Source organism: Methylomonas montana, from assembly GCF_030490285.1.
GTDB lineage: Bacteria > Pseudomonadota > Gammaproteobacteria > Methylococcales > Methylomonadaceae > Methylomonas > Methylomonas montana.
In genome coordinates this window covers 573,854-799,089 of sequence record NZ_CP129884.1, presented here as the reverse complement: position 1 = coordinate 799,089, position 225,236 = coordinate 573,854, and the positions used below count along the sequence as shown (strand labels likewise).

Sequence of the window (225,236 nt, the reverse complement as noted above, 5' to 3'; positions counted from 1 at the left end):
ACAATCGGGGTAACCGGAATAATCGACGGCATTGACGCCGATAAACACATCGTGCGCATTCAACACTTCCGCCCAACCCAACGCAAAAGCCAGAAAGATAGTATTTCGGGCCGGCACATACGTCACCGGAATCCCGGCTTGCGGCGAAGTTGGCACATCGATCTTGGCGTCGGTCAAGGCCGAACCACCAATCGCGCTTAAGCCCAGATTGATAATCTTATGATCCGTCACCTGATAGCGTTGGGCTATTCTTTTGGAGGCTTCCAATTCGGCATTGTGGCGTTGACCGTAATCGAAACTCAAGGCGTAGCAAGTGAAACCTTGTTGCTTGGCCAGCGCCAATACCGTGACGGAATCCAAGCCGCCGGACAATAATATGATGGCTGGCCTGGATTTGGCCTTATTTTCCGCGCGCGTCATTCCAGAGAAATTTATGTAATTGAATTTGAAAACGAACCAGCAACTGATCCGCCAATATCCACTCGGCCAACTCGGTGGGTGACATCACATCCATCACCGGCGAAAATAGAATTTCGCAGAATTCAGGTAAATGATATTGTTCAAGCTGTTGCTTGGCCCATTGGTAATCGGCGTTATTGGCGATGACGAATTTAACCTGATCGCGAACCGTTAAATATTGAATGTTCTCGTAGCGATTGCGAGCCATCTCGCCGGAACTCGGCGTTTTTAGGTCCATCACCTTGCTGACCCGGCTATCGACAGTCGAAACATCCAACGCTCCGCTGGTTTCCAACGAAACATGGTAACCGGCGTCGAGCAACCGGACCATCAAAGGATTGCAAGCCGGTTGAGCCAGCGGTTCGCCGCCGGTCACCGTCACGTAGCGAGTGTTGTAGAGGCCGACTTGCCGCAAAATTTCGTCGATGCCGAGTTTTTCGCCACCGCTAAACGCATAAGCGGTATCGCAGTAGGAGCAGCGTAACGGACAGCCGGTCAAGCGAATAAATACGGTAGGTAGTCCCACCGTATTCGCCTCACCCTGCAAGGAATAGAAAATTTCGGTAATGCGCAGCGATTGATCCATCCGAACGCCGGCTTATTGAGGCATTTGCGCCAGTTTTTTCGCCGCCAGATGCGCCGCAGTGGTATCCGGATAACTGGTCGTCACCCTGGTCAGATAATCGCGAGCTTTTGCGATATTTTGGGTATCGAATTCGATATAACCCAGTTTCAACAGGGCATCGGGCACTTTGGAACTGTTGGGATATTGACTAACCACCTTGTTAAAAGCCGCGCGCGCCGCATCGAATTCGCGGTTGATCTTATAGGCTTCCGCCAGCCAATATTGCGAATTATCGGAAAACTCGCCGGCCGGAAAATCTTTCAGCAAATCTTGAAACATTTTAATGGCTTGAGCATTGTGGCCGTTACGCAAGGTATCGTAGGCCGCCTGATACCGCTCCTTCTCGTTGCCTGACGTCACCGTCGCGGCAGCAGCCTTGTTTTCAGCCACGGCCGCAGGGGCTTGCTGAGCAGGTGTCGGGCTGGCGACAGGCGCCGCCGGCGCAGGGCTGGGCGATACTGGTGCTGCTGTAGCCGGTTGAGCCGGGGTTGCCGCCCCAGGCGCTACCGCAGTCGCCTCTCCAGCCGCCGCTTGCGCTGCCGGAGTTTGACCTGGCTGCGCTTGCGCGCCTTGAGTACCCGCCGTCAAAGCCTGCATCCTATCGTCAAGATCGGAATACATATTGCTCTGTTTCCTTTGCAAATCGGCAATGGTCTGCGATTGCTCTTCGACCATGCCGCGCAATTGCTGCACTTCCGATTGTAACTGCTCCAATCTACCCAACACTTCAAAAATAGCATTGTCGGTTGGCGCGGCGGCCTGCTGCGCATAGCCGTTGGCCGCCGGGTACCCGGCGCTGTTGACTGGCGCGGCATCGGCTTCGGCGCAAAAGCCCAAGCCAAGACCCAACATCAGAAGCGCACGCTTACTCATTGATAGCCAACTTCCACGCGGCGATTCATTTGCCATGCCGATTCGTCGTGTCCGCCGGTAGCCGGTTTTTCTTCGCCATAGCTAACCACTTCCAATTGGCCGGCGGTGACGCCTTGCGAACGCATCATTCTTTCCACCGATTTAGCGCGTTGTTCGCCCAAGGCGATGTTGTATTCGCTGGAACCGCGCTCGTCGGCGTGGCCGGACAAAATCACGTGTTGATTGGGATGCGAAGCCAAATAACGCGCATGCGCCGCGACGACAGGCACGTAGTCTTGTTTGACTTGGCTGCTGTCCAATTCAAAGTAAATCACTTGTTTCGATAATGGGTTGTTAGGGTCGCTGAATTCGGGGCCCAAGTTAGCGCCGGAACCGGAACCAAGGCCAGAGCCTGAACCGAATTGGCTACCGGACATAGAGCCATCGGCATAGCCGCTGGTCGAAGCGTCGGTACCTTGGGTTGACTCGGCCAAACCTTCTTCTTCGGTTGAGCTGCAGCCGGTTGTTATCAAAATCGCAGTCATGGCTAAAGCCAAATAGGTTTTGTTAAATCTCATCAATTTTCTCCAGATATTAAGTAAAACTCAGGTATCGATAGTTTGAGGGCTATCGCGATCGCAATCAAGGTGCCCAGGCCGGTTCGCGGACCTCGCCACTCTCGAATGCCAATTTCTGTTGCATGGCGCCGTCGGTGGACACCACCGATAAAGCCGATCGACCGCCGCGATTCGCGGCAAACAAGACCATGCTGCCATTCGGCGCAAAGCTGGGCGACTCGTCCAGATTGCCTTCAGTCAATACGTTGACGGTACGCGAGGCCATATCCATGACGGCTATCTTGTAACCACCGCCACTGCCGGTGACCATCGCCAGGCTTCTGCCGTCGGCGGAAAAACGGCCCCTGGCGTTGTAATCGCCCTGGAAAGTTACGCGACTGGCTTTGCCGCCGGAAGCAGGCATCAGGTAAAGCTGCGGTTTGCCGCCCTGATCGGAGGTAAATAATATAGAGCTGCCGTCCGGCGACCAAGTCGGTTCGGTATCGATCGATAAACCGCTGGTCAAGCGAGTCAACGACCGGCTACCCAAATTCAACACATAAACATCCGGGCTGCCGTCCTTGGACAAGGTCATTGCCAGACGACTGCCATCCGGTGAAAAAGCCGGTGCGCCGTTGATGCCCGGATACGAGGAAACACTCTCGCGCTGTCCGGTTGCCAAAGTTTGCATCCAAATTTCCGAACGCTTGGTATGGAAAGACACATAAGCGATTTTGCTGCCGTCCGGCGACCAGGCAGGCGCCATGATCGGTTCCGGCGACTCGGCGATGGTGCGCGGGTTATAGCCGTCGGCGTCCGCCACTTGCAGCATATATTGTTTACCGTTGCCGCGACCGACGCTGGTCACATAGGCGATACGGGTATTAAACGCACCCTTGCGACCGGTGAGTTTTTCGTAAATCAAATCGCTGATGTGATGCGCGGCACGGCGCAATTCGTTGGCACCCGCCGTCAAACGATAGCCCATCAGCAACTGGCCGTTATGAACGTTAAACAGATGAAACTGAATGTTGTAGCTGCCGCCGTTGCCGACCACCTGGCCTATCGCCATGTAATCTTGACCCAGCACCTGCCAGTCCTTGAAATTGATACGTTCCGGCTCGCTGGGCTTGGTCAGCATATCGTCTTCGGGCAAGGCTTTGAAAAAACCGCTGCCGCCCAAATCCGAACTAATCACATCGGCTAATTTGACGTTGCCGATAGAGCCTTGTTGGGCAAACGGCACAATCGCGATGGGTACCGCGGTTTGCGAGCCTTTGGTAATTTCGATGGTTAAACCGGCCGCCTGCGCCACTGTGAGCATACCAGCCAACATACCGCCGACTAAAATTCTTGTGATTAACATCATTCTCTCGTTTCCGTTTACTGATTATTCCGGTTTAAACACGAAGGTGAAAACTCTAAATTCCTGATTAAACAAATTCCTATCTTGAGGCACTGGCAACGGCGAGGCTTTTCTCACCGCGTTTTCGGCCGACCGGTCAAAAATCGGATCGCCGCTGCTGCTGATTACTACAGCATCCATCACATCGCCGCTAGCTAACAATTTTACCTGAATTGTGCATTTCAAGCCTTGTGTCGCGTTGATTGGCCGCGTCCAGGCACCCTCCACTTTTCGGGCGATCATCTGTTTGGCTGAATCGACAGCCTGCTTATCCGATGCAGCTTTTGCCGCAGCCGCCGCAGCGGCTTCTGCAGCTTGCCTATCTTTTTCGGCTTTCTCTGCAGCCGCTATCGCGGCTTGGCGTTCTTGCTCGGCTTTAGCTTTTGCCGCCGCTTCGGCCGCCAGTCGTTCTTTCTCGGCCTTCTCGGCTTTTTCCGCCGCCAACTTGGCTTGGCGCTCCTTTTCGGCCTTGGCTTTAGCCTCCGCTTCGGCAGCTATCTTGGCTTGCCGATCTTTTTCCGCTTTCTCGGCGGCTAATTGTTTTTCCTTCTCGGCTTTGGCCCTGGCCTCGGCTTCGGCGGCTTGCTTGGCTTTTTCCGCCTTTTCGGCGTTAAGCGCGGCTTGTTTTTCCTTATCGGCCTTGGCTTTTTCCTCGGCCAACTGCTGATCCTTTTCCGCTTTAGCCTTGGCTTCGGCTTGTTTTAGTTGTTCTTGCCGCTTGGCTTCCTCGGCTTTTTGTTCCTGTAATTTTTTTTGCTGCTCCAGAGTTTTTTGTTCCTGCAACTTCTTTTCTTGCTCCAGCTTTTTGACTTCGGCTTCCTGCTGCTGTTTGGCCCGAGTTTGTTCCGCTAGCTTTTGTTCCTTGAGCTTGGCTTCGCGCTCCACTTCCTGCTGTTTTTGTTTTTCCAGCTGTTTTTGTTTCTCGACTTCCTTTTGCTTTTCCAGCTCCGCTTGCTTCTGTTTTTCCGCTGTCTCCTTTTGCTTCTCCAACTCGGCCTGTTTCTGCTTTTCGGCGACTTCCTTGGCTTTTTTCTCTTCCAGAGCTCGCCGTTCCTTGGCTTCCTCTAACTTTTTTTCCTCTTCCTTGCGCTTGGTTTCCAGTTGCTCTTGTTTCTTCTGCTCTTCCAAAGCCTCTTGCTTGCGTCGCTCGGCGGCTTCCTGGATTTTTTGCTCTTCGAGCACGCGCTGCTTTTTAGCTTGCTGCAAGGCCTGTTCTTCGGCCTTTCGGGCATTTTCCAGCTGTTGCTGATGCTCGACGTCGGCTTGGTGCTTATTGGCTTCGTTTTGTTTCAAGCGCTCGGCTTCGGCGTCTATTTCCGCGCCATCCATCACGGTTGCTTCGATAATGTCGGCCGGTGGCGAGGTTTGCGCCGTATCGCTGTCGGTCAAGAAGCTAATACTGAACAACAACACGATCAGGATATGTAAAGCAACCGCCAATACAAACGAGGGTTTGAAGTTTCTCATGCGCTATGGTTATTTACTGTCTGGCGGAGGCGCGGTCATCAAGCCGACTTTAGGCGCGCCGGTTTTTTTGAGTTCGACCATCACTTTGACGATGCTGCCATAATCCACTTCATGGTCACCGCGTACATAAAGCTGGGCTTTGGGATTGTTTCTGAATACCGCCGCCACTCGGGTTTTGACGGTATCGACATCAACCGGGGTATCGGCTTCTTCGTCGCCATTGCCGATATCGACATACAAACTGCCGTCTTTCTTGATCGAGACGATCACCGGCACCTGATCCTGCAAATCCACCGACTCGGCTTCGGCTTGCGGTAACTCGACATCGACACCGGTTTGTACCAGCGGCGCGGTGATCATGAATATCATCAACAGCACGAATGTGACGTCGATATAGGGCACGACGTTGATTTCAGCCATTACCCCGCGTTTTTTACGCGATCTGCGATTGCTGCCGCCTACATTCATTTGCTGTGCGCCTGTCTTTGCAGTAATACCACGAACTCGTCGACGAATAACTCATAACGGCCGGCCAAACGATCCAAGCGGGTGGAGAAACGGTTATAGGCAATAACCGCCGGAATCGCCGCAAACAAGCCGATCGCGGTGGCGATCAAGGCTTCGGAAATACCCGGCGCGACATTGGCCAAGGTGGCATTTTTAATCTCCCCCAAGGCGCGGAACGAGTTCATGATGCCCCAGACGGTACCAAACAGGCCGATATACGGACTGGTGGAACCGACTGTCGCTAAAAACGGCAAAGTCTCGTCGAGCCTATCCAGCTCGCGGGATAACTCGATCCGCATCGCCCGCTGCGCGCTTTCCACCTGTACCGAGGGTTCGACATCGCCTTTCTGGCGCATCCGCGCGAATTCGCGGTAACCGGCCAGGAAGATTTTTTCGATACCTTCCGGCTCGAACCGGTCGCTGGACATTTTTTTATACAACTCGGCCAGACCGACACCCGACCAAAATTCGTCTTCAAAATCGTCGGTAATCTCGATGGCCTTGCTGAGTTCCTTACGCTTGGAAAAGATGAAGGTCCATGACGCAACCGATGCCGACAGCAAAATGAACATGACAAACTGAACGACGATACTGGCTTCTTTGACCAGCGTCAGGATGGATAAATCGGTATTCATTGGTTTAATTGTTCCAAAATAGCAGAGGGAATAAGTTTGGGCTTCATGCTGTGCGCATCAAGACAGGCAATTCGAATTTCAGCATTGCATAACAAGTCCTGTTGCCGGGTAATCGATTGCTCAAAGGTGAAATTGGTTTTTTTATGTTCAATGACTTTTGCGCTCACATCCAACAATTCGTTGAAACGGGCGGGTTTTAAATAGTCGACTTTCACCGAGCGGACCACGAAAATCAGGTTTTGTTCAGCCATCAGGCTATCCTGTTCAAAGCCCAAGCTACGCAGCATTTCGGTTCTGGCGCGTTCAAAAAATTTCAAATAATTGGCGTAAAACACTACGCCGCCGGCATCGGTATCTTCGTAATACACTCGTACCGGCCAGTTAAATTCTTTCATTCGTCTCTTAACGAATTATTAACGATCAAAAAGGTCATCGGTACCGGGTTGTTGCCTAGGCGCTGGCAAGCCAAAATGGCTGTAAGCCTTGTGCGTCACCACCCGACCTCTCGGGGTACGCATGATAAAACCCTGCTGCAACAGATAAGGCTCCAACACATCTTCCACCGTGCCGCGCTCTTCGCTGATCACCGCCGCCAAGGTATCCAAACCGACCGGACCGCCTTGAAAATGTTCGATCATGGCCGTCAACAGTTTACGGTCCAGCATATCGAAACCTTGCAGATCGATTTTCAACATCTCCAATGCCTGCTGGGCAATCTCGCGAGTCACGGTGCCGTTGCCTTTGACTTCGGCGAAGTCGCGAACTCTGCGCAACAACCGGTTAGCAATCCTCGGCGTACCGCGCGAGCGGCAAGCGATTTCGTCCGCGCCACCACTGTCCATGCCTATATTCAACAGTTTCGCCGACCGACTGACAATGCTGGCCAGCTCGTCGACGGTGTAAAACTCAAGGCGTTGGACGATACCGAAACGGTCGCGCAAAGGCGATGTCAACAAACCGGCTCGGGTGGTGGCGCCTATCAGCGTAAACGGCGGCAAATCCAGCTTGATCGAGCGGGCGGCCGGGCCTTCGCCTATTATAATATCAATTTGGTAGTCTTCCATAGCCGGATACAGCACCTCTTCGACCGCCGGGCTGAGCCTATGGATTTCATCGATGAATAACACGTCGTGCGCTTGCAGATTGGTCAGCAAAGCCGCCAAATCGCCGGCTTTATCCAGCACAGGACCGGAAGTTTGGCGAATGTTGACGTTCATTTCCATGGCAACGATATTGGCCAAGGTGGTCTTACCCAACCCCGGTGGCCCGAAGATCAATACATGATCCAGCGCTTCCGAGCGCGTCACCGCCGCCTGAATAAAAATTTCCATTTGCTGGCGCAGCTCTTTTTGACCGACATAATCTTTCAGGCGCTTGGGGCGAATCGCCCGATCGACGCGTTCTTCGTCGTTATTGCCTTGCGCGGTCACCAAACGGTCGCTTTCGATCATTTAACCGCACCGCGTAGCGCCAGCCGAATGATGTCCTCACAGCTTTTATCCTCGACGGCAATCGCTTGCACCATCCGCGCCGCATCCTGCGGCTTATAACCCAAGGCGCACAACGCGCTAATCGCTTCCTGCTTGGGACTGGCCGATGAGTTGGTCGCCGGACCGGATCGATCAAGCGACACCGACAGTTTGCTCAATTCCGGCAAGCGGCCGCGCATTTCGATAATCAAGCGCTCGGCGGTTTTTTGGCCGACGCCCGGCAAGCGTACCAAACCTTTGACATCGTTATCGTCGACGCAGCGATAAAATTCTTCGGTGCTTTGCCCGGACAATATCGTCAACGCCAGCTTCGGACCGACCCCGTTGACCTTGATCAAGGTCCTGAACAGCATGCGTTCGTTTTCGGTGGCAAAGCCGAACAAGATATGGGCGTCTTCCCTCACCACCAGATGGGTATGCAGCTTGACTTCCTCTCCCAGCGCCGGCAGGTCGTAAAAGGTGTTCATCGGCGCTTCCACTTCATAGCCGACACCCTGCACATCCAGCAATAGCTGCGGCGGCGCCTTGTGGATCAAGCGGCCGCGTAAAAAGCCGATCATGAACTTACCTTCTGCAAGCGCATTGCGGTTTCCTGATAATGGCTGTGGCACAAACCGATCGCCAGCGCGTCGCTGGCGTCGATTTGCATATCACCTTGAATACTCAACAAAATTTTCACCATGTGCTGGACTTGCAGCTTATCGGCATTACCTTTACCCACCAAGGCCTGCTTCACCTGCCGCGCGGCGTATTCGAACACCGGCAAATCTCGATTCAGCGTGGCGCAAATAGCCGCACCGCGCGCCTGGCCCAGCTTTAAGGCCGAATCGGCGTTCTTGTGCATGAATACTTGCTCAATGGCCATTTGCTCAGGCCGGTACAATTCGATGACTTGACTGACACCGTCGAAAATCTGCTTCAAGCGCTCGGGGAACTGGTCGGACTTGACCCGAATACAGCCGCTGGCCACATAACGAATGCCGCGCGGCGTGGACTCCACCACCCCGTATCCGGTGATGCGCGAACCTGGATCGATACCTAAAATTCTGGTCAACAGTGTATTGGTGCGGGTAATTTAATCGAGTGATTAGGCATCGAGTGCAGTCATGATGTCGTCGCTGATGTCGGCATTGGAATACACATCCTGCACATCGTCCAGATCTTCCAGCCTGTCGATCAACTTCAGCATTTTTTCCGCTGCCTCGGCGTCCAGTTCGGTTTTGACGTCCGCGTGCATCGTCACTTCGGCGTTTTCCGGCTCAAACCCGGCGGCGACCATGGCTTCCTTGACGGTCAGATAATCTTCCGGGGTGGTGAACACATCGATGGAGCCGTCGTCATTGGTGACGACATCCTCGGCGCCGGCTTCCATCGCCGCTTCCATCAACGCATCTTCATCGACTTCGTTGGAATAGCTGATAATCCCGGCCTTGCGGAACATATAAGCCACCGAACCGTCGGTACCCAAATTGCCGCCAGCCTTGGAGAACGCATGCCGGACATCGGCCACGGTGCGATTGCGGTTATCGGTCAAGCAATTGACCATCACCGCCGTGCCGCCAGGACCATAACCTTCATAACGCACTTCTTCATAGACTACACCGTCGACCGCGCCGATAGCTTTTTTGATGGTGTTATCGATGGTATCGCGTTTCATGTTGGCGCCGAGCGCCTTATCGATAGCGGTGCGCAGACTCGGGTTGTTGGAGGGATCGCCGCCGCCGGAACCCTTCGCGGCCACGGTAATCTCGCGAATCATTTTGGTAAAAATCTTGCCGCGTTTTGCGTCCTGAGCGCCTTTGCGATGCTTGATGTTAGCCCACTTACTATGCCCTGCCATTGTATCTCTCTGAATCTTTTAAAAATTTAAGGATTTTATCATCGTCGCGCCCGCTTATCGACCCTTAGCTTACAATACCAGCGGTAATATCGCCGCCAGCGAAGCGTCCGCGACATAGTGGTCGGCCTGCTCCTCAACCAAGGGCCGGCGCACGACGCCGCCGAAACCGATCATATACGCGCCGGCCAATTTGGCTTCCAGATCGGTCTTGCCGTCGCCTATCATCACCAAGGACGAATGATGCATTCTCAGCCGTCGGCAAATCCGCGCCTTGCCGCCGCTGACGGCCAAAGGCGAATGCCTGGCGAAATCCTGATAATTGCCATCCTCATCGAATAGCACATCGACCGCATGCACATGATCTTCCGGAATCCCCAGCTGCTCGGCCAAAGGCAAAATTGCCTGACGCAAGCCGCCGCTGATGATATGAATCAGCTTCTGATTGGCCTGCAAGGTCTGAATGGTTTCGCTGACGCCTTCGACCATTTCGGCGATATACAACTCCGCCAGCCACTCTATCGCCGCCTTATCCGGCTTGATCAACTCCAGCCGGTTGGCATAAACGGCTTCCAGCGCCAGCTCGCCGTTCATCGCCGCCTCGGTCAATGCCGCCACTTGTTCGAACAAACCGTGGCGACGGGCCAGTTCGTCTATACCCTCGACCCGGCTCAATGTGCTGTCGCAATCAAAACAAATAACATCAAAACTCATAAAGCAATTTGCCTCGCCGTATGTACCGCCGGCACTTCGCAAACCGACTTCAACACCTGTTCGTTTAAAGGATTGGACACACTGATCACCATCATTGCCAACTGGTGCTCGTCGGCAATACTGACCTGCATCCGGGTAATATTGATATTGGCGGCGCCCAGGATCGAACTGATCGCGGCGATCACGCCCGGCTTGTCGTCATGACGCGTAATCAATAACGCGCCTTCCGGTACCACTTCGATTTCGAATTGATTGATACTGACCAGACGCGGGTGCTGGTCGCCCAACAAGGTGCCGGCCAGGGACACCGATTTGTCGCCGCAATGTCCGGTGATCTTGATCAAGGACTGATAGCCTTCGGATTCATCGGTCTGCGACTCGATCAAGGTAATACCCTGGCGCTTGGCAATATTCTCGACATTCACCCGATTGACCGGCGTGGAAAACTGCCCACCCAGTAAACCCACCATCGCTTCGGCCGAGATCGGCCGGATTTTGACCCGCGCAGCCTTACCAAACACCGCCACTTCCAGCTTTTCGATCGGCTTATCGATCAAGCCGACCAGCACCTTGCCGAGAATATTGGCAAGATTCATAAACGGCTGGGCGTTTTTCAACTCTTCGGCCGACAATCTGGGCAGATTCAAGGCATTGACCGCTTCGCCGGTCTGCAAATATTTAACCGCCTGCCGGGCAATCTCCACGCTGACCGCCACTTGCGCCTCCTTGGTCGAAGCACCTAAATGCGGCGTAAACACCACATTATCCAGCGTCAACAACGGCGAATCCTTGGGCGGCTCGTTTTCGTATACATCCAGCGCCGCGCCGGCGATACGGCCTTCTTTCAAGGCGTCGAACAAAGCCGTTTCATCGACCAAGCCGCCGCGTGCGCAGTTAATCAAGCGCGCCGATTTTTTCATCACCGCCAACTGCGCGCGGCCGATGATGTTTTTAGTTTTTTCCAGTAAAGGGCAATGCAGGGTCAGATAGTCGGCTTGTTTGACCAAAGTATCCAGATCAACCATTTCCGCGCCGTGCTTGGTAAAAATGTCGGGCGCCACGAACGGATCGTAAGCGATGACCCGCATGCCCAAGCCGTTGCCGCGTTGCGCGACGATCCGGCCTATGGTGCCGAAGCCCAGCACCGCCAAGGTCTTATGGGCAATTTCGGCACCCATCAACTTGGAGCGCTCCCATTTGCCTTCTCTCACCGACTGGTTGGCGATCGGCAGATTGCGGCTCAAGGAAAACATATGGGCAATCGCCAATTCCGCCGTCGTCGTCGCATTGGCGTCCGGGGTGTTCATCACGATGATGCCTTGCTCGGTGGCAGCATTTAAATCGACGTTATCCACCCCGATGCCGGCGCGGCCGACCACTTTCAGACGCGTCGCCGCTTTTAATACCCGCGCAGTCACCTGAGTATCGCTGCGAATCAGCAAGGCATCGTATTCCGGGATAATCTCACACAGCGCATCTTCATTCAGACCGGTTTGAATATGTATCTGTATGCCTTCCTGTGCATTTAAGAAATTAATGCCATCTTCCGCGAGCTTGTCTGAAATCAGTATCTTTTTCATCGCCTTGACTGGATTATTGGATAAAGTCTGCATTCTAGCAGCTTTGCTATAATCGCCGTAATGCGCGTTCCAGACCCACTACCGGATATCCCTTGCTTATGAGAATAAAATCGGCGCTTGGCGTCCTTTCGGCCATTTGCTTGCTAGGCGTCATCGCCTGGTGGCTGACCTACACGAAAAGCCTAGCCCCCAATGCCGTCTTCACCACCTTAAAAGGCGAACAGCTCGCCATTGCCGACTTGAAAGGCAAACCGGTACTAATCACTTTTTGGGCGACGGATTGTCCCAGCTGCATCGAGGAAATACCGGATTTAATCGCTCTGCATGAGCAATTCAAGGATCGCGGCTTGCAAATCGTCGCGGTGGCGATGCCCTACGACCCGCCCAGCCGCGTGCAAACGCTAAGCAAGGAAAGACAGTTGCCGTACGCGGTCGCGCTGGATATCGACGGCCGCCATGTCCGAGCCTTCGGCAATGTGCAACTGACGCCGACCACTTTTTTGATCGACCGCCAGGGCGCCATCGCGATGCACAAAGTCGGCAAATTCGATGTTAAAGACTTAAGCGCGCATCTGGCACAGTTATAAGTGCTTTTATCGGTTTTTTAGCGCATCAGCGCGGCATATACGAAATTTCCGGCAACACCACCTCCCAATGCTCGCAACGCAGTTTTTCGTCATCGCCGGACTTTCTGTGCCAAACCGCAATCGCCGCCACCCTTACCGCCACGATATTGCCCGGCGGCGGCGTAAAAGCCAAAGCCATTCGGGTAACCGCCACACCGTTTTTGTCCGCCAGTTCCCAACCGGTTTGCCCGTCGCTCCTGGTACGCAAGATCAATTCGCAGCCGACCTCCAGCTGCGCAATCGCCCGGTGAATAGCCTTATCCGGCGCGAAATATCCCGGCCATGACAATACGACTTGCCCCAAATCGGCCAGCCAAGTGCGTTGGCCCAGCGCTTGAAACTCGCGAGTGGCTTGCGGCTGCGTTTTAACGCAAAGCGCTTCGCAATCGCGAACGAAAGCATGCCGCCCACCTGATCTGGTAGACAAAGTCAGGGTCTTGCGGGCCCGGGTCATCGCCACGTAGAATAACCGCCGCTCTTCGTCGCGGGTTTGCTGCCAGCCGCCGCCATCCAGAATCAGCACATGATCGAATTCCAAGCCCTTGGCACGATGCGCCGTCAATAACAACAACGGCGCATGCCGGCTATCGTTTTCGCCGATCTGACTACCGGAATCGAATTCGTAAAGCGCTTCGACCAGATTGCTGACCACCTGCTGGCATCCTGGCGCGATCGATTCGGAGGCACTGATGAATTGCGCCAGCATGGCTCGATAGGGATGTTCGATCGGGTCGTCCACCTTCTGACGATAGCGGCGTTTGAACCAGCGCGACAACGTCCCCCAGCGCAACAACAGCCGGGGTTTGCGAGACTTTCGCCCTTGCTTGTTCAATAATGCCAGCAAGCCATAGCCTTCCCGCGTGCTATACAAATTCAATAGATACTTGTCGCGCATCAAGCGCACCGGAATGCCTTGCAACCGGCACAATTCCGCCATTGGTTCCAACGTTTCCCAATGTCTGGCGATCACCGCAAAACGGCCCCAATGGCTGGTTTGACCTGCGTTTGCCAGCCTGTTCAACCGAATCAATTCGGCCAGCGCCAGCTCGACTTCACCATAGAGCGGCGCCGGGGTTTCCAGGATATGCACCCGGCCTTGAGTCAAACTATCCAGTTTGGCAAATTCGCCGCCATCCGCCGCATCTCGGCGGGCGTAATTGATTTGGATGGTCTGCTGGGTTTTCATCCGCTCCCGCGCCGGCGCAATCACCCGATTCGCGCAATGAATGATATGCGCCGTGGAGCGGTAGTTTTCGATCAGGTAAAAAGTCCTGGCCTGATAGTCCTCGGTAAACTGTTTGATGAAGCGAACGTTCGCGCCGCCAAACGCGTAAATATTCTGATCGTCGTCGCCCACCGCCAACAGCGACAATTTATCGTCCTCGCTATTGATAGCCCTGCCGGCCAACGCGCTAATCAACTCGTAATGCTCGGCGTTGATGTCCTGATATTCGTCGACCAGCAGATAGCGCAAGCCCGACAGCAAGCGGTCGCGTTGTATGCCCGGACCGATGTCGTCGCCCTGCTCCGCTTGTTTCAAGAGCGTGGTGGCGTTTTTGATAACGGCGGAAAAATCGACTGTCTCGCCATGCTCGGCGGCGACAGCATAACTGGTGCCGGTCAAGCGCATCGCCAGGCTGTGCAGGGTTTGCACGGTTACACCAACGGCATCCGCGCCGATCAAGGCCCACAAGCGTTTACGAATTTCGACGGCCGCCGAACGGTTATAGCTCAAAACCATGATGTCTTCCGGCAACACCATGCATTCGCGCAGTAACCAGGCCACCCGATGCACGATGACCCTGGTCTTGCCGGAACCGGGGCCGGCCAGCACCAGTTGACTGCCTTCCGGCGGCGCGGCGACGATGGCTTGTTGTTCCGGATTTTGCAGATCGCTGAGAATGCGTCGATGCGCGGCCTCAGTGGTGGCCATTTCCAGAATATCCTGGCGGCCGGCAAAATAGCGGCGTACAAATTCGTGTCTATCCATGGCAAAGTAATCGACGATAAACGCCATCGCCGCCTGAATCTTGCCTAGCGCCAGCCGCGCGTATTCCGCCATCACATGCACCTGGATGATCTTGTCCTTGTAATGCAAGGCCAGCTCGGCGTAATCTGATTTTTTAAACTGCCGGCGCCGGGCTTCGGCATTCAGCTGAATGCTCATCGCCGCCCGGAACACGGCCTTGCCACGGGCCAGATGCAATACTTCGTTGCTGTCCAGATAAATCAACGCCGCCGCCAAAGCCACATTCCAATCGCGTACATCCAGATCCTGTAACGTCAGATCGACTCGCAAAGCTGCTTCCAAATCGCCTTGCTTGCAGGTGACCAGCAGATTATTGCCCTGGCGTTGCACCAGAAAGTAATTCAGCAAGGCCTGAGCCAGCCGCATGCGCTTGCAGCGGATGTCATCTATCTTCTGCCAGCTGCGCAGCAATTTCAGATAGCGATTGTCCTGGCCGGCCGGGCGTAACGCAAAAAAACCGCGCAGGCTGGTATTATCGCCAAAGGCTTCGGCAAACGATTTCATCAAACGCGTCAATTTGTCCGGCGTCAACTCCACGCCGGCCTCGCGGCGCAAGGTATCGCACAGCCGCCGCACATTCAGAATCTGCCATTGCTCCCGATCCGCGTCCGGCGCTTCCTCGCGCAAGCTGGCGATCAACGCGTCTTCCAGCTTGCGCAAGTCCTCCAGCCTATCGACCGTGTCGGGATCGCGGTACAGCGTGACGCCGATTTCGGTATCGTTGGACACCAGTTTAAAGCGGTCCAGCTCGCGCAACATGCTCTGCACTTCATGAGAATTGCGGCCGGTAGCAAGCATCAGGTCGTCGGTGCTGATGCCTTCGTCGTCTTCGCTATAAAACAACTGCGACAGCAGCACGATATAAGGCTCGATGTCGGCATTCGGCTCCAGCTTTTTCTGCAGCAAGACTCTGGCCTCATCGATACTAGCCACCTGCAAACTGCCCGGAAAGACGCGGGTATGATTTTCCTGGCGCTCCAGCAGACGGGCTTCTTCCAGCCAGGCCACCGCGATGCGGACCTTGGTGTCGGCATCGGCGGCATCGGGATCGATACCGTGTTTGTCCGGTATTTCCAGCAAGATTTCGCCGCTGGTGACCACCACCGAACCTTCGCTGCGGTCTTTGCGCTCGATGCTGCGCAAGGCTTTTAAAATCGCGGAAATATCGTGTTGCGTCAGCCTGGAATTACGCAGTAAACGAAACTGCACATCCAGATCGGTATCGTCATACAGCAACACGCAACGCGCCGGGTCTTGATCGCGACCGGCCCGCCCGGCTTCCTGTAGATAATTTTCCAATGAGCCTGGCGTGTCCAAATGAATCACCAAACGCACATCGGCCTTATCCACGCCCATGCCGAAGGCATTGGTGGCGGCGATCACCCGCAGCTCGCCGGCGATAAAGGCTTCCTGCACCTGCCGTTTTTGCTCGGGCTGCATGCCGCCGTGGAAATAACCGCAATCCAGGCCGGCCTGTTTCAAAAATTCCGCCATTTCCTCCACTGTCTTCTGTCGCGCGCAGAACACGATGGCACCGCCCTCGTCGCGCAAGCTTTGCTCCAGCAAGCGTAGCACTTCCGGGTATTTGGCTTGGGCAGGCACCGCATGCACTTCGTATAGCAGGTTTTCCCGGCTGACGCCGCCAGTCAAACACGCCAGCCTAATACCCAAGCGCTTGCGAAAATGCTCGACAATGTCTTGCACCACGTCCGGTTTGGCGGTGGCGGTAAAACAAAATACCGGCGACGGCTTGTCCTTTTGCCGGGTTTTTATAAAACGCGACACGTACAAATAATCCGGGCGAAAATCGTGTCCCCATTTGGATAAACAGTGCGCCTCGTCGAACACCCAGGCGCCGACTTCCCTGTGCATCAAGGCCTTGCCGAAGGCGCTGCTTCTAAATTGTTCCGGCGCGACAAAGATCAAACCCAAATCGCCCAGCCGCAACTTATCCAGCATCAGTTGTCGTTCCATAGGATTCAGCAAACTATTGATGTAACCGGCGCAGGTAATGCCGCGCGCTTCCAGATTGTCGACCTGATCCTTCATCAAGGATTGCAGCGGCGAGATGATCACCGTCAGGCTGCCGTTGCGGTAAAAGCGCGCCAAGGCCGGCAATTGATAACACAAGGATTTGCCGCCGCCGGTCGGCAGAATCGCCAGCGTCGGCGTGCCGGCAAAGCCATGTTCGACGATGGCTTGTTGCAAGGACCCACCATCCTCGCTAGTTGGCGTCGGCCGGAACTGCGTGATGCCCGGAAAATAGCGCGGCAACAATTGCGACAGATCATGCTGCTCCCGGCACCACTCACACTCGGCATCGCCGCAAGGCACATCGCGCAAGGTCGCGATCAACTCGCGGGTTTTCGGGAAGGACAAACTCACCCAGGGCGGCAGCACCGAATTGCCGCCCGCCACCCGCAGCCAAGCCAACACATAAGCCAGAGACTTATGCCAAGCCGGCTCGGGCAAAAAGTCGTTGACGACCAGCTGCTGTCCGGCGCGGCACACCTTGCCGCCGGTGGCTCGCTGCCAGGCCGCTTGTGCATCGCTCAAGGAAGGCCGCAACGCGGCGCGCAAGGTGGCAAAGAAATTCGCCACACCCTTACCGTTCTCCGGCGCCAATAAAAAATGCAGGCACAGCGCTTCGTCAGGATGTTCCGCCACCCGCTGCCGCAACGCATCGGCCTGATCCAGAAACAATTCGTAAGCCAGTTCCGCGTCGCGGACCGGATCGTTGCGGGTGGTGGTGCAGAGTTTGTAGTCTTTCACCAAGCGGTGATAAGGATTTTGCGGAAAGGCCACCGGCGACAGTTCCAGCGTATCGACCAAAGGCAAGCGATGCAGCGCCAAATCGGGATGCAGTGCCGATAGAGCCGGCTGGTCGAAGGCAATCACGTTATGCCCCAACACAAACGCCGCGCCTTCGCTGATTTGATCCAGCTTTTTAACCAAGTCAGGCGCCTTGCCGGATACGCGCAGGCGCACATCGGTGTCCGGGCGATAGGCGCCTATTTCCCGCAACTTCAAGCTATCCTGACGGGCGGTTTCGATATCAATGCAAAGGCATTTGGCTCGGGTTCTGTCGGTTTGATGAGCCATTAGCTTGGAAAGGAATGCACTTAAATGTTCAGGTTAGCGACGATTGAAATTGCTTAGCGCTATTAGGCCTAATCCCGTCAAACGGCCGATCAATGTCGGATTGCAGTGCCGTGACTTTGTATTTAATGCTCAGATCGCCGTTCAAACAAGCGCTATAGTTGAACGTTCTGAACTATGTTCAAAGGTTCCAAGCAAAAAATACGCATCAGGTGAGTTCATTCAACCGCGACAACACTCAAACAAAATTAGTCGAACTTGTATTTGTCTTTAGCAACAAACTCGCTGTTTTGCATTGAAAATGGCTGATGGATTAAGGCTTACAAAGCCTTCCCGCTAAACTGAAAGTGTTCCGATTAAGGTCGGGACAGTTGCTAATTTCTCCGGTAGCAACGACTCCGTTATAAACAGTTTCATCAAAGTAAGGCTGAAGATTGTCAAATAGCTTTGTTCCTCTTGCAATATGGCTTATGAATTCGATTGCGGCGAAAGAACACTGAGTAGGATCACCCATTGGCGTTGCAACATCGCCTTGGGTGGTATAGCTGAAGCCCTCGCTGAATTTAGCAGTATGAGTCAAAATTGGCCGACCATCCGGTAAGGTACCGGTGATGACGCCGACAAGCGTACCGGTTTTATTAAAAACGACATCGGATGTACCGGCCCTCACTAATTTGAGTTTGATTTGTCCCGTCTGTAAAGTAGACGTGATATTGGTTGTGGAAGTAGAACTTTCTACTACGTCATAACATATGCTTTCTGCCCAAGACGCACCTGAAGTCAGAGTGGATGTGATAAAAAAAGTAGCCGCAACTATCTGGAATTTCATTTCAATACCTTTAGAGTTTGATCGGAGAAACTATACTTTCTCTCAGCCTACCGCTTGGTTGCAAGTTTTTCCAACAAGTCCACAAACCTTCCGGCAATAAAAACCCCAATCGGAACCGGCTGGGGTTTGGTATTTGGGGTGGGGAAGCTTAACTAATACGTTATCTATTTGATACAAATCTAAATTTAAGTCATTAATATATTTAGATGTTACTAAATCATAAAGCCAAGGCACATTCGGTGTCTCATTAGCCCGCACTCCAAGCCTCACTCAGCACCTCAGCTTGTTTTAAACACAGTTCTACAGCTTCATCAGCTTTATCGGGTGGATACTTCCATTTACGCAGTGCGCGCCTGACTAGATTACCCAACCTCGCCCGCACACTATCCCGCTTTGCCCAATCAACAGTGGTGCTTTTACGCAATTGCTCGGTAATCTCTTTAGCAAGCTCACGCAGATTGTTATCCCCCAATTCACGCACCGCAGACTCATTCTGAATTAACGCTCGATAAAAGGCGATTTCGTCCGGATTTAAACCCAGTTTTTCCGCTTGCGCCAAATCCGCCTGCATGTCTTTGGCAATGGCAATTAGCTCTTCAATCACCTGAGCGGTTTCGATGGCGCGGTTGTGGTATTTGCGCAAAGATTCCAGAATACGCTCAGAATATTTTTTCTCCGACACCACATCGGTTTTCATGCGCGCTTTCACTTCATCGCGCAGCAAACGCTCTAATAAATCCACCGCCAGATTTTTCTCTTTCAGCCGCGCCACATCATCCATAAACTCAGGCGAGAGCAAGCCAATATTGGGTTTATCCAAGCCCACCAAACTAAAAATATCGTCTACGCCATTGGCAACAATGGCGTTATCAATAATCTGTTTCAGGGCAGAGTTTTTCTCCTCATCGGTGCGGCGCTTATCCACCGAGGTAAATTTGCTAATCGCACTTTTCACTGCCCCTAAAAACGCAATTTCTTTTTTCAGCGGTTCGGCTTCATCCAAGGTAGAACATAAGGTGTAAGCACTGTTCAGCGCCGTCATCACGTCTAAAAAGCGCTTTTTGCCGTCCAACTCACCACTGCGGCCTTGCAAACTTAAAATATGATTCATTGCGCCCGGCAATAACTGCAAAGCCTTGGTTTCAAACGCGCTGTAATCAAAGCCCTGCATCATGCCATGCACAATATCCATTTTTTCCAACAGCACCGCATACGCCTCGTGCGTATCCAGCGTGGGCGCGCCTTTGCCTTTGGAATCGGTATAGGTTTTCAGCGCCTGCTTCAGCTCGCTGGCAATGCCGATATAATCCACCACCAAGCCGCCGGGCTTATCTTTAAATACCCGATTCACTCGCGCAATGGCCTGCATCAGGTTATGGCCTTTCATTGGCTTGTCGATATACATGGTATGGCAACAAGGCGCATCAAAACCCGTCAGCCACATATCGCGCACAATCACCAATTGCAGCGGATCGTTAATGTCTTTAAAGCGTTTTTCAAACAGCTTTTTAGTGGTCTTGCTATAAATATGCGGCTGAAGCTTGGCATGGTCAGAGGCCGAGCCGGTCATCACAATTTTAATCGCGCCTTTGTTGGGGTCGGCATCGTGCCATTCAGGCTTAAGCGCCACAATGGCGTTGTACAGCTCCACACAAATATCGCGGCTCATGCACACGATCATGGCTTTGCCCGGCATGCTGGCAATGCGGGTTTCAAAATGGCTGACCAAATCGTTAGCGACTTGCGCCACACGCGGCGCACTGCCCACCAGCTTTTCCAAGGCCGCCCATTGTGATTTGGTGCTTTCGCGGCTGGCGATGTCTTCTTCGTCTTCAATGACCTCGTCCACTTCCGCATTCAAGGCTTCGATGTCTGCCGTGTTTATATCCAGCTTAGCCAAGCGCGATTCATAATAAATCGGCACCGTCGCGCCGTCATCCACCGCATCCTGAATATCGTAGATAGAGACATAATCGCCAAACACCGCCCGCGTATCTTTATCCTGCGCGGCAATCGGCGTGCCGGTAAAGCCAATAAAACTGGCGCTGGGCAAGGCATCGCGCAAATGCTTGGAATAACCAAAGCTATATTGCCCGGTTTTGGCATTTAACTTGGCTTTATCGCCATACTGGCTGCGGTGCGCTTCATCGCTAATCACCACGATATTATGGCGATTGCTTAATACCGGATGACTGGTTTCATCGGCCAGCAACGCAAATTTTTGGATGGTGGTAAAAATAATCCCGCCCGCTTGCCGCGCCGCCAGCATCTCGCGCAAATCGTCGCGATCACCGGCCTGCACCGGGGTTTGTTTCAGGGTTTCCACCGCCATGCTAAAGGTATTAAACAGCTGACCGTCCAGATCGTTTCTATCGGTCACCACCACGATGGTGGGATTATTCATTTCCGGCTGCGCCAATAACTTGCTGGCGTAACACACCATCGAAATCGACTTGCCCGAACCCTGGGTATGCCACACCACCCCCGCCTTACCCGATCCCGGCACCACCCGCTGCGCGTAATCGGCGCGGGGTTCGGCAGAACGGTCGTCTATCTGTTGCGCAGCGATCACCGTGGCTTTCACCGCTTCCCGCACTGCATGAAACTGATGGTACCCGGCAATCTTTTTAATCAGCTGGCCGTCGTCCTGCTCAAACAAAATAAAGTAATGCAGATAATCTAAAAACAATGCCGGCTGAAAAAAGCCCTTCACCAAGGTTTCCAGACGGTATTCAAACAGCGGCTTATCGTCTTCATTGGCCACCGTGCGCCACGGCAAAAAGCGTTCTTTATTAGCGGTGAGCGAACCCACCCGCGCATGCAAACCATCACTGACTACCAATGCCGCGTTAAAGATGAATAAATCGCTGATTTCATCCTTATAAGTTTGCAACTGCTGATAAGCCGCCCAAATATCGGCATTTTGATCAACCGGATTTTTCAGCTCCAACACAGCCAACGGCAAGCCATTCACAAACACCAACACATCCGGGCGACGATGGCCTTTGCTGCCAGCAATCGTGTATTGATTCACCACCAAGAACTGGTTATTGCTGACCATAGCAAAATCCAGCAAGGCCACATAATCGGTTTTCTCTTCGCCGTCGATTTTAAAATCAACCTTCACGCCTTCTAATAACAAGCGATGAAACACATGGTTGCTTTTGATTAAAACCGGAGATTCCGGCTTGGCGATTTGCTGTGATACACGCTCTAGTACGTCGAGCGGAATATGCGGGTTGATTTTTTGCAGCTGGCTGAGTAAACGGTCAAATAGCACTACTTGGCGATAATCGACACGCTCAGGATATTCGCCATCAGGCGCAATGTCATAACCATTGATGTAGTCATAGCCAATGTTCCTAAACCAGTCGAGGCAGAGTTGTTCCAGTTGGTCTTCCGAGATCATGTGCTGTCCTTAGAGCGTGTCAGTTTCAAGAGGCAAGCAAAGCCTTATTGGCTTGCCAAACCGCGTTTAATTGCTGCGTAATCAGCGTTATCGTTTCCGTGTTAACCTCCAGCTCTCTGGCAACGTCAGCAAAGCCGGCAACGACATCGACGACTTCCGCAATGGCTTGCTGCGCCAGTTTCCAGTTGGCAAATCCGGCATGGCGAGCCAGCGCCTGCATGGCTTTAAGAGGTGGGTTTTTTCCGTAACCCGCAAATGACGTGGCATGTTCGGCGTAAGGATGCGGACTAAACGTCACATCATAAAACGGCGCCAAGCGCCAAGCGCCGCTGTCATCCTGCAAAAATGCCCAGTTTTTACTGTGATCGTCCTGATTACAGGCAAACAAATTAAACAACGCCCGCCGAAATTGCCGTTGCCCCACGGCAGGCGATTTGCACAGCTGTCGGCTGGCCTTAATCAAATCGGCATAATCCAGACTGGGGGTACGAAAATCGGCATCCAACAAGCCACAGGCACTGTGCAAATGATAGCGCCCGGCCATATGCCCGGCACGCCCCAGCCAATCAAAGCGTTTTACCGCCAACCAGGAACGGCGGCCATTGCGGGTAGGCACATGCAATAACTGCCATTCGGGCGGCTCAAGGCTCGCCCGCTGCGCCAACTGCAAATACGCCGCTTCGCATAAACCCTCTTCGTGCCCCAAAGGCAGATTTTGCGAAGTGAACTTCACCAACCACGCCTCATCGCCCGGCTGTGCCCGCGTCCGCCAGTGCTGCGGCTGATCCGGCGACATAAACAATTGCGCCTTGGGCCTGGCTCCACCCGAACTGCCTACCGCCACCAAATCGGCCAGCACTTGCTCCGTTTCACCCTCGAACAGTGCCTGCGCCTCAAGACCCAAGCGTGCCAAATCAATCGCCTCGCTCATGTCTGGCAGCCAATCCGCTACCGGCTCAAAACTCAGCGCCCCCATGCCGTTATGCCCCACAAACGCCAGCCGGTCCATCGCGGTCACTTGCGCCGCCAAAATACCGTGCTGACGAAACACCCGATCTTGTAACAGCAGCCCCCAACCATCGGGCAGGCAATCGGCAAACACCCCGTGAATACCTTGGTGCGGCGCAGCGGGCGCCCGCTGTAGTTCCGTGCTCGGCTTTAAAGTAAACGGCGACACGTTACCGTAGCGCTCAAGGTAAATTGCATCGTATTGAAAAAACACCCCCTGGCGATTTTGCGCCAGCACCCCCACCGCTACCGAATCGCCGGTTGACAACGTGCGACTCACGGTTAGCTTTTGGATGGGCTTAAAATTCATCTTTCAGCACCTCATCAATCGAGCTGGGCAGCGCCGCGCCCTTGCTTGCGGGCTGAGTCAAGGCATACAAGCGTTGTAAATCATCCAGGCTTTGCCAAAGCAGCAGCAGTTGCCGAAAAGCGATCTGCCCCGTGCGTTCAAACTTTTTGATGGTCGCGGCAGGCACACTGCTACGCTCCGCCAGCGCTTCTCTCGACAATTTTGCCTGTTCACGCAGGCCACGCAGATGGGCAGCAAACGCCTGTTGCACTTCCGCCTCATCCAGCAATAAAAATCGACGCATGATTAATCAGTCACATGGATACAATGGTATCCATTATAGGCGATACAAGCAGAAAATAGACATCACTGTATCCATCAATAAATTCCCTCACCCTAACCCTCTCCCAGAGGGAGAGGGAAAAATCCCCTTCCCCTTCTTTCGGAGAGTGTCGTAAAAGCCCCCTCTCCCTGCGGAGGCTGTTGTAAAAGCTCCCTCTCCTCGCGGGAGAGGGTTGGGTGAGGGGGGAATGAAAACAAACTAAATTTGAATAATTAAAAATTACTCAGCTTGATTTCGCCGGAGAGGAGTTTGGGGAGTAGAGAGTCTCTGAGCTCAGACAATACTTTATTTTCGTCCCCATTAATTTTGGCTTTATCCAAATAACGACCTGCTACAAGATCGTAAATGTTTAATAGTTCGATGGGATAATCGACCCATGCTTGTTCCGCTAGTGCCTGAGAACTAGCACGTTGACGACCACTAGTACCTGTCATAGTTTGAATTGCTTTTGCTCTAAATGAATCCAACCGAGCAATCATATAACCTAGCGAAGTCGGCCTACCGTTTTTTGGTCGCATGACAATATACTCAGTTGACCCCCAACCGACCTGCTCTTTTTCTAAAAAATCCACGTATGCAGTCTTACCATTTTCCAGACAAGGAGTGATTCGAGCCAGCAATGTATCTCCGTTGATAAATTTTGTTCCGCTTGCCATTTCCCGTAACAAAACTTCATCAGCCAAGTGCCCTTGAGTAGGAACATTTTTCATATCAAGATAAGGCGCTAACGTACCAGATTTAAGTGTGCGCTTAGGATTGAACTCTAACAATTCACCTAATACTGTAATTTCCCACCCTTCCGGTATTTCCCCCAACTCAGAATCTACCAAGGCATCGGGAAATAAGGCGGCGGTGGTTTTGAGTTGTTGTAGGGTTTGCGGGTCGAGTTGGGCGAGTTGTTCCGGGGTTTTGCCGCTGATGGCGCATAGGGCGGCGTGTTCGATTTGCTCGGCATTTACGCCTGCTTGTTTGGCAACCATTTTGGCTTTAACAGGCTCAAAATCGACAAACCAGCTTTTAAATAGGGCTTGGGCGATTTGTTCCAGGGTTTGGTTGGTTTGGCGATTGAGTTGGATTTTGTTGTCAATGCTCTCCAAGAAACGAACAATTTCATTTTGTAATGACAATGAAGGCAAGTTAACTTCAAATGCACCAAGAACTTTTGCATTTGCACCTGCCTGAGCCGAGCCGCTTTTCGAGCTTTCAACAAAATCCCACCAACGCCGCGATCGCATTTGATACCAAATAAAAAATGGGTTCGCCTTTAGTCTATCGATACGAAATCTAATTAAGTACGAAGCAAATACTGTTTGTTCATTCCCTTTATATGCGTAATTTTCGCCTGTACTATTCCCTGTACGAGCAACAACTATATCTCCATGTTCCAATAAATACTTGGCAACTTTTTCTTCATCAATCGAACAGTACGGCACATTTTTCCAATTTACTTCCCCGCCCTGTATATCAGTAATTCTCAAAAACTTTGGGCCAACCGCCTCGTCGATTGCGCTTTCTGTATAACCATAAGAAACATCTGTGCAAATATCCGAGAGCTTTAGCAATCGCACATCAGAACTCATAACCCAACCCCGCCAAGTTCTTTTTAATTTCCGCTTCTAGCTTATCGCCTTGTTCAAACTGGCTTTTAAGCTGTGTCGTCAATCGTGCCATTTTCTCGGCAAACACTTCGCCATCTTCCACGGCATCCGCCGCGCCGACATAACGACCGGGGGTCAGCACGTAATCGTGTTTTTGGATTTCGGCCAGGGTGGCGGATTTACAAAAGGCAGGAATGTCGGCGTAGGTTGGGGTGACGTTAGGAACCCCAACAGATTCGGCCACTTGGGCTTGTTGGGCATCGCGTTGCTCGGCAATTGCTCCCCGCATTGCCCTACCTCCTGCATCCATGCAGTCGTCAGCCCAACCTACGGTTTGCCAACAATGAAAGGTCTCGGTGACTTTGTTTAAATCGGCTTGGCTAAAGTCGCGCAATACACGGTCTTTCATGTAGCCCAGATTGCGGGCGTCGATAAACAAAATTTCGCCTTTGCGATCCCGTAATGTCCTGCCGCTAGCCGATGTGCGTTGGCCTTTGTTTTTAGTTAAAAACCAGATGCAGGCGGGGATTTGGGTATTGGTGAACAATTGGCCGGGCAAGGCGACCATGCATTCCACCAAGTCGTTGTCGATCAGCGCTTTGCGGATTTCACCTTCGTTGTTGGTGTTGGAGCTCATGGAGCCGTTGGCGAGCAACAAACCCATACTGCCGTTGGGCGCGAGGTGATACAGCATGTGTTGCAGCCAGGCAAAGTTGGCGTTGCCGCTGGGCGGTTTGCCGTACACCCAGCGCGGATCGTCGTCACTGACGCCGGTATCCCACTCGCGCATGTTGAACGGCGGATTGGCCATCACAAAGTCGGCGCGTAAATCGGGGTGTTGGTCGTTGGTGTAGGTGTTGGCAGGTTCTTTGCCAAAGTTAAAGTCAATGCCGCGAATCACCATGTTCATGGCGGCCAGTTGCCAAGTGGTGTGGTTGTATTCTTGGCCGTAAATCGACACATCGCCAATGCGGCCTTGATGCTCGCGGATAAAGTTTTCCGATTGCACAAAAAAACCGCCGCTGCCCATTGCTGGGTCGTAGACGCGGCCTTTAAAGGGTTCCAGCATTTGCACAATCAGGCTGACGATGGATTTGGGCGTGTAAAACTGCCCGCCTTTTTTGCCTTCGGCTAAGGCAAATTGGCCGAGAAAGTATTCGTAAACATGGCCGAGGATGTCTTTGCTGCTGAGGCTGGCGTGTTTAAACGGGATGGTGGCGATTAAATCAATCAGCTCGCCCAGTTTGGCGGGGTCGATTTGCAGGCTGGTATAGCGTTTGTTGAGGATGCCTTTGAGTTTGGCGTTGTCTTGTTCGATGGCTTCCAGCGCATGGTCGATCAATTGCCCGACGGAGCTAATACGGGTGCATAGGCGTTTTTCGGTTTCGTCTTCCGGTGCTTGGGTAAGCACCTCACCGGCTTTATTGAGCCAAATCACGCCGTTAATGACCACCTTGTTTTGGTTTTGCAAAAACTCCCAACGCGCCACTTTCGGCACCCAAAATACGTTGGTTTCGGCGTAGTAGTCGCGTTGTTCCAGTTCGGTGTTGATTTCCGCTTGATAGTCGGCGCTGTCCGCACCGCCAAAATCAGCAGGGTCTAAGTAGTATTCGTGATACGGATTTTTAAATTGGCCGGTAAGCTCTTGACGCCGAATATCAAACGAGTCGCTGACGTATTTTAAAAAGATCAAGCCGAGTACGGTATGTTTGTATTGCGAGGCATCCAGGGTGGCGCGTAACTTGTCGGCGCTGGTCCAGAGTTTTTTATCGAGGTTGTTTAAAAACTGTTGTTCGTCGTCATTGACCATGGGCATGAGGTTTTTAAATTGATTCTGGAGTCTAGTGGGATTTATCGGTGTTTACCAATCACTACAAATAAGGTTGGACGAAACGTTTTACCGCATCCAACACATCAAGAAGAGATGCGGTTAGATTAAGAGCTTTGTTGATGACTTCTGCTTTGAGTTCAGGATCATCCGGGTAATCGTGTGCAAAGGTGTTTCTGACTTCACGCAGCAGCAACCAATCATCTGCCGATGGAATCGCACCAATTTTTTCAAGGCGATTCAACTTATCAATAAAAGCTTTCAACTCACCCGGTTCTTTTGTAAGTTCTAACACAGCCGGAAAAAGCTTGGCGCCCATTGCATCCTGCAATTTCCCAAATCGCACAGAAAACTGATCCAAGACGGCAATCTCAGTATCGGTCAAACGACTTAAACCTTGTTCGTCAAATGGCGCATGGCATTGCAGTTGACTCACCGCCCAACGCAGTCTATCAGCATGACGGTCACAGATTTTTAGTATCTCTTGTATGACAGTAATCATTGCAACTTAATCCCGGTCTGTTTAGCAATTTGATAAATAGGTAAGTCAACCGAGCCATTGGCCTTACGCAACACGACGTCGATTTTTTGATCCCCGAGCCTTTTGTGTAAATCACGTAGAAATTTCAACTTACTATTGATCAAGTCCGCGGCCGATTGCGATTGGACCTCAATATAGAGGTCGATGTCGCCACCTTTCTCGTCATCTCGTACTCTTGAGCCGAACAACCACACATGGGCATCTTCACCAAAATTGTTTAGGACGCTTTCACGTATTGTTTGGGCTTGAGATTGTGATAACCGCATGGTTTATCGCTCCTTTAACAGCATCTGCACGCCTTTCAGCCATGTAATCAGGTAAACGAATGGGTGCTGTGATTTTAGTAGACTTTATCGGACATAAAAAACCCCGCGAAGCTAGATACTTCGCAGGGTTGGGTACGTCTTGGGTTTTTCTGGTACTAGTATTTGGTGGAGGTGGGGGGAATTGAACCCCCGTCCGCAAGCACTCCGCCACAAGCTCTACATGCTTATCCCGCGCTTTTGATTTAACTGTTGACTACCCGTCGGGCCAAGAGGATCAACAGCGATTTCGATTGGATTTAGCGATTCGGGCTCCGAACTAAGCCTTGGCGCGATCTTATGTAATATGATCCCTGAACGCTCCCTTACACCCCGAAGGATACTTAGGAACTCTGCACGCATAAGTACACACAGTCAGAGAAGTGGTGCAGGTTTTAAGCTGCTAAGGCCACTGAGTAGTTTTCGTCGTTTGCGAATACTTAGTTTCAGTAGGTTTTACGAGCTGTACTGTGCTCGGCATGCACCTGAGGTTTTGCTACCCACGTCGAAGCCATGTCACCCCCAAGAGATTTCATTTTAGCAAATCGCTAAAATAATTGTCAGTAATATGGGTTTGAAATCAATTATTTCAAGAACCCCATTTCCCACTCGCCTAAGCCAATCCGTCCTAGCGTTAAGTTGCTTTAGGTGACAGCTCGCGGCCTCTTGCGCTCAACACTGATCTACCCGCATTTTTATAAGTTGTCCCAGCCCATGCTATCCGCTATAAATCAACGAAAAACATAGCGCTCGGCCCTCGTCACTTCGCCAATAGGAGCAACTGCGTGCAATATAAAGATTATTACCAGATTCTCGGCGTCAATCGCGAGGCGGTGCTGGCGGACATCAAAAAAGCCTACCGCAAGTTGGCGCGCAAATATCATCCGGATATCTCCAAGGAACCGGATGCAGAGGCCCGCATGAAGGAGCTTAACGAAGCCTATGCGGTACTGTCCGACACGGAAAAACGCGCGGCTTACGATCAATTGGGACGCGGCTACCGGCCAGGACAGGAGTTTCATCCGCCGCCAAATTGGGATGCCGGCTTCGAGTTTTCCAGCACCGATACGGCCGATTTCGGCGATTTTTTCAGCCAGTTATTCGGGAAGATGGGCGCCGGCCGAGCGCGCGGCGGGCCGTTCGAAAGCCAAGCCGGCTTTCAAGCCCAAGGCGAGGATCATCACGCCAAAGTGCTGCTGGATATAGCCGACGCCTTTAACGGCGCCGCCCGGCAAATCAGCTTGCGGGTACCGCGCATGGATGCCGGCGGCCATGTCGGTTTGGATACCCGCACCTTGAACGTAAAAATTCCCAAGGGCGTGTACGAGGGCCAGATCATCCGTCTGGCCGGTCAGGGTGCGCCAGGCCTGGGCAAGGGCAAACCCGGCGACTTGTTGCTGGAAGTGCATTTCAATCCGCATCCGCGTTTGCGAGTAGACGGCAGCAATCTGCATATGAGCCTGCCGGTAACGCCTTGGGAAGCGGCGCTGGGGGCGATGGTACCGGTGAACTTATTCGATACCGGGTTGAAGGTGCGGATTCCGGAAGGCACCCAAAGCGGTCAGCAACTTAGGCTGCGCGGCAAGGGCATCCCCAGCGCGACGCCCGGCGATTTGCTGCTGGATATTCAAGTGGTATTGCCGCCGGCCAAATCGCAAAGAGCTAAAGAATTGTACGAAACCATGGCGCGCGAACTGGCTTTCGACCCACGCGCGAACCAAAGGAGTTAACGCATGCAAACACCAGAGAACTTGATCGACGCGGTTCTTGAGGACAGTGGCCTGACTTTGCAGCAATTGGCGACGCTCTGTGCGGTGGAACCGGAATGGATCGCCCGGCATGTCGAGGAAGGCTTGCTCGACCCGCTACCGCAACAGCATACCGAGTGGCGTTTTTCCAGCGCGCATCTGGTGCGGGTACGGCGCATCGTCAGTTTGGAACGCAATTTCGAAGCAGTGCCGGAGCTGGCCGCGTTGGTCGCGGACATGCAGGAAGAGATCGACGAATTGCGCCGCCGCCTGCGTCGGGCCGGCCTGGAGTAACCAAGAATGCAAGTCGCCGAATGGCATCGCCATCGCTGGCTTAACCGGCTGCAAACCATGCTGCTGATGCTGGCTTTATTGGCGATCTGCACCTTGGCCGGCAGCCTGCTATTCGGCGAACAAGGCATCTGGCTCGCCTTGGCGACCGGCGTGTTTGCACTGCTCTTCGAACCGGCTACAGCCTGGCGCTTGACGCTGCGTCTTTACCAAGCGCGGCCGATCTATCCGCAGGAAGCCCCGGCGCTCTGGCAAATCTTGCAAGTGTTAGCCGAGCGCGCTGAGCTACCGAGCATCCCGACGCCGTATTACATTCCCAGCCCGCTAATCAATGCGTTTGCAGTCGGCAGCCGCCAACAATCGGCCATCGCCCTGACTGATGGTTTATTCAAGCAACTTAACTCACGGGAACTGGCCGGGGTACTGGCGCACGAAATGGCGCATATCGCCAATAACGATTTGCGGGTGATGGGCTTGGCCGACGCGGTGAGCCGGATTACCGCATTGTTCGCGGCCACGGGGCAGATGTTTCTTATACTGGCTATCCCCTTGCTGCTGTTCGGCGGGGTCAACTTTCAAATCAATTGGCCGGGCTTGTTGCTGCTTTTATTTTCGCCGCATTTGGCCTTGTTGATGCAGTTGGGCTTATCCCGCATCCGCGAATACGATGCCGATCTGAATGCGGCGGCGCTGACCGGCGATCCATTAGGTTTAGCAACGGCCTTGGCGCGCATCGAACAAGTCGGCGGCAGCTGGTTGTCGATATTGCTGCCGGGCTGGGGCAACCCGGCACCCTCCTGGTTACGCACTCACCCACCGACCGCCGAACGCATCCGCCGCCTGCAAGCCCTCAGTCCCAGCCGGCCGCAAACGCTTTGGCAAGAACCGTTCATCGCGCCGGGTTACGGTAACCGGTTGGCTATCCGGCCGGCACGTTGGCGCATGGGCGGTTTGTGGCGATAATCGGTTATTCCTTGGGCGAATAAATTCGCCCCTACAATCCCATTCTCAAGCGCCGAGATTAATTTTATGAGCGAATCCTTACATTTAGTCTGCCCGCATTGCCAAGCAGTCAACCGGTTACCGGCTAACCGCCTGTCGCAAAGCCCCAAATGCGGGCAATGTCACCAAACATTGTTCAACGGCCATCCTTTGGCGTTGACTGCGAAAAGCTTTGAGATACATCTGGCCCGCAACGATATTCCGCTGCTGGTGGATTTTTGGGCGGATTGGTGCGGTCCGTGCAAAATGATGGCGCCGGCTTTTGCGCAGGCCACGCAACTGCTGGAACCGCGTGTTCGATTCGGCAAGATCGACACGGAAGCCGAGCAACAAATCAGCGCACGTTTCAACATTCGCAGCATTCCGACGCTGATTCTGTTCAAGGGCGGCCGAGAACTGGCTAGACAATCCGGCGCACTGAGCGCACAAGACATCGTGCGCTGGGTCAATAGCCAGTTATAACAAGGGCTCGGTTTGGCCTATCGCGGTGGGCAGATCGCCGGCAGCGTGCCGCTGCCACATGGTTTTATACAAAGCTTCCAAATGCCGGGTATAGGCCTTGATATCGAACAACGGCGTACTCAGGCGATTGTCGGCAAGCTTTTGTTTGAGCTCGCTTAAACGCGCCGGACTGGTTGCCAATTCCAGGGCTATGTCGTAATAGCTTTCCAAATCGGCGGCGATCAATTCCGGCAAGCCGATGGCATGCAATAAACTACCAGCCACCCGCGAGGCAAAGGTATCGCCCGCGCAAGTTACCAGCGGCACGCCAACCCATAAGGCATCGCTGGCGGTGGTATGGGCATTGTAGGGCTGGGTATCCAGCACCAGATCAGCCAGGGCCAATCGGCCCAAATGCTCGATCTGCGGCAGATCGTCGGCAAATATCAATCGATCCGGCGCGATGCCGCGTTGATAAGCCTCATTTCTGAGCCGGCCCTTGGCTTGCGAATTTTTCAGCAACCACAATACGCTGCCAGGCACGCTATACAGCAAGCGGCACCAAATATCGAATACTTCCGGCGTAATTTTGTAAGCCTGATTGAAACAGCAAAACACGAAACTGTGTGCGTCCAAGCCATGCTGTGCGCGTTTAGTAAGCTTGCCAATCTCAGCATGCCGGCCATGAGGTTGATAACTATCGGGCAGGTAAGCGAATGCCTCGCTGTAATCGGCCGCGCAGGCCGCCGGCGTCAGATACGGGTCGGTAATGATGTAATCGCAGAAGTCGCCGCCTAATGTGCCCGGATAACCCAGGTAATTGACCTGAATCGGCGCCGGCCGATAGCTCAATATTTCGGTGCGGGTGCCGCGGGTATAACCTTTTAAATCCACCAGAATGTCGACGCCGTCGTCATGGATAGCTTGAGCTGCCTCCGATAAAGACAGCGCTTGCAGGTCGACGAAGCGGTCAAAACTGCGGCAAAGCCGCTGGCGCATGTCCTTGCCGTCGTCCGCGCCGTAGGAATAGGCAAACACTTCGAAAAACTGCCGGTCGTGGGCTTCGAACAGCTCCGCCAGCAGAAAAGACGTGGCGTGATCATGAAAATCGCAAGACAAATACCCCAAGCGAATTTTGGGTTTGCTGACGGCATCATAGCTAAACCTCAGATCGGCTCGCTCACCGGCGCTGGCATCTATACGATCTTTCAACCAAAGGTCGGCGCTGAGCCGTTGTTCCGCCGCGCTCACGCCCGGTATCGACAACAAATGAAAAGGCGAAATAGTGTTGCTTTCCTCGGCCGCCAGGCTATCGCGCATTTTTTCGCGCCACTCCGCCAAACGCTCCCATTCGCAAAGGCTACGACTGCGATCATAGTGTTTCATCTCTTACCGCTCCGCCGCCATCCTGCCCCATATGCCCGCCAACATGCACGGGACCTGAGTCTCATGGTACTCCATATCCACCGACCAGCCCGATTTATCGGGCGCAACGACGAATCGCTACATCATCTGCAACAAAGACTTCACTGGAATGGCAAATTTTTGCCGGGCGATGTCGCCGACCACGCCGGTGTAACTGCGCTGCAAATACAAATCCACACCGCACACCCGGGCGATCATCGAGCAGCGGCCGCTGATCGCAAACTGTTCGCCTTGCAGCCGATACGTTAACGGCACGCAATCGGCGCGCAGTATTGGTCCGGCGACAATCAAATCGACGCGCTGGTCGAACATTTCGTATGTCAGGCTGTCCGGCAACAAATCCAGTTCCGCCAACAACACTCGCTCATCGTCGCCGATACAGCCGTAAATACTGCAATGGCAATGGCGTAAATCAGCCAATAGCAGCTCCGCCAGTTTTTGAGCATTCAGCAGTCCCGGCTGTTGCCGCCGCAATTTTTCCAGTCCGTGCATCTGTCTCATAAGCTTTGCCGATAGCGTCGAGGGGGGTTTGCCTTTAAAATGGCACGCTTACACTTGTTTGCAAACATGGCCGTGCGCCCCGGATATTTGATGACCGATTATAAATTAACCCATCTGAAACAGCTCGAAGCAGAAAGCATCCATATCATTCGCGAAGTGGCGGCGGAATTCGAAAAGCCGGTAATGCTGTATTCCATCGGCAAGGACTCGGCGGTGATGCTGCATCTGACCATGAAGGCATTTTTCCCCGGCAAACCGCCGTTTCCCCTGCTGCATGTCGACACTAACTGGAAATTCCGGGAGATGATCGAGTTCCGCGACCAGATGGTCAAAAAACTGGGGCTAGACTTACTGGTACACATCAATCCGGAGGGTCTGGAACAAGGCATAGGCCCGTTTACGCACGGCAGTAAAAAGCACACCGACGTGATGAAAACTGACGGACTGAAACAAGCCCTGAACAAATATCAGTTCGACGCAGCTTTCGGCGGCGCCCGCCGCGACGAGGAAAAATCCCGCGCCAAGGAACGCGTCTATTCGTTCCGCGACAAGAACCACCGCTGGGACCCCAAAAACCAGCGTCCTGAATTGTGGAACGTCTTTAACGGCAAGATCGACAAGGGCGAGTCTATCCGCGTCTTCCCGCTGTCCAACTGGACCGAGCTGGACATCTGGCAATACATTCACCTGGAAAACATTCCCATCGTGCCGTTGTACTTCGCCAAGGAACGCCCGGTGGTCAACAAAGACGGCATGCTGATCATGGTCGACGACGATCGGATGCCGATCGGCCCCGACGACAAAATCGAAATGAAAATGGTGCGTTTCCGCACGCTGGGCTGTTATCCACTGACCGGCGCAGTCGAATCCACCGCCACGACGCTCCCGGAAATCATCCAGGAAATGCTGCTGACCACCACCTCCGAACGCCAAGGCCGTTTGATCGACCACGACCAGGCAGGTTCTATGGAGCAGAAGAAGCGCGAGGGTTACTTTTAAAATTCGGCGGTCTGATGAATGTGAAAGTATTAACGGCGATGAGAAATTTATTTTTGGCTTTTATCTTGCTTTATTCGACCGACGGCTTGGCTGCGGTTTATAAATGCAGTGATGCTAACGGCCGCGTGACTTATTCCGATACAGCTTGCGACAGCAAAGCCAATCGCGAAACTGTCGAGTTGCAGCCACTTGCAGAAGTCAAAGCGCATGAGCCGTTTCTATCCAGAATGGCTAATAAATTCAAAAGCCTTTTCCAAAGCACATCTAACACAGAGCAAGCCAATTCAACCCCTGCGTCCAGCGCTTCGGCAAACAAATTCCTAAATACTCGATGTGACGGCCGTACCCGCTGTTCGCAAATGACTTCCTGCGAGGAAGCGACTTTTTTCATCAATCACTGCCCAAACACCGAAATGGATGGCGACAACGACGGCGTTCCCTGCGAAAGCCAGTGGTGTCGATAAATATTTGTGCCTTGAACCTTTTACCTTGAACCTAAAACCATGTCCCACCAATCCGACTTAATCAGTACCGACATCAACGCCTATCTGGCTCAACACGAACGCAAGGAATTACTGCGCTTTTTGACCTGCGGCAATGTCGACGACGGCAAGAGCACCCTGATCGGCCGCCTGCTGCACGATTCAAAAATGATTTACGAAGACCAACTGGCGGCGGTGCAAGCCGACAGCGTCAAGTCCGGCACCACCGGCGCCGGCAAGATCGATTTGGCTTTGCTGGTGGACGGCTTGCAAGCCGAGCGCGAACAAGGCATCACCATCGATGTGGCTTACCGTTACTTCTCGACCTCGACCCGCAAATTCATCATCGCTGACACGCCGGGCCACGAACAATACACCCGCAACATGGCGACCGGCGCTTCGACTTGCGATTTGGCGGTGATTTTGATCGACGCTCGTTACGGCGTGCAAACCCAGACCAAGCGCCACAGTTTCATTGCATCCTTGCTGGGCCTGAAGCACATCATCGTCGCCATCAATAAAATGGATTTGGTAGGTTATAGCGAAGAAACTTACCGCAAAATCCAGGACGACTATCTGGCCTTCGTGAAAACCTTGGAGTTGCACGACGTGCATTTCATCCCGATGTCGGCCTTGGACGGCGACAACGTGGTCAACCCCAGCGCCAATATGCCCTGGTTTACCGGCATGCCGATGATGGAATTGCTGAACAGCATCGAAATCGCCAGCGATCACAATTTCGACGACGCACGCTTCCCGGTGCAATACGTCAACCGTCCCAACCTGGATTTCCGCGGCTTCTGCGGCACTGTGGCATCCGGCGTGTTCCACAAGGGCGATGCAATCACCGCGCTGCCGTCAGGCAAAACCAGTAAGATCAAGTCCATCGTTACCTTCGACGGCGAGTTGGAACAAGCTTTTGCCTCAATGGCGATCACCTTGACGCTGGAAGACGAAATCGACATCAGCCGCGGCGACATCATCCTCGGTCAGCAGCAAGCTGCGCCCAGCATTGCCGACAAATTCAAAGCCACTATCGTCTGGATGACCGAGCAAGCCATGGTGCCCGGCCGCCAATATACGATCAAGCTGGCGACGCGTAGTGTGTCCGGCTCGGTATCGATGATTCATCACCGCATCGACGTCAACACGCTGGAACATCACGACGCCGACGAATTGAAACTCAACGAAATTGGCTCCTGCACCGTGGCGGTCAACGCGCCGGTGGTGTTCGACCCCTACAAGCGCAACAAAACCACCGGCTCGTTTATCGTCATCGACCGACTGACCAACGTCACGGTCGGCGCCGGCATGATCACCGGCGACGCCAGCGCCGAAGACTGGTCGCCGGTGTCTGCGGCCGAGCGGGCGATACGCTTTAGCCAAACCGCCAGCATCATTGCCTTGAGCGGCGCCAATGCCCAGCAAGTGGCTTATCAGCTGGAACGTAAACTGTTCGATACCGGCCATGCCACCACGGTATTGGAACAAGCGAACGATGCGCTGGCTAACGCGATCAAAAACGCCGGCTTGTTGTGTTTATGTCTCGATGAAAAACCGGCTGCCGCCGATCTGAGTTTCGATTGCGATCAATACAACGTCGATGAGATTTACGTTGCGTTGAAAAATCGGGAAGTGATTCATTAAATGGGGCTTACCGTCAGCTTGACGGTAAGCGGTATGAGGATTTTAGCGATTAAATGAGCGGAAACCTCGAATGCAGAGGTTTCCGCGTCAAGCTACAGTTGTTATTTCAATAGATCCAGCGCTTTCTCTGCGGCTTTTTCTTTAGCCTTACCTTTTACTACTCCGACCGCTTCGCCGGTTGATTTAGGCGCCGCATCGACTTTGCCTTTCAGATCCGTTGCCGCTTCCTTGCCGGCTTTCAAGGTTTCCACGCCTTGCTTGGCTTCCGCCGGCACCGCCTGCTCCACTTTTTGCTGCGCGGCGTCTTTCACCGCATCCTGCGCCTGATCCTTAACCACGCCAGGCGCTGCTTGTACAGCCTTTTTTGCCGCGCCCGCGGATTCGACAGCCTGAGCTGCCGTTGTCGCACCCGGCACCGCAGTCGGCACTGCCACAGTTGCGGCGCTGGTCGCGGCTTGCTTGGCAATACCGCCTAAAACAGGGCTTTCGGCGAAAGCGGAGCCAGAAATTAACAACAGTGAAGCCAAAAATACATTTTTGTGTTGCATGGTGAAACTCCTTAGTAATAGTTATTAACGCAGGGACAGAATACCCCAGCCAAACTTAACGGCTGATTAACACTATTACTGGCGTACCATACAAACACTCAATGCCCGGCAATCCGTTTTAGCGTGGAACTAACCAGTGATTCAGCGCGCGCCATGCCGTCGGCTTCGGCATAACAACGCAGTTCCGGCGCATTGCCGGAGGGGCGCAGATGGACGATTTCGCCGTTATCGAAAGTCAACCGCAAACCGTCGGTCAAATCTCGCCCAATCACCGTCCCCAGTTCGGTACTCCATAGGCTTCGATAAGCGCTGTCATCGCCTTGCAATCTATCCAATAGCGCCCGGCTGTTGGCGACCGGAAAATCCTGCAAGCGGTCGCTGGCTGTATAGCGTTTCGGCAAATCGCTTAATAAAGCCGACACCCTGCCGCCTTGCTGCCTTGCCATCGCCAATATCGCCAGAGCCGGCAGTACCGAGTCGCGGGTCGGCAACGCCGTCAAAACTTTACCGTTTACCGCCAAACCATTGCCGGCCAGAAAGCCGCCATTGGCTTCGAAGCCGGCTACGCCACCGCTTGAAACTTGCTCCATGCCGGCAATCACATACGGCGAACCGATACGGGTGCGAACTACCTGCTTGAACAATCCGGAAGCTTCGATAGCGGTATTGCAACTGACCGGCGTCACCACGGTATCGGCGCCCAGAAATTTAGCGCACAGCAAACCCACGATGTCGCCGCGCAGCCATTCGCCGGTTTCGTCGCCGATCAAGGGCCGGTCGCCGTCGCCGTCGGTGGAGATGATCGCATCCAGTTTATGTTCACGGGCCCAGGCTTGGCCGCGTTGACGATCGGCGTCGCTGACCGCTTCGGTATCGATAGGCACGAAGGTATCGGTGCGCTCCAAACCGATCACTTCCGCGCCCAGTTCGGACAAGATGTCTTTCAACACGTCGCGGGCGGCGCTGGAATGTTCGTACACACCAACTCGCCAGCCCTTCAGTAAATCGTCGGCAAACAAATCGGTATAGCGCTGTTGAAATTCCCGTAAAGCCTTGCCGTTAACGGCCGGCAAAGATTCGTCATTGGCAAGCGCTTGCACATCCACCACCGCGCCAGTCATCGCTACTTCATCGGCCTTGCTGATCTCGCCTTCTGCCCGATAAAACTTGATGCCGTTGCGGTCAAACGGAATATGGCTACCGGTGACCATGATGGCCGGTAAGCCATGCACCAAACCATACAGCGCCAATGCCGGCGTCGGCAACACCCCGCAAAACTCCACTTCGCAACCGGCCTGACGAATGCCCGCCGCGCAAGCCCGAGCGATCGCCGGACTGGACGGCCGTAAATCCATGCCCAGCGCAATTTTTTGACCGGGTCGCGCCAAAGCCAGCCCTTGCAGAAACGCCAAGGTGTAGGCGGCGCATACTTGATCGCTCATCTGGCCGACCAGGCCACGCGCACCGCTGGTGCCGAACGCCACGCCGCTATTGGCCATCATTTGTTGGGTATTGATTGTTGTCATGGGGATTTTCAGTTCCGAAGTTGAGAAATGGGGTGGCTGGCTGCCGTTTACGGCCGCTGGACTCGCTATGAGCCTATCGCAAAAATACAGTCCATCGCGTCAGGCCGACATGATAAATAAAAATACATGATCGAAATCAGGATTTTTCGGTGTCCGTCGCGTCTTAAATGCGCACATTAATGGCTGCCAGTCATTTGCCTGACAAAATCCTGCAAACTGCGGCCTTCGCCATCTTCAAAAAATTCCGTTTCCACCAGAATGCCCAGAATACGGTCCAGCCGGAAATTGCGAAAATCGTCGCGCAACTCACACCAGCCAACCAAGGACCAGACATTGCCCCAAAAATATAATCCCAGCGGCCGTATCCGCCGTTGACTTTGCTCGCCGTCGGCGCGTCGATAAGTCAAACGTAGCACGCGCTTGTCATCGATGGCTTTGCGGCAAATATCCAGGGTAATATCGATGTCTTCACGCGCGCCGAAACGCAGGGCAAACAGTTTGCTGCGCTCGATGTTATCTCGCAATTCTGCCGGGATCACTGCCGCAATCTTGTCCAACACCGATTGCGCCGAATGGCCCAGCTCGGTGCCGGCCCAGGTTTTTGCCATCCGCGCCCCGATCACCAATGCTTCCAGTTCGGCGGCGCTGAACATGATCGGCGGTATGTCTAACGAATGGCGCAGCATGTAACCGACGCCGGCCTCGCCTTCGATAGGAATTCCCGACAGGCTTAAAACCTGGATGTCCCGATAGATGGTGCGTTCGGAAACTTCCAAGCGCTCGGCCAAGGCCTTGGCCGTTACCAGCCGCTTGTTACGGAGGATTTGGACGATTTGAAACAGACGATCGGCTCGACGCATGGGCTGAGAATGGGCGGCCAAGCGCTTGGCCGCCGTCCTGGAAGGAATTAAGCTTGAGAATAGACGCCGACTCGATTGCCTTCGCTATCGAGAAACATCGCGAAATAGCCGCATTCGCCATCGTGAATCGGCGTTTTCGGCATCAACACGCTACCGCCGCTTGGCTCGACTTTGGCCAGCGCTTCGCTCAAATCGGCCCCGCCGTTGAAGTACACCACTGCGCCGGTCGCGTTGGGCTGGTAATGTTCGCCTAACACTAGCATACCGCTGACCGCGCCTTCCTCGGCTTCGAAGATTGCCAATTGATAAACGCCCATTTCCTCTTCCTTGAATGAGGCGTTGAAGACACTACGGTAAAAGTCCTGGGCGCGCGGCATATCGGTCACCGGCAATTCAAACCAAGTTGCTACATTGTTAATCATGATGCGTTTCCTCGTTGTCGTTAAAAGAGCCGTCATCCTAAAACAGCCCTACTGACAGCGTTATGTCAGCAATGTTTTCGCGTTAGCGCCGGCCGCCCAACAGCGAACCCAACACCCCGCGAATAATTTGCTTGCCCACTTCCTGGCCGATGCTGCGGGCGGCACTTTTGGCGGCCGCTTCCAATACGCTTTGGCCGCCGCTACGGCGCGAACGGGATTTGCCGGTAACACCGCCCAGCAATACCTCGCCCCAATTAAAACCGGAGCCTGAACCGCCGCTCTCGCCGGCGAGCTCGGGCGGCGCGGCTTTTTCGGCGCGGCCTTTCAAAATTTCGTAAGCCGATTCGCGATCAATCTGTTTTTCATAATGCCCGGCAATCACGGAGGTGCTGATCGATTCCTGGCGTTCGGCGTCGCTGGCCGGGCCGACTCGGGAACTCGGTGGCTTGATCATGGCCCGTTGCACCGGCATAGGCGTACCTTTTTCGTCAAGGAAAGACACCAAGGCTTCACCCACGCCCAGTTCGGTAATCGCGGTTTCTACATTCAGGCCTGGATTGGCCCGGAAGGTTTCCGCAGCCGCTTTCACGGCTTTCTGATCGCGCGGCGTGAAGGCGCGCAAAGCGTGCTGCACGCGGTTGCCAAGTTGTCCCAAAATCACGTCGGGAATATCCAGCGGGTTTTGACTGACAAAATACACGCCCACGCCCTTGGAACGAATCAAGCGCACCACTTGTTCGATTTTTTGCAGCAGCGCGGCCGGGGCGTCGTTAAATAGCAAATGCGCCTCGTCGAAGAAAAATACCAGTTTGGGTTTAGCCAAATCGCCGGCTTCCGGCAAATTTTCAAACAGCTCGGACAATAGCCACAGCAGCAAGGTGGCGTAGACGCGCGGCGAATTATAGAGGGCGTCGGCCGCCAGAATATTGATCACGCCCCGGCCGCCGTCGGTTTGCAGCAAGTCGTTGAAATCCAAAGCCGGCTCGCCGAACAGGTTCTCGCCGCCTTCGTGCTCCAGTTGTAACAAGCCGCGCTGGATCGCGCCGACGCTGGCCGCCGAGATGCTGCCGTATTCGCCGGACAGCTCCGAGGCATTTTCCGAAGCGTATTGCAGCAAGGCCCGCAGGTCTTTCAAGTCCAGCAACAGCCAGCCGTTGTCGTCGGCAATTTTGAAGGCGGCAGTCAGTACGCCGCTTTGCACCTCGTTCAAATCCAGCATTCGCGCCAGCAACAATGGTCCCATTTCCGACACGGTCGAACGCAAGGGGTGGCCTTTTTTACCGAGCACATCCCAAAATAACGTCGGCACCGCCGCATAGCTAGCGTCTATACCCAGCTCGGCCAGCCGCGCCTCGACTTTGGCATTGCCGCCTCCCGTCCTGCTGATGCCGGACAAATCGCCTTTCACATCGGCCATGAATACCGGCACGCCGATTTGCGAGAACGCTTCCGCCAGGGATTGCAGCGTGATGGTTTTACCGGTGCCGGTGGCGCCGGCGATCAAGCCGTGGCGATTGGCCATGGCTGGCAATAGGCAAAGTTCGGTGTTGGCGGATTTGGCGATCAGCAAGGGTTCGGTCATGGGAGCTTCCAGAAAAATCGACAGCGATAAAATGTCGCAACCATATCATGCCCGAGTTGCCTCGGTATACGCCCTAGGGCTTATTGTTGCAGCAGCCTGACGACATCGGCTTCCAGCTCCGGATAATTGCCGAACCGGCAAGCGGCCAGCAAGCCGGCTTTATCGACCAGAATATAAGAAGGCGTGCCTTGCAATTGAAAGCGCTCGAAGGTTTCGGCCTGATATTCCTGCGCTTGCAGATATTGTTGCACTTGCCGCCGCACCTGCTGTTGGCGTGGCTCCGCTTGCTGCTCGAAATCGTTCAAGCGCTGGCTGATGAAGGCATCTATTTCGTTTTCGATGCTGCCGAATTCGCGCTTGGTCAATCTATCCATCGCCACCGGAAAGTCGATGCGATACAGCAATTTGCCGTCGCACAGCAAGCGCCTCTTGTTCAGCGCCTTCCAGGTTTCGCCGACTACCTCGCCGGTTTCGACCAGGCGTTTCAGATTTTCCAGATTGTTTTTATCGAAATCCTCGAATGCGGTAGCCAGGCCTAGTACCGCTAAACCGCTGTCGGCGTAACGCTGGTTTAGCGCCAGCACTTGCGGTAAGCAATACAAAAAACAGCCGGGGCAATTGACTTGAAACACCGCCACCAAGACCACTCGGCCGAGCAAGGCCTCGAAATTGGTGGGCTGGCCTTGCACCCATGCCGATACCGACAACGGCGGCACTTTCTGACCGATCTTGACTGTTGCCATGACACTCTCCCCGGACAAAGTTAATTAAGCAAACACCCGCCGGTGCCTACCCCGCTTGGTTACAGGCTTCCGACGCTGCTGAATTCGCGACCGCACGAACGACAAATGGTATTCATCAGCGCATGTTAACGACCCGCTTAGCGACTTTGAGCACTAACGCCAGCAGTTGCCGAATCACAACGCCGGAAGCTAATCTCTAAAATTATTGAATTGCAGCGGTTGTTCCAAATCTTCCGTGCGCAACATTTGGATCACTTCCTGCAAATCGTCACGTTTTTTACCGGTCACCCGCACCTTATCGCCGTTGATCGCGGCCTGCACTTTTAGTTTCTTGTCTTTAATCAACTTGACGATTTTTTTTGCCAGATCGGTGCCGACGCCCTGCTTCAAGGTGATGGTTTGCTGGGCAGTCTTGCCGGTGTCCTGAATCTTGCCGCTCTCCAGGCTGGAAATATCGATACCGCGCTTGCCCATTTTCGAATACAAAATCGGCAGCATTTGTTGCAATTGAAAGGTCGATTCGGCTTTCATGACGATGCTGTCGTCCTGCTCTTCGAAACAGGCGTTGGAGCCCTTGAAATCGAAACGGGTGGAGACTTCTTTATTGGCTTGGTCCACGGCATTGGTCACTTCGTGGCTGTCAAGTTCTGAAACGATGTCGAATGATGGCATAGCATTGATTTACAAGTATAAAAGGTGGGTAACTATAACGGCCTCGGCAGCATTATTCAACTGCGATATCGGCAAACCCACGGCGACTCGCGCCAGACAAACCGCACTTGTCGGGCATCGGTTAAGCGGGTATCTTAAGCCCAGGACTACGGAGATATGCATGCAAACACCGACTATTTTCAGCCGGGCGCTAGTCGCCGGCCTTACCTTGCTGAGTTGCGCCGCACTAACTGGCTGCGGCCAGGACCAAGCGAAATCGAGCGTCCCCAGCAAAACCGCGGCCACACAAACGCTACGGGCTACCTCACTGCTGGGCGCGGTCAGCAACAACGCCGGGCCGATCAAAACCGGCAGCGTCAAATTGCTTTCGGAAAGCGGCGCAGTGCTGGCCAGCACCGAACTCAACAACAGCCCACGCTATGAAGTCCCGGTGCCGTCCGGCACGACGCTACCGGTGATTTTGAGTTATTCGCCCAGCGCAAACGCCGCTAAAGACGAAACATTGATCAGCGCGATCGTCCATCCCGACACCAGCAAATACGACATCAACCCGACCACCACCGCCATCGCCAAGCAAGCCAAGGCCATGGGCGGCTACACCCATAACAATATGGTGCGGGCCGCCGAAAATACCGCGCATGTGCCGGATGCCAATAAAACCACGTCCGGTTTCCGCGGCGATCCGACCTCTCAATATGGCGGCTGGCACTAGTCTCTCTACTTACGCCAATTCCGTTAAGTTAAGGCGCTTCCCCCTCCGAAAAAGTACCTGCGGGACATAAAGGGGATCGAGGAGATTTATTTAGAAAATCTCCCCGGCCCCTCTTTTTAAAAGGGGGGAATTAACAACGCCAAAGCTTAACTAAATGACATTGCCCCTTCTCTGCCGGCATGGAAGCCGGCAAGCCTGCGATTGTCGGACTTGCGACAAATTCACCCCAATTCGTATGGTTGTTGCCGAAACATCGCTGGCTAAAACATCCTCGCAACCCTTGTGGTTAAAGGCTTGCCGCACTATCCGCCAGAATTGGATTAATTTTTGCATTAGCAAATGCATTACTTTTCATCCACATGGGGCGCAATATGTCGAGCACTGTTTTTTCCGAAATTTTAAGCGGCTTGTACGATAACCAAGTCATTCCTTATCTGGGGCCTGGGGTACTGTTCGACGCTCAAAACAAGCTGACACACGAAGCGATGCCGGCCGACAGCGACAGCCTGATTCTGGCGATGAACGGCGGCAAACCGATGGCGCCGAAACTGATGTACGAATTTCCACGCGCGGCCATGAATCAAGAACTGAAACGCGGCCGCAATTTTCTCGGCCAGTTTTTGGACAAGTTATACGGCGACACTCAATATACCCGCGCTTCGCTACACGACTGGCTACAGGAATGGCGGCCCAAATACGTCATCGACATTAACCGCGACACCCAGTTGCAAGAAAGTTATGCCGATGAAGAACACACGCTGATCGTCGGCGTGGCGCGTATCGTCGCCACCGCCTTTCGTTTCAAAATCTTTCATTACGACGGCAGCAGCTATTTCGAGATTCCGCAGGAACAAGTCGATAGAAACCTGCCGATCCTGTTTAAACCGATGGGCACCCCCAAACCGGAATCCAACTATATTGCTTCCGACGCCGATTACGTCGATTACATCACCGAGCTGATGGGCGGTTTTGCGATTCCGGATTTCTTAAAAGAATACCGCAAGGGCAAAAAATACCTGTTGTTGGGCCTGCCTTTAAATCGCGACTCCGAACGCATGGTGATGAGCGACATTGTCTACGGCGCCGCCGAACATAAAGGCTGGTTCTTAAGAAAAAATCCCACTGATAAAGAAAAACGCTTCAGTGAAAAAATGGGGTTTGAATTGATCAACGCCGACTGCAAGGACTTCCTGCAATCGGTACAAGACTCGGCCGTTGCCGCTTAAGGCTATCCGAACCTGGCGCCAACGATGCCGTCTTAGGTTTTAAATTTAGGGTGGACAGTGCTTTTCTGGCCGCCCTATTGATTTTGATAGTCTCTTAGTCAGCCCGAGTTTAAGCGAGCCCAATATTCTAAGGCAGCCTGCCTGGTAAATATTCAATGGCCCCAGGCATTAAAAACACGCGATTTTAACCGGCCGACATTTTTGATTTTATCGAATACTTGAAAAATAACTTATCGTTTTTATTTTTACAAAACATTCTCTTTTAACCTAGTCATATTTTTAAATGGTGGTTTTTATGGCCAAAAATCTTACAGAATTACATGCAGTATTGTCCCAAATGGAAAGTGCTTTGAAAAATATCAGCGAAATGGATGCGGAAATACTTGAATTCATTGATTCGCAGCATCCGGACCTGTTGAATGATCAAAAAATGATTCAGGTGTTTAAAAATGTCGGCGATGCCGAAGATGAACTACAGCGTCAGTTAAATTTCTTACGCAAGCGCTTGACGGCTGGCATACCCGAGTTTGACAAAATTTGCGAATTAACTGCTTAAACAAAATCAGCTTTTCGGCAACGCGTATTCTTTTTAAAAGCAACTATCGGAGACAATATATTTTTGCTTTACGATAGTTGCAAAATATGAATACCCTGCACTAAGGCTCCGGGAACCCGCCCTGTGCCAACAGTTTCTTTGTTTATTTTAAACCAAATTTACCGCCTGTATTTGCGCCAAGTAACTCAAAAGCATTTCCTGAAAACCCTATCTCACGATCGAAGTCCCCTTGATCTGTGCATACACGGCCATACCGGGCTGGAGATTCAGCAACATCGCCGATTTTTCGGTGATATGCGCCAATAAAATCTCGCCGCCCACCGCCAATTGCACCACAGTTTGGCCTTGGCCCATATCGCTAATCTCCCTAATGGTGGCCGGCAGGATATTCAGGATACTGGAGGCTTCCGGCGGTTGCAGGGTGATGCTGACATCGCTGGCAAAAATCCTTATTCTGACCGGACTGCCGATCGGCAACTCCAGATACGGCAAGCTGAGGCTACCGCCGGCGAACTCGGCGTGACTGAGGTGATATTCCGCTTCGTGGCTGACCAGCCTACCCTGCCAGACGCTGGCAGCCTGCCGGTCCAATGCCAGCGGCCCGTCCAAGCGGGTCAACGTCTCCACCAACGGCCCGCAGACCACGACTTTTCCGCCCGCCATCACCAACAGATGATCCGCCAGTTGATTGACCTCTTGCAGCGAGTGGGTGACATACAGGATCGGTATTTGCAGGCTTTGGTGCAAGCCGATCAGGTACGGCAAAAACTCCTGCTTGCGCTGTTCGTCCAGCGACGCCATCGGTTCGTCCATCAACAACACATCCGGACTGGCGGCCAGCGCCCTGGCAATGGCTACTCGCTGCCGCTCGCCGCCGGAGAGCCTGGCCGGCAAACGTTGCAGCAAGGGCGCAATCGCCAGCAATTCGATGGCCTGATCCAACGAAAATGCCCGGTCCTTGCCACGTAAGCGCCGCACCGCATAGTCCAGATTACCGCGTACCGTCAGATGCGGGAACAGATTGGCTTCCTGAAACACATAGCCTAGGTTGCGTTGATGGGCGGGCAAGAAAAAATCGTTCTCGCTGTCTTGCCAGAGCGTCTCGCCAATTTTCAAGAAGCCCTGCGGCGGCCGTTCCAAACCAGCGATACAGCGCAACAAAGTGGTCTTGCCGGAACCGGAATGGCCGAACAGAACAGTCACGCCGCTGGCCGGCAGATTTAAATCGACATGCAAATCGAATTGGCCGTAAGCCAAGCGAAAGCGGGCCTGAATGCGTTGAACCTGGGCCATGGTCATTTCAAGGATTGGGTCAGCGTTTGAGTTTGTTGGCTGTTGTACAGCAGCAATAACACCAAGAAGGAAAAGATCAGTAATCCGCCGGCTAACCAATGCGCTTGGCCGTATTCCAAGGCTTCGACATGGTTATAGATTTGCACCGATACCACACGGGTTTTATCAGGAATATTGCCGCCGACCATCAACACCACGCCGAACTCGCCGACGGTATGCGTAAAACCCAAGACCGCAGCCGTTAAAAAACCCGGTTTGGCCAGGGGCAACACCACGCTGAAAAAGCGATCCAGCGGCCCGGCACCCAAGGTGGCGGCTGCTTCCAAGGGCGCTTCGCCCATTGCGACGAAAGCATTCTGCAAAGGCTGCACCACAAATGGCAAAGAATACAGCACCGACGCCACCACCAAACCGCCGAAACTGAATGGCAAGGTACCGATGCCCAACCACTGGGTGAATTTACCCACCAGCCCGGCCGGCCCCATCAAGACCAACAAATAAAAACCCAACACCGTTGGCGGCAATACCAAGGGCAGCGCCACCACGCTATTGATCACGCCTTTCCAGCGCGAGCGGCTACGCGCCAGCTTCCAGGCCAGCGGCGTACCCAGTAACAACAGCAGCACGGTAGCCAGCCCGGCAACCCGGAAGGTCAGAAATAAGGTAGCCAGATCGGCGGCGTTTAGCATGGATAGCCTTCAAGAATCGACAAGGGAATCGCCGGGACGCGAAACATCCCGCCTATTCTCGCTAAACAGCCGGGTGGAATGCCAGAAAAATACGCTTTGAAGAGGAAAAACAGCGATGAAAGAATGTGGGTGCGAACCAATCCACACCCGTATAACTCTCGTTTGACGGCAATAGCGCCGAATTGACCGGACGCCGGATTATCTGCCCAGCCGATTTTCCACCTTGGCGGCCACCAATGAATCATAATGGCGCTGCAGCATGGAATCGGTTGGCCTAGGAAACAAGGTCGCTTCGATCTCACTTTGCAATTGCGTCAAAAAATGCCGTTTGAGGATGGAGTCCTCGGGCAAGCTAAGCCCAGCATCGCCTGCTGCGGATTTTCTTGCGCCGCTGGACTTTCTCGACTTTGAATAAGCCGATAGCATGCAACCCAAAGGCGCAAAGGCGCAGGCTGCGACAATCAACATAATCAATCCTACCAGTAGAACTTCACTCATATCATCACCTTAATGACATTGCCAAAAAATCAGCGACAGGCATTGGCTCTCGCCCGCCGCCCGCTTGAAAATCCCAATGGTTTTCAAGCGCTTATTAGCAATATAGATGCCATCAAGATAATGACTGGCGAAACCAGGAAATAAGGGCTTTATCGGCGCCGATACCGGCGCTTATCGCACCGATTTAGGACAGTTATCCAACAATAGCGCAACATTGTGGGACATCTGACAACCGCGCGCTTACTCGCCGTCGGCTAATTTCCTGACGATCTGCGGCTTAAAACACAGTTGCAGCAATAACAGATTTTGAAAACGATGAATCAGCCAGAAGCTAACCAGCAAGAACAGTAATGCGATTTCCGGCAACCAGTCGGCGGCGATGTCGGCTGGCAGATAAGATTCGGCCAGCCCGACACCGGCCAACATTATCAGCAAGGGCAGTAAATACAACAATACCGAGGTTAACAGCAAGTGGGCATCCTCTATCGCCACCATCACCCGGTCGCCGGGCTGCAAAGCCAGCTCGCTGTCTACCGCAAATTCGCGTTTTGGCAGGATTTTCGCCAAGGTCGCAGTGCCGCAGGACTGCTGTTGCATACAGCCGCCGCAAGCACTGCTTTGCAGGCTTTTGATCCAGGTCTGGCCGTCGCCAACCCTGGTCACCACCGCCGCTTCTTCGATCATGGGCCGCGATTTATGCCCAAGCCGGGCTAATCGCCGCCAGCCAGTCTTTCAAACGCGCTTCACTGAGGTCTTTTTGGTTATCTTCGTCCAGCGCCAAGCCGACAAATTGATCGCCGAGCAAAGCTTTGGATTTTTTAAAGGTGTAACCGGCGCTGCTAGTCATGCCGACGATGTTGGCGCCAGCATCGGCGAAAGCGTCGTACAAAAAGCCCAAGGCATCGACAAAATGGCCCGGATAACCTTCCTGATCGCCCAATCCGTAAAGGGCAACGGTTTTACCGGAAAAGTCCGCGCCGGCCAACGTCGGCAGAAACTCTTCCCAGCTCTCGTTATCGTGTCCGGCGCTCATGCCGGGCAATTCGCCTTCGCCATAAGTCGGCGAACCCAGAATCAATACGTCGTAAGCCAATAAATCGTCAACGGAGGCTTTGTTGATATTGACCGGTTTGTCGGCCGCATCGCCCAATTGCGTGGCGATCGTCTTGGCGACTTTGCGGGTGGCGCCGGTATCGGTTCCGAAAAAAATGCCTACTTTTGCCATGATGATGTCTCCTTGTGAGCTAATTAGATTTGAATTTGTAGCAAGCCCGGATTGGCCGGTGCTTGTTGCGCCTGCCACTCTGCGGCGGTATAGGTTTTCAGGGTGACCGCGTGCAAACGGCCGGAGGCCAGCGGTTCGCTCAAGGTCGCCATCACGCCTTGATGCTGCTTGATCATCGCTTGGTCGGCGAACAAATCGCTGACCACGCTGATGTTCAAATCGCAGCCTTGGCCTTCGATACCGATGGTCGCGCCAGGATAAACGGCCAGAATCAGCGCTTCCACTTCCGAGTGGGTGATGGTCTGGCTGGCTTCGGCGCTGTCCGCTGGCTTCACGGCAGCCTGTAGCATTGGCAGCAGGCTGCCATCGTTGTACATCGCTTCGACAATGTCGGCTCCGCCGACCAATTCGCCCTTGATGAACACTTGCGGAAACGTCGGCCATTTCGATATGGACGGTAATTTCTCGCGAATGAACGGCGATTGCAAGACATTGACATACCCGTAAGGGACCTTGGTTTCGTTCAAGATAGCGACGGTCTTGGCGGAAAATCCGCACTCCGGGGCGCTAGGCACGCCTTTCATATAAATCAGCACCGGGTTTTCGGCGAGTTGTTGCAGGATTTTTTCTTTAACGCTCATAGTGTTTCTCGATTAACTAAAATTTTTCGGGGCGAACCATCGTCACACGATTTCGGTATTACTCTCCGCCAGCCAGCTTTTGCAATTCGTCCGTTTCACCCGGCTTGTCCTTTTCCACGACTTGGATATCGGCCTCACCGCGGATCACTTCGGCGTTGACAATGCAGCGCTCGACATCGGGCCGTGAAGGCAAGTCGAACATGGTCCGGCGCAGCACATGCTCCATGATGCCGCGCAAACCGCGAGCGCCGGTGTTGCGGGCGATGGCTTTCTCGGCAATTTCCACCAAGGCATCCTGGGTAAACTCCAGCTCGACTTCGTCGAAGGCGAACAAATGCTGGTACTGTTTGACCAAGGCATTTTTCGGCTCGGTCAACACCTGAATCAGGGCATCGACATCCAACGGCTCCAGCGGCGCCAGTACCGGGAAACGACCGATGAACTCCGGGATCAAACCGAAACGTTTCAAATCGTCCGGCTGGGTGGCATTTAACATCGCTTCCAGTGTGGGCTTGTCGTCGGGATTGCTGACTTCCGCATGAAAACCGATAGCAGTTTTCGGCGGCAACAAGCGTTTTTCGACATGTTTTTCCAAGCCAGGGAACGCGCCGCCGGCGATGAACAAAATATTGCTGGTATCGACCATCACCGAGTCGTTGCCGCTGTGATCCTTGCGCCTGCCCTTAGCCGAGACCTTGACTTGCGAGCCTTCCACCAGCCTCAACAGTGCCTGCTGCACGCCTTCGCCGGAGACATCGCGAGTGCCAAACGCTTGTTCCGGACTGCGGGCGATCTTGTCCACCTCATCGATATAAACGATGCCCCACTCGGCCTTGCTGATCTGGCCGTCGGCCACGTCCAGCAAACGCACCAGGATATTTTCCACGTCGTCGCCGACATACCCGGCCTGGGTCAGCGTGGTGGCATCGGCTACCGCAAACGGCACGCCGACGATTTTTGCCAGGGTGCTGGCCAACAAGGTTTTACCGGTGCCGGACGGACCTATCATCAAAATATTGGATTTGCCGATTTCGACGCTCTGATCGGATTCGCCCAAGCCGCCGGTTTTACGGCTGACGTTTTTCAGGCGTTTGTAATGGTTGTAAACCGCCACCGCCAGGATTTCCTTGGCCAAATCCTGGCCGATCACATACTGATCAAGCATGGCTTTCATTTCGGCGGGCTTGGGCAACGGCCCCTGCATATCAGCCAATTCCTTTTTCTTGCCCCAGCTGGAGACCACTTGGCTGGCCAGCATCACACAGGCTTCGCAAATATAGCCTTCGGTGCCCGCGATCATCGGCACCGATGCCGACGCTTCGATACCGCAAAACGAACAATGTTTGGGTTCTTTTACCATGTTAAGCACTCCTGTTGACTGCGGGCAGACTAGCCAGCCAAGTGCGCTGACAATTTCTGCGGTAACGATCCTGCATAATTTGCTGAATCTTCGGTGTAGCTTTCTTTAACGACATCGTTTCGGCGTGGATGATTTTCAGGCATTGAATCACGTGAAAACCCATCTCGGTTTCCACCACATCACTGATGGCGTCTTCTTTCATGCCAAACAACACCGCATCCAGCTCAGGAAACAGGGTGCCCTTGACCACGCTACCGACTTCACCGCCCTGCACCGCCGTCGGACACTCCGAATATTTCAGCGCCAGATCGGCGAACTTGTGCGGCTTACGCTTCAAGGTGTCGGCAACCTCGTTGATCCGTTTCCAGGCGGCCTCACGGGTGTTGTCCGGATAATCCGGATTAATGCTGATCAGAATATGCCTCGCTGTGCGCTGCTCCGGTTTATGAAATTTTTCCTGATGCGAGTGGTAGAAAATGCCGATTTCGACTTCGTTAACCTTGGGCGCCCGCGCGGCCACTCGGTCCATCACCGCATCGACCTTACACTGCCGATACAACGCGGCCTTTAGCGCATCCGTATCCAAACCGTTGGCGGCAAGCGCCGCGAGAAACGCATCTTCGTCTTCGAAGCGACCGCGTACTTCCTGATAGGCCCTATTCAGCTCGGTATCGGAAATCACCACTCCGGTAGCTTCGGCGGAATTCAACACCCGGCCTTCGATTTCGTATTCGTTTTTGGCCTGCACTTCCACCTGCCGCAATTGCAGCTGTTCCAGTTCCGCCGGGGCCTTTTTGAACAGTGTCAAGGCAGCCCGCAACAAGGTGTAAGGCTCTATCTGGACTTCGGAAGTCTGGCTCATCTTATGCCTCCGGTTCTTTAAAATTTGCCGGGTCGGCCGGCTCAAGCACACTTTCCGGGACTTGCATGGTCTTGCCGGGAAAACGCACGTGGTATAGCAAGGGGTCGCTTTCTCTCAGCACTTTCAGGATTTCGCCTTGAGTGCCGGCCGGAAAACTGCCGTCTTGAGTGGGCAAATCGATGGTGCAAAGCACCTGATCGCGGAACTCAAAACGGCTGGGGTTCCAGGGCGCGTCGGCCGAAATCAACTCTTCCGCCCGACAGCCGACCATGCGTCCCGCATCCAGAAAATGCACGGTATAAATCACTTGATCCTGCAAAAACGTGCCCACTTCGATCACATTGCCGACGCTGCCGCGCCGGAGCAGGAAATCGCCGACATCCATGCCGGGATAAGTGCCGTCGTTGCGCACGTTGCGAGTCAGCCTGACTCGCTCGCCGAATTCGAAGCGCTCTTCGTCGTAACGTTCTTCTATCATGTTTTAATGTCGCCTAGTGAAACAAACACGGTTTGCGGTTCCATCATCTTGAAGACTTTAAAGACTTTTTCGGTCTGGGCGTCGGAGTCCACGAAGTCGCTGTAAGCGCGATGCAACAGTTTTTTGTAGACTTCCCGTTGCGCATCTTCGTCTTCCGGCATGCTATCGCCGGCTTGACTCAGATAATTGTGGAAGCGCTGCAAGATATGTAGCCGGTTGACGTGAACGACGGTCGTATCGTATTCCAGCTCGAAATACCGCAGAAAGTCTTCGGCGGCTTCCAGCTCTTCCATATCTTCTTCTAAACTCATCGTTATTACCTCATCATTAGGTGATCGAGATTGGCAGGGGGTTGTTCTCCCAGTGCATAAACCACTAACAAAACCACCAACATCACCGCTGTTTGGGCCAGAAATGGATCGGATTTACGTTGCTTCATCATGGCAATCACCTTTAGGTTAATTGTGCGGTATGGGCATCGCCCATCGTTTTGCATCTGACTATTGGGCGATGCCTACCCGAAAGCCTCCGGCATCCGGAAAATCCCTTCCGCCGCTTCCTGACGGCGCACGACCAACTCCAACAAGCCCTGCGCGCCTATCCTGTCCTTGTCGTCCAATGACACCAACTTTTCGAAAATCGACCGGCTCAACTCCAGATTCTCTAAACGCATGTTCAAAAAACCGATCGACTTCAAGGTAAACAGATACAGCCTGATCCGGGTCAGCAAGTCTTTCGGCGCCTCGCTGATGTGCTGTCTTTCCAGCTGCCGCCAATCATCCGGAAAACCAATGCCGGGTCGGATCAGCGTCAACGCTCTCTCGGATATCAGCAAGGCTTCTGCCAAGCGATGCTGGTAGTAATAAAATCTGTTCAAAGACACCAACACGTTCAACGACTCCGGCGCCCTGAGATAGGCTTGCAGCAATGGCAATTCGGCCTCGCCGCTGGCGTAACGCTCGGATGCGTATTGGATCAAATCCTCCACTTCCTGAGTGTCCGCTTTCTCGTAGTACAGATCCTTGGCGTCGAATTGCAACAAATCCATTTCCATCACTTACCGCCCGCCGCTTGTTTCAGGATCACTACGTCTTCGCCGTGACAGACGGCTTCCGCTTCGCAACTGCCGCAGGTTTCTTCCGCCACCACGAAACGTTTTTGGTTGTTCTCCAGCTCGTCCAAACGTTCTACCAGACAATTCAGCGCTTTGCCGACCGGGTCGGGCACCAGATGATGATCCAGATCGATACCGCGAGGGTCCTGAATCTTCACGCCTTTTTGCTGAATAATCCGGCCTGGAATCCCTATCACCGTACAGCATGGCGGCACATCCTTGATCACCACCGAGTTGGCGCCTACCCGAACGTTGTCGCCCAGATTGATCGCCCCCAATATCTTGGCACCGGCGCCGATCAACACGTTGTTACCTAATGTCGGATGGCGTTTTTCCTTGTTCCAGGTGGTACCGCCCAGCGTCACGCCGTGATACATCGTCACGTCGTGACCAATCTCGGCGGTTTCGCCGATCACCACGCCAGCGCCATGATCGATGAAAAAGCGTTTGCCTATCGTCGCACCGGGATGAATATCGACATTGGTCAGCCAGCGGGCAAATGCCGCCAGCAAACGCGCCGTCAATTTCCAATCCGCATGCCACAAACGATGGGTTACTCGATGCAGCAGCACCGCATGCACGCCCGGATAAGCCAGCAACACTTCCGGCAAACCGCGCGCCGCCGGATCGCGGGCGAATACACAAGCCACATCCTCGCGCCAGTCCTGCCAAAGGCCGGGCTTGGTGCCGGGGCGGAACGGCGAGAAGAACATCATTTTGCTAGGCTCCAAGTGGTTTTGCCCGGCATCGGTACACCCGGCACCCGGAAAAATGTACCTGGGTAACGGTCGTCCTGAACCTCGTGTTGCGCAGGATTGTGCTGTGGTACGTCTACTTTGGCGGTGCTGGGCACGGCTGGTTTTTGACGATTGCTACTCATCGGACACCTCGCTATAGGCTATGTAAAAATTGATTTAAATCGGTCGATTGCGGCGCGCGTTTATGCAGACTGACAAACTCGCGGATCAGCGGTAGCAGGCGACCGGCCTGCCAGCGGTTAATTTGGATACCCAGTTGGCGGTAAGCATGCATTACCCCTTGGCTGCCGGAATGCTTGCCCAATACCAGTTGGTGGCTGCGGCCGACCAAGGCCGGATCGACGCCTTGATAATTGTTGGGATCTTTCAGCAAACCATCGACGTGGATGCCGGCTTCGTGGCTGAACACATCGCGGCCGATCAAGCTTTTACGGCTGCCGATGGTGTCGCCGGAAGCAGTGGCCACTTGATGCGACAAAGCCGGAAAGTTACGCAGATCGACGCCGGTTTCAAAACCGTACAGTTGTTTCAAACCGACCACGACCTCTTCCAGCGCCGCGTTACCGGCCCGCTCGCCCAAGCCGTTGACGGTCGTGTTGACGTGGGTGGCGCCGGCGAATGCTGCCGCCAGCGTATTAGCGGTGGCTAAACCCAGATCGTCGTGGGCGTGCATTTCGATGTCCATGTCGGTGACAGTGCGCAACTTACGAATCGCTTCGAATACCCCGAACGGTTCCATCACGCCGACGGTGTCGGCGAAGCGAATCCGGCAGGCACCGGCGGTTTGCGCGACTTCGGCCATTTGCGCCAGAAAATCGCTGTCGGCGCGGGATGCGTCCTCGGCGCCGACACAGACCCGCATGCCGGCGTCGACGGCGTTTTTCACGCAACGTTCGATGGTCGCCAACACCCAGGCCCGACTTTGTTTGAGTTTGTGTTGGATATGTTGATCGGAAGCGGAAATCGACAAATCCACGCTGCCGACACCCAACCCCAGGCAATGTTGCAAATCTTCGTCACGCATCCGCGACCATACTAATAAATTGCTGGGCAGTTTTAATGCGGCGATGGCTTTGATTTCTTCCCGCTCCTGAGCACCCATCGCCGGGATACCGATCTCCAGCTCCGGCACGCCCAAGGTTGCCAGTTGTCCAGCGATGGCCAGCTTTTCCTCCAGCGAGAACACTACCCCGGCCGATTGTTCGCCGTCGCGGAGCGTGGTGTCGTCGATGATGATGGTGCGGAAATCGGTTTTCATGCTTTAGCCTCAAATCGAGCGGGTAACTGTTTTAACCCATGCGTTACAAACGCCTTCGACTTAACTAATGCAAGACGCTTGCCAACTGCTTAAACCTTGATAATTGGCAGCCTGAAAGGATCGAAGGTCGCGATAACGACAAAACAAGTTGGTGCGGGAAAGGCTGATTGTCGCAAACCCTACAAAATGCCATTATCATATTGCCAACGATGTGATGCTCCCCCGCTTGGCCCTGCAAATCCTAAGACCGCCGGTTTGCTAAAGCCGTCATATCGGTTTATGTTGACGCCGCGCAGCCCCCTTTCGAATTGAGGCGATATCCATGCTTTTAACCAATCACACCATGGTGGAACAACTAAAGCTCACGGAACGCAAAATAGAGCTGATCAAGAAGTTGTTCGATCTAACCAAGGAAGACGAAGACAATCTGTTGGCGTCGGAACAGTTTATTAATAACAATCTGGACGCCATCGTCGAAGAGTTTTATGCAAAGCAACTGACCCACATCGAAGTGGAAATCGTCATCGGCGATTCGGAAACCCTGACGCGCTTAAAAAACAGCATGCGCGGCTATATTCAGGAGGTATTTTCCGGGAAATACGACGAACACTACGTCACCAACCGGCTGCGGGTAGGCAAGGTCCATAAACGAATCGGCGTCTCGCCAGCGCTGTACATGTCGGCGGTGCGTTTGCTGTGGGACATTCTGTCCGACCAGTTCGAAAAAGAGTACCGAGTGGGCAACTGCACGCGCGACGAAGCGGACCGGCGTCAACGCAGTCTCACCAAATTGCTGATGTTCGACGTGCAGTTTGTCTTCGAAACCTATACCGGCGCCTTGGTAGCTGAAGTGGAAAAGGCCAAGCAAGAACTGGAGGATTACGCGCGCGATTTGGCGGAAACGGTTGCCAAGCAGACCAAGGAACTGCGCGAGCTGTCATGCCAGGACGGCCTGACCCGGCTGTTCAATCACCGCGCCTTCTACGAGCGTCTCCGGGTGGAACTGGCTGGTTGCACCAGACGCAAGGAACCCTTGACCCTGGTTTATTTTGACCTGAATGGCTTCAAGATACTCAACGACAGCCACGGCCACATCGTTGGCGATCAAATGTTGGAAGCGGTGGGAAAAAGTATTTTGGCCAGCATCCGCGAAACCGACATCGCTTGCCGTTACGGCGGCGACGAATTTTGCATTATCATGCCGGGCGCCACCAACGGCCATGCCAAGGATGTTTGCGAACGTCTAATCAAGCACTTCATCGCCAGAAACGAAAAGCACAAGATTTCCTTCAGTATCGGCGTCTGCCAAACCGGGCCGGACAAGCTGATGTCCGGAGACGAGTTGGTCAATGCCGCCGACAAACGCATGTATATCGCCAAAGCGGCATCTCGGAACGACCCTGGATTCTGGCTTTGCGACACTCAGGAAACGGCAGGAAAATACGGCATGTTTCCTCATGACGAATAACCCACCCTTCTAAACGACGACGATGAACTCCGCCCAAATTAAATGTCTTTGTGTATTCGCCGTGTTCGCTGTCATTGGCTTCGGTCCGGTTTCACCCGGCTGCCTGATCGGCATCTATATCGTCGCGTTCAGGCCGTATTGGTTCTGGGCACTGGCCAATAGTCTGTATGCCGATTTGCCTAGACCTCAACCACCGGTCTCGACGGATATCGTCCAAGACAGCAAGCAGGCCAGGAAAAAATGCTTCTTCGGCCTATTAGGCCTGTTCATTCTCGATATTGCGCCGGTCCCGGTCACGCCGGTCGTCGCCTTTTTTATCATCACGATCAGACCGCTATGGTTTTATCGTTTGATCGCACGTATTTACGGCAATACCCAAGCAAGGCAGCCTCTTTAATATTGCCGATCAAACGAGAACGCCGAGACAAGCTCGGCGTTCTTAGTTAAGACAAACGCAGCAAATCAATTAAGCATAAGTCGGTTGAAACGCTTGTTCCGGATCGGCAACCGGGCAATTGTTGGCGCTATCCCAGTACGGCGACAATTTCCGCAAGGTCGCGGCGATGCTCGGCATGACTTTCAATACTTCATCGACATCGCTCATCGTGTTATAGCGCGAGAACGAGAAACGGATGGTGCCATGCGCTGCAGTGTAAGGAATATCCATGGCCCGCATCACATGCGACGGCTCCAGGGAGCCCGAAGTACAAGCCGATCCGCTGGAAGCAGCGATACCGGCTTTGTTCAACAACATCAGAATCGCTTCGCCCTCGATATATTCGAACGCGATATCGGTGGTGTTAGGCAGGCGGTTGTTCAGATCACCGGTGATAAAGCAATGCGGAACCGCTTCGACGATGCCTTGTTCCAGACGGTCGCGCATGGCTTTGACTTGAACGTTTTCGTATTCCATGTGTTCGATTGCCAGCTCGCAAGCCTTGCCCAAACCGACGATGGAGGCGGTGTTCTCGGTACCGGCCCGGCGACCGCGCTCCTGATGACCGCCGCGCAGCAACGGCCGATAACGGGTACCGCGGCGTAGATACAACACACCGATGCCTTTAGGCGCATGCAGTTTGTGTCCGGAAATCGACAGCATATCGATCTTGGTATCTTGCAGCATCATCGGGATTTTGCCGACCGCTTGTACCGCATCGGTATGAAACATCACCCCGGCCGCGTTGGCCATTTCGGCCATTTGCACGACCGGGAAAATGGTACCGGTTTCGTTGTTGGCCCACATCACCGACACAATAGCAACCTGATCGGACAGCAAATTCTTGTACGACTCCAGATTCAAGCGGCCGCATTTATCCACCGGCATCCGGTGGATGGTGTAGCCTTCTTTCTCCAGATTCTCGACCAGATTCAGAATCGCCGGATGCTCCACCGCCGTGGTGATGATTTCCTTGCGATTGGGCTGAGCCTTGATCGCCGACAAAATCGCCGTCGAGTCAGACTCGGTGCCGCACGAGGTGAAAATAATTTCCGAATCGTGCTCGGCGCCAATCAATTCTTGAACCTGTGCACGGGCCTTCTTGATGGCCTTGGCCACACCGTCGGCGAAGCGATGGATGGACGACGGGTTACCGAACTGCTCGGTAAAAAACGGGATCATCGCATCGACCACCGCGCTATCCACCTTGGTGGTCGCGTTGTTATCCAGATAAATATCAGGCATGACCAGCCTCCTGTATGTTGACCAGTTTCGGCATTTGCGAAGCCGGCACGACCTTGATGAATTCGCCCATCACTTCCATCAAACGCTGCTGGATACCGGCAATCGTCATCGCTGACATTTGGCAACCGTTGCAAGCGCCGGTCATATTCACGTACGCAGTTTTGTCGACCACTTCCACCAACTCGACATCGCCGCCGTCGGCCATCAATTGCGGACGGAAGGACATGATCACTTCCTCGATTTTCTTGATGCGTTGCAGGTTAGTCATCGGGCCTTTGGCAACCACTGGCTCCGCTTTGGCTACTGGTGCAGCACTTGGATCGAAGCTTTCACCGCGTTCCTTCATCACTTTTTCCAAAATGGCTTCGATGTCTTCATGGCAAGAGGCGCAACCGCCGCCGGCTTTGGTAAAGTTGGTGACATCCTCGACGGTGCGCAGCTTGTTGGCCCACACCATTTCTTCAATCATCACCGCATCGATCGCAAAACATTTACAGATCAGCGCACCTTCGGCGTGATCGTCTTTCCATTCTTCGCCGCGATAATTAGCAACCGCGGCTTGCAAGGCTTCGCGACCCATCACCGAGCAGTGCATTTTTTCCGGCGGCAGACCGTCCAGTTCGGCGGCGATATCTTGGTTGGTGACTTTCAAAGCTTCGTCCAAAGTCAAACCTTTGATGATCTCGGTCAATACCGAAGACGAGGCAATCGCCGAGCCGCAGCCGAAAGTCTGGAAACCGGCATCTTCGATCACTTCGGTGTCGTCGTTGACTTTCAAGGTCAAACGCAAGGCATCGCCGCAACTGATGGAACCCACTTCGCCAATCGCGTTGGCATCGACTACCGCACCGGCATTTTTAGGGTTGAAAAAATGATCTTTTACTTTATCTGAATAATCCCACATAGCTACTTCCTCGAATTCTTAAGAACAGGTTTTTGGGGTGCCGCCGCTCTCCCCGGTGGTAAACGATGATCCGCATGCGCAGCTTTTTACAGCATTGGGATTGGTAAATTTAAAGCCCGACCCTTCCAGGCTATCGACGAAGTCGATGGACATACCGTCCAGACTCGGCAGACTGAGCGGATCGACAAACACTTTGACATCGCCGCAATCAATCACGGTATCGTCCTGGTTTTCTTTCGCTTCCAGGCGCAATCCATAAGACAGCCCGGAACAACCGCCATCGGTAACTTCGATGCGCAGCCCACCGGTCGGCTTGTCGGAACTGCTAATAAAACGACCCACGGCTGTAATGGCGCTTTCGGTTAATGTAATCATCTTTAAGTCTCCTGAACGGTTTGGCATTGATCTTGTAAACAGTTAAAGCAACCAGCATGCCATACGCGAAAATTTCGGCTAAACCGCTGAAATTGCTCACTCAAAGGTAGCCGGCCAAACTTTATCGGCAAGCCGTTTCACAACAAACCCGGTGTGATTGTCAGCTTTGCTACAAAACTCTCACAGGAGATTAGAATGAATGTAGAAGATTTGGATTTAGGCGATGTGGTCTACGCCTCGCGCACCATCGTCGACGACGGCAGTATGCCGGATAGCGAGGAAGGCGAAGTGTTGGCTGAGGAAGGTACGCGCGGCGTGATCGTCATGAAAGGCCATGTCGAGGAAGACCCGGCACTAACCGTTTTTCTGGTGCGCTTCGAAGACAAAGAATTAAATCTGGGCCGGCCTATCGGCTGCTGGACCGAAGATTTAATGCTGCCGGAACTGGTATCCTAAGCAAGCTCATCATTCGCCCTGACGCCGATAAAACTCGCCGCGCGCCGAGAGCCATCTATTGGTCTCGGCGCGCCGAGCCGAAATCCAGTCATTGGCACAACGGCAGTCTCGCCGCTCTTTTAAGGTTTACCCAACGCTTTTATCCCCGCCTACCGAGGACTCCATGGAAAACTCATCCGAAGCCGTCATCCAGTACCACCAGCGCACCAAACACCAGCTCAACGCTTATGCCAAAGGCCCGGAAACGCTGGACTGGGACGACCAACCCAATCCGTTCCGGCGTTTTAGCGGCTGCGAAACGCTAGCCTTGCCGCTGCCCGGCGCGCAATTGGCTTGCTTGTTTGGCGATATGGACAAACCGGAACAGATTGCTTCACAGCCTTTGACGCTGACCAACCTGGGGCTGATGTTGGAATTGTCGTTCGGCTTGTCGGCCTGGAAACAATTCGGCCCGGATCGCTGGGCCTTGCGCTGCAACCCGTCCAGCGGCAATCTGCACCCGACCGAAGCCTATTTATTGTGCACCGACCCAGATCTGTTGCAACCCGGCGTATATCATTATGTCAGCCACGATCATGCGCTGGAACGGCGCAGCCGGTTCCATGCCGACGCTACTCGGCCCGAGTTATACATCGGCTTGTCGTCCATCCATTGGCGAGAAGCCTGGAAATACGGCGAGCGGGCGTTTCGCTATTGCCAGCACGACATCGGCCATGCACTAGCCGCATTGAGCTACGCCGCCGCCGGCCTGGGTTGGTCAATTGAATTGCTGAGCGAATCCGCCGATGCCGATGTCGCCGCCTGGTTAGGACTGGATCGTAACGACGATTTTGTCCCAACCGAACACGAAGCGCCCGATTTATTTTGCCGCATACGCAGCGACCGGCAAGCGGTGACTGGTTTCGATGCCGGACATTTGTCGCAAATCCTGCAATCGGCAGAATGGTTCGGCACTGCCGAACGTTTGAGCGGCCGGCATTTTTACCGCTGGCCGATTATCGATGAAGTCTCCGCGCACGCCGCAAAGCCGGCTAGCGCCGCCGAACGGCTCACGCTGCCGGGCCTGGATCTGCCACTACCCAGCCACAACATCGCTGCCAGCACATTATTTCGCCAACGCCGCAGCGCCCAGCACTTCAATGGCAAATCCCCGGATTTGCCATTGGCGGATTTTCAACGCATGTTGTCGGCACTTCTGCCCAACGCCAAACCGCCGTTCACGGCCTGGAACTGGCCGGCACAAGTGCATCCGGTTATCTTCGTTCACCGAGTCGCCGGCTTGGAACCGGGTTTATATCTACTGCCGCGCGATCCGCAAGCGCTCACCGAGTTAAAGCAAGCATTTTCCACAGACTTTGTCTGGCAAACAATCGAGATGCCGTTCGAGTTCTACCGCCTAACGCCGGGCAATGTCAGACAAGCCGCCAAAACTATCTCCTGTCACCAACCGATCGCCAGCGACAGCGCCTTTAGCCTGGGGATGCTGGCGCGCTTTGCCGATCAGGTCGAAGCCGAAGCCTGGCGCTATCGTCGGCTGTTCTGGGAATGTGGGATGTTGGGACAAATTTTATATCTGGAAGCCGAAGTCGCCGGTGTACGAGGCACCGGCATTGGCTGTTTTTTCGACGACGCCGTGCACGGCATGCTGGGGTTACGGGATAACGCTTGGCAAAGCCTGTATCACTTTACTGTGGGAGAGCCATTGGACGACGGCCGACTCCAGAGTTTACCGGCTTATGCGCATCTATCGGGTTAGCGCTGAGCCCATGCTATTTTCATGTTCACGCCGGCTTACTCGCCTAGCGCCAGCAAGGTTTGCATAGCTTCGCCGGCAAACGCTTTATGTCGTTTCCGCGCGGTTCATCCAATATACGCGCCTCAGATATATTTAAATTTCTTATATCTTCCAATTCGGCAATTTTGGTATTTGCTGTCGATATTTGCGTTTGCAGTTCCTGGATCTGGGCATTCAGTTGTTCGTCAGTCTGCGACTGAGCAAGCGATTCCGCGTGGCAATTTGAGCAAAATAAAACTATAAGAGCAGATAAGCTAAGAAATAATTTACGCGATTTAAACATGACAAGCCTCTCGTGTTTAGAATTAGAATTTTGGACTAGTCCAACCGTCATCATGGATAGGAAGCTAATGAAGTTGAGCCGGACACCATACAGCTAACGCTGTAACTTGCTTGTTATGGGTGTAGGGTGGCAAGCTTTTGTAGGATATAAGGCGATGCCCGGCTTGTTAATAGGCATTACCCTCAATCTGAAATAGGGAGTTCCCCTATTTTATTGATATCAGTCCTTATCTTTTATCCACATGATTGCGTAACGAATCAATTCCGTTCCGGTTTTTAGCCCCAGTTTTTCCTTGATATTGGCGCGATGGGCTTCGATGGTCTTGACGCTGCGCTTTAGTTTTTCAGCAATCTGCCGAGTCCCGAAACCAAAACCGATCAGCCTCAACACCTCGAACTCGCGGTTGGTCGGGCTCGCCGTAAGATCGGCTGTCGCCTGCTCGAAACGGCGAGCGCCCATGCGTTCTAATACCCGTTTTTGCATGTCGTCGCTTAGATAAATGCCGCCCGCCAGAATCCGCCGAATCGCCGATTGGAGCCCTCTTTGTTTTTTTGCTTCTCGATACTTATCTTCATTTTTTTACACTTGCTTACACTCGTAGAGAGCAAAAGTGTAAAAATATAGAAATAAATGGAAATAAACAGAAAGCAAAAAACAGGAAAAAGCACCTATATCGTTGTTTTTACAGCACTTTATTTTTTGTTGTTTTCGCTTGTTTTACTGCTTCACTTTCCGATACAAAAGTTGGAAAAAATCTCGCCCAACAAATCGTCGGAAGTGAATTCGCCGGTGATGGCCGACAAACTGGTTTGGGCCTGGCGCAGTTCTTCGGCGACCAACTCGTGAGCCTGATGACGTAGCTGCTCGGCGGCGCTGTCTACGGCTTGCGCCGCTTGCTGTAAGGCCTGGATATGGCGGGTTCTGGCGACAAACACGTTATCCGCGCTTTCGGTAAAACCCATGCTTTGCTTCAGGTGCTGGCGCAGCAAATCCAGGCCCAGCCGGTGTTTGATGGATAAATGAATTTCCGTGCCTTGCGGGGTTTGTGCGGCTCGAGCTTGGCCGCCAACCAAATCGATTTTGTTAAAGACTTTGGTAATGGCAATATTGGCGGGCAGACTGTCGTCTAAGCTGGCGCTATCGGTATCGGTGCTGTCTATTAACAATAAAATCTGATCGGCTTTGGCGATTTCCTGGCGGGCACGGCGGATACCTTCCTGCTCGACCGGATTATCGCTGTCGTGCAAGCCGGCGGTGTCGATGACATGCAGTGGCATGCCATCCAGTTGGATGCGTTCGCGCAATACATCGCGGGTGGTGCCGGCGATGTCGGTCACAATCGCCGCGTCGTGACCGGCCAAGGCATTCAATAAACTGGATTTGCCGGCGTTGGGTTTGCCGGCCAGCACCACAGTCATGCCGTCATGTAACAACCTACCCTGCTGAGCGGTTTTACAGATTTCGGCAAGCTTGGCTTGCAAGCGCTGGATTCGCCCGGCCACCACACCGTCGCCGAGAAAATCGATTTCTTCATCGACAAAATCGATGGCCGCTTCGATAAACACCCGCAACTCGATCAGTTCGTCTATCAGTTCGTTGATTTGCTCGGAAAACACGCCCTGCATGGATTGCTGGGCAGAACGCACGGCTTGTTCGGTGCCGCTGCTGATCAGGTCCGCAATCGCTTCGGCCTGGGCCAAGTCAATTTTGTTGTTTAGAAAAGCCCGCTGACTGAATTCGCCGGGGTTAGCCAAACGCGCGCCCAGTTCCAGCACACGTCGTAATAGCATATCCAACACCACGCTACCGCCGTGGCCTTGCAATTCCAATACCTGTTCGCCGGTAAACGAGGCCGGCGCGGCAAAATACAGCAGCAAACCGCTGTCGATTACGTAACCGTCGGCATCGAGAAAATTGGAGAATTGCGCGTAACGCGGTTTGGGTAGGATTTTGCCGGTGAGGTTTTCGGCGATGCCGGGCGCGGCCGGCCCGGAGATGCGAATGATGCCGACGCCGCCGTTTCCCGGCGGCGTGGCGATGGCGGCTATGGTGTCGCCGTCAAGCATGGCTTTTAGTGATGTGCGTGAGCGTCTTCTTCAAGCACGTGCTTGGTGATGTACCATTGCTGGATGATCGACAAGCTGTTGTTGCAAATCCAGTACAGTACCAAGCCCGACGGGAAGAACAGGAAGAACACCGTAAACACGATAGGGAACATTTTCATCACCTGCGCTTGCAATGGATCGATCGGCGCCGGATTCAGGCTTTGCTGAATCTTCATGGTGATGCCGTACAGAATCGGCAGCAGATAGAATGGGTCTTGCGCGGACAAGTCATGTATCCACAGCGCAAATTCGGCCTGACGCAATTCAACGGTTTCGATCAACACCCAGTACAAGGAAATGAACACCGGAATCTGCACCATGATCGGCAAGCAACCGCCCAAGGGGTTGACTTTCTCGCGCTTGTACATCGCCATCATTTCGGTGTTGAATTTCTGACGGTCCTCGCCATAACGCTCTTGCAGCTCTTTCAAACGCGGCTGAATTTTGCGCATTTTCGCCATGGACTGGAAGCTGGTTTTAGACAATTTGAAGAACAGCAGTTTGATGCACAAGGTGACACCCAAAATCGCGATACCCCAGTTGTTAACATAGCCATAAATTTGATTCAACAACCAATAGATCGGTTTGGCGACCACGGTCAACCAGCTGTAATCGACTGTCAATTCCAGACCCGGCGCGGTGGCTTCCATGATCGGCTGAATTTTAGGGCCGACAAACAATTGAGCACTAAGTACCGCTTCGCTATTCGGCACCACGGTCACATCCGGCGAGTAAGAACCGATGACGTAGCGGAAATCGTTCAGCGCCTTGGTGTAGAAATGGTTTTCCTGATCGGCTGGCGGAATCCAGGCAGCGGCGAAGTAATGCTGGATAAACGCGCTCCAACCACCTTGGCTGGTGACATTTAAGGTGTCGTCCGCCATATCTTCGTATTTAACTTTCTTGTATTTGTCTTTCTCGGTGTAAACCACGCCACCGGAGTAAGTTCTGATGAAATTATTATTGTTCTTGTCGCTATGTTCGACCCGCAACAATTGATCGTATTGTTTGCCGACCCAAGGGTTGGCTGTCTGGTTGACGACTTTTTGATCGACCTGCACCACATAACTGCCACGCTTAAAGGTAAAAGTCTTGACGACTTTCAGGCCTTGTTGATTGGTCCAGCTTAACGGAATGCTGATTTGCTCCTGGCCGTCTTGTAAGACATAAGAGGTTTGCTCGGCGGTGAATTCGGCATGATGATCGGGAGCTGCAGCCGAATTTTGGCTGGCCACCAGGCCGGTTTGCGCCAGGAACATGTTTTCGTTGCTGCTATCGAACAGACGGATCGGCGACAGATCTTTCGCCGGCGCATCCATACCGATCAAGGCATAGGCTTTGGTGACCGCTGAATTTTCTTTTTCGTGCGGATATTGCAACAAATCGAGATTGCGCAAGGTACCGCCCTGGGTGTCGATTTCCAACTCGAAGACGTCGGTTTTGACTTTGACCACTTTGTCGGCCGCGACCTGCGCTGCTACCGCTTCAGCGCCGGCTTGCTGAGCGCCGACCTGGGCTTGCCCCGTTACCGCTCCTGCATCGCCGGCAACAATGGGCTTGTCCGAGATGATCGCCTGCGGTTTCGGACCATAATCAATCTGCCATGACTCCCAAAGCATATAGGAGATCATCAACATCGCCATGACCAGTACAAATCTTATGTTATCCATTGTTATTTACTCAATTTTTCCGGAACGGGATCAATGCCACCTTCGTGGAACGGGTGGCATTTCAATAATCGTCGAAGCGTGAGGTAAGAGCCTTTGAAAGCACCATGAATCTGGATTGCCTCTAAGCCATAACTTGAACAGCTGGGATAAAAACGACATCTGGGTCCCAGCAAAGGACTTATGAAGTATTTGTAAACCTTGATCAGGGTTATGAGCAGGAATCGCATCGATCTACCAGTTTAAGCCAATGCCTTTCCAATGACTTCCTCAATATCGGCGAGGCTGCATTTGCTGCATCGCCTCGTGCCAAAACAACAATATCAATGCCGACGATATGTTGACGCTGTAATCTAAAACTTTCCCTGACAGCCCTCTTAATGCGGTTCCTTGCGACTGCTTTTTTTATAGTTTTTTTGGCGATGGCTAAACCCAAACGCGGATGCGTCAGGCTGTTGCCGGTCGCCAACACCGTAAAATACTTATCGGTCGATTTTACGGGATTGGTAAATACTTTTTTATACTCAGCGGGCGTCCCTAGCCGATACTGATCGGGAAAGCCGAAATCTTCCGCCGACAATTAAACCGTCAGCGATGCGCGACCTTTTGCTCTGCGCGCGTTGATCACTTTACGACCACCGACGGTAGCCATTCTGGCACGAAAACCATGAGTTCTGGCACGTTTGATTTTGCTAGGTTGATAAGTTCTTTTCATTTGCTACTGCCTATGGTGATAAAACGGATAAAAAAGGCTGCGAATCATACGTGATGAGCCGCGCGACTGTCAATTTGACTTGATCATTTCCAAAATGGTGCGAAATCAGCTACTCTCTAACTGTCTTTTGCCCATTAGGCATCGCTTAAGGAGTTTTATCATGACTAAATTATTGCTCACGTCGATTTTCGCAACCAGCCTGTTGGTAGCCGGCTGCGCCACCACCACCGGCTGGACACCCACCGTGGATACATACAACGACCGCAACGCTTACCGTTTGAACCAAGACATGCAGGAATGCCAACAACTGGCTTCGCAGTCCGCTAGCACTGTTAAGGACACCGCTACCGGTGCCGCCGTAGGCGGTTTGGTTGGCGCCGCTGGCGGCGCAGCGATCGGCGCGATCACAGGCAACCCCGGCACGGGTGCAGCCATCGGCGCTGCGGCCGGCGGCATCGGCGGCGGCGCGCAACAAGGCATCCATTCCAACGATAGTTATAAAAACGCCTATCGCAACTGCCTGAGACAACGCGGCCACAACGTGGTCAATTAATCAGCAATAGCGTCGCGGAAACCTTGGAGGCATTTCTTCCGTTTATCGGCCTAGCGATCGTCATTGTCCTGGTGTTCGACTACACCAATGGCTTTCACGATGCCTCCAATATTATCGCCAGCGCCATCGCCGCCCGAGCGATGACACCAGGCCAAGCCGTACTGGTAGTCGCCGGCTTCGAATTTTTAGGCCCTCTGCTGGGCGGCACCGCCGTCGCCAATACGGTCGGCACCCTTCTCGACTTATCGACCATCCCCAAAACCGATGCCTTACTGATCGTCGTGTCGGGACTATTTGCCGCCGTTTTTTGGAACTTTTATACTTGGTGGCGTGGACTGCCTTCTTCATCCTCGCATGCGCTGATGGGCGGCCTGGTCGGCGCGACGTTGGTCGGTATTGGTAGCGAGCCGATCGCCTGGGGCTTTACCGACTTAAGCCAGGGCCGGATTCACGGCTTCAGCAAAATCCTGCTAGCATTGTTCATCTCGCCGATACTGGGCTTTCTACTAGGTTTTGGACTGCAGCGATTGACGATGTTTTTACTGCGCGCCGCGCCGCCCAGCATCAACCGGCACCTGCGCAACGCCCAGTGGCTGACGACGGCCTCCCTAGCTTTTTCCCACGGCGCTAACGACGCCCAGAAAAGCATGGGAGTGTTGACTTTGATCTTGCTGCTCAGCGGTCAAATCGACAGCTTTCGGGTGCCGGGATGGGTCATGTTATTTTGTGCCAGCGCAATGACCGCAGGTGCGTTAACTGGCGGCTGGCGCATCGTCCGCACACTGGGTTTTGCAATTTATAAAATCAGACCAATCCATGCCCTCAATGCCCAATTGAGCGCATGCGGCATTATCTTTGCCAGTTCCTTGCTCGGCGCACCGGTTTCCACCACGCATGTAGTCGCCTCGTCGATTATGGGCATTGGCGCATCGGACCGTCCCAAACGAGTGCGCTGGGGTACGGCCTGGAATATTCTGCTGACCTGGCTGATTACCATCCCCGGTTCGGCTATCATCGCCAGCGCGAGCTTCCTGATAGTCCATTATTTCTTTCAATCCGCCCAATAATTTCGAATGAATGCCTCGAAACAATCGCTGGCTTCGCGCCTGCTGCAACATATATTCCCGAAAACCGCGGACTTTTATCTATTGCTGCACCAACAATGCCGACAAGTCTGCGTCACGGTGGACAATTTGGTGCATTTCATGGTCAGCGAATGTCCGGACGCCGGCAAAATGCTGAAGGAAGACGAGCACGAAGCCGACCGCCTGCGCATGCATAATCTGCACGAACTGAACAGCTCGTTTTCCACCCCGATAGACCGGGAGGACATCTACCGGGCCATCGCCTCGATGGATAGCATCGTCACCTATTGCAAGAGTACTTACAACGAAATGGAAGCATTGCAGCTCAATCCCGACCACCATTCCAAAGCGATGGTGATTGAACTGCAGGTCGGCATCAAAGCGCTGGAGCGAGGCTTTGCGATCTTGGGCAAACATCCCGGCGACGCCGAACAACATGCCTTCGCCGCCCGCCATTCCGAGCGACGCATCGAAAAGATGTATCGCAAAGCCATTGCCGATTTGTTCCAAGGCCAAGATTACTTAAACATGTTCAAACAACGCGAGCTTTACCGGCATTTATCCAACGCCGCCGATAAAGTTCACGCCACCGCCAACGTGCTGGAAGACATCATCGTCAAACTCGGCTGAAACAGCTTTTAGTACCGAAAAAACACCCCGATACAGACCTTGGCAAACCCTTCAGTTTCGACGGCGAATGCACCGGGCATCGCCCCAAAAGCCCGATCATCCATGCTACAATCTGCCGCGTTTCAAATCCCGTTACTCAAAGAGGTTCACTTCGTGGCAAACATCACCAGCCGAAAATCCGCAATGACTCTTTTTTCGTCTCCATCCTGCATTATGAGCCACTGCGCTAGACTCGTGGTGTACGAAAAAGGCGTGCCAGCGGACATTGAATTTTTCGACCCGAACGACCCGCCCGAAGATTTGCTAGAACTCAACCCCAACGGCAACGCACCGACTTTTGTCGAACGGGATTTAGTACTGTACGATGCCCGTATCATCATGGAATACCTGGACGAGCGCTTCCCGCATCCGGCCTTGCACCAAATGGACCCGGTGTCGCGCGCCAACGCCCGCATGCTGATCAAACGTATCGATCAGGACTGGTACCCGATGCTGGAAGAGGTTCAGGTCCACGGCGACAAGAAAGCCGCCAAGGCCAAAAAAATGCTCCGGGAAAGTCTGATGGCCGCCGCGCCGGTGTTCGAAGCCACCCCTTATTTCATGAGCGAGGAATATTCATTGATCGATTGCGCGATGGCACCGTTTTTATGGCGGCTACCCAGCATCGGCATCGACATCGCCAGCCTCGGCAAAGGCATCACTGCCTACGCCAACCGCCTCTTCGCCCGAAAGGCCTTTCAAGAGAGCTTGAGCCGAGAAGAAAAAGACATGATGCCCAACCCAAGCAAATGACCCCACTCAAACCGTATCTGATACGCTCCATCTACGAATGGATCGTCGACAATAACCTGACCCCGCATCTACTGGTGAATGCCGAGCATCCGGGCGTGGTACTGCCGGGCGACTTCATCGAGGACGGACGCATCGTCCTGAACATTCGCCCGGAAGCGATTCAAGGCTTGGTGCTAGGCAACGACGAGATTCAGTTCAACGCCCGTTTTGCCGGCAAACCGATGCGCATCACCACGCCCTGCAAAGCCGTACTAGCCATCTACGCCAAAGAAAACGGCAAAGGCATGATTTTCGATCCGGAAGAAAACGAGGATGAAACGCCTCCGCCGCCGGAACCGAAAACGCCGCAAAAACCGCAACTGCGGGTCGTTAAGTAAGCGCCCAACCGAATATTGAAGAATGCGAGCTCGACTACGCATTCTTCAAACAGACTCAAGCACCACCCCACCCCCTCAAGGCCCATCACTTTCCACTGGGCTGAAATACCGTACAAAGCCCGCAAACAGCTGCATACCGTTAAAGACAGCGGCGAAACTGTGCGATAGAATGCCCAGTCATTTTATTTGCAGGGGATGAACGATGTCGCAAGATACGCCCAAGGTCTATAGCGAGACCGAAATCGCCGAGTATTTAAAACAAGAACTGCCGCATTGGTACTACGAAAACGGCTGGATACGCCGCAAAATCAAGACCAGCGGCTGGAAAGCGACATTGATGGTCGTGAATACCGTCGGCCACTTAGCGGAAAAGGCCTGGCACCATCCCGACCTCACGGTTTCCTATGCTTTCGTGATCGTCAAACTGGTCACCCATGCCGCCAAAGGCATCACGGATAAAGATTTTACGCTGGCCAAAAAAATTGAAGAAGTGGTGATGTGGGATGCGGCGGAAAGCTCCGCCGGCATCTTCGAAGGCACACCCGACGACCCCCGTTTCAAATACATTAAAAAAGATTGAGGACTTATCCTATGACTGAAATAACCGAGGTACCCAGTCCTTTTTGCGGCATCGGTACCGACGACCTGAGCATACAGGTGGAGGGCGTGTCGCTGAAAATGACAGCTAACGGCTGCGCGGTCAATACGCCAGCATTCGAACAAGCTATCACCGACACATCTCCGCGCATCGCCGGCCAATCGGTTAGTCTGGAAGCCGCGGCAGCTAAAGCTGCCGAAATTTTGCGCGACACCCAGCAACCGCTATTCGGCGGCTGTGCCACCGATGTCGGCGGCATGCGTGCCTTGCTGTCCCTGGCGGACCGTAGCGGCGCGGTAGTCGATAGCGCCGCGTTCAATAATGCCCGCCGCAACCTGCTGACGCTGCAAGACTCCGGTTGGATGAACACCACGCTGGCGGAAGTGAAAAACCGTTGCGACGTGTTGCTGATCGTCGGCACCGACCTGGAAGGCTTCGCCCCGCGTTTTTTCGAGAAATATTTGTGGAACGAAGAGGCAATGTTCCTCGAGGACACCGCCAACCGCGAAGTCATTTATTTGGGTAAAGCCCCGTCCGGCGACGCATCGACTTCGCCAACCGGCCGTAAGGCGACGGTACTGCCTTGCGCGGACGCCGACTTGCCGGAAGTAACCGCCGCAGTGTCCGCCTTGATCAAAGGCCGCTTGCTGCAGGCGCAAAGCGTCGCCGGCATCGCCATCAGCGACCTGCAAGCGATCGCCGACAAACTGAAAGCCGCGCGATACGGCGTAGTGCTTTGGGGAGCCGCAGCCTTGGCTTTCGACCAAGCCGAACTGACCGTACAAACCCTGTGCGGCATCGTCAAGGACATCAACTTGCAAGGCACGCGCTGTTCAGGCTTCCCCTTGGGCGGCAAAGAAGGCGACCAGACCGCCAACCAAGTCTGCGGCTGGACCACCGGCTACCCGGCTCGCGTCAATTTCGCCCGCGGTTATCCCGAATACGATCCTTATCTCTATGACAGCCAGGCCCTGCTAAAAAACGGCGAAGCCGATGCCTTGCTATGGGTGCAAGCCTTTAACAGCGGCGCGCGGCCACCGCAAGCCAACATACCGACCATCGTCGTCGGCCGCTCCGGCATGAGCTTCGAGAAAGAGCCGGACGTATTCATTCCGGTCGGCACGCCGGGCATAGACCATCCGGGCCATGCTTACCGTCTGGATAACGTGGTGGCCATCCGCCTGAAAAAATTGCGCGACTCCGGCCTGCCCAGCACCGCCGAAGTACTGTCCGCCATCGAACAAGCTCTTTAGGATCAAAACATGCTGATAAAACTCACAGGTGGAACCGTTTACGATCCGGCCAGCGGCATCGACGGCCAACAACAGGACATTTACATTCGAGATGGCCGTATCGTCACGGCCCCCACCGACGGCAGACCGGTCGATCAGGAATACGATCTGCGCGGCAAGGTGGTGATGTCCGGCGCCATCGACATGCACACTCATATCGGCGGCGGCAAGGGTAATATCGCCCGCACCCTGCTGCCGGAAGATCACCGCATGGACCCGGTCGCCCGTACTGCGGTGACTCGCTCCGGCAACGGCCACGCCATGCCCAGCACCTTCGTCAGCGGTTACCGTTACGCGGAAATGGGCTACACAGCCGGCTTCGAACCGGCGGTGCTACCGATCAACGCCCGCCAGGCGCACATGGAAATGGGCGACATTCCGATTCTGGACAAGGGCGGCTATGTGATGCTGGGCAGCGACGACTTTTTGCTGCGCATGCTGACCGCTAAAAAAGATCAAAAAGCCATCAACGATTATGTGGCCTGGACGCTGCATGCCGCCAAAGGCATAGGCATCAAAGTGGTGAACGCCGGTGGCATCAGCGCCTTTAAATTCAACCAGCGCAAACTGGATCTGGACGAGAAGAACAGCCATTACGACGTCTCGCCACGGCAAATCCTGCAAACCCTGGCCCGCGCGGTCAAGGAACTGGGATTGACTCACCCGCTACATGTGCACGGCTGCAATCTGGGCGTGCCGGGCAATGTCGACACCACCTTGAATACCATCCAAGGCATAGACGGCCTGCCGTTGCATTTGACGCATATCCAGTTCCACAGTTACGGCACCGAAGGCGATTTCAAATTTTCCTCGGGAGCCGCGCAAATAGCCGAGGCGATCAACCGCACCCCCAACATCACCGCCGATGTCGGTCAAGTCCTGTTCGGACAGACGGTCACCGCGTCCGGCGACAGCATGCGTCAACACTATAATCACAAGTTCGCCAGCCCCAATAAATGGGTGTGCATGGACATCGAATGCGATGCCGGCTGCGGCGTGGTGCCGTTCAAATATCGGGACCAGAACTTCGTCAACGCTTTGCAATGGGCGATTGGTTTGGAAATTTTCCTGCTGGTCAACGATCCCTGGCGGATATTCCTGACCACCGACCATCCCAACGGCGCGCCGTTCATGAGCTATCCGCATCTGATCCGCTTACTGATGGACAAAAGCTTCCGCAACGACATGTTGGCGACCATCCATCCGGAAGCTCAGAAAATGACCACGCTGGCCTCCATCGACCGCGAATATACCTTCAATGAAATCGCCATCATGACCCGCGCCGGCGCTGCCCGCATCATCGGCTTGAAAGACCGCGGCGCATTGAGCCCTGGCAACTGGGCGGACATCACCGTCTACACCGAAAACGCCGACCGCCAGGCCATGTTCACCAAGCCGGATTATGTGTTTAAAGACGGCAATCTGGTGGTCAAAGACGGCGAAGTCGTGAAAGTGGTCTGGGGCACCACCCATGTAGTCCGGCCGGACTTCGACATGTCCATCGAAAAAGACCTGCAAAAATACTTCGACCGTTATCTGACCATGAAACTGGGCAACTTTAAAATCAGCGACGATGAAATTACAGAAGATGGGCGCGGCAGCATCACCGTGCATCCGTTGAGAGGTGCAGCATGATCATTAATGGTGTAACCATAGACAAAACCTTCGCCGAAGCCTTCCCGATGAAAGGCACCCGCGCCATCATCACCGCCCAGAACGAAAAATGGGCGATGATTTCCGCTCAGGCCATGACCGGATTTGCCACCTCGGTGATTGCCTGCGGCTGCGAGGCCGGCATCGAGCGCGTATTGTCCCCGGAAGAGACACCCGACGGACGGCCCGGCGTTTCCATCATGATTTTTGCGATGGGCGCCAAAGGCCTGGCCAAGCAACTGGAAACCCGCGCCGGCCAGTGCGTATTGACCTCGCCAACCTCGGCGCTATTCGCTGGCATCGAAGGCGGCAAGCCGATTCCGTTGGGCAAAAACCTGCGCTACTTTGGCGACGGCTTTCAAATTGCCAAGAAAATCGCCGGCAAGCGCTATTGGCGGGTGCCGGTGATGGACGGCGAATTCCTGACCGAAGCCACCACCGGCATGGTCGAAGCAGTCGGCGGCGGCAACTTCCTGGTGCTAGCCGAATCGCAACCGCAAGCCTTGGCGGCCTGCGAAGCGGCCATCGAGGAAATGAAAAAAATCCCCAACGTGATCATGCCCTTCCCCGGCGGTGTGGTGCGTTCCGGCTCCAAAGTCGGCTCCAAATATCCGGCGCTGGGCGCTTCGACCAACGACGCCTTTTGCCCAACCTTGAAAGGCATGACCAAGACCGATTTGTCGCCGGAAATCGAATCGGTGATGGAGATCGTTATCGACGGCTTGAGCAAGGAAGACATCGACAAGGCGATGCGCGTCGGCATCCAGGCAGTCTGCGACCTGGGCGCGGCCAACGGTATCAAGCGCATCAGCGCCGGTAACTATGGCGGCAAACTGGGACCGTTCCACTTTCATTTGCAGGAGATCATGGCATGACCACATTGACATTCACTCTGACCGAGACGCCGCCCGCTCAACGCGTCGATATGTCGCCGCTGGTTTGCCAAAAACTAGAGGGCTTGACCCTGAACGAAATCGCCGCTATCGAACTGCAATGCGGCAAACGCAAACTGCGCGTCGATCAATTGTTTTACATCACCGGTAGCAATACTCAGGATATCGCCATTGCCGCCAGCACCGACAAGCTGGACTACATCGGCAAGGAACTGAACGGCGGCAGCATCAGCGTCCAAGGCGATGCCGGCGCTTATCTGGGCATGCAAATGAAGGCCGGCACAATCAGCGTCATCGGAGACGTCGGTCTCTACGCCGCCTGCGAAATGAAAAACGGCCTGATTCAAATCGAAGGCAATGCCGGCGACTTCCTCGGCGGCGCCCTGCCCGGCAATAAGCAAGGCATGAAAGGCGGCACTGTGCTGGTGAAAGGCAATGTCGGCCAGCGCGCCGGCGACCACATGCGCCGCGGTCAAATTCTGATCGAAGGCAACGCCGGCGATTATTGCGGTTCGCGGATGGTAGCAGGCACTATCGCGGTAATGGGCAGCACCGGCCGTTACTTAGGCTATGCGATGCGCCGAGGCACCTTGCTGCTGTGGAATCAGCCGCAACTGTCCGCGACCTTCAACGACTGCGGCTCCCATACCTTGGCGTTTTTGCCGATGCTGTTCGCATCCTTTAAATCCTTGGACTCTCGCTTCGCCGATAGCAGCGTGACGCTTAATCGAGTACGTAGATACGGCGGCGATATGGCCGAGACTGGGCGGGGCGAAGTACTGGTTCGAATCTAAGAAATTGCCATACAGACTGAGACACACCTCAGTTTGTATGCCCTGCTCAAGTGACCCAAACCCTCAATACCACCAATCACGACCGCGATATCGCCGGCCTGAAATATGTTTACCCGGTCATTTCCCGCCGTGCCGGCGGCTTATCGATAGGCATTAATTTCAATCCGAATAACGCCTGCAACTGGCGTTGTATTTATTGCCAAGTGCCTGAGTTACAACGCGGCAATGCGCCGGAAATGGATTTTGCCTTACTGGAACAAGAACTGCGCTTCTTTCTCGATTACGTGCGGCACGGCGACTTTTTCGAGCAATTCAACGTCGAAATTCACCAGCGCGTTATCAAAGACATCGCCATTTCCGGCAACGGCGAGCCGACCAGCCTTAAAGACTTCGATAAAGCCGTCAGATTAATTGGCGAGATCGCCACGGAATCGGGAGTGTTCCCGGCCAGCAAATTCGTATTGATCAGCAACGGCAGCTTGTTGCATCAAACAACGGTTCAAGCGGGCTTAACGGAATTGGCTCGCTACCACGGCGAATTATGGTTCAAGCTGGACAGCGCTACAGAACAGGGCCGCAAGCTAGTCAACAACACCGGGCAAAGCCAGCAAAAACTGCTGGCGCATTTAAAGCTCGCGGCCAGTCTCTGTCCAACCAAATTGCAAACCTGCATGTTGCATTATGGACAAGCATGGTCGGACAGCGAAAAACAAGCTTATTTGGCGCTTTTGCGGGAAGTGCGGGACAGCGATATAGCACTGCAACAAATCATGCTTTACAGCATCGCGAGACAGTCATTCCAACCCGAAGCAGGAAAACTGGAAAAAATGAGTCTTGAGGAGATGAATGCATTTGCAGCTGACATCAAGGCCTTGGGCTATGATGTCAGCGTCGCTAGTTAAGCTAGGGCATCGAGGATAGAGCCGACTCTTTCTTGCTCGGATTTAATGACTTTGGTGGCAGCCATCGTCTCAAACTCAGCTTCTTTCAAACTCAACACCGGCTTGAAAGGATCAGCGGGGCTCACATCCTTGGAACCACCCACCTCTTGCTCTTGCATCGGCAGTTTGGCTAGCGTTTGCGCGGCGGTGGCGGTTTTTTGCTGTGCATGAGCGATCATACTGCTTGCACTATTCATTGCGTTGCTAATCATGGTGTACCTCCTGCAAATCGAGTTTGCATAATACCGCCCCGGTTATCGGCTTGCCAAGCATAGAACTTTAACTTTTCGATGCCGTTTTGCCTATCCAGTCACATTACTTAACTATTTGTCTTTCTTGAATATTTTTAGATATAACTCGTTAAAGAACGGCAATCCGCGACGTTGAACTTGCGACCAACAATAGGTAGTGGCTTGCTTAAGCAACTGGCCTAGCTTTTGGGCCATGGTCTCGCCGCCCATCTCTATAAATCTAGCCTCGACAACGGTACTCCATTGCGGCCTCGGCCGGCCTTCGGCATCCAGAAACACTCTGTCGAACAACCACATTTCCGCAACGGAAACCGTCCACATAAACGCAAACGAGACCGCCATACCGCCGCCAGCCACGATTACCAGCCAAGCGAATATCGGGTCCAGCTTGGTCAACCACCACGATAAAATATCCACCAGCAAAAACACATACGGCATGCCGATCGCGATACATTTGTACTTGACGGTACTGGTTTCCGAAAAACTGAAAATCAGACCGACAAACATGAATATGAAGCTGATGCCGAACAAATGGATGTGAGAAACCCGCGTCAGCGAACTAAACGTGGCACCTTCGTCTTCCTTGGTCAACTCTTCCACCACCTTAAAATCGCTCAGATCGGGAATCGAAGCCCCCTTGTTGTGGCACATCACGCAACGTTCCTGGATGATTTTTTCAATGCCATCATCGACAAAATCGTCCTGATCGGCACCGTCGCGCACCCATTGAATGATGGCGAAACGCTCCTGTTCGGAGGCATTCTCTTTCATGGAACCGTTCAGCTTGGTTTCCAGCAAGGTTCCCGAGCGGTTACCGTAGTAGCTGTAGACAATGTCATCTATCGACAAGCCAAACTTGCCGTCAGCCATACCGTGGGTAAACAAAATTTGGATCAAAGCCATCAGATACCCGACCGCAACGGTAGTCAAATAGCCGGTAAACAGCACCTTGACGGGGGTATCCATTTGTTTTAACGAAGAAAATTCGCGTGCCATAGTTAGTTACGCTAGTTTGGAAGGGATGGCTGCATTATAGCTTGGTTATATTGTCATCGACCAAAAAATCCAGTTTGTTTCGGGCATAAAAAAGGCCCTTGATCATCAAGAGCCTTTTTACCCGTAACCGTTATCGCTTATCTGGGCAGGACATTAGCAGCAGTCAAACCTTTGGGACCGGATTCGATATCGAACTGAACCGACTGGCCTGGAGATAAAGTTTTGAATCCTTCGCCCTTAATGACCGAGTGATGCACAAAAACATCTTCTTTGCCTTCGGAAGGCTCGATAAATCCAAACCCTTTAGTGTTGTTAAACCACTTTACAGTGCCTGTTGCCATTTTTAAAACTCCTACAAAATAAAACTAATGGTTACGCAGACCGACAATATTGACAACCGGACCTACTGATTAGCAACGGCCATAATCTCTCAACATCTGTTATCTGAGCGCGGCCATTGTACTTTGAAATATTTGGCAAGGCTACCAAGGATGTCGATAGAAATAAGCGTCGTAAACAAACATTCCCTTTTAATAAATTATCGGCCGACCGACGCCGCTTGCTTGAAAAGTGATCTATGCTGCCCCATCTCGGCGGCAACTCAATTTATATTCCTAACGAGGTACGCAGCATGCGAATGGATAAATTAACCAGCAAATTTCAACAAGCGCTCAGCGACGCGCAAAGTATGGCATTGGGCAAGGACCACCAATTCATCGAGCCTTTGCATGTGATGCTGGCGCTGATCGACCAGGAAGGCGGCAGCATCAAACCGCTGCTGATGCAGGTCGGCATTCAAGTCAATGCGCTACGCAATGAGCTGAGCAAGGAGATCGACCGGCTAGCCAGCGTCTCCGGCGCTGGCGGCGACATGCAGATTTCCAACGAGCTGTCGCGCATGTTGAATCTGACCGACAAACTGGCGCAGAAGCGCAAGGACGCTTTTATCTCCAGCGAGCTATTTCTGCTGGCCGCGCTGGAAACCAACGGTTCCTTGCAAAAGATTCTGAAACAAACCGGCGTCACCGCATCTTCGGTCGAAAAAGCCATCGAAAACATGCGCGGAGGCCAGAACGTCAATGACGCCAATGCCGAAGATCAACGCCAAGCCCTAAAAAAATACACCATCAACCTGACCGAACGCGCCGAGCAAGGTAAGTTGGACCCGGTCATCGGCCGCGACGACGAAATCCGCCGCACCATCCAGGTCTTGCAGCGCCGCACCAAAAACAATCCGGTGCTGATCGGCGAGCCCGGCGTCGGCAAGACTGCCATCGTCGAAGGACTGGCGCAGCGCATCGTCAACGGCGAAGTGCCCGAAGGCATCAAGGGCAAGCAATTGCTATCGCTGGATATGGCTGCGCTGATCGCTGGCGCCAAGTTCCGCGGCGAGTTTGAAGAACGTTTGAAAGCCGTGCTGAACGACATCGCCAAGCAAGAAGGCCAAGTCATCCTTTTCGTCGACGAGTTGCACACCATGGTCGGCGCCGGCAAGGCCGAAGGCGCGATGGACGCCGGCAACATGTTGAAACCCGCCTTGGCCCGCGGCGAACTACATTGCGTCGGCGCCACCACGCTAGACGAATACCGGCGTTATATCGAAAAAGACGCGGCATTGGAACGGCGCTTTCAAAAAGTGTTGGTCGACGAACCCAGCGTCGAAGACACCATCGCCATTTTGCGCGGTTTGAAAGAGCGTTACGAAATCCATCACAGCGTCGACATCACCGACCCGGCCATCGTCGCCGCTGCCGTGTTATCCCACCGCTACATTTCCGACCGCCAGTTGCCGGATAAAGCCATCGACTTGATCGACGAAGCCGCCAGCCGCATCCGCATGGAAATGGATTCCAAACCGGAAGCGATGGATAAACTGGATAGACGTTTGATTCAATTAAAAATAGAACGCGAGGCGATGAAAAACGAAAGCGACGCCGCGTCGAAAAAGCGCCTGGAAATCCTGCAAGTGGAAATCGCCGAACTGGAAAAAGAATATTCCGATCTGGACGAAATCTGGAAAGCCGAGAAAGCTGCATTACAAGGCACCGCCACGATTAAGGAACGCCTGGAACACGCCCGCCTAGAGCTGGAAGCCGCCCGTCGCAGTCAGGATTACACTCGTATGTCCGAGTTGCAATACGGCGATATACCCAAACTGGAAAAAGAGCTGGACCTGGCTTCGCAAGCGGAAATGCAGGACACCACTTTGTTGCGCAGTAAAGTCACCGAAGAAGAAATCGCCGAAGTCGTCTCGAAATGGACTGGCATTCCGGTATCAAAAATGATGGAAGGCGAGCGGGAAAAATTGTTGCGCATGGAAGAAGAGCTGGGCAAACGGGTGATAGGCCAGACCGAAGCCTTGAAAGCCGTTAGTAACGCCATTCGCCGCTCCCGCGCGGGCTTGTCCGACCCGAACCGGCCCAACGGCTCTTTCCTGTTCCTCGGCCCGACCGGCGTCGGCAAAACCGAGCTGTGCAAGGCCCTGGCCGAATTCATGTTTGATACCGAAGAAGCCATGGTGCGGATCGATATGTCGGAGTTCATGGAAAAGCATTCGGTAGCACGCCTGATCGGCGCACCTCCCGGTTATGTCGGTTACGAGGAAGGCGGCTATCTCACCGAGGCCGTGCGCCGCAAACCTTACTCGGTCATTCTGCTGGACGAGATCGAAAAAGCTCATGCCGATGTGTTTAATGTATTGCTGCAAGTGCTGGACGACGGCCGCTTGACCGACGGCCAGGGCCGCACCGTCGATTTCAAGAACACCGTGGTGGTAATGACTTCCAACCTCGGTTCCAGCGTGATCCAGGAACTCGCGGGCGAGGAAAACTACATCACTATGAAAGACGCGGTGATGGAAATCGTCGGCCAGCATTTTCGGCCGGAGTTTATCAATCGGGTCGACGAAGCCGTGGTGTTTCATCCGCTCGGCCAAGGTCAGATTCGGGCGATCTGCAAAATTCAGATCGAGCTACTGCGCCGCCGTCTACAGGAAAAGGACATCGGTTTGGACATCAGTGAAGCCGCATTGGATTTGCTCGGCGAAGCCGGTTTCGACCCTGTTTACGGTGCCCGTCCGCTGAAACGAGCTATTCAAAGGCAGCTGGAAAACCCGCTGGCCAATGAAATTTTGTCAGGACACTTCATCCCTGGGGACTCGATCAAAATCGATGTAGCTAACGACGGGCTGACGTTTAGTAAATAAAAACAGATAGCGTCGGGTTGGGCTATCTTCCAACCCGACAGCAATGAAAGCAAATGTCCAACCAATCTTGACTTTATTCTTTCGCTCCGGCCTGAACCAGAATAGTTTCAATTTCCTTATATCCCCGTGTCCGTGCAAACTGCAGGGCATTTGCCGTTGGCTTGGCGCCGTTTGCCAGCAATAGCTTTACCACTTCCAACTGCCCTCTGCCGGCAGCCAACCCCAATGCCGCACTATCGCCAGCATTTACATCGATTCCCGCGTCCAGAAATAAGCGCACCGTAGCCATATCACCGGAACCGGCGGATGTTGCGAATTGCTGCTCGGTATATTCGACACCTATTTTTTGCAGATCTTTCCGGGCTTGCAAGGCATCCCCGGCCCATGCCGCATCCGTATGGAAAATACTCGTTGCCAGTAGTGCTATGATCGCCAACACAATATTCAGATTAGTTTTAAGTAAAATTTTGCCGTTCATCTTTGGCCTCTTTAGGGCATAAATCCAGATACTCATAGCGTATTGATGCCACAAACGCGTATGAACGGGATGCGTACATCTCCGATGACATCCGACAGGGCAGTTTTTTTGATCTTCGAGGTAGAATCCATTTAGAAACCCTATAATCTTGTTCCGGACTAAATTTTAATCACCCGGCCCTCGGCGGCCGATTGCAACGCAGCCACGATAATTCTGCAGTTATCACGGGCATCGTCCAGAGATAATTGTGGCTCCTTACCGTTCAGCACGCAATTGCTGAAATGTTCGATCTCCAGACGAAAGTGATTGGAAGCAGGCAAGCGCTCTTCGGACTGACGACCGTCTTCTGTCCACCAGGAAATCACCGGCACGTCGCCGGGCAATTGCCAGACCACATGGCATTTAATACCGCCTTGGGTACCGATGATTTCGTATTCGCAGCGCCGAGCCCGTTCGAAACTGAAATCGAAATGAGCGAATTTACCGTCGCCGAAATCCAACACGCCGCTGGTGGTGATGTCGGCGCCGCTTTCCACGTATTTGGATATGGCGGTAACGGTACGTGGCACTTGTTGAAAAAACATTCGTAATGAATGAATCGCATAGCAACCGATATCCCACATCGCCCCGCCGCCGCGCGAGACATCGTCGGCCAATCGGTACATCCGCGCCGGCCGCATCATGAACGAGTAGCTGGCGCGTACCGATCGGATTTCACCTATCAGGCCGGAACGGATCAACTCCAGCACTCGGGCGTGTTGCGGATGGAAACGGTACATAAAGCCTTCCATCACGGTCACACGGTAACGGCGGGCGGCCGTTTCTATCGCATCAATGTCGGCAACCGCCAATGCCATCGGTTTTTCGCACAGCACATGCTTGCGATGCTCGATGGCACGCAAGGTCCATTCAGCGTGCTCATGATTCGCCATCGGCAAATAGATGGCTTGTACGTCTTCGTCGTTGAGCAATGCATCCAGATTGTCGTAACTCTGTATTTCCGGATGACAAGGCGCATATTGAGCCAGGGTTTGCGCTGCGGCTCCGGGCCGGCGGCTGGCGATACCAATCAGCTCGGCGTTCGATGCTTCGACTATCGCAGGCAATAGGCGTTCGTTGATGCGCGCCGCACCGAGGATGCCCCAGCGCAGCTTGGCTTGATCTTGGTTATTCATGGCAGTACCTTGAACTGATGAGCAAAGAGCTATCAGATTAGCAGTTTGTCCGCATGCCGCAAGCGTCTAAAACCAAAAAATTATGACGGGCGCTCACGGTCTATGATAAATAGCCAAGCTTGCGTAAATCAAATCGCTTGATTATGCATCACCATACGAAGCCAATAATACCGGGCAACCGCAGCTCGGATTGCCCACCGATTACTTCACTTCCCAGGAGGAACAATGCATTCACTAAGACATTTTTTATTTGCGGCGCCGATAGCACTAATGATGCTGGCCTCACCAAACGTGTCGGCCGATACAGCTGCCCATAAATTCGGCCGCGGCTTGGCCGGGATGACTTGCGGTTTTCTGGAATTACCTGGCAATATCGTCAAGGAAACCAACGCCAAAGGCGCAGCCGGCTTGCCCGTGGGTTTGGCGATGGGCATTGGGATGATCGTGACTCGCGAATTGGTAGGCGTTTACGAATTCGTCAGCGCACCGTTTCCGGTACCGGCGGGTTTCCGGCCGATTCTAAGCCCTGAATACCCTTGGAGCTACTTCAAATAAATTCGATCTGACACGAACCCATTCTCGCACCCCACGTCCGTCGGATGGCGGGGTGCGAGATCAGCGCCATCCGCCAGCAAAACCAAAAAAAACGCCGCGCATAAAAAAGGCCCAAGCAACATCGGTTGCATAGGCCTTGGTGATCTATCGGCTTTAGGCCGAGATCAAGCCATCGCGCGCAGTCTGTCGTTAAGTCTGCTTTTGCTGCGAGCGGCTTTATTTTTGTGGATCAGGCCTTTGTTAACGGCCGAATCGATCACAGGAACAGCGGTTTTAAACGCGGCTTGAGCTTGCTCTTTATCGCCTGCTCTAACAGCGGCGATCACTTTTTTGATAAAAGTGCGTAAGTTACTGCGCTGTCCGGCATTGCGAATACGGCTTTTCTCAGCCTGACGCGCTCTTTTTCTAGCTTGTGGTGAATTAGCCATAGTCTATCAGTTCGTTTGAGTTAATTTGGAACCGCGTATTATCTTTTTGGATGCTATGATTGTCAAATTTTTAGTGACTCCGAAACACTCTCAGACAAAACGTGAGCAAGCAGCTTATTAAATCCACCGCGATCGTTAGCAGTATGACCATGATTTCGCGGGTCATGGGCTTTGTCCGAGACATGCTGTTTGCCAACATTTTCGGTGTGAACGCGGCGACCGACGCGTTTTTCGTGGCGTTTAGAATTCCGAATTTCCTACGCCGCCTGTTCGCGGAAGGCGCTTTTGCGCAAGCTTTCGTGCCTATCCTCGCGGATTATAACGAAAAAGGCAGCCGCCAGGCCTTGCAATTATTCATCGACCGTTCGGCGGGGACGCTGGCGCTGTTACTGATGCTGGCCACGCTGCTAGGCGTGATCGCCGCGCCCTTGCTGATTATGCTGTTCGCCCCCGGCTTCCTATGGGAGGGCGGCCAGTACCAATTGGCCGTGCAAATGCTCCGCATCACCTTTCCTTATTTGTTTTTCGTCACGCTGGTAGCGTTTGCCGGGGCCATTTTAAACGCACGCGGCAAATTCGCAATTCCGGCGCTGACGCCAGTATTTTTGAATATTTGCATGATAGGCGCAGCAATTTGGCTCTCGCCTTTGCTGACTGAACCGATCATCGCGCTAGCCTGGGGCGTATTTGGCGCCGGCGTAGTGCAGCTGTTGTTCCAAATTCCAGCCTTATTTCGTCTGGGCTTGATGCCGAGACCGCGCTGGGGATACCGCGACCCGATCGTGAAGCGGATGCTGAAACTGATGCTGCCAGCCATTTTTGGGGTGTCGGTGGTACAGGTCAATTTATTATTCGGCACCTTGGTTGCCTCATTTTTGACCTCGGGCAGCGTCTCCTGGTTATATTATTCGGATCGGTTGGTCGAGTTTCCGCTCGGCATCCTAGGCGTGGCATTGGGGACCGTGATTCTGCCGAGATTGTCGGAAAATCACGCCGCCGACGATGCACAAGCATTTTCCAAGGCTTTGGACTGGGGTTTGAAACTGGTATTACTGATCGGTTTGCCGGCTACACTGGGCTTGACGTTATTGGCGGAACCCTTGTTGTCGACCTTGTTTCAATACAACGAATTTGGCAGCGACGATGTGCGGATGGCCGGCAAAAGCTTGATGGCTTACTCGCTGGGCTTATTGGCCTTCATGTTGATCAAAGTGCTGGTGCCCGGTTTTACCTCGCGCCAAGACACGCAAACACCCGTGCGTTTTGGCATCCATTCGATCGTCGCCAACGTGGTATTAAATCTATTGTTGGTACTGCCGTTAGCCCATGCCGGCATAGCCTTGGCAACCACCCTGTCGGCTTATCTAAACGCGCTGCTGCTGCTGTTTACCTTGCTAAAAAACAAGATTTATCAGCCAGGTAAGCAATGGCCTCTATACATTGCACGAATTGTGGCAGCCAACACAATCATGTCGACGTTTTTATATTATTTTGTCGACGTCGAGTTGTGGCTCGATTGGAGCGCCTCCCAACGCGGACTGCATCTGACCATCACCATCGGCACAGCAATACTGATTTATACCTTATCGCTGTTATTGTTAGGCGTCCGGCCCCGGCATATCGGCTTACAAAAATCTTCGACGGCTTGAGATTTTCGGCGGAGCCACCATAGTCATGTAGAATGCACCGCAAACAGCGGTTTCCGTAACGATTCAAGATAATATTCAGTAAGCTATGAACACAAAAACAATCGGTTTTATCGGTGGCGGCAATATGGCGACCAGTTTGATCAGAGGCTTGATTGCCAGTGGCCATTCGCCACAGCAGATATGGGTGTCCGATACGGCACCGGCAACGTTGCAAGCTCACGCCGATCAACTGCATGTCAATATTTCCACCAGCAACGAAACTATCGTCAATGAAGTCGAAGTCGTAGTGCTGGCGGTCAAGCCGCAAACTCTTCGTGACGTGGCTCAACAAATCGCCCCCAGCCTGAAACAAAAAAATGTACTGGTGGTATCGATCGCAGCCGGCATTTCCCAACAAAGCCTGTCGCAATGGCTGGGCAGTGACGTAGCCGTCGTGCGCTGCATGCCCAATACGCCGGCGCTGGTGCAGACCGGAGCGACCGCGCTGCACGCCAATGCCAATGTCGACGGTGAACAAAAAGATCTGGCCGAAAATATTTTGCGCGCGGTCGGCTTGACACTCTGGGTAAGCGACGAAGCCCAGCTCGACGCCGTCACCGCAGTATCGGGCAGCGGACCGGCTTATTTCTTCCTATTGATGGAAGCCATGGAAAAAGCTGCCCTGGAATTAGGGCTAGACGAACATTCAGCCAGATTACTCATTCAACAGACCGCACTGGGCGCCTCAAAGATTGCGCTGGAATCCTCCGAGTCGCCTGCGCAGTTGCGCGCACGCGTCACTTCGCCGGGCGGCACCACTCAACAAGCTATCGAGACCTTTACCCAAAACGGTTTCGTCGAGCTGGTTGCCAAAGCCCTGCATGCCGCCCGCGATCGTTCGATTGAAATGTCGCAAGAATTGGGAGCCAACTAATGGGCAGCAACTACATGACCGATCCCGTCGTGTTTTTGATCGACACCTTGTTTTCGCTGTACATTCTGGCGGTTGCATTGCGGTTTTTATTGCAATGGACACAGGCCGATTTTTATAATCCGGTATCGCAATTTCTAGTCAAAATCACTCACCCGCCCTTGCGGATCATGCGCCGTTTTATTCCGGCGATCGGCCGCGTCGACAGTTCTTCCTTATTGCTGGCGTTGCTGCTGCAAATGATCGCCAATTTCTCGATTCTGGCTATCAAAGGGTTGTCGATTAGTTTTGTCGCGTTAACACTGCTGTCGTTTACCGATCTGCTGAAAATGCTGATCGATATATTTATCTACGCTATTTTTGCCGGCGCCATCCTCAGTTGGTTCGCGGCGGGCAGCTACAGCGCCGCCTCATCGATTTTGTACAGCCTGACCGATCCACTGCTGAATATCTGCCGAAAAGTATTGCCCGATATGGGCGGAATTGATTTGTCGCCGCTGGTGGCGCTGGTATTGTTGCAATTGGCCAAAATGATGATTTTGCCACCCTTGCATCAATTGGTCAGTCTACTGGGTTAATGGACGCTGGTCTTGCCATGCGAAAATCAGTCACCAAACCCACGCTAATTATCGCTCTCGCCCTGCTGGCTGCGCTGAGCGAGCCGGCATTCGCCAAAAAAATGTACCGCTGGGTGGATGAAAACGGCAATGTCTATTTTTCCGACCAAGTGCCGCCCGATCAAGTGCAACACAAACGGGAAACCTTGAGCGAGAAGGCGCGGGTAGTCGATGTGATTGAAAAAGCCAAAACCGGGGAACAGCTTGCCCAGCAAAAGAGACTGGATGCATTACGCAAGGAACAGGAAAAAATTATCGCCAAACAAGCGGCTAACGACAAAGTATTGCTGAGCACCTTCCGCAATCTCGATGACATGAACAAGACGCTAGTCAATAAAATGGCAGGGTTCGATGCCGCTCGAAAAGTAATAGAAGGCAATCTCGAGCGGCTTGCCCAACAACTGCAACAGCAACAACAGCAAGCCGCCGAGCATGAACGCAATGCCCGCAAAGTGCCGGAAAAATTACTGGCAGACATTGCCGCCACCAAACAACAAATCGAAATTACCCAAAAAGAGCTGGAACGTCATCAACAAGAAAGACGAAACAGCGAAAGAGAATTCAAAGCCGATATGGACCGCTTTCAATTTCTCACTCAATCCAACGAAGATAGTAAAACCAGCAGCAGCACCTTGGCTGCCAGCAATGCCAGCAACGAATTAGGCCTATTCGTTTGCCAGGATAGCGCGCAATGCCTAAAAGCCTGGAAATTTGCCAGCGAGTTTATAACCGCTCACGCAAATACCGGGCCGGATGTGGAGAGCGACAAGCTGATCATGCGCGCCGCGCCGCAGAAGGACCAGGACATGAGCCTTTCGGTATCGATGCTTGAGAGCAACAATAGTCAGCAAATTTTTCTGGATATCCGCTGCCGGCAATCCAGTATAGGCACGGAATTGTGCGCGGGCGATAAGGCTCAGGCCATTCGTCAGGCCTTCGCCCCGTTCATCCAATCCAACCTAGCGGCGCAGCAATAAAGTACCGACACCCTGATCGGTAAATAACTCTAGCAATACCGCGTGATCGACCCGACCATCGATGATGTGCACGCTGGTCACGCCGCCTTTCAACGCATCGGTAGCACAGCGGGTTTTCGGGATCATGCCGCCGGAAATGGTACCGTCGGCAATCAAATCGTCGATGTCCGTCAAAGTCAAACCCGTCAACAAATTGCCTTGCTTATCTAGTATTCCGGGGATATTAGTCAACAACATCAACTTTTCGGCCTTTAATACTTCCGCCACCTTGCCCGCCACCAGATCGGCATTGATATTATAGGAATGGCCGTCCTTGCCGACGCCGATCGGCGCGATCACCGGAATAAAATCGCTATTGCCCAGCATTTCCACCACCGCCGGATCGATGCTACTGACTTCGCCGACATGGCCCAAATCGATGATTTCCGGCGCATCGTCCAGCGAAGGACCAGCTTTAGTGATATTGATCTTGCGGGCATGGATGAAGTTACCGTCCTTCCCCGTCAAGCCGACCGCCTTGCCGCCCTGCATGTTGATCATGTTGACGATTTCCTTATTCACCAGGCCCCCCAACACCATTTCCACCACGTCCATGGTTTCGCTGTCGGTGACGCGCATACCGTCGATAAATTCCGAGGTTTTCCCGAGTCTGTTCAGCAAACTGCCAATTTGCGGACCGCCGCCATGCACGACAATGGGATTGATACCCACTAACTTCATCAACACAATGTCACGGGCGAAACTATGTTTCAGCGCCTCATCGACCATGGCGTTGCCGCCGAATTTGATGACTACGGTTTTGCCCTTGAATTTTTGAATATACGGCAAAGCTTCGATCAGAACATGGGCGATCTGGTGTGCGGTTTTTTCTTTCATGATCACTAACAAAATTAAAAAGGTAGGTGAATATCGGGTTTGATTTGCAGCATCAGCTGCTTGAATTGAGTTTGAATGCGCAGCATGGCGTCCTGGCTGTCTGCTTCAAAACGCACGGTCAACACCGGCGTGGTATTAGAGGCCCGAACCAGACCCCAGCCGTCGGCAAACTCAACACGCATACCGTCGATGTTAATGATCTTGCCATCTTTAAAGTTTGCGTGACTGAACATCTGCTCGACAAAACCCACGCCTTCGCCCGCAGCCATTGGCACATGCAACTCAGGAGTATTGATACTGTCCGGCAGTTCGGCAAACACCTCGCTGCTAGAGCGCGTATCGGCGGAGAGCATCTCAATCAGCCGCGCCGCCGCATACAAGGCGTCGTCAAAACCGAACCAGCGGTCGTTAAAGAAAATATGGCCGCTCATTTCCCCTGCCAACGCCGCCGCAGTTTCTTTTAATTTCGCTCTCATCAAGGAATGACCGCTTTTCCACATCAACGGCCGTCCGCCGCGCTTGATGATTTGGTTGTGCAGATGCTTGGAGCATTTAACGTCATAAATAATCTCGGCCCCCGGCTTATTGGCCAGCACATCGCGAGCGAATAACATCATTTGCCGATCCGGCCAGATGATCTTGCCGCTAGAATCGACGACGCCTAGCCTGTCCCCATCGCCGTCAAAAGCGACGCCGACATCGGCTGCGTAATGCCGCACTGCGGTCACCAGATCGTCCAGATTTTCCGGTTTGCTGGGATCGGGATGATGATGGGGGAAATTACCGTCGATATCGCAAAACAGTTCGACGACTTCGCAGCCCATGGTCCGTAACAGCATCGGTGCCAATTGACCTGCGGCACCGTTACCGCAGTCGATCACCACCCGCATGGGCCGTACCAAATGCACATCCTCGCAAATCATGCCGATATATTCATTGCTGAACATATTGTTTTGCTCGACGGTACCGAATTCGCCTTGGTGGTAGTCGCCGGCATCGATGCGCTGTTTGAGCTGTTGAATTTTGTCGCCGGATAAGGTCTCGCCGTTCAACACCAATTTCAGGCCGTTGTAATCGATGGGGTTATGGCTACCAGTGACCATCACACCGCTCCGGCCATCGATATGTTGAGTAACGAAATACAGCAATGGCGTCGGCACCAAGCCGATATTCAGCACGTCGCAGCCGGCAGCGGTAATGCCTTTTGCCAGCGCGTCCGCTAAACCGGGACTGGACAGACGGCCATCCCTGCCCATCACGATAGTCTTGATATTGAGATCCCTGGCCTCGCTCGCCAACGCCCGACCGATATTTTGCACCGCTTCCGGCGTCAAACCGCGACCAACAATACCGCGAATGTCATAGGCCTTGAAAATACCGGCAAAATCGTCCTCGACCAATACCAACGAAGGCGCGGCACTTGCCGGAGCAAGTGCCGGCTGCTCTGCGATACGGATGGGTGTTGAGGCCACTGCCACCGGCACGCTGGCATACTGTTCCGTCGCTACAGTCTTGGTGGCATCCTCGACGAAGTCGAGATCGAAAGATTCATCGAAGAACTCAAGCCCCTCATCATTCTCGACCTGATCTTTTTGAGGGTTCTTATCTTGCTCGAGGATGCGCTTGAATTGGGCCAATGTCGAAACGATCGACCGCATTTCGTCAAGCTGCACCGGATAGTGACCGACATTTTTGCCCGTCATCATATCCTTGGCCGCTTTCAGAATACTGCTCTGATCGTGACGCAGATAATCGGCCAGCTTGCGATAACCCATAAAAAAAGCCAGGCAGGCCAACAAGGCTGGAATCAGGGTAATGCTGGTAAACAGCGCGACATCACCGGCGCTCACCCCGCCACCGACCCACAAATTGGTCTGCCAGCGAGTATTGGTCAGTGGCAAAATTTGCGGCTCGTCAAGTTTTGCACCGGCGTTGCCGCTCACGGCTAATATCGCCTGATCCTGCTTGATTTCAATATAACCGCCGCTGAAAGTGGTTTTGGAAAGCAATTGCTGGAGCAAATCGGGTTTCAGACTGACTAGAATCACGCCAATCGCCTGCTGATTGTGACTGACAATGCTAGTCATAGCCAGGTGTCTATGCTCGCCTTCGCCCTGCACCACGGGCTTTTGCTTGGCCGTTAACGTCGCCCGCACCATTTCCAAATCTGCAAAGCCCATATTCGGCGTCTGCGTCAGATCGGTCTCGCTGACCGACACCGGTAGCACGCGCACTCGCAAGGACTGCGGAACAACGCTCTGTATTCGTGCCGCGACGATATCCAAAGCCGCTTTATCTTGACTGTAAGCGCTAAGCACGGCAATCACATCGGGGCCTTGCGCCAAACCGTCGATCACCCGCTGCAGCGTATCGATCTGGTTAGCAACGCTAACCGCGATGCCGCTGGCTATTGCCGTGGTGCTGACTTGCTGGGTTTCTCTGACCTGAGCGGCCGAAAACCAGTAGGCCCCGCTACCCGCCAACAGCACCATCAACCCCGCAATCGCAGCGATTATGCTAAATATGCGTCCCATGTTGCCACTCCTTTAAGCGCTTAGTGCCGGCCGCTGTGGCCAAAGCCGCCGCTACCGCGATGGCTTTCGTCGAATTCGGCGACGCATTCAAACTCGGCCTGCACCACCGGCACGAATACCATTTGCGCAATACGTTCGCCAATTTCGATGGTAAATGCGCTATTGCCGCGATTCCAGCAGGAAATAAAAATCTGCCCCTGATAATCCGAATCGATCAAGCCGACCAGATTACCCAGCACAATGCCGTGTTTATGACCCAATCCGGAACGCGGCAACAACACCGCCGCCAAATGAGGATCGTCGATATGAATCGCCAGACCGGTAGGAATCAATGCGGTTTCGCCGGCTTGCAAGGTCATCGCCTGATCCAGGCAGGCGCGCAAATCCAATCCAGCCGAACCGTGCGTGGCATAAGCGGGCAACGCAATCTCCTTGCCCAAGCGTGGATCAAGAACTTTTAACTGGATTTTTCTCATGCAATTTCTCGGCTATCAGATTAAGCAGCTGCGCGGCTAAAGTATGTTTATCGGTCATTGCCAGAATTTGCAGGCCACCCGGCCAAAATACCTGCAAGGCATTACGGTCGCTCTCGAAACCGCCTTCGGCCTGACCAACCCAATTGGCGGCTATCATGTCCAAGTTTTTTGCTTGCAACTTATGCCGGGCGTAATTTTCCAGATCGTCTGTTTCGGCGGCAAAACCCACCACCAGCGGCTTGGGTTGCAAACGGGCGACCTCGGCGATGATATCCGGGTTTTTTGTCAGCACTATATTGCCGATATCGCGATCTTTCTTGATCTTGCGCTCGGCGACAGTTTGCGGGCGATAATCCGCGACCGCCGCGGCGCCGATGTAAATGTCGGCAGCGCGGCTATGCGCAATTACCGCATCATACATTTGCAAAGTGGTTTCGACTTGAACCAATTCGGCACCGGCCGGCGGCGGCAAGCTCACCGGCCCACTGACTAACACCACGTTGGCGCCGGCAGAAACGGCCGCTTCAGCCAAGGCGTACCCCATCTTGCCGGAACTGCGATTAGTAATATAACGCACCGGATCCAAAGGCTCGCGAGTCGGGCCGGCGCTGATGACCACGTTAACGCCATCCAAGATGCCAGGCCGTTGCTCGACCTGTAGCTGCCGGCAAACATCGGCCGGTTCAACCATTCGCCCCAAGCCTTGTTCGCCGCAAGCCTGTTCGCCGGCGGCCGGACCAATCAATGTGACACCGTGCTGCCGCAAACGGGCAACATTGTCTTGAGTAACCGCCTTGCCCCACATCGCCTGATTCATGGCCGGCGCTGCGAACACAGGACATTCGGCTGCAAGATAGAGGGTAGACAGCAAGTCGTCGGCCAAACCGTGCGCCATTTTCGCCAGCATATCGGCCGTGGCCGGGGCAATCAGCAATAAATCCGCCCAGCGGGCCAGATGGATGTGACTCATGGCCTGTTCCTGGTCAGCATCCAGCAATTCGCTATGCACCGCATGGCCGCTGAGCGCCTGAAAGGTCAGCGGCGTGACAAACTGACGGGCGGCGGCAGTCATCACCACGCGAACTTCAAAGCCCTGCTTCCGTAACAAGCGTACCAACTCCGCTGCTTTGTAAGCCGCGATGCCGCCGCAAACCCCCAATAAAATTCGCTTGTTAATATTCGTGTCCCGAAAAGATCAATAGTTGGAATTATGGCAAACTCGACTCAATTCTTCTATGCTTAAAATCGTTCATTAACGGCCAGGAGCAGGGGATGAGTATCAAGGATTGGCCCGCCGACGAGCGCCCACGCGAAAAACTGTTGCAACGCGGCTCCGCCGCACTGACCGACGCCGAACTGCTGGCGATTTTTTTGCGTACCGGCACGCCGGGTAAATCGGCGGTAGACATGGCCCGTGAATTACTCAACGAATACGGCTCTTTGCAAGCCCTGCTGGGCGCCGATCAACAACGTTTCTGTCAAAGCAACGGACTGGGCGATGCCAAATACGCCCAACTACAAGCGGTGCTGGAAATGGCTCGCCGACATTTTGCGGAAATCCTGCAACGCGGCAATGCCTTGACCAGCCCGGACATCACCCGCGCTTATCTCAGCGCCCAGTTACGCAGTTACAGTTACGAAGTGTTCGCCTGCCTGTTTCTGGACAATCAGCATCGGGTGATTGTCTGGGAGGAACTGTTTCGCGGTACCATAGACGGCGCCAGCGTTTATCCACGTGAAGTGGCGAAAAAGGCCTTATTTCATCATGCTGCAGCTGTCATCTTTGCCCACAACCACCCATCAGGCATCAACGAACCCAGCCAGGCCGACCGGCAGATCACCGACAAACTGAAACAGGCGCTGGGTTTATTCGATATCCGGGTGCTGGATCATTTCATCGTCGGCGATGGCGATCCGTTTTCGTTTGCCGAACATGGTCTGCTATAACAAGCCGCCGCAATTACTGGCTGTCCTGATTCACCGGCTTGTATTGACTCAGCACTCGCTCCGCCAGGCGCGAAAATGGCATGCTTTGAATCCACACCGAGCCGGTGCCTTTCAACGTCGCCAGAAATAGCCCCTCGCCGCCGAACAGCATGCTTTTCAAACCGCCGCTCATGCCAATGTTGTAATCGATGTCGCCGCAAAACGCCACCAGACAGCCGGTATCCAGGCGCAGGGTTTCGTTGCGCAATTCCTTGCGAATCACCGTGCCACCGGCATGAATGAAGGCCATGCCGTCGCCTCGCAAGCGTTGCAGGATAAACCCTTCGCCGCCGAAAAAACCGCTGCCCAAACGTTTATTAAAGGCGATATCGACCTGGGTGCCAAAGGCGGCCGCTAAAAATGCCGACTTCTGACAGATCACTTCCTCGCCCAGCTCGGCAAGATTCAAAGCGGCAATCGAACCCGGAAACGGTGCCGCAAATGCCACCCGCCGCTTTTGTTTGCCGTTGTTACTGAAATGGGTCAGAAACACCGACTCGCCAGTCAGCATGCGCTTGCCAATGCCGAACAGTTTGTCCATCACCCCGCCGGAACCATCGCCCATCTTGGCTTCGAAGTTTATGTCCTGCTCGATATAGGTCATCGCCCCGGCTTCGGCAATCACGGTTTCGTTGGGATCCAGTTCGATTTCGACCATTTGTATATCGTGGCCGATGATTTGATAGTCGACTTGATGGCAGCGCATAGTTGTTATCCTCGTGATGATGGTTAAGTTAGCGGTAGCAGGGTGTTAGTGTTCATCGGCCGGAAAGAACTCAAAACGATTGCGTCCATGCTGTTTGGCCTGATACATGGACTGATCGGCATGGCGCAACAGCGAGTCGCCATCACTTAAATCCTGCGGATACAAGGTCACGCCACTGCTGACGCCTATGGTCACAACCTGGCCATCAATTTCATAGGGTTGCACGATAGCCTGATGAATACGTTGCAGCACTTGCTCGCAGTGCTCCCTGGATTCGATGCCGCTCAGCAGCAGCGCAAATTCGTCGCCACCCAAGCGAGATACTGTGTCTTCTTCCCGCAGACTGGCTTTAATACGGGTGGCAACTTCGATCAATAACTGATCCCCGGCCTCATGGCCCAAGCTATCATTGACCTGCTTGAAACCGTCCAGATCCATGTAAACCACGCCCAGCAAAGTTTTATCGCGCTTGCAATGCACCAGGGCCTGGTGAAAGCGGTCGGTAAACAGGATACGGTTGGGCAGTTCTGTCAGCGGATCGTGATGAGCCATTTTTTCCAGTTGTTGTTGCTGAAGTTTGGCTTGGGTGATGTCGGAAAACAGTCCCACGAAATTGATGATTTCACCGTTTTGATTGCGCATGGCCGAGATAGTCACGCTGAGGACATGCAGTTCACCACTTTTTTTGCGGTTCCATATTTCACCCTGCCAGTGACCTTCCGTTAGCAGGCTTTGCCAAAGCTTCTGGTAGAAGGCATTATCGTGGCGGCCGGATTTCAGAATACGATGGCTTTGCCCGATCACTTCATCGCGCGGATAACCCGTGATCGCACAAAAAGTCGGATTGGCATCGATGATGATGCCGGTGGCATCGCTAATGGTGATGCCTTCGTGCGCTTCGCCGAATACCCTGGCAGCCAGTTGTAATTTGTTTTCGGCCTTTTTACGTTCGGTGATATTGGTCAAGATACAGTGCACGACGGCCTGACCGGATTTATTTTTCTGTAGTCGCCCATCGAGAATCACCGTAAGCGTGTGCCCGGATTTTCTCAACAAAGGTAATTCGGTTTCCATGACGCCGTAATGATTCAGCATTTGCAGTTTCAGCTCAAACTCCTGTCTAGCCTCGGCCGCCATGAATTCGAACAACTTTTTACCCTGTAATTCGTCGGTCGTGTATCCCAGCAAAGTGCAAAGCTGTGGATTGAAACCCAGTATATAACCGTGTTGATCGAGTGCCAGATAGGCCACGGGGGTATTTTCAAACAAACGGCGAAACCGGCGTTCGCTTTGTTGCAAGGTCTCCGACAATTGCTGAGCCGTCGTTGCGTTGCGACGAGCGCTGATATAGGCCAATGCGACAAAAAAAAGCAAGACGCCGACCAGTGCCAAGGTCGAAATTTCTATCCAGGGGCGAGTAATCTGCGTGGTTTGATTGAAGTCCGGTAATGCCGTGTAGCGCAGCGTCCAATAATGGCCGCCCACGTCCAGGCGCAATGTTCGGGTCGGGGCATCGGGCTGAACCGAGCCCCCAGGCGGCACGATCTGTCGGCCGTTGTCGTACAACAAACCAGCGGCCGTGAGATTGTCCGCGTCGAACACTTCCAAACGCAAGGCATACAACTTTTTGCCCAGTATCCCGTTCAATAGATCGGTCATCCGGTAAGGACTGTAGACCCAACCGACCAATGTTGCGCGACGTTGGTCGACGGTTTGCGGTATCGTGCCATTGCGATACACCGGAAAATAGGCCAGCATGCCGGCCTGGATGTCGTCGTTGGTTTCCTGCAACAGGGTGACTTTTCCGGTGTAGGCCAATTCGGCATGATCACGTGCCCGCTCCATTGCCCGGCGTCGCACCGGCTCGGAAAACATGTCGTAGCCAAATGCACGTAGATTGCGGCTGGTGAAAGGCTCCAAATAGATGACGCTGGTATAGTACTCGCGATCGCCTAGCGGATTAATCACGTAATCGGGAAAACCTTGTTGGCGAACACTATCTAGGTGCTGTCGGAGTTGTACGGCGGGAATCCACATCGAATATCCCAAACCTTGCACGCCGGGATGATTCACATCCAGCCCCAGCATGCCGACAAACTCGCGCCAGTCTTTGCGGCTCACGTAATCGCTGCCGGCAAACAAGCCGGCAGCGCTCCGCAAAGTATGACCATGCAGCGCCATGCGTTCGCGGAGAATAGTGGTAATGCGCTCGGTTTCAAAATTGAAGTGCTCGAGCAAGCGCTGTTGATAGCGCGCATCGATCTGGCGCGCGACTATGAAGATGGCCAGTAGCGAAATCACTAGCACGACGAACGCCGGGTAAAAATCCCGATACCGAGCCGCAACTTTTTGCTGAATCGTCTTATCTGTCATCGTTCCCCCCAGGGTTGGTCAGCATCCATTGACGATGTCGTGCGGTTTGCTCGATCGCGACCATCCCGTACCCACTAGCTTAGCACTGGTTCAATATGGCCCTCCGACGCTTTGATTCTACCGCAACCATCTTGCGGTAAAAATTCGCGATTAAACGAATTTTTGCGAGCCTGATTTGAGAAGCTGTAAATAGCCTGACAAAGAGACGTTAGAGAGGAAACCCGGCGGCGCCAAGCACCGCCCGGACCGATCAGTGGTTAAGCCAGCAAATTGACTAAAATCTGTTGGTAGATTTGACTCAAAGTTTCCAATTCTTCCAGGCCGATATGTTCGTTGACCTTATGAATGCTGGCATTCAACGGTCCCAATTCGATCACTTGCGCGCCGGTCGGCGCGATAAAACGGCCGTCGGAAGTGCCTCCGCCGGTGTCGTCCAGGGTCTGAAAACCGCAAACACTTTCAATCGCCACATGGGTGGCATCGATCAATTCGCCTTGCGCGGTCAGGAAGGGATTGCCAGACAAGCGCCATTGCAGATCGTATTTAAAACCGTGTTTATCCAGAATCGCCTGGGTGCGTGCCTTGATGGTGGCGTCGTCCAGCTCGGTACAAAAACGCAAATTGAACTGCACTTCCACCTGACCAGGAATGATGTTTTCCGCGCCGGTGCCGCCGTTGATATTCGATACCTGCAAGCGAGTTGGCGGGAAGAATTGATTGCCATGGTCCCAAACTTCCTCAGTCAGCTCCTTTAAGGCCGGCGCGAAGGTATGGATGGGATTTTCCGCCAGTTCCGGATAAGCAACGTGGCCTTGAATGCCCAACACGGTCAACTTGGCGCACAACGAACCACGCCGGCCGACGCGAATCACATCGCCAATTTTTTTATCGCTGGACGGCTCACCGACCAGACACCAGTTGATCTTTTCCGCGCGCTGCTCCAATACTTCGACCACTTTGACCACACCGTGAGTCGCAATGCCCTCCTCGTCACTGGTCATCATGATCGCGATCGAGCCTTTGTGTTGGGGATGCGCTGCAACGAAACGCTCCACGGCAGTGACAAACGCAGCGATACCGCCTTTCATGTCCGCCGCGCCGCGGCCATAAAGCTTGCCGTCGCGGATGATCGGTTCGAATGGCGGTGAGTCCCACGCCGCGAGCGGCCCGGTTGGCACCACGTCGGTATGCCCCAGAAACACGAATAGCGGCGCTTGCTGGCCCTTACGCAACCATAGATTTTGGGTGTCGGCAAAGTTCAGACGCTCGTCATTAAAGCCAAGTTTGGTCAAGCGAGCCGCCAGCAAATCCTGGCAACCGGCGTCGTGGGGAGTTACCGATTCGCGACGAATCAGCTCTTCTAACAGGGAAAGGGTTTCGCTCATGATTCGGTCGGATACTGATCGGGGTTGAAGCCGACGATCAGTTGCTGTCCTTTTTCCAGAATCGGGCGTTTGATCAAAGTCGGCACAGCCAGCATAAGTTGCAAGGCTTTGTCGGGAGTTAAATCGGATTTTTGGGCGTCGTCAAGCTGGCGCCAGCTGGTGCTGCGCTGATTGAGCACCGCTTCCACGCCCAAGGTATCGATAAAACCTTGCAGCAAAGCCGCATCCAGTCCGTCGATACGATAGTCGTGGAAACGATAGGCAATCTGCCTGGCATCCAGCCAGGCGCGCGCCTTTTTCACACTATCGCAGTTCTTGATGCCGTAAACTACGATCATGCAGTATTAGCCTTCTTCGCCGGCCAGCAATTCTTCGATGCTAGGCAGAGACTCATCGGCCTTGGCACGCGCTTTGTAAACGTCGACAAATTCCATGAAGGCTTGCTCCAAATCGTCCAGCACTTCTTCTTCGTCGGTCACTTCATCTTCGGGAATCTCACCGGATTCCAGGTAATCTTTTTGGATGGCAATCTCGCCGTTCAGAGACAGCAGGGCAAGGATCAGGGCATTATTGGAAATATTTTCTGGCATGGTGTGCTCGCAGGTTAGGATTGAAGGGGAAAAACGGTGCCGGCAAAAAGCGGCAATTAAATCAGGTGCGCGAATTCAGCGTATCGAAAGGTGTCGCATTCATGCTGTATTGCCTCCGTGGAACTCATGGCGGCATTGTAACGCATAGCGGCTGCTCGATGCCATGCGTTAACGCGACGGCTCGCGACACCTTATCCACCGTCAATGTCGGCGGTATTCTCCATCCTCATCGGGAAACATCACGCCAAGCGGTCTATCGAAGGTAAATTTAGCGGGGGCGACGACCAGCATCCCGGCGGCAATTTCAAATGCATCGTGCGGCGGCGAAATATTGGCAAAAGCCGTCAACGGCGAGGTGGCCGCAAAAATCGCGGAGCCGGCGACGGTAGCGATCAGGCCCAATGGCCGATACAGTACGATGTCGAAAAAAGGCAAACCTTGGGCAATTCTATCACTGCCCTGAGCCAGCGGCGCACAGGCCATCAGCAACGCAAAAACAACTGACTTGGTTTTCATGGATCAACCTCCGCTATTTTGATTATCCGAGAATTATAGGTGTTTCCCAAGACTGTCTGTCCCCGGTTTTTCCGGCGCCATGCCTGCGTTAACTCTTGAAGAATACCACGCGATTACGGCCATGCTCCTTTGCCTGATACAAAGCGATGTCGGCTTGTTTTTTCAAGGCATCCTTGTCCATGGCCTGCGGCGAGGAAAAAGCCACGCCGATACTCACCGAAACCCGGCCTTCGCGGCCGAATATCACAAACGGTTTGGCCAGTTCGTCCAACAGGCGTTGGGCGATCTCTTGCGGAATCCGCATTTCCGAAAAACCCTCCAGCAAAATCATGAATTCGTCGCCACCCATTCTGCCCACCGTATCGAAATCGCGAATACAGCTTTGCATACGCTCCGCTGCCTGTTTTAGCAGTTCATCGCCGGCGTCGTGGCCGAAGCTGTCGTTGATTTCTTTGAAATAATCCAGATCCAGCATCATCAACGCCAACTGGGCGGTGCTTCTGGCAGCTTTTTTCAGAGCCAGCTCCAATCTATCGTGAAACAGATTTCGATTAGGCAGACCGGTCAACGCATCGAAGTTAGCCTGCCGGTAGAGGGTTTCCTCCAATTTCTTTTTCTCGGTGATTTCCTGTTTGACCGCCACATAGCGTTTGATGACGCCTTCTTCATCCAGAATTGGCGAAATGGATGCCGATTCCCAGTACAGTTCGCCGTCGCGGCGTTTATTAATAAGCTCGCCGGTCCAGGTGGCGCCGGTCGTCAAGGTAGCCCACATCTGCGCGTAAAAATCGTCCGGATGCTGTCCGGATTTTAAGATTCTGGGATTCTTGCCCAAAGCTTCCGCGGCCGGAAAGCCGGTCACCTCGGCGAATTTAGGATTAACGTATTCGATGTTGCCGCTGGCGTCGGTGATAACCACCATGGCCGGCGAAAAATGCAAAGCAGTCGTCAGCGCCAGCGTCTGCAGCTCGGCCAATTTGCGCTCGGTGATATCCCGGTTGCTGGCCCGCCGCCCAAGAAACTGGCCGCTCTTGTCGTAAATGGGCTGGCAAACATGACCAATCCAGCGCTCCTCGCCTGCTTGGGTGACGATGCGAAAATCAAGTTCGGTGGTTTCGAGCGTATTGATTTCTCTGAGGTGATGGACAACCGCCATGCGCTCGAGAGGCGACAGGAGCTGCTCAATCTTGACTTGCCCGCTCATGAACGCCTGAGCCGCATAACCGGTGATGCGCTCGCACGCCGGCGATACATAGAGCATCTTGCCGTCCGGCGCCACCCAATACTCCCAATCGTGAGTGTAATCGGCCACCGCCCGAAACCAGCTCTCGCTCTTGGTCAACGCCTCCGCCCGTTCCAGCAGCAAAAGTTCACCTCGCCTTCTTTTTTCGGTTTCCGCCCGTAATTGCTGGTAGGTTTGATAGAGACTGATCAGTAGCCCGATCAGCACCAACAGGTAACTGGTCTTTTTCAACAAATGGGCCAGGTTGAATTCGGTATCGTAGAGTTGATCGGAAAAAGGCATAAACGCCGTCTGCGTAGCCAAACCGACTATCAAGGACAACACCAGCCAGTGATCGAATGAATCGTGTCGCCAGTCGCCCTTATACAAATAGCCGATCAGCGCCAGCAATAAGAACATGGCGGGAACCAGTTCGAAGGGACGATGCACGATCACCTCTTCGAAAGAATATCGCGGCAGCGGCACAACCAAGAAAAACAGAAACAAACACAGCGTCGCTAGCGCCGTGGCGGTGAAGACGGTCTTGGTCTTGGGGGCGGAAGTCATATCGCCGCGATGCTTAAACCACAGCAACCAACTGACGAACATCAGAATCGCTAAAAACAGCCGCGACGCCAGCCAGCTCCAGGGCACCAAATACGGCATGCCGGACGGCATGTAAGGCTGAAAGTAACTGTAAGTCACCACGGCGTGATAGCCGTCCAGCAATGCGGTACCTAGAAAGCCGGCGCCAATATATAGAAACTGGTCGTCGCGCTGACTGAAAAACCGGATCAGCGCCATCGCGCCGACGAACAGCGCTAACAGCGTGGCGGCAAGCTCCATCAGCGTGTGCAACTGCGAACTGCCCTGCCACTCGACATGCCGCAGCAACAATTGGCCAGCCAACAACACGAAGGCCGTGACTAGATAGTGGGCTATCCGATTGCCATGTCGTACAAAACTGTCGATTTTTCCATCGTTAGCAGACATGGTCCAATCGTCTAGTGTAAGTTTATCCGGGGCTCTGCCTGCTTAGCGGTATCGATACGCGGGCACTGAGGGCAATGGTAAACGTATCGCCCCCCATTTAGCAAAACCGATCGTGGCCTTGACTGGGTTCGGAAAAGTTAGCGGTGGACAGCGCAGCAATAACCAGCCGCGCCCCCTCCACGCGCTCACGAATCCGATTGCTTGCCGGACCTTTTCCGGTTCCAAAGAAATAGTGCAGCACCGGACACGCCCAGCACCAGCAGCAACATTAAAATCGGATGCTGATAGAAAGCGTCAAAAAATGCACCGGTGCTTTGCGATGTACCACGATAATACGGCCCCATGACTTTACTCCCCGCTTAAAGAAGCGCAGCTTACCTTGGAAAGCGCAATTGTCGAACCCGGCCCCGCCGCGAAACCGACCGTCGGACCGAGCATTTCGAGCAATATCCGCGCCTTAGTGAGTCTGCATCAAACCGTCGAGCGTTAAACCGCAACTCGGCACGAAGGTTTGCATGAAAAAAACCACTTCCGGCTGTTGCAGCTCGCCAATATTTTTCACCAGTTGCTCGGCGGCGGTTTCAAATTCGCTATTGCCGGCCTTCAGCTCGGCCTGACATTTGAGATAGGCGGAAATCTTGTCCGCCGCCTTGATGATTTGCTGATGCGGCTCCGACAATTGTTCATGCTGAATCAACGCTCGAAAATCGTCACGGAGCGCAGCGGGCAGCAAATTCAATAATTCGGTTTCAGCCTGCTGCTCGATCTGTTTGTAGGCAACGAGTATCGCCGGCGAGTGGTATTTGATCGGCGTCGGCAAATCGCCGGTAATGACTTCGGTAATGTCGTGATACAGCGCGGCGGCGGCCACGGCATTGGCATCGACCTGGCCGTCGAAATAACGGTTTTTGATCAACGCCAAGGTATGCGCGATCACCGCCACTTCCCAGCTATGCTCCATGACGTTTTCCTCATGCGCGTTGCGTTTCAAGCCCCAACGCTTGATCCAACGTAGGCGAGAAAGGTAAGCATAGAAATGACTGGTGATGGGTGTGTTGAGCAAATTGATTCCCTGGTTTGATTCGGAATAAGGCATGCCAGTGTAGCGCGAGACCGGTAAATTTTCAGCTTTGTTCAAACGTGAAATTGCAGCCCAAAACCCAAGATGCTGCGACGCGACATCCAGGCTACTGGCTAAGTTCTGATAAAATCGCTGATCCGTAACGAACGTATACAGCCGATAGGCCTTATTCCGACCATAATATTTTGCCCGGCTTTTACGAACAGATCGTTCCCGGCATACGCTTCAATTTATCTAATCCACTTTTTTTAAACATGAATTTCACTGATACAGGCACATTAATCACTTGGCAACTGGACGATATCGATATTATCGAACCCCTGCATAACAAAGAAGACGGCGGCTCGCGCGGCGGGGTCTATCTTTGCATACCCAATTTTGAAGAACTCACGCCGCCGTTTAGCATCAAGCACGGTGAATACAGAACAACCGTTTGCGACAATAAGCTGCCTCACCAAAAAAACCTGTCATCGCCCACCGAACACAACTGGGGCAATGTCGACGTGATTACCGACTGGGAAGAGGTCGAAGAACAACATAGCAAGACGCTGAAAGTCACCACCACCATTCGCGCCATATCAGACGAGGCCTGGATACGCCCCGGCTTCCATCCCTATTTCTCGATCACGCCAAACAGTTTTATCGATATAGGGGCGACTCGGATCGACATCGCGGCCCTGCCGCACGATAGCTTGCAAAAACATGCCGTAGCATCGGTATCGGACGAGGTTAAAATCACCACTGCCAATTACTCGGCGTGGGTTAGCTGCAACATTGCGCCGTCATCGAAGAACCTATCCGTAGTATTTGGAGTTTGGAGCGATAAAAAATATGAATATGTCTGCATAGAACCGGTTATCGGTCATCAACCCGGCCCGGACGGCTTGCCGACCCCGTTGACATTGCAAAAGGACGAAGAGCTGGTAATGGCATTTACGATTCGTGCGGAAAGAGTAAGTTTTGCGGGTTAGTCATCCAATTCGTAGGATAGGCCAAGTGACGCCAGTCGAGCAAGTGATGCTGATTCGAACAACAAAGACTACCCAGCCTATGCCCTATAGGCTTTCGATCTTGGCTGAAACTTCGCGGTTATCTGTATAATTCCCTGTCATGCCTTTTCTTAGTCGCCACCATTTAGCCGAGTCGAAAACCGAATCCGACCGCCCTCGCGTTCTGATCGTCCAGCCAGTGGTGCCGCATTACCGCGTGAAGCTTTATGAACTACTCTATCAACGTTTACAACAAGTTGGTATCGAACTGCAAGTAGCCTATGGCACGCCGAATGCGCAGCAGTCCGCCAAGCGCGACTTAGTCGATTTGCCTGAATCCATTGGCCTGAAAGTCAAAAACTATTGGTTTTTCGGCGACAAGGTGCTTTATCAGCCGATATTTGGGCGCGCGCTGTCCGCCGATCTAGTGATTGTCCTTAACGCTAACGGCCATGTTCTGAATTACCTAATCGCCATTGCCGGGTTATTGGGACGCCGCAATTTGGCTTTTTGGGTATGGTGGCCAAGTTTGCGAGCCAATCCTGGATCGTTCAAAGAGCGAATCAGACGACAACTGACGCGCGCAGGCAATTGGTGGTTCGCTTACACTTCCGGCACCCGAAACCACCTTTTGCTTGACGGCATACCCGGCGAGCAAATCACCGTTCTCAACAACAGCGTGGATGTTGCCGGTTTTCGCGCGATGCTAACTGCGATAACCGAGGCCGAACTACACAATTTCGCTAAGCGGCTGGGCATCTCCATTGGCGCTCCGATCGGCCTATTCTGCGGCGGATTGTACGATGAAAAGCATTTGGAATTTCTGTTCGAGGCGGTGAAATTGATCCAGGCCGACCGTCCCGATTTTCATTTACTGGTATTGGGCGATGGCGTCAGACGAGACTTGGTTTCACGGGCCGCCGCCAGCGACCATCGAATTCACTACCTCGGCCCATGCTTTGCCAAGGAAAAAGCCTTATGCTTCCGCCTGGCAAAAGCATTCCTTTGTCCAGGACTAGTCGGACTGGCAATTCTGGATGCATTCACCGCCGGCTTGCCGCTAATAACCACCGACATTCCCATTCACAGCCCTGAAATCGAATATCTGGACGACGGCGTGAACGGGCTATTGATAGCCAACGATTCTCGGGCTTACGCAAATGCCATTATTTCTTTGCTGAAAACAAAATCCGAACTTCGCCGGCTGAGCAACGGTGCCTTGGCAAGCTCACGGCAGTATTCTATTGAAAGCATGGCGAATCGATATGCCGAAGGCATTATTGCCAGCCTGAAACGCTCTTAGTCGGAGCCGCTGGCGCGCCGGGTTTTACATTTTAGATAGCCCCGCAAGCGCCTCGCGGTATATTTGCATGAGCTGACGGTAGCTCTCGTGCTCGGTATACTTCAGCTCATAGACACGACGCGCGGCAAGCCCCATTTCCGCCATGCGTTCAGGATTGGCAATTGCCCAACCGACTTTGGCCGTTAAGTCGTTGGCATCGCCAGAGGTAAAATGCAACCCAGTGACGCCGTCATCGATAATTTCAGCCATTGCGCCCAGTCGGCTGGCAATGACCGGCAAGCCATGAGCAAATGCTTCCACAATCACGATGCCAAATGTTTTTATCCATACTGACGGCATCACCAAAAACTCAGTCTGACTCATGAAATACCCTACTTTTGCATATCGGCACAATTTAAGCGCTCTGGATTTTGCATAGGGATATGATTTTCCGGGGCTTCGCATACAATGCCAAAATGCCAATGCATCATAACACCCTGATATTTTCCCCCCACATCGATGATGAGGTGCTAGGCTGCTTTTCATTTTTAGGACCCGACTGCTTTGTACTGCATTTCGGCGCGGAAGACCGGCCTTATGTTTCTCGTATCGAAAGGATTCAAGAGTTGGAGCGGGCCGCCAACATGCTCGGCTTCCACTGGGACGTGCTCGACAATCCAGTAAACCACTACCGGATGCAGAATCTTATCCTGACCATGGAATTGACCATAAACCAGCTCAAACCAAGCACTGTACTAATGCCCGAACCATCCTATAACCAGGATCATAGAGCGGTCTACGATGCAGGAATCGTAGCAACCCGACCACACGACACCAACTGGTTTGTGCCGAATGTACTAATATTCGAGCAACCCGACAGTCTAGTCTGGCTTCATTCCGCGCCCAACAATGAACCAAGTTACTTTCGCGAAATACAAATCGAGCGAAAATTGGCCGCTTACGCCCTTTATGCGTCACAGGTTCGCGGGCATCGGTCGCCTGAAACCCTGCGCTCGCTGGCCAGTCTGCGCGGCGCGCAAATCTGTAAACCCTATGCCGAAGCGTTTCGGGTCAAACGGATCGTAGATTGCCGCTAAACCAGGGGGCGTTTAATTTGCCCTCACCATCCGGTCACAATGTCTATTTCGTCGCATTCTCTAGCTGTTCAGAAAGCTTTACCCTTTGCCTTATCGAAACTGATTAAGCAATTGTCATGGCACGAGTTGGGTATGGCTATTGTTGGCGGCCCAGGATAATGATATGGTTTACTAGACTAATCAATATTCTCATGCGACGCTAACTTTTTTAAACTCAGCCGCTTTATCCTAAGCAACAGAGGTTAGCAGAGTACTGCAGCTCGCAAGAAACCATACAAGCGGGGTGCTCAAGAATGGCAAAGCAAACTCTGGTGACCGGAGGCCTTGGGTTTATAGGATATCATCTTTGCAAACGCTTATTGGCGTTAGAGCCGGCAAGCGTGATTACTGTCGTCGATAACCTCAGTTCCACCAAACTGGACTACACAGACCTGATAGGTCGTCTGAATATCACCATCCAGGACGTTGAATCCTTGCCAGACAGCCTTGCCGAGTTTGACGACATTTACCATCTCGCCAGTCCCGTGGGTTCCCTCGGCATATTAGGTAAAAGCGGCAGGATCGCTGGCAATATTCTTGATCTTGCCGAAAAAGTCGCAAAAATTGCCACTTATTCCAAATCCCGCCTGTTGTATGTCTCCTCCTCGGAAGTGTACGGTAGAGACGGTCGGCACCTGGAGTCATCCGAGCAGATTGTGCCTTGCAAGCGTGGTGCCCGGATGGAGTACGCACTGGCAAAGTTGACGGTAGAGCATGTGTTGTTGAACCTGGCGATGGAAGGGGATTTCCAGCTACGGATCGTGCGCCCGTTTAACGCCATGGGGGAATGGCAAAGCTCCACTATAGGTTTCGTCATCCCCAAATTCTTCGAGGCGGCGTTAGCTGGGCGTGATCTGCAGGTATTTGGAAACGGCAAACAAATCCGCTCTTTTTGCCATGTATCCGACCTGGTCGATGGCATCATCCAGGTACAGGCCAAAGGAAAAACCAATAATATTTACAACCTCGGCCACCCTGACAATATCGTCCCCATCGAAGAGCTGGCACATTTAATCAAAGAATTGTGCGCATCGCGCTCAGCAATAAGACACGTGGACCCGGTGAGCCTTTACGGCAAACATTATATCGAGGCCTTCGATAAGGTACCCAACATCGCCAAAGCCATCGAAGATACGGGGTGGCGCCCCAATATCGGCCTAGAAAGTGGTCTGGCACGCATTCTAAACCATTACCGGGCAGTCGCGGACCTGCAAATCCGCCGCCCGATAGACGATAACTTCCCGCAAAACCTCAATGCCTAAACTCCGGTATAAGCTCGGTCCGCTATTCATTCACACCGGGACCTTGTCCGGCTTAGATGATTGCCTCCGCCAATCCATGCGGAACCCAGCCAGCAGAGGCAAACTGGTAGGGTTTCTAAATCCGCATGTCTATAATTATGTCGAACGCGATCCTTGCGTCCGCTCTTTTATGCAAGCATGCGATCTTGTTTGCTTGGACGGCGTGGGGATTACCTTGGCATTTCGCTGCTTGTTTGGCCAGGCACCGCCACGTGTCGTAGCGACAGCTTTGTTTGATTGTGCATTAACTTGGCCGGAACCTAGGGTAAACGCCTTGCTTATAGGTGGCACACCCCGCCAAGCGCAACTAGCGGCAGACGCCATAAATGCCCGCAAAGGTGCTTGGCAGGTTGTTGCCGCCTATCACGGCTTCATGGACCCCGACGAGTACAAGCCTGTATTGACGCAATACTCCGGGATAGACGCGGTTCTAGTAGGCGCTGGCACCCCCAAGTCGGAACAAATTCTGCTGAATGCCCGGGAAGTTTGCAAAGGGGCGCTATGCTGGCATATCGGCGGCGGTACCTTGGCCGTCTACGCCGGCTGCAAGGCACGCGCACCAGCTTGGACCTCCAGGATCGGCATCGAATGGGTACACCGATTCATCCACGAGCCTCATTATCGATCCCGAATATACCCAGGCGCCATCGAGTTCGCCGGACATCTATTGAAAAATCGGTTTTTCCTGAAACATGAGGTCGAGCAATGAATATACTGATTGCCAATCCGGCCTTTCGCCGCCCGCTAAGCAACGGCCTGGAACGTTACATGCTTGGTTCCGGCATGCGGTTTCCGCTGACACTGTTAAAACGGCCTACCGATAAACCGCGTTACACCACCTTCCCATTTTTCCTAGCGTACAGCGCCGCCTTACTCGAACGCGACGGCTTCAAGGTTGATGTAATCGACGGTGTGCCTTTGAATCTTACCGAAGATATGTTTTTGCGGGACGCCCTCGCAGCAAATCCTGCCATTATTCTGCTTGAGCCGAATACCGCCGTCATCGACGATGTATTGCGGTTCTCACTCGCGCTCAAAGCCGCAACCGGCGCGAAAATCATTCTAGCCGGCGCTCACGTCAGCGTGTTTGCGACCGAAATTCTCGATCAACACCCTCATATCGATTTTGTGCTGGCCGGCGAATACGAGCTAATCTGCCTGGCCCTAATACAAGCCCTAAGCGCTGACAAGCCATTGCAGGCTGTAGCGGGATTGGCCTATCGAACGGATGACGGTCAGTCTCGCCTCAACCCGCCGGCGGCACTTATCCACCCTCTCGACCAACTACCGCCACCCGCGCGCCGCCTATTCCCTCGAAATGCCGAGCCTTCGATTAGCGCATACTACGACGGCATGTTTCAGCATACGCCTACGGCTTATATGCACACCAGCCGTGGCTGTCCGTATCGTTGCGACTTTTGCGCCTGGGTACAAATCCTGTACCGAGGCGAGCCACAGCGCTACTTCAGTGCCGACCGAGTGGTCGACGAGATGTTGCTGCTGATCGAAGAATTCGGCGTCAAAGAAATCTACTTCGACGACGACAACTTCACCTCAAACAAACAACATGTGCGCCTGCTTTGTGCCGAGATAAAACGGCGCAAGCTGGCTATCGCCTGGTCGGCAATGGGCGACGCTATCGCACTGAACGACGAAATGCTGGAATGCATGGCGGACGCCGGCTGTGTAGGTTTGAAGTTTGGCTTGGACAGCGCTGATCCCGATATATTGAACGCCATCAAAAAACCGCTCAAGGTACAACGTTTGCATGGCCTTATCGATAAAGCCGGAAAGCTGGGCATCAAGACCCATATGACGGTGGTGTTTGGCTTGACCGGCGAGAGGATGGCATCGATGCTGAACACGTTTGAATATGCCTGTGAATTGGATGTTGATTCGGTGCAATTCAGCATGGCTACGCCCTGCCCAGGTACGGATTTCCACAAGCAACTGCTCGCGGAAGGTCGAATTCGGCCAGTAAAGTGGGAAGAGTACGATGGTAGCAATATGAGCGTAATCACTTATCAAGATATCTCCGGCGAATATTTGGAACGTTTTACCACCGCTGCACATACCCGCTGGCTACGACGCAAATTTATCGAGCCCAAGTGGCTGCAGCGGCAAGCCCGGTATTTGCTACGTCTGTTACAAGGCCAAGGGCTGCGCGGTTTGTACAAGCGCTTTCGCCGCGCCGCGCAATTGCTGTCCGGCGATTCGGTTACGCTTGCCAAAACCGACACCGCCCGCTTGATGCGCTGGTGATGGCATCGCAAAACTCTCTGGCAATGACACTTAGCTAAGGGCCGAAAAATGAAACTGCTGCTCTGCGTACCGAATCAACTCGTGCGCCTGGATGGCATGAAAGCCAGACCCGCGGTGAGTCCGCCATTTGGCGTGCTGTCCATCGCCGCCTACGTTCGACAAAGCGAATGGCGAGGATCGGTCCAAATCTACGACGCTCGCCTGAGCGCCGCGTTCCGGCGCGAAGACGATCACTGGATTTTCGGTGATACCGACGCACAGATCGAAACGCGAATTCGCTCGGCCAACCCGGATGTCATCGGCATATCTAATATGTTTAGCAGTCAGATTGATCGCGCCTACCATTTTGCCAATCTGGCTAGGCAAGCAGCACCAAACGCGACCATCATCCTCGGTGGCCCTCACGTATCGGTCTTTCCACTGGAAGCCCTGTCTCGACCGTGCATCGATTATGTCGTGATCGGCGAGGGCGAAGAACGTCTCAGCCAATTACTGATCGCCTTACAGCGTGGTGAAAACCATCCGCAAATACCAGGTGTTGCGGCAGACCGTGACGACTTGGACCTGTTGCGCCCCAACCCGCGAGCGCCGGTCAGTTTCGCCGATCCGCTGGATAAACTACCCTTCCCGGCATACGACCTCGTCGACATGGAAAGTTACTTCGCGTTGGCCCGGCGCGGTCTATCACCGCGATTTCGCGAATGGGGCCAGCGCCCTATCAGCATGTTGACCAGCCGGGGCTGCCCGCATAAATGTGTGTTTTGTTCGATTCAAACCACAATGGGTTATAAGTTTCGGGCCCATTCTCCCGCCTATGCCCGCAAACATATCCAGCACTTGGTAGACGACTACGGCGTCGATTTCATTCATTTCGAGGACGACAATCTAGTACACGATACCGAGCGCTACGACCAGATTGTCGACTTCATGCTGACGTTCAATCCGCGCATCAAGTGGGACACCCCGAACGGCGTCAGAGGCGACGCCTGGACTCTGGAGCGCGTCCGCCGCGCCAAAAAATCCGGCTGTCAGTTTCTGACAGTGGCGATCGAGTCAGGCGTCCAGCGCGTTGTGGATGACATTGTGCGTAAACGCCTGGATCTTAAAAAGGTCGATGAAATGATGCACTATTGTCAGGAGGTCGGTTTAAGGCTGCATGCTTTTTACATCATTGGCTTTCCGGGCGAAACCTTGAGCGATATTAAAGCCACTGTTGCCTACGCGCTTGAGCGCTATTGGCGGTTCGGCGTCGTGCCTATGCTGCAACCCTTGATTCCGATCCCCGGCACCGATGTTTACGATGAGATCGCTGCGCAAGGCTTACATAACGGCACTATAGAAACTGCGTACAACCAGGTTAAAACCGGCGATTTCGATCCCGATGTAATTCAGTCGATTTACCGGACTTATCTGCGCAAACGCTTACTCATTTTTGCGCTCAGGTCGCTGACATCGCTAAGCGAACTCGCCTATAACGCCCGCTTGATTCTGAAATACCCCAAGGGGGCTGCGTACGCGATTTTGAACGCGGTGCGAGCCAATGGCTAGCGCCTCACCATCAAGCATGCACAGTGGCGGACCGTCATCACTAGTGACCGGCGCCACAGGATTTTTAGGCAGGCATTTGGTCCGTTCTCTCGTCGAGCACGGCCATACCGTCACCGCGCTAGGCCGCCAGTGTCCGAATCTAGTCACTCCGTCCGGGGTTCGCTACCAATATGGCGATATTTTGAACCAACGCTGCTTGGCCGACGCCACCCGTAATGTCTCGGTTGTCTATCATTTAGCGGCAATCGTTCCAGGCAAGGGTGGACAGGCGGAACAATGGCGCGTCAATCATTACGGCACCCGGGTGTTGTTGCAAGCGTGCATCGAGAATGGCGTTAAACGGCTAGTTTTCCTCAGCTCGGTTTGCGCCTATGCGCCCCCCCTCAAAGCGCTACTCGACGAGGACAGCCCGACAGGCGGCGGAGACAGTTACGGTCAAAGCAAAGCCGCTGCGGAACTGGAAATAGCCAACGCCGCCACGAACAGTCTTAGTAGCGTGATACTTAGGCCCAGTCAGGTCTACGGCCCCGGCGATGGCGGCTTTACCGCAATGCTGGTGTCGATGCTTAGCGGCAAATACCTGTACACGGCGGGCCGTTCGCCCCGACCGTTCTCGCTGGTGTACGTCGACGATTTAATCGAAGCCATCGTCAGGGCCGGCACATCCCGCGCCATTGGCTCGGACACGCTAAACATTGCCGGCCCGCCGACCCACTTGCAGGCTCTAACTTCGGCCTATGCAGCCATCACCGGCCATGAGGCGAAATGCGTACCCTTACCTATTGCAGTTGTGCGCTTGGCTCAGGAATTACGCTGGTTTAGCCGCAACCTCTCCGGTAACGCAATGCGACCGCGCTGGAAATCTTATGCTGCCGACCAAGTGTACGGTTCGGTGCTGCTGGGCGGCCCAGAGTACTCAGTAAACCGCGCAAAATTAGCGCTCGCTTTCGAAGCCAAAACCTCGATCCAAAAAGGTTTGGCAAATGTCTTGAACAGCCATTCCCACGACTCGTCGGTAAATTCAAACGTGTTAAACAATCCGCATTAGACGCATGCCATGCCTGCCATTGCCATACCCGTCTGGTCGCAGACTGCTGTTTGGGCCGACCAAATTGCCACCGCAAACCAGGTTTCTGGCCGCCTGCCGATGCCGTTGACATTGCAAAAAGATGACGAGCTGGTAATGGCGTTTACGATTCGCGCGGAAAGAGAGTTTGTGGATATCTTATCAAGTTCTAATTTGTGATGCGGCATGCCCGCATGGAGCGAAGCGCAATACGGGGAACGAAGCTCGCACCCAGGATTTCGCTTCGCTGCATCCAGGCTACAGATCAATCCCGCAACAACTCATTAATCCCGGTTTTGCTGCGAGTTTTTTCGTCGACTTGCTTGATGATCACCGCGCAATACAGGCTGTGGCTGCCGTCTTTGGATGGCAGGTTGCCGGAGACGACTACCGAACCGGCAGGAATACGGCCGTAGCTGACTTCTTGGGTCATCCGGTTGAAAATCTTGGTGCTTTGGCCAATGTAGACGCCCATCGATACCACGCAGTTGTCTTCGACGATGACGCCTTCGACGATTTCGGAGCGGGCGCCGATGAAGCAGTTGTCGCCGATGATGGTGGGGTTGGCTTGCAGCGGTTCCAGCACGCCGCCGATACCGACGCCGCCGGACAGATGCACGTTTTTACCGATTTGTGCGCAGGAACCGACCGTTACCCAAGTGTCGACCATGGTACCGCTATCGACATATGCGCCGATGTTGACGTAAGACGGCATCAGAATCGCGCCAGGCGCGATGTAAGAGCCGTAACGGGCCACTGCATTCGGCACCACGCGCACGCCGGCTTTCGCAAAGTCGTCGTCGCTGTATTGGCCGAATTTGGTCGGCACTTTGTCGTAATAACGCACATCACCGCTTTCGATGACTTTGTTTTCGTTGATCCGAAACGACAGCAACACGGCTTTTTTCAGCCATTGATTGGTGACCCAGTCGCCGTTTTTTTTCTCGGCAACGCGAACTTCGCCTTTGTCGAGCATATTCAAGACTTCTGCAACGGCATTGCGAACTTCGGTTGAGACGGTAGATGGGCTAATTTCGGCGCGGTTTTCAAACGCGTCGTTAATGATGGTTTCCAGATTTGACATGGTTGTTTTCAGGTTAAGTTAAAAAACGTAGGCTGGGTTAGGCGCTAGCCGTAACCCAACATGAAGGCTGTGATTGTCGGGTTACGCTACGCTAACCCGACCTACCGAAGATTTTCAATAAAGGTTTTAATGCGTTGCGCGGCCTCAATACATTCTTCGATAGGCGCGACCAAGGCGATGCGGACATGGTTGGCACCGGGGTTGATGCCCCCGCTGTCGCGGGACAGGAAACTTCCGGGCAACACAGTGATGTTTTGCTCGGCAAACAGTTTTTGTGCGAAATCCGTATCGGCGGTTGCTCCCGGCAACTCGCCGAACTTCCTCCGTCCATGGAGGTCGTCCGAGCCCGGAATTTTCAGCCAGATATAAAAACTGGCTGGCGGCCGGCTAATTTCGCAGACATCCTGCAAAATATCGATAAATGCGGTGAACTTGTCGCGATACAACTGACGGTTGTGGCTGACGTGTTCCTCGTCGTTCCAGGCAGCGATGCTGGCATGCTGGGTCGGCACCGGCATCGGGCAGCCGTGATAAGTGCGATATTTAAAATACTGTTTCAATATTTCGGCATCGCCAGCCACGAAGCCGGAACGCAAGCCCGGCGCGTTGGAGCGCTTGGACAGGCTTTGGAAAATCACGCAACGTTTGAATGCGGTGTTGCCGCTGTGCCAAGCGCTTTGCAGCAAACCTTGCGGCGGATTAGCTTCGTCATCGTAGAGTTCGGTGTAACACTCGTCCGAAGCGATGACGAAATGGTATTTTTCCGCTAAATCCAATAATTTCAGGTGATCGGCTTGGCTCAATACCGTGCCGGTCGGATTGCCGGGCGAACAGATGAAAATCAATTGGCAACGCTGCCAGATCGCCTCCGGCACGCTATCGAAATCCGGCAAATAACCGTTTTCTTCGGTGGTGTTCAGATAATACGGTTCTGCGCCGGCCAGCAGCGCCGCACCTTCGTAGATCTGATAGAACGGGTTGGGCATGATCACCACCGGCTTGTCGCTCGGATCGATCACGGCCTGCACGAACGAAAACAGCGCCTCGCGGGTGCCGTTGACCGGCAGCACCTGGGTTTCGGCATCGACGCCGCCGGCCGGTATTTCGAACCGCCGGCAAGTCCACTCGGCATTGGCGAGCCTTAATTCCGGCAGGCCCTTGGTCGTGGGGTACAAAGTCAGGCCATGCAGATGCTGCAACAAGGCCTCCTGAATGAAATGCGGCGTGGCGTGTTTGGGTTCGCCGATCGACAGCGCGATATGCGCCTTGTCGGCCGGCGGGACGACGCCTTGTTTCAGCGTCGCCAGTTTTTCAAACGGGTAAGGATGCAGTTGCTGTAAATGTGGATTCATTATTTGGCGCAACGCGGTTGTCTCCCGGAGTTCCAGGCTTGTTGCTGTAGCTGGAGGGCTTGGTTCATGTGCTGGTTCAGGTTGTCGATGCGGCTGCCGTGCGAGGGGTGAGTCGACATGAATTCGATCGGCTGGCCGCCTTGCGCCGCTTTATCCATTTTCAGCCACAGGTTGATGCTTTGCCGCGGATCGAAACCAGCTTTGGCCATCAAATCCAGGCCGATGGTGTCGGCTTCGGTTTCGTGGATACGGCTGTATGGCAAGATTACCCCATATTGCGCGCCGACGCCCAACAAACCCAGCGCGGTCTGCCCCAAGGCAGTTTGTGGCTGCGTTACCGCTTGCACCATAGATAATCCGGTGCTGACGGCGGTTTCTTGCGACAAACGCTCGTTGCTGTGCCGCGATAGCACGTGACCGATTTCATGGCCGATCACCGCCGCCAATTGATCCTGATTATCGACCAGATTGATCAAGCCGGTATGCACGCCGATTTTGTTGCCAGGCAGCGCGAAAGCATTCAAGGACTCGTCCTCGAACACCACCACTTCCCATTGGCCGCCGGTCTGCTGGGTGATGCTATAGGCCACGCATTGAGCGAACTGGCTATAGCGCGGATTGCGGCTGATGGGGTTTTTACTCTTCATGCTGTCGAAGGCCTGCAAACCCATTTGATCGACCTGATTGTCCGGCATGTAAATGAACTGAGTTCGGCCGGTGGGACTGGTGGCACAGGCGCTTAACAGCAGGAAAGTAGTCGAGAAAAGCAGAATTTTTTTCAACATGGCGTCAATGTCCGCTAGGAAAAGAAGCGGCATTTTAGCCTAACTTACCTAGCGGCCAAACCCTTTTTAGCCCTCGCGTCCTCAAACCAAATCAGCTAAACCCTTTGAAAGAAGGCAAACGAGCTAGCTTTCAAACCTTGCTCCGTGGCGGGACATTCGAGTGTAGACGCGGCGCGGCCATATCCGGCCCCTGGCAGTGCAAGCTTGGAGCATAAACGACAAATTGTTGGGAACCCGGCAAACCCTCACGCAGCACCACGTGAATTTATATTAAAAAATCAACGAATTACCACAAAATATCAATGGCATCTTAATTGCTTTACGAAAGGCGCCGACGACTCGACAGGACAAACTGGTTCTTTTCGCCGGCGTTTTTAATTTGTCATGAGGTGTTGATATGTTCGAAATCTTCGTATTGTTCATGCTGAGCGGCCTGATTGCCGTGAGCGCCTACTCGTCGCAGGGTAGCAATATTTCGTTTTTCGCAAAGTCCTCCCGTTCAAGCGGTGAGAACGCAACGCTGATGACAGCGACTGAGCAGGCGATCATTTCCCAAAGCGCCGAGGCTCCCAGCTTTTTGGAGCAACTGCAAGGCGAAATCGAAGCCACGTTATTTCCTCGCCCAACGGACTCGGTCTTGCGGCGTCATTACGACACCCTGGTGGCTGTTGAAGTGGAAAACCGTTTGAGTCATTTTAGCTAATCCGTTGTGGTTCCGGTTTGTAGCCTATTTCGGGCTGCAAACCGGCCACTATCTACCTTGGCCAGTCCAACCGGCAGACACCAGGCTCATCAGCCGCCGACCAGTTCCAACAATTGTTGCAGACTGAATTCGACGACCTGCCGCCGCACTGCCTGACGGTTTCCGGCAAATAACTTTCTGGCCCAGCATCCGGCCTCGCCTCGCCGTTGCCAGGCGACGAACACCGTGCCAACCGGCTTTTCACTCGAACCACCGTCCGGCCCAGCGATGCCGGTGACCGCCAATACCAGTTCCGCATCACTATGCGCCAAAGCGCCCGCGGCCATTTCCAGCGCCGTTTCGCTACTGACCGCACCGACACTCTCCAACGTGGTTTGCCTGACGCCAAGCATATCGACTTTGGCTTGGTTACTGTAAGTGACGAAGCCGCGGTCGAACCAGTGGGAACTACCCGGTATATCGGTGACCGCGCTGGCGATGCCGCCGCCAGTGCAGGACTCGGCCAAGGCCAGGCGGAGATTAAGATTTTTTAGGCGGCTACCGAGCGTCTCGGCGAGGCGATAACTGGCGTTATGCTTCATTGTCTAATCAAATGAAACGGCATCGTGAAGATGTATTGCAGCGCACGATTGATTATCCAGCGCTGCAATACAAAGAGGGCTTATTTCGGCAGCTTATTGATTTCAGAGACATTCTCAAAATCGGCGCCAACGCTGATGATGAAGCTGGTCACTTGTTCGATGCTCATCTCCGATTTAATCACTTTCGATTCGTGGACAATCACCGCAAAACCCGAGGTGGGGTTAGGAGAAGTCGGCACAAACAATACATAACGATCTTCGGTTTTATTGGTGACGTAGGCCGGCACCCAAATGCCTTCCTTCGGGTACTCGATGTAGACCACCTCGCGCGGCTCCTGCAACTGATGGCCGGCGATCATATTCACCAGTTTCTTGGTGACGCGATAAATGGTACTTAACAGCGGAATGCGTTCGATCAGATGCTCGAACATCGCAATGATGGAAAATCGGCCCATACTGACCCGATGCCCGACATAAGTAATAGTCGCGAAACTGGCGGCAAACAATAGAAATGTCACCAGATAATTATCCGAATAGCCGTAAACAAATTGAAACAAATCGGTTAGCCGGTCTTTTACGAACAGCACGATTTGCACAATCACCATAATCGGAATGAACGCTAAAACGCCGATCAAGGTGTGATTAAGGATTTTCTTCATGACGCGCCTACCTTTTTAGTTATAGTTGTAAGGAATATAGGTTTTATCAGAGTTATGCCGGTTAAGGAAGTGCCGATGCAATCAACGCTTCCGGAACAGCGATCACTATGCTCAAAGTGAAATTCTAAACAGCCAGCGTGTGGAAACCACCATCAATGGCAACAGCAAACCGGCTAGCCACAACAATACCGTTAACGTGGCTTGACTGGCACTGGCATCCCAAATCGTCAGCGAGCTATTCAAAGAGATATTGGACGGCGCCAGAAACGGAAACATCGAAACACCCAGCGTCAGCACTGTCATCGTCACCGTCACCGAACTAGCCAATAGGGCCCAATAGCCGCGATCGAATTTAGACAAAACAAGCGCCGCAATCCCGCCGACAAAAACCAATGCCGGTATTGCCCACAAGCTGGGCGCGTGCTCGTAATTATCCAGCCACAATCCATCGCCGCGTTTAACGAATTTGGTCAAGGGATTGGAAACGCCATCCGGTATGATTTCTGTCGTAACGTGATAGCCTTCCAGATGGGTGATCCACAATCCAGCCATTGCGAACAGTATCAAAAACGCAGCGCCGGCCGGCAATGCCAGCGCCTTACCGCGTAGACGAATCTCGTCATCGCCGTGCAGTTGCAGGTAGATAGCGCCATGGCTAGCCAGCAAAGCCAGGCAAGTCGCGGCGACCAGCAAGGCAAATGGATTGAATAATCCGGCAAAATTGCCCAGAAACGCGATATGCATATCGCTACTGAGATGAAACGGAAAGCCTTTCAACAGATTACCCGCCAGCAAACCCAGCAGCACTGCCGGCAGCAAACCGCTGACATATAGGGCTTTATCCCAGTTTTTCAGAAAATCGGCACCGCTAATGCTGTTTCTAAAATAAAACCCCGCTGGCCGCACGAATAACGCCAGCAACACTAACAGCAGCAACATCTGAAAACTGGCAAACGCCGCCGCGTAGACCGTCGGCCAGCCGACAAACAACACAACGACAGTCGCTGCCAGCCAGGTCTGATTGCCGGCGCTCAGCGGAGCCAGCCTGGCGATAATCACGCGGCGTTGCGCTTCCGTGGCGTTCAGCAACGGCAACAGCATGCTGATTCCCAATTCCAGACCACCGCTGAGGGCAAAGCTGATCAGGAACAAACCCAGCAAGCCCCAACAAAGCAATCGCAGTATTTCATAATCAAGCATCGCCGCTCTCCTCCGCCAGCAACAAACTACCGGCGCAACCGCGCCTGACAAATTTCACGATTAAAACCAGCGCCAAAGCCGACAGCCCGGTATAAGCCACACCATAAGCCGCCATACTGACGATCAAGTCGGTTTCGCTGCGGGTCGAAACGCCGACCCAGGTCGGCAATATGTCGGCGACTATCCACGGCTGTCGGCCGAATTCAGAAATAAACCAACCGCTGCCGCTGGCCAGCCAAGGTAAAGGCCAGGCATAGAGGCTGGATTTGAGCAACCAGGAACTGCGCCAACCGGCGATGGTCGCCGCGCTGGCCAATAAAAACGCCAACAGACACAATACGCCGCTAACGACCATAACTTTGTAGCCCCAAAACAGCGGCGCCGCCGGCGACACACTGGTCAGCGCGGCCTGCTCGATCTGCGCCGGTTTAGCATCGACCACACTATCCTGCCAACGTTTCAACAACAAGGCATAACCCAGATCGGCCTTGGCGGCGGCAAATACCGCCAGTAACGACGCGTCCTTTTTATCGTCGCGCAATTCTTGCAACATTGAATAGGCTCGCAAGCCATTGTCGATACGCTGGCGATTTTGTTCCAGAATATCGTCGTTCGGCAATCCACTGATGGCCGCCAGTTTCGTGCGCGGCATCGTGCCGGGCGCATAAATACTGGCATCGCCTAGCGCCACCGTCGCGATGACCGCCCAAAAACCGACGGCGGCGGCTATCCGGTAAGAATGTTGAGCCAGCTGAGTTTCGCGCTGTTTGAGCAGATAGTAAGCGCTGATCGCCAAGACAAAACCGGCGGCGGTGACGTAACTAGCCAACAGACTGTGGACGAATTTGGCCAGAGCGACCGGATTGCATAACAGTAAATTCAGATCGGTTAATTCCATCCGCATCGATTGGGCATTAAATTCCGCACCCACCGGGTTTTGCATCCAACCACTCGCAATAAGGAAGCCGAACCAGCTCAGATGGCAACCGATGCTAACCAACCAAGTGACGGAAAGATGCGCGCCCTTACCTAAACGTCGCCAGCCGAACAATAGCCAGCCCACTCCATTGGCGGCTAGAAATAAGCCGGCCAGCCCAATCAATAAAGGCAAGGCAAACACATCGCCGACATAATGCGAGAAATAAGACCAATTGCCGCCGAATTGAACCGCCATCGCCAGACTCGATGCGATACTCAAGCCAAAACCGATCGCAAACAACCGCCCCCAAAACTGGGTCATTTGTTTATAAACGGCTTGTCCGCTCAGCAAAAACCAGGATTCCATCAACGCCAGGAATAGCGACAATCCCAAAGTCAGTGGCACAAACAAAAAATGCTGCACGGCATTTATCGCGTACTGCGCACGCGACAATTCAACAACCGTTTCGGAAATCATTCCCACCTCTTGGCCAAGATCAAAATGCGGGCAATTATAGAGTTATCTGCTTGTTTGTCTGCGAATTTTATCGACCAGCTCTCATTAAATTCCCATTAAATAACCAGTGAATATAAAGGACTAATCTACAATTCTTTCCTTGACGATCCGCCTGGCAAAACTTTATGCGCCTGAAACCGTTCAGTATTACAGGACTAAAAATCATTGGTTTGGCATTGCTTTACGCAGTACTGGCCAAGCTGGTGCTGACTTTTTTTTCCGACAGGGGTAATGTCACGCTGATTTGGTTTCCCGCCGGACTGGGTCTGGCGGCCTTTCTATTGGGCGGTCCGCGCTATTGGTTAGGGGTATTCCTGGGCGCATTTGCTTCCGGCATACTGGTCGGCGATTCCTGGCTAATCTCCGCCGGTATTGCCGCCGGGAATACTTTGGAGTCTTGGCTGGGCGCCTGGTTGCTACTCGGCAATCCGGGGTTTTCAATCAATTTACGCCATCCTCGCGATTTTGTTTGGCTGGCGATTACCGGCATGATCACGGCTTGTTTCAGCGCACTGATCGGCCCGATGACCTTGCTGTTGAACCATTACCTGACGCTGGAAACGCTTTTGCCCGGCATGTTGCGCTGGTGGATGGCAGATATGTTCGGCATCAGCTTGGTGACGCCATTGATTCTGGTATGGCGCAAATGGCCGGCCGATTGGTTTTTGCCCAAACGCATACCAGAGACCCTACTCTTCCTCGCCCTGAGCTTCCTCAACGGCCAGACCATTTTTTTGGGCTGGTTTTCTGAACTGTTAGGTAATTATGCCCGGGCTTATTGGGCCTTTCTGTTTATACTCTGGGCGGCGGTGCGCTTCGGCCGTCACGGCGTGCTGTTATTGATTGCAATGACAGCGATCCAGTCGCTGTGGGGCTTGGAACATCTGGCCGGCTATTTTGCCGCCGAACAGATACAACGCGGATTAGTAAACATTTGGTTATATTTAACGATCCTCACCAGTGTCGGAATTCCTCTGGCTTTGCTGCTATTCGACCGCGAACAAACTACCCGCGCGCTACAAAAAAGTGAAACTCGGCTGAAATTTGCGCTGGAAACCATCAACACCGGCGCCTGGGATCTAGAGTTACAGAATCATTCCGCACAGCGTACCGTCCTTCATGATCGTATATTCGGTTACAGCAGTTTGTTGCCGGAATGGACTTACCATACCTTCATTGGCCATGTGATACCGGCACATCGGGACATGGTCGATACCAGCTTCCGAGAAGCCTGCGCCACGCAACGCAACTGGGATTTTGAATGCCAGATTCGCCGGATCGATGGCGAAATCCGTTGGATTCGCGCCGCCGGCTGCTATCAGCCGGATCATCCCCCGCGTATGACAGGCATTGTTCAAGATGTTACCGAACAGAAGCTGGCGGAAGAAGACCGCCAATTGGCCATGCTGTTTTACCAGAATTGCAGCGAAGCGATGATGATTACCGATGCGGGCGCCACCATCGTCTCTGTCAACCCGGCGTTCAGCAGAATCACCGGTTACGACCCCGCGGACGCCATCGGCAAAAATGCCCGCCTGCTGTCTTCGGGGCGTCACGACACCGCGTTTTTCCAAACCATGTGGCAATCCATCGACGACAGCGGCCAATGGCGCGGCGAGATTTGGAATCGCCGAAAAAACGGCGAGCTATATGTCGAGCAACTCAGCATCGATACCATTTTCGACAGTAACGGCTTGCCGTTGCGCCGGATTGGCTTGTTTTTCGATATTACCCAGCGCAAATTAAGCGAAGAGCAACTCTGGAAACAGGCTAATTTCGATCCCTTGACCGGCATCGGCAATCGGCGCATGTTTTACGACAGGCTGGATCAGGAAATCAAGAAAGCTCACCGTAGCGGTTATTTTTTAGCCTTGCTGATTATCGACATCGATCGGTTCAAGGATATTAACGATAGACTAGGTTATGCCAATGGCGACAGCATTTTGCAGGAAGCGGCACAAAGAGTTCTGCGCAGCGTGAGAGAAACAGATGTAGTAGCGCGGTTGGATGGTGTCGAATTTGCAATCGTGCTGACCGAATTGGAAAGAACCGACGGTATAGAACGCATCGCCAAACTGATTATCCAAAAACTGGGCGAACCGTTTGTGGTGCAAGAAGAGATGGCCGAACTGAGTTGCCGCATCGGTATCGCCGTATGCCCCGACAACGCCAACGAAACCATCCCACTACAACAAGCGGCGATGGATGCCGTTAAGCATTGCGGCATTCACAGCTATATTTTTGCCAGCCCGTCGGCGCCACCTCTCTGAGCCTTAACAAATCCGTTGCCGTGGGAACACGCAGCGAAAGCGGCTACCCTTGCCAAGCTGGCTTTCGATTTCCAGCTTGGCATCATGCCTGACCAACACATGTTTGACGATGGCCAAGCCCAAGCCGGTACCGGCTATCTTCTGGTTGCGTTTTACTTCGGCGCGATAAAAACGTTCGGTAATCCTGGGAATATCGGTACTGGAGATGCCTTCGCCAAAATCCTCCACTTCAAAACACACGCTACCGTCGGCCTGCTCGCGCCAACTGACTTTAACCGGCGAATCAGGTGGCGAGTATTTCATCGCGTTGAGTAGTAGGTTACTAAACGCGCTACGCAACTCTTCCATATCGCCACGTAGATCGATATTACTGCCGACAACCAGTTCGACCCGGCGCTCGTCCCTTTCCAGCAAGTCGCTTTCCTGACAAACCTGCCCCAGCAATTCCGGAATTTTGACGCATTCAAATTTTTTGGCTTTGCTTTCCAGGCGCGCCAACAACAGTAAATCGTCGATCAACATTTTCATGCGCTCGGTTTGCGCCGCCATGTTCTGAAAAGAACGCGTATAGGGACTGGTACCGCCGTCCATCTCTTGCAGGGTTTCCAGATAGCCGCGCAGCACGGTGATAGGCGTGCGTAATTCGTGCGACACGTTGGCGACGAAATCGGTGCGCATCCGTTCAATGTTCTTTTGATGGGTAATATCCTGAGCCATCAACAAACGCAGACCAGCGCCGTAAGGCACGATACCGATTTGCAAAAAGATGTTTTCGTTCACCGGCGAGGGAATACAGATTTTCTGCTGGTAATCCTGGTCTTTCAGGTAGTGAATAAACACGGGATGGCGCACCAGATTGGGGATGCGCTGACCAATGTCGGATTTTTTCAATCCCAAAAAGTCGTGGGCGACTTTGTTGCTCCACTCGATCTCGCCGTAACTGTTCAACACCACGATCGCATCCGGCAAGGCGCTGGTCGATTTACGAAAGCTATCCAGCATCTTGCCGAGCTTCTTCTTCCGGCGCTTCTGGCTTTTGCGGATCTTATACAGGTGGTAATAGATCTCGCCCCAAATGCCTTTAAAGTCCGGCCGCTTACCGACGCCGCCGAGGCTTAGCCATCTTTCCAGCTTGTTGATGCTAACGATCTGCTTGACGTACAGGAATAAGGTGATAAGCAACAAAAACAGCGTTAAATGACCGACAAAAATACTCAGCAAGACCGCCGGTATTAATAAAGCAATCGCAATGCTGATTTCTCGCCGCCAACCCTGCATATACGATCAGTTTGCCATCGAAAAGCGGTAACCGAAGCCGCGTACGGTCTGGATCAATTCTTCCCGGCCATAAGCCGCCAAAATCTTGCGCAAGCGGCGGATATGCACATCGACGGTGCGCTCCTCGATGTAAACGCTACGCCCCCAGACCTGGTCCAGCAAATGGGTGCGGCTGTAGACTTTATCGGGATTGGTCATGAAGAATTGCATCAATCTGAATTCGGTGGGACTCACTTCCAGACTGCGGCCGGCGATGCTCAACTTGTGCTGCTCGGCGTCCAGGGTCAGATCGCCGACGCTAAGCTGGCCGGATTCCGACAACTTACCGCTGCGGCGCATCACTGCCTTGATCCGGGCGATGAGTTCCTTCGGCGAAAACGGCTTGGTCACATAATCGTCCGCGCCGATTTCCAGCCCGCGAATTTTGTCTTCTTCCTCGCCGCGCGCAGTCAGCAGAATGATGGGTAAATCCTTGTAGCCGGGTTCGTTTTTCAGGCGTCTGGCCAATTCCACGCCGCTGATCCCCGGCAGCATCCAGTCTAATAAAATCAGATCCACCATATTATCGGCCAGGCTTTCCATTGCCTGCTCGGCGCTACCGACAGCCACCACATTCAGCGCCGCCTGCTCCAACACCATGACCAGCATCTCCCTGATGGCTTCTTCGTCTTCCACAACCAGGATATTCAAGTTCGACATAATCATCTGTAGTCTAAGGTCCAATGATACGGCTAATTTAGCAGCGATATATTACCTGTTTGTGACAAAAAAAACCGGCCGAAGCCGATATTACCGGCCAGGGCCAGCAGACTTGGTCAGCCGATTTTCACCACTGCTCTCGCCGACCGGCGCCGCGAAAGCGTCGGCAATCAAGGCCTCGACGTTACCGCCGGTTAATGCTTTTAAGAACGCCACCAAGTCGGCGACATCCTGGTCAGACAAGCCTAGCGGCTTGATCGACGGCGACAGATTTTCGTTGGCGACGCCACCCTGGTTATAAAACCGCACCACCTCTTCCAAAGTCGACAGCGAGCCGTTGTGCATATAGGGCGCGCTGAGCGCCACATTGCGTAGCGACGGAGTTTTGTAGGCCCAGCGGTCGGCCGGATTTTGTGAGATTTCGTAATAACCCAGGTCGTTGGGTTTCTGGGTATTCAGGCCTTTGAGATTTTCGCGGTCCACATCCAGAACCACGCCGGGCGCGACTTGCAGTTTTTGTTTGTCCGGCGCCTTTTGCATTGCCTCGGCATAACCGATGCCAGTGTTGTGGCGCTTTTGATCGCTGAATAAGGCCGACTTTTCATTGACGCTGTGGCAGGTGCTGCAGCCGGCCTTGCCGATAAACAACTCGTGACCCCGTTTGGCTTGATCAGTCAACGCCTCTTTTTGCTTACCGAAATACCAACGGTCGAACGGCGAGTTGGCCGAATTCAACGTGCGTTGATAACTGGCCAAGGCCTGGCCGATGGTTTCCATGGTCGGGCCTTTGTTGAAGGTTTTCTCGAACAGGCCGCGATAATCGGCGCTGGCTCTGATTTTATCGATCACATAAGCGATGGACGGATTGGCCATCTCGTTATGCGCCAGCAGCGGCCCCCAAACCTGCTGTTCCAGCCTGTTCTCACGGCCGTCGTGAAACAGCAATTGCGCGTAACCGGCGTTATACAGCGAAGGACTGTTGCGTCGCACGCTGCGGCCCTCGATGCCCACCGCCGTCGCCATTTCGTTATTGCTGAAACCTTGTTCCGGAATATGGCAAATCGCGCAGGAAAAGGTGTTATTCAGCGACAAACGACGGTCGTAAAACAGCTTACGGCCCAACGCGATCTTGGCCGGCGTCAACGGATTATCCTTGGGTACCGGCAATTTTGGCAGTCCCAACAGCGGCGTTTGAGCGAAGGTTATCAAGTTGGCCGGCTTGCCCAGCCGTTGTTCCAGCGCCAACGAACGGGTCTGGTAATCGGCTTGCTGATAGTTTTGTTTATTGTCACCGGCTTGATACAGCATTTCGGCCTGAGCCACTTGCGGCACTGCTTGCGGTTTGTTGTCTGCCAACAGGGTAAGCACATCGTTGATCAGCGTGTCGGCATGCAGGAAATCGACACTGTAGATATTGCGGACGTTTTTGTCCTTGTCGACCAGATACACCCGCAGCAAATGCGAAAAAGTGCCGGTGAATTGGCCCTTGTCGTCGTAGATTTTTTGGATGTTTTGCTGATAGCCATCCAATATCGGCTGCAAAGCTTGTTCATCACGAGTCGTCAAAAACTGCCAGTCGAATTCGCCGGTTTTAAAGCCTTCGCCATAATGGCGCATCATTTCCGGCGTATCGTTAGTCGGGTTGAAGCTCAGCGTCAATAATCTTAGTTTGTCGGCCAGTTCCGGTTGTTTCTGTAACTGTCGGCTGATCTTGTGCAGCACCTGCGTCGCCAGCGGGCAGCCGTTGACGTCGCTGCAGGCAGCGTAGATGAAGCTTAGCAACACCAACTTGTCGCCCATAAGGTCGTGGAGGTGTTTGGGTTGGTTGTCGCTGGTCAGCACTTCGCCGTTTGCCGCCGGACCGATTACCGGCAGGGTGTAGCTGCCGGGTTTAGCGGGATTAAAAGGTAGATTGGTATAGCCGGGGGCTAGGGGTTTGGGGTCTTGGGCTTGGGCAATCGCGTGAATTATCGTTAAAAGAATGCCGAAAAGAAGAGAGTTTTTCATGGTAACGGTTACTCTTTGTTATTGCTGATCACCCAAATGCCAGTCGCTCAACTCCCTCTCCTGCTGGAGAGGGTTGGGGTGAGGAGATATTTAGTGTCGCTATCGCGACGGGTGTTTTAAAGTCGGTTCTCGGACCGACGACCGAGATACTTTCGCTACAAAAACCATCCCTGGTTTTCGCCCTTCGGGCCAGCCTATCGGCTGTTCAAATTCGCTCCAGGCGAATTTGTGCTCTGCCAAAAGAAAGTATCCAAAGAAAAGGCGCCCCGGATGCCGCTTGAATCACTCGGCACATCCCTGTGCCGAGCCCTTTGGGTGCTACGCATGCAAATCGGCTATCCTGCCGATTTGTCCTGCGCTCCGAAACTTTTATCGAGGGCCGGCAGAAGGGGCTTCCCAGCCTCTCCGCCGCCGTGCGGCATCCTTGCCGAACCCCTTCGGGCTATTCCGCTCAAAAGCTCCGGCGCTCGGCGCGGTATACGGGAGAAAATCATCCTGGACTTTGAAAACTAATTGGTATTCCAAATAATGCTGTGAGATTTTTCCCAATCAGTGCAACTAGCAGCCATCGGCCAATTTGCGGCGTTCAAAAGATTTCAGCGCTTGGCGGCTAATAACATAAGCTGCCTTTCAACGTAGAGCTAAGGGGCGCGCAGGAAAGCGGGAGCGTCGCTTTGAGCGCCGTGTTATATGTCAGGTTCACTTAGGAAACACCCGGTATGCGATTACTGCACCGAGAATGGACAACAAACCCCACAAACCATAGAACACCGCTACAGCGCGAGTTCCGTCATCCTCTCCGGATAACTGCTCAATTTGAGATCGAAGCAAGAGAGTCCCTAGCCATACGGCGAACGTGCCAGCAAAGGCGCCGAGCCACATCAGCACCAAGCGGCGCTTATTCCTCGAACTCACATAGCCGATCCACGCCCCAAGAATCAAGAACGTGGGACACACTCCGAATAAGAAATAGGCAGCACGTCTTGAAAAATCATCTTCGCCGCCAGGAGATGGGAATCGAACTCCAATGCCCTGAGAGTTTGAGAGCCACACGAGCAGTCCACAAATACCAAGCCCCAGCAGGGCAGAACCGACGATGGTCGCTACTTTGTTCATGGGATTGGCCAAAAAAGAACCCTCGAAGCACCTCGAAAATCTGACCACACCCCATCCCACCCTACCCCAAGATGGACGCGAAACCAGCTTGAATATGCAGTCATACGCGATCCGTTCCATAGGTCGATGTGGTCGCCCGTACGCGTTGAATCAGTTTCGCCTTCGCGTTGCCAATAATTGGCAAGAAAGATGATGCCGGTGCGGCTGCTAACCTTTTCAAAAGCATCTTTTCCTGCGTGCGTCTCTGGATTCGGACAACCCTGAAATCGATTGGGGCCAAGCCAACTCGCCAACTCTTGTGCGCCGGCAACCATCCCTCCATTCGCGGAACCGCAAGGACATCTTTTTCCGCTAAACGAAGCAAACGAGATTCCAGATTTCTCAAGCGCGCACCCCACTCGCATCGCACACTGATTTGAATATCCTTTCGGTGGCTTACCCGTTTTCGGATCGAGGCAAGGATACTCGTCCGGATAGTTCTGCCATATGGTTTCAAACTTTACGATTGCCACGTTTAGTTCTCTCTCAATGTTGGTTGGTCTACTGGATGCTCATGACACATAACAAGTAATTCGATAGTTTCTGTAGATCATCCCTGATCGACTCATTCTAGACAAAAGACTAAGTGATTTTCCACTGAATGCTAACTGTATATCTTCCAATATAGGCTGATATACCGTTTCGTTTTATCTAACGAACGTCAGTTGCTTGCCACGAACCAGCCTATCAAACAACTTCTGTCAGGCGGCTCAAGGTCGACTACGGCTAGTCGCGCAAATTGCTAAAAATCATCTCCTAATTTCTGGCGAGTTACTTCCAAATTTGGTAGAGGGTTATCTCCCGTATGCCGCGCCGAGCACCCGCTGGGCTCGGCACAGGCATGTGCCGAGTGATTCACGCGGCATGCGGGCGTCTTTTCTTTCGATACTTTCTTTTGGCAAAACACAAATTCGGCTGGAGCGAATTTGAACAGCCGATAGGCTGGCCCGCAGGGCGAAAACCAGGAATGGTCGTAGCGAAAGTATCTCGGCTGTCGGGCCGAGACCCGACATTAAATCAAGCCGTCGCGACAGCGACACCAACTATCCTTGCCCCGCACTGCCTATAACTTCTCCGCCAACCAAATCATTGGTACACATCCCTGCGATGCCCAATTTTGATGACTTGGATGATCAAGCGGCTATCCAAAACCGAATACACCACACGATAATCGCTTACTCGAATTCGATAACTATGTTCGGTACCGACCAGTATTTTACAACCGTTAGGACGTGGATTATCAACAAGCCCTCTGATTTGAGCCACGACTTTTTCGGCAACCGGTTTGGGCAATTGCGATAGTTCCTTTTGAGCGCTGCGTTTAATTTCGATGAGATAGGCCGTCATAAGCCTATATCTTTGAGTGCCACCTCAAAAGGAATGGTAGGTTCATCTTTACGTTCAGCAATCGCGGCTAAATCTTCCAAATCATCCATAAGCTCTTGATAATCAGCCAGCGCCAGGATCACTGCTGTTTTTTGGCCATTAGCATCGGTTATAAACTGAGGTTGAGCATTCATGACACATTCTCCAAGGCTTGATAGATAAATGACCGACACACTTTTAAACCATTATCCAAGATAATACCCGATACCCTGTGACCTTTGAAAACACAAAGGCCACAGGTATACAGCAAAAAAGCGTTATAGCAGCATTATGGCGCTTTACTATACAAAGCATACGCCCCAAACCGCATTTGATGCGCCCTCCCCAGCTTTTCCTTGTTGAAATCAATCGAGAACTGTTCGGTCAGCTTACTGCCATCCCAGCTATACGCCTTGAAGAACTGCTCGTTGTCCACGCCCTTCTTGTCCCAATTGGCCAGCAGCGAAGAGGTGTAATACAAGCGCTTGCCGTCCCAGCTCGACGACACCATGTTGACCTGGGCGCCGATTTTTTGCTCGAACACCTGTTTGGGATGGAACGGGTCGCTGATGTCGAAACGGCGAGTCATGCCGTCCATGAAGGTGTTGACCCACAGGGTTTTATCGTCGCTGGAAATGGAGATGTCCACCGGCAGCGGGATTTTGGCCGGCTCGCCGATGTCCGCGACGTCTTTCGCTTGCCATTCACCCTTGTCATCTTGGTGTATCAACCAGATTTTCGAGGTCAATGCGGTGCTGGTGAAACAGTAATTATGTTCATCCGCCCAGGCGCAGCGAATTTCCAACGGCGCGCCGGGTACGTCGAAGACTTTTTTTGGCTGGCGGCTGTGTAAATCCCATTGCACGACGGTGTTGCCAAAGCGCTTCATCGCTTCCGGATCGGCCAGCATCTTGCCGAAGTCCATCATGTAATTCGACCAACCGGTGAACGACGAGGTCAGCATCAGGTTTTTGCGCGGCAACACCCGCACGTCGTAGTTATAGCCGTCGGCGTATTTGCCGGATTTGATCGCCCCTTCCAGGTTGCTGTCGGTCGGCAGCCAGTAGGTGGCGATGTAATCGCCGGCGTTGCTGTATTCCACCAACGCGGTGCGGCCGCCGTGGTCCTTGTTATTGGACAGGCCGGTGATGATCATCCGGCCCGGCAAGGCGTACAAACTGTGCGGGCCGACCACGCCGCCGCTCTTGGCGACGAAATCGGTGATGGTCTTGGTCAGCTTGGGCTTGGCCGGGTCGGTCGCCACGTCGAAAATGAAAATCTTGTTGGTATCCAGCCCGCCGGCCCACAGAAATTTACGGTCGTCGGTAAAGTCGGAATGGTGGGCTTCATTACGGCCGCCGACCGACAGGCTGCCGATGACTTTGCCGTATTTTGCTGACTTGGGATTAACGTCGACGGTGACCAGCTTGTCCTGCTCGTCGCCGACGCCTTCCGCGCCCAAGGTCCAGATGTAAACGAAATCCTCTTGCCCCGTGATTTTCGCCATGTACGGCGAGGCGCAGGTTTCGTCGGCGTTGGCCGACAGGCTGGCGGTGCCGAGCAGCAGCGCGGCGGTAAAGGTGCTGAGTTTAAATGTCATGGTGCTCTCTCCCCTGGTTGTTGTTATCGTTCCCACGCTCCAGCGTGGGAATGCATGTTGAACCGCTCCAGCGGTTCAGGACGCCGGAGCGTCCCTGACCCGGTTCCAACGCCGGAGCGTGGGAACCATAAAGTAACCATGAACCGTCATCAATCGCCCGTGGTCGGGTCAATGGTCGTGGTGATTTGTTCGATGCGATTGGCCGGAAAACCGCCTTGCTCGGCGTGTTCGCGAATTGCTTGTTCGCTATCGGCAATATACACGCAATAGATCTTATCGCCGGTGACATAACTGTGCAGCCATTGGATGCGCGGCCCCATGTTGCGCAGCACGCCGCAGGATTTTTGGGAAATGCCTTGCAATTCGGCCTGAGTCAGTTGACCGGCGCCGGGAATCTCGCGTTCGATGATGTACTTGGGCATGATGATCTCCTAATAAATGACCGGTCGTCTAATTTACCGGCGTTAAAAAATGCTGCCGGGTGGGCAGCGGTTATTTAGTTAAGTGTAGGATGTGCCGACGCTAGGAGGCGCATCTGTCGCGATCGATGCACTTCGTTGCATTCAGGACATCTACGCCCCAAATTCGAGTTTGGATCGGTAAATAACTCGTAGATGTCCGCTACCAATAGCCTCTTGCTTGATATCGAAACAACCAGACGCCTGCATCAAATCTGTAAGTTTTTTATATCCCCATCTTTCTTCTAGATGAGCGATTTCTCCGGGCAGAAGTTGGTGAATCTGTTGAACTGCAGAACTTAAATATGTCCACCCGTCGTTTCTTGGCTTTTGAATGGATATCTCAAGTAATAACCGAACGATTTGGCTTTGCTGAAGCATACTTAGCATAAGCTCCTTTTTCCCTTGATCCGAACTCAAAAAATCCGCAAATTCAATCAGGCTCTCACCTAGAGACTTCAGATAATTAAATTCCTTAATCTGCCGTTCTCTCTGACGATCTAGATAATCATTTAGCTCCAAACAACTCTCAAGCGAGTCCTGATTAAACTTAGGAAGTAACTGATGAATTAATTCATTTCTCTCTTCTACCAACAACTTCAATTCCAGCCTTTTTTCTTCATAAAACTCGCTATCAGCCTCAACAAAAAAAGAAAATGACATATATGGGTCTTTAGGCTTTGCGTCAGGAACCGATGACTCCGATGATTTATCAAAAGTATTTTCGACAAACTCCCCGACCAATGTGCCTAGAGTTTTTTTATTTGCCAAAGACTTCCTCGATTCCAAAAGCTGACTCAACGCACTCTTGTACCCAGATAAATTTCCTCGAACGATCAGATGTTTAAGCATCTGTTCAATTTTCTGGAAGTTGACTACATTCCTACCAATCTTTCGAAAAACCTCATCGCGAATAGTATTAATATCTGGCTCTTGTTCCATGAAAAACTCGAATCAAGCCCTAAAATAATCATCCAACAAATCCCGACAAACCGCCTGCAACGGGCACCACCGATGCTCAATTTTCATTCTTAACAACGCGCCCTGCCAGCCATCCAACACCAAATCCGCGACATCATTTTCTAGAATTCCAATAATTAGGCTGTTTTCGCAAATGCATCACCGCCAAAATCTCCAATTTTCCGGCTTTTTCCCGGAACACTAACGCATATGGAAAATGCAATATCCGGCATTTACGAGTTTCATCATCTAACTTTCGATACAACATGGGATTGCTACAAACCCTGTGGATGGCATCGTCCACCGCCTCGATAAAACGCTTTTCCAAACCCGCTTGTTGTTTTTGATAAAACAATATTGCTTGCACCAGCTCCTCGCGGGCCTGAGGATGCAGGAAATATTTCATAAAAAGCGCTGTCTTAGCTCCGCCATGACTTGTTCGCCGTCCAACAGCAGCGCCGAATTGGCGTCTATTTCCTTGCAACGCTTTTGAATTTCTTGCCGCCACTCCTCGGAAACCGGAAAGTCCTCATCATAATCCAGGCTTTCGATCAGTATCTCCGCAATATACGCTCTTGCGGCGGGAGCCAGTTTTAAAGCCTGTTCGGTTATCGTTTGCGCATCCATAAATCACCTCCAATTTAACGCTAGCATGCGATAAGGCAGGAACTCAATCAAGCCCGAAAATAATCATCCAACAAATCCCGGCAAACCGCCTGCAATGGCTCCACCGACTGCTCGACCTTCATCCGCAGCAACGCGCCCTGCCAGCCGTTCAGCATCAAATCCGCCATGCTTTTCGCCGAGCGGTCCAGCCTTACTGAACCTTGCTTTTGTCCGCGCTCCAACGCTGCTTGCTGCAAGGCACTGTATCGACCCACCGCATCCAGCAAAGCATCGCGGCATAATGGACTGGTATCGCCAATCTCGCCCATCAAATTTCCCAGCAAACAGCCGCCCTTGAACCCGCTTTGCGCTACTTCGCCGATCAGTTCCAGGTAGTAAGCTTTCAGCGCCGCTAGGCCGTCCAGTTCCGGGTTTTGCAAATGCCCGGACAAGCGCAGGATAAATGGCTCGATGTAATGGTGGATGGCCTCGGCGGCGAATTGTTCCTTGCTGTTGAAGTAGCTATAAAACGAGCCTTTCGGAATCCGCACCGTATCCAGGATCTCTTTCAAGCCGGTGGCGTGATAGCCTTTTTCCAGCAGCAAGCTCACACCTTGCTCGAGGAGCTTGTCCTTTTTGATCTGTTTGGGTGCCAGCTTCGCCATGGGCCGCATTATGCGACCGGTCGTCTTTCTTTGTAAATAAGTTTTTTCTAATTTTTTAAAATAAGTGCGTGCCGGGGTCAGCCAGGCCAGGCAAATACCCCACGAAACGTGCCAAAACACTAGCCTGCAAGCATTTGTCGGCAAGATTTTTCCGTCCCGATATGCTATTTTGCATACCTTGTTCTTCATTCTCACTCAACTAGCAACATGAGCATAAAATCAGACCGATGGATTCGCCGCATGTCCGAACAGCACGGCATGATCGAGCCGTTTCAGGCCGGGCAAGTCCGTGAATCCGCGCAAGGCCGCATCATTTCCTATGGCACCTCCAGTTACGGCTACGACGTGCGCTGCTCCAACGAATTTAAAATCTTCACCAACATCAATTCCACCATCGTCGATCCGAAAGACTTCGACGAAGGCAGCTTCGTCGATGTGAAATCGGACGTTTGCATCATTCCACCCAATTCCTTTGCGTTGGCCCGCACCGTCGAATATTTCCGGATTCCGCGCGACGTGCTGGTGGTTTGCCTGGGTAAATCGACTTACGCCCGCTGCGGCATCATCGTCAATGTCACCCCTTTGGAACCAGAATGGGAAGGCCATGTGACCTTGGAATTCTCCAATACCACCCCTCTGCCGGCCAAAATCTACGCCAACGAAGGTGTGGCGCAAATGCTGTTTTTCGGCGGCGACGAAGTCTGCGAAACCTCCTACCGAGACCGCGGCGGTAAATATCAAGGCCAAACCGGAGTCACCCTACCGAAAGCCTGAGTGCCCGATTGTCTAAAACGCCAAAATACTCCATAGAGACTGATGCCGAGCAGCCGAACCGATACGCTTAACCAGTATTACCAACAAGTCCAGGACATTATCCTCAACCGCCAGGACTGGATCAGCGGCCTGTTACCGGCCAGCACCGCCGTCACCAAGCACGGCAATTACACCGACGCCTGGGTGCGGGACAATGTCTACAGTATTTTGGCGGCCTGGGGCCTGGCGCTGGCTTATCGCAAGGTCGAAGGCCAGCAGGAACGCACATATCTGCTGGAACAAAGCGTCGTCAAACTGATGCGCGGCTTGTTGACCGCAATGATGCGCCAAGCGGCAAAAGTCGAGAAATTCAAGCATACCCAAGACCCCCTGGACGCGTTGCACGCCAAGTACAACACTCAGACCGGCGAAGTGGTGGTCGCGGACCACGAATGGGGCCATTTGCAACTGGACGCCACCTCGCTGTTCTTGCTGATGCTGGCGCAGATGACTGCCTCCGGCTTGCGGATCGTGTTCGGCATCGACGAAGTCAATTTTGTGCAGAATCTGGTGCATTATGTCAGCCGCGCCTATCGCACCCCGGATTACGGCATCTGGGAGCGCGGCAATAAAATGAATCACGGCCAGGCCGAGCTTAACGCCAGCTCGATCGGTATGGCCAAGGCCGCGCTGGAAGCCATGTCGGGTTGCAATTTGTTCGGCAAGGATGGGGGTCAAGCGGCGATCATTCATGTGATCAGCGACGACATCGCCCGCACCCGCATCACGTTGGAGTCGCTGTTGCCGCGCGAATCGATTTCCAAGGAAGTCGATTCGGCCGTACTCAGCATCACCGGCTTTCCGGCCTTCGCGGTCGACGACCGGGCCTTGCGTGAAAAAACCGAGACCTTGATCGTCGAAAAGCTACAAGGCCGCTACGGCTGCAAACGATTTTTGCTGGACGGCCATCAGACCGTGATCGAAGACCACCAGCGCCTGCATTACGAACCGCACGAACTGAAACAGTTCATGGATATCGAATGCGAATGGCCGCTATTTTTCTGCTACTTATTATTGAACAAACTGTTCGCTGGCGATCAGGACGGCGTCTGGGACTATCGCCGCCGCCTGGAAGACCTGCTGGTCGAGCAAAACGGCCAGTGGCTGCTGCCGGAACTGTACATCGTCCCGGAAAACGCTATCGCCGCCGAAAAACGCCATCCACACAGCCAAACCCGCGTCGCCAATGAAAACGTGCCGCTGGTCTGGGCGCAGAGCTTGTATATACTGAGCTGCTTGCTACAAGACGACCTGATTACGCTGGATGACATCGATCCACTAGGCCGTTACCAAACAACGCGTTTATATCCCAACTCCACGCTGCAAATCGCCTTGCTGGCCGAAGATGAAGCCGTGCAGCAAGACTTGCGCAATCTGGGCGTGCCCTCACAGACACTGGTGGAGATCGCGCCGATTCAGGTCCGCGACGCCAGCGAACTGGCCGCCGCTTATGCCCAGGTCGGCCGTAACGACCGCATCGGCCTCAGCGGCAGGCCGCTACGGCAATTGCGCAGCTTGGCGACCTCCAAGTTGTATCTGCTGGCCGGCGAACCCTTGCTGTTCCTACCGCAATTCATGAGCCAGAAAGGGTTCTACATCGCGATGGACAATCAATTATTGATCCAGCGCTTGCGGATGGAGCTGACCTATATCAGCCACCATTGGAATAACCCGGCCGCCCCCTTGCTGGCCATCAATATCAAACAAAACATGCTGCGTAGCGAGGATAGACAGGTGTTGCTGGAATTTATCGCGCAAATCCGGCAAGGCGCGGTACAAGGCATAGGGGTCACATTGGGGCTGCTGACCGACTTCGCCCAGACCGCTTGCCAAGAAAAAATCGGTTATCTGCACGATTTCAAATTCTCGGAGGCCTGCTGGGAAGAAAGCGAAAGGCCGTTCTCTAGCCTGCTCGCGGACAACGACGCGAACCCACAAGCGCTGGATAGCTTTTTATTGACCGAATGGGAGCTTGGCGACGATGCGGTGCTGATCGAACAACTACAGCACAACCCAAACTTGTATGCGCAACTGGAGGCGCTATGCCTGCTCAGCCAACGCCACGGCCTGGATCACGATACCGGCCTGCGCAACGGCGACGATACGCCTTGCCTGGTGCGGAATTTACTGGAGGAAGTCTACGCTCGCGCCGGCGACCGCCACCTCTGGTACATCGTTCGCCGTTGCGCCGGCTTACTGGGCAAGTACGACATCAATCTGGAACAGGCCGCCACGGAAATCCTAGTACGCCAGCACGGCCTGACGGTCGGACGCGCTTACAGCGGTAAAGCCACGCTGCGGCGCCCGGCCGATTCGTCGGAGATTCTGCAAACCATCCGCACCTTCAACCCCAACGACAGCAGCCAGCAAATCATCATCCAGGAGCTGATCATTTACCTGGGCATGCTGATCAAACTGAAGCCCGAGTTGTTTGCCGATATGCACACGATACGGGTCGGCCACATTTTGCAACTGATCATCGCCAGGGAAAAACGGGTCAGCAGCAGTTCGCTGGATCAGGCCTTCAACGATATTTTGTCCCTGCCGCCGCATCGGCTGGCGCTGAAGGTGCAAGAAACCCTGGAAGATTACGGCAACAGCCAAAACCAACTGGGCCAGGTGGAAACCCTCAATTACGAAGGTCCGCATCGCGATCTGGCCGCGGCGCGTTTTCCCGGCGAGATGGACCCGAAGGATCGGGGCGGCGCCGAGGACTGGTATGCCTGGCGCGAACAGCAGGGCAGCGTCGGCCGCGAGAACGAGGCGTTTTTCGGCGGCATCTGGGACTTGCTGCATCACTGCAAGGGCTTGATGATCGGCGAGAAGTACAATGCCAAGCGCCGTATCGATAGCGAAATCATGCTGGCGCAAATGACCGCCGGCGAACAAACCTTCCGGCTGCACATCAACCATATTCTCGACAAAATTCAGGCGCCGGTGTATCGTCAATTGAGCGTCGAAGCGCTGTGGGCGCTAGCCTACATCGTCCGCGACAATCCGGAATTGTATATCGACGACACACTGGTGACCGACATTCTGATCGGCCACGCGGTCCGGCTCTGCTGGCTGCAATCCCACCCGCATTACCGGGACCGTTACGAAGAATGTGTGTCGCTGGCCTGGCAAGCCTTTTACCAACTACCGCCGCACGCGGTCGCCAACGGCATCCTCGATGCCTTGATTCACCTGCTCAGCAACACAACACCAACCTCGTGAGGACGCATATGATTCTAGCCGGCGATATTGGCGGAACCAAAACGGTTCTGGCCTTAATCGACAGACAAGCCGACGGCTCGCTGAGCTGTATCCGCGAACAAACCTTTGCCAGCGGCGAGTTTCAGACCTTCGAGGAAATTCTGGGTCTATTCCTGAACGGCGGCCCGGCCGTGGCATCGGCTTGTTTCGGTGTGGCCGGACCAGTGGTGAAGCAGCGCTGCCAAACCACTAACCTGCCTTGGCTGCTGGACGGCGAACAACTGCAGGCCCAGCTCGGCACCCAACGCGTCAGACTGCTGAACGATCTGGAGGCGATGGCGATCGGCATGCTGTACTTGCAGGAACAGGATTTTATCGAGCTCAACCCCGGCGCCGAACCGCAAACCGGCAATATCGCGGTGATCGCCGCCGGCACCGGACTGGGCGAAGCGATGTTGTACTGGGACGGCGACAAATATCACCCGATCGCCACCGAAGGCGGCCATAGCGATTTCGCGCCGCAAAACCAACTGCAGGACCAGTTGCTGGCTTATCTGCGCCGGCAGTTTCCCGCACATGTCAGCTGCGAACGATTGTTGTCCGGCAACGGTTTCAGCCATCTCTACGATTTTTTAGTCGAAAACCGCTTCGCGCCGCCCTGCCCGGCGGTGCCGGATGCGACTTCCGATATAGAAGTGGATCGCAATGCCTTGATTTCTCGGCTGGGTATCGACGGCGAAGACGCCTTGTGCCTGGAAGTTGTACGGCTGTTCGCCGAATTGTACGGCGCCGAAGCCGGCAATCTGGCTCTGAAAACATTCTCTATCGGCGGCGTGTTTATCGGCGGCGGCATCGGTCCGAAAATCCGTTCCGTGCTGGAGTCTGGCGAATTCCTGCAAGCCTTCACCGCCAAAGGCCGGTTTCAACCGTTACTATCCAGAATGTCGGTGAAATTGGCATTGAACCCGCGCACCCCTTTGATTGGCGCGATGCATTATTTCGACTCGCAGTAACCCGCATATGCTGGTGTGAACACCTCAATATCCGATCCCAAATTGCGAGAAAACATCAAACAATCGAAACCACCTGCCAGCGTAGATTGCTTAGAGCAGCGGGGTGATTACGGCCAAGAAAATTTAACGTTTGTACGAACGGATCAATTTAGCAATCCGGCCGAAGCGTTATTGAAAAAATGTGGGGATGCAGGAAGCGGACAATGGCACAAGCCATTAAAAAAGAAGCCACCGGAAACTTTAGCTTACCGGTGGCTGACGTTATCAACCCAATGTGGATTGATTCAACGCGCCCTTAGTGAGCTGCGCTGTAAACTTTCATCATTTCTTTGTAAAGATCCAGAGTAGCTTTCAAACTAACTGAGGCATTGGCGTCGCCTTTTTCGATCTCATCGCGGGCAACTTTCAGTTTGTCACCGGCTTTTTGACGCAAACGCTCGGTTTGCTCATAACGGAACTCTTTTTGCGACTGACGAACATCGCCCAGAGCTTTCAAAGTGCCTTCTTTGTCGCCTTTTTCTAACAAACTTACAGCTTCCTCTACTTTGGCAACGGTAGCTTCACCGGCTGCACGAACTTTAGCGTCGCCAGCACTGTTTGCATTAGCGGATGTGGAAACCAATGCCGCGGCGATCACCAAAAATGAAGCCAAGGTTTTTTTTACTGTGTTCATACAAATCCTATCAATTGATATTTAAGTGTTTTTTTAAACCACATTAAAATTACAAATTTATGACTGTATATTTTAATCCGGTTGCTTGCTCAAAGCTTTTTCATACTATCATAGATTTTGAAAATAACACCGAAACCGAAAAAAATAGCTTAATTACCACAAAAATAGAGCGGTATAAATTATTGCGCCGCCAACCTGGCAATATGTTGAATAAAATTGGATTCGTTGACAAAAGTAATATCGTACATTTTCGTCAATCCCAACACCTGCTCGTCGCTAACGCCCAACACCAGTAACAAGAAGTTTTCCTTCTCGATATCCAGCCGACGCCGCATTTTGCTGTACTTCTCGATGAAGGGGCGGAACTCTCCGGATTTGCATTCGATAAATACCGGAATCCGGCTATTAATCAGAAAAAACACATCCACTTCATATTTATCTTCATTGGCAAACTGAATATTAAAACTGCGTAGACAGGAAAAAAGCCGCTTGCTTTCGTAAAAATGTTTTAGCAATTTCATAAATACATACCATTCCAACCATTCTCCATTAAAAAAGCCGACGATGGCCGGCATGGTTTGTAAGGTTAAATGCACTCTTTTTTCGTTTTTATTATAAAAATATTTAGCGACAAACGAGAATTCGTATAAGTTTTTACAAAAACCGGTAATCGTTTTAATTTGATTTTGACTGTAGTCATTTAAATTTAATACTACTGAGGTATAGTTACTGCTCTTAAAGAAAGTATTGTCACTAACCTGCATATTGACATTCTGGGTGTCTGAAAAAAGATTTCACGACATGCGGGAGTTTTTGTAAGCGATGCATGGCGGATTGGACGAGTTTCTTTAATTCAATTTTATTTTCTGGCATTTGCTTGGCGACGCGCGGTTTGATATAGCCCCAGACCTGTTCGTCCGGATTCAGTTGTGGCGCATATGGCGGCAGAAAGGCCAACTGCAACCGGCCTTGCTGTTGTTCCACAAACGTTTTGACGATCTTGGCCTTGTGAATCGGATGGCCATCGACGACCAGTATGATCGGCTGTTCGGCACCGCGCAGCAGACGTTTCAGGAATTCGATAAACACGTCGGCGGTGACGTTGCCTTCCTGGACCATAAAGCGAAAATCGCCCCGCGCACTGACCGCAGAGATCAGATTCAAACCGTATCGCCGCCCGGTCGCCTTCACGGTCGGCGTCCGACCGACCGGCGCCCAGGTGGTGCCTGCATGAAAGTCGGAGCGCACGCCGGCTTCGTCGGCAAAATAAATCACAGCACCCGTGCGTTTGGCTTCGGCTTTCAAGGCAGGAAACTCGTCGGCCTGCCATTTTTCCACCAAGACTGGGTCCTGCTGCCAAGCCCGATACAAGGGCTTTTGCGGGGTAAACCCCAGCAACCGCATGATCCGTCCCACACTCGGCGCGGTCAGGCGTTTGCCAAACTGGCGATAGATGACTTCCCCGATTAGCGACAAGGTCCACAAGCCAAATTCCAGTCTCATTTGCCAGGGTGTTTTGTCCCGCACGGTCTCGGCGATCCAGCGCATTTCGTCGGGCGTCACCAGCGGTGGGCGGCCCGTAATCTTCTTGGCCAGCAGGGCATTTTGACCGCCGGTTGCAAAGTCGGACAACCACCGAAACACCGTGCGAATGTTGACGCCCATCGCTGCCGCCACACTGGCCGCCGTCTGCCCATTTTTCACCGCTTTGACCGCCTGCTGTCGCATCACTTGCAGAGTATGGTGATCAATTTCCCGGCCGTCTGAATCTCGTTTACATTTCATGGAAATATTATCTCATGAATATGGCTTAACTTATTTTAAGAGCAGTATTTCTTTGGGTTTTTCTGATTTTATCTAAAACTTCTTGCAACACCTGGAACTGATCGCCCAGCTCGACGGCGACTTCATCGTAAAAGCCCTGCGTATCCAAGGCGTTATGGTTAACTTCGACCTTAATATTTTTGCGCTCGAACCAGCTAATAATCGGCTTGTATTGCATGCTGTTGCTCATCACCGCAGTATTGTGCAAATCCACCTCTTCGTCTTTGCCCAATATAATCTCGGGACCGCGAGCTTCCGAGGCGGGAACGCTCGCCTGTTCCAACTCGCGATATTTACCCAACAATACCCCGTATTTATCGATGAGTTTTTTCACAAATGCCACGGTATCGTGAATCGCCGAAGCCTGTTCGCAAACCGGACATTTAACCGTTTTGCCCACATGTTCGTTCGGGACTTCCCGTAAATAAGCGCAATTGTTGCAACGAAGAATTGCCATAAAGCTTCCTTGATTATTTTTGACGGTAACTGATTTTATTTAAGCTCGATTCGGCCACGTCGATGCTGCCGCTTACGGATTCAAGAGAAAAATCGCGATCTTGAATGGGACGATAAACCAGATCGGCGCCAGCCGTAGTCTAACGGATACCGGGCTTATCAATGTCATAAATCGCCCGCTCCGGCCTGCAATTGTAGACATGCCTGCACAGACCTGAAATCACAACCGCTGCTAAAAAACCTATCCGATTGATATTAAAATAAAAAATCCACAACACCCCCACATCCCGAATCTGGATCGAAATTTGCTGACTATTTCAAAACGGCTGCATAGCCTTATCCCGCACTCTTGATCACAGGTGATTTATGAGCAAAATCGGCATTTTTTTCGGAACGGATACTGGCAGTACCCGGCTGGTCGCTAAAAAGATTTTCGGCCTGCTAGGCGAAGAGTTGGCCGACAAGCCCAAAAACATCAATCGAGTCACTCCCGACGAATTACTCAGCTACGACGCGCTGATTTTAGGTACGCCCAGCTACGGCATCGGCGATTTGCCTGGCCTGGCGGCCGGCTGCCAGGAACGTAGCTGGCAAGAGTTCGTCCCCCATCTGGACGGCGTCGACCTATCCGGCAAACGCATCGCTTTGTTCGGGCTGGGTCATCAAGAACGTTATGCGTCACGCTTCGCCAGCTCCCTGATTCAGCTTTACCGGGTATTTTACGGCTACGGCGCCGACATCGTCGGTCGTTGGAGCACCGAGGGCTACAGCTTCGAACATTCCGATTCGGTGATCGACAACCAATTCGTCGGCCTGGTACTGGACCAACGCGGCCAACCGCATCTGACCGACGAGCGTATCAGAGAGTGGCTGGCACAAGTCACGCCACAATTGCTGCCGGTGTTGGCGGAGGCCGCCTAGATGATGGCCTCGTCCATATCGGCAGAGGACGGCCTCGATCTGACACCGCTGGCCGACTGCTCGGGCTGCGCTTACCGTAACACCTTATTGGCGACCGGCACTTGTAAACCCGGCGATTGTTGCGTGGTCGCGGAAAGCGGCCGGCAAATCGACCGCTTCTTCAAAGCCCACCCCGGCTTGGCCTTCGAATACGCCCAAGACCCGTTCTGGGAGCGGCGAGCGATAGCTGCCCGTTACTTACCGACCAATCATTTACAGCCCTTGCTGACCGACCCGGACGAAGCGGTACGCCGCGTGCTGGCCTATCGGGTGCCGCTGGAGTGGCTGCTGGAATTGCGTAGCGACAGCGACCGGGAAGTCCGGGTCACGGTGGCCGACCGCCTGCCGGAACATCAACTTGAATTGATGGCCGACGACCCGGATTATCTGGTGCGGTCTTACGTCGCCAAACGTTTGCCCAAAGGCCGCTTGTTTCGACTGGTGGCCGATCCCGATAACGAAGTGCGCCGCACCGTCGCCGAACGCATCCCCAGCGTCAGCTTAGGCTTGATGGCGGAAGATCACGAAGTCAGCATCCGCCGCATCGTCGCCCAACGCATGGAAATCGACGATCTAGCCCTGATGAGCCAAGACAACGACTGGACCGTGCGATACGAAGTCGCTTTGCGCGCCGATCCGGACTTGTTACAGCAAATGCTCGACGATACCGACGAGGAAGTTCGCCTGACCGCCCTGCAACGCTGGGAATCTTTGCAATCCGAGAACACCGCTCATGAACACTGAACATATCGTCGGCTTGACCTACGCCGACCGCTTACGGATGGCCACCGAAACCCGCCATCGGGCCATCATCGAACGCTTGCAGTCCGATCTGGCCGAACTGACCTCATTGATGGGGCCGATGACCGAAGGGCCGGAGTGGCCGGCTGGTGCCGCCTGGCTGGCCGCGCGGCACCAGCAGAACAGCATCGTGATATCGGATGGATTATCCGACCCCTGGGTCGAGCGAGACAGACCGGAAACCGGCCTGGGCCTGGAAGTGTTTATCGAGAGCCCGGACGCCGGCATCAGCCTTGACGCGCCGCTGATGGCGCTGGCAGATACCTGGTTGTTTCCATTGACCGCCGAAGTCAGCCATACGCTGGCCGGCTACCCGCGTTTGTGCGAGCGCCTGGTCAACGGCGAGCTGCTATCGTTAGAATTCAATATCGACCACATCAAGGATGGCCGCGGCCGCATCGGTGCGCTGCTGGGCATCACCGCCGAAGCCGACAAGCCTTTATCGCTCGCGGGCGGCGAGGTCAAGCTCGTCCCGATAACAATACTGACCAGCGCCGAACTGAAATTTCTGCGCGGCAAGGGCGAACCGGCCCGCCACGAGCTGGCCGGCCTGCTGAAAACCGCCGGCATCGGTCATTTGTCCTCACTCCACCGGCCGTCGCTGGTCTAAGCGGAACAAACCTGCATGAGTATTACCCTGAATATCGATACCTGGCTGTCGGGAAATGGCTTTCAAATTCAACAGCCCCTGGCTGCCAACCCGCATGGCAAGCAGCCCTTAATTCTGGCGGCGCAACAAGGCCGTACCGATGTGTTGGGCTTTCTATTACAGCACGGCGCCGATCTGGAAGTGCTAGATGCCTATGGCAACAACGCCCTATGGGCGGCCTGTTTTGCCGAGGCCGGAGAATGTATCGATTTGCTGCTACAAGCCGGCATAGATATCGACTATCAAAACCCCAGCGGCGCTAGCGCGCTGACCTATGCGGCCTCCAGCGGCAAACACGGGGTGGTGGCGCAATTGCTGGAAGGCGGTGCCAACCCGCTATTAACCACCCAGGACGACTTTAACGCGCTGGATTTAGCCGCCAATCGCCAATGTTTGCAACTGTTACGCACTGCAATGAAAGCCTTGCAGGCGTAGCTAAACTGGAATTAACAGCTTATCGCCTAAATTGCTCCCTATCCTCATGGGAGAGCTGGGGTGAGGGGTTGCGCTTCGCTCCGAGGAAACATTGTCTGTTGGCCGTCAGCTCAAACCCTTTTCGCCTAAAGCCCGCCTATTGCCGCAATTTCAGTGCGGGCATAGAATGCCGCTTTCCCTAACTCACTCCGAGGACTTACCATGTCAGATTCTTATTGGTTTAGAACCGGCGAAGCCACCGTATTTTCCAGCGAAGGCCAAGGCACCGACGCGATGCCGGAAATTCTGATCGGCGACGTCAAAGGCCCGGCCGGTCACGCTTTCGCCAATTTGATGGGCCAAACCGAAGGCCATACCCGGATGTTCGCGATCCGCGCCACCAACCAGCAAGTGCGTCCGGCCACCATCATGGTGCCCAAAGTCACCATCAAATCCTCGGCTTACGTCAATTTGCTAGGCGGCCCTGTGCAATCGGCAATCGCCGATGCGGTGATCGACAGCGTCGCCGACGGTGTGATTCCTCGTCTGCAAGCCAACGAATTGTGCATCATCGCGATGATCTGGATTGATCCGTCCTGCGCCACCAACCCCAGTCTGGACCGCAAAGACTTGTACCGCACCAACTATGAAGCGATGAAACTGGCCATTTCCCGAGCCATGAGCAACTCGCCCAGCATCGACGAACTGATCGCCAACCGTCACAAAATCTTCCACGAGATGTACGACCCCGAGACCGGCGAGTCGCAGTGGTAAGCCGCTAGAGCTAGAGTGTCAGGTATCCGCTGTCGCGGCAACCTGACCTACCTGAGTCGAACGCCATATTAGGTTTTTTGTTCAAAAACCAACTCATAGTGCTCCACTGCGGGAAATGGATTATAGAAATGGTGAAGCAATTGTTTCCATTCCAGATACTGGGTCGAGGAACGAAAACCGATGGTGTGTGCTTCAAGCGTTTGCCAATTAACAAGCAGAATATAACGACTTTCCTTTTCCACACAATGTTGAAGCTGATGTGAGATATAGCCCGGCATACTGGAAATAATGGCCGACGCGGTGCGAAATGCAGCCTCAAACTCAGCTTCTTTTCCTGGAATAACATCAAGAATGGCAACTTCTAGCACAATGATTTTCCAAAAGCCTAACGGTGGACTTCAGACGCGTTGCGCAGCGCCAGCTGAGCTTGGCGTCGCATGCAAGCGGTGTTGGGCGTGCATGGACGGAAAGATTTGCCTAATTTCATGCAACAGGCGTGCGCCGCACATAGTTGGCCAATGCTTGGAAGGCCGCGCCTGGATTTGATGGAAGCTGGATCGAGTTCTCCAGGTAGTTGCCGGGATACTTCACCGGCTGCTCGGTGCGATCGAAGCGGACGAAGTAGAGCGCTGGTCTGGCCGTTTGCAAAAAACGGCTATAGGCTTCCTGGTATTCCTGGAGCATCCAGGTCGAGCCATCGCAACTAGGCGTAATGACTGCCAGAAAAATATCGGCCCGTCGCACCGCCTTTGGAAGGCCGTCGTCATACCAATTCGCCCAGCGTTCATCCAAATGGCCGCTGTGGGGGCTATTTGGCGAGTGTTCGATTTCAAATTTCCCAGTTTTCAACAATGCGAACAATTCCGAGGCCAAACTGTGTTGCTGACCATCATACCAAGACAGAAAGATTTTCGGCATTTCAGTGTTCCTGAAGAATGACTGCACAGGCTATCAGATGCGGCGGATTGCTTCCATCCGATTTATAGGTAAAGCGCACAACAAACGAATTATCGGCGTTACCCACAGGCCTGCTTACATTTCCACAGCACCTGGATATTATTCACAAAATCTGTGGATAACTCTGTTAACAACCCGTTAAATGCGACGCTAAGTTGTTGCTGTGCTTACAGTGGTGTTAAATTGACTAAAAATTATACAACCGCCTGGCAAACCTCCCCGAACCGGACGACGGACAGCGGTGGCAGCCGGGCTTAACCCAGGATTACTCATGATAGATTGGAACCATACTTATGCGGCAATTTGGCGGCAACGCCGGGAATATCTGCGCCCGGTTCGGCAAATCGATCCGATCCGCCTCGATCAATTGTTGGGCATAGAACCGCAGAAGCAACAACTGATCGACAATACCCAACGCTTCCTGGCCGGTTTGCCAGCCAATAACGCTTTGTTATGGGGCGCACGCGGCACCGGCAAATCCTCGCTGGTCAAAGCCTTATTAAACGAATACATGCACGAAGGTTTGCGGATTATCGAAGTGGATAAACAAGACCTGCTGTATCTGCCGGAAATCGTCGACGACATCCGCGAGCACAGTCAGCGCTTTGTGATTTATTGCGACGACCTGTCCTTCGAAAGCGGCGACAGCCTCTATAAGCCGCTGAAGAGCGTGCTGGAAGGCTCCATCGAGCTGCCGCCGGACAATGTGGTGTTTTACGCCACCTCCAATCGCCGTCATTTGTTGCCGGAACATATGCGCGACAATCTCGACACCCAGTTAGTGGACGGCGAAGTGCATTATTCCGACACCATCGAAGAGAAGATCTCCCTGTCGGATCGCTTCGGTCTACGCTTGGCTTTTTATCCGCAACATACCCAAACTTATCTGGATATCGTCGATAGCTATTTTGCCGATTACACCGGCAATCGCGAGGTCTTGCACAAGGCGGCACTGGATTTCGCTCATCAAAATGCCGCCAAGAACGGCCGCAGCGCCAAACAGTTTTTCAATGCCTTTAGCGCCAGCGAGCAAACCGATTAACCTTAAATACGGTTACCCGGAATGGGATTCGCTATCCTGGTGATCTTTAAACCAGGCGCTCAAGCGACTGGGTTCGCCGTGCATGAAATGAGTCATTTCCGCTCGAGCTTCCGCCTCGGAAATATTCATCTCGATTAATAAAGCCAGGGTCTGAGCGAATGCTTCTCGCCGTTTTATCCCTGTTTCGGATAGATCGCGCCGACAACCGAATTCGTCCATCAGCGTCGAACCACACCGGCAATTTCTAAAGGCTTCAACGACCGGCACCCCGTCATCGTCGACAAAGGATTTCAACGACGACCGTCCTCTGGGCATGCCGGTCGTTTCCGCAAAAAACTGCTCGGCAGTGTGATACACATAACCACAGCTGCAGCATTGCTTGGGAAATGACGACTCCAACAATATCTGCAAGCCTTGAAAAACTTGTGGATTCATAACCTACTTCAACGACTGTCTGGAAAATTCGGCGTAGCTGGCATTGTGCCATAACTGAGACGCTAGTAATATCAAAGCTCATCTCTGATCACGGATCGTACATGAGCATCTTAACCTGGAACGACCAATTGCTGGTCGGCATCGATAGTGTCGATAGCCAACACCAGAATCTGGTGACATTAATCAACCGGCTGGATGAAGTCATCGCCTTGGGCGAAGACCACAAAACCGTGCTGGAAACTGTCAACGACCTAGTCGACTACACGGTTTATCACTTCCAACATGAAGAAAAACTGATGCAACAAGCTGGTTTCAATCCGGAAATGTTTAGCAAACACTGCCAGCAGCATCAGGAGTTTGTCGAAAAAATGCAGCGTGTGCAAGCCGATGCACAGTTGGATGCGTCCGCCATTTCCAAGGATTTGCTGGATTTTCTGGTGGACTGGCTGTGCCACCATACCCTCAAAACCGATAAATTAATGGCCATCAGCCTCAACAAAGGTATCGATGCCGCCCAAATTCAACTCGACCGGCACGAGCATGTCGATATTTTGCACAGCAACCTCTATTCGGCGCTCCGCGAAAGCGAAGACCGTTTCAAGGAATTGGCCGACAACCTGCAGGCATTGATCTGGGTGACTAACACCAAAAGTGTGCCGATTTTCTGTAACCACTTCTGGTTTAAAACTTTTGGCCTCGACCACAGCGCCATCAATAAGCAACAATGGATTAACACCATCCACCCCGACGACCGGGAAAAAGTGACTTCCACCTACGAACAAGCCGCCGCAGAGCAAATGAAAATCAGGATGCAGTATCGGCTGCAATCGGCGGATAAAGGCCTGATCTGGATTCTGGAAACAGCCGTACCCCGCATCCGTCAAAATGGCACCTTTGCCGGCCTGATGGGCTGCGGCATGGACATCACCACCCAAAAACAAGCGGAAGCAGCGCTAGCCAAAATCAATCTACAATTGGAAGAACAGGTTAATCAACGCACCCACGCATTGACCACCGCCAACAGATCCCTAGAATTGGAAAAAAATCGGCAAACCTTACTGAATCAACAACTCCAGGAAACTCAGTCCTATCTGGTGCAATCGGAAAAAATGGCCTCAATCGGCCAACTGGCAGCCGGCGTGGCTCACGAGATCAATAATCCGTTAGGCTACATTTATTCCAACTTGAACAGTCTGCAACAATATATTCGAGAACTGATCCAGGTTGCGGAATTGGCTGAACGACTAATCGAGCAACTGCCAGCCGATAATCCCGATATCCAAGCCTATCAACAACTGAAGCAGAGCATCAATCTGGACTACGTGAAAACCGATGCCCCCGAACTGGTTAAGGAATCGCTGGAGGGCGCCATCCGCGCCAAGAAAATCGTGCAAGATTTACGCGATTTTTCGCGTATCGATAAGCAGGAACGCGCCATGTTCGACCTGGAGGCGGGACTGGACGCCACTCTGAACATCGTCAATAACGAACTGAAATTCAAAGCCGAGGTGATCAAGGAATACGCCGGCCTGAAACCGTTCGAGTGTGTCGGCACACAATTGAATCAGGTGTTCATGAACCTGCTGGTCAACGCCGCACAAGCTATCCAAGACTTCGGAAAAATCACCATTCGCACCGGCTACCAGGATGCCGACTGGCTGTGGGTGGAGATAGAAGACACCGGCCAAGGCATGGACGCGGAAACCCAAGCCAGGATATTCGACCCGTTTTTCACGACCAAACCTATCGGCAAAGGCACCGGTTTGGGCTTATCCTTGTCATATAAGACCATCAAGGATCATCGCGGCAACATCGCCGTGAATTCGGAGCCGGGTCGAGGCACCCTCTTTCGGATCAATTTACCCGTCCATCCCGCCGCTTAGATAACCATAGCACCCGCCATGAACGACTTGTCGCTAACCGCTAACAAAACTGCCAATCTACTGTTCGTCGATGACGAGCCCAATGTGTTGAAAGCGTTAAAGCGCTTGTTCCGTTCGGCTGAATACAGCGCTCATCTAGCCGAAAGCGGAGCGGAAGGCTTGGAGATATTGAAGGTCCAATCCATCGACTTGATCATTTCCGACATGCGCATGCCGCAGATGAATGGCGCCGAGTTTTTAGCACGGGCCGCCGAGGGCTGGCCGGACACGGTACGGATTCTGCTGACCGGATATGCCGACATCGAATCGACCATTGCCGCAGTCAACAACGGCAAGATTTACAGTTACTGCAGTAAGCCTTGGGAAGACCATGAACTGAAAATTCTGGTCAATAATGCCATCGAGCAAAAACGGCTACGTGAAGAACGTCAGCAATTGTTCGACATCATCAACGACCAAAACCGCCAACTCAGGGAGCTGAACGCCAGTCTGGAAGAAAAAGTCGAAAAGCGTACCGAGCAATTAAGAAAATCCCTGCTGGTCATCGAGCAGTCTAACGATGCATTGAAAAAACAATATACCGATTCGGTCAAAGCGTTTGCCAAGATTATCGAAATGCGGCCCGGCATCAAAAGCGGCCATGCCAAATACATCGCCGAAAACGCCCGGGAAGTGGCCTTGAAACTGAACATGGAGATGACCGATGTCAAAGATGTGATCTATGCTGGCTTGTTGCTGCAAATCGGCAAAATGAGCCTGCCGGACAGCCTACTGACCTTATCGCATTTTGCGATGAACAGCCAGCAAAAGAAACGTTTTCTGAATCACGCCCAGGAAGGCCACAATTTATTGCAAGGCATCGACCCGCTGCATAACGCCGCCTTGCTGATCAGCCATCAATACGAATATTACGACGGCTCCGGCCATCCAATGGGATTGACGGGCCAAGCCATCCCGCTGGGCGCGCGGATACTGACGGTGATCCAGGACTACATCACCTACCTGGATGGCTCAATGACTGGTTCGGCCATGGGTGTTGAGCAGGTAAAAGAACGGCTGTTGTCGAAAAAAAGCGTTTATTATGACCCGGAGGTAGTGGATATTTTTCTGGGTTTGCTGAAGTCATTGGAAACCAGCGACGAGCGGCCGATTATCGAAATATCCTGGACTCAGTTGCAGCCAGGCATGGAAGCGGCGGAAGTGATCTGCAACGAGGTGCTTTATCTAAAGAATCAGATTCTCACCGAGAAAAATATCGAGGACGTTCTCAACCTCAGGAAACACGGCAAAAACTTGATTCTGCGGGTACGACTGGGAAACGATGATAGCAAGCAATAGCCGGTCTGCTAATCCAGATCCTGCTCATCAAGAATGATGGAGCCGTCTTCGGCCCAATTGACCTGGGTAATGCCGGGCTCCTCCGCCTCAAGCGCCTTGATCAGCGCGTCCTTTTCGTCCAGCAATTTTTGCTGGGCGCGCACCTGGTCGGCCAAGGCCCGATTTTCCATCAACATCCGCTTGTGCACCAAGCCGTTTTCGACCACATTGACGATTTCCAGATTGCTCCAGGGTTTGTTGATAAATCGAAATACTTGTGCCTCGTTGATGGCATGCTGAGCCCCTTCCAGGTCGGCGAAGCCGGTCAACACGATACGAATCGCATCCGGTTGCATGCGCTTAAACAGAATTAAAAAGTCGATACCGTTCATACCCGGCATCCGGTAATCGGAAATCACCAGGTCGAAAGCCTGATTCTCCGCCAACTCTAACGCTTCTTCGCCGCTGCCAGCGCTCATGGGATCGTATTGCTTCAACAAGCGTGTCAGCGCCTTCAACACATTGGGCTCGTCGTCGACGAGCAGGATTTTAATATCTGCTTGATTCATAATTTTGCCATCACTGGATTATGTGCTTTAGATAGTCTGGCACGGAAAAACGCATCCGCAAGTTCAAACCTAAAAACCACAGCCTATCGCTCTCATGCTCGACATTCCTCTCGATTTGACAATTCTTGGTGAATCGGCAGCCACACCCGAAACCGGCTGCCCCGGCCAAGTTCGCTGTCGACCTCGATTCTACCGCCGTGTTTGCGGACAATGTTTTGTGAAATCGACAATCCCAGCCCGGTGCCCTTACCCACCGGTTTGGTCGTAAAAAAGGGTTCAAACAAGCGCGTCAGATTTTCCGGGGCAATGCCGTTGCCATTATCGCTAATGTCCACCCAAACCGCCCGGTCGTCGCAGCCGGTGCGAATATCAATGTCGCCCTTGGTTTCGATGGCTTGGGCAGCATTGACCAGCAAATTCATGAACACCTGGTTCAACTGCGAGGGCCGGCAATAAATTTGCGGAATATCGCCGTAATATTTATGCACGGTGCAATGGTATTTAAGCTCGTTGCCAATAATGTTCAGCGTCGAATCCAAACCTTTATGCAAATCCCCCAGCTCCCAATCGTCACTGTCGATATGGGCAAAATCTTTCAAGCCCTGAACAATATCGCGCACCCGCGTAAGGCCATCCCTCGATTCGGCAATTAGTTCTGGAATATCGTTACGCAAATAACTGAGCTGTTTTTGTTGTTTCAGTTCTTGTAATTGGCTGGCAGCCTCAATTGTAACCGGGCTAGCGGCCAGCGTGGCACAGCAAGCGTCCAATACGCTAAAAACGTCGCGTAAATAACCGTCGAGGGTGTTTAGATTGGAATTGACAAAACCGATCGGATTATTGATTTCATGGGCGATACCAGCCGCTAATTGTCCAATCGCCGCCAGTTTTTCCGATTGCAACAACTGCAAATGCACCTGCTGAATTTCTTGATGCCGGCGTTTTACTTCCGCTTCCAAAAAACTATTGTGATCCTTCAAGCGGTCGCGCGCGTTTTTCAACTCCAGATGGGTACGTATCCTCGCCAATAAAATCGATAAATGACAAGGTTTATAGATGTAATCGACCGCACCCAAGCTCAAGCCGCGCTCCTCTTCCCGATCCGAACTCAACACGCTCACGAATATCACCGGAATATCACGGGTGCTGGGCTCATCTTTTAGCCGGGTGATCACCTGATAACCATCCATATCAGGCATCATCACATCCAGCAGAATCAGATCCGGTCTCGGGGCAGCGTGCGCCAGTTGCAAGGCCCGCTGTCCGCCGGTGGCCACTAAAACCCGATAATGAGACGTCAAAAATTGTCCCAAAACCGAAAGATTGATGGATTCGTCATCCACTAACAAAATGGTGGCGGCATGCTCGCCTGACTGGTCAAAGGCGTTCATTGGTTCCTATTCGATTGGGGAAAACCATCCAATCCGCGTTACTGATGCGGCTAAGCTTATTTAGACGGTAATCAAGGCTGGTTTTTATTGTGGGCAAAATACGCCAATAGTTTACCTGATTACCCATAAGCCTCAGCTAATTTGAGCAAACGGCCCGGCATGGGTGGAGAATTAGCCGCAGCGATGAGAAACCGCGGCATTATGGTTTGCAGATAGAATCTGCGATTAAAACGATAACAAAACTCGGCCAGATAGCGGGGTAAATGTTTGGACTGAATGGCATGGTAAGTGCCATTGATGGAGCGCTTCACGTTACCGATCATGGTATTGACCCAGGCGAATTCTTCTTTCGTCACGCTGTCAGGACCACCGCCGGTGACAATGGAGTAATGGTGACAACCGTGATCGAGCACGGCGGAAAAGCAAGCTAAGCCGTCCGAGTACACCAGACTACCCGGCTGAAGATGATGGCCGGCCCAGCGCTTGATTTCGCTGTTGCGGAAGCCTTTGACGACATTCAAGTTCATCGCGATAGGATGGTGTTCCTTGTTCAGCGCCACCGCCGCGACAAAAGGCGTCTTGTTTTCCGAACCTCGCCCGCGTTTGCCACCCCGATGCTCGCCGCCCCAGTAAACGTCATCGAGTTGAATAATGCCGGTCAGCGGTTTGCGATCATCGCGCTCTTTCATTGCCTGCATGATCTTGTGCTTGAGGCTCCAGGCGGTGTTGTAGGAAACGCCGATTTGCCGCTTCAAGGCTAAAGCCGACAAACTGGTTTTGGCTTGAGTCAGCAGATGAATCGCCAGAAACCACACGGTGAGCGGCAACTTGGTTTGTTCGAACAGCGTACCGCTGATCAACGAGGTTTGGTGATGGCACGTCGTGCACTGATACAAATTGCGAGTCTTGATCACGCTATAGCGGCGGCGACCGCAGCCTGGGCATTGAAACCCGGATGGCCATCGCGCCTGAAATAGCCCTGCGGCACACTGGCTTTCAGTACCGTAGCGATTCATGAAATCCGTCAGGCTAAAGCCTTTTTGAAATTGGATCGGATTCTTTTTCATGCCACGATCTCCTGTCAGTTCATAGCTTTCATTGGACTAGCAGGATGCTCGTAAGTTGCTGAGGGTCGTGGGTAATCAGGATAGTTTATGCTGTGAATGATTATCCAACAACCACCAATGGTTTGGGCGCGGCCTCCCAACGTCAGGTGATCGTCGAGAAGGCGTCGAAACCGACGAACACGGTTTGCTGCTATTGAAACTGGGTTGCGACAACGCCCGGCCGATGCCGGCCGACGTGCTGCCGGACTGGATTAACAATTGGTTTCCGCATCGCGAGTGGTTACAACCATGATACGAATCGCTAGCCGTCGCACCTAGCGTAGGCTTTTCGTAGGGCCGGTCTAAAGCATCGCGGCCAGCTAACACATCGCCATTGCGTGAGGTCAGCAAGGGTTGGCTCTAACGCCGACCAACCATCAGCTCGATTTCCTCGACGATTTCTTCCTGACGCAGCCGGTTGCGTTGCCGCTTTAATTCCTCACCGCCACGTTCCAGATGCCGCAATGCGGTTTCCATCTGCATCAGCCGCATATGGTTTTCCACCCGGATCGAGCGCATTAATAAAGCCAGCAAAGTATGAAACAGATAATGCTCGGCGACACCAGCGGCAACGTCCGCCGCTGGCGCGAAAGTCAGCGGCGGATTTTGACGGGTATTGCCGGCGACGTGCGGCAAGGGCCAAAGGCGTTGACTACGCGCACCCTGTTCATCGCGGATGCAAGCGACCAATCCGAACTCGCCGCCTTCGCGCAGCTCGGCTACCGCCGCCAAAATATTGTCGATCGCCGCCGGGGCGTCCAATCCGCCGTCGGCACCGCGCAGCCGTTGCAGCCCATCGCGCTCACCGACCATCTGATGCAGGCGTTCCCCAACCAGAATCAACGAGCCTTGCTCATTAGATTCGGTTCGCCAAAAGCGCATCACGTCTTCGTTAAAACTACCGCAGAAACCGCGCACGGAACCCAATAGCAGCCAGATGTCGTTGGCGGGATTGCTTAAGACCTGTTCCGGTAAACTGTCGGCCAAATCGGCCAAGGCCGTTTCCAAGGATTGCACCACCTGTTGTTGAGCGGCTTCGCGTTTGCCGACTTTACGCAGTTCGGCCAATGCAAAACTGCGCATCGCGCCAAGGATGCCGGACAAATCGTCGAACAAGGCTAAACGGGCTTCTACTTCCCGGCGCTGACTCATGCTTTAGTCGCCAAGAGTTGCCGCAATACCGTCAGCCATTGCTGTTTTGGGGAATCCAGTTTCAGCTTGGTGGCCGGCAATTGCGCCAGCAGATTTGCCAATACAGCCGCAGCCTGTTCCGGCAGGACAGCCTCCAGCAATCCCTCGCCATAAGCCAGCAACCAGGCTAGATGAGCTTGCTCCGATAAGGGCTGCAAACGATCCTGTTTCAAAATTTCCCGCAGCAAGCGGCCGCGTTGCAGCTTTTCTTCAACGCCGGCTTCCAAACGGGTGCCGAAGCGGGCAAACAACTCCAGCTCCAGAAACTGCAAATAATCCAGCCGGATATGCGCGGAGGCGGTTTTGATCGCCGGATGCTGAGCCTTGCCGCCGATGCGCGATACCGAGCGGCCGATGTCGATCGCCGGCAGCATGCCGGCCGCGAACAGTTTACTTTCCAAATAAATCTGGCCGTCGGTGATCGAAATCAGATTGGTGGGAATGTACGCCGACAACTCGCCCTGGCGGGTCTCGATGATAGGCAGCGCGGTCATGCTGCCGCCGCCGTACTCCAGCGCCAACACCGTCGAGCGCTCGAGCAAGCGGGAATGCAGATAAAAAATATCGCCCGGATAAGCCTCGCGGCCCGGCGGCCGTTGCAGCAGCAGCGACAGTTCTCGATAGGATTGGGCGTGACGGGTCAGGTCGTCGTAGACCACCAAGGTGTCGCGGCCCATCCGCATCCAGTGCTCGGCGATCGCGCAACCGGCGAACGGCGCCAGGTATCGGAATCCCGGCAAGGCATTGGCTTCGGCGACCACCACGACGGTGTACGCCAATGCGTCGGCCTGGCGTAGCGCCTCTATGGTGCCGGCCACGGAAGAGCGCGGTTGACCGATCAATACCATCACGCACAACACATTGCGACCGCGTTGATTGATCACGGCATCCAGCGCCAGTGCGCTCTTGCCGATGCCGTCGTCGCCAATAATTAACTGGCGCTGGCCCTTGCCGATCGGAATCAGGGTATCGACGATCTTACAGCCGGTATATAAAGGCTCACTAACAAAATCGCGTTCGATGATAGGTGGCGCGGCCGCTTCCAGCGGCCGAAACTGGCGTAGTTCCGGCTGCGGCAGGCCATCCAGCGGACTGCCGAGCGGATCGACCACCCGGCCTAGCAAGACGTCGCCAACGCCGATTTCCAGCTTACGGCCGATATGCTGCACCGCCATGCCAGCAGTGACGCCACGGCTTTGCGACAACAAAATCGCACCCAGCACATCTTTACCCAACTGAAACACCAAGCCGGTGCTGCCGTCGTCGAAACCGATCAACTCATCGAGCCGCGCCGTGGGCAAACCACGTATCCAGGCGATGCCGTCGCCAATGCCGGCCACGCAACCGCGTTCCGACAAGCGCAGACCGAAACGATAAGGTCTATTTGGCTCAGCCATGGTTGGCCTGGCGCCGGAAAAATGCCAACTCGTCGGCCAGATTGGCGTGCAACTGGCACTCGCCGACCACCGCGCGTAGTCCGGCGATCAGCTGTGGGTCTTCTTTATAACTTAGCTGCAGCGTCTGTCCCGCCGCCGCCGCCAAACCCTGAGTTACCGCGCCGCGCGTGGCTTCATCCAAGGGATGAGCGCTGATCACTTCGACCGCGGAAGCGGCAATCAACATCGCCGCCGCTTTGCGCAGCGCAGCTTGTTCGCTGTCCGGCATATTGGCTAAATCTTGCAGAAATACATCGACAATATTCTGCGTCAATTGCGGCCTGGCCAGCCGTTGCAACATCGCCGCGGCCTGACCGTAAGCCGCGCCGGCCGCCTCCCGAATCAACGCGGCCTCCCGCGCCGCGATGAGCGTCTGGTTGCGAACCCGCAATTTGGCTTCTTCATCGGCGAGGGTTTGTTTCAGATTCTCTGTTGCAATACTACGCATCTGAGCCAGCTCTTCGTCCAGCTGGCGGCGACTAGTTTCTTGCTGTTGATTCCAATCGGCCAATCGTTGCTCGTATTGTTGGCGCAAGACTTCCGCCTCATTGCGTAATTGTGCGGCGCGTTCGGTTTCGTCCTTGATCCGCTGTTGGCGGGCATCGAGCATCGCCAGTACCGGGCGATACAGAAAGCGTTGCAGTATCCACACCAAAACCAGAAAGTTGAGAATTTCCAGAATGAAGGTTGTCCAGTCGAATTGCATCATGGCGGGGTAACCTGTTGTTGGATGTGTTTTGCGGCGTCGTTATGAAAACCATCTATGGCTTTCGCCCTGGTATCTTAACTCTCGCCATGATTTCGGTGTCTGAAAAATTTAAGCGCTACACATTATGAACTAAGCGTCGCTTGAGGCCGGGTTGCTTACCGCTTAAAATAGCGGCCAATTTCCAGGTTCTCCTCCGCTCCACCAGCCACGCCAGTGCAGACCAGATGACGAGCCCAATCCCTCTTCGCACATCGTTATCCTATGGCCTCTCTGCAAGCACACCTGTCACACCCTAAGTATCGCCCCGATATCGACGGCTTGAGAGCGATTGCCGTTATCTCTGTGGTCGCTTTCCACGCCTTTCCAGACCGCTTACAAGGAGGATTTATAGGTGTCGATATTTTCTTTGTTATCTCAGGCTACCTGATCTCTACCATTATTTTTCAAAACTTGGAGAGGGGCACGTTCAGCTTCGCCGAGTTCTACGCCCGCCGCATCAAGCGTATTTTTCCGGCCCTGTTGCTGGTATTGATCGCCAGCTATGGCTTCGGTTGGTTCGCACTATTCGCCGATGAATACAAGCAACTGGGCAAGCACATTGCCGCCGGCGCGGGATTCGTTTCCAACATCGTGTTGTGGAACGAAGCCGGTTATTTCGACAACTCCGCGGAGACTAAACCGCTACTGCATTTGTGGAGTCTAGGCATTGAAGAACAATTTTACATTGTTTGGCCGCTATTGCTTTGGTTTGCCTGGGAGCGGAATTTTAATCTGCTGACCATTACGCTTCTGGTTGCCATCGTGTCCTTCTGCCTGAATGTTAAGGGGATACTGTCTCATCCCGTGGCCACTTTTTACTCGCCGCAAACCCGGTTTTGGGAGTTGTTGTGCGGCAGCTTACTGGCGTGGATGACACTCTATAAGAAAGGCTTGTTCGCGACGCTCAGAACCAAGCTTGACGGTTGGCTGGCTTACGCAGTTTATCGAGAATCGCATGCAGCCGACGGCAAAACCCTTGCCAATGCACTTTCGTTTGTGGGCCTATTTCTCTTGGTTTACGGGTTTTTCCTGATCAATAAGGATTTCAACTTCCCTGGCCGGTGGGCAATGGTGCCCATGGTGGCAGCGGTGCTAATCATATCGGCCGGACCGAATGCCTGGGTTAATCGCATAGTCCTATCTCATCCGCTGGCGGTATGGTTTGGCTTGATCAGCTTTCCATTGTATTTATGGCACTGGCCATTGTTATCTTTTGCCCGGATAGTCGAGACCGAAGTCCCGAGCATCAATATTCGTATCGTCGCGGTAGGCCTGGCTATTGCGTTGGCTTGGCTTACCTACAAACTGGTGGAAAAACCGATACGCTTCGGCAGTCACAGCAGCGTTAAGACGACGGTGCTGGTGCTGCTAATGATCGGTATTGGTTATGTTGGTTATGGCTCGTATTCGATGAATGGGCTCGAATTTCGTCAAGCCGATGCGCCAACCAAAACGAAGATGTTTGCCGATGTGAACGGCACTGTGCTCTACAACACGCCCGAAGACTGGGTTGATGAGCGTTGCAAGGCGGCGTTAGGGTCTAGTTACAATTATCTGATGTGCCGCTTTACCACTGCGACGCCAAAGACACTGGTGGTCGGCGACAGTCACGCCGCGCAATTTGTCTACGACTCGATTTCTCAAGGCTCTAACGATCTAGCCTTGGTGGCGGTGAATGGCTGCCTACCTTTTATCGATCTGGTCACCATTAATCCGACCGAAGAATTCGCGGAAAAATCGACTCGGTGTAAGGTCATCATGCCTATCGTGCTGAAGTTGCTGAGAGATTTTCCCACTATTCAGCGCGTCGTTTTCGCGACGCGAGGGGCGATGTACATCGAAGGCTCCGGCTATGGCAATACCGAAAAAAAGAACAATTATCGGATTATCAAGAGCCCCGACGATCTGTTGGCGGAAAATTACAACCAATTCATTTCCGGCTATGTCGCTTCAATTAATGAAATTCTAAAGCTCGGTAAAGCGGTTGTTTTTATTGAAGATGTGCCGGAAATTGGCGTGAGCGCAAAAAACTGTGTGGACGAACGTCCGTTACGGATTACCGCCAGAGAACTTCCTGAGTGCGATGTTTCCAGGAAGTCTTTTGACGAGCGCAATTTAAACTACAGAAGAGCGGTTGGCTCTATCGATACCGCCACCCATAACCGGATTAAGATTTTCCCCGCGTATGAATATTTATGTGATGAATTATCTTGCGGCGGCCTGCAGGATGGCGCCTCTTATTTTTACGACGACGACCATCTTTCCATGAGAGGTAGTCGCTTTATTTTTGACAAATATGCTGAGTGGCTGGGTCAAGAGCCCAAGTAAGCATATCGATCTTTGATAAAAAAGGTCACGGATATTGAGTTACTTTAGAAAATACTCAAGCAACGGATTTCTAAACAACACGATCAACGCCACCACCAAACAATAAATCGCCAAGGACTCTATCATCGCCAAGCCGATGAACAAGGTACGGGTGATGGTTTTCTCGGCTTCCGGCTGGCGAGCCAGGGCTTCCAGCGCGGCGGCTATGGCCTTCCCCATTGCCAGAGCGGGCAGCATGGTACCGAGGGCGATGACCAGTCCGGCCACGCCGGTGGATATCATGCTGAATAAATGGATGTCGTTCATGGCTATTCCTCGGGAATTGCGGATGTTTCGGATTCTGTCGGTTCCAGCGCCCCAGCGATGTAAATCAAGGCCAACATGCCGAAGATGTAAGCTTGCACCACAGCTTCGATGACGTGCAACATCAATAACGGCACTGGCACCAGGAACCCGGCGATCAACAATACCAGTAAGGCCGCCATTTCCAGACTCATGATGTTGCCGAACAAGCGGATAGCCAAGGCCAGCGTGCGGGTAAACTCGCTGATGATATGAAACGGCAGCAGGATGACGCTGGGTTCAGCGTAATGGTGAAAATGTTGGCGCCAGCCACGGTCGCGTATCCCAAACCAGTGGGTGGAGCCGAACACCAGCACCGCCAATGCAGCGGTCGCCGACAAGTCGCGGGTCGGCGCGTGCAATTCTGGAATCAATCCTACCAGATTGGCTACCAGCACAAACAGCCACAAAGTCGCCACAAAGGGTAAGACCCGGCGCACCGAAGCCGCCGGCAATACTTCGGCTATCGCCCCTTCGATCGCCACCACCACCGCTTCGAGCAAATTTTGTAGCCGGGACGGCGGGCGACTCAAACCTAGCAGCAAACTTAATAACAAAAAAACCAGCATCACGCCCCAAGTGGTAACTACCGTGTTGCTAAACGCCAATGGGCCAAGCTGAAAAACGATGTCGGCGGCCGATTCAGTGTTGTTCATGTCCATACCTCCAATCAAACCGGAAGAGCACACCCGCATCGCCAGCCAAAGAGGGGTTCGCTCGGATTTCCCCGCACCCAACCTTCTGCGAAACCCGTCTAAATATATGACCTGAAGGCGTGTGCGACTCGCTTATTCGACAGCCAGGTATTGCCCTGGTGCCAATGGGCTTTCGTAGCGAATACCTTCCCGGAAAAATTGTTCAGGGTTCGACGCGATCTCGCGGGCTGCCAGGAATTGCGCATAATAGTTGCGGGACGCGAAGCCAAACGCCGGGCCGTCATAGGCTTCGACGATACGCACGAAATCGTTACCGACTTGGTTTTGGGCGCGCTTCATGCCGCCGATGCCGTGATTGTAAGAGGTGACGGCCGCCGGCCAGTCACCGAGCTTGCCGTAAGCGTAACTCAGATAACGCGCGGCACCGGTAGCGGAAACGAACGGATCGAAACGTTGATCGATACTATCTCCACCGGGCATAAAAGTTTTCGCGGCGGCTTTAGTAAACTGCCACATGCCGACCGCGCCAGCCGAAGATCTGGCGGCCGGTTGAAACGAGGATTCCACATGCGGCAGGTAAGCCAAGTCTTCCGGCAAACCGGCGTCTCGGAAAGTTTTTCTGAATTGCAGATCGTAGCGACCGCTGATTTCCAGGCCGCGCTTAAAGCGTTCGCGAGTGCCGCGTTGCGAGCGCAGCCGATCGCTGGCGCCTGGCAACATACTATTTAACGATCTGCCGTTGCTTTCCAGTTTAGCGATCAATTGCTTGTCGTTGACGTTCAACGCCGCGCCGTAGCGCAATTTGCTTTCCAAGCTGGCCAATTGAGCTTTCCAATAGTCGCGCCTTTGGCTCACCATTTCTTTTTGCTCGGGCGTTAAACCTTCTGCGACATAGCCCGGCAAGGTCATTACTTCGTAGACGATATCCAGATAACGATCATCGTGAAAAGCCACTTCGGAACGTTGCCAAACGCCATAGGTTTTTCGCCAGAAATCGACGGCAGGCTCCAGTTCCGCCGGTTTCGGGAAAGTCCCCGTATAAAATACCGGTTTATACGGCGCCGGTTGCGGTCGATAAGCAGGTCTTTGCTGGACGATATTCGGTCTAACCGAGGCGATTTTCCCTCGTTTTACCGGCGAACTGCTACTACAGGCATTCAGCAACACTAAGGCTATTAAGGGAAGCGGTAAACGCAGCAGGAGTCGTTTCATTTTTAATCTTGTTATGGAGTGCAACGTTGATCGATGTAAAGTTCGCTAAGCCGAGGAGTCGGGAAATAATCCTCTTGTATTTTCAACAAATAATAGCGCTCATTTCGAATTTCAGTGAAGAATAAATCCGAAAAAAATTAGTTTTTTTCCTGCAAAAATCGAAAAACGTTATAGCCGCCGATGACAATGCCCAAAACAATCAAACTGACCGTCCAACGCACTGAATAACCGGCGACTAAAGTATCCAACCAGCGGCCTAAATAAGCGCCGGCGACGATAGGTACGACAAACAACAGTCCCAGAGTGCCGCCGTAAAACAGCATACCGACCCAAGTCGCCGGCCGACGAGTCTTATCGTCCAAACGCCGCAGATCGCGGCGGGTATGTTCGATCAATTTATCTCGAAAGCTCATGGCTAAATTCCCGTTGATCCGTGGCCGCTCAGTTCGGCTAGACGCCTGACCAGCGAACGCTCGATTTCCGATAATGTGGCCCGCGCGGTGTGCACTTCAGAATCAGCCTGGGACATTTCCGCCGCAAGCCGTTCACAGATGACGGCGCGGTCGTCGCCCAGGAAGTAGCGTACCGTGGTGACGGTGAGTCGATTCTCGGCAAAACGCAGCACTCCTCCCGGCAGAGCCAGATAGTGCCAAACGCCGGACTGATCGCAAAAACGTGCCAGCCCGTAACGAAGTAGCGCCACGCTATGAACATGACCAGCCAAAACCCCAAAACTGCCATCGGCATCGGCGCCGATGAACTGGGTCACGGTGTCGAAACGCTCGACGCCGCGGCTATCCAGCAAAGTTAACGCGAAACTGCTCATGCTGACATCGCACCTTTCATATAGCAATCGGCTTCGCTGAGTTGATCGTATTTGCCGTCCATGAAGGCTTCGCAGTCGGCGATGGTCTGCGCCAACGGCACGCGCACGCCCGGCATGCCGGTATGATCGGCGACGGTGGTAAACGGCTGGGTCAAATAGCGCTGCAAACGCCGCGCCCGCTCGACGATACGTCTGTCTTCCGGCGACAGCTCTTCGATACCTAGCATGGCGATAATATCTTCCAACTCGCGATAGCGCGACAGATGTTCACGCACCGCCCTCGCCACCTGATAATGGCGGTCGCCGAGGATATGATGATCCATAATCCGGCTGCCGGAACGTAGCGGATCGATGGCCGGATAAATACCTTTGGCAGCCTGCTGACGGGACAGAATCACCACGCTGTCGAGATGGCCGAGAATAGTCGCCACGGCCGGATCGGACATATCGTCGGCCGGCACATAAACCGCCTGCACCGAGGTGATGGAACCGGATTGGGTGGAAACGATGCGCTCTTCCAGCGATGCGACTTCAGTTAAAAGCGTTGGCTGATAACCGACCGTGGCCGGCATCCGCCCCAGCAAACCGGAAATTTCGCTGCCGGCCTGCACGAACCGAAAAATATTGTCCATCAGAAACAACACTTCGGTATCGAGTGTATCGCGCAAATATTCGGCATAAGCCAACGCGGTGTAGCCGACATGAAAGCGCACGCCAGGCGATTCGTCCATTTGCCCGTAGACTAGCAGGGCCTTAGGCAATACGCCGGCATCGGCCATTTCATGCCAGAGTTCATGGCCCTCGCGCATGCGTTCGCCGACGCCGGCGTAAACCGAAACGCCTTGCATCGTCACGCTGACAGCGTGCATGAACTCCATCATCAGTACGGTCTTACCGACGCCGGCACCACCGAACAGCCCGGTTTTCCCTCCCCGCACAAACGGACAGAGCAGATCGATAACCTTGATGCCCGTTTCCAGAATTTGCGAGGCAGGCAGGGTGTCGGACAGTAAGGGCGGCGCGGAGAGGATGTTACGGAAAGTGGTGTTAGGTAACGGTTTACCGCCGTCGAGCGGATCGCCGAAGACGTTCAGCATCCGTCCCAAACAGCTAGGATCAACCGGCACATTCAACGCATCGCCGCGATCGAATACCGGCATGCCGCGATAGATTCCGGAGACGGAATGCAAGGCAATCGCCCGAATCAGCGTCGGCTCCAAATGCTGAAAGACCACCAACACGTAACGCCCTTCGCCATTAAGCACATCCAGCGCCTGACCGATCGGCGGCAAATAGTCGCAACGCACGTCGACCACCGGACCTTGCGCGGCTTCGATTCGACCGACTTGGGCGGATGGAACAGTCATAGCATCAAGCTCCCATGGGGTCGCACAACATTGATTACGCGGCAAACTTGTTTGCAAATTCTCGATTGCGAAAACAACTTTCTATTACAATAAGTCCATTCGGAGGGGCGCTTGAGTTGTTAGCCAGGAAGCCTACTCCCCCTACCGACTGTTTTCAGCGTGTTTCGGCTTTGCGTCGCCACCGCGGCATTCCCGCTGCAAATATCTAAACTTTGGACTTTATCACAATGTCTTATCGGAACATCATCGAAAAATGTCGATGTTCCGACAAAAAGCGTTGCATATTGCGTTTATCCTCGACAGCCTATTCGCACAAAAGAGGGGGAGAAACATGGAACCGTCAGCAACTCGGCCCAGCTATTGCTCGCGATGCGGCGATCATATTTCAGCTGATGAATTGGAAGTTCTGGGAGACGCTAAACTGTGCGTTTTTTGCAGCAATACTCAAATCGAATGTCTGGAAATTTACCATTCCAGGGTCAAAAAACCCAAGCCACGGCTATCGTTGGCGCGCAAAACAAAAATTCAAAGCTATACGAGGGCATGAATTAAAACAAAGCGCTGTACCCTTGCCTATTCTTCAGCCAGCCCGCGATTAAAAACTTGGAAGATAACTCGTTTCCCAGCTTAATAGGGAAAACCGGTACGCTGACAATGTAAGCGCCCGGTCATCAAACCGACATTACTGTTTAATGTTCTTATAGCCCTCTTCACTCTCACGCATGATTTTTTGGCCTTCCTCGACCAGATTACGGCCTTCGTCGATTTTTGCCTGGCCATCGCGCTGCATCGTTTGACCGCGTTCCATCATTTGTTTGCCTTCCTGCCAACGGCTGCCTAATTGGGCTATACCCTGGCTATCGCGTAACATTTGCTCGCCGGACAAAATTTTATCCGCGGCAGGCTTAACCGGCGCCGCTGGCTCGCTAGCACAACCGGCCGCCATTAACGTTACTAGCAGAACGGGAGTATTCAATTTAATTTTGCGCATGATAATGCCCTCTTGTAATGCACTCGAAATGATGGGAAATACTGCAAAACACCATGGTATCTTGCAGTGGTTTTTTCAAGCCGCCGACCCTGCTTTAGTTTCGCCGCCGCGGCATGATGCCGTATACCGACATCTGGACCACAGCCAATAAACCAGCAATGCCGACGCCAACCAAACAGTCACCAATGGCCCGACTACGCCATCGTAATATGTGTTAACCAGATAAAGAAAATCGGCCTGCAAATTGACGTTGAATAAATCCCGGCTGATTTTGATCTGCCAAACCCAAGCGGCATGGCAACCGATACACAAACCCAGGCTTTGCGGTACCCGGCTCCTCAGCACGGCTAAAAAGACGCCAACCATCAATAACGCCAGAAAAGAGCTCAATATCGCAGGATTCAACCAGTTCGCAAAGGCCTCCATCATCAATTGAAAACCGCTGTCCCATTCCAATTCGGCGTAGGCTATATGCGACGACGGCTTTAAAAAATGCAAGGCGGCAAAATATACCGAGCACAGCACTATCGCAATACCGAGCGGCATTTTCCGACGGAAAATGCTCAATAACATACCTCTGAACAACAATTCTTCACCCACCGCGATCAACATGGCGAAGAACAAACCTAATCCTACTTTTTCTAAAACTTTACCGGCCGTCCAATGCCGGGTACTGTCCCAAACATGGACATCCAAGAGATACAAGGCTAACAACACCGGCAGTAATGTCACCAAACCCAGCAGCAGGCCTCGCCATACTTGCCTAAAAAATACCGCGCGGGGCGCAAATCCTAAGTCAGTCCAACTGAAATGCAAACGCCTTTTCAGCGGAAAAACGCTAAGGATCAGCAAAACTAGCGTGGTTTTACTGATGAGTTTGTGGAGCGGCAAGATGTCCCCGGTTAATCGCAATAAACCGTTGTCCAAAAGACTGGCGCCGGCGGCCAGGGTAACCAGCAATGCCAGCGGCGCCAGTGCGTAGACAGCAAATCGTATCAATTAAAATCCCCCCATAAGGTTTGTACCGCAGTCAATGCCGACAACACTGCGGTTTCAGTTCGCAAGATGCGAGCGCCCATCCGCACCGGTACGAATCCAGCGGCTTTGGCGATTTGCCTTTCCTGTTCGCTAAAGCCCCCTTCCGGACCGGACAACAGGGTGACGTGGTTGTGTTCGGGTTGCAAGTCGGTCAAGGCTTGTTCGGCGTACGGGTCGAGAAAAACCTTTAAATCCCGCTGCAGACTGACCCAGTGCTCCAGATCGGCAATCTCGCTCAGCACTGGCAAGCGCGTGCGTCCTGATTGCTCGGCGGCGTGCTGGACGATGTGTTGCCAATGCTGCAGACGCTGATGCTTCTTATCGTCGTGGAACTTGATCACGCAGCGTTCGGTGACCAGCGGCGTCAGTTGAGTGACCCCCAGTTCCACGGCTTTTTGTACCGCCCAATCCATCCGGTCGCCGCGCGAAATGCCTAAACCCAATGTGATTCCTAGCGGCGATTCAACGTTGCGATCGACAAACCGCTCGATCTCGACCCGTACCGTTTTCCGGCTGACTTCACTAAATCGCCCCAGATATTCGCCGCCTTGGCCATTGAATAATACGATAGTCTGATCTTGCTTTAAACGCAGTACGCTACGCAGGTAATGGGCAGCATCGTCATCCAATTCAACGCGGCTGCCGACATTTAACGGCACAGCGACATACAAGCGGGACACGCGCATCAGTCTTGCACCGCCAGTTGGATGCCCTGCCAAGCGACATCGGCCATCAGTTGTATCTCCTGTTCATTGATGACATAGGGTGGCATGAAATAAATGACATTACCCAACGGCCGCAATAACACACCGCGGCTCAAGGCATATCGATACACGCTCAAACCTCGTCGCTGCTGCCAGGGGAAGGCTTCCCGAGTTTGTTTGTTTTTAATCAGTTCGATCGCGACGATCATACCGGTTTGCCGCACTTCGGCAACATGGGGATGTTCATTAAAGTGTTCGACCGCTTTAGCCATTACCGCCGCCAACTGGCGGTTACGGCCCAATATATCCTGAGTTTGAAAAATTTCGATGCTGGTCAGCGCCGCCCGGCAAGCTAACGCGTTGCCGGTATAACTGTGCGAATGCAAAAACGCGGTGAGATTTTGGTAGTCATCGTAGAATGCTTGATAAATCGTATTGGCGGTCAATACCGCCGATAACGGCAAATAGCCGCCGGTCAGGCCTTTGGACAAACAGAGAAAATCGGGGCTAATCCCAGCCTGCTCGCAAGCAAACAAGGTTCCGGTACGGCCAAAACCCACGGCGATTTCATCGGCGATCAGATGCACGCCGTATTTGTCGCAAGCCTCACGCAGCATTCTCAAATACACCGGATGATACATACGCATGCCGCCCGCACACTGCACCAGCGGCTCGACGATCACCGCGCACACGTCTTCACCATGTCGGGCCAGCGCCTCCTCCATGTCGACAAAGCGGCGAATCGAATAATCTTCCCAGCTTTCATCGGCCTCGCGGTAAAAGCAATCCGGGCTAGGAACGGTGATCACATCCATCAGCAATGGCGCGTAGGTTTCCTTGTATAGCGCCACGTTGCCGACTGCCAGCGCACCTAAGGTTTCGCCGTGATAGCTGTTTTCCAAGGTGATGAATTTGGTTTTTTGGGATTGACCGAGGTTACGCCAATAATGAAAACTCATCTTCAACGCCACTTCGATAGCGGAAGAGCCATTGTCGGCATAAAAGCATTTGTCCAGGCCCGGCGGCGTGATTTCCACCAGTTTTTCCGCCAGCGTGACGGCCGCTTCGTGGGTGAAGCCACCAAGAATCACATGCTCCAGCGTTTCGAGTTGATCCTTTAGCGCCTGATTGATAATAGGATTAGCATGGCCGAACAGATTCACCCACCAGGAACTAATCGCATCCAAATAGCGATTGCCTTCGAAATCCTCCAACCAAACGCCGCTAGCGGATTTGATCGGAATCAACGGCAAACTGCCGCCGGCGGGATCGTAATCCTTCATCTGGCTACAGGGATGCCAGAGAACGGCTAAATCGCGTTGCACAAAAGCTTGATTATTCATAACTTGCACAAAAAAGGGGCTTACGCCCCTTTGTTCGGATGGTTGACCGCTTAGTAGCGATAGTGATCCGGTTTGTACGGACCTTCGACCGGCACATTGATATATGCAGCTTGTTCCGCAGTCAATTGTGTCAGATTCACGCCAATCTGCGCCAGATGCGAACGCGCGACTTTCTCGTCAAGATGCTTCGGCAGAATGTAAACCCTATTCTCGTAACTAGCAGCATTGTTCCAAAGCTCGATTTGCGCCAACACTTGGTTACAGAAAGAATTGGACATCACGAAACTAGGATGACCCGTCGCACAGCCCAGGTTCACTAAACGACCTTCCGCCAACACGATGATACGTTTGCCGTCCGGGAAAATCACATGATCCACCTGCGGCTTGATGTTCTCCCAGGTGTAATGACGCAAGGACGCGATTTCAATTTCCGCATCGAAGTGACCAATATTGCAGACAATGGCTTGATCGCGCATCACTTTCATATGTTCATGAGTGATGATGCCAAAATTGCCGGTCGCGGTGACGAAGATATTGGCAATCGGCGCCGCTTCTTCCATCGTCACCACGCGGTAACCTTCCATCGCCGCTTGCAGGGCACAGATCGGATCGATTTCGGTGATCCAGACGGTCGCGCCCAAACCGCGCAGCGATTGCGCGCAACCTTTACCAACATCACCGTAACCACAGACTACGGCGATTTTACCGGCGATCATCACATCGGTCGCACGTTTAATACCGTCGACCAAGGATTCACGGCAACCGTAAAGGTTATCAAATTTGGATTTGGTCACCGAATCATTGACATTGAAAGCCGGCACTTTCAGAGTGCCTTTTTTCACCATGTCGTACAGACGCAGCACGCCGGTGGTGGTTTCTTCGGACAAACCTTTGACATCCGCCATCAGCTCTGGGAATTTCTGATGCATCATCACGGTCAGGTCGCCGCCGTCGTCCAGAATCATGTTCGGGCGCCAGTCGTTGGGACCAATAATAGTCTGTTCGATACACCATTCCGCTTCTTCCTCGGTTTCGCCTTTCCAGGCAAATACCGGAATACCGGCAGCGGCAATCGCGGACGCCGCGTGATCCTGGGTAGAAAAGATGTTGCAGGATGACCAGCGCACTTCGGCACCCAACGCGGTCAGCGTTTCGATCAACACCGCGGTTTGGATGGTCATGTGCAAACAACCGGCAATGCGTGCGCCTTTCAACGGTTGTTGGGCGCCATATTCGGCACGCAAGGCCATCAGGCCCGGCATTTCGGTTTCGGCGATATTGATTTCCTTACGGCCCCATTCTGCCAGCGACAGATCGGCGACTTTGTAATCGGCTTGACTCATAATAATTTCCTTTTCTATTAAACGCCGGCAGCGTCTTTCAAGGCTTCGGCCTTGTCGGTTTTTTCCCAACTGAAGCTGGCTTCGTTACGACCGAAATGGCCGTAGGCCGCAGTCGCACGATAAATCGGTTTCAACAAGCCCAATTGTGCGATCAAGCCTTTCGGTCTCAAATCAAAATGTTCGCGCACGATCCGCACCAAGCGTTCTTCGTCGATCTTACCGGTACCAAAGGTTTCGATGGTGATCGAAGTCGGTTCGGCAACGCCAATCGCGTAAGAGACTTGAATTTCGCAACGTTCTGCCAAACCGGCGGCAACGATGTTTTTCGCCACATAACGACCCATATAGGCTGCCGATCTATCGACTTTTGACGGATCTTTACCGGAAAATGCGCCGCCGCCGTGACGCGCCATGCCGCCGTAGGTATCGACGATGATTTTACGGCCGGTCAAGCCGCAGTCGCCCACAGGACCGCCAATGATGAACTGACCGGTCGGGTTGATGAAATATTTGGTATCTTTATGTAACCATTCTTTTGGCAAAGTCGGCAGAATGATTTCATCCATCACCGCTTCTTCCAACAATTTGCCGCCGACTTCCGGCGAATGCTGAGTAGACAAAACCACGGCGTCGATAGCGACCGGCTTGTTGTTTTCGTAGCGGAAAGTCACCTGGCTTTTCGCATCCGGGCGCAACCAAGGCAGAGTTTTGTTTTTGCGAATTTGGGCTTGTCTTTCTACCAGACGATGCGCGTAGGTAATCGGAGCAGGCATCAATACATCGGTTTCGTTGCTGGCATAACCGAACATTAACCCTTGGTCACCGGCACCTTGTTCGTGATCTTCCGACTCGTCTACACCCATCGCGATGTCGGACGATTGTTTACCAATGGCATTCAACACCGCACAGCTATTGCCATCGAAACCGATGTCGCCGTGATCGTAACCGATTTCACAAACAACCTTTCTGACCAGTTCCTCGGTATCCACCCAAGCATTGGTGGTAATTTCGCCAGCCAGCACTACCATACCGGTCTTGACCAAAGTTTCACAAGCCACCCTGGAACGTGGGTCTTGGGCCAGCAATGCATCGACAACAGCGTCGGAAATTTGATCGGCAACTTTATCCGGATGTCCTTCCGAAACCGATTCAGATGTAAAAAGGTAGTTTTTATTCACGGTTGTACCCTCGCCAAAAGAAAAACTTGCGTATATAAAAAAAGGCCGCGCAAACGGCCTAGTATCTGTGGTGGGCCCTGTAGGACTTGAACCTACGACCTGCCGATTATGAGTCGGAAGCTCTAACCAACTGAGCTAAGGGCCCGCAATATCTGGTCTACGAAAATGCAGCGTGTTATTCGCCGTCGAGAAAGCATCTCAACTGTTCGGATCGGGACGGATGTCTTAATTTCCGCAGCGCTTTCGCTTCGATCTGACGGATCCGCTCACGGGTCACATCAAACTGTTTGCCAACTTCTTCCAGCGTATGATCGGTATTCATATTAATACCGAAGCGCATCCGCAACACTTTAGCTTCTCTTGCAGTTAATCCCGCCAATACATTCTGGGTAGACTCACGCAGACCGGCGATTGTAGCAGATTCGACAGGCGATAGCATCTTGGAATCTTCGATAAAATCTCCCAAATGCGAATCTTCGTCGTCGCCTATCGGCGTCTCCATCGATATCGGCTCCTTGGCAATCTTCAACACTTTGCGAATTTTATCTTCCGGCATTTCCATACGCTCAGCCAACTCTTCCGGCGTTGCCTCGCGTCCCAACTCTTGCAAAATCTGTCTGGAGACGCGATTCAGCTTATTGATGGTCTCGATCATGTGCACTGGAATCCGAATGGTTCTAGCCTGATCAGCAATGGAACGAGTGATCGCCTGCCGAATCCACCAAGTCGCGTAAGTCGAAAATTTGTAACCGCGACGATATTCGAATTTATCGACCGCCTTCATCAATCCGATATTGCCTTCCTGTATCAAATCCAGAAATTGCAAGCCTCGGTTGGTATATTTCTTAGCAATCGAAATCACCAAGCGCAAGTTTGCCTCAATCATTTCCTTTTTAGCGCGTCTTGCCTTGGCCTCGCCCAGGGAAATATTCCGGCAAATACTTTTCAAAACCGCAATACTCAAGCCGTAGCGCGACTCAATCTCTGCCAATCGTTGTTGCGCGCCCTTGATTTGATCACGATAATCACCGAACGCCACCGCATAATTGGGGTGACTAGCGACAAACTGCTCCAACCAATCGAGATTAGCTTCATTCTCCGCAAAAGCATTAATAAAATCTTTACGCGGCATTTTTGCTTTCTTGACGCAAACATCCAATATAAATCGCTCTTCTTCGCGAATGGCTGCAATCAACTCTTCGGAAACGGAAACCATTTTTTTCAAATACGGCGGAGTCCATTTAAATTCGCAAAATATTTCATCAAGCGCATCGAACAATTTTTCAGCCTTATCATGACCATAGCCATGTTTTTTGACGGCAGCCACCGCGGTTTTTAAAGTCTTTCTGAGAAGATCTACCTTTTGCTTGACCTCTTCGTAATCGACCGTCTTGCTTTCTTCTTCCGCGTCATCGGCGGGCTCTTCAATCTCGACACCACTAACTTCAAGCTCTTCGACTTCTGTCAAATCAACGAAGCCCAACACCAAATCGTTCAGCCTGACACCAGAATCTTCGTGCTGCACCGAGTCGAACGCATCGATAAATGACTCTACGATGAAACCGGACCGCGCTATCGCACCGACCACTTGCCGTTGCCCTTCTTCGATCCGCTTGGCAATTTTTAATTCTTCCTCGCGCGTCAACAGCTCGACAGAGCCCATTTCCCGCATATACAAACGCACCGGATCGGTAGTACGGCCAAACTCGCTATCGACAGACGCCAACGCCGCGACCTCGGCCACTTCCTCGTCGTCATCGGCAGTCACAACGGCATCCGAGGTAATCAAGGAGTCGTCGTCATCCGGCGCCACTTCGTAGACCTGAATCCCCATGTCATTGATCATACCGATGATATCGTCGATTTGTTCGGGATCAATGATGTCGCTTGGCAAATGGTCGTTAACTTCCGCATAGGTCAGATAACCCTGCGCTTTACCTTTTGCTATCAGTTGTTTAAGTTGGGATTGCTGTTGTTCTTGATTCATTCTTTACTCACAATACGTTTTCAGCACCAAGCGCCGCAGAACAGGAAATTATAACGATAAAATATAATGCGGTCACCTAGGTCTTATCCCTTAACAGTTTCCGCAGCACCTCTTTTTCTTCAAATATCAAACCTTCTCGACCTTCCTTCTCGATCAAGCGGTTTAGCATAGCCTCCTTAGCCTGCTTGCAAAGTTGCTGTAACGCGCCGCAAAACTCAGCTTCCTCTCCTCCAGCCGGCACGCCCAATTCCAGGCTTACCAGAGCTTTCACGGCTTTTTCCTGAGACGATCCTCTATAAGCTTCCAATAAAATGGCACTATTTTCAGGTTTTTCAAGGGCAATCAGCCGCAAAATATCCCTCAGTAACTCTATACCGGCAAAACTCAATTCATCAAGCCGCACACCTTGGCGCTCAACCAAACTTGCCAAATGCGGATGCTGTAATAACAGCGCGATGACCTTGCGTGTCAAACTCACTCTTGGCGATTGCGTGGATTTACCGCTATTAAATTTGGACTTAAGTCTAGTCTGATTTTCAGCAACATCCACAACCACTCGAGTCGACGTTAACTCCTGCAAGCGGGCAAACATCATTTCCCGAAAAAAACCTGCTGGCACTTTTTCCAGAGCCGGCTTAGCCGTAGCCAACAATTGCGATCGCCCTTCTACCGTTGTCAAATCCAAAACACCGGCAATATTCTCGAAAAAGTAATCGGACAAGACCTGTGCGGAACGGATTCGTTCCATGAAAGGAGATAAATTTTCCATACGCAGCAAAGAATCGGGATCGTGACCTTGCGGTAACAACATAATCTTGATTTGCCGTCCGTCTCGCAAACAAGGCAATGCCGCCTCGGCCGCCTTCCAAGCCGCTTGCCTCCCGGCATTGTCGCCGTCAAAACAAAACACCAATTCGGAGGTAAATCGAAACAATAAATCGATTTGAGTTTTCGAAGTCGCAGTGCCCAACGCTGCCACCGCATTGGAGATACCGAATTGAGCCAAGGCAATCACATCCATATAGCCTTCCACCACCAATATCCGCTCCGGCTTGCTATTTCGCTCTAAAAGCTCGTAAAGCCCATAAAGTTCTTTACTCTTAGAGAACACCGCTGTCTCGGGCGAATTGAGATATTTAGGCAGCGAATCATCCAACACTCGCCCGCCAAAACCGACTACGCGCTTACGCTTATCGCGAATTGGAAACATCAAGCGCCCTCGAAAGCGGTCGTAAGCCTTACCGTCTTCCTTGACCACCAGCATACCCGCCTCGATCAGCTCTTCTCGACCAAAACGCGCCACCAACGCATCCCACTTATCCGGCGCGTAACCCAGCAAAAAGTCCCTAGCCACCTCGCCGCTGACACCCCTGGTTTTCAAATACTCTACCGCCCGGCGCCCCTCAGCATTAGCTCGCAATTGCTCGGCGTAAAATACCGCCACGCCAGCCAACACATCATAGACATGCGATACGTTTTTTCTATCCGCCCCCGCTGTTCCGCTATCGACCAGTTCCCTTGGCACATCTACGCCGGCAAAAGCCGCCAAGTCCTCAACCGCCTCGACAAAGCCAAGATGATTAAACTCCATCAAGAAGCCGATGGCATTACCACTGGCACCGCAACCGAAGCAATGATAAATCTGCCGACTGCGATTGACTGAAAAACTGGGGGTTTTTTCGGTATGAAACGGGCAGCGCGCCGTGAAATTGCTGCCGGATTTTTTAAGAGGAACGCGCGAATCGATTAAATCGACAATATCGATCCGCACCAACAGATCATCTATAAACTGACGAGGTATCCTGCCGGACATGCTACCGACAAGATATTAGGCGATAAAACAGGCCTTGATTTTTGAGCTGACATTCGCCATGTCAGCCCTACCTTGCATTTTTGGCTTAAGCAAAGCCATCACACCACCCATGTCTTTAACCGATGTCGCACCCACCTCGGCTACCGCCTCGGCAACCATGGCATCGATTTCCGCATCAGTCAACGGCTGCGGCAGAAAATCCTGAATGACCAATACTTCAGCCTCTTCGATTTCCGCCAGATCGTTGCGGTTAGCGTCGCGGAATTGCTTGATCGACTCGCGGCGCTGTTTCAGCATCTTATCGAGCACCACAATCACGCGCTCGTCGCTCAATTCGATACGCTCATCGACCTCCACCTGCTTGATAGCAGCCAGAATCATCCGAATCACACCGAGCCTAGCCTTGTCGCCGCCTTTCATTGCGGCTTTCATATCGTCCCTGATACGTTCTTTTAACGCATCCATTTAAACGCCTTAAATTTGTGGACGACCGCGACGCAAGTTTTTCAATGCATATCGCTCGCGAGCCAATTTTTTCAAATGGCGCTTAACCGCAGCAGCACCTTTACGTTTACGTTCGGTAGTTGGTTTTTCGTAGAACTCGCGGCGACGCACTTCCGCCAAAACGCCTGCTTTTTCGCAAGCACGTTTGAAGCGACGAATCGCGATGTCAAAATGTTCGTTCTCTTTAACTTTAACTGATGGCATTATCAATAATCCGATTTATGTTAGTATCTTATGAAGCCATGGGCGAATCAAGCCCACCGAAAACGCTCGATTATACCCATAAAATATTTTTATTCAAAAACTAATGTACGTTTTAGGCATAGAAAGCTCTTGCGACGAAACGGCGGTCGCCGTTTACCACGCCACCAAGGGTTTAATTGCCCACACTTTATACAGTCAAATTCACACCCACAGCGAATACGGCGGCGTCGTCCCCGAACTGGCTTCACGCGACCACATTCGCAAGCTGGTGCCGCTAATCAAATCGGTCTTGGCCGATGCCGATTTACAGCCGAATCACATTGACGGGATCGCTTACACTGCCGGCCCCGGCTTGATGGGCGCCTTATTGGTAGGCGCCGCCACCGCCAGAAGCCTGGCTTGGACCTGGCAGATTCCCGCTATCGCAGTGCATCATATGGAAGGCCATTTGTTGGCGCCGATGCTGGAACACCGGCCGCCCGCTTTCCCATTCGTCGCACTGCTGATTTCCGGCGGCCACACCATGCTTATTGAAGTTCGGGCGATAGGCAAATACCACTTGCTCGGCGAATCGCTGGACGACGCCGCCGGCGAGGCTTTCGACAAAACCGCCAAGATGCTAGGACTCGACTACCCTGGCGGCCCAAAACTTGCCGAACTTGCCAGTCGCGGCCAAGATCGCTTCAAATTTCCACGCCCAATGACCGACCGCCCTGGACTGGAATTCAGCTTTAGCGGCCTAAAAACCTTTACGCTGAACGCGCTGCATGCCACCGAGCAAACCGCGCAAGACAAAGCCGATATCGCCTTCGCCTTTCAGCGCGCCGTAGCCGAAACACTCAACATCAAATGCAAACGCGCCTTGCAGCAAACCCAACTCAAAACATTGGTCGTAGCAGGCGGCGTCAGCGCGAACCAGGAAATTCGTCGGCAATTGCAGCAAATGACTAGCAAAGAAGGCGCGGAAATATATTTCCCCCGCCCGGAGTTCTGCACTGACAATGGCGCAATGATCGCTTACGCCGGCTGCCAAAGACTATTGGCCGGTCAAACACAAAATCTGGAAATTTTTGCCCGACCGCGCTGGCCGATGAATCAGCTGCCGAGCCTCTGAAAAAGTCTACGATTCCTGCCCGGCCAGTAAACGCTGGATATTGCTTTTATGCCGCCATAACAGAATCAGTGAAATGACAATAAAAATACCCGTCAGATTCACGTCGCCGACAATCAACCAAACATACAAAGGCGTCAAAGTTGCCGCGACCAAGGCGGCCAGCGACGAAATCTTGCCTATTTTATAGACCACAAACCAAGTACCGGACACCGCCAGACCCAACAGCCAGGCAACCCCTAATGTAACGCCAAACGACGTCGCCACACCCTTGCCACCTTTAAAGCCGAAAAAAACCGGATACAAATGCCCGATAAATGCCGCGAAAACCACCGCCGACAACACCAGAGTATCAACGCCGAGCGCCTTGGCAAGCAATACCGGCAACAAGCCCTTTAACGCATCCCCAGCCAAGGTAATAGCCGCCGCCTTTTTGCCGCCGATACGCATGACATTGGTAGCCCCTGGGTTCCCGGAACCGTTTTCCCTCGGATCGGCCAGCCCCATCATTTTGCAGACAATAATCGCGCTCGACACCGATCCGGTTAAATAGGCCAAAGGCACCAACCACCAATCCATCATTTAATCAACCTCTCGTCAATACTTGTACCGCGGCGCTATTTACTCGATACTGCCGCTTCTCAGAAATATAATAACCGGAAAATCACGATGGACATCATCTTTTTAGGCGGACTCGAAATCGATACCGTGATAGGGATTTACGATTGGGAAAGGAAGATCAAACAGAAAATTATCCTGGATATCGAAATGAGCTTCGACATCCAAAAAGCTGCCGCCAGCGACGATATCGCTCACGCCTTGGACTATAAAACCGTTTCCGACCGGATTGTCGAATTTGTCGAACACAGCGAATTTTACTTGGTGGAAAAATTGATTGAAGAAATTGCCCGAATTTTACGCAGCGAATTTGCGATTCCCTGGGTAAAAATCACCCTCAACAAAAAAGGCGCCATCAGCCGTGCCCGCGACGTCGGCATCATCATCGAACGCGGCAAAAGATAACCATGCCTACCGGATTTATCAGCATCGGCAGCAATATAGATAAGGAAATTCATGTTCCATCAAGCCTGCAAGCCTTGCGCGCCCTGTTCGGGGAACTAGTCATCTCCAGCATCTACGAAAGCGCACCAATGGGCTTTGTCGGCGACAGCTTTTATAACCTAGTCGTGCAGTTCGACTCGGAATTGCCGGCTAAAGAGGTGGCAAAGCAACTGCGACAGATCGAATTGGACCACGGCCGCAGCCGAGATAGTCAAAAATTCTCGGCCCGAACGCTGGACCTGGATTTAATTCTGTATGGTGACGAAATTATCCGCGACGGTCGCTTGCAAATTCCGAGAGACGAAATCGAACGTTATGCGTTCGTACTGGAGCCCTTAGCGGAAATCGCCCCGCAACGACTGCACCCAATCAGCAAAATCAGCTACGAAAAGCTCTGGCAAGATTTTGACAAGCAAGACTTGCAGCAAACTAGACTCGGCCCGGCGACACCCTGATACATCAACGGAACAGCGTCCTACCGCCATCGACGGTGATCACTTGCCCAGTAATATAATCGGCATCCTCCACCAAAAATTTCACAGCCTTGGCAACATCATCGGCGCTGCCACAACGCTGCAAAGCCACTTTTTTCAGAATTTCCAACTGCCCCTCCGCGCCCGCATCTTGCGCCGGCCATAAGATCGCACCCGGCGCCACGGCATTTACCCGGACATCCGGCGCCATTTCCTTGGCTAAACAACGCGTCATCGCCACCAATCCCGCCTTGGTGATACTGTAAACAGGGTAGCGGGGCAAGCCGGTCTCGGCGTGAATATCGACAATATTAACGATACAACCGCGACGCTCTGACAGTGACGGCGCCAGTGCTTGAGACAAAAAAAACGGCGCCTTGAGATTACTGCCGACCAGGCTATCCCAGTCTCGCTCATCGACCTGACCAATACTCCCTGGGAAAAATGAGGACGCATTGTTAACCAAAACGTCGATGCCGCCCCAGACATCCTGAGCCTCGATAGCCAAATGCTGCACTTGATCCATTTGCAACAAATTGGCCTTAATCGGAAACAAAGAGTCGGCTCGCAAGGCATTTAATTCATCCGACAATAACGAGGCTTCCCGATCCGCCGAATGATAATGCAGCACGACATTGAAACCTGCCGCATGCAAGCCGCGCACGCACGCAGCGCCTATTCGCTTGGCCGCACCGGTGACAAGCGCCACTCTGGACATGTCAACGCCGTACTTAGGAAGCCGATACGCTGGAAATCAATTTTTTGCGAATCAAAACACAGGCCGCCACCGCGCAAACAACCGGCAACTGAGTCAGAGCCATTTCCATCATGGAGTGCTTGGGAACCATTTTCGCCAGCGGCTCCAGAATTAGAAATTTCGCCAGCCACCAAGTCAGCCAGTAACCGACCAGCCCAATGACAGACCAATTGATCAACGGCGCATTGTGATTTTTTGCCGTCAAGTAAAACCACACCAACGTCAAAATTCCGAATAATTTAGCCAAAAAATACATAACGCCCTCGCCCCCATGATTATTTTTAGTTGTTAGCGCTTGACTCAATCAAGCAAAATTCAATGTAATCAAATTACCCAAAAACATCAACCCAAACAGCACCGGGCGATGAATTCAGTGCATTACAACATCAGCCTCAATTATCTCTTTTGAGCTTCAAACTCACCCTTCTAAGACATATAATCGGTTATTGTTTGGCGATCAATAGATAAGGAGAGAACCGTGCAAACCTATAAAACCCTTGCCGCCCTGTGCGCACTTGGCTTCTGTAACTTGACTTGGGCGCAGTCGACAGGCCACATCGGCCATGGCGGGGGCAGCGGAGACGGTGCCTGTATAAGAGCTAAAATCAGCCGCTTTAAACCTGAGCATTTAGCAACTGTGGCTCCTGGCTCGGAGTTTTCATTTGCCGCATCCGGCAGCAATGGCCCTGGGCACATTCACGTCAGTATTAAACAACACCCTATCCCGATCACAATCGAGGATAAAGACACCTTTTACTTGGTAAAAGGCAAATTGCCGGAAGATATTAAAAGTACGACCGTCCGCATCTCGGTCAGCTTGAAATCGAAAGTCGGCAAATGCGACGCAGAGGATGGCTGGCTACTTAAGGTATCCGAATAGCTCCTTTCAACGAAAACCGCTCCGAGCCAAGACCGCGTCTGGAGCGGCAGACTGTCTAATCCCATTCGAACAAAATCCACTTGTTGATATTGGTGTTTTCGTCCAAATCGTTCTTCTTGACATCCATTTCCCCGTCGCCGTTAGTATCCAACATATAGTAGGCCGGCCCTATTTGAGGCTGGATTTTCACCATGTATAGCTTGCCGTTACGCCGAAACTCTTGAATAGTGTCCTTGCCCTTACGAATAATGGTAATGTCCGGCTCCATCTCTTCGCCGGATTGCACCGGCGCAGGTAAATCGGGCGGCTCGGGAACCGCCGCCGGCTCATTGGGTACAGACTCCGCTGCCGAGACCAAGGCCGGCAAAAACAGCAACAGACTAAAACGAAATAGTCGAGACATTAAAATCCCTGCAAAATTTGATAATGGTAAGCCATGATAATACAGTTTTAACGCTACCGTATAAATCCATACCGGGTTCTGCCGGCGCTTCCACCAGACGCTTAACCCGAAATAAAAACAGCCGGCCATAAAAAAACCGATACCTCTAGCAAGAGATATCGGTTTCTATATCGAAAATACTTACGCTTGTTTACGTAAGTATTTCTCGACACCCGTGGTTCTAGCCACGACAGCATCCTTGGGTTGCAAAGCTTGTTTTGCCATGTAACGAGTCACACCGGATACCGCTGGCGCGTCCTTAGCTAAAGTACCCTGTTTCGACACGTATTTGGCAACACCAGTCACTTCCCTGGCGTCTTTGTCCTGCAATTCATGTTTGATGACATATCTACTGACAGAGCTGAGTTCGGCCGCCGGTTTTTGTACCAAAAGTTGTTTTGCCAGATATTTACTCACACCGGTAGCTGGCGGCTGCTGCCTTGCCAATACCGCCTGCTTTGCAAGATAGCGGGCAACACCAGTCATTGGCTCGATCTGACTTTGCAACTGCAACTGTCTGGCCAGATATTTCGCGACGCCGGTCGGTTTTGGAGCCAATTCGGCCGATGCCGCCTGCCTGGCAAGATAACGCTCCACAGCCGAGCCTTCAAACACCAATTCCTCGGCAAGTGCTTGCTGAGTATCCTGTTCTTGCTTCAACTGCGCCTCCGCTTTTTCCTGTTGCAATCTGATCTCTGCTTCGACATATCGAGCAACCAAGGTTGCAGCAGCAGCCTTTCTTTCCGCCGCCGCCTGCTCCGCCAGAAATTTAGCAACACCTGTCAGCGGAGCCTGTTCTTTCAATACCTTTTCTTGCTGCGCCAAATACTTGGCAACCCCTGTGACTAACGGGGCATCTTTAGCCAGCAAGGTCTGTTTGGTCAGATATTTACTCACACCGGTAGCCACCGGTGCTTCTTTTGCCAACACATCTTGTTTCAACACGTACTTGGCCACGCCCGTCACCAGCGGCGTCGTACCTGCCAACTGATTTTGCCTGATCACATATTTCGCGACATTTGTGACCGCATGCTCTTCGCGATCATTCTTTGTGATGTATTTCGAAACACCTGTTACCGGCGCATCTTTCGACAAAATGGACTGTTTAATCAAATATTTAGCCACCCGAGTAACCGGATTGGCCTGTTGCTGTGTCAGATATTTATCGACACCAGTCAGAACTGGCTCGCTCTCAAGCAACTCTTCCTCTATCACTTCTTCAATTAAGGCTTCCTCGACAACCGGCTCAACGACAACGGCCTGTTCGGCTGCTTGTTTGGCTCTTTCCAATTGCTCTTGCAAAGCCAGATATTTAGCCACGCCGGTCAAACCTTCCAGCTCATCTTGAACTTCCGGCGCTGGCGGCTCCAATTTCAGCAAATAACGCGCCACACCGGTCAGTTGACCCGCTCCGCTATCAACACCTGAATAAACTTCCGACCGACTAGCGCTATCAACTGGTTTGTCGAATAAAAAGCCGAATAAGCTATTCATCAAACTGTTTGTTGTCATTTGAGAATACTCCTGAATGTAATAATTGTTATGTGTCTAAACGACTAGTCCGTCAAATTAGCGATAACGCCTAATAAAGTGTTACGAACCTGCAGCGCTGAATAATACCTTGGGCTGAAAGCTGGCGGCCGGATATTTTGCATCAACCTCAGAGGACTCTTGCTTTTGAGGGCAAGGCGCGTTGGCATTGCTGGCGGCAGCGGTTGGCGAACTCGCCGGCGCCACTTCTGCAATTGACGAATCTCTGTAGAGAACCTTAGGTTGAAAATCCGCTGCAGGATATTCTTGGGCACCGGCAGCAGCTGACGCCGTTAATATAAACCCCATTAAAAATCCCTTAACCAATTGCGCGTTCATCATGGTTTCCACCTTACTCTATTGATTAAATGACAGACCCACCGATAAACACACCGGCAGGCCTGTTACATAGTGCTAATTAAAGCACAGCTTCCACATTCGCGACGACATTGTCCACGGTAAAGCCAAACTCTTTGAAGAGCTGGCCGGCCGGGGCCGATTCGCCGAAACGGTCCAATCCGACGACTCTTCCCTCGCTACCGGCATATTTCCACCAGCTGTCGGTGACACCGGCTTCCACCACCACGCGTTTGGCCACGCTAGGCGGCAACACGCTGTCTTTGTAGGCTTGGTCTTGCGCTTCGAAGACGTTGGTCGATGGCAGGGATACCACGCGGATTTTTTTGCCTTTAGCTTCTAAGGCTTCTGCCGCTTTCACGGCCAACTCGACTTCGGAGCCGGTGGCGATGATGATGGCATCCGGGGTACCGGCGCTGTCTTTCAGGATGTAGCCACCTTTGCTGATCGCGTCGAGCTGCGCCTGGCTGCGAGCCATGTGCGGCAGGTTTTGACGGGAGAAGATCAGGGTGCTGGGACCGTCTTGGCGTTCGATGGCGGCTTTCCAGCTCACGGCCGATTCCACTGCGTCGCAGGGACGCCAGACTTGCATGTTGGGGATCATGCGTAGGGTGGCGGTTTGTTCGATCGGTTGGTGAGTCGGGCCGTCTTCGCCCAGACCGATAGAGTCGTGGGTGTATACGAAGATGGTCGGGGCTTTCATCAGCGCGGCCATGCGCAGGGCGTTACGGGCATATTCGCTGAACATCAGGAAGGTGGCGCCGTAAGGTTTGAAGCCGCCGTGCAGCACCAGGCCGTTCATGATCGCGGACATGCCGAATTCGCGCACGCCGTAGTAGATGTAGTTGCCGTCATGACCGGGGGCGCAGACATCTTTGCAACCGGACCACAGGGTCAGGTTGGAACCGGCCAAATCGGCAGAACCGCCCAGCAGTTCCGGCAACAACGGACCGAAGCCGTTCAGGGTGTTTTGCGAGGCTTTACGGCTGGCGATGGTTTCGCCTTTGGCGTTGACTTCGGCGATAAAGGCGTTGGATTTTGCGGCCCAGTCGGCAGGCAGTTCGCCGGCCATGCGGCGGACGAATTCGGCAGCCAGTTCAGGATGCGCGGCTTGGTAAGCGGCAAATTTGTCGTTCCAGGCTGCTTCCAGGCGCGCGCCTTTGGCATTGGCATCCCAACCGGCTTTGATGTCGGCCGGAATTTCAAACGGCGCATGCGGCCAGCCCAGGTTTTCGCGCGTCAAGGCAATTTCAGCTTCGCCCAGCGCGGCACCGTGACATTCTTCTTTGCCTTGTTTGTTAGGCGAGCCGAAACCGATGGTGGTTTGGCAGCAGATGAGGCTGGGTTTGTCGGTGACTTTTTTGGCTTCTTCGATGGCTTTTTTCACCGCGTCGGGGTTGTGACCGTCGACTTTGGGGATGACGTGCCAGCCGTAGGCTTCGAAGCGTTTCGGGGTGTTATCCAGGAACCAGCCGTGGACGTTGCCGTGGCCACGCACTTCGCCGTCGATGGAAATGTTGTTGTCGTCGTAGAAGGCGATCAGTTTGCCCAAGCCCATGGAACCCGCCAGTGAGCAGGCTTCGTGGGAGATACCTTCCATCAGGCAGCCGTCACCCAGGAATACGTAGGTGTGGTGATCGACGATGTCGTGTCCGGGACGGTTGAATTGGCCGGCCAGGGTGCGTTCCGCCAAAGCGAAACCTACCGCATTGGTGATGCCTTGTCCCAAGGGACCGGTGGTGGTTTCAACGCCGTCGGTATAGCCGTATTCAGGATGGCCTGGGGTTTTGGAGTGCAGTTGGCGGAACTGTTTCAGTTCGTCGATCGGCAGATTGTAGCCGGCCAAATGCAGCAAGGAATAAATCAGCATCGAGCCATGACCGTTGGACAGGATGAAGCGGTCGCGGTTGGCCCATTTTGGGTTGCTAGGGTTGTGATTCAGAAAATCGTTCCACAATACTTCTGCAATGTCGGCCATCCCCATCGGCGCACCGGGGTGGCCTGAGTTGGCTTTCTGTACGGCGTCCATGCTGAGTGCGCGGATGGCGTTCGCTAAGTCTCGGCGCGAAGGCATGTTTGGTTCTCCTATGATTTCTTATTGTACGAGCCGGCTCATGATCAGCCGTGCCCGGTAAAAACTGGGGGTTATAACGAACGAAAGGACGAGTGGCCTTAACCACCCGTCCTTAACATTTCCTAATAAATAGGTGTTGCCAAAGCTGGTTTATGCAGCAGCGTCAACCAATTCGCGAATTTCGCGGGCTGCTTCGGCAGGTGACGGTGCACCATAGATAGCGGCACCAACCACGATGATGTTGGCACCGGCTTCAACCACTTGTTGCACAGTGGCTTGTTTGATACCGCCAGCAACTGAGATGCGGACGTTCAGGCCCAGACGTGCGATGTCGTTCAGATCGGTGAACGGTGTGTGACCAGCTGCTTGCGCATCCAGACCCGTGTGAATACCGACGATTTGCGCGCCCAATTTCACTGATTCTTTCGCGATATAGGCTTTGTCTTCGACGTTGATCAAGTCGATTTGAGTTTCTGCACCGTGTTTTTTCGCGGCTTTAACAACGCCGGCGATGGTCGCCAAACCAGAAACACCCAGTACGGTGACGATATCCGCGCCTTCAGCATAGAAAGCACCGGCTTCGTATTCACCAGCGTCCATGGTTTTCAGGTCAACCAACAACAGTTTGTCTGGGAAACGTTGTCTCAGTTCTTTAACCAGGTTGATACCGTTGTATTTGATGCAAGGTGTACCGATTTCAAAAATATCAACATAAGGCGCTACTTGATCAGCCAATGCAACAGTTTGGTTGAAATCCAGTGAATCCAACGCCATTTGAATTAATGGTCTTGCCATACTTATGTGCTCCGATTGTTATAGTTACAGTTATTGTTTTTAAGACCCACCCCTCAAACAAAGCCCTTTTTCGGTCTTTAAATCGAGAGCGCCGCAAGCCTGTATCGATGGGCAGTTTTCGCGAGTGGGGCAACTCTAAATCAGAATAAGGCGCCCTGTCAATTGAAGACCCACTATTTACTCGCCAAAAAACCCGTAATCAGCCGGGATTGTTAAAATCCTATTCGCCCAAGCCTGTCCACGGCTTGTATAGACCGGCCACATCGACCCCAAACATATCCAAAATTCGGCCAACTCCCTCGTCGACCATAGCCCGCACTGAATCGCTTTTATTGTAAAAAGCCGGCATCGGCGGAAATATAATACCGCCCATTTCCGTGACGCTGGCCATGTTGCGGATATGCGCCAAATTTAATGGCGTCTCGCGCGGCACCAGCACGGTTTTCCGACGCTCTTTCAAGGCCACATCCGCCGCCCGCGAAATCAAATTGTCGCCAAAACCATGCGCGACCGCCGCCAGGGTTTTCATCGAGCACGGCGCGATCACCACGCCTTCGGTTTTAAACGAACCGCTAGCGATACAGGAGGCAATATCATCAATTCCGTGAGTCACATCCGCCAGCTCATAAAGCGCCGCGCGACTCATATCCAGTTCAAATTTCAAATTCACCAATCCGGCCGACGAGATCACCAGATGGGTTTCCCAATCCGGCTGTTGCCGCAGAACCTGTAGCATCCGCACACCGTATATAGCGCCGGTTGCGCCGGTCATCGCGATCACCAGTCGTTTTTTTTCCGCCATCATTTTTAAGCCAAAAGATTAGCCATATCATCGGTCGCGGATACCAACGCATCGATCATTTCTTCGCCGCGCGCGATATGGCCGGCATTCGGCAGCACCACATAACGAGCTTGCGGCAACGCCTGATGCAAGCGCCAACCTGCTTCCAACGGGCAAGTCAAGTCGTTTTGCCCATGAATAATCACGGTCGGTATCGATTGCAGTATCGCGCAATTGTCCAGTATTTGATTTTCGGCAATGAAGTAATCGTGAATCGCATAAGACAACTCCATTTTTACTTGCTTCAGCATCTGCTCGCTAACCGATTCCATGCTCTCCAAATATTCATTTCCCAACGCCACTTGCCCACTCCAGGCCTGCCATTGTTGCACCGCACGCTTGGCGACAGCCTGGTCGGCACCAAATACTGCTTCGCCCAACCTTTCCAAGACCGTTGCGCCCGACAGCGCTGGCAAATTATCCAGCATATTTTGCCAGCACTCGGGATAAATCCGATTGGCGCCATTCCCCAGAAACCAATCCATGTCGGCCTGCCGCGCCAAAAAGACTCCACGCAAAATCATCGCCGACACTCGCTTGGGATGCCGCTGCGCATAAAGCAATGCCAAAGCCGCCCCCCAGGATCCGCCAAACAGCAGCCACTGCTCGATTCGCAATTGCTTGCGTATCCGCTCCATGTCATCCAGCAAATCCTGAGTGGTATTGCCTTGCAATTCACCAAACGGCTGCGATAGGCCGCAGCCACGTTGATCTATCAAAATAATGTGATAGCGCTCGGGATCGAAAAACCGCCTATGATCGGGCTTGGTACCGGAACAAGGTCCACCGTGCAAAAAAATCGCCGGGATGCCGACCGGATTGCCGGACTGCTCGACGTATACCCGATGGTCGCTATCGGTTTCCAAAAAGAAAGTATGGAAAGGAGAGATTTCCGGATAAAGAGTCTTCATTGCTTTAATCCATAAAAAAAGGGAAGGCTGTAACACCTTCCCTTTTTGCGTGCTTGCAGGTTTACAAATTAGAATTTGAAACCGACATAACCGCCAGCATTGAAACCGTCGGTAGGCGTACCGTCCAGTTTGCTGGTTGAGTAGTGGTAACGCACGTCTGTACCCAACACGATACCTCTGAAGACGTCGTATTCAGCACCGGCGCCGAAGTTCAGACCGGCATTCAACACGGAAACCGCGTTGGATGGGACGCCCAGGATATTGATATCCAAACCGACCGGGATAATCCATGGACGCAATTTGCTGTCGTGCATGAATTTGATTTTTGGAGAAGCATTGATTCTCAGACGAGAGTCCGTTGCTCTTGGTGAATGACCATTAAGCACGATTGTATCGCCGTTAGCAGTCTGCAAAGCGGTAAGCGTGCCGTCTGTCAATGCGTTAGTACCTGTGCCGTATTGAGCATATTCCACACCCAATTCGATAGCGAACGAGGTATCATCCATCAAACCGAACAAATCGTTGTTGACGTTGAAGTCGAACGCACCACCGAAGTAAAAGCCTTCGTTGTTTTGGTTGTTGGACAACAGACCGCCATCGGTTAATGGCGTATTGCTATTACCACGTGCATGATCCAAAGCCGACCAACCGCCACGAACCGCTACCAAGTTGTCTTTTGCAGAAGCTTGAGCAGGTGTTGATTTCACAGACGCCATCCATTGATCCAACTCTTGAACTTTTGCATTAGCAGCAGTAGAACTAGCAGATGAAGATTTAACGCGGTTCAATTCAGCTTGCATGGCTTGCATCATGCCGCTCATTTGTTCCATTTGCGCTTCCAAAGCCTCGGTTTTTCTCGCAGTCGCATCGGCTACGCGCTCGGCTTTGGAATCCGCTGCTTGGGCTTGTGGGGCGACCATTGCGCCAGCCATTGTCAAAGTCGCTGCGGCAACGCCCAGCGCTAATTTGGTTTTAGTAAAACTCATTGTTGTTCCCCCCAAGGGTAGTTATTGTTAAGACTGAATTGGCTTTAATGCAACACAGGATTTCTTCACGTGAGCAATAATAGCAGCAAAATACCAGCCTTACAAGTTTTAAGCCTATTTTTTTTGGTCAAAAAACTTGTTTTATTTCAAATAGATACAAATACTTTGTAACCCATAATCAATAATTGTCAAAAATAAACAACATTCATTTGCTTTTTCACACAAGCACAACAACCGGCAGACCCTATCAAAACCAGCCTGCTTCGTGTTACTTTAAAAAAGCATTTACATCTCCGTTTTCCCAAGCATTTGCATGACCAAACATCTGGATATTCTGATCATCGGCGCCGGCATTAGCGGCCTACTCGCCGCCCGCGAATTGCGCCTAGCCGGTCGCGAAGTGACGATTCTTGACAAATCCAAACCGGGATTGGAGTCGTCTTGGGCGGGCGGTGGCATTCTGCTGCCGATTTACCCTTGGCGACAGGCACCGGCCATTTCCGATCTGGCCGTTGCCAGCCTGAAAAAATATCCCGGCCTAAGCCAAGAACTTCTGGCCGCCACCGGTATCGATCCGGAGTGGTATGACTGCGGCATGCTGATCTGCAAAAATCCGGATTACCAGCAAGCCATCGATTGGTGCCAACATTACGGTATCGAATATCGACCGGCATCCACCGAGTTAACTGAGCCTTTTACCAGCACTTATCAGCAACCGTTGTGGCTACCGGAGATTGCCCAGGCTCGCAATCCGAGATTATTGAAGTCTCTGTACGCCTATTTGCAACAAGCCGGCGTGCAATTTATCGACAACACCGACATACGCAAGATCGCCGTCGCCAACCGCCAAGTCAGCCAGGTCGAGACCGTCGACCGGAAATACACGGTAAAACAGTTGATCGTCAGCGCCGGCGCCTGGACTACCGATCTAATGAACTATTTATTACCGGACTGGCCCTTGGACTTGCAAATCCGGCCGGTCCGAGGCCAAATGCTGTTGTTCGACGCCACCCCGACCACCTTGCCTTATATGGTGCTGGACGGCGATCAATATTTAATCCCGCGCCGTGACGGCAAAATTTTGGCAGGCAGCACAGTGGAACAAGCCGGTTTTGACAAGATCACCACCGACAACGCCAAACAACAGCTTTACCAATTCGCCACCGAATTATTGCCATCGTTAAAAAATTATCCAGTCTGCCATCATTGGGCTGGCTTACGCCCAGGCAGCCCACAAGGCATACCCTACATCGGCCGCCATCCGGACCTTGAGAATCTCAGCATTAATGCCGGCCATTTTAGAAACGGCCTGGTGATGGGGCCCGCATCGGCGCAATTACTGGCCGATCTGATCCTAGAGCGCCCAACTGAAATCGACCCGGCACCGTACTCGTTAACCCGACCTGCCCAGCCATGAATCTTTATCCCTTAATACGCCCCCTGCTGTTTTCCCTGGATCCGGAAACCGCTCATCATGTCACCCTGGATTTGTTGAAGTTAGCCCAAATGAGCGGCTTATCGGCATTGAATAGAGCGCAGTCGACCGACAAACCGGTCAACGCGATGGGCCTGAGTTTTAAAAATCCGCTAGGTCTGGCTGCCGGACTGGATAAAAACGGCGATTACATCGATGCGTTGGCCGAACTGGGTTTTGGCTTCATCGAAATTGGCACCGTCACCCCGCGGCCACAACCCGGCAACCCCAAGCCACGCCTGTTTCGCCTACCAGAGCATCAGGCCATCATCAACCGCATGGGTTTCAACAATCTGGGCATCGATCACTTACTGGAGCAAGTCGGTCGATGCCGCTACTCGGGAATCTTAGGCATCAACATCGGTAAAAACGCCGACACGCCGCTGGAGAACGCTACCGACGATTATCTGATCGGCTTACGAAAAAGCTATCAAGCAGCCAGTTATGTCACCATCAATATCTCCTCGCCCAACACCAAGAACCTGCGCCAGTTGCAGCAGGGCGACGAAATCAGACAGTTGCTGAATGCCCTGAAGGAAGAACAGCTGAGATTGCAGGCAGAGCATGGCAAATACACGCCCATTGCGGTGAAAATCGCCCCGGATTTGAGCGACGAAGAAATCGTTCACATTGCCGGATTGCTGCTGGAATTTGCCATCGATGGCGTGATCGCCACCAACACCACGATTGCCCGCGACAAAGTGCAAACCCATAAACACGGCAACGAAGCCGGCGGCCTCAGCGGCGCGCCGGTTAAAGACAGCTCAACCCGGGTCGTGAAACACTTAGCGATAGAATTGCAAGGCAGGCTGCCGATTATCGCGGCCGGCGGCATTTTGTGTGCCAGCGACGCCCAAGAGAAGATCGCGGCCGGCGCCAGCTTGGTGCAGATATATAGCGGTTTGATTTATAAAGGTCCGCGATTGATTGAGGAAGTGTTGCGAGGCTTTTGAACACAGCAATCCGCTGACCGTCGAAGGGTAACGCCAGCAGATTGATAACCGACGACTTAAGCCTCTGTGCCTGCCCAGCTTTTTTGCAGCAAACCCGCTTGGTAGTATTTGAGCAAATCGACGCCGCACTCGTCGGGCCGCAAGACTTTCTTAATGCTAAGCTGCCGGCCATCGGCATTTTGGCTGACCATGGCCAGATCGACCACAAACTCGTTACAGGGCTTTTTATTCACATCCTGCAACATCAGGATTTTTGGCTTGAGTTTGGCCTTGGGATTAACCTCCAGCACCATCGCCACCTCGCCATCGGCAAGCTCCACCAAGCTACCAGCCGGATAAATGCCTAAACACTCGATAAATTTCATGGCCAGCCCGGAATCGAGATGGCCAAAATTGCCTGCCTCCGTCAGCACCTTGATGGCTTCGAGATGCGATCGGCCTTTCTGATAAATACGATCGCTACTCACCGCATCGTACATATCGACAATCGCCACCATCCGCGAATAAGGCGTGATTTGCTCGGTTCTCAGTTGCCGAGGATACCCTTTGCCATCCAAGCGCTCATGGTGCATATAAGCCACATCGATAGCCCCCGGAAACATACCGATAGTGTCGACCAATAGTTGCCAGCCCTTGGCGGCATGGCTTTGCATGACCCCCAACTCGTCAAGCGTCAGACGACCGGGTTTGTTCAAAATTTCCAGCGGAACCAGCATCTTACCCATGTCGTGCATCATGCCGCATAGACCGACATTATTGAGTTCTTCGACCGATAAATTAATCTGCCGACCCAAGGCAATCGCATAAATACAAACGTTCATGCTGTGCTGAGCCGTGTATTGGTCGCGATTCCGTAATTGCGTCATCAGCATCAACGCATCCGGGGCATTTAAAATACTATCAACACAATAGGCCACGGCTTTTTTAGCCACCATGGCATTAATCGGCCGGCCAAACCGCACTTCTTCCATAAAGCTTTTAACCAAGGAACTGGTTTTGTGATACAGCTTATCGGCTTTTTTAATTTCATTGGCAAACGACGAACGCCGCGCCGGCGGCTGGACTTTTTCCAGATAATCCTTGCTATAAGCAGTGCCGTGGGAAACATATCTCTGGACTTGGGTTTGCTTGGAGACATCGATATACACAAAATCGCACTGCTTCTGTACCGCTTCGACATCGGCTTGGTTCTTTAACTCGAATCCCTGAAACCAGAAATTGGTTTCCAGCCAGGGCCGGTCCAACTTCGAGACATACATGCCGACCCGCAGATCCTTGGCATTGATCTTAACCAGTTCAACCGAATCTACTAGAAAATTATTGCTGTTACTTTCCACACGAATCTTAACCTTTCAGTACAGACCAAAAATCATCGAAAAGCCCATTCCATCATCAACCAGATTAAAACCGGGCTGAACAAGACCATCCCCCTATCGCGAAGCCACTCGGACGAATTATCATTTCCATCCTTTGCGATGCGATCGATTATAGCGACATACTAAACCTTGCCGAAAAGATCATCAATTACCGCGTTAGGCAAAAACTACTCGCCGGCAATCGCCATTTGTTCCAGCAAGATCGACCCCACCCGGATATTACCTCGCAAATCCACATCGTTACCGATGGCAGCAATATTGCGTAGCATGGTTTTCAGGTTGCCGGCGATGGTGATTTCCTGCACCGGATACTGAATCACACCGTTTTCCACCCAAAAACCCGAAGCACCTCGCGAATAATCGCCGGTAACGCGGTTGACGCCCTGCCCCATCAATTCAGTCACCAACAGACCGGTATCCAGCAACTTCAGCATGCCGGCAAAATCTCTGTCGCCCGCCTCGACGGTCAGATTATGTACGCCGCCGGCATTGCCGGTGGTTTGCATGTCCAGCTTGCGCGCCGAATAGGTACTGAGTATGTACGATTTTAAAACACCCTCGCTAACGATATCGCGCGCTTGGGTTGCCACGCCTTCGGCATCGTAACTGGCACTACCCAGCGCGCCTTTTAGAAAAGGCTGTTCGTGGATGCGCACAAAATCCGGCAAAATTTGGGTATCCAGCGTATCCAGTAAAAACGAGGATTTTCGATACAAACTGCCGCCGCTGACCGCGCCTATCATCGCCCCGATCAAGCCGGACGCCATTTCCGAAGCAAACAGCACCGGACACTGGCGGGTACTGAGACTGCGGGCGTCGAGACGCGCGACCGTGCGCTGGGCGGCTTTCTCGCCGACCTGCCGCGCCGACTCCAATGCGGAAGCGTTGCGGGCTACGCTGTACCAGTAATCGCGCTGCATCGAATCGCCGCTACCGGCCAACACCGAGCAACTCAAGGAATGGCGGCTGGCTTGATAACCTTGCAAAAAACCCAGGGAATTGCCGAATACCCGCGTACCTTGATGCGTATTGACCGAGGCACCTTCGGAATTACTAATAGCCGGGTCGTAAGTGCGCGCGGCATTTTCGCATTCGATCGCCAGATTGATCGCCTGTGATGCATCGAGAGCCCAAGGATGGTTCAGATCCAGATCGGGAAATTCGGTCGCCAACCGTCCGGGATCGGGCAAGCCGGCATAAGCGTCCTCGCTGGCATAACGCGCGATACTACAAGCAGCCTTGACGGTTTCTTTCAGGGAATCGGCGGAAATATCGTTGGTGCTGGCCGAGCCTTTTTTCTGGCCGAAATAGACGGTTACACCTATGCCTTGATCGCAGTGGTATTCGACGGTTTCCACCTCACCCAAGCGCGCCGACACCGACAAGCCATTGTCGACGCTGAAAGCAGCTTCGGCGGCACTGGCGCCTTGCTGTTTGGCTTCGTCCAATAATTGCTGAACGACATTTTTTAAACGGTTGATTTCTTCGTAGTTTTGCACGGTAAGTCTCTTGGGTTCGGATTCATCTGGGTCGACTCATTCGACCCCACAAGGCATTAAACGCTGGTGCCGCCAACGGTCAAACCGTCGATTTTCAGCGTCGGCTGACCAACGCCGACCGGCACGCTTTGCCCGTCCTTACCGCAAGTACCGACACCGCTATCCAGAGCCATGTCATTGCCGACCATCGATACTTTGGTTAATACGTCCGGGCCGTTGCCGATCAGCGTCGCGCCTTTGACCGGCCTGGTGATTTTGCCGTTTTCGATCAGATAAGCTTCGCTAGCCGAGAACACAAATTTGCCGGAGGTAATATCGACCTGCCCACCACCAAAATTGCGGGCATACAGGCCTTTTTTCACCGATTGAATGATTTCTTCCGGATCGCTTTCGCCCGGCAGCATATAGGTATTGGTCATCCTCGGCATCGGCAAATGCGCATACGACTCGCGACGGCCGTTGCCGGTGGGCTTAACCCCCATCAAGCGGGCATTGAGCTTGTCCTGCATATAGCCTTTAAGAATACCTTTTTCGATCAGCACGGTGTTCTCGGCGGGCGTGCCTTCGTCGTCGATATTCAAGGAACCGCGCCGCCCAGCCAGTGTGCCGTCGTCAACCACCGTGCATAAATCCGATGCCACCCGCTCGCCGACCCGACCACTAAACGCCGAAGTACCCTTGCGGTTGAAATCGCCTTCCAAGCCGTGGCCGATAGCCTCGTGCAATAAAATTCCCGGCCAGCCTGGACCAAGCACCACGGTCATATTACCGGCCGGCGCGTCCTGGGCTTGTAAATTGACTTGGGCCTGACGCACCGCTTCGCGGCCGTATTCAAAGGCCCTGTCGTTTTCCAGAAAATAACTGTAATCGCTACGGCCGCCGCCGCCCATGCTGCCCTGTTCGCGGCGGCCGTTTTCGACCAAGATCACAGTGACGTTCATCCGCACCAGCGGCCGAATATCGGCGGCCAGCGAACCATCCTGATTGGCGATCAAGATGCTATCGTAAGCTGCTATCAAACTGACCATCACTTCTTCGATACGACTATCCAGCTTGCGGGTCTCGCTATCGACGCGTTTCAACAAATCGATTTTCTGCTGATCGTCCAGCGATTTCAGCGGGTTGATTGGCTGATACAAGCGCGGCCAGCCCTTGCCGGTTTCGATTTGGCGCTGGGCTTGTTGGCCCTGACGGACAATGGCTTTGACGTTATTGGCGGCTTCCAGCAAGATCGGCAATTCGATGCGATCGCTGTAAGCAAAGCCGGTCTTGTCGCCGCTCACCACCCGCACCCCGGCACCATGCTCGATGGAGTGACTGCCTTCCTTGATAATACCGCCTTCCAACGACCACGACTCGAAATGGCTGGATTGAAAATAAATATCGGCGGCATCGACCGGCACACTGAGCAGCGCCGCCATAACCCGGTCTATATCCTGGGTTTGCAGACCGTTCACGGTAAGAATGGATTGAGTAACTTGTTCTAGTAATGGCATGAGAGAGTTAAAAAGAAAACGATTTCATCAATGCTTCGCGCCAATCACATCACGAAAAACGAAGCAATATAAGCAACGACCATGGCCGTGACAGCGAGAGCTACCTTATTCAGTATGGTGAGCGAGAACCAGTAAAGCTGGAATTCGGTTTTTCGCCGAACCCAAGTATTCAGTATTAATTGTTTAAAAAATTCGTAAAGCCGCGGCAAGGTTTTCCAGAGCCGGTAAAACCCGAACCAGGCAATGGTCAGCAAAATGTAGAAGGTCACGACCTGACTGCCGTGGCGGTCGGATTCAAACAAATACTCGATAATTTCGCCGACATCCAGCAGGTGAAACAACAATTCGACGGCTTCCTCGATACCCAATTCGACATACTCAAAGGCCACATGCAAGCCTTCGTACATCAGGTGCATGCATTCTCCGAGCAAATCCAAGGTCACATCGTACATAACGATGGCAAGCACCACAAAACCGACGACGATCAGATCGAGATTTTTTTTAATCATTGCTAATTCCCTACAACACGCTCCGCAATCGTTTCCGGTACCTGCCATTCCACTTTCCAATGTCCCTGGCCCGCAGCCAAGACATTGTTCAACCAAGGTAACAATAATTGCGCCTGGCTATCCAACTGCCAAGGCGGATTGACGAACAACATCCCGGAACCTGTCATACCTCGCCCAGGACCATCTTCCGCCACGCAATGCTCGATCCGTAATTGTTTTGGAATGCCGGTTTGCATTAATTGCCGCATGAAATTTTCCGCCGCTGCCCGTTCTATCACGGGATACCAAATCGCATAAACCCCGGTAGCGAAGTGCCGATGTGCGGTCGTCAAAGCGGCAACGATTTTTTTGTATTCGTCCCGCATCTCATAACTGGGGTCAATCAGAATCAAGCCACGTTTCTGAATCGGCGGCAATTTTTTGCTTAGAGTTTGCAAACCGTCTTCCTTGGCGACAATGGCTTGCTTGTCGCCGGCAAACAGTTGTTGCAAGGCTTCGAAATCACTGCTGTGTAGTTCGGACAATAATAGCCGATCTTGCGCCCTGACCAAGCGTTTCACCAATTGCGGCGAACCGGGATAACGCACCAACTGCCGGCCGGTGTTCTCCGCGCGAATCGCCGCCAAGTAATCGTGTAACTCCGCGGGTGCTTGCTCCGCGCCCCAAATTCGGGCAATGCCTTGCTGATATTCACCGGTTTTTTGGGCAAATTCGGCTTTTAACGAATATTTGCCAGCGCCGGCATGCGTATCGATATAAACGAAAGGCTTGTCCTTTTGCTTTAAGGCATTGACGACTAATGTCAGCAGACTGTGTTTTAAAACATCGGCAAAATTGCCGGCATGAAAACCGTGACGATAACTAAGCATGCTGTTTATCCATTTTTATTATTCTAATCCGCTCACGCTCAGCTCAATTTGGCTCTGAAGATAAAAAACACCGCGCCCAGCAAACACAAGCCTGCCCACAGATAATCCAGCTTCAGCGGTTCTTTCATGTAGTAAACCGAGAACGGCACAAACACACTCAAGGCAATCACTTCCTGCATAATTTTGAGCTGACCGACGCTAAGCTGGGTGTAGCCAACACGGTTGGCGGGCACCTGCAGCAGATATTCAAACAGCGCTATCCCCCAACTGACTAATGCCGCCAACAACCAGGGTTTATTGTTCAACTCCTTGAGGTGTGCATACCAGGCAAAAGTCATGAACACATTGCTGCAAACCAATAAGCCGGCGGAGATCAGAATGGAACTCATGCGGATTCTAAGGCCATCGTCGAATGGTAACGTTGTTTATAGTCGTTGACGGCCTTGATCCGTAATTTATGAATCGCCGCGCCGATCTGAGCGCCTTGCAGGCCGCCTTGCAAAACAGCCGTGGTATCGATACCTGCCGCCGCGGTCGCCGCCGCCCTGATGTAGTCGGCTTGCGGATAAAGGCGATCTTCGAAACCAGTCCGGCCGCGAGCATCGGCTTCGCAAGCCTGTAAAAATTCGTCCAAGCGGTTGTCGGGCTTAAATGCACCGATGGCTTGCAACATATCGGTCAAGGTATCGGCTCGCAAGTCCAACGCCCGATGACAGTGAGTGTGGTATTCCATCACCTGCGTGCACAACGCTTTAAAGCTATTCGGCACCCTCAGCCTGTCGCACATCTTGGCCAGCACCGGCAAACCTTTCTGCTCGTGGCCATGATGACTGGGCCAGTAGTGGCTGGGCGTCAGCGCCTTGCCCAAATCGTGCAGCAAGGCAGCCAAACGCACCTCGGCTTTATCGGACAACAGCGCCGCCTGGTCAAGCACCATCAAGGCATGCACGCCAGTATCGACTTCCGGATGATATTTCTCCGGCTGCGGCACGCCAAACAGCGCATCGACCTCCGGAAAAACCACCCGCAACGCCCCGCAATCTCGCAATACCTGAAAAAACGTCGCTGGCGTCCGCTCCAATAAGGCCTTGTGTAATTCCGCCCATACCCGCTCTGCCACCAGAAAATCGGCTTCGCCGGCGGCGACCATCTCCCGCATCAAATGCCGTGTTTCCTCGGCCACGCTAAAGCCCAGGTGGGCATAGCGGGCGGCGAAACGCGCGACGCGCAAAATACGCACCGGATCTTCGGTAAAAGCCGGTGAGACGTGGCGCAGGATACGTTTTTCCAAATCACGCCGGCCGTGAAAAGGATCGATCAATTCGCCGTCGGCAGCCATCGCCATCGCGTTGACGGTCAGATCCCGGCGCAGCAAATCTTCTTCCAAGGTCACATCGGGGGCGGCATGAACGGCGAAACCCTTATAGCCTGGGGCAGTCTTACGTTCGGTACGAGCCAAGGCATATTCCTCTTGACTGACCGGATGCAAAAACACCGGAAAGTCTTTGCCGACCGGCCGAAAACCACGAGCCAACATCGCTTCCGCAGTCTCGCCGACCACCAGCCAGTCGTTTTCCTTGACCGGATAATCCAGCAAACGATCGCGAACTGCGCCGCCGACCAGATACGTTTTCATGCCTTACCCATCCGCCTTCAATTTGGATTAAAAGACACAGTATAAATGACTCGGTATCATAGTGCTTTGCTTATTCCCCAGCCATTAATCTTCATGACGGAAATTTTTTTAGCCAGTCTGTTGCTAGGCATTCTTGCCGGTATTGCCGCAGGTTTATTCGGCATCGGCGGCGGCGCGTTGATCGTGCCGGTACTGGCCTGGCTATTCCAGGCCCAACACTTCAATCCCGAGCAAATTATGCTGCTCGCCGTCGCCACATCCTTGGCAACCGCGATATTCACTTCGACAGCCTCGGTACGCACGCACCACAAATTGGGTAATATCGACTGGCGGCGAGCATTGCATCTGGCGCCCAGCATGTTGTTGGGCGCCGGTGGCGGCGCGGTGTTAGCCAAATATATCAGCGCCGATTTGCTACGCTGGTTTTTCGTTGCCTATCTGCTCTACACCAGCGTGCAAATGGCAATACCCAGGAAAACCAAAACTTCAACACGTCCTGCAAGACAATTTCTGGATTACCCGACGGGCCTATTGATCGGCGTGTTATCGGCAATATTGGGTATCGGCGGCGGCACGATGACGGTGCCTTATCTGGTCGGCAATGGCCTTGCCATGAAAAACGCCGTTGCCACCTCCAGCGCCTGCGCCATCCCCATTGCGCTGTCGGCCGCCGCCAGCTACGCCGTATTGGGTTGGCAAGACAGTCACTTACCGGTCGGCAGCCTAGGCTATCTGTACTTGCCGGCTTTTGCCGGCATCGTGCTGACCAGCATTTTTACCGCACCATTGGGCGCCAAACTGGCCCACCGCTTGCCTGCGCAAAAGTTAAAACGTTATTTCGCGATTGTGCTGTTGGCGATTGCGATCAAAATGGCCTGGTAAGCCAGGGAACTTAAGCGCTGTAACATGGCTCGAACCGCTGTTAGTCAAGGTTTGATTGCTCGGTTGCGCAAAGAAAAACTTCATCGTATACTTCGGCGCAGCTTTCTCGATCAAGCTATCGCACACAACAACAAAACCTCTGGAGGGTATTACAAATGAAATGGGAAACACCAGCTTATAACGACATGCGTTTCGGTTTTGAAGTAACCATGTACATCTACAACCGTTAATCGCTACGGTTGACCATGAAAAAGGGGCATTTTCCTGCCCCTTTTTTTTGCCTGTCGATTTTTAATCCCGTATCATTCGGCGCTCGTTTATCAATCCCCTAGGCAAACATGAAGATTAGAGTTCTCGGCGCCGGCGCCGGCGGCGGCTTTCCGCAATGGAACTGCAACTGCGACAATTGCAGACGCTTGCGCAACGGCCAACTCAATGGCAAAGCCCGCACCCAATCGTCGATAGCGATCAGCACCGACAACCGCAACTGGCTGCTGTTCAATACCTCGCCGGATATTCGCGCCCAACTGGAAGCCTTTCCGGCTATCCAACCGAAAGAAGGCATCCGCGACACCGGCATCAAGGCTGTCCTACTAATCGACAGCCAAATCGACCACACCACCGGCATGCTGATGCTGCGCGAAGGCAAGCCGCTGGACGTGTATTGCACCGAGATGGTCAGACAAGATTTGACCAGCGGCTTTCCGCTATTCAACATGCTGAAGGATTACTGCACCGTCAATCATCACCCGATTGCCTGCGACGAAACCCCATTCGAGATTCCCGGCATAGACGACATTCGTATCTATGCACACGCTTTAAAGAGTAAGGCGCCGCCCTATTCGCCGCACCGCCACGATCCGCACGACGGCGACAATATCGGCGTGATTGTCGAGCAAATTTCCACCGGTAAAAAGCTCTATTACTCGCCGGGCCTGGGCGAGATCGAGCTGCATGTGTTACAGGCCATGCTAGCTGCCGACTGTATTTTGGTGGACGGCACTTTCTGGACCGACGACGAAATGGTCACCCGCGGCATCAGCCAGAAACATGCCCGCGAGATCGGCCACCTGCCGCAATCCGGCCCTGGAGGTATGATTGAAGTGCTAAATGGCGTACCTAACGCTCGCAAGATTTTGATTCATATCAATAACACTAACCCAATTCTGGACGAAGATTCGCCGGAGCGTAAGATACTGGAGACGAACGGCATCGAAGTGTCTTACGATGGTTTGGAAATTGACTTATAAAGGTATCTCATGAGTGCTGACAATCAACCCTGGTCCCGCGACGAATTCGAAGCCAAGCTGCGCGGCATGGAAAAGTTCTACCACATTCATCATCCGATGCATGTGCTGATGAACGAAGGCAAACTGACCAAACAACAGCTACAAGGCTGGGTCGCCAACCGCTTCTATTATCAAGTGATGATTCCGATCAAGGACGCCAACATCATGGCCAATTGCCCGGACCGCGAGACCCGAGCCAAATGGGTGCAACGCATCCTGGATCACGACGGCCACCCCGGCGACCCTGGCGGCATCGAGGCCTGGATACAGTTGGGCATCGCGGTCGGCATGACGCGTGAAGAAATTACGTCTTTGGAACATGTATTGCCTGGCGTGCGCTTTGCGGTGGATGCCTATGTCAACTTCGCCCGCCGCGCCGAATGGCACGAAGCCGCCAGTTCCTCGCTGACGGAACTTTTCGCGCCGAAAATTCATCAACAGCGCTTGGACAACTGGCCAGATGTTTACCCTTGGGTCGAACAGGAAGGTTACATTTATTTCAAAAAACGCCTGACCGAAGCCCGCCGCGATGTCGAACACGGTTTGCAACTGACACTGGACTGGTACAAAACCCGCGAGCAACAGGAAAGAATGGTGCAAATCCTGAAATTCAAACTGGATGTGCTGTGGACCATGGCCGATGCGATGTATCTGGCTTATGTGGCCGACATGCCGCCCTATTTCAATATCTAAAAATAATGCAAACCGCCGAACAGCTTCGTTTCAGCGCCGCCGACTTTTTGGCTTGGGAAGGAACCCAAGCGGAAAAACACGAATTTGTCGCCGGCGAAGTATTTGCGATGACTGGCGCACGGCAAGAGCATGTTTTGGTATCTGGCAATATTTATGCGTCGCTGAAACAACGCCTGCGAGGCACGCCCTGCCGGGCTTATATCGCCGACATGAAACTGCGTGTCGAAACGGCAGATGCCTTCTTCTACCCCGACGTGATGGTGTCATGTCACCCGGAAGATCGCCAAGCCAAGCAATATCTGTCACATCCGACATTGATCGTCGAAGTGCTGTCCGACTCGACCGCCGATTACGATAGAGGCGGCAAGTTCGTCGCCTACCGTAAGCTGGAATCGCTACAGGAATATCTGATCGTCGACATCGACAACCGCCGGATGGAATGCTTTCGCCGCACAGCCGATCACGATTGGCTGTTACACGATTACATAGGCGAAGTCGATTGCCAACTGCACAGCTTGAGCCTCAGCCTGCCACTGGCGGAAATTTTTGAAGACATCGAAGCGGCTTAATACTTTAGCCGTTTGCTTAAACACCGGAACCTCATGACCATCACCCCCGATCAAATCATCCAATTTTCGCCGCTGCATAGGCTGCAATGGGAAGAAGCTCAACAGAAATACGTGATTCTCTACCCCGAAGGTATGGTGGAGTTGAACCAAAGCTCGGCGGAAATACTCAAGCTCTGCGACGGCAGCCGACTGGTGGCGCAAATCGTCACCGAACTGGAAGAAAAATTCGCCACCAGCGGCCTGACTAACGACATCACTAACTTTTTGAACATTGCATTGCAAAATGGCTGGATCAGACAAGCTTAATATCACCCCTCCACGCTGGCTGTTAGCCGAGCTCAGCTATAAATGCCCGTTGCAATGCCCGTATTGCTCCAATCCACTGGACTATGCCAAATATCCGAATGAACTGAACACCGACGACTGGAAACGCGTATTGAGCCAGGCCCGCAAAATGGGCGCGGTGCAATTAGGTTTTTCCGGCGGCGAACCGTTGACTCGGCAGGATTTGTCTGAGCTGGTGCGCCACGCCCGCGAGCTGGGTTATTACTCTAACCTGATCACATCCGGCTATGGCTTAACCGAAGACAGAATCGTCGAACTGAAACAGGCCGGCCTCGACCATATCCAGGTCAGCATCCAGGCCAGCACTCAGGAACTCAACGACCACATTGCCGGCACGGCCACTTATCAACACAAGCAGGAAGTGGCAAAACTGGTGAAAAAACACGGCTATCCGATGGTGTTGTGCGTGGTGATCCACCGCGAAAACATTCACCAGATGCCGGAAATTTTGCAGATGGCCGAAAACCTCGGCGCCGACTATCTGGAACTGGCCAACACCCAATATTACGGCTGGGCGCATCTGAACCGCGACGCGCTGCTGCCAACCAAGGAACAATTCGAAGAAGCGGAAAAAATCGCCCAGGCTTATAAGGAAAAAGTCGCCGGCAAGATGAAGATTTATTACGTGGTGCCGGATTTTTACGAAGATCGGCCGAAAGCCTGCATGAACGGCTGGGGTACCACGTTTTTGACCATCGCCCCGGACGGCACCGCGCTACCCTGCCATTCGGCACGCGAATTACCGGGCCTGGATTGCCCGAACGTCAAGGACTACAGCATCGAACAAATCTGGAACGAATCCAAGACCTTCAACTTTTTCCGTGGCACCGAGTGGATGCAGGAACCTTGCCGCAGCTGCGACGAGAAACATAAAGACTTCGGCGGCTGCCGCTGTCAGGCGTTTTTGTTCAACGGTGATATGTACAGCACCGATCCGGTATGCAGCAAATCGCCGGAACGGCATAGAATCGACGCAGCCATCGCCTCTGCTCGCTATTTGGCATTGTCCGGCGCGGAAAAACCGCTAGTGTTCCGCAACAGCAAAAATTCCAAACTGTTCTGAAGTCTGTATCAAGCGGCGGAATCCAGTCCGCCGCTTGAATTTTATCCTGCTAGCGGTTGCGGATGATTCACCGCATGCCCGCCAGAATCGGACTGACCGACATCCTGAAACTGCATCTTGTGCAATTTTGCATAAGCGCCATCGCGAGCGAGCAGCTCGTGATGCGAGCCTTGTTCGACGATACGGCCTTTGTCCATCACTAAAATCACGTCCGCACCTTCGATAGTCGACAAGCGGTGCGCCACTACCAAGGTAGTGCGACCCAGCATCACGCGGTTTAACGCGGCCTGAATATAGCGCTCCGATTCGGTATCCAAGGCCGAGGTGGCTTCGTCCAATATCAAAATCGGCGCGTCCTTCAACAAGGCGCGTGCCAAGGCCAAACGTTGGCGCTGGCCGCCGGACAGTTTGACGCCGTTCTCGCCGATTTCGGTATCCAAACCCCGCGCCATTTTAGCGATGAAGTCCATCGCGTAAGCATCGGTCGCCGCTTGTTCGATGTGCTCGCGCGCCGCGCCTTGCAAAGCCCCATATGCGATATTGTTAGCCACAGAGGCATTGAACAGCGTGACATTCTGCGTCACCAACGCAATTTGCCGGCGCAGACTGCCCAGACGGTAGCGCTTCAACTCGACGCCGTCGATCAAAATCTCGCCTTGCACGTAGTCGTAAAAACGGGGCAGTAAATTGATCATCGTGCTCTTGCCGCCGCCGGAGGCGCCGACCAAGGCCACGGTCTGGCCCGGCTCGATGACCAGATTGATATTATCCAAAGCCGGCGTTTCGCTACCGGCGTAGCTGAAACTTAAGTTTTTGAACTCGATGCGCCCCTGGCTACGCTCGACTTGATAATCGCCGCCGTCGATTTCGGCCGGCTCGTCCAACACTTCGAACAAAGACTCGGCGGCGGCGATACCACGCAGAATCTCGGAATTGGCGTCGCTCAACTGGCGAATCGGCTTCGGCAACAAAAATGCCGCGGTAAAGAACCCGACGAATTCGCCCGGACTGGATGCCTTCATCAAAATCAAGGCCAGATACATCATGCCCGCCAGCGCAAAAGAGATTACTAATTGCATCAATGGGTTATTCAGCGACACAGTCATGATCAGCTTGCGATGTTGGCCGCGATTTTCCAGGCTGGCCGTTTTGAAGCGTTGCCGCTCGTATTGCTCGCCGCCAAAGCTTTTGACGATGCGATTACCCGAGACCATTTCCGAGGTGATATGCGTCAAATCGCCGACCGTATCCTGCATATTGCGGCTCAATCGCTTTAGACGCTTGCCGACATAACGCACCATGACCGCCACCACCGGCGCAATCGCCAGAAACACCAGTGACAGTTGCCAGTTGGTGTAGGCCAGATAGCCGAGCAATCCGACCGCGGTAAAACCTTCGCGCACGAAGGAGCGGATCGAATCGGATGTCGCCCGAGTGACTTCGCCGATATTGTTGGTGATCCGCGAAATCATATAACCGCTGTTATGGCCATCGAAATACTGCACCGACAAGCGGGTGTACTGATTAAATATCTCGCAACGTAATTTGTGAATCAGATTGCCGGAAATCCGCGCCAGATAATAATTGCCTAAAAACGAGCCGACACCGCGTACCAAGAACAGCACCACAAAAGCCAGCGGCAGGTATTGAATATCCCCCCGATCCTGCGCCCCAAAACTGTCGATGATGCGCTGAATGATCATCACCACCGCCGGTTCGGTGGCGGCGTAAATGGCAAAACCGACGGCGCTCACCAAAAACAGCCGCCAATACGGCAGCACAAACGCCAGCAAGCGCTTGTAAACTTGGCTATCGGTCATGGTTTTGCGCGAATTTTGTAACGTATTCAATACTGTTTACCTTTAAAATGTGCGGCTATGATGAAGACGGCGCACTCAATGCCCAATCCAAAACAGCTCAATATACAACCTAAACGCATTTTGGTGATAACCCTGCGTTATCTGGGCGACACGCTGCTGGTAACACCATTGCTCGGATCGTTAAAACAAGCTTATCCCGATGCGCAAATCGACGTATTGTTGCCGACCGGCAATGCCGGCATGCTGGAAGGTAATCCGCACGTTCATCGTTTGATCGCCATACCGAGCAAACCCGGCGCATTTGCATTCATTAAATTACTGCTAAGCCTGTTTCGCGGTTACGATCTGGCAATTTCCACCCAGGCCGGCGACCGGCCTACTTTGATCGCAGCCACCGCAGGCAAAACCAGCATCGGCTTCGTGCCCGACAATGCCGGCAAGGCTTGGTGGAAAAAACGACTTTTGACGAGCTGGCTGGTATTCGGTGCAAATTACGATCACGCCGTGCTGGAAAACTTGCGCTTCTGCGAACTGCTAAACATCGAGCCTTGCTACCGCTTGACGCCGCCACGCAGTTCGACACCGTTACCCTTGCCGCCAGCCACGCCCTATGCGGTGTTGCATATTATGCCGCAATGGCGCTACAAACAGTGGCACGCCGATGGCTGGCGGCAACTCGTCGAATTCTTGAATCAACAAGGCTATCAAATTGTGCTGACCGGTAGCGGCGGCGAGCGACAAGCCCTGCAAAATTTACAGCAACCGTTTCCAACCGATACACTTAATCTGGCCGGCCAACTGTCGCTGGCGCAGTTGACCGATTTGATCGCTGGCGCCACGCTATTCATCGGCCCGGATACCGGCATCACCCATCTGGCTGCTGCGACCGGCACCTTGACCTTCGCGCTATTCGGCCCCACCGACCCGAAAAAATGGGCGCCGTGGCCTTGCGGCTATGCCGATAACCAAGCACCGTTTGCCTCGCGTGGCTCTGGGCAAGTCAATAATGTTTGTTTGATTCAAGGCCAAATGGAATCAGGCTGTGTTCCCTGCCAGCTGGAGGGCTGCGACCGGCACAGAGATAGCCACAGCGCCTGTCTCGATCAGTTATCCGCCGAACGGGTAATCGCCCTTATTGCCAAGGCATTAAGCGACCAACGCCTCGAAACTGGCCGTTGATTACGGAACAACAGCCACAGCAATGATGTTATTTTTCGCAAAACCATCGATAATCGCCGCTCTTCATTACCGCCAAGCGCTATACCAATCCCTATGACGGCATCGCCTACCCTAGATCGCATTTTGGTGTTGAACGTCAAAAAGTTCGACCAACGCCGCAGCTTCATGGAACAACAACTGATCGAATTCGGGCTGTCGGCGGAATTTATTTTCGACTGGGATATTGAAGACCTGAGCGACGATGTGATTGCCGATTATTTCGGCGACAACCCGCTCACCGCCGCCCAGCAATCTTGCGCGCTCAAGCATGTGGCCGCCCTGCAAAAAATTGCGGCTAACCAGGGCCAGGGCTTATCGCTAGTGCTTGAAGACGACGCGGTGTTCGGTAAGGATCTAAAGCTTGGCTTGCAACGCGCGCTGGAGCAAAGCCTGCAATTCCCAGGCGATAAAGTCATCTACATCGGCTCCGGCGGCAATTTTTTCACGCCGAAAAGTCAACGCAAGCCCGGCCAATATCTTTATCCCGGCCATCGCGGCCGCTTCGCCGACTCTTATCTCATCGACGCTCATACCGCGCGCAAGCGGCTGGAATGGATCAAGATCCAGAAGATCAACGAGCCTATCGACAATCAATTTGAAAAAATCGATAAGCAGCTAGGCATACAAATCCTTTGGCTGGAAGATCCAGTCATCGAACAAGGCAGTAAAAACGGCTTATTCCAAAGCGCGCTGGAAGCCGATCCGCCAACCTGGCTTAAAGCCATTTTTTTCCGTTGGGAAAAACTCAAGCGCAAGTATATTTACCAATTATGGCGTTAAGGACCGACACTGATGTTTGCTTATTCCACATTTGCTGAATCGTCGCTGGCTATCAGCCGCTATTTAGCCATCTTCGCCGCGATTGCCGCACCTATTTCCACCGGCGCCGCCGGTATTGCCTGCGCGGCGCTACCGATATTTTGGCTGCTTTCCGGCCAAGCCTTACAAACTTTGGCAGCATCCTGGCGGCAGCCGCTCGGTAAAATGATTGTGCTGTTTTTGGGATGGCTGATCATTGGCGCGCTATACGCGGATACCGACTGGCCCAGCAAATTACAGACCTTATCGAGCTGGAAAAAATTGCTTTATCTATTTCTGCTGCTCGGCCTATTTCAGCTAAAAACCTGGCAAAAACGCTTTGTTTACGGCTATGTCATCGTTATGGCTGTCGGCGCGACCATTGCCATTCCGCTCTGGGCTTTCGACCTGGAAGTCAGGAGTGGCCGCGAAGCCGGCATTTTCATGACCAATCACGCCACCCAAAGCATGGCCTTTGTCGCCGCGTTGCTGTGCTGCATTTTCCTGCTGCACGAACCTTTGACCAAGCGGCAAAAATACGCCGCATGGGTCGGCATCGGTCTGTTTTTGTTCAATATTTTCTTTGTCAGCGCTGCCAGAAGCGGCTATTTTGCGCTGCCGATCGCGGCGGTTTTTGCGGTGGGAACCCTCTATGGCTACCGCAAGCTACCGCATGCAATCGGCTTGGTTGCCGTAGTTTTAGTGCTGGTTGGACTAACGTCGACCGCGCTGCAGCAACGCATCAAACTAGCCATGGACGAACAAGCCAGTTATGAAACCAGTACCGACTATAGCTCGACCGGCGTGAGACGGGTGTTTTATAAAAATACGCTGGAACTCATCAAGGAAAGGCCTTGGTTCGGCTATGGCACCTCGTCGTTCAAAACCACCTACAGCGCCCATGCCGCGGCCAAAGCCCAGGATTGGCATGGCATCAGCACCGGCGACCCGCACAACCAATATCTATTTGTCTGGCTGGAAAACGGCCTGGTCGGCTTGCTACTGTTCTTTGCCTATATTTATGTGGCACTACGCCAAGGCCTGAACAACAAACCCTACGGCCCGATCGCCGCCAGTTTTTTAGTGGCGATCTGCGCCTCCAGCCTGTTCAACTCTCACTTCAAAACCTACGCTGAGGGCTATTTACTGGCATTTTTCCTCGGCGCCTTACTAAGCCAACCTCACTCAGACCCAACGACTATCCGAGCCGATGCTTAGCGTTATCGTCATCACTAAAAACGAAGCTCAACATATCGGCCGCTGCCTGGCATCGGTAGCTTGGGCCGATGAAATCATCGTACTCGACTCGGGCAGCAACGACGACACCGTTGCTATTTGCAAACGCTTCACCGAACAGGTGTTCGTAACCGATTGGCCCGGTTTCGGCCCGCAAAAACAGAGGGCCTTGGATAAGGCTCACGGCGATTGGGTGCTTTCTCTGGATGCCGACGAAGAAATCAGTCCGGCGCTAAAACACGAAATACAGCAAGCCATGCAAGCGCAAGACGTATACGGCTTCGAAATCCCCAGGCTGTCCAGCTATTGCGGCCGACAAATCAAACACGCCGGTTGGTGGCCGGATTATGTCTTGAGGTTATTTCGCCGCGACGCCGGCCATTTCAGCGGCGATGTGGTTCACGAACGCATCGTGGTTAACGGCGCAATCAAGCAACTGCGTAACCCGCTGCTACACGAAGCCTTCGTCGATCCCGCAGAAGTTCTGCACAAGATCAACAGCTATTCCTCTCTTGGCGCCCAAAAGCTTTTCAATAACGGTCAGCATGCCAGTTTGGGTTTAGCGATCGGCAAAGGCTTATGGACTTTCATCCGCACCTATTTCATCAAGGCGGCTATCCTGGACGGCTCCGAAGGCCTGATGCTGGCCATATCCAACGCCGAAGGCAGTTATTACAAATATCTGAAACTGCGCGCCCTGTGCGGTAAAACAAAGCCGCAATGAACGGCGTGATTTCGGTCATCGTCACCACCTACAACTGGCCGGAAGCACTTGCAGCTTGTCTGCTCAGCCTGTTGGATCAACAAGATCGCCAATTTGAAATCATCGTCGCCGACGATGGTTCCGGAGCCTCGACCCAACAACTAGTGACTGAATTTGCCGAGACCAGCCCTATTCCAATCCGCCACGTCTGGCATGAAGACTTGGGTTTTCGAGCCGGCACCGTACGCAATAAAGCGGTTGCGGCCAGTCGCGGCGACTATCTGCTATTCATGGACGGCGACTGCGTGGCTCTGCCAAATTTTATTCGCCGCCATCGGCAGTTAGCCGAAACCGGTTATTTCGTCCCCGGCAACCGAATACTACTAAGCGAAAGCTATACCCAGCAGACGTTGCAGCAAAAGACGCCATTACATCGGCAATCGTTCGGATTTTTTCTGGTGCAATGGCTACAACGCCGCATCAACCGCTTACTGCCTTTGCTGAATCTGCCGGCTGGCCGTTGGCGATATGGGCAGCCCCGAAACTGGCAAAAAGCCATGACCTGCAATCTGGCGGCCTGGAAAAACGATTTCTTAACGGTGAACGGTTTCGACGAGGCGTTTGAAGGTTGGGGTTATGAGGATTCCGACCTGGTGATCCGTTTGATCCATCACGGCATCAAACGCAAGGAAGGCCGGTTTGCGGCGCCGGTATTGCATCTTTGGCATCGCCATAACGACAGAAGCCGCCACGACGAAAATTACCAACGTCTGTTGCGGCGCGTTGCAGATAATACTGTGATTCGCGCCGAACAGGGCGTGGACCAGTATCTTAAGACGGTTTGAGGCTAACCCAGACCTGAGCGATGGCTACCGCCATGCAGACGCATCAACAAAACGGCTTCGTCACGGGTTAAACCGCACTCTCTGACCAGTTCATCAATGCCGATTCCGCGGCGAATTTTCTGAATCACGTCTTCGTAACCCGAGGCCTGCACCGGCTCCACGGGGATAATCGTAGCGACGGGTTGCTGTTGGGTATTGACTTGGTCGGCGATGCTATTCAAGCGTGAATCATTGGCCGCCAAACGCCTGTCGACCGCCACAGCCGCGGAGCAAAGGCCCGCGACATCTTCGTTGCTACGCTGGATCTGCGCTTCCAGCAATTGCAGCTCTTGCTTCAGTTTTTGGTGATCGCGCAATAACCAGATTAACAGCACCAGGACAAATAGGTTGATGCCTGCCAACACCGGCAACAAATAATCAGCCATCACACTATTTCATCAATATGCTCGGCAGGCTGCTTGGTCTCAGTCTGTTCGGGCTTGGGTTGCGGTTTCTTTTGCGCCGGGTGTTTCTGATGTTCGTCACGCTCGACCTTGCGCACCGTTACGATAGGCGGGTAGGGGCTTATCGGCTCGATCTCTATCATCACTCACCTCGCAAGCCTGGATTTTTAGAACATATCCAGTTCGGACTTTTCGTCGTCGCTGAGAAACTTGTTCAAATCCACCAGGATCAACAATTGGTTATCGCGACTGGTCACACCTTGGATATATTTAGAGCTTTCTTCATTACCGACATTCGGCGCGGTTTCGATTTCCGAAGCACGCATCTCCACCACTTCGGCGACGCTATCCACTAAAATACCGATGATATGCCGGTCGGTCTCAATAATAACGACTCGAGACGCATCGTCGGTTTCCTTGGACGGCAAACCGAAACGGTTGCGGGTATCGATAACGGTCACGACATTACCGCGCAAGTTGATAATGCCCAATACATAGGAAGGCGCACCGGGAACCGGCGCAATCTCGGTGATGCGCAGCACTTCTTGTACCTGCATGACGTTGATGCCGTACTTTTCGTCGCCCAGACAAAAAGTTACCCATTGCATGATAGGGTCGCTTTGTTTTCTATCTTCGCTCATTTTGTTTTATCCGGATGCTGTTTAACTATTCTTTCGATGCGGCACCAACTGTTTGACATCGATAATCGCTGTCAACTCGTCGATGATCGTGCCGATCAACCATGGTTTTTTTTGTCTGGCCGTCCGCCATCTAACACCGTCGGGCTTTACTTTACCGATGGAGAGAATTTCGTCGCAAGCCAAACCCCATTTTTTATCCTGCGTAATTAAAATACGTTTGAACGGGTAGTCTTCCTGATTACGTTGCTGGCTACGGTTCTTGCCGAAAATCAGCTGACAGGTATCGAGCACGCCGATACGGTCATCGTGCTCATCCAGCAAGCCCATGAACCATGACGGCTGCCCCGGAATTTTACTGGGCTTGCGATCGATTTTGATGGTTCTCGACAACTCGATCAGCGGCGTTGCCAATATCAATTGATCGACTTTGAAAAATAAAGCCTGAAACTCGTATTGCGCCCAATCAGGCATCACCGACAATGCCTGTAGTTTAACCGGATTTTCCGGCTCGACAAGCTTGGCTTGCCGGGTGCGGACTAAAGTCTTGACCGCCGCATCCGGACTGCTCACCACTACCGGCACACTCTCCGGTGCGGTACTTAGCGCTTCACGAGCGACAAGCCGTGCGGCCTCCACTGTTTCAGCAACTGCATCGTCTTCGGCCTCGGGAACCTCATCCAACAAGGTCTGTAAATAAACATCGAGTGCTAGTTGTTGATGAACGATACTGGGCGGTTTTGCCTGATTCATATATGCGGTGCCAATTTTTTGTCTCGGCTCTTATCAAGCAATAACAGTTCCAACAATTCGGTATAAGCTTCGGCCGCTCGCGCGCCTTTATCGTATAGCGATAACGGTGCGCCGGCCTGGCTCGCATCCCTGACCTTAGTATCCACCGGAATCACCGAACGCCAAACATTCTCCGGATATTGCTGATACAAGGCAGTCAAGCTATCGCGAGCAGCCTTGGTGCGTTTATCGAACATGGTCGGCACGATAGTGAACTTGGGCGGGGTTTTTCGGGAATGAAACACCATCCGAATCGTGTGCACCATTCTGTCCAAGCCTTTTAGGGCCAGAAACTCGGCCAGTACCGGAATCACCAAATGGTCGCAAGCCGCCAAGGCATTGATCATCAACACCCCCAACATGGGCGGACTATCGATAATCACGTAGTCGTATTGATCGGCCACCTTATTCAGCGCAGTAGCGACCACCAGGCCCATGCCGCCGATAGCCGCGACCTGCCTATCCAAGGTGGCGATGGCCGTCGATGCCGGTAAAACGTGGATACCGTCGAATTCGGTCTTGACGATATACGCCGCTGGATCGACGTTTTTCTTTTTCTCGCTGGCATCCAGAAACAAATTGTAAACGCCGAATTCGATCTCGTCCGGGTTCATTTTGAAGTAGCTGGTCAGCGAACCATGTGGATCCAAATCGACCAGCAAAACCCGGAAACCCCAGGAAGACAGCAAGCCACCCAAGGTAACCACGGAAGTAGTTTTGCCAACACCGCCTTTTTGATTGGAAACTGACCATATTTTCATAACTGAGCCGGCGTTGCCGGGGCTTTTTCAACTGAGGGTTCGGGTGGCGAATTTGGCGACGACGGCGCCAAATTAAGTACCTTCGCACGCTCGTCGTCGCTCATACCGTAACGGGCAAAGGCTTGCGACATCAACACCAACACCACCCGCCGATTTTTAAAACGCCCCGCTTCGTCTTTGTTATCGGCAATCGGATGAAATTCTCCATAGCCCACCGCCGATAATCGAGTCGGCGGAATGTTGTTTTTCACTAATTCCTTCACCACACTGGTAGCCCGCGCCGACGACAAATCCCAGTTGGACGGATAAAAACCGGTGGAAATCGGCACGTTGTCGGTATATCCCTCGACATTGATCACATTGGGCACATCGCGCACGGCCTCGGCCACTTTCTGCAACACCGGCACCGCCTTGCTGGACAGCTCGGCCTTACCGCTGGCAAACAGTAACTCGCTATTCATTTCCAGTTCCACCCAGAAATCGTGCTTTTTGATACCCACCAACTGGCTTTCCACAAAAGGCTGTAAGGCTCGCTGAAACTCCTGTGACACTTCATCTAGCCGGCGTTTTTCCTGCATGATCTCTTCACTTAGTTCGCGCTCCTCAGCTGTCAGCAGATTCGGCAATTCAATCGGTTGGATCGTGGTGGGAATCGTGCCGATCTGGATCGGATCGGCTTCTTTCTGAATTTTCTCGTTATGAAACAAGGCTTGGTCCAAGGACTCGGAGAACGTTTCGTATTTACCTTGATTGACCGATGAAATCGAATACATCACTACAAAAAATGCAAACAGCAAGGTCACAAAATCCGCGTAGGACACCATCCAGCGATCATGGTTATCGGCCTGTTGCAACGGCCTACGTCTACGCCGGCTCATAAGGTTTCCCTCACTTTTCCAATAAAAAGCCGGACAATTTCAACTCAATATTGCGAGGGTTCTCGCCCTCCGCTATCGAAGAAATACCTTCTATTACCATTTCCCTGGCTTGCGATGCTTCGAAAATCAAGCTTTTAAGCTTGTTGGCTATCGGAATGAACAATAAATTTGCCAAACCAACACCGTAAATAGTGGCTACGAACGCCGTGGCAATGCCGTTACCCAACAGCTCCGGCTTGGCCAGGTTCTGCATCACATGGATTAAACCGATCACCGCGCCGATAATGCCGATAGTCGGCGCATAACCGCCCATCGCTTCGAAAACCCTGGCAGCCTGTGTATCCAAATGTTCCTTGGTGATTAACTCAACCTCAAGGCAATCGCGAATCACTTCCGGCTCATTGCCGTCGACCAACAGTTGCAAGCCTTTTCTGGCAAAGCTGTCTTTTTCGGTTTCGATCACCGTTTCCAGCCCCAACAGACCTTCTTTTCTGGCCAAGGTACTCCAACGCACGATTTTTTCGATTTGCTTTTTCAGCTGTAAATTTTCCGGCACGAAAATCCAACTCAAAATGCGTAGGCCGCGCAAGAACACCTTAGGCGGGAATTGCAGCAAGGTCGCACCCAGTGTCCCCCCCACCACAATAATAAAGGCATGGAAATTGACCAGGGCCCCTAGCTCGCCGCCGCCCAGCAAATTACCGCCAATAATCGCGGCAAAGCCTATTAACACACCCAAAATACTGAGAATATCCATCAATGTAATTTTTTAAATTGGTTGGCAATCTCGTCGAGAGAATAAATATGATCAGCCAGGCCTGCTTCGGCGATGGCTTTTGGCATGCCGTAGATGGTACTGCTGGCCTCGTCTTGCGCCCATATTTCGGCGCCACGTTGTCTTAATTTTTCGGCTCCATCTTTGCCATCCGCCCCCATTCCCGTCAGCACCACCGCCAGCACATGACCGGAAAACTCATCGGCAAGCGAGCTAAAAGTAATATCCACGCTGGGGCTATAAATCTCACCGGACTGTTTGGGCCTCAGTGTAATTTGCGAGGCTCTGGCCGTCTGTTTAATTTGCATCTGCATGGCACCTGGCCCCAGCAATGCGGTGCCGGGTTTTAACACATCGCCGTCCTGAGCCTCATGAACATTAATGTCACATAGTAAATTCAGGCGCTCTGCAAAGCTTTTGGTGAAATTAGGCGGCATATGCTGTACCAATAATATCGGCATCGTACAATCCGCCGGAATTTGACTGAGGACTCGCTGCATGGCAACCGGGCCGCCGGTTGAAGCCGCAACCACTAATAAATCGATTTTGCGACGCCGGCCGACCAACGCTCTTGGCCGAGTAGCCATAGTATTAGCGTTTCCCGATGCAGCGGTGGTTACACCCAACTTCGGCTTCTGATCCAGGACATGATCGCTTATGGGTCGAGCCGACATTCTTGGCGCCTGAGCGGCTACCATCCGCACTCTAAACCTGAGCAGATAGCGGGCCGTTTCGCGATTGGCATCGATATCCTCAAGCTGCTTCGGCAAAAAGTCGATCGCCCCGGCATTTAAGGCTTCCAACGTCGATTGGGCACCCACTTGCGTCATCGCCGAAAACATCAGAATCGGACAAGGCCGAGTATTCATGATTTTCTTGACTGCAGTAATTCCATCCATGACCGGCATTTCCACATCCATCGTAATTACATCGGGGCGCAGGTCGGCCGCCATCTGCACCGCTTCGAGACCGTTATGCGCCACGCCGACCACTTTAAAGTCCTGGTCTTCCTCTAAAATTTCCCGGATTCTCTTACAAATAAAGTTCGAATCATCAACAACCAATACCCGAATGGTCATATCGCCGCATCACATCGCATACTTCTTCATCAATCCCGGCACATCGAGAATCAAGGCTATCTTGCCATCACCGGTAATGGTGGCGCCCGCCAGACCTTCCAGGCCATGCAGTTTTGCGCCCAGCGCTTTAATCACCACTTCTTCCTGCCCGATCAACTGATCGACCACAAAGCCGACATGCCTGCCGCCGGCATTGACCACCACCACATGGCTAGTGTTTTGTTTTTCTTCCGAAAAATAAGCCCCCCTGACCAGCCACTCACTCAAATAAAACAGCGGCAAAGCCTTGTTCCTGACCATCACCACCAATTGACCGTCAACCTTGTTGGTTTTACTCAAATCCAAATCCAGGATTTCCAGTACGCTAGCCAACGGCAACGCGAATGCCTGTCCGCGCAGTTTCACCATTAAAGTGGGCATGATCGCCAAGGTTAACGGTACTTTGATAATGATGGTGCTGCCCTTGCCCTCAATGGAGTCGATTTCCACCACTCCGTTCATTTGCGCAATGCGGGTTTTTACGACATCCATGCCAACGCCGCGCCCCGACACGTCCGAGATTTCGGTTTTAGTCGAAAAACCGGGCAGGAAAATCAGGTTGTAACAGTCTTTGTCATCGAGTCGAGCGGCGCCCTCTTCATCCATCAGGCCTTTTTCCACGACCTTGGCGCGCAGCACATCCGGATTCATACCCTTGCCGTCGTCTTTGATGGACAGTTGAATATGATCGCCTTCCTGCGACGCTTTCAAGATCACCACGCCTTCCCGGGGCTTGCCTTTCGCTTCTCGTTCTTCCGGAGATTCGATACCATGATCGACCGCGTTTCTGACCAGATGCACCAACGGGTCGGCCAAGGCTTCGACCAGGTTTTTGTCGAGATCGGTTTCCTCGCCGACCAGTTCCAGTCTGATTTCTTTTTTCAGGCTTCTAGCCAAATCGCGCACCACCCGCGGAAAACGGCCAAACACTTTTTTAATCGGCTGCATCCGGGTTTTCATCACCGCCAGTTGCAAGTCTGCGGTCACCACATCCAGATTGGATATGGCCTTGGACAGTTGCTCGCCGGCCTCGGCATTGGCTTTCAAGGTTTGAAAACGGTTGCGCACCAATACCAACTCGCCCACCATGTTCATGATGTCATCCAAAATCTGGGTATCAACCCTGACTGTGGTATCGGCTTGCGGTGCCGCCTTGGCTTTGTCGGCAGCCGACTCGATTACCGTCGTCTTGTTTGGCGATTTCGCCGGTTCAGGCTCAACGGCCGACGCCTGCGCCGCAATGGGTTCGGGATTAGCTCGGGCCACGACTTTCTCGGCAGCGGGGTGGCTTACCGGCTCGGGGGCATTGACAACCGCTGGTTTGTCGATAGCGCTCAGATTGGCGGCATTGAACTTGCCTTTACCGTGCAGCGCATCGAGAACCTGATCGAACTCCTCGTCGGTTATATCCCCGGAATCATTGGCTTGAACAGGCGGTTCGGCGGCTTTTACGGAAAATTTGCCTTTGCCGTGTAGCTCGTCTAACAGCTTTTCAAATTCGTCTTCGGTAATCTCATCGTCGGCTGCCAATGCTTGCGTTTGCTCAACTTTCGCGGTAGGCGCCCCCCCCTTACCGTGCAAAGCATCCAATAAATCTTCAAATTCCTGTTCGGTGATCTCGTCCGCATCCCCCGCAGCCGATTCCCTGACCAGCAATTCCTCGGGATCGAGCATCGCGTCAAACTCTTGCGCCGCCAAATCGTGAGCGGATTGCGCTGGCGCCACCGGCTGCTGCTCTACAATCGTGTCGGCCATGATCGCAGCTGGAGCCGCTTCGGCCGGACTGGCATAGGATTTCAAGCGCTTCAGCAAACCTTGATCGGCCGGTTTAGGCACCTCGCCGGAACGAACTTGGCCAAACATCTCATTGACGATGTCGACCACTTGTAAAATGACGTCCATCAGATCTGGCGTTACCTGGCGTTCTCCCTGCCTGAGCACATTGAAAACATCTTCGGCATTGTGACAAATATCGACCAGAGCGCCGATAGCCAAAAATCCGGCGCCACCTTTAATCGTATGAAATCCGCGAAAAATCGCATTGAGCAGATCAAAATTGTTCGGCGCTTGTTCCAACTCTACCAGTTGTTCACCCAGGCAATCCAGAATCTCCCCGGCCTCGACCAGAAAGTCCTGTAAAATTTCGTCGTCCAGATCGATCGCCATGTTGTTTTCCTCAGAAACCTAGACTAGACAGCAAATCGTCGACATCGACCTGACTGGTGGCGACATCCCCTGCCCTGTCATCCACACCGGGCACAACAGGCCCTGGTACTTCGGGTTGCAACGCAGCGCTGCCGCTGGCAAATCCCTTCCGGCTGGAAATACTGATCAATTTGACCATGCTGGTTTCAAGGTCCTGTACCAAATCGATCACCCGGCGAATAATCTGGCCAGTAATATCCTGGAAGCCCTGAGCCATCAAGATGTCGTTTAATCCGGCTTGAATTTTATCCAACGAACCCCGCGATTGATCAAAATACAGGCTGAGATCGGCGCTCATGGCTTTGAATTCTTCAAAAGGCATCTCCCGCTCCAAAAAACGGTTCCATTGCGCAGCCAATAGGTTGGCTTGGCTGCTTAATTCGTCCGCGACCGGCAACAGGTCTTCAACGGCCGTCAAGGTCTGATCCGCCGCCTGCTCGGTCATCGCAATCACATAATGCAAGCGCTCTTTGGCGTCGGGAATATCGTGCTCCGCCATCGCGGCGATCTTGGAATCGACCGAGAAACTCACCATAGTGTCGTGCAATTGTCGGGTGAGTCGGCCAACTTCCTTGAACAATTGGGTCTCTCTCAAGCCGGCTACTTGATCGAGGATCTCATCGGCGGTCGCTTCATCGCCTTTTTCCAACGCCGCGACCAAATCTCGGGCCAAACTCAGCAGGTCTTTATTCATATCGTTTTCCTGTGGGTTAGCCGTCGATACGTTCAAAAATCTTTTCGATTTTTTCTTTTAGGGTTGCGGCGGTAAACGGTTTGATCACATAACCGTTTACTCCGGCTTGCGCGGCCAGGATGATTTGCTCGCGCTTAGCTTCGGCGGTCACCATCAATACCGGCAGATTAGCGAGCGTAGCTGAAGACCTGACAGCCCTCAATAAATCAATGCCGGTCATGCCCGGCATATTCCAATCCGTGATCAGAAAATCGATACCACCTTTCTCCAGAATAGGTAGTGCGGTTTTACCGTCATCGGCTTCTACCGTGTTGGTAAAACCCAGATCTTTCAATAAGTTTTTCACTATTCTCCGCATTGTCGAAAAATCATCGACAATCAGAATACGCATATTTTTATCCAAGGATAATCTCCACCCAGATTACTTAATCGTTACAAAACAGCCAAATGCCGCCGATACTTGCGAAAAACTCCTGCAATAACCGCAAATTAGCCGCATTTTTCATTATCTTTTCCTTCCACCCAATCTGCAAGTCTGGCTCGTAAGCGCAACATGGCCTGACTGCAAATTTGGCTGACCCGTGACTCGCTGACATCAAGCACTTTGCCTATTTCTCGCAAATTGAGCTCTTCGTCGTAATACAGCGATATGACCAAGCGCTCCCGTTCCGGTAATTCCGAAATGGCCTTGGCCAACGCTTTTTGAAAATTTTGCTGAATCAGTGCCTCGTCCGGCTGCTGATTGCCATGCACATCGTCGATGAGACTGTTTTCGCCCTCTACCAATTCTTCGACGCTAAAGGTCTTGCAGGACACCGCATCCTGCAAAATATGATGGTATTCGTTAACACCGATGCCCATATGGCCGGCCACCTCGGTATCCGTAGCATCGCGTCCCAAGGTATTTTCGAGTTCGCGTATCGCCTCCGCGGCCATTCGGGCTTTCTTGTGAACCGAACGCGGGGTCCAGTCGGAACGGCGCAATTCATCCAGCATCGCGCCTCGAATGCGTATGCCGGCGTAGGTTTCGAAACTGGCACCTTGGCCGGCGTCGTAATGTTTGAGCGCCTCCAGCAAACCCAGCATCCCGGACTGAATCAAGTCGTCCAGTTGCACGGTATCCGGTAAGCGGCCCATTAAATGGTAGGCAATGCGTTTTACCAGCGGCGCATGTTGAATCACTAAGGCATCAACATTTCCAGCCTGCATGGCAGCATACATTGCCGCTCCACTCATGCAACATCCTCTTTAACGCTGTACTGAATCATGCGTTCGACAAAAAACTCCAAATAGCCCCCTGCTTTAGGCTTGATTGGCCAATGATCAATTTTTCTGGCCAGATTTTTAATGGCTAAAGCCGCCTTGCTTTGCGGAAACGCTTCTACCACGGGTATCTGTTTTTGCACCGATTTTTTCAGATATTCGTCCTGCGGCACCGCGCCGACAAACTGCAAGGTAATATCCAAATACCGGTCAGTGACTTTACTCAACTTGTTGAACAAAGCCTGACCATGTTCGGCCGACTGCACCATGTTAGTAATGATGTGAAAGCTGTTAAGCCCGTAGTCCCGATTCAATAACTTCATATAGGCATAGGCATCGGCCAGCGATGTCGGCTCATCGCACACCACCACAATGATTTCCTGACAAGCGCGGGCAAAGTTAACCACGCTCGCCGAGATACCGGCGGCGGTATCGACGATCAGCACATCCAATTCCCGGTCGATTTCGCTGAAGGCGCGAATGACGCCGGCTTGTTCGATGCTGGACAAATCCGACATCCGCTGAATACCAGAAGACGCCGGTATGATTTTTAGGCCGGCCGGCCCGGTCATCATGATGTCCTTCAAACTTTTTTCGCCGTTCAGTACATGCGACAAATTAAATTCGGGAAACATGCCCAGCAAAATATCGACGTTGGCCAACCCCATGTCGGCGTCGAGTATCGCCACTCGCCGCCCCATTTTAGCGAGCGCCACACCGATATTGATGGAAAGATTGGTTTTACCAACTCCGCCCTTGCCACTCGTGACGGCGATAACTCGCACCGGTTTCATATGTCTCATTTGTCTTATTCCAGCTGCCTGATCGAATGACTTATGCATGGCTTTCCGCCTGCCAGTCGTCACAATTCACATCGTCGCCATACGGATGATTTTCATCGGCATTCGCCATGCACTGTTGAATTAAAGTGTCGGCATCGGGCAGATAAATATCTTCCGGCACTTGTTGCCCATCAGTGATAAATGACAACGGCATGCGCCGCTCGATAATCGCCGATAAGGCCGTACCTTTACTGACAGCCTCATCAAACTTGGTAAGTATAGTCGCTTGCGGTTCCAGTATCCGGAACGCGTCCATAATTTCCAACATGGCCTTGTATTGGGTAGTGGCCGACATCACCAAGTAGGAACGAATCGGCAAATCGCCATGTTGCAAGGTTTTGAGCTGCTCTACCAAGCGCATGTCGCGCTGGCTCATGCCTGCGGTGTCTATCAAAATCAAGCGTTTATCGGAAAAACTATCGATATGCCGACGCAGTTCTTCGGCATCGCCCGCCACCCTGACTGGCACATCCAGGATTCTGCCGTAAGTGTTGATTTGCTCGTGCGCGCCGATCCGGTAATTGTCCGTGGTAATCAAGGCAATTTGCCGGGAACCGTGCTTTAAAATAAATTGCGCGGCCAGTTTGGCCACGGTAGTCGTTTTACCGACTCCGGTCGAGCCGACCAGTGCCGCGATGCCGCCTTGATCCAGCAGGCTGTCGTCAGCAACCGGCACTAGCCTTGCCAGCATTTCCTGCGCTTTGCCCATCGCCAAATCAAAATGCTTATGGCTACCCAGCCGATTGGCAACCTTGCCGGACAGATTTTTGGAAAATCCGCAGTCCAACAAACGGTCGCGTAGATCGTCATGCAGCGACTGACCGTGTTGCGGCATTTGCATTACGATACCGGACAGCTTGGCATCCAACATCGTCCGCAGCTCTTTCATTTCCAAACGCATTTCGTCCATGAACTTATCGGAAGAATGGCTTTGCACCGGCCTGGTATCGAGCAATGGCTTAATTTTAGGATCAGCCCCCGCCCAAGCGGGCTTGTCAGGTTGACGAACTTTTTCGGCGATTTTTTGCGCATGGCTGCCGGTAATCTGCAATTTCTCGGCATAACCGACATATTGATCGAGGTTGCGCCGTATCGGATTCTCCGCAATCGCACCGTCGGCACCGCGTTTCCGGGCGCTGCTCAATACATGCAACGATTTTTTCTCGGCTTCGAAATCCGGCAAATCGACTTTTTTGACTTCGTTTTTGACGATGTTCGCCGACGCTTTTTCTTCTTCGCGTTGCTTGAGGTTTTTATGAATGACCTGTTCGTCAAAATCCCGGGCTGCGACGATCTCCACGCCACCGTCAACCGAGCGATTGGACATGATCACCGCATCGGCACCCAACTCTTCTTTGACCATACGCATGGCCTGCCGTATATCTGCTGCAAAAAAGCGTTTAATTTTCATCGCACAACCTCTGTTTTATTGTCCACGCTGCCCAACCGTGGAAACCACCCTGATCTGCCGATCCTGGGGAATTTCATTATAGGCCAGCACATGTAAGCCGGATATCGAATGGCGAACGAAGCGAGCCAACCAGGGACGAATGTAAGAAGACACCAACAACACCGCCGTCTGTCCTTCCATCTCCATTCGTTGCACACTTTCTTCCAAGGATTTGTGCATCTGGTCGGCTAAGCCCGGTTCCAAACCGGCACCGCTCTCGCCCGCCGTCTGCAATGACCTATGCAATATCTGTTCCAGCCCAGGATCAAGAGTAATCACCGGAATTTCTGTCTGTACTCCATTGATTTCATGGACAATTGACCTTCCTAAGGCCGCCCGTACCGCCGAAGTCAAGATGTCCGGATCTTGACTCTTCATCCCGTACTCCGCCAAAGTTTCGGCGATGCTGCGCATGTCGCGAATCGAAACCCGTTCCAGCAACAGATTTTGCAGCACCTTGACGACGATACCCAGCGGCAGGGTCTTCGGCACCAGATCCTCGGCCAGTTTGGGCGCCACCTTGGCCAAATTCTCCATCAGTTGTTGCGCTTCCTCGTAGCCGAACAACTCGTGGGCATTGCTTTGCAGAATATGGCTGAGATGGGTGGCCAATACCGTACTGGGATCGACCACGGTGTAGCCCAAGGTTTGCGCTTGATCTTTTTGACCGGGATCTATCCAAATCGCATCCAGGCCAAATGCAGGATCCTTACAGGGCGTCCCCGGCAAGGTGCCGAACACCCGACCAGGATTAATCGCCATTTCCTTCTCCGGCATGATATTGGCCTCGCCAACACTAACGCCCATCAAGGAAATTCGATATTCGGTGGGCGCTAAATCCAAGTTATCGCGGATATGCACGGAAGGCACCAGGAAGCCTAGATCTTGCGACAATTTCTTACGCACTCCCTTGATACGCGTCATCAACTGCCCGCCCTGGTTTCTATCCACTAGCGGAATCAGCCGATAGCCCACTTCCAGACCGATCGCATCGACCGGCATCACATCGTCCCAGCCCAACTCCTTGATCTCGGTTTTGGCCAGTTGCTGCGGCGAGACGATACGCTCCATTTCCAGCGCTTTTTCTTCCTCCAGCTTACGGCGCCTGTCGATCAGATAAGCGCCACCGACCAAAGTTAGCGCCAGCAGGATAAACACCAGATTAGGCATGCCGGGGATAATCCCCAATATCCCCATCACGGCGGCGGTCACCAACAGCGTTTTAGGATCTTCGAACAACTGCGAACTCAGCTGCTTACCGATGTCCTGCTTACTCCCCCTTACCCGAGTGACCACCATCGCCGCGGCCACCGACAATAGCAAGGACGGAATCTGCGCCACCAAACCGTCACCGATGGTCAACAGCACATAAACGTTGGCGGCATCGGCAAAACTCATGCCGTGCTGACCCACGCCGATCGCCAAACCGCCTATCATGTTGACAAACAAGATAATGATCCCGGCTACCGCATCGCCGCGCACGAATTTACTGGCACCGTCCATAGAGCCGTAAAAATCGGCTTCGGCGGCCACTTCCTCGCGGCGGGCGCGCGCCTCGTCCTGATTGATCAAGCCCGAGTTCAAGTCGGCATCGATCGCCATTTGCTTACCCGGCATCGCATCCAAGGTAAAACGGGCGCTGACCTCGGCCACCCGGCCGGCACCCTTGGTGACCACCATAAAGTTAATGACCACCAAGATCGCGAACACCACGATACCGACCGCGAAGTTGCCGCCGATCACGAAAGAGCCGAAAGCTTCGATCACCTTACCGGCGGCATCGCCGCCTTCGTGCCCGCGGATCAACACCACCCGAGTGGACGCGACATTCAGCGCCAGCCGCAATAGGGTTGCGATCAGAATGACGGTGGGAAACGAGGCAAACTCCAGCGGCTTTAGGGTGTAGACCACCACCAGCAAGATAATCAGCGAAAAAGCGATGTTGAAGGTAAAAAACAGATCCAGCGCAAACGGCGGCAGAGGCAGGATCAGCAAGGCCAACAGCATGATGATCAGCATCGGCGCTCCCAAACCCAAACGGGTCAAGGATTTGAGTGCGTTTAGTATTTTCTTGAAATCCATAATTCAGCTCGATACAGCGCTATTGCTTGAAATCGTCGGGTACGGACACGTCACTAGGCGGAACCGGTTTGTTCCAACCGTATTGCGTCGAAGCCCGTAATTGAAAAACATAGGCCAATACCTGAGCAACGGCCAAAAATAGACCGCGCGGAATTTCCTGATTCAACTCGGTGGAATAGTACAAAGCCCTGGCCAGGGACGGCGCGGCCACTAGAGGCACCTTGGAAGCCAGCGCTAACTGCCGGATTTGCGCGGCAACCAAGTCAGTACCCTTGGCCACCAATACCGGCGCGCCGCTACCGCTATGATCGTACTTCAAGGCCACGGCAAAATGGGTGGGATTGGTGACTATGACGTCGGCCTTAGGTACAGCCTCCATCATTCTGCGCTGGGCAGCTTGCATCTGCATTTGGCGAATTTTGCCCTTTACTTCCGGATTTCCCTCCTGTTCTTTTGCCTCGTCCTTGACTTCCTGCTTAGTCATTTTTAATTGGCGCTGATGATTCCATAACTGATAAGGCACATCCAGCATCACCAATAATAAAAAAGTGGCACTTAAAATCAGCAGGCAAAACACGATGATATCGCCGGCATGAGAAATACCCTGGTCGACAGGCACCCGGCTCAGCCCCATCAACTCGTCGAAATACAGCTTGAACAGGTTCCAGGCAACGCTGGAAACCAATAGGACTTTGAGAATGGCTTTGATGAGTTCGACCACGCCTTGAATACCGATGATCTTCTTCATCCCTGTCAACGGATTCAGCTTGGAAAACTTCGGCTCGAAGGCTTCGCTAGTAAAGTTCCATCCGCCCAGTAGCGTTGCCGCCAATAAATCGGCAACCACCAGCACCGCCAAAAACGGCACGATCACCCAGACGCCCTCGGCAAACGCCGCCTTTAGATAAATCAGCGGCGTGGCTGGATCGAAAACCGCCTCTCGCGACAATTGCAAAGGGTGTCTCATCATCTCCAGCAACCCCTGCCCCATGCTCTGGCCAAAATAGTAAAACAGCGCGGAACTGGTGATCAGCGTGACAAAGGTATTCAGTTCCTTGGAACGTGGTAACTGGCCTTTTTTGCGCGACTCGGAAAGTCGCTTGCCAGTAGGGGCTTCGGTTTTGTCCTGACCGGAATCTTCCGCCATTTAACTCAACCTCAATAATTCGCTAACCATGGCAAATCCTTGGTGGAGCATATCGCTAAAGCCTTCCAGCAGGGTCGGCAAACCAATCCAGATCAACGCCATCCCCAACATGATAGTAATTGGAAAGCCTACGCCGAAAATCTGTAATTGCGGCGCGGCTTTGGAGGCCACACCGAAACTGACGTTAACCAGCAACAGTGTGATCATCACCGGCATGGACAGTAACAAGCCGTCGGCGAATATCAGGCTGCTCCAACTGATTACCCGCCACAGATCGGCTTTCTCCATACCGATCTCGCCTACCGGCAACGTATGAAAACTTTGCGCCAACATTTCGATCAATAACAAATGACCGTCTACCGCCAAAAACAACAAATTGCCAGCTATCACGAATAACTGGGCAATTACCGGCACTTGTACGCCGGTCGCCGGATCGACCAGGGACGCAAATCCTAGGCCCATGCTGTAAGCAATAGTCTGTCCGGCAAACAGCATGATTGAAAATACCATTTGCAGGATAAAACCGGTGGTCAGACCCAAGGCGACTTGTTGGAGTGCGACCATGAGTCCTTGGTAACTGAATATCTGAATGTCCGGCATCGCCGGCAGCGTCGGCATAACCAACCAGGTAATCAGCATGCTGGCCATCATTCTTATTTTTGCCGGCAAGGCATTGACGCTGAACACCGGCACGCTGATGAACATGGAGCTGATTCGAAAGAATGGCCATACGAACGAAGCAAGATACTTCAGTAACTCGTCTTCGCCGAAGTTCATCCTATTAACGTAGGAATTTCGCGCATCAAATCTTGAAAATAATCGATGAGCATTTGTAACATACCGGGGCCGGCTATCATCAGCACCGCAATAATGGTCGCCAGTTTGGGGATGAAGGTCAGCGTCTGCTCCTGAATCGACGTCGCCGCCTGAAACATCGACACCAGCAAGCCGACGATCAACGATGAAATCAGGATCGGCCCCATCAACTTCAAGGAAATCAACACGGTGTCCTGGGCTATGACCGAGATGGTCTCCGGCGTTATCATGGCCTTGGCCTATACGTAAAAACTGGCCGCCAGCATTTCCAGCACCATGGTCCAACCGTCCGCCAAGACAAATAACATGATCTTGAACGGTAGCGAAACGATCATCGGCGACAGCATCATCATCCCCATCGACATCAGTACGCTGGCCACTACCAGATCGATCACCAGGAACGGCAGGAAGATCAAAAAGCCGATCTGGAACGCAGTTTTCAGTTCGCTAGTCACATAAGCCGGCACCAGCAAGGAAAACGGCACATCTTCGGGCTTGTCGATTTGTTCTCGGCCGGAAATCCGCACGAAGGTATCCAGATCCGCCTCTCGGGTTTGCTTGAGCATGAACTGTTTGAAAGGCTCCGACGCATTTTGCAAGGCCGTCACCGCGTCGATTTTTTCTTCCATATAGGGCTGCACGGCGGTGTCATTGACCTTTTCCAACACCGGCATCATGATAAAAATCGTCAGAAACAAGGACAAGCCTAACAAGACTTGATTGCTCGGCGCTTGCGCCGCGCCTATTGCCTGCCTGAGCAAACTCAATACGATCATGATGCGGGTAAATGAAGTCATCGATAACAACAGCGCTGGCAATAAAGTCAGCATGGTCATCAACGCCAAAATCTGAATGGTGACCGTGTAGGTTTCGCCACCCTTGGGGTTGCTGGTCACGGTAATCGCGTCGACGCCAACCGCCGCCGCCGCTTCCGGCAGCACTAAAGACATGATCAGGATCGATAAAGTAGAAACCCACTTAGTCATTCGGCTTACCCTGCATGATTTGCAGCATTTTTTTTGCAAACACGCTTAGCTCCTGCCCCTCTGTAGCATTCATAAACAAACGCTGATCGCCTTCGAGTTCCAGTATTTTATCGATGCGGCCACTGCTAACGCCCAGCAACAACTGCTTTTCACCCACTTTAACTAACACCAGTTTTTCCCGCACACCCAAGGACAGCCCGGCTAGTACTGCCAATTGCCCTTTACCGACAACGGCTAAACTACCGCTTTTACGCAACAACCAGACTGACAGTAAAAATACCGCCAACACGACTAATAACGC

General features: G+C 53.0%; 240 protein-coding genes, 1 tRNA gene and 1 other RNA gene (2 of these 242 running past the window's edge). 75 read left to right on the top strand and 167 right to left on the bottom strand.

The window, feature by feature from the left end; genetic code table 11:
- The 15 genes from queC to serA form a co-directional block, all read right to left on the bottom strand.
- Positions 1 to 420, bottom strand: partial view of a 7-cyano-7-deazaguanine synthase QueC gene (gene queC, locus QZJ86_RS03940; RefSeq protein WP_301936600.1) — the 5' portion only. It extends 291 nt beyond the left edge of the window; the window shows 420 of its 711 coding nt (coding positions 1-420); it begins with the start codon at positions 418 to 420; its stop codon lies off the left edge, out of view.
- Complete coding sequence (gene queE, locus QZJ86_RS03935; RefSeq protein ID WP_301936598.1) at positions 401 to 1,045, bottom strand: 7-carboxy-7-deazaguanine synthase QueE; 645 nt, start codon at positions 1,043 to 1,045, stop codon at positions 401 to 403. The genes queC and queE overlap by 20 nt, the downstream gene beginning before the upstream one ends.
- 12 nt (positions 1,046 to 1,057) lie before the next feature.
- Positions 1,058 to 1,957 (bottom strand): tol-pal system protein YbgF, encoded by a 900-nt coding sequence (ybgF, locus tag QZJ86_RS03930; RefSeq protein WP_301936597.1) that lies wholly within the window; start codon positions 1,955 to 1,957, stop codon positions 1,058 to 1,060.
- Positions 1,954 to 2,514 (bottom strand): peptidoglycan-associated lipoprotein Pal, encoded by a 561-nt coding sequence (pal, locus tag QZJ86_RS03925; RefSeq protein WP_301936596.1) that lies wholly within the window; start codon positions 2,512 to 2,514, stop codon positions 1,954 to 1,956. Before pal ends, ybgF begins: the two co-directional genes overlap by 4 nt.
- Before the next feature lie 64 nt (positions 2,515 to 2,578).
- On the bottom strand, positions 2,579 to 3,862 hold the full coding sequence (tolB, locus tag QZJ86_RS03920) for a Tol-Pal system beta propeller repeat protein TolB (RefSeq protein ID WP_301936595.1): 1,284 nt from the start codon (positions 3,860 to 3,862) through the stop codon (positions 2,579 to 2,581).
- 21 nt (positions 3,863 to 3,883) lie between these two features.
- Positions 3,884 to 5,365 carry a cell envelope integrity protein TolA gene (gene tolA / locus QZJ86_RS03915; protein ID WP_301936594.1) on the bottom strand — a complete coding sequence of 494 codons (1,482 nt, stop codon included), beginning with the start codon at positions 5,363 to 5,365 and terminating at the stop codon, positions 3,884 to 3,886.
- 9 nt (positions 5,366 to 5,374) lie between these two features.
- A complete protein-coding gene (gene tolR / locus QZJ86_RS03910) occupies positions 5,375 to 5,785 on the bottom strand; it encodes a protein TolR (RefSeq protein ID WP_225587463.1) in 411 nt (136 codons plus the stop codon).
- Positions 5,786 to 5,829: 44 nt separating this feature from the next.
- Positions 5,830 to 6,507: a protein TolQ gene (gene tolQ / locus QZJ86_RS03905; protein ID WP_301936592.1), complete on the bottom strand. Its 678-nt coding sequence runs from the start codon at positions 6,505 to 6,507 to the stop codon at positions 5,830 to 5,832.
- Positions 6,504 to 6,902, bottom strand: a complete 399-nt coding sequence (gene ybgC, locus QZJ86_RS03900; protein WP_301936590.1) for a tol-pal system-associated acyl-CoA thioesterase — start codon at positions 6,900 to 6,902, stop codon at positions 6,504 to 6,506. The genes tolQ and ybgC overlap by 4 nt, the downstream gene beginning before the upstream one ends.
- Positions 6,903 to 6,920: 18 nt before the next feature.
- A complete protein-coding gene (ruvB, locus tag QZJ86_RS03895) occupies positions 6,921 to 7,955 on the bottom strand; it encodes a Holliday junction branch migration DNA helicase RuvB (protein WP_301938907.1) in 1,035 nt (344 codons plus the stop codon).
- Positions 7,955 to 8,557 (bottom strand): Holliday junction branch migration protein RuvA, encoded by a 603-nt coding sequence (ruvA, locus tag QZJ86_RS03890; RefSeq protein ID WP_301936588.1) that lies wholly within the window; start codon positions 8,555 to 8,557, stop codon positions 7,955 to 7,957. The genes ruvB and ruvA overlap by 1 nt, the downstream gene beginning before the upstream one ends.
- Positions 8,554 to 9,051, bottom strand: coding sequence for a crossover junction endodeoxyribonuclease RuvC (gene ruvC / locus QZJ86_RS03885; RefSeq protein WP_301936586.1), 498 nt, complete (start codon positions 9,049 to 9,051; stop codon positions 8,554 to 8,556). The genes ruvA and ruvC overlap by 4 nt, the downstream gene beginning before the upstream one ends.
- A gap of 33 nt (positions 9,052 to 9,084) precedes the next feature.
- Entirely contained in the window at positions 9,085 to 9,837 is a 753-nt protein-coding gene (locus QZJ86_RS03880) for a YebC/PmpR family DNA-binding transcriptional regulator (protein ID WP_301936583.1), read from the bottom strand.
- Positions 9,838 to 9,906: 69 nt separating this feature from the next.
- Positions 9,907 to 10,548 carry an HAD-IB family phosphatase gene (locus QZJ86_RS03875; protein ID WP_301936581.1) on the bottom strand — a complete coding sequence of 214 codons (642 nt, stop codon included), beginning with the start codon at positions 10,546 to 10,548 and terminating at the stop codon, positions 9,907 to 9,909.
- Positions 10,545 to 12,128 (bottom strand): phosphoglycerate dehydrogenase, encoded by a 1,584-nt coding sequence (gene serA, locus QZJ86_RS03870; protein ID WP_301938905.1) that lies wholly within the window; start codon positions 12,126 to 12,128, stop codon positions 10,545 to 10,547. Before serA ends, QZJ86_RS03875 begins: the two co-directional genes overlap by 4 nt.
- 98 nt (positions 12,129 to 12,226) lie before the next feature.
- Between serA and QZJ86_RS03865 the strand changes: the two genes are divergently transcribed.
- Positions 12,227 to 12,715: a TlpA disulfide reductase family protein gene (locus QZJ86_RS03865; RefSeq protein WP_301936578.1), complete on the top strand. Its 489-nt coding sequence runs from the start codon at positions 12,227 to 12,229 to the stop codon at positions 12,713 to 12,715.
- Positions 12,716 to 12,740: 25 nt separating this feature from the next.
- Here the strand turns inward: QZJ86_RS03865 and QZJ86_RS03860 are convergent, their stop codons facing one another.
- From QZJ86_RS03860 to ssrA, 10 genes are all read right to left on the bottom strand, one after another.
- Complete coding sequence (locus QZJ86_RS03860) at positions 12,741 to 17,885, bottom strand: RecQ family ATP-dependent DNA helicase (protein WP_301936576.1); 5,145 nt, start codon at positions 17,883 to 17,885, stop codon at positions 12,741 to 12,743.
- A gap of 310 nt (positions 17,886 to 18,195) precedes the next feature.
- Positions 18,196 to 18,711 carry a hypothetical protein gene (locus tag QZJ86_RS03855; RefSeq protein ID WP_301936575.1) on the bottom strand — a complete coding sequence of 172 codons (516 nt, stop codon included), beginning with the start codon at positions 18,709 to 18,711 and terminating at the stop codon, positions 18,196 to 18,198.
- Positions 18,712 to 18,958: 247 nt separating this feature from the next.
- On the bottom strand, positions 18,959 to 22,120 hold the full coding sequence (locus QZJ86_RS03850) for a type I restriction endonuclease subunit R (RefSeq protein ID WP_301936574.1): 3,162 nt from the start codon (positions 22,118 to 22,120) through the stop codon (positions 18,959 to 18,961).
- A 25-nt stretch (positions 22,121 to 22,145) separates the two neighbouring features.
- A complete protein-coding gene (locus QZJ86_RS03845) occupies positions 22,146 to 23,438 on the bottom strand; it encodes a type II toxin-antitoxin system HipA family toxin (RefSeq protein WP_301936572.1) in 1,293 nt (430 codons plus the stop codon).
- On the bottom strand, positions 23,428 to 23,721 hold the full coding sequence (locus QZJ86_RS03840; RefSeq protein ID WP_301936570.1) for a helix-turn-helix domain-containing protein: 294 nt from the start codon (positions 23,719 to 23,721) through the stop codon (positions 23,428 to 23,430). The genes QZJ86_RS03845 and QZJ86_RS03840 overlap by 11 nt, the downstream gene beginning before the upstream one ends.
- Before the next feature lie 251 nt (positions 23,722 to 23,972).
- Positions 23,973 to 25,340: a restriction endonuclease subunit S gene (locus tag QZJ86_RS03835; RefSeq protein WP_301936568.1), complete on the bottom strand. Its 1,368-nt coding sequence runs from the start codon at positions 25,338 to 25,340 to the stop codon at positions 23,973 to 23,975.
- Positions 25,330 to 27,174 carry a class I SAM-dependent DNA methyltransferase gene (locus QZJ86_RS03830; protein ID WP_301936566.1) on the bottom strand — a complete coding sequence of 615 codons (1,845 nt, stop codon included), beginning with the start codon at positions 27,172 to 27,174 and terminating at the stop codon, positions 25,330 to 25,332. Before QZJ86_RS03830 ends, QZJ86_RS03835 begins: the two co-directional genes overlap by 11 nt.
- Positions 27,175 to 27,229: 55 nt before the next feature.
- On the bottom strand, positions 27,230 to 27,688 hold the full coding sequence (locus QZJ86_RS03825) for a hypothetical protein (protein WP_301936564.1): 459 nt from the start codon (positions 27,686 to 27,688) through the stop codon (positions 27,230 to 27,232).
- Positions 27,685 to 27,993, bottom strand: a complete 309-nt coding sequence (locus QZJ86_RS03820; protein WP_301936562.1) for a nucleotidyltransferase domain-containing protein — start codon at positions 27,991 to 27,993, stop codon at positions 27,685 to 27,687. Before QZJ86_RS03820 ends, QZJ86_RS03825 begins: the two co-directional genes overlap by 4 nt.
- A gap of 163 nt (positions 27,994 to 28,156) precedes the next feature.
- Positions 28,157 to 28,553: a transfer-messenger RNA gene (gene ssrA / locus QZJ86_RS03815) on the bottom strand.
- Between the two features lie 261 nt (positions 28,554 to 28,814).
- Here ssrA and QZJ86_RS03810 point away from each other — a divergent pair.
- The 4 genes from QZJ86_RS03810 to trxC all read left to right on the top strand — a co-directional run bounded on the left by QZJ86_RS03810 (position 28,815) and on the right by trxC (position 31,532).
- Positions 28,815 to 29,759, top strand: coding sequence for a DnaJ C-terminal domain-containing protein (locus QZJ86_RS03810; RefSeq protein WP_301936560.1), 945 nt, complete (start codon positions 28,815 to 28,817; stop codon positions 29,757 to 29,759).
- A gap of 3 nt (positions 29,760 to 29,762) precedes the next feature.
- On the top strand, positions 29,763 to 30,071 hold the full coding sequence (locus QZJ86_RS03805) for a chaperone modulator CbpM (protein ID WP_301936558.1): 309 nt from the start codon (positions 29,763 to 29,765) through the stop codon (positions 30,069 to 30,071).
- Between the two features lie 6 nt (positions 30,072 to 30,077).
- Positions 30,078 to 31,031, top strand: a complete 954-nt coding sequence (locus QZJ86_RS03800) for a zinc metalloprotease HtpX (RefSeq protein ID WP_301936556.1) — start codon at positions 30,078 to 30,080, stop codon at positions 31,029 to 31,031.
- A 66-nt stretch (positions 31,032 to 31,097) separates the two neighbouring features.
- Positions 31,098 to 31,532 (top strand): thioredoxin TrxC, encoded by a 435-nt coding sequence (trxC, locus tag QZJ86_RS03795; protein WP_301936554.1) that lies wholly within the window; start codon positions 31,098 to 31,100, stop codon positions 31,530 to 31,532.
- Here trxC and QZJ86_RS03790 read toward each other — a convergent pair.
- Together QZJ86_RS03790 and QZJ86_RS03785 are read right to left on the bottom strand one after the other, a co-directional pair.
- Positions 31,527 to 32,897, bottom strand: a complete 1,371-nt coding sequence (locus tag QZJ86_RS03790) for an O-linked N-acetylglucosamine transferase, SPINDLY family protein (RefSeq protein ID WP_301936552.1) — start codon at positions 32,895 to 32,897, stop codon at positions 31,527 to 31,529. The genes trxC and QZJ86_RS03790 overlap by 6 nt on opposite strands.
- Before the next feature lie 117 nt (positions 32,898 to 33,014).
- On the bottom strand, positions 33,015 to 33,437 hold the full coding sequence (locus tag QZJ86_RS03785) for a hypothetical protein (RefSeq protein ID WP_301936551.1): 423 nt from the start codon (positions 33,435 to 33,437) through the stop codon (positions 33,015 to 33,017).
- 90 nt (positions 33,438 to 33,527) lie between these two features.
- Here QZJ86_RS03785 and cysD point away from each other — a divergent pair, with 90 nt between their 5' ends.
- From cysD to cysN, 3 genes are read left to right on the top strand one after another with little or no spacing between them, the layout of a single operon-like run.
- A complete protein-coding gene (cysD, locus tag QZJ86_RS03780) occupies positions 33,528 to 34,436 on the top strand; it encodes a sulfate adenylyltransferase subunit CysD (protein WP_301936550.1) in 909 nt (302 codons plus the stop codon).
- Positions 34,437 to 34,450: 14 nt separating this feature from the next.
- A complete protein-coding gene (locus QZJ86_RS03775) occupies positions 34,451 to 34,900 on the top strand; it encodes a DUF4124 domain-containing protein (RefSeq protein ID WP_301936549.1) in 450 nt (149 codons plus the stop codon).
- Between the two features lie 39 nt (positions 34,901 to 34,939).
- Entirely contained in the window at positions 34,940 to 36,565 is a 1,626-nt protein-coding gene (cysN, locus tag QZJ86_RS03770; RefSeq protein WP_301936548.1) for a sulfate adenylyltransferase subunit CysN, read from the top strand.
- Between the two features lie 101 nt (positions 36,566 to 36,666).
- On the opposite strand, the gene QZJ86_RS03765 is transcribed toward cysN, so the two are convergent.
- The 7 genes from QZJ86_RS03765 to QZJ86_RS03735 form a co-directional block, all read right to left on the bottom strand.
- Positions 36,667 to 37,113: a hypothetical protein gene (locus tag QZJ86_RS03765; protein WP_301936546.1), complete on the bottom strand. Its 447-nt coding sequence runs from the start codon at positions 37,111 to 37,113 to the stop codon at positions 36,667 to 36,669.
- A 98-nt stretch (positions 37,114 to 37,211) separates the two neighbouring features.
- Complete coding sequence (locus QZJ86_RS03760; RefSeq protein ID WP_301936544.1) at positions 37,212 to 38,639, bottom strand: phosphomannomutase; 1,428 nt, start codon at positions 38,637 to 38,639, stop codon at positions 37,212 to 37,214.
- A 176-nt stretch (positions 38,640 to 38,815) separates the two neighbouring features.
- Entirely contained in the window at positions 38,816 to 39,499 is a 684-nt protein-coding gene (locus QZJ86_RS03755) for a helix-turn-helix transcriptional regulator (protein WP_301936543.1), read from the bottom strand.
- Positions 39,500 to 39,546: 47 nt separating this feature from the next.
- Positions 39,547 to 39,921 (bottom strand): VOC family protein, encoded by a 375-nt coding sequence (locus QZJ86_RS03750; protein WP_301936541.1) that lies wholly within the window; start codon positions 39,919 to 39,921, stop codon positions 39,547 to 39,549.
- An 82-nt stretch (positions 39,922 to 40,003) separates the two neighbouring features.
- Positions 40,004 to 41,503, bottom strand: a complete 1,500-nt coding sequence (locus QZJ86_RS03745) for a helicase HerA-like domain-containing protein (RefSeq protein ID WP_301936539.1) — start codon at positions 41,501 to 41,503, stop codon at positions 40,004 to 40,006.
- An 80-nt stretch (positions 41,504 to 41,583) separates the two neighbouring features.
- Positions 41,584 to 42,246, bottom strand: a complete 663-nt coding sequence (locus tag QZJ86_RS03740) for a thioredoxin domain-containing protein (RefSeq protein ID WP_301936537.1) — start codon at positions 42,244 to 42,246, stop codon at positions 41,584 to 41,586.
- 189 nt (positions 42,247 to 42,435) lie between these two features.
- A complete protein-coding gene (locus QZJ86_RS03735) occupies positions 42,436 to 42,918 on the bottom strand; it encodes a YajQ family cyclic di-GMP-binding protein (RefSeq protein ID WP_301936536.1) in 483 nt (160 codons plus the stop codon).
- 160 nt (positions 42,919 to 43,078) lie between these two features.
- On the opposite strand from QZJ86_RS03735, the gene QZJ86_RS03730 reads away from it, so the two are divergent.
- The 3 genes from QZJ86_RS03730 to QZJ86_RS03720 all read left to right on the top strand — a co-directional run bounded on the left by QZJ86_RS03730 (position 43,079) and on the right by QZJ86_RS03720 (position 45,412).
- Positions 43,079 to 43,630 (top strand): hypothetical protein, encoded by a 552-nt coding sequence (locus tag QZJ86_RS03730; RefSeq protein ID WP_301936534.1) that lies wholly within the window; start codon positions 43,079 to 43,081, stop codon positions 43,628 to 43,630.
- Positions 43,631 to 44,001: 371 nt separating this feature from the next.
- Positions 44,002 to 44,856: an SIR2 family protein gene (locus QZJ86_RS03725; protein WP_301936532.1), complete on the top strand. Its 855-nt coding sequence runs from the start codon at positions 44,002 to 44,004 to the stop codon at positions 44,854 to 44,856.
- A gap of 295 nt (positions 44,857 to 45,151) precedes the next feature.
- Complete coding sequence (locus QZJ86_RS03720) at positions 45,152 to 45,412, top strand: hypothetical protein (RefSeq protein ID WP_301936530.1); 261 nt, start codon at positions 45,152 to 45,154, stop codon at positions 45,410 to 45,412.
- Between the two features lie 207 nt (positions 45,413 to 45,619).
- Here QZJ86_RS03720 and modC read toward each other — a convergent pair whose 3' ends face one another.
- The 15 genes from modC to nifV all read right to left on the bottom strand — a co-directional run bounded on the left by modC (position 45,620) and on the right by nifV (position 55,588).
- The gene (gene modC, locus QZJ86_RS03715) at positions 45,620 to 46,711 is read right to left on the bottom strand and encodes a molybdenum ABC transporter ATP-binding protein (protein WP_301936528.1); all 1,092 of its coding nucleotides are present in this window, start codon (positions 46,709 to 46,711) and stop codon (positions 45,620 to 45,622) included.
- Complete coding sequence (gene modB, locus QZJ86_RS03710; protein WP_301936526.1) at positions 46,708 to 47,394, bottom strand: molybdate ABC transporter permease subunit; 687 nt, start codon at positions 47,392 to 47,394, stop codon at positions 46,708 to 46,710. The genes modC and modB overlap by 4 nt, the downstream gene beginning before the upstream one ends.
- Before the next feature lie 198 nt (positions 47,395 to 47,592).
- Positions 47,593 to 47,892 carry a hypothetical protein gene (locus QZJ86_RS03705; RefSeq protein WP_301936524.1) on the bottom strand — a complete coding sequence of 100 codons (300 nt, stop codon included), beginning with the start codon at positions 47,890 to 47,892 and terminating at the stop codon, positions 47,593 to 47,595.
- A gap of 240 nt (positions 47,893 to 48,132) precedes the next feature.
- Entirely contained in the window at positions 48,133 to 48,576 is a 444-nt protein-coding gene (locus tag QZJ86_RS03700) for a SoxR reducing system RseC family protein (RefSeq protein ID WP_301936523.1), read from the bottom strand.
- Positions 48,577 to 48,586: 10 nt separating this feature from the next.
- Positions 48,587 to 49,117 carry a flavodoxin gene (locus tag QZJ86_RS03695; RefSeq protein WP_301936522.1) on the bottom strand — a complete coding sequence of 177 codons (531 nt, stop codon included), beginning with the start codon at positions 49,115 to 49,117 and terminating at the stop codon, positions 48,587 to 48,589.
- A 23-nt stretch (positions 49,118 to 49,140) separates the two neighbouring features.
- The gene (gene grxD, locus QZJ86_RS03690) at positions 49,141 to 49,758 is read right to left on the bottom strand and encodes a Grx4 family monothiol glutaredoxin (RefSeq protein WP_301936521.1); all 618 of its coding nucleotides are present in this window, start codon (positions 49,756 to 49,758) and stop codon (positions 49,141 to 49,143) included.
- Positions 49,759 to 49,816: 58 nt separating this feature from the next.
- The gene (clpX, locus tag QZJ86_RS03685; RefSeq protein WP_301936520.1) at positions 49,817 to 51,118 is read right to left on the bottom strand and encodes an ATP-dependent Clp protease ATP-binding subunit ClpX; all 1,302 of its coding nucleotides are present in this window, start codon (positions 51,116 to 51,118) and stop codon (positions 49,817 to 49,819) included.
- Position 51,119: 1 nt separating this feature from the next.
- Positions 51,120 to 51,980, bottom strand: coding sequence for a nitrogen fixation protein NifM (nifM, locus tag QZJ86_RS03680; RefSeq protein WP_301936519.1), 861 nt, complete (start codon positions 51,978 to 51,980; stop codon positions 51,120 to 51,122).
- Between the two features lies 1 nt (position 51,981).
- On the bottom strand, positions 51,982 to 52,458 hold the full coding sequence (locus tag QZJ86_RS03675; protein WP_301936518.1) for a nitrogen fixation protein NifZ: 477 nt from the start codon (positions 52,456 to 52,458) through the stop codon (positions 51,982 to 51,984).
- Complete coding sequence (nifW, locus tag QZJ86_RS03670) at positions 52,455 to 52,769, bottom strand: nitrogenase-stabilizing/protective protein NifW (protein ID WP_192393150.1); 315 nt, start codon at positions 52,767 to 52,769, stop codon at positions 52,455 to 52,457. The genes QZJ86_RS03675 and nifW overlap by 4 nt, the downstream gene beginning before the upstream one ends.
- A gap of 5 nt (positions 52,770 to 52,774) precedes the next feature.
- On the bottom strand, positions 52,775 to 52,900 hold the full coding sequence (locus QZJ86_RS03665; protein WP_301936515.1) for a hypothetical protein: 126 nt from the start codon (positions 52,898 to 52,900) through the stop codon (positions 52,775 to 52,777).
- 72 nt (positions 52,901 to 52,972) lie between these two features.
- Positions 52,973 to 53,512, bottom strand: a complete 540-nt coding sequence (locus QZJ86_RS03660; protein ID WP_320415850.1) for a hypothetical protein — start codon at positions 53,510 to 53,512, stop codon at positions 52,973 to 52,975.
- Positions 53,512 to 54,288 (bottom strand): serine O-acetyltransferase, encoded by a 777-nt coding sequence (cysE, locus tag QZJ86_RS03655; protein ID WP_301936513.1) that lies wholly within the window; start codon positions 54,286 to 54,288, stop codon positions 53,512 to 53,514. Before cysE ends, QZJ86_RS03660 begins: the two co-directional genes overlap by 1 nt.
- A complete protein-coding gene (locus QZJ86_RS03650) occupies positions 54,285 to 54,452 on the bottom strand; it encodes a hypothetical protein (RefSeq protein ID WP_301936510.1) in 168 nt (55 codons plus the stop codon). Before QZJ86_RS03650 ends, cysE begins: the two co-directional genes overlap by 4 nt.
- Positions 54,453 to 54,463: 11 nt before the next feature.
- Positions 54,464 to 55,588 (bottom strand): homocitrate synthase, encoded by a 1,125-nt coding sequence (gene nifV, locus QZJ86_RS03645; RefSeq protein ID WP_301936508.1) that lies wholly within the window; start codon positions 55,586 to 55,588, stop codon positions 54,464 to 54,466.
- Positions 55,589 to 55,910: 322 nt separating this feature from the next.
- Between nifV and QZJ86_RS03640 the strand changes: the two genes are divergently transcribed.
- On the top strand, positions 55,911 to 57,056 hold the full coding sequence (locus QZJ86_RS03640) for a GGDEF domain-containing protein (RefSeq protein ID WP_301936506.1): 1,146 nt from the start codon (positions 55,911 to 55,913) through the stop codon (positions 57,054 to 57,056).
- A 61-nt stretch (positions 57,057 to 57,117) separates the two neighbouring features.
- Positions 57,118 to 57,453: a hypothetical protein gene (locus tag QZJ86_RS03635; RefSeq protein WP_301936505.1), complete on the top strand. Its 336-nt coding sequence runs from the start codon at positions 57,118 to 57,120 to the stop codon at positions 57,451 to 57,453.
- 69 nt (positions 57,454 to 57,522) lie between these two features.
- Here QZJ86_RS03635 and nifS read toward each other — a convergent pair whose 3' ends face one another.
- Genes nifS through QZJ86_RS03620 form a run of 3 tightly spaced genes read right to left on the bottom strand, consistent with a single transcriptional unit; the run spans position 57,523 to position 60,016 of the window.
- Positions 57,523 to 58,737, bottom strand: coding sequence for a cysteine desulfurase NifS (nifS, locus tag QZJ86_RS03630; RefSeq protein ID WP_301936503.1), 1,215 nt, complete (start codon positions 58,735 to 58,737; stop codon positions 57,523 to 57,525).
- Positions 58,730 to 59,641, bottom strand: coding sequence for a Fe-S cluster assembly protein NifU (gene nifU, locus QZJ86_RS03625; protein WP_301936501.1), 912 nt, complete (start codon positions 59,639 to 59,641; stop codon positions 58,730 to 58,732). The genes nifS and nifU overlap by 8 nt, the downstream gene beginning before the upstream one ends.
- Positions 59,642 to 59,659: 18 nt before the next feature.
- Positions 59,660 to 60,016: a HesB/IscA family protein gene (locus QZJ86_RS03620; protein WP_301936500.1), complete on the bottom strand. Its 357-nt coding sequence runs from the start codon at positions 60,014 to 60,016 to the stop codon at positions 59,660 to 59,662.
- 195 nt (positions 60,017 to 60,211) lie between these two features.
- Here QZJ86_RS03620 and QZJ86_RS03615 point away from each other — a divergent pair, with 195 nt between their 5' ends.
- Together QZJ86_RS03615 and QZJ86_RS03610 are read left to right on the top strand one after the other, a co-directional pair.
- The gene (locus QZJ86_RS03615) at positions 60,212 to 60,472 is read left to right on the top strand and encodes a nitrogen fixation protein NifZ (RefSeq protein WP_301936499.1); all 261 of its coding nucleotides are present in this window, start codon (positions 60,212 to 60,214) and stop codon (positions 60,470 to 60,472) included.
- Positions 60,473 to 60,635: 163 nt separating this feature from the next.
- Positions 60,636 to 62,228: a SagB/ThcOx family dehydrogenase gene (locus QZJ86_RS03610; RefSeq protein ID WP_301936497.1), complete on the top strand. Its 1,593-nt coding sequence runs from the start codon at positions 60,636 to 60,638 to the stop codon at positions 62,226 to 62,228.
- 43 nt (positions 62,229 to 62,271) lie between these two features.
- Here QZJ86_RS03610 and QZJ86_RS03605 read toward each other — a convergent pair whose 3' ends face one another.
- From QZJ86_RS03605 to rpmH, 7 genes are all read right to left on the bottom strand, one after another.
- The gene (locus tag QZJ86_RS03605; protein ID WP_301936494.1) at positions 62,272 to 62,550 is read right to left on the bottom strand and encodes a hypothetical protein; all 279 of its coding nucleotides are present in this window, start codon (positions 62,548 to 62,550) and stop codon (positions 62,272 to 62,274) included.
- Between the two features lie 219 nt (positions 62,551 to 62,769).
- The gene (locus QZJ86_RS03600) at positions 62,770 to 63,033 is read right to left on the bottom strand and encodes a response regulator transcription factor (protein WP_301936492.1); all 264 of its coding nucleotides are present in this window, start codon (positions 63,031 to 63,033) and stop codon (positions 62,770 to 62,772) included.
- 242 nt (positions 63,034 to 63,275) lie between these two features.
- Positions 63,276 to 64,616, bottom strand: a complete 1,341-nt coding sequence (mnmE, locus tag QZJ86_RS03595) for a tRNA uridine-5-carboxymethylaminomethyl(34) synthesis GTPase MnmE (protein WP_301936490.1) — start codon at positions 64,614 to 64,616, stop codon at positions 63,276 to 63,278.
- 5 nt (positions 64,617 to 64,621) lie between these two features.
- The gene (gene yidC / locus QZJ86_RS03590; protein ID WP_301936488.1) at positions 64,622 to 66,325 is read right to left on the bottom strand and encodes a membrane protein insertase YidC; all 1,704 of its coding nucleotides are present in this window, start codon (positions 66,323 to 66,325) and stop codon (positions 64,622 to 64,624) included.
- A 2-nt stretch (positions 66,326 to 66,327) separates the two neighbouring features.
- The gene (gene yidD, locus QZJ86_RS03585; RefSeq protein WP_081733834.1) at positions 66,328 to 66,552 is read right to left on the bottom strand and encodes a membrane protein insertion efficiency factor YidD; all 225 of its coding nucleotides are present in this window, start codon (positions 66,550 to 66,552) and stop codon (positions 66,328 to 66,330) included.
- A complete protein-coding gene (rnpA, locus tag QZJ86_RS03580) occupies positions 66,534 to 66,902 on the bottom strand; it encodes a ribonuclease P protein component (RefSeq protein ID WP_301936486.1) in 369 nt (122 codons plus the stop codon). The genes yidD and rnpA overlap by 19 nt, the downstream gene beginning before the upstream one ends.
- Entirely contained in the window at positions 66,903 to 67,037 is a 135-nt protein-coding gene (gene rpmH, locus QZJ86_RS03575; protein WP_020483365.1) for a 50S ribosomal protein L34, read from the bottom strand.
- A 160-nt stretch (positions 67,038 to 67,197) separates the two neighbouring features.
- On the opposite strand from rpmH, the gene QZJ86_RS03570 reads away from it, so the two are divergent.
- The 11 genes from QZJ86_RS03570 to QZJ86_RS03520 all read left to right on the top strand — a co-directional run bounded on the left by QZJ86_RS03570 (position 67,198) and on the right by QZJ86_RS03520 (position 76,606).
- Positions 67,198 to 67,590 carry a glycine zipper family protein gene (locus QZJ86_RS03570; RefSeq protein ID WP_301936484.1) on the top strand — a complete coding sequence of 131 codons (393 nt, stop codon included), beginning with the start codon at positions 67,198 to 67,200 and terminating at the stop codon, positions 67,588 to 67,590.
- A 23-nt stretch (positions 67,591 to 67,613) separates the two neighbouring features.
- The gene (locus tag QZJ86_RS03565; RefSeq protein ID WP_301936482.1) at positions 67,614 to 68,657 is read left to right on the top strand and encodes an inorganic phosphate transporter; all 1,044 of its coding nucleotides are present in this window, start codon (positions 67,614 to 67,616) and stop codon (positions 68,655 to 68,657) included.
- 6 nt (positions 68,658 to 68,663) lie between these two features.
- Complete coding sequence (locus tag QZJ86_RS03560; RefSeq protein ID WP_301936480.1) at positions 68,664 to 69,305, top strand: DUF47 domain-containing protein; 642 nt, start codon at positions 68,664 to 68,666, stop codon at positions 69,303 to 69,305.
- A gap of 183 nt (positions 69,306 to 69,488) precedes the next feature.
- Complete coding sequence (locus tag QZJ86_RS03555; protein WP_301938901.1) at positions 69,489 to 70,097, top strand: glutathione S-transferase N-terminal domain-containing protein; 609 nt, start codon at positions 69,489 to 69,491, stop codon at positions 70,095 to 70,097.
- Positions 70,094 to 70,474: a ClpXP protease specificity-enhancing factor gene (locus QZJ86_RS03550; RefSeq protein ID WP_301936479.1), complete on the top strand. Its 381-nt coding sequence runs from the start codon at positions 70,094 to 70,096 to the stop codon at positions 70,472 to 70,474. Before QZJ86_RS03555 ends, QZJ86_RS03550 begins: the two co-directional genes overlap by 4 nt.
- Positions 70,475 to 70,676: 202 nt before the next feature.
- Entirely contained in the window at positions 70,677 to 71,054 is a 378-nt protein-coding gene (locus QZJ86_RS03545) for a 4a-hydroxytetrahydrobiopterin dehydratase (protein WP_301936478.1), read from the top strand.
- Between the two features lie 11 nt (positions 71,055 to 71,065).
- A complete protein-coding gene (locus QZJ86_RS03540; RefSeq protein WP_301936476.1) occupies positions 71,066 to 72,325 on the top strand; it encodes a formylmethanofuran dehydrogenase subunit B in 1,260 nt (419 codons plus the stop codon).
- A 9-nt stretch (positions 72,326 to 72,334) separates the two neighbouring features.
- Positions 72,335 to 73,999, top strand: coding sequence for a formylmethanofuran dehydrogenase subunit A (locus tag QZJ86_RS03535; RefSeq protein ID WP_301936474.1), 1,665 nt, complete (start codon positions 72,335 to 72,337; stop codon positions 73,997 to 73,999).
- Complete coding sequence (gene fhcD, locus QZJ86_RS03530) at positions 73,996 to 74,892, top strand: formylmethanofuran--tetrahydromethanopterin N-formyltransferase (protein WP_301936472.1); 897 nt, start codon at positions 73,996 to 73,998, stop codon at positions 74,890 to 74,892. The genes QZJ86_RS03535 and fhcD overlap by 4 nt, the downstream gene beginning before the upstream one ends.
- Positions 74,889 to 75,704 (top strand): formylmethanofuran dehydrogenase subunit C, encoded by an 816-nt coding sequence (locus QZJ86_RS03525; RefSeq protein WP_301936470.1) that lies wholly within the window; start codon positions 74,889 to 74,891, stop codon positions 75,702 to 75,704. Before fhcD ends, QZJ86_RS03525 begins: the two co-directional genes overlap by 4 nt.
- 50 nt (positions 75,705 to 75,754) lie before the next feature.
- Entirely contained in the window at positions 75,755 to 76,606 is an 852-nt protein-coding gene (locus QZJ86_RS03520; protein ID WP_301936468.1) for a radical SAM protein, read from the top strand.
- On the opposite strand, the gene QZJ86_RS03515 is transcribed toward QZJ86_RS03520, so the two are convergent.
- The 3 genes from QZJ86_RS03515 to QZJ86_RS03505 form a co-directional block, all read right to left on the bottom strand.
- On the bottom strand, positions 76,603 to 76,857 hold the full coding sequence (locus tag QZJ86_RS03515; RefSeq protein WP_301936466.1) for a hypothetical protein: 255 nt from the start codon (positions 76,855 to 76,857) through the stop codon (positions 76,603 to 76,605). The genes QZJ86_RS03520 and QZJ86_RS03515 overlap by 4 nt on opposite strands.
- A 111-nt stretch (positions 76,858 to 76,968) precedes the next feature.
- Positions 76,969 to 77,892, bottom strand: a complete 924-nt coding sequence (locus QZJ86_RS03510) for a hypothetical protein (protein WP_301936464.1) — start codon at positions 77,890 to 77,892, stop codon at positions 76,969 to 76,971.
- Positions 77,893 to 78,029: 137 nt separating this feature from the next.
- A complete protein-coding gene (locus tag QZJ86_RS03505) occupies positions 78,030 to 78,233 on the bottom strand; it encodes a cold-shock protein (protein WP_020483379.1) in 204 nt (67 codons plus the stop codon).
- A 290-nt stretch (positions 78,234 to 78,523) separates the two neighbouring features.
- Here QZJ86_RS03505 and clpB point away from each other — a divergent pair, with 290 nt between their 5' ends.
- Positions 78,524 to 81,097, top strand: coding sequence for an ATP-dependent chaperone ClpB (gene clpB / locus QZJ86_RS03500; protein WP_301936461.1), 2,574 nt, complete (start codon positions 78,524 to 78,526; stop codon positions 81,095 to 81,097).
- 73 nt (positions 81,098 to 81,170) lie between these two features.
- On the opposite strand, the gene QZJ86_RS03495 is transcribed toward clpB, so the two are convergent.
- Together QZJ86_RS03495 and QZJ86_RS03490 are read right to left on the bottom strand one after the other, a co-directional pair.
- On the bottom strand, positions 81,171 to 81,575 hold the full coding sequence (locus QZJ86_RS03495; protein ID WP_301936458.1) for an ankyrin repeat domain-containing protein: 405 nt from the start codon (positions 81,573 to 81,575) through the stop codon (positions 81,171 to 81,173).
- A gap of 158 nt (positions 81,576 to 81,733) precedes the next feature.
- The gene (locus tag QZJ86_RS03490) at positions 81,734 to 82,750 is read right to left on the bottom strand and encodes a Gfo/Idh/MocA family protein (protein WP_301936456.1); all 1,017 of its coding nucleotides are present in this window, start codon (positions 82,748 to 82,750) and stop codon (positions 81,734 to 81,736) included.
- Positions 82,751 to 82,975: 225 nt separating this feature from the next.
- Here QZJ86_RS03490 and QZJ86_RS03485 point away from each other — a divergent pair, with 225 nt between their 5' ends.
- On the top strand, positions 82,976 to 83,305 hold the full coding sequence (locus QZJ86_RS03485) for an exosortase system-associated protein, TIGR04073 family (RefSeq protein ID WP_301936454.1): 330 nt from the start codon (positions 82,976 to 82,978) through the stop codon (positions 83,303 to 83,305).
- 164 nt (positions 83,306 to 83,469) lie between these two features.
- On the opposite strand, the gene rpsT is transcribed toward QZJ86_RS03485, so the two are convergent.
- Positions 83,470 to 83,733, bottom strand: coding sequence for a 30S ribosomal protein S20 (gene rpsT / locus QZJ86_RS03480; RefSeq protein WP_301936452.1), 264 nt, complete (start codon positions 83,731 to 83,733; stop codon positions 83,470 to 83,472).
- Positions 83,734 to 83,834: 101 nt separating this feature from the next.
- Here rpsT and murJ point away from each other — a divergent pair, with 101 nt between their 5' ends.
- The 4 genes from murJ to QZJ86_RS03460 all read left to right on the top strand — a co-directional run bounded on the left by murJ (position 83,835) and on the right by QZJ86_RS03460 (position 87,886).
- Positions 83,835 to 85,382, top strand: a complete 1,548-nt coding sequence (murJ, locus tag QZJ86_RS03475; protein WP_301936451.1) for a murein biosynthesis integral membrane protein MurJ — start codon at positions 83,835 to 83,837, stop codon at positions 85,380 to 85,382.
- An 85-nt stretch (positions 85,383 to 85,467) separates the two neighbouring features.
- Positions 85,468 to 86,295, top strand: a complete 828-nt coding sequence (proC, locus tag QZJ86_RS03470) for a pyrroline-5-carboxylate reductase (RefSeq protein WP_301936450.1) — start codon at positions 85,468 to 85,470, stop codon at positions 86,293 to 86,295.
- A complete protein-coding gene (locus QZJ86_RS03465; protein WP_301936449.1) occupies positions 86,295 to 86,870 on the top strand; it encodes a YggT family protein in 576 nt (191 codons plus the stop codon). Before proC ends, QZJ86_RS03465 begins: the two co-directional genes overlap by 1 nt.
- A gap of 17 nt (positions 86,871 to 86,887) precedes the next feature.
- The gene (locus QZJ86_RS03460) at positions 86,888 to 87,886 is read left to right on the top strand and encodes a DUF4124 domain-containing protein (RefSeq protein ID WP_301936447.1); all 999 of its coding nucleotides are present in this window, start codon (positions 86,888 to 86,890) and stop codon (positions 87,884 to 87,886) included.
- Here QZJ86_RS03460 and argB read toward each other — a convergent pair.
- The 4 genes from argB to coaBC are packed head-to-tail and all read right to left on the bottom strand — an operon-like array spanning position 87,869 to position 92,949.
- Positions 87,869 to 88,762 carry an acetylglutamate kinase gene (gene argB / locus QZJ86_RS03455; protein ID WP_301936446.1) on the bottom strand — a complete coding sequence of 298 codons (894 nt, stop codon included), beginning with the start codon at positions 88,760 to 88,762 and terminating at the stop codon, positions 87,869 to 87,871. The two genes, QZJ86_RS03460 and argB, sit on opposite strands and share 18 nt — an antisense overlap.
- Positions 88,763 to 88,776: 14 nt before the next feature.
- On the bottom strand, positions 88,777 to 91,296 hold the full coding sequence (locus QZJ86_RS03450) for a phosphomannomutase/phosphoglucomutase (RefSeq protein WP_301936444.1): 2,520 nt from the start codon (positions 91,294 to 91,296) through the stop codon (positions 88,777 to 88,779).
- A 20-nt stretch (positions 91,297 to 91,316) separates the two neighbouring features.
- Positions 91,317 to 91,772 carry a dUTP diphosphatase gene (gene dut / locus QZJ86_RS03445; protein ID WP_301936442.1) on the bottom strand — a complete coding sequence of 152 codons (456 nt, stop codon included), beginning with the start codon at positions 91,770 to 91,772 and terminating at the stop codon, positions 91,317 to 91,319.
- Positions 91,744 to 92,949, bottom strand: a complete 1,206-nt coding sequence (gene coaBC / locus QZJ86_RS03440) for a bifunctional phosphopantothenoylcysteine decarboxylase/phosphopantothenate--cysteine ligase CoaBC (protein ID WP_301938899.1) — start codon at positions 92,947 to 92,949, stop codon at positions 91,744 to 91,746. The genes dut and coaBC overlap by 29 nt, the downstream gene beginning before the upstream one ends.
- A gap of 95 nt (positions 92,950 to 93,044) precedes the next feature.
- On the opposite strand from coaBC, the gene radC reads away from it, so the two are divergent.
- On the top strand, positions 93,045 to 93,719 hold the full coding sequence (gene radC, locus QZJ86_RS03435; RefSeq protein WP_301936441.1) for a RadC family protein: 675 nt from the start codon (positions 93,045 to 93,047) through the stop codon (positions 93,717 to 93,719).
- A gap of 13 nt (positions 93,720 to 93,732) precedes the next feature.
- Here radC and QZJ86_RS03430 read toward each other — a convergent pair whose 3' ends face one another.
- The 8 genes from QZJ86_RS03430 to yfbR form a co-directional block, all read right to left on the bottom strand.
- Positions 93,733 to 94,464, bottom strand: coding sequence for a TIGR00266 family protein (locus QZJ86_RS03430; protein WP_301936439.1), 732 nt, complete (start codon positions 94,462 to 94,464; stop codon positions 93,733 to 93,735).
- Positions 94,465 to 94,509: 45 nt separating this feature from the next.
- On the bottom strand, positions 94,510 to 96,837 hold the full coding sequence (locus tag QZJ86_RS03425) for a sensor domain-containing diguanylate cyclase (RefSeq protein WP_301936437.1): 2,328 nt from the start codon (positions 96,835 to 96,837) through the stop codon (positions 94,510 to 94,512).
- A gap of 257 nt (positions 96,838 to 97,094) precedes the next feature.
- Positions 97,095 to 98,222: a succinyl-diaminopimelate desuccinylase gene (dapE, locus tag QZJ86_RS03420; protein WP_301936436.1), complete on the bottom strand. Its 1,128-nt coding sequence runs from the start codon at positions 98,220 to 98,222 to the stop codon at positions 97,095 to 97,097.
- Positions 98,219 to 98,560 (bottom strand): ArsC family reductase, encoded by a 342-nt coding sequence (locus tag QZJ86_RS03415; protein ID WP_301936435.1) that lies wholly within the window; start codon positions 98,558 to 98,560, stop codon positions 98,219 to 98,221. The genes dapE and QZJ86_RS03415 overlap by 4 nt, the downstream gene beginning before the upstream one ends.
- 6 nt (positions 98,561 to 98,566) lie before the next feature.
- Positions 98,567 to 98,812: a hypothetical protein gene (locus QZJ86_RS03410; RefSeq protein WP_256605571.1), complete on the bottom strand. Its 246-nt coding sequence runs from the start codon at positions 98,810 to 98,812 to the stop codon at positions 98,567 to 98,569.
- Between the two features lie 201 nt (positions 98,813 to 99,013).
- Positions 99,014 to 99,328: a hypothetical protein gene (locus QZJ86_RS03405; RefSeq protein ID WP_301936433.1), complete on the bottom strand. Its 315-nt coding sequence runs from the start codon at positions 99,326 to 99,328 to the stop codon at positions 99,014 to 99,016.
- An 88-nt stretch (positions 99,329 to 99,416) separates the two neighbouring features.
- Entirely contained in the window at positions 99,417 to 101,543 is a 2,127-nt protein-coding gene (locus QZJ86_RS03400) for a diguanylate cyclase domain-containing protein (protein ID WP_301936432.1), read from the bottom strand.
- Between the two features lie 457 nt (positions 101,544 to 102,000).
- Positions 102,001 to 102,639, bottom strand: a complete 639-nt coding sequence (gene yfbR, locus QZJ86_RS03395) for a 5'-deoxynucleotidase (RefSeq protein WP_301938897.1) — start codon at positions 102,637 to 102,639, stop codon at positions 102,001 to 102,003.
- A 239-nt stretch (positions 102,640 to 102,878) separates the two neighbouring features.
- Here yfbR and QZJ86_RS03390 point away from each other — a divergent pair, with 239 nt between their 5' ends.
- Entirely contained in the window at positions 102,879 to 103,595 is a 717-nt protein-coding gene (locus tag QZJ86_RS03390; protein WP_301936429.1) for an aldose epimerase family protein, read from the top strand.
- 139 nt (positions 103,596 to 103,734) lie between these two features.
- Positions 103,735 to 104,916 carry a glycosyltransferase family 4 protein gene (locus QZJ86_RS03385; protein WP_301936427.1) on the top strand — a complete coding sequence of 394 codons (1,182 nt, stop codon included), beginning with the start codon at positions 103,735 to 103,737 and terminating at the stop codon, positions 104,914 to 104,916.
- Positions 104,917 to 104,940: 24 nt separating this feature from the next.
- Here QZJ86_RS03385 and QZJ86_RS03380 read toward each other — a convergent pair whose 3' ends face one another.
- Positions 104,941 to 105,360, bottom strand: coding sequence for a glycosyltransferase (locus tag QZJ86_RS03380; RefSeq protein WP_301936425.1), 420 nt, complete (start codon positions 105,358 to 105,360; stop codon positions 104,941 to 104,943).
- 17 nt (positions 105,361 to 105,377) lie between these two features.
- Between QZJ86_RS03380 and QZJ86_RS03375 the strand changes: the two genes are divergently transcribed.
- From QZJ86_RS03375 to QZJ86_RS03345, 7 genes are all read left to right on the top strand, one after another.
- On the top strand, positions 105,378 to 105,992 hold the full coding sequence (locus QZJ86_RS03375) for a PIG-L deacetylase family protein (RefSeq protein WP_301936423.1): 615 nt from the start codon (positions 105,378 to 105,380) through the stop codon (positions 105,990 to 105,992).
- Between the two features lie 293 nt (positions 105,993 to 106,285).
- A complete protein-coding gene (locus QZJ86_RS03370) occupies positions 106,286 to 107,293 on the top strand; it encodes an NAD-dependent epimerase/dehydratase family protein (protein WP_301936421.1) in 1,008 nt (335 codons plus the stop codon).
- Positions 107,286 to 108,041, top strand: coding sequence for a WecB/TagA/CpsF family glycosyltransferase (locus QZJ86_RS03365; RefSeq protein ID WP_320415840.1), 756 nt, complete (start codon positions 107,286 to 107,288; stop codon positions 108,039 to 108,041). Before QZJ86_RS03370 ends, QZJ86_RS03365 begins: the two co-directional genes overlap by 8 nt.
- Positions 108,038 to 109,594: a B12-binding domain-containing radical SAM protein gene (locus QZJ86_RS03360; RefSeq protein WP_301936418.1), complete on the top strand. Its 1,557-nt coding sequence runs from the start codon at positions 108,038 to 108,040 to the stop codon at positions 109,592 to 109,594. The genes QZJ86_RS03365 and QZJ86_RS03360 overlap by 4 nt, the downstream gene beginning before the upstream one ends.
- A gap of 48 nt (positions 109,595 to 109,642) precedes the next feature.
- Positions 109,643 to 111,142: a B12-binding domain-containing radical SAM protein gene (locus tag QZJ86_RS03355; protein WP_301936416.1), complete on the top strand. Its 1,500-nt coding sequence runs from the start codon at positions 109,643 to 109,645 to the stop codon at positions 111,140 to 111,142.
- Positions 111,135 to 112,190 (top strand): NAD-dependent epimerase/dehydratase family protein, encoded by a 1,056-nt coding sequence (locus QZJ86_RS03350; RefSeq protein WP_301936414.1) that lies wholly within the window; start codon positions 111,135 to 111,137, stop codon positions 112,188 to 112,190. The genes QZJ86_RS03355 and QZJ86_RS03350 overlap by 8 nt, the downstream gene beginning before the upstream one ends.
- A 9-nt stretch (positions 112,191 to 112,199) precedes the next feature.
- Positions 112,200 to 112,388 (top strand): hypothetical protein, encoded by a 189-nt coding sequence (locus tag QZJ86_RS03345; RefSeq protein WP_301936412.1) that lies wholly within the window; start codon positions 112,200 to 112,202, stop codon positions 112,386 to 112,388.
- 85 nt (positions 112,389 to 112,473) lie between these two features.
- On the opposite strand, the gene dapD is transcribed toward QZJ86_RS03345, so the two are convergent.
- The 3 genes from dapD to QZJ86_RS03330 all read right to left on the bottom strand — a co-directional run bounded on the left by dapD (position 112,474) and on the right by QZJ86_RS03330 (position 115,429).
- Positions 112,474 to 113,292: a 2,3,4,5-tetrahydropyridine-2,6-dicarboxylate N-succinyltransferase gene (dapD, locus tag QZJ86_RS03340; RefSeq protein WP_301936411.1), complete on the bottom strand. Its 819-nt coding sequence runs from the start codon at positions 113,290 to 113,292 to the stop codon at positions 112,474 to 112,476.
- Positions 113,293 to 113,393: 101 nt separating this feature from the next.
- Positions 113,394 to 114,644: a succinyldiaminopimelate transaminase gene (dapC, locus tag QZJ86_RS03335; protein ID WP_301936410.1), complete on the bottom strand. Its 1,251-nt coding sequence runs from the start codon at positions 114,642 to 114,644 to the stop codon at positions 113,394 to 113,396.
- Positions 114,644 to 115,429 carry a M48 family metallopeptidase gene (locus QZJ86_RS03330; RefSeq protein WP_301936409.1) on the bottom strand — a complete coding sequence of 262 codons (786 nt, stop codon included), beginning with the start codon at positions 115,427 to 115,429 and terminating at the stop codon, positions 114,644 to 114,646. The genes dapC and QZJ86_RS03330 overlap by 1 nt, the downstream gene beginning before the upstream one ends.
- Positions 115,430 to 115,826: 397 nt before the next feature.
- On the opposite strand from QZJ86_RS03330, the gene QZJ86_RS03325 reads away from it, so the two are divergent.
- Positions 115,827 to 116,132 carry a hypothetical protein gene (locus tag QZJ86_RS03325; protein ID WP_301936407.1) on the top strand — a complete coding sequence of 102 codons (306 nt, stop codon included), beginning with the start codon at positions 115,827 to 115,829 and terminating at the stop codon, positions 116,130 to 116,132.
- An 89-nt stretch (positions 116,133 to 116,221) separates the two neighbouring features.
- Here QZJ86_RS03325 and QZJ86_RS03320 read toward each other — a convergent pair whose 3' ends face one another.
- From QZJ86_RS03320 to QZJ86_RS03305, 4 genes are all read right to left on the bottom strand, one after another.
- Entirely contained in the window at positions 116,222 to 116,713 is a 492-nt protein-coding gene (locus QZJ86_RS03320; protein WP_301936405.1) for a CinA family protein, read from the bottom strand.
- Between the two features lie 80 nt (positions 116,714 to 116,793).
- Positions 116,794 to 117,372, bottom strand: a complete 579-nt coding sequence (locus tag QZJ86_RS03315) for a DUF502 domain-containing protein (RefSeq protein WP_301936403.1) — start codon at positions 117,370 to 117,372, stop codon at positions 116,794 to 116,796.
- Positions 117,373 to 117,483: 111 nt separating this feature from the next.
- Complete coding sequence (gene cydB, locus QZJ86_RS03310; protein WP_301936401.1) at positions 117,484 to 118,572, bottom strand: cytochrome d ubiquinol oxidase subunit II; 1,089 nt, start codon at positions 118,570 to 118,572, stop codon at positions 117,484 to 117,486.
- Positions 118,565 to 119,968, bottom strand: a complete 1,404-nt coding sequence (locus QZJ86_RS03305) for a cytochrome ubiquinol oxidase subunit I (protein WP_301936399.1) — start codon at positions 119,966 to 119,968, stop codon at positions 118,565 to 118,567. Before QZJ86_RS03305 ends, cydB begins: the two co-directional genes overlap by 8 nt.
- A gap of 164 nt (positions 119,969 to 120,132) precedes the next feature.
- Between QZJ86_RS03305 and QZJ86_RS03300 the strand changes: the two genes are divergently transcribed.
- Positions 120,133 to 122,277 carry an MASE1 domain-containing protein gene (locus tag QZJ86_RS03300; RefSeq protein WP_301936396.1) on the top strand — a complete coding sequence of 715 codons (2,145 nt, stop codon included), beginning with the start codon at positions 120,133 to 120,135 and terminating at the stop codon, positions 122,275 to 122,277.
- A 3-nt stretch (positions 122,278 to 122,280) separates the two neighbouring features.
- Here QZJ86_RS03300 and phoR read toward each other — a convergent pair whose 3' ends face one another.
- The 13 genes from phoR to QZJ86_RS03235 all read right to left on the bottom strand — a co-directional run bounded on the left by phoR (position 122,281) and on the right by QZJ86_RS03235 (position 133,070).
- Positions 122,281 to 123,555 carry a phosphate regulon sensor histidine kinase PhoR gene (gene phoR, locus QZJ86_RS03295; RefSeq protein ID WP_301936394.1) on the bottom strand — a complete coding sequence of 425 codons (1,275 nt, stop codon included), beginning with the start codon at positions 123,553 to 123,555 and terminating at the stop codon, positions 122,281 to 122,283.
- A 6-nt stretch (positions 123,556 to 123,561) separates the two neighbouring features.
- A complete protein-coding gene (phoB, locus tag QZJ86_RS03290) occupies positions 123,562 to 124,254 on the bottom strand; it encodes a phosphate regulon transcriptional regulator PhoB (RefSeq protein WP_301936392.1) in 693 nt (230 codons plus the stop codon).
- 90 nt (positions 124,255 to 124,344) lie between these two features.
- Entirely contained in the window at positions 124,345 to 126,261 is a 1,917-nt protein-coding gene (locus QZJ86_RS03285; protein WP_301936390.1) for a cytochrome c peroxidase, read from the bottom strand.
- 699 nt (positions 126,262 to 126,960) lie between these two features.
- Positions 126,961 to 127,377 carry a hypothetical protein gene (locus QZJ86_RS03280; RefSeq protein ID WP_301936388.1) on the bottom strand — a complete coding sequence of 139 codons (417 nt, stop codon included), beginning with the start codon at positions 127,375 to 127,377 and terminating at the stop codon, positions 126,961 to 126,963.
- Positions 127,374 to 127,889 carry a type VI secretion system amidase effector protein Tae4 gene (locus tag QZJ86_RS21550; RefSeq protein ID WP_407081637.1) on the bottom strand — a complete coding sequence of 172 codons (516 nt, stop codon included), beginning with the start codon at positions 127,887 to 127,889 and terminating at the stop codon, positions 127,374 to 127,376. Before QZJ86_RS21550 ends, QZJ86_RS03280 begins: the two co-directional genes overlap by 4 nt.
- 613 nt (positions 127,890 to 128,502) lie before the next feature.
- Positions 128,503 to 128,763, bottom strand: coding sequence for a type II toxin-antitoxin system RelE family toxin (locus tag QZJ86_RS03275; RefSeq protein ID WP_301936387.1), 261 nt, complete (start codon positions 128,761 to 128,763; stop codon positions 128,503 to 128,505).
- Complete coding sequence (locus tag QZJ86_RS03270) at positions 128,760 to 128,936, bottom strand: hypothetical protein (RefSeq protein WP_301936386.1); 177 nt, start codon at positions 128,934 to 128,936, stop codon at positions 128,760 to 128,762. The genes QZJ86_RS03275 and QZJ86_RS03270 overlap by 4 nt, the downstream gene beginning before the upstream one ends.
- 134 nt (positions 128,937 to 129,070) lie before the next feature.
- Entirely contained in the window at positions 129,071 to 130,381 is a 1,311-nt protein-coding gene (mtoX, locus tag QZJ86_RS03265; RefSeq protein WP_301936383.1) for a methanethiol oxidase, read from the bottom strand.
- A gap of 149 nt (positions 130,382 to 130,530) precedes the next feature.
- Positions 130,531 to 130,803: a DUF4242 domain-containing protein gene (locus QZJ86_RS03260; protein ID WP_301936381.1), complete on the bottom strand. Its 273-nt coding sequence runs from the start codon at positions 130,801 to 130,803 to the stop codon at positions 130,531 to 130,533.
- Positions 130,804 to 130,953: 150 nt separating this feature from the next.
- Positions 130,954 to 131,781 carry an OST-HTH/LOTUS domain-containing protein gene (locus QZJ86_RS03255; RefSeq protein WP_301936379.1) on the bottom strand — a complete coding sequence of 276 codons (828 nt, stop codon included), beginning with the start codon at positions 131,779 to 131,781 and terminating at the stop codon, positions 130,954 to 130,956.
- 133 nt (positions 131,782 to 131,914) lie between these two features.
- Positions 131,915 to 132,205: a type II toxin-antitoxin system RelE/ParE family toxin gene (locus QZJ86_RS03245; RefSeq protein WP_301936377.1), complete on the bottom strand. Its 291-nt coding sequence runs from the start codon at positions 132,203 to 132,205 to the stop codon at positions 131,915 to 131,917.
- The gene (locus tag QZJ86_RS03240) at positions 132,202 to 132,426 is read right to left on the bottom strand and encodes an addiction module protein (protein ID WP_301936376.1); all 225 of its coding nucleotides are present in this window, start codon (positions 132,424 to 132,426) and stop codon (positions 132,202 to 132,204) included. Before QZJ86_RS03240 ends, QZJ86_RS03245 begins: the two co-directional genes overlap by 4 nt.
- A gap of 47 nt (positions 132,427 to 132,473) precedes the next feature.
- Positions 132,474 to 133,070, bottom strand: coding sequence for a TetR/AcrR family transcriptional regulator (locus QZJ86_RS03235; protein WP_301936375.1), 597 nt, complete (start codon positions 133,068 to 133,070; stop codon positions 132,474 to 132,476).
- Between the two features lie 207 nt (positions 133,071 to 133,277).
- On the opposite strand from QZJ86_RS03235, the gene dcd reads away from it, so the two are divergent.
- Genes dcd through glk form a run of 3 tightly spaced genes read left to right on the top strand, consistent with a single transcriptional unit; the run spans position 133,278 to position 138,091 of the window.
- Positions 133,278 to 133,844 carry a dCTP deaminase gene (dcd, locus tag QZJ86_RS03230; protein ID WP_301936373.1) on the top strand — a complete coding sequence of 189 codons (567 nt, stop codon included), beginning with the start codon at positions 133,278 to 133,280 and terminating at the stop codon, positions 133,842 to 133,844.
- Between the two features lie 42 nt (positions 133,845 to 133,886).
- The gene (locus QZJ86_RS03225; protein WP_301936372.1) at positions 133,887 to 137,099 is read left to right on the top strand and encodes a glycoside hydrolase family 15 protein; all 3,213 of its coding nucleotides are present in this window, start codon (positions 133,887 to 133,889) and stop codon (positions 137,097 to 137,099) included.
- 8 nt (positions 137,100 to 137,107) lie between these two features.
- The gene (glk, locus tag QZJ86_RS03220) at positions 137,108 to 138,091 is read left to right on the top strand and encodes a glucokinase (protein ID WP_301936371.1); all 984 of its coding nucleotides are present in this window, start codon (positions 137,108 to 137,110) and stop codon (positions 138,089 to 138,091) included.
- 295 nt (positions 138,092 to 138,386) lie between these two features.
- Here the strand turns inward: glk and QZJ86_RS03215 are convergent, their stop codons facing one another.
- The 4 genes from QZJ86_RS03215 to QZJ86_RS03200 all read right to left on the bottom strand — a co-directional run bounded on the left by QZJ86_RS03215 (position 138,387) and on the right by QZJ86_RS03200 (position 141,045).
- Positions 138,387 to 138,764, bottom strand: a complete 378-nt coding sequence (locus QZJ86_RS03215) for a hypothetical protein (RefSeq protein WP_301936370.1) — start codon at positions 138,762 to 138,764, stop codon at positions 138,387 to 138,389.
- A gap of 179 nt (positions 138,765 to 138,943) precedes the next feature.
- Positions 138,944 to 139,360 (bottom strand): hypothetical protein, encoded by a 417-nt coding sequence (locus QZJ86_RS03210; protein WP_301936368.1) that lies wholly within the window; start codon positions 139,358 to 139,360, stop codon positions 138,944 to 138,946.
- Positions 139,361 to 139,517: 157 nt separating this feature from the next.
- Positions 139,518 to 140,549 (bottom strand): IS630 family transposase, encoded by a 1,032-nt coding sequence (locus tag QZJ86_RS03205; RefSeq protein WP_301671563.1) that lies wholly within the window; start codon positions 140,547 to 140,549, stop codon positions 139,518 to 139,520.
- Between the two features lie 25 nt (positions 140,550 to 140,574).
- A complete protein-coding gene (locus QZJ86_RS03200; protein WP_301936367.1) occupies positions 140,575 to 141,045 on the bottom strand; it encodes a hypothetical protein in 471 nt (156 codons plus the stop codon).
- Positions 141,046 to 141,410: 365 nt separating this feature from the next.
- On the opposite strand from QZJ86_RS03200, the gene QZJ86_RS03195 reads away from it, so the two are divergent.
- The 5 genes from QZJ86_RS03195 to fae all read left to right on the top strand — a co-directional run bounded on the left by QZJ86_RS03195 (position 141,411) and on the right by fae (position 144,642).
- Positions 141,411 to 141,965: a flavodoxin gene (locus QZJ86_RS03195; protein ID WP_301936366.1), complete on the top strand. Its 555-nt coding sequence runs from the start codon at positions 141,411 to 141,413 to the stop codon at positions 141,963 to 141,965.
- A complete protein-coding gene (locus QZJ86_RS03190; RefSeq protein WP_301936365.1) occupies positions 141,966 to 142,748 on the top strand; it encodes a 4Fe4S-binding leucine-rich repeat protein in 783 nt (260 codons plus the stop codon).
- The gene (locus tag QZJ86_RS03185) at positions 142,738 to 143,415 is read left to right on the top strand and encodes a hypothetical protein (RefSeq protein WP_301936363.1); all 678 of its coding nucleotides are present in this window, start codon (positions 142,738 to 142,740) and stop codon (positions 143,413 to 143,415) included. Before QZJ86_RS03190 ends, QZJ86_RS03185 begins: the two co-directional genes overlap by 11 nt.
- 15 nt (positions 143,416 to 143,430) lie before the next feature.
- The gene (locus tag QZJ86_RS03180; RefSeq protein ID WP_301936362.1) at positions 143,431 to 143,889 is read left to right on the top strand and encodes an ankyrin repeat domain-containing protein; all 459 of its coding nucleotides are present in this window, start codon (positions 143,431 to 143,433) and stop codon (positions 143,887 to 143,889) included.
- A gap of 201 nt (positions 143,890 to 144,090) precedes the next feature.
- Positions 144,091 to 144,642 (top strand): formaldehyde-activating enzyme, encoded by a 552-nt coding sequence (gene fae / locus QZJ86_RS03175; protein WP_301936360.1) that lies wholly within the window; start codon positions 144,091 to 144,093, stop codon positions 144,640 to 144,642.
- 68 nt (positions 144,643 to 144,710) lie between these two features.
- Here the strand turns inward: fae and QZJ86_RS03170 are convergent, their stop codons facing one another.
- Together QZJ86_RS03170 and QZJ86_RS03165 are read right to left on the bottom strand one after the other, a co-directional pair.
- Positions 144,711 to 145,010: an antibiotic biosynthesis monooxygenase family protein gene (locus tag QZJ86_RS03170; RefSeq protein WP_301936359.1), complete on the bottom strand. Its 300-nt coding sequence runs from the start codon at positions 145,008 to 145,010 to the stop codon at positions 144,711 to 144,713.
- A gap of 115 nt (positions 145,011 to 145,125) precedes the next feature.
- Positions 145,126 to 145,560, bottom strand: a complete 435-nt coding sequence (locus QZJ86_RS03165; protein WP_301936358.1) for a hypothetical protein — start codon at positions 145,558 to 145,560, stop codon at positions 145,126 to 145,128.
- A 310-nt stretch (positions 145,561 to 145,870) separates the two neighbouring features.
- Here QZJ86_RS03165 and QZJ86_RS03160 point away from each other — a divergent pair, with 310 nt between their 5' ends.
- A complete protein-coding gene (locus QZJ86_RS03160) occupies positions 145,871 to 146,641 on the top strand; it encodes an ATP-binding protein (protein ID WP_301936357.1) in 771 nt (256 codons plus the stop codon).
- Positions 146,642 to 146,653: 12 nt separating this feature from the next.
- On the opposite strand, the gene QZJ86_RS03155 is transcribed toward QZJ86_RS03160, so the two are convergent.
- Positions 146,654 to 147,076, bottom strand: coding sequence for a hypothetical protein (locus QZJ86_RS03155; RefSeq protein ID WP_301936356.1), 423 nt, complete (start codon positions 147,074 to 147,076; stop codon positions 146,654 to 146,656).
- A 101-nt stretch (positions 147,077 to 147,177) separates the two neighbouring features.
- Between QZJ86_RS03155 and QZJ86_RS03150 the strand changes: the two genes are divergently transcribed.
- Positions 147,178 to 148,959, top strand: coding sequence for a bacteriohemerythrin (locus QZJ86_RS03150; RefSeq protein WP_301936354.1), 1,782 nt, complete (start codon positions 147,178 to 147,180; stop codon positions 148,957 to 148,959).
- 18 nt (positions 148,960 to 148,977) lie between these two features.
- On the top strand, positions 148,978 to 150,297 hold the full coding sequence (locus QZJ86_RS03145; RefSeq protein ID WP_301936352.1) for an HD domain-containing phosphohydrolase: 1,320 nt from the start codon (positions 148,978 to 148,980) through the stop codon (positions 150,295 to 150,297).
- 8 nt (positions 150,298 to 150,305) lie between these two features.
- Here the strand turns inward: QZJ86_RS03145 and QZJ86_RS03140 are convergent, their stop codons facing one another.
- From QZJ86_RS03140 to QZJ86_RS03115, 6 genes are all read right to left on the bottom strand, one after another.
- Positions 150,306 to 150,845: a response regulator gene (locus tag QZJ86_RS03140; RefSeq protein WP_301936350.1), complete on the bottom strand. Its 540-nt coding sequence runs from the start codon at positions 150,843 to 150,845 to the stop codon at positions 150,306 to 150,308.
- A 92-nt stretch (positions 150,846 to 150,937) separates the two neighbouring features.
- Complete coding sequence (locus tag QZJ86_RS03135) at positions 150,938 to 152,236, bottom strand: ATP-binding protein (RefSeq protein WP_301936348.1); 1,299 nt, start codon at positions 152,234 to 152,236, stop codon at positions 150,938 to 150,940.
- Between the two features lie 119 nt (positions 152,237 to 152,355).
- Entirely contained in the window at positions 152,356 to 153,303 is a 948-nt protein-coding gene (locus QZJ86_RS03130) for an IS1595 family transposase (protein WP_301936346.1), read from the bottom strand.
- 399 nt (positions 153,304 to 153,702) lie between these two features.
- Positions 153,703 to 154,494, bottom strand: coding sequence for a F0F1 ATP synthase subunit gamma (locus QZJ86_RS03125; RefSeq protein WP_301936344.1), 792 nt, complete (start codon positions 154,492 to 154,494; stop codon positions 153,703 to 153,705).
- Complete coding sequence (locus tag QZJ86_RS03120; RefSeq protein WP_301936342.1) at positions 154,491 to 155,930, bottom strand: F0F1 ATP synthase subunit alpha; 1,440 nt, start codon at positions 155,928 to 155,930, stop codon at positions 154,491 to 154,493. Before QZJ86_RS03120 ends, QZJ86_RS03125 begins: the two co-directional genes overlap by 4 nt.
- Positions 155,923 to 156,678 carry a F0F1 ATP synthase subunit delta gene (locus QZJ86_RS03115; protein ID WP_301936341.1) on the bottom strand — a complete coding sequence of 252 codons (756 nt, stop codon included), beginning with the start codon at positions 156,676 to 156,678 and terminating at the stop codon, positions 155,923 to 155,925. The genes QZJ86_RS03120 and QZJ86_RS03115 overlap by 8 nt, the downstream gene beginning before the upstream one ends.
- Before the next feature lie 261 nt (positions 156,679 to 156,939).
- Here QZJ86_RS03115 and QZJ86_RS03110 point away from each other — a divergent pair, with 261 nt between their 5' ends.
- On the top strand, positions 156,940 to 159,045 hold the full coding sequence (locus tag QZJ86_RS03110) for an acyltransferase family protein (protein WP_301936340.1): 2,106 nt from the start codon (positions 156,940 to 156,942) through the stop codon (positions 159,043 to 159,045).
- A gap of 39 nt (positions 159,046 to 159,084) precedes the next feature.
- Here QZJ86_RS03110 and QZJ86_RS03105 read toward each other — a convergent pair whose 3' ends face one another.
- The 6 genes from QZJ86_RS03105 to atpD form a co-directional block, all read right to left on the bottom strand.
- Complete coding sequence (locus tag QZJ86_RS03105; protein WP_020483596.1) at positions 159,085 to 159,351, bottom strand: F0F1 ATP synthase subunit C; 267 nt, start codon at positions 159,349 to 159,351, stop codon at positions 159,085 to 159,087.
- A 2-nt stretch (positions 159,352 to 159,353) separates the two neighbouring features.
- On the bottom strand, positions 159,354 to 160,043 hold the full coding sequence (locus QZJ86_RS03100; RefSeq protein WP_301936338.1) for a F0F1 ATP synthase subunit A: 690 nt from the start codon (positions 160,041 to 160,043) through the stop codon (positions 159,354 to 159,356).
- A 132-nt stretch (positions 160,044 to 160,175) separates the two neighbouring features.
- Entirely contained in the window at positions 160,176 to 161,255 is a 1,080-nt protein-coding gene (locus QZJ86_RS03095) for a lytic transglycosylase domain-containing protein (RefSeq protein ID WP_301936337.1), read from the bottom strand.
- Positions 161,256 to 161,392: 137 nt separating this feature from the next.
- On the bottom strand, positions 161,393 to 161,668 hold the full coding sequence (locus QZJ86_RS03090; RefSeq protein ID WP_301936335.1) for an AtpZ/AtpI family protein: 276 nt from the start codon (positions 161,666 to 161,668) through the stop codon (positions 161,393 to 161,395).
- Positions 161,669 to 161,670: 2 nt separating this feature from the next.
- Positions 161,671 to 162,081 carry a F0F1 ATP synthase subunit epsilon gene (locus QZJ86_RS03085; RefSeq protein ID WP_301936333.1) on the bottom strand — a complete coding sequence of 137 codons (411 nt, stop codon included), beginning with the start codon at positions 162,079 to 162,081 and terminating at the stop codon, positions 161,671 to 161,673.
- Complete coding sequence (gene atpD, locus QZJ86_RS03080) at positions 162,078 to 163,448, bottom strand: F0F1 ATP synthase subunit beta (protein ID WP_301936331.1); 1,371 nt, start codon at positions 163,446 to 163,448, stop codon at positions 162,078 to 162,080. Before atpD ends, QZJ86_RS03085 begins: the two co-directional genes overlap by 4 nt.
- A 227-nt stretch (positions 163,449 to 163,675) precedes the next feature.
- Between atpD and QZJ86_RS03075 the strand changes: the two genes are divergently transcribed.
- Positions 163,676 to 164,047, top strand: coding sequence for a hypothetical protein (locus QZJ86_RS03075; RefSeq protein ID WP_301936329.1), 372 nt, complete (start codon positions 163,676 to 163,678; stop codon positions 164,045 to 164,047).
- Positions 164,048 to 164,130: 83 nt separating this feature from the next.
- Here the strand turns inward: QZJ86_RS03075 and QZJ86_RS03070 are convergent, their stop codons facing one another.
- The 11 genes from QZJ86_RS03070 to rpsU form a co-directional block, all read right to left on the bottom strand.
- Entirely contained in the window at positions 164,131 to 164,439 is a 309-nt protein-coding gene (locus QZJ86_RS03070) for a hypothetical protein (protein WP_301936328.1), read from the bottom strand.
- 75 nt (positions 164,440 to 164,514) lie between these two features.
- Positions 164,515 to 165,438: a CPBP family intramembrane glutamic endopeptidase gene (locus QZJ86_RS03065; protein ID WP_301936326.1), complete on the bottom strand. Its 924-nt coding sequence runs from the start codon at positions 165,436 to 165,438 to the stop codon at positions 164,515 to 164,517.
- A complete protein-coding gene (locus QZJ86_RS03060) occupies positions 165,435 to 166,163 on the bottom strand; it encodes a 16S rRNA (uracil(1498)-N(3))-methyltransferase (protein ID WP_301936325.1) in 729 nt (242 codons plus the stop codon). Before QZJ86_RS03060 ends, QZJ86_RS03065 begins: the two co-directional genes overlap by 4 nt.
- The gene (locus tag QZJ86_RS03055; protein WP_301936323.1) at positions 166,163 to 167,524 is read right to left on the bottom strand and encodes an adenosylmethionine--8-amino-7-oxononanoate transaminase; all 1,362 of its coding nucleotides are present in this window, start codon (positions 167,522 to 167,524) and stop codon (positions 166,163 to 166,165) included. Before QZJ86_RS03055 ends, QZJ86_RS03060 begins: the two co-directional genes overlap by 1 nt.
- 50 nt (positions 167,525 to 167,574) lie before the next feature.
- Positions 167,575 to 168,867 (bottom strand): adenosylhomocysteinase, encoded by a 1,293-nt coding sequence (gene ahcY / locus QZJ86_RS03050; RefSeq protein WP_301936321.1) that lies wholly within the window; start codon positions 168,865 to 168,867, stop codon positions 167,575 to 167,577.
- A 17-nt stretch (positions 168,868 to 168,884) separates the two neighbouring features.
- Entirely contained in the window at positions 168,885 to 170,045 is a 1,161-nt protein-coding gene (gene metK / locus QZJ86_RS03045) for a methionine adenosyltransferase (protein ID WP_301936319.1), read from the bottom strand.
- Positions 170,046 to 170,113: 68 nt separating this feature from the next.
- Positions 170,114 to 170,190: transfer RNA gene (locus QZJ86_RS03040), tRNA-Ile, on the bottom strand.
- Between the two features lie 30 nt (positions 170,191 to 170,220).
- Entirely contained in the window at positions 170,221 to 172,032 is a 1,812-nt protein-coding gene (rpoD, locus tag QZJ86_RS03035) for an RNA polymerase sigma factor RpoD (protein ID WP_301936317.1), read from the bottom strand.
- Positions 172,033 to 172,108: 76 nt separating this feature from the next.
- Positions 172,109 to 173,845 carry a DNA primase gene (gene dnaG / locus QZJ86_RS03030; RefSeq protein ID WP_301936315.1) on the bottom strand — a complete coding sequence of 579 codons (1,737 nt, stop codon included), beginning with the start codon at positions 173,843 to 173,845 and terminating at the stop codon, positions 172,109 to 172,111.
- Between the two features lie 15 nt (positions 173,846 to 173,860).
- A complete protein-coding gene (locus QZJ86_RS03025; protein WP_301936314.1) occupies positions 173,861 to 174,310 on the bottom strand; it encodes a GatB/YqeY domain-containing protein in 450 nt (149 codons plus the stop codon).
- Between the two features lie 9 nt (positions 174,311 to 174,319).
- Positions 174,320 to 174,553 (bottom strand): 30S ribosomal protein S21, encoded by a 234-nt coding sequence (gene rpsU / locus QZJ86_RS03020; protein ID WP_020483611.1) that lies wholly within the window; start codon positions 174,551 to 174,553, stop codon positions 174,320 to 174,322.
- Between the two features lie 103 nt (positions 174,554 to 174,656).
- Between rpsU and tsaD the strand changes: the two genes are divergently transcribed.
- Positions 174,657 to 175,667, top strand: a complete 1,011-nt coding sequence (gene tsaD, locus QZJ86_RS03015) for a tRNA (adenosine(37)-N6)-threonylcarbamoyltransferase complex transferase subunit TsaD (RefSeq protein ID WP_301936312.1) — start codon at positions 174,657 to 174,659, stop codon at positions 175,665 to 175,667.
- A 6-nt stretch (positions 175,668 to 175,673) separates the two neighbouring features.
- Here the strand turns inward: tsaD and plsY are convergent, their stop codons facing one another.
- Positions 175,674 to 176,246: a glycerol-3-phosphate 1-O-acyltransferase PlsY gene (gene plsY / locus QZJ86_RS03010; protein WP_301936310.1), complete on the bottom strand. Its 573-nt coding sequence runs from the start codon at positions 176,244 to 176,246 to the stop codon at positions 175,674 to 175,676.
- 87 nt (positions 176,247 to 176,333) lie between these two features.
- Between plsY and folB the strand changes: the two genes are divergently transcribed.
- Both folB and folK read left to right on the top strand, forming a co-directional pair.
- Positions 176,334 to 176,687 (top strand): dihydroneopterin aldolase, encoded by a 354-nt coding sequence (folB, locus tag QZJ86_RS03005; RefSeq protein WP_301936307.1) that lies wholly within the window; start codon positions 176,334 to 176,336, stop codon positions 176,685 to 176,687.
- Positions 176,688 to 176,689: 2 nt separating this feature from the next.
- Positions 176,690 to 177,181 carry a 2-amino-4-hydroxy-6-hydroxymethyldihydropteridine diphosphokinase gene (gene folK, locus QZJ86_RS03000; RefSeq protein ID WP_301936305.1) on the top strand — a complete coding sequence of 164 codons (492 nt, stop codon included), beginning with the start codon at positions 176,690 to 176,692 and terminating at the stop codon, positions 177,179 to 177,181.
- Between the two features lie 4 nt (positions 177,182 to 177,185).
- Here the strand turns inward: folK and QZJ86_RS02995 are convergent, their stop codons facing one another.
- Both QZJ86_RS02995 and QZJ86_RS02990 read right to left on the bottom strand, forming a co-directional pair.
- Positions 177,186 to 177,917, bottom strand: a complete 732-nt coding sequence (locus tag QZJ86_RS02995) for a pteridine reductase (protein WP_301936303.1) — start codon at positions 177,915 to 177,917, stop codon at positions 177,186 to 177,188.
- Positions 177,918 to 177,930: 13 nt separating this feature from the next.
- On the bottom strand, positions 177,931 to 178,161 hold the full coding sequence (locus QZJ86_RS02990; RefSeq protein WP_301936301.1) for a hypothetical protein: 231 nt from the start codon (positions 178,159 to 178,161) through the stop codon (positions 177,931 to 177,933).
- 273 nt (positions 178,162 to 178,434) lie between these two features.
- Here QZJ86_RS02990 and QZJ86_RS02985 point away from each other — a divergent pair, with 273 nt between their 5' ends.
- Entirely contained in the window at positions 178,435 to 178,836 is a 402-nt protein-coding gene (locus QZJ86_RS02985) for a hypothetical protein (RefSeq protein ID WP_301936299.1), read from the top strand.
- A gap of 55 nt (positions 178,837 to 178,891) precedes the next feature.
- Here the strand turns inward: QZJ86_RS02985 and QZJ86_RS02980 are convergent, their stop codons facing one another.
- The 8 genes from QZJ86_RS02980 to QZJ86_RS02945 all read right to left on the bottom strand — a co-directional run bounded on the left by QZJ86_RS02980 (position 178,892) and on the right by QZJ86_RS02945 (position 186,772).
- Positions 178,892 to 179,239, bottom strand: a complete 348-nt coding sequence (locus QZJ86_RS02980; protein ID WP_301936297.1) for a DUF2782 domain-containing protein — start codon at positions 179,237 to 179,239, stop codon at positions 178,892 to 178,894.
- 180 nt (positions 179,240 to 179,419) lie between these two features.
- Complete coding sequence (locus QZJ86_RS02975) at positions 179,420 to 180,790, bottom strand: hypothetical protein (RefSeq protein WP_301936295.1); 1,371 nt, start codon at positions 180,788 to 180,790, stop codon at positions 179,420 to 179,422.
- 81 nt (positions 180,791 to 180,871) lie between these two features.
- Positions 180,872 to 181,150: a hypothetical protein gene (locus QZJ86_RS02970; RefSeq protein WP_301936294.1), complete on the bottom strand. Its 279-nt coding sequence runs from the start codon at positions 181,148 to 181,150 to the stop codon at positions 180,872 to 180,874.
- A 76-nt stretch (positions 181,151 to 181,226) separates the two neighbouring features.
- Positions 181,227 to 183,239, bottom strand: coding sequence for a transketolase (tkt, locus tag QZJ86_RS02965; RefSeq protein WP_301936211.1), 2,013 nt, complete (start codon positions 183,237 to 183,239; stop codon positions 181,227 to 181,229).
- A gap of 150 nt (positions 183,240 to 183,389) precedes the next feature.
- The gene (gene hxlA, locus QZJ86_RS02960) at positions 183,390 to 184,034 is read right to left on the bottom strand and encodes a 3-hexulose-6-phosphate synthase (RefSeq protein ID WP_301936292.1); all 645 of its coding nucleotides are present in this window, start codon (positions 184,032 to 184,034) and stop codon (positions 183,390 to 183,392) included.
- 220 nt (positions 184,035 to 184,254) lie between these two features.
- Positions 184,255 to 184,836 carry a UbiX family flavin prenyltransferase gene (locus QZJ86_RS02955; RefSeq protein WP_301938895.1) on the bottom strand — a complete coding sequence of 194 codons (582 nt, stop codon included), beginning with the start codon at positions 184,834 to 184,836 and terminating at the stop codon, positions 184,255 to 184,257.
- Positions 184,837 to 184,841: 5 nt separating this feature from the next.
- Complete coding sequence (gene pip / locus QZJ86_RS02950; protein WP_301936290.1) at positions 184,842 to 185,786, bottom strand: prolyl aminopeptidase; 945 nt, start codon at positions 185,784 to 185,786, stop codon at positions 184,842 to 184,844.
- 68 nt (positions 185,787 to 185,854) lie between these two features.
- Positions 185,855 to 186,772 carry a hypothetical protein gene (locus QZJ86_RS02945; protein ID WP_301936289.1) on the bottom strand — a complete coding sequence of 306 codons (918 nt, stop codon included), beginning with the start codon at positions 186,770 to 186,772 and terminating at the stop codon, positions 185,855 to 185,857.
- A 313-nt stretch (positions 186,773 to 187,085) separates the two neighbouring features.
- Here QZJ86_RS02945 and thiO point away from each other — a divergent pair, with 313 nt between their 5' ends.
- Together thiO and QZJ86_RS02935 are read left to right on the top strand one after the other, a co-directional pair.
- A complete protein-coding gene (gene thiO, locus QZJ86_RS02940; RefSeq protein ID WP_301936287.1) occupies positions 187,086 to 188,189 on the top strand; it encodes a glycine oxidase ThiO in 1,104 nt (367 codons plus the stop codon).
- Complete coding sequence (locus QZJ86_RS02935) at positions 188,186 to 189,199, top strand: quinone-dependent dihydroorotate dehydrogenase (RefSeq protein WP_301936285.1); 1,014 nt, start codon at positions 188,186 to 188,188, stop codon at positions 189,197 to 189,199. Before thiO ends, QZJ86_RS02935 begins: the two co-directional genes overlap by 4 nt.
- A 56-nt stretch (positions 189,200 to 189,255) precedes the next feature.
- Here the strand turns inward: QZJ86_RS02935 and QZJ86_RS02930 are convergent, their stop codons facing one another.
- From QZJ86_RS02930 to QZJ86_RS02900, 7 genes are all read right to left on the bottom strand, one after another.
- Positions 189,256 to 190,536 carry an HD-GYP domain-containing protein gene (locus QZJ86_RS02930; protein ID WP_301936283.1) on the bottom strand — a complete coding sequence of 427 codons (1,281 nt, stop codon included), beginning with the start codon at positions 190,534 to 190,536 and terminating at the stop codon, positions 189,256 to 189,258.
- Positions 190,537 to 190,742: 206 nt separating this feature from the next.
- Entirely contained in the window at positions 190,743 to 192,074 is a 1,332-nt protein-coding gene (pmbA, locus tag QZJ86_RS02925; RefSeq protein ID WP_301936281.1) for a metalloprotease PmbA, read from the bottom strand.
- 56 nt (positions 192,075 to 192,130) lie between these two features.
- Entirely contained in the window at positions 192,131 to 193,570 is a 1,440-nt protein-coding gene (gene tldD / locus QZJ86_RS02920; RefSeq protein WP_301936280.1) for a metalloprotease TldD, read from the bottom strand.
- A 44-nt stretch (positions 193,571 to 193,614) separates the two neighbouring features.
- A complete protein-coding gene (locus QZJ86_RS02915; RefSeq protein ID WP_301936278.1) occupies positions 193,615 to 194,079 on the bottom strand; it encodes a hypothetical protein in 465 nt (154 codons plus the stop codon).
- A 2-nt stretch (positions 194,080 to 194,081) separates the two neighbouring features.
- On the bottom strand, positions 194,082 to 194,948 hold the full coding sequence (locus QZJ86_RS02910; protein WP_301936276.1) for a 23S rRNA (adenine(2030)-N(6))-methyltransferase RlmJ: 867 nt from the start codon (positions 194,946 to 194,948) through the stop codon (positions 194,082 to 194,084).
- Positions 194,949 to 194,986: 38 nt separating this feature from the next.
- Positions 194,987 to 195,337 carry a DMT family protein gene (locus QZJ86_RS02905; protein ID WP_301936275.1) on the bottom strand — a complete coding sequence of 117 codons (351 nt, stop codon included), beginning with the start codon at positions 195,335 to 195,337 and terminating at the stop codon, positions 194,987 to 194,989.
- Positions 195,334 to 196,584 carry a multifunctional CCA addition/repair protein gene (locus QZJ86_RS02900; protein ID WP_301936274.1) on the bottom strand — a complete coding sequence of 417 codons (1,251 nt, stop codon included), beginning with the start codon at positions 196,582 to 196,584 and terminating at the stop codon, positions 195,334 to 195,336. The genes QZJ86_RS02905 and QZJ86_RS02900 overlap by 4 nt, the downstream gene beginning before the upstream one ends.
- 93 nt (positions 196,585 to 196,677) lie before the next feature.
- Here QZJ86_RS02900 and QZJ86_RS02895 point away from each other — a divergent pair, with 93 nt between their 5' ends.
- From QZJ86_RS02895 to pqqE, 7 genes are all read left to right on the top strand, one after another.
- On the top strand, positions 196,678 to 197,466 hold the full coding sequence (locus QZJ86_RS02895; protein WP_301936272.1) for a sulfite exporter TauE/SafE family protein: 789 nt from the start codon (positions 196,678 to 196,680) through the stop codon (positions 197,464 to 197,466).
- Between the two features lie 155 nt (positions 197,467 to 197,621).
- Positions 197,622 to 197,696: a pyrroloquinoline quinone precursor peptide PqqA gene (pqqA, locus tag QZJ86_RS02890; RefSeq protein WP_054760176.1), complete on the top strand. Its 75-nt coding sequence runs from the start codon at positions 197,622 to 197,624 to the stop codon at positions 197,694 to 197,696.
- 108 nt (positions 197,697 to 197,804) lie between these two features.
- Positions 197,805 to 198,716, top strand: coding sequence for a pyrroloquinoline quinone biosynthesis protein PqqB (gene pqqB, locus QZJ86_RS02885; RefSeq protein WP_301936270.1), 912 nt, complete (start codon positions 197,805 to 197,807; stop codon positions 198,714 to 198,716).
- Positions 198,717 to 198,725: 9 nt separating this feature from the next.
- Positions 198,726 to 199,448 (top strand): pyrroloquinoline-quinone synthase PqqC, encoded by a 723-nt coding sequence (gene pqqC / locus QZJ86_RS02880; RefSeq protein WP_301936269.1) that lies wholly within the window; start codon positions 198,726 to 198,728, stop codon positions 199,446 to 199,448.
- Positions 199,449 to 199,453: 5 nt separating this feature from the next.
- Positions 199,454 to 200,017 carry a Uma2 family endonuclease gene (locus QZJ86_RS02875; protein ID WP_301936268.1) on the top strand — a complete coding sequence of 188 codons (564 nt, stop codon included), beginning with the start codon at positions 199,454 to 199,456 and terminating at the stop codon, positions 200,015 to 200,017.
- 33 nt (positions 200,018 to 200,050) lie between these two features.
- Positions 200,051 to 200,323 carry a pyrroloquinoline quinone biosynthesis peptide chaperone PqqD gene (gene pqqD, locus QZJ86_RS02870; protein ID WP_301936265.1) on the top strand — a complete coding sequence of 91 codons (273 nt, stop codon included), beginning with the start codon at positions 200,051 to 200,053 and terminating at the stop codon, positions 200,321 to 200,323.
- The gene (gene pqqE, locus QZJ86_RS02865; protein ID WP_301936263.1) at positions 200,301 to 201,425 is read left to right on the top strand and encodes a pyrroloquinoline quinone biosynthesis protein PqqE; all 1,125 of its coding nucleotides are present in this window, start codon (positions 200,301 to 200,303) and stop codon (positions 201,423 to 201,425) included. Before pqqD ends, pqqE begins: the two co-directional genes overlap by 23 nt.
- A 41-nt stretch (positions 201,426 to 201,466) precedes the next feature.
- Here pqqE and msbA read toward each other — a convergent pair whose 3' ends face one another.
- Positions 201,467 to 203,245: a lipid A export permease/ATP-binding protein MsbA gene (gene msbA, locus QZJ86_RS02860; RefSeq protein WP_301938888.1), complete on the bottom strand. Its 1,779-nt coding sequence runs from the start codon at positions 203,243 to 203,245 to the stop codon at positions 201,467 to 201,469.
- A 78-nt stretch (positions 203,246 to 203,323) separates the two neighbouring features.
- Between msbA and QZJ86_RS02855 the strand changes: the two genes are divergently transcribed.
- The 5 genes from QZJ86_RS02855 (at position 203,324) to QZJ86_RS02835 (ending at position 208,045) form a co-directional block, all read left to right on the top strand.
- The gene (locus QZJ86_RS02855) at positions 203,324 to 204,424 is read left to right on the top strand and encodes a glycosyltransferase family 9 protein (protein WP_301936261.1); all 1,101 of its coding nucleotides are present in this window, start codon (positions 203,324 to 203,326) and stop codon (positions 204,422 to 204,424) included.
- 93 nt (positions 204,425 to 204,517) lie between these two features.
- Positions 204,518 to 205,243, top strand: a complete 726-nt coding sequence (locus QZJ86_RS02850) for a glycosyltransferase family 25 protein (RefSeq protein ID WP_301936259.1) — start codon at positions 204,518 to 204,520, stop codon at positions 205,241 to 205,243.
- 12 nt (positions 205,244 to 205,255) lie between these two features.
- Positions 205,256 to 206,479: an O-antigen ligase family protein gene (locus QZJ86_RS02845; RefSeq protein ID WP_301936258.1), complete on the top strand. Its 1,224-nt coding sequence runs from the start codon at positions 205,256 to 205,258 to the stop codon at positions 206,477 to 206,479.
- Positions 206,472 to 207,221, top strand: coding sequence for a glycosyltransferase family 2 protein (locus tag QZJ86_RS02840; RefSeq protein ID WP_301936256.1), 750 nt, complete (start codon positions 206,472 to 206,474; stop codon positions 207,219 to 207,221). The genes QZJ86_RS02845 and QZJ86_RS02840 overlap by 8 nt, the downstream gene beginning before the upstream one ends.
- The gene (locus QZJ86_RS02835) at positions 207,218 to 208,045 is read left to right on the top strand and encodes a glycosyltransferase family 2 protein (protein WP_301936253.1); all 828 of its coding nucleotides are present in this window, start codon (positions 207,218 to 207,220) and stop codon (positions 208,043 to 208,045) included. Before QZJ86_RS02840 ends, QZJ86_RS02835 begins: the two co-directional genes overlap by 4 nt.
- 2 nt (positions 208,046 to 208,047) lie before the next feature.
- Here QZJ86_RS02835 and QZJ86_RS02830 read toward each other — a convergent pair whose 3' ends face one another.
- The 20 genes from QZJ86_RS02830 to fliO form a co-directional block, all read right to left on the bottom strand.
- Positions 208,048 to 208,470: a DUF2802 domain-containing protein gene (locus tag QZJ86_RS02830; protein WP_301936252.1), complete on the bottom strand. Its 423-nt coding sequence runs from the start codon at positions 208,468 to 208,470 to the stop codon at positions 208,048 to 208,050.
- On the bottom strand, positions 208,470 to 208,631 hold the full coding sequence (locus tag QZJ86_RS02825) for a hypothetical protein (RefSeq protein ID WP_301936251.1): 162 nt from the start codon (positions 208,629 to 208,631) through the stop codon (positions 208,470 to 208,472). The genes QZJ86_RS02830 and QZJ86_RS02825 overlap by 1 nt, the downstream gene beginning before the upstream one ends.
- A 24-nt stretch (positions 208,632 to 208,655) precedes the next feature.
- Positions 208,656 to 209,129, bottom strand: coding sequence for a chemotaxis protein CheW (locus tag QZJ86_RS02820; RefSeq protein ID WP_301936250.1), 474 nt, complete (start codon positions 209,127 to 209,129; stop codon positions 208,656 to 208,658).
- A gap of 21 nt (positions 209,130 to 209,150) precedes the next feature.
- Entirely contained in the window at positions 209,151 to 209,879 is a 729-nt protein-coding gene (locus QZJ86_RS02815; protein ID WP_301936248.1) for a chemotaxis protein CheW, read from the bottom strand.
- Positions 209,876 to 210,679, bottom strand: coding sequence for a ParA family protein (locus tag QZJ86_RS02810; RefSeq protein WP_301936247.1), 804 nt, complete (start codon positions 210,677 to 210,679; stop codon positions 209,876 to 209,878). Before QZJ86_RS02810 ends, QZJ86_RS02815 begins: the two co-directional genes overlap by 4 nt.
- Positions 210,676 to 211,557: a flagellar motor protein MotD gene (gene motD, locus QZJ86_RS02805; protein WP_301936245.1), complete on the bottom strand. Its 882-nt coding sequence runs from the start codon at positions 211,555 to 211,557 to the stop codon at positions 210,676 to 210,678. Before motD ends, QZJ86_RS02810 begins: the two co-directional genes overlap by 4 nt.
- A gap of 10 nt (positions 211,558 to 211,567) precedes the next feature.
- The gene (locus QZJ86_RS02800) at positions 211,568 to 212,314 is read right to left on the bottom strand and encodes a flagellar motor protein (protein ID WP_301936243.1); all 747 of its coding nucleotides are present in this window, start codon (positions 212,312 to 212,314) and stop codon (positions 211,568 to 211,570) included.
- Positions 212,314 to 213,411 carry a protein-glutamate methylesterase/protein-glutamine glutaminase gene (locus QZJ86_RS02795; RefSeq protein ID WP_301936241.1) on the bottom strand — a complete coding sequence of 366 codons (1,098 nt, stop codon included), beginning with the start codon at positions 213,409 to 213,411 and terminating at the stop codon, positions 212,314 to 212,316. Before QZJ86_RS02795 ends, QZJ86_RS02800 begins: the two co-directional genes overlap by 1 nt.
- Before the next feature lie 9 nt (positions 213,412 to 213,420).
- Positions 213,421 to 215,616, bottom strand: a complete 2,196-nt coding sequence (locus QZJ86_RS02790) for a chemotaxis protein CheA (protein ID WP_301936239.1) — start codon at positions 215,614 to 215,616, stop codon at positions 213,421 to 213,423.
- Positions 215,617 to 215,626: 10 nt separating this feature from the next.
- On the bottom strand, positions 215,627 to 216,349 hold the full coding sequence (locus QZJ86_RS02785; protein ID WP_301936237.1) for a protein phosphatase CheZ: 723 nt from the start codon (positions 216,347 to 216,349) through the stop codon (positions 215,627 to 215,629).
- A gap of 16 nt (positions 216,350 to 216,365) precedes the next feature.
- Positions 216,366 to 216,740: a chemotaxis response regulator CheY gene (locus QZJ86_RS02780; RefSeq protein WP_455429806.1), complete on the bottom strand. Its 375-nt coding sequence runs from the start codon at positions 216,738 to 216,740 to the stop codon at positions 216,366 to 216,368.
- 98 nt (positions 216,741 to 216,838) lie between these two features.
- Positions 216,839 to 217,585 (bottom strand): RNA polymerase sigma factor FliA, encoded by a 747-nt coding sequence (locus QZJ86_RS02775; RefSeq protein ID WP_301936234.1) that lies wholly within the window; start codon positions 217,583 to 217,585, stop codon positions 216,839 to 216,841.
- Positions 217,582 to 218,415: a MinD/ParA family protein gene (locus QZJ86_RS02770; protein ID WP_301936233.1), complete on the bottom strand. Its 834-nt coding sequence runs from the start codon at positions 218,413 to 218,415 to the stop codon at positions 217,582 to 217,584. The genes QZJ86_RS02775 and QZJ86_RS02770 overlap by 4 nt, the downstream gene beginning before the upstream one ends.
- A gap of 31 nt (positions 218,416 to 218,446) precedes the next feature.
- Entirely contained in the window at positions 218,447 to 219,865 is a 1,419-nt protein-coding gene (flhF, locus tag QZJ86_RS02765; RefSeq protein WP_301936231.1) for a flagellar biosynthesis protein FlhF, read from the bottom strand.
- 15 nt (positions 219,866 to 219,880) lie between these two features.
- Positions 219,881 to 221,986: a flagellar biosynthesis protein FlhA gene (flhA, locus tag QZJ86_RS02760; RefSeq protein ID WP_301936229.1), complete on the bottom strand. Its 2,106-nt coding sequence runs from the start codon at positions 221,984 to 221,986 to the stop codon at positions 219,881 to 219,883.
- Between the two features lie 19 nt (positions 221,987 to 222,005).
- Positions 222,006 to 223,133: a flagellar biosynthesis protein FlhB gene (gene flhB / locus QZJ86_RS02755; protein ID WP_301936227.1), complete on the bottom strand. Its 1,128-nt coding sequence runs from the start codon at positions 223,131 to 223,133 to the stop codon at positions 222,006 to 222,008.
- Positions 223,134 to 223,910, bottom strand: coding sequence for a flagellar biosynthetic protein FliR (gene fliR / locus QZJ86_RS02750; protein ID WP_301936225.1), 777 nt, complete (start codon positions 223,908 to 223,910; stop codon positions 223,134 to 223,136).
- A complete protein-coding gene (gene fliQ / locus QZJ86_RS02745) occupies positions 223,907 to 224,179 on the bottom strand; it encodes a flagellar biosynthesis protein FliQ (RefSeq protein WP_455429805.1) in 273 nt (90 codons plus the stop codon). Before fliQ ends, fliR begins: the two co-directional genes overlap by 4 nt.
- A gap of 9 nt (positions 224,180 to 224,188) precedes the next feature.
- Positions 224,189 to 224,935, bottom strand: coding sequence for a flagellar type III secretion system pore protein FliP (fliP, locus tag QZJ86_RS02740; RefSeq protein ID WP_407081636.1), 747 nt, complete (start codon positions 224,933 to 224,935; stop codon positions 224,189 to 224,191).
- Positions 224,928 to 225,236: the 3' portion of a flagellar biosynthetic protein FliO gene (gene fliO / locus QZJ86_RS02735; protein ID WP_301936224.1), read on the bottom strand. It continues 135 nt past the right edge of the window; the window shows 309 of its 444 coding nt (coding positions 136-444); its start codon lies beyond the right edge, outside the window; its stop codon occupies positions 224,928 to 224,930. Before fliO ends, fliP begins: the two co-directional genes overlap by 8 nt.

Coding starts and splice junctions, on each gene's coding strand:
- queE (WP_301936598.1), bottom strand. CDS start 1,045: ATGGATCAATCGCTGCGCATTACCGAAATTTTCTATTCCTTGCAGGGT.
- ybgF (WP_301936597.1), bottom strand. CDS start 1,957: ATGAGTAAGCGTGCGCTTCTGATGTTGGGTCTTGGCTTGGGCTTTTGC.
- pal (WP_301936596.1), bottom strand. CDS start 2,514: ATGAGATTTAACAAAACCTATTTGGCTTTAGCCATGACTGCGATTTTG.
- tolB (WP_301936595.1), bottom strand. CDS start 3,862: ATGATGTTAATCACAAGAATTTTAGTCGGCGGTATGTTGGCTGGTATG.
- tolA (WP_301936594.1), bottom strand. CDS start 5,365: ATGAGAAACTTCAAACCCTCGTTTGTATTGGCGGTTGCTTTACATATC.
- tolR (WP_225587463.1), bottom strand. CDS start 5,785: ATGGCTGAAATCAACGTCGTGCCCTATATCGACGTCACATTCGTGCTG.
- tolQ (WP_301936592.1), bottom strand. CDS start 6,507: ATGAATACCGATTTATCCATCCTGACGCTGGTCAAAGAAGCCAGTATC.
- ybgC (WP_301936590.1), bottom strand. CDS start 6,902: ATGAAAGAATTTAACTGGCCGGTACGAGTGTATTACGAAGATACCGAT.
- ruvA (WP_301936588.1), bottom strand. CDS start 8,557: ATGATCGGCTTTTTACGCGGCCGCTTGATCCACAAGGCGCCGCCGCAG.
- QZJ86_RS03880 (WP_301936583.1), bottom strand. CDS start 9,837: ATGGCAGGGCATAGTAAGTGGGCTAACATCAAGCATCGCAAAGGCGCT.
- QZJ86_RS03875 (WP_301936581.1), bottom strand. CDS start 10,548: ATGAGTTTTGATGTTATTTGTTTTGATTGCGACAGCACATTGAGCCGG.
- serA (WP_301938905.1), bottom strand. CDS start 12,128: ATGAAAAAGATACTGATTTCAGACAAGCTCGCGGAAGATGGCATTAAT.
- QZJ86_RS03865 (WP_301936578.1), top strand. CDS start 12,227: ATGAGAATAAAATCGGCGCTTGGCGTCCTTTCGGCCATTTGCTTGCTA.
- QZJ86_RS03860 (WP_301936576.1), bottom strand. CDS start 17,885: ATGGCTCATCAAACCGACAGAACCCGAGCCAAATGCCTTTGCATTGAT.
- QZJ86_RS03855 (WP_301936575.1), bottom strand. CDS start 18,711: ATGAAATTCCAGATAGTTGCGGCTACTTTTTTTATCACATCCACTCTG.
- QZJ86_RS03850 (WP_301936574.1), bottom strand. CDS start 22,120: ATGATCTCGGAAGACCAACTGGAACAACTCTGCCTCGACTGGTTTAGG.
- QZJ86_RS03845 (WP_301936572.1), bottom strand. CDS start 23,438: ATGAATTTTAAGCCCATCCAAAAGCTAACCGTGAGTCGCACGTTGTCA.
- QZJ86_RS03840 (WP_301936570.1), bottom strand. CDS start 23,721: ATGCGTCGATTTTTATTGCTGGATGAGGCGGAAGTGCAACAGGCGTTT.
- QZJ86_RS03835 (WP_301936568.1), bottom strand. CDS start 25,340: ATGAGTTCTGATGTGCGATTGCTAAAGCTCTCGGATATTTGCACAGAT.
- QZJ86_RS03830 (WP_301936566.1), bottom strand. CDS start 27,174: ATGCCCATGGTCAATGACGACGAACAACAGTTTTTAAACAACCTCGAT.
- QZJ86_RS03825 (WP_301936564.1), bottom strand. CDS start 27,688: ATGATTACTGTCATACAAGAGATACTAAAAATCTGTGACCGTCATGCT.
- QZJ86_RS03820 (WP_301936562.1), bottom strand. CDS start 27,993: ATGCGGTTATCACAATCTCAAGCCCAAACAATACGTGAAAGCGTCCTA.
- QZJ86_RS03805 (WP_301936558.1), top strand. CDS start 29,763: ATGCAAACACCAGAGAACTTGATCGACGCGGTTCTTGAGGACAGTGGC.
- QZJ86_RS03800 (WP_301936556.1), top strand. CDS start 30,078: ATGCAAGTCGCCGAATGGCATCGCCATCGCTGGCTTAACCGGCTGCAA.
- trxC (WP_301936554.1), top strand. CDS start 31,098: ATGAGCGAATCCTTACATTTAGTCTGCCCGCATTGCCAAGCAGTCAAC.
- QZJ86_RS03790 (WP_301936552.1), bottom strand. CDS start 32,897: ATGAAACACTATGATCGCAGTCGTAGCCTTTGCGAATGGGAGCGTTTG.
- QZJ86_RS03785 (WP_301936551.1), bottom strand. CDS start 33,437: ATGAGACAGATGCACGGACTGGAAAAATTGCGGCGGCAACAGCCGGGA.
- cysD (WP_301936550.1), top strand. CDS start 33,528: ATGACCGATTATAAATTAACCCATCTGAAACAGCTCGAAGCAGAAAGC.
- QZJ86_RS03775 (WP_301936549.1), top strand. CDS start 34,451: ATGAATGTGAAAGTATTAACGGCGATGAGAAATTTATTTTTGGCTTTT.
- cysN (WP_301936548.1), top strand. CDS start 34,940: ATGTCCCACCAATCCGACTTAATCAGTACCGACATCAACGCCTATCTG.
- QZJ86_RS03765 (WP_301936546.1), bottom strand. CDS start 37,113: ATGCAACACAAAAATGTATTTTTGGCTTCACTGTTGTTAATTTCTGGC.
- QZJ86_RS03760 (WP_301936544.1), bottom strand. CDS start 38,639: ATGACAACAATCAATACCCAACAAATGATGGCCAATAGCGGCGTGGCG.
- QZJ86_RS03755 (WP_301936543.1), bottom strand. CDS start 39,499: ATGCGTCGAGCCGATCGTCTGTTTCAAATCGTCCAAATCCTCCGTAAC.
- QZJ86_RS03750 (WP_301936541.1), bottom strand. CDS start 39,921: ATGATTAACAATGTAGCAACTTGGTTTGAATTGCCGGTGACCGATATG.
- QZJ86_RS03745 (WP_301936539.1), bottom strand. CDS start 41,503: ATGACCGAACCCTTGCTGATCGCCAAATCCGCCAACACCGAACTTTGC.
- QZJ86_RS03740 (WP_301936537.1), bottom strand. CDS start 42,246: ATGGCAACAGTCAAGATCGGTCAGAAAGTGCCGCCGTTGTCGGTATCG.
- QZJ86_RS03735 (WP_301936536.1), bottom strand. CDS start 42,918: ATGCCATCATTCGACATCGTTTCAGAACTTGACAGCCACGAAGTGACC.
- QZJ86_RS03730 (WP_301936534.1), top strand. CDS start 43,079: ATGCAAACACCGACTATTTTCAGCCGGGCGCTAGTCGCCGGCCTTACC.
- QZJ86_RS03725 (WP_301936532.1), top strand. CDS start 44,002: ATGTCGAGCACTGTTTTTTCCGAAATTTTAAGCGGCTTGTACGATAAC.
- QZJ86_RS03720 (WP_301936530.1), top strand. CDS start 45,152: ATGGCCAAAAATCTTACAGAATTACATGCAGTATTGTCCCAAATGGAA.
- modC (WP_301936528.1), bottom strand. CDS start 46,711: ATGACCATGGCCCAGGTTCAACGCATTCAGGCCCGCTTTCGCTTGGCT.
- modB (WP_301936526.1), bottom strand. CDS start 47,394: ATGCTAAACGCCGCCGATCTGGCTACCTTATTTCTGACCTTCCGGGTT.
- QZJ86_RS03705 (WP_301936524.1), bottom strand. CDS start 47,892: ATGAGTGAAGTTCTACTGGTAGGATTGATTATGTTGATTGTCGCAGCC.
- QZJ86_RS03700 (WP_301936523.1), bottom strand. CDS start 48,576: ATGATCGAAGAAGCGGCGGTGGTGACCAGGGTTGGCGACGGCCAGACC.
- QZJ86_RS03695 (WP_301936522.1), bottom strand. CDS start 49,117: ATGGCAAAAGTAGGCATTTTTTTCGGAACCGATACCGGCGCCACCCGC.
- grxD (WP_301936521.1), bottom strand. CDS start 49,758: ATGAGCGTTAAAGAAAAAATCCTGCAACAACTCGCCGAAAACCCGGTG.
- clpX (WP_301936520.1), bottom strand. CDS start 51,118: ATGGTAAAAGAACCCAAACATTGTTCGTTTTGCGGTATCGAAGCGTCG.
- nifM (WP_301936519.1), bottom strand. CDS start 51,980: ATGAGCCAGACTTCCGAAGTCCAGATAGAGCCTTACACCTTGTTGCGG.
- QZJ86_RS03675 (WP_301936518.1), bottom strand. CDS start 52,458: ATGATAGAAGAACGTTACGACGAAGAGCGCTTCGAATTCGGCGAGCGA.
- nifW (WP_192393150.1), bottom strand. CDS start 52,769: ATGAGTTTAGAAGAAGATATGGAAGAGCTGGAAGCCGCCGAAGACTTT.
- QZJ86_RS03665 (WP_301936515.1), bottom strand. CDS start 52,900: ATGATGAAGCAACGTAAATCCGATCCATTTCTGGCCCAAACAGCGGTG.
- QZJ86_RS03660 (WP_320415850.1), bottom strand. CDS start 53,512: ATGGAAATGGATTTGTTGCAATTCGACGCCAAGGATCTGTACTACGAG.
- cysE (WP_301936513.1), bottom strand. CDS start 54,288: ATGATGTTCTTCTCGCCGTTCCGCCCCGGCACCAAGCCCGGCCTTTGG.
- QZJ86_RS03650 (WP_301936510.1), bottom strand. CDS start 54,452: ATGAGTAGCAATCGTCAAAAACCAGCCGTGCCCAGCACCGCCAAAGTA.
- nifV (WP_301936508.1), bottom strand. CDS start 55,588: ATGAAAACCGATTTCCGCACCATCATCATCGACGACACCACGCTCCGC.
- QZJ86_RS03640 (WP_301936506.1), top strand. CDS start 55,911: ATGCTTTTAACCAATCACACCATGGTGGAACAACTAAAGCTCACGGAA.
- nifS (WP_301936503.1), bottom strand. CDS start 58,737: ATGCCTGATATTTATCTGGATAACAACGCGACCACCAAGGTGGATAGC.
- nifU (WP_301936501.1), bottom strand. CDS start 59,641: ATGTGGGATTATTCAGATAAAGTAAAAGATCATTTTTTCAACCCTAAA.
- QZJ86_RS03620 (WP_301936500.1), bottom strand. CDS start 60,016: ATGATTACATTAACCGAAAGCGCCATTACAGCCGTGGGTCGTTTTATT.
- QZJ86_RS03615 (WP_301936499.1), top strand. CDS start 60,212: ATGAATGTAGAAGATTTGGATTTAGGCGATGTGGTCTACGCCTCGCGC.
- QZJ86_RS03610 (WP_301936497.1), top strand. CDS start 60,636: ATGGAAAACTCATCCGAAGCCGTCATCCAGTACCACCAGCGCACCAAA.
- QZJ86_RS03605 (WP_301936494.1), bottom strand. CDS start 62,550: ATGTTTAAATCGCGTAAATTATTTCTTAGCTTATCTGCTCTTATAGTT.
- QZJ86_RS03600 (WP_301936492.1), bottom strand. CDS start 63,033: ATGCAAAAACGGGTATTAGAACGCATGGGCGCTCGCCGTTTCGAGCAG.
- mnmE (WP_301936490.1), bottom strand. CDS start 64,616: ATGCTTGACGGCGACACCATAGCCGCCATCGCCACGCCGCCGGGAAAC.
- yidC (WP_301936488.1), bottom strand. CDS start 66,325: ATGGATAACATAAGATTTGTACTGGTCATGGCGATGTTGATGATCTCC.
- yidD (WP_081733834.1), bottom strand. CDS start 66,552: ATGCGATTCCTGCTCATAACCCTGATCAAGGTTTACAAATACTTCATA.
- rpmH (WP_020483365.1), bottom strand. CDS start 67,037: ATGAAAAGAACTTATCAACCTAGCAAAATCAAACGTGCCAGAACTCAT.
- QZJ86_RS03570 (WP_301936484.1), top strand. CDS start 67,198: ATGACTAAATTATTGCTCACGTCGATTTTCGCAACCAGCCTGTTGGTA.
- QZJ86_RS03560 (WP_301936480.1), top strand. CDS start 68,664: ATGAATGCCTCGAAACAATCGCTGGCTTCGCGCCTGCTGCAACATATA.
- QZJ86_RS03555 (WP_301938901.1), top strand. CDS start 69,489: ATGACTCTTTTTTCGTCTCCATCCTGCATTATGAGCCACTGCGCTAGA.
- QZJ86_RS03550 (WP_301936479.1), top strand. CDS start 70,094: ATGACCCCACTCAAACCGTATCTGATACGCTCCATCTACGAATGGATC.
- QZJ86_RS03545 (WP_301936478.1), top strand. CDS start 70,677: ATGTCGCAAGATACGCCCAAGGTCTATAGCGAGACCGAAATCGCCGAG.
- QZJ86_RS03540 (WP_301936476.1), top strand. CDS start 71,066: ATGACTGAAATAACCGAGGTACCCAGTCCTTTTTGCGGCATCGGTACC.
- QZJ86_RS03535 (WP_301936474.1), top strand. CDS start 72,335: ATGCTGATAAAACTCACAGGTGGAACCGTTTACGATCCGGCCAGCGGC.
- fhcD (WP_301936472.1), top strand. CDS start 73,996: ATGATCATTAATGGTGTAACCATAGACAAAACCTTCGCCGAAGCCTTC.
- QZJ86_RS03525 (WP_301936470.1), top strand. CDS start 74,889: ATGACCACATTGACATTCACTCTGACCGAGACGCCGCCCGCTCAACGC.
- QZJ86_RS03515 (WP_301936466.1), bottom strand. CDS start 76,857: ATGATTAGCAACGCAATGAATAGTGCAAGCAGTATGATCGCTCATGCA.
- QZJ86_RS03510 (WP_301936464.1), bottom strand. CDS start 77,892: ATGGCACGCGAATTTTCTTCGTTAAAACAAATGGATACCCCCGTCAAG.
- QZJ86_RS03505 (WP_020483379.1), bottom strand. CDS start 78,233: ATGGCAACAGGCACTGTAAAGTGGTTTAACAACACTAAAGGGTTTGGA.
- clpB (WP_301936461.1), top strand. CDS start 78,524: ATGCGAATGGATAAATTAACCAGCAAATTTCAACAAGCGCTCAGCGAC.
- QZJ86_RS03495 (WP_301936458.1), bottom strand. CDS start 81,575: ATGAACGGCAAAATTTTACTTAAAACTAATCTGAATATTGTGTTGGCG.
- QZJ86_RS03490 (WP_301936456.1), bottom strand. CDS start 82,750: ATGAATAACCAAGATCAAGCCAAGCTGCGCTGGGGCATCCTCGGTGCG.
- QZJ86_RS03485 (WP_301936454.1), top strand. CDS start 82,976: ATGCATTCACTAAGACATTTTTTATTTGCGGCGCCGATAGCACTAATG.
- rpsT (WP_301936452.1), bottom strand. CDS start 83,733: ATGGCTAATTCACCACAAGCTAGAAAAAGAGCGCGTCAGGCTGAGAAA.
- proC (WP_301936450.1), top strand. CDS start 85,468: ATGAACACAAAAACAATCGGTTTTATCGGTGGCGGCAATATGGCGACC.
- QZJ86_RS03465 (WP_301936449.1), top strand. CDS start 86,295: ATGGGCAGCAACTACATGACCGATCCCGTCGTGTTTTTGATCGACACC.
- QZJ86_RS03460 (WP_301936447.1), top strand. CDS start 86,888: ATGCGAAAATCAGTCACCAAACCCACGCTAATTATCGCTCTCGCCCTG.
- argB (WP_301936446.1), bottom strand. CDS start 88,762: ATGAAAGAAAAAACCGCACACCAGATCGCCCATGTTCTGATCGAAGCT.
- QZJ86_RS03450 (WP_301936444.1), bottom strand. CDS start 91,296: ATGGGACGCATATTTAGCATAATCGCTGCGATTGCGGGGTTGATGGTG.
- dut (WP_301936442.1), bottom strand. CDS start 91,772: ATGAGAAAAATCCAGTTAAAAGTTCTTGATCCACGCTTGGGCAAGGAG.
- radC (WP_301936441.1), top strand. CDS start 93,045: ATGAGTATCAAGGATTGGCCCGCCGACGAGCGCCCACGCGAAAAACTG.
- QZJ86_RS03430 (WP_301936439.1), bottom strand. CDS start 94,464: ATGCGCTGCCATCAAGTCGACTATCAAATCATCGGCCACGATATACAA.
- QZJ86_RS03425 (WP_301936437.1), bottom strand. CDS start 96,837: ATGACAGATAAGACGATTCAGCAAAAAGTTGCGGCTCGGTATCGGGAT.
- dapE (WP_301936436.1), bottom strand. CDS start 98,222: ATGAGCGAAACCCTTTCCCTGTTAGAAGAGCTGATTCGTCGCGAATCG.
- QZJ86_RS03415 (WP_301936435.1), bottom strand. CDS start 98,560: ATGATCGTAGTTTACGGCATCAAGAACTGCGATAGTGTGAAAAAGGCG.
- QZJ86_RS03410 (WP_256605571.1), bottom strand. CDS start 98,812: ATGCCAGAAAATATTTCCAATAATGCCCTGATCCTTGCCCTGCTGTCT.
- QZJ86_RS03405 (WP_301936433.1), bottom strand. CDS start 99,328: ATGAAAACCAAGTCAGTTGTTTTTGCGTTGCTGATGGCCTGTGCGCCG.
- QZJ86_RS03400 (WP_301936432.1), bottom strand. CDS start 101,543: ATGTCTGCTAACGATGGAAAAATCGACAGTTTTGTACGACATGGCAAT.
- yfbR (WP_301938897.1), bottom strand. CDS start 102,639: ATGCCTTATTCCGAATCAAACCAGGGAATCAATTTGCTCAACACACCC.
- QZJ86_RS03390 (WP_301936429.1), top strand. CDS start 102,879: ATGAATTTCACTGATACAGGCACATTAATCACTTGGCAACTGGACGAT.
- QZJ86_RS03385 (WP_301936427.1), top strand. CDS start 103,735: ATGCCTTTTCTTAGTCGCCACCATTTAGCCGAGTCGAAAACCGAATCC.
- QZJ86_RS03380 (WP_301936425.1), bottom strand. CDS start 105,360: ATGCGAAGCCCCGGAAAATCATATCCCTATGCAAAATCCAGAGCGCTT.
- QZJ86_RS03375 (WP_301936423.1), top strand. CDS start 105,378: ATGCATCATAACACCCTGATATTTTCCCCCCACATCGATGATGAGGTG.
- QZJ86_RS03370 (WP_301936421.1), top strand. CDS start 106,286: ATGGCAAAGCAAACTCTGGTGACCGGAGGCCTTGGGTTTATAGGATAT.
- QZJ86_RS03365 (WP_320415840.1), top strand. CDS start 107,286: ATGCCTAAACTCCGGTATAAGCTCGGTCCGCTATTCATTCACACCGGG.
- QZJ86_RS03360 (WP_301936418.1), top strand. CDS start 108,038: ATGAATATACTGATTGCCAATCCGGCCTTTCGCCGCCCGCTAAGCAAC.
- QZJ86_RS03355 (WP_301936416.1), top strand. CDS start 109,643: ATGAAACTGCTGCTCTGCGTACCGAATCAACTCGTGCGCCTGGATGGC.
- QZJ86_RS03350 (WP_301936414.1), top strand. CDS start 111,135: ATGGCTAGCGCCTCACCATCAAGCATGCACAGTGGCGGACCGTCATCA.
- QZJ86_RS03345 (WP_301936412.1), top strand. CDS start 112,200: ATGCCTGCCATTGCCATACCCGTCTGGTCGCAGACTGCTGTTTGGGCC.
- dapD (WP_301936411.1), bottom strand. CDS start 113,292: ATGTCAAATCTGGAAACCATCATTAACGACGCGTTTGAAAACCGCGCC.
- dapC (WP_301936410.1), bottom strand. CDS start 114,644: ATGAATCCACATTTACAGCAACTGCATCCTTACCCGTTTGAAAAACTG.
- QZJ86_RS03330 (WP_301936409.1), bottom strand. CDS start 115,429: ATGTTGAAAAAAATTCTGCTTTTCTCGACTACTTTCCTGCTGTTAAGC.
- QZJ86_RS03325 (WP_301936407.1), top strand. CDS start 115,827: ATGTTCGAAATCTTCGTATTGTTCATGCTGAGCGGCCTGATTGCCGTG.
- QZJ86_RS03320 (WP_301936405.1), bottom strand. CDS start 116,713: ATGAAGCATAACGCCAGTTATCGCCTCGCCGAGACGCTCGGTAGCCGC.
- QZJ86_RS03315 (WP_301936403.1), bottom strand. CDS start 117,372: ATGAAGAAAATCCTTAATCACACCTTGATCGGCGTTTTAGCGTTCATT.
- cydB (WP_301936401.1), bottom strand. CDS start 118,572: ATGCTTGATTATGAAATACTGCGATTGCTTTGTTGGGGCTTGCTGGGT.
- QZJ86_RS03305 (WP_301936399.1), bottom strand. CDS start 119,968: ATGATTTCCGAAACGGTTGTTGAATTGTCGCGTGCGCAGTACGCGATA.
- QZJ86_RS03300 (WP_301936396.1), top strand. CDS start 120,133: ATGCGCCTGAAACCGTTCAGTATTACAGGACTAAAAATCATTGGTTTG.
- phoR (WP_301936394.1), bottom strand. CDS start 123,555: ATGCAGGGTTGGCGGCGAGAAATCAGCATTGCGATTGCTTTATTAATA.
- phoB (WP_301936392.1), bottom strand. CDS start 124,254: ATGTCGAACTTGAATATCCTGGTTGTGGAAGACGAAGAAGCCATCAGG.
- QZJ86_RS03285 (WP_301936390.1), bottom strand. CDS start 126,261: ATGAAAAACTCTCTTCTTTTCGGCATTCTTTTAACGATAATTCACGCG.
- QZJ86_RS03280 (WP_301936388.1), bottom strand. CDS start 127,377: ATGAACAAAGTAGCGACCATCGTCGGTTCTGCCCTGCTGGGGCTTGGT.
- QZJ86_RS03275 (WP_301936387.1), bottom strand. CDS start 128,763: ATGACGGCCTATCTCATCGAAATTAAACGCAGCGCTCAAAAGGAACTA.
- QZJ86_RS03270 (WP_301936386.1), bottom strand. CDS start 128,936: ATGAATGCTCAACCTCAGTTTATAACCGATGCTAATGGCCAAAAAACA.
- mtoX (WP_301936383.1), bottom strand. CDS start 130,381: ATGACATTTAAACTCAGCACCTTTACCGCCGCGCTGCTGCTCGGCACC.
- QZJ86_RS03260 (WP_301936381.1), bottom strand. CDS start 130,803: ATGCCCAAGTACATCATCGAACGCGAGATTCCCGGCGCCGGTCAACTG.
- QZJ86_RS03255 (WP_301936379.1), bottom strand. CDS start 131,781: ATGGAACAAGAGCCAGATATTAATACTATTCGCGATGAGGTTTTTCGA.
- QZJ86_RS03245 (WP_301936377.1), bottom strand. CDS start 132,205: ATGAAATATTTCCTGCATCCTCAGGCCCGCGAGGAGCTGGTGCAAGCA.
- QZJ86_RS03240 (WP_301936376.1), bottom strand. CDS start 132,426: ATGGATGCGCAAACGATAACCGAACAGGCTTTAAAACTGGCTCCCGCC.
- QZJ86_RS03235 (WP_301936375.1), bottom strand. CDS start 133,070: ATGGCGAAGCTGGCACCCAAACAGATCAAAAAGGACAAGCTCCTCGAG.
- dcd (WP_301936373.1), top strand. CDS start 133,278: ATGAGCATAAAATCAGACCGATGGATTCGCCGCATGTCCGAACAGCAC.
- QZJ86_RS03225 (WP_301936372.1), top strand. CDS start 133,887: ATGCCGAGCAGCCGAACCGATACGCTTAACCAGTATTACCAACAAGTC.
- glk (WP_301936371.1), top strand. CDS start 137,108: ATGATTCTAGCCGGCGATATTGGCGGAACCAAAACGGTTCTGGCCTTA.
- QZJ86_RS03215 (WP_301936370.1), bottom strand. CDS start 138,764: ATGAACACAGTAAAAAAAACCTTGGCTTCATTTTTGGTGATCGCCGCG.
- QZJ86_RS03205 (WP_301671563.1), bottom strand. CDS start 140,549: ATGAAATGTAAACGAGATTCAGACGGCCGGGAAATTGATCACCATACT.
- QZJ86_RS03200 (WP_301936367.1), bottom strand. CDS start 141,045: ATGGCAATTCTTCGTTGCAACAATTGCGCTTATTTACGGGAAGTCCCG.
- QZJ86_RS03195 (WP_301936366.1), top strand. CDS start 141,411: ATGAGCAAAATCGGCATTTTTTTCGGAACGGATACTGGCAGTACCCGG.
- QZJ86_RS03190 (WP_301936365.1), top strand. CDS start 141,966: ATGATGGCCTCGTCCATATCGGCAGAGGACGGCCTCGATCTGACACCG.
- QZJ86_RS03185 (WP_301936363.1), top strand. CDS start 142,738: ATGAACACTGAACATATCGTCGGCTTGACCTACGCCGACCGCTTACGG.
- QZJ86_RS03180 (WP_301936362.1), top strand. CDS start 143,431: ATGAGTATTACCCTGAATATCGATACCTGGCTGTCGGGAAATGGCTTT.
- fae (WP_301936360.1), top strand. CDS start 144,091: ATGTCAGATTCTTATTGGTTTAGAACCGGCGAAGCCACCGTATTTTCC.
- QZJ86_RS03165 (WP_301936358.1), bottom strand. CDS start 145,560: ATGCCGAAAATCTTTCTGTCTTGGTATGATGGTCAGCAACACAGTTTG.
- QZJ86_RS03160 (WP_301936357.1), top strand. CDS start 145,871: ATGATAGATTGGAACCATACTTATGCGGCAATTTGGCGGCAACGCCGG.
- QZJ86_RS03155 (WP_301936356.1), bottom strand. CDS start 147,076: ATGAATCCACAAGTTTTTCAAGGCTTGCAGATATTGTTGGAGTCGTCA.
- QZJ86_RS03150 (WP_301936354.1), top strand. CDS start 147,178: ATGAGCATCTTAACCTGGAACGACCAATTGCTGGTCGGCATCGATAGT.
- QZJ86_RS03145 (WP_301936352.1), top strand. CDS start 148,978: ATGAACGACTTGTCGCTAACCGCTAACAAAACTGCCAATCTACTGTTC.
- QZJ86_RS03140 (WP_301936350.1), bottom strand. CDS start 150,845: ATGAATCAAGCAGATATTAAAATCCTGCTCGTCGACGACGAGCCCAAT.
- QZJ86_RS03135 (WP_301936348.1), bottom strand. CDS start 152,236: ATGAACGCCTTTGACCAGTCAGGCGAGCATGCCGCCACCATTTTGTTA.
- QZJ86_RS03130 (WP_301936346.1), bottom strand. CDS start 153,303: ATGAAAAAGAATCCGATCCAATTTCAAAAAGGCTTTAGCCTGACGGAT.
- QZJ86_RS03125 (WP_301936344.1), bottom strand. CDS start 154,494: ATGAGTCAGCGCCGGGAAGTAGAAGCCCGTTTAGCCTTGTTCGACGAT.
- QZJ86_RS03120 (WP_301936342.1), bottom strand. CDS start 155,930: ATGGCTGAGCCAAATAGACCTTATCGTTTCGGTCTGCGCTTGTCGGAA.
- QZJ86_RS03115 (WP_301936341.1), bottom strand. CDS start 156,678: ATGATGCAATTCGACTGGACAACCTTCATTCTGGAAATTCTCAACTTT.
- QZJ86_RS03110 (WP_301936340.1), top strand. CDS start 156,940: ATGGCCTCTCTGCAAGCACACCTGTCACACCCTAAGTATCGCCCCGAT.
- QZJ86_RS03105 (WP_020483596.1), bottom strand. CDS start 159,351: ATGAACGACATCCATTTATTCAGCATGATATCCACCGGCGTGGCCGGA.
- QZJ86_RS03100 (WP_301936338.1), bottom strand. CDS start 160,043: ATGAACAACACTGAATCGGCCGCCGACATCGTTTTTCAGCTTGGCCCA.
- QZJ86_RS03095 (WP_301936337.1), bottom strand. CDS start 161,255: ATGAAACGACTCCTGCTGCGTTTACCGCTTCCCTTAATAGCCTTAGTG.
- QZJ86_RS03090 (WP_301936335.1), bottom strand. CDS start 161,668: ATGAGCTTTCGAGATAAATTGATCGAACATACCCGCCGCGATCTGCGG.
- QZJ86_RS03085 (WP_301936333.1), bottom strand. CDS start 162,081: ATGAGCAGTTTCGCGTTAACTTTGCTGGATAGCCGCGGCGTCGAGCGT.
- atpD (WP_301936331.1), bottom strand. CDS start 163,448: ATGACTGTTCCATCCGCCCAAGTCGGTCGAATCGAAGCCGCGCAAGGT.
- QZJ86_RS03075 (WP_301936329.1), top strand. CDS start 163,676: ATGTCTTATCGGAACATCATCGAAAAATGTCGATGTTCCGACAAAAAG.
- QZJ86_RS03070 (WP_301936328.1), bottom strand. CDS start 164,439: ATGCGCAAAATTAAATTGAATACTCCCGTTCTGCTAGTAACGTTAATG.
- QZJ86_RS03060 (WP_301936325.1), bottom strand. CDS start 166,163: ATGCGCGTGTCCCGCTTGTATGTCGCTGTGCCGTTAAATGTCGGCAGC.
- QZJ86_RS03055 (WP_301936323.1), bottom strand. CDS start 167,524: ATGAATAATCAAGCTTTTGTGCAACGCGATTTAGCCGTTCTCTGGCAT.
- ahcY (WP_301936321.1), bottom strand. CDS start 168,867: ATGAGTCAAGCCGATTACAAAGTCGCCGATCTGTCGCTGGCAGAATGG.
- rpoD (WP_301936317.1), bottom strand. CDS start 172,032: ATGAATCAAGAACAACAGCAATCCCAACTTAAACAACTGATAGCAAAA.
- dnaG (WP_301936315.1), bottom strand. CDS start 173,845: ATGTCCGGCAGGATACCTCGTCAGTTTATAGATGATCTGTTGGTGCGG.
- QZJ86_RS03025 (WP_301936314.1), bottom strand. CDS start 174,310: ATGGATGCGTTAAAAGAACGTATCAGGGACGATATGAAAGCCGCAATG.
- rpsU (WP_020483611.1), bottom strand. CDS start 174,553: ATGCCATCAGTTAAAGTTAAAGAGAACGAACATTTTGACATCGCGATT.
- tsaD (WP_301936312.1), top strand. CDS start 174,657: ATGTACGTTTTAGGCATAGAAAGCTCTTGCGACGAAACGGCGGTCGCC.
- plsY (WP_301936310.1), bottom strand. CDS start 176,246: ATGATGGATTGGTGGTTGGTGCCTTTGGCCTATTTAACCGGATCGGTG.
- folB (WP_301936307.1), top strand. CDS start 176,334: ATGGACATCATCTTTTTAGGCGGACTCGAAATCGATACCGTGATAGGG.
- folK (WP_301936305.1), top strand. CDS start 176,690: ATGCCTACCGGATTTATCAGCATCGGCAGCAATATAGATAAGGAAATT.
- QZJ86_RS02995 (WP_301936303.1), bottom strand. CDS start 177,917: ATGTCCAGAGTGGCGCTTGTCACCGGTGCGGCCAAGCGAATAGGCGCT.
- QZJ86_RS02980 (WP_301936297.1), bottom strand. CDS start 179,239: ATGTCTCGACTATTTCGTTTTAGTCTGTTGCTGTTTTTGCCGGCCTTG.
- QZJ86_RS02975 (WP_301936295.1), bottom strand. CDS start 180,790: ATGACAACAAACAGTTTGATGAATAGCTTATTCGGCTTTTTATTCGAC.
- QZJ86_RS02970 (WP_301936294.1), bottom strand. CDS start 181,150: ATGATGAACGCGCAATTGGTTAAGGGATTTTTAATGGGGTTTATATTA.
- tkt (WP_301936211.1), bottom strand. CDS start 183,239: ATGCCTTCGCGCCGAGACTTAGCGAACGCCATCCGCGCACTCAGCATG.
- hxlA (WP_301936292.1), bottom strand. CDS start 184,034: ATGGCAAGACCATTAATTCAAATGGCGTTGGATTCACTGGATTTCAAC.
- QZJ86_RS02955 (WP_301938895.1), bottom strand. CDS start 184,836: ATGGCGGAAAAAAAACGACTGGTGATCGCGATGACCGGCGCAACCGGC.
- pip (WP_301936290.1), bottom strand. CDS start 185,786: ATGAAGACTCTTTATCCGGAAATCTCTCCTTTCCATACTTTCTTTTTG.
- QZJ86_RS02945 (WP_301936289.1), bottom strand. CDS start 186,772: ATGAGTTTTACTAAAACCAAATTAGCGCTGGGCGTTGCCGCAGCGACT.
- thiO (WP_301936287.1), top strand. CDS start 187,086: ATGACCAAACATCTGGATATTCTGATCATCGGCGCCGGCATTAGCGGC.
- QZJ86_RS02935 (WP_301936285.1), top strand. CDS start 188,186: ATGAATCTTTATCCCTTAATACGCCCCCTGCTGTTTTCCCTGGATCCG.
- tldD (WP_301936280.1), bottom strand. CDS start 193,570: ATGCCATTACTAGAACAAGTTACTCAATCCATTCTTACCGTGAACGGT.
- QZJ86_RS02915 (WP_301936278.1), bottom strand. CDS start 194,079: ATGATTAAAAAAAATCTCGATCTGATCGTCGTCGGTTTTGTGGTGCTT.
- QZJ86_RS02910 (WP_301936276.1), bottom strand. CDS start 194,948: ATGCTTAGTTATCGTCACGGTTTTCATGCCGGCAATTTTGCCGATGTT.
- QZJ86_RS02905 (WP_301936275.1), bottom strand. CDS start 195,337: ATGAGTTCCATTCTGATCTCCGCCGGCTTATTGGTTTGCAGCAATGTG.
- QZJ86_RS02900 (WP_301936274.1), bottom strand. CDS start 196,584: ATGAAAACGTATCTGGTCGGCGGCGCAGTTCGCGATCGTTTGCTGGAT.
- QZJ86_RS02895 (WP_301936272.1), top strand. CDS start 196,678: ATGACGGAAATTTTTTTAGCCAGTCTGTTGCTAGGCATTCTTGCCGGT.
- pqqB (WP_301936270.1), top strand. CDS start 197,805: ATGAAGATTAGAGTTCTCGGCGCCGGCGCCGGCGGCGGCTTTCCGCAA.
- pqqC (WP_301936269.1), top strand. CDS start 198,726: ATGAGTGCTGACAATCAACCCTGGTCCCGCGACGAATTCGAAGCCAAG.
- QZJ86_RS02875 (WP_301936268.1), top strand. CDS start 199,454: ATGCAAACCGCCGAACAGCTTCGTTTCAGCGCCGCCGACTTTTTGGCT.
- pqqD (WP_301936265.1), top strand. CDS start 200,051: ATGACCATCACCCCCGATCAAATCATCCAATTTTCGCCGCTGCATAGG.
- pqqE (WP_301936263.1), top strand. CDS start 200,301: ATGGCTGGATCAGACAAGCTTAATATCACCCCTCCACGCTGGCTGTTA.
- msbA (WP_301938888.1), bottom strand. CDS start 203,245: ATGACCGATAGCCAAGTTTACAAGCGCTTGCTGGCGTTTGTGCTGCCG.
- QZJ86_RS02855 (WP_301936261.1), top strand. CDS start 203,324: ATGCCCAATCCAAAACAGCTCAATATACAACCTAAACGCATTTTGGTG.
- QZJ86_RS02850 (WP_301936259.1), top strand. CDS start 204,518: ATGACGGCATCGCCTACCCTAGATCGCATTTTGGTGTTGAACGTCAAA.
- QZJ86_RS02845 (WP_301936258.1), top strand. CDS start 205,256: ATGTTTGCTTATTCCACATTTGCTGAATCGTCGCTGGCTATCAGCCGC.
- QZJ86_RS02840 (WP_301936256.1), top strand. CDS start 206,472: ATGCTTAGCGTTATCGTCATCACTAAAAACGAAGCTCAACATATCGGC.
- QZJ86_RS02835 (WP_301936253.1), top strand. CDS start 207,218: ATGAACGGCGTGATTTCGGTCATCGTCACCACCTACAACTGGCCGGAA.
- QZJ86_RS02830 (WP_301936252.1), bottom strand. CDS start 208,470: ATGGCTGATTATTTGTTGCCGGTGTTGGCAGGCATCAACCTATTTGTC.
- QZJ86_RS02825 (WP_301936251.1), bottom strand. CDS start 208,631: ATGATAGAGATCGAGCCGATAAGCCCCTACCCGCCTATCGTAACGGTG.
- QZJ86_RS02820 (WP_301936250.1), bottom strand. CDS start 209,129: ATGAGCGAAGATAGAAAACAAAGCGACCCTATCATGCAATGGGTAACT.
- QZJ86_RS02815 (WP_301936248.1), bottom strand. CDS start 209,879: ATGAATCAGGCAAAACCGCCCAGTATCGTTCATCAACAACTAGCACTC.
- QZJ86_RS02810 (WP_301936247.1), bottom strand. CDS start 210,679: ATGAAAATATGGTCAGTTTCCAATCAAAAAGGCGGTGTTGGCAAAACT.
- motD (WP_301936245.1), bottom strand. CDS start 211,557: ATGAGCCGGCGTAGACGTAGGCCGTTGCAACAGGCCGATAACCATGAT.
- QZJ86_RS02800 (WP_301936243.1), bottom strand. CDS start 212,314: ATGGATATTCTCAGTATTTTGGGTGTGTTAATAGGCTTTGCCGCGATT.
- QZJ86_RS02795 (WP_301936241.1), bottom strand. CDS start 213,411: ATGACCATTCGGGTATTGGTTGTTGATGATTCGAACTTTATTTGTAAG.
- QZJ86_RS02790 (WP_301936239.1), bottom strand. CDS start 215,616: ATGGCGATCGATCTGGACGACGAAATTTTACAGGACTTTCTGGTCGAG.
- QZJ86_RS02785 (WP_301936237.1), bottom strand. CDS start 216,349: ATGAATAAAGACCTGCTGAGTTTGGCCCGAGATTTGGTCGCGGCGTTG.
- QZJ86_RS02780 (WP_455429806.1), bottom strand. CDS start 216,740: ATGCGTATTCTGATTGTCGATGATTTTTCGACAATGCGGAGAATAGTG.
- QZJ86_RS02775 (WP_301936234.1), bottom strand. CDS start 217,585: ATGAGTGGAGCGGCAATGTATGCTGCCATGCAGGCTGGAAATGTTGAT.
- QZJ86_RS02770 (WP_301936233.1), bottom strand. CDS start 218,415: ATGAGACATATGAAACCGGTGCGAGTTATCGCCGTCACGAGTGGCAAG.
- flhF (WP_301936231.1), bottom strand. CDS start 219,865: ATGAAAATTAAACGCTTTTTTGCAGCAGATATACGGCAGGCCATGCGT.
- flhA (WP_301936229.1), bottom strand. CDS start 221,986: ATGGATTTCAAGAAAATACTAAACGCACTCAAATCCTTGACCCGTTTG.
- flhB (WP_301936227.1), bottom strand. CDS start 223,133: ATGGCGGAAGATTCCGGTCAGGACAAAACCGAAGCCCCTACTGGCAAG.
- fliR (WP_301936225.1), bottom strand. CDS start 223,910: ATGAACTTCGGCGAAGACGAGTTACTGAAGTATCTTGCTTCGTTCGTA.
- fliQ (WP_455429805.1), bottom strand. CDS start 224,179: ATGATAACGCCGGAGACCATCTCGGTCATAGCCCAGGACACCGTGTTG.
- fliP (WP_407081636.1), bottom strand. CDS start 224,935: ATGACTAAGTGGGTTTCTACTTTATCGATCCTGATCATGTCTTTAGTG.